194 protein-coding genes, 2 tRNA genes and 2 pseudogenes (1 of these 198 running past the window's edge) are annotated in these 216,100 nt (G+C 65.5%); 86 read left to right on the top strand and 112 right to left on the bottom strand.

Going from position 1 to position 216,100, the window contains the following annotated elements:
• The 3 genes in view from QW887_RS25745 to QW887_RS25755 are tightly spaced (at most 10 nt apart) and all read right to left on the bottom strand, a layout consistent with a single transcriptional unit that may run on beyond the window.
• A protein-coding gene (locus QW887_RS25745; protein ID WP_316195287.1) for a nickel/cobalt transporter crosses the window boundary here: on the bottom strand, positions 1 to 262 show its start. It extends 932 nt beyond the left edge of the window; the window shows 262 of its 1,194 coding nt (coding positions 1–262); the start codon lies at positions 260 to 262; its stop codon lies off the left edge, out of view.
• Positions 259 to 894 carry a DUF1007 family protein gene (locus QW887_RS25750; RefSeq protein ID WP_315825478.1) on the bottom strand — a complete coding sequence of 212 codons (636 nt, stop codon included), beginning with the start codon at positions 892 to 894 and terminating at the stop codon, positions 259 to 261. Before QW887_RS25750 ends, QW887_RS25745 begins: the two co-directional genes overlap by 4 nt.
• Positions 895 to 904: 10 nt before the next feature.
• Entirely contained in the window at positions 905 to 2,986 is a 2,082-nt protein-coding gene (locus tag QW887_RS25755; RefSeq protein ID WP_316195289.1) for a M3 family metallopeptidase, read from the bottom strand.
• A gap of 132 nt (positions 2,987 to 3,118) precedes the next feature.
• Here QW887_RS25755 and QW887_RS25760 point away from each other — a divergent pair, with 132 nt between their 5' ends.
• The 6 genes from QW887_RS25760 to QW887_RS25785 all read left to right on the top strand — a co-directional run bounded on the left by QW887_RS25760 (position 3,119) and on the right by QW887_RS25785 (position 8,101).
• On the top strand, positions 3,119 to 3,379 hold the full coding sequence (locus QW887_RS25760; protein ID WP_315716541.1) for a hypothetical protein: 261 nt from the start codon (positions 3,119 to 3,121) through the stop codon (positions 3,377 to 3,379).
• Positions 3,380 to 4,053: 674 nt separating this feature from the next.
• Complete coding sequence (locus QW887_RS25765) at positions 4,054 to 5,196, top strand: type III PLP-dependent enzyme (RefSeq protein ID WP_316195291.1); 1,143 nt, start codon at positions 4,054 to 4,056, stop codon at positions 5,194 to 5,196.
• A 178-nt stretch (positions 5,197 to 5,374) separates the two neighbouring features.
• A complete protein-coding gene (locus QW887_RS25770) occupies positions 5,375 to 5,968 on the top strand; it encodes an N-acetyltransferase (protein WP_315769277.1) in 594 nt (197 codons plus the stop codon).
• Positions 5,956 to 6,117 carry a hypothetical protein gene (locus tag QW887_RS25775; RefSeq protein ID WP_315753684.1) on the top strand — a complete coding sequence of 54 codons (162 nt, stop codon included), beginning with the start codon at positions 5,956 to 5,958 and terminating at the stop codon, positions 6,115 to 6,117. The genes QW887_RS25770 and QW887_RS25775 overlap by 13 nt, the downstream gene beginning before the upstream one ends.
• Positions 6,118 to 6,213: 96 nt before the next feature.
• Positions 6,214 to 6,603 carry a RidA family protein gene (locus QW887_RS25780; protein WP_315716538.1) on the top strand — a complete coding sequence of 130 codons (390 nt, stop codon included), beginning with the start codon at positions 6,214 to 6,216 and terminating at the stop codon, positions 6,601 to 6,603.
• A 73-nt stretch (positions 6,604 to 6,676) separates the two neighbouring features.
• Complete coding sequence (locus tag QW887_RS25785; RefSeq protein WP_315753686.1) at positions 6,677 to 8,101, top strand: homospermidine synthase; 1,425 nt, start codon at positions 6,677 to 6,679, stop codon at positions 8,099 to 8,101.
• 158 nt (positions 8,102 to 8,259) lie between these two features.
• Here QW887_RS25785 and QW887_RS25790 read toward each other — a convergent pair whose 3' ends face one another.
• The 9 genes from QW887_RS25790 to QW887_RS25830 form a co-directional block, all read right to left on the bottom strand.
• Entirely contained in the window at positions 8,260 to 8,580 is a 321-nt protein-coding gene (locus QW887_RS25790) for a hypothetical protein (protein ID WP_315716536.1), read from the bottom strand.
• 83 nt (positions 8,581 to 8,663) lie between these two features.
• Positions 8,664 to 9,683, bottom strand: coding sequence for a WD40 repeat domain-containing protein (locus tag QW887_RS25795; protein ID WP_315716535.1), 1,020 nt, complete (start codon positions 9,681 to 9,683; stop codon positions 8,664 to 8,666).
• On the bottom strand, positions 9,683 to 10,723 hold the full coding sequence (locus tag QW887_RS25800; protein ID WP_409997649.1) for a CobW family GTP-binding protein: 1,041 nt from the start codon (positions 10,721 to 10,723) through the stop codon (positions 9,683 to 9,685). Before QW887_RS25800 ends, QW887_RS25795 begins: the two co-directional genes overlap by 1 nt.
• Before the next feature lie 70 nt (positions 10,724 to 10,793).
• A complete protein-coding gene (locus tag QW887_RS25805; RefSeq protein WP_315716533.1) occupies positions 10,794 to 11,669 on the bottom strand; it encodes a metal ABC transporter substrate-binding protein in 876 nt (291 codons plus the stop codon).
• A gap of 11 nt (positions 11,670 to 11,680) precedes the next feature.
• A complete protein-coding gene (locus QW887_RS25810) occupies positions 11,681 to 12,553 on the bottom strand; it encodes a metal ABC transporter permease (RefSeq protein WP_409977973.1) in 873 nt (290 codons plus the stop codon).
• Positions 12,550 to 13,311 (bottom strand): ABC transporter ATP-binding protein, encoded by a 762-nt coding sequence (locus QW887_RS25815; protein WP_315716532.1) that lies wholly within the window; start codon positions 13,309 to 13,311, stop codon positions 12,550 to 12,552. Before QW887_RS25815 ends, QW887_RS25810 begins: the two co-directional genes overlap by 4 nt.
• Entirely contained in the window at positions 13,311 to 13,523 is a 213-nt protein-coding gene (locus QW887_RS25820) for a hypothetical protein (protein WP_315753695.1), read from the bottom strand. The genes QW887_RS25815 and QW887_RS25820 overlap by 1 nt, the downstream gene beginning before the upstream one ends.
• Before the next feature lie 195 nt (positions 13,524 to 13,718).
• Positions 13,719 to 14,105, bottom strand: a complete 387-nt coding sequence (crcB, locus tag QW887_RS25825; protein WP_315753697.1) for a fluoride efflux transporter CrcB — start codon at positions 14,103 to 14,105, stop codon at positions 13,719 to 13,721.
• 176 nt (positions 14,106 to 14,281) lie between these two features.
• The gene (locus QW887_RS25830) at positions 14,282 to 14,881 is read right to left on the bottom strand and encodes a superoxide dismutase (protein ID WP_315753699.1); all 600 of its coding nucleotides are present in this window, start codon (positions 14,879 to 14,881) and stop codon (positions 14,282 to 14,284) included.
• Positions 14,882 to 14,987: 106 nt separating this feature from the next.
• On the opposite strand from QW887_RS25830, the gene QW887_RS25835 reads away from it, so the two are divergent.
• Together QW887_RS25835 and QW887_RS25840 are read left to right on the top strand one after the other, a co-directional pair.
• The gene (locus QW887_RS25835) at positions 14,988 to 15,521 is read left to right on the top strand and encodes a GNAT family N-acetyltransferase (RefSeq protein WP_315753701.1); all 534 of its coding nucleotides are present in this window, start codon (positions 14,988 to 14,990) and stop codon (positions 15,519 to 15,521) included.
• 1,035 nt (positions 15,522 to 16,556) lie between these two features.
• On the top strand, positions 16,557 to 16,991 hold the full coding sequence (locus tag QW887_RS25840; RefSeq protein WP_315716527.1) for a DUF2147 domain-containing protein: 435 nt from the start codon (positions 16,557 to 16,559) through the stop codon (positions 16,989 to 16,991).
• A 6-nt stretch (positions 16,992 to 16,997) separates the two neighbouring features.
• Here QW887_RS25840 and QW887_RS25845 read toward each other — a convergent pair whose 3' ends face one another.
• Entirely contained in the window at positions 16,998 to 18,146 is a 1,149-nt protein-coding gene (locus tag QW887_RS25845; protein ID WP_315716526.1) for a DUF3095 domain-containing protein, read from the bottom strand.
• Between the two features lie 152 nt (positions 18,147 to 18,298).
• Here QW887_RS25845 and QW887_RS25850 point away from each other — a divergent pair, with 152 nt between their 5' ends.
• Entirely contained in the window at positions 18,299 to 19,099 is an 801-nt protein-coding gene (locus QW887_RS25850; protein WP_409977997.1) for an RMD1 family protein, read from the top strand.
• Positions 19,100 to 19,312: 213 nt separating this feature from the next.
• Here QW887_RS25850 and QW887_RS25855 read toward each other — a convergent pair whose 3' ends face one another.
• Entirely contained in the window at positions 19,313 to 20,029 is a 717-nt protein-coding gene (locus tag QW887_RS25855) for an MgtC/SapB family protein (protein WP_315716525.1), read from the bottom strand.
• Between the two features lie 189 nt (positions 20,030 to 20,218).
• Here QW887_RS25855 and QW887_RS25860 point away from each other — a divergent pair, with 189 nt between their 5' ends.
• Positions 20,219 to 20,593, top strand: a complete 375-nt coding sequence (locus tag QW887_RS25860) for a hypothetical protein (RefSeq protein WP_316193586.1) — start codon at positions 20,219 to 20,221, stop codon at positions 20,591 to 20,593.
• Between the two features lie 10 nt (positions 20,594 to 20,603).
• Here the strand turns inward: QW887_RS25860 and QW887_RS25865 are convergent, their stop codons facing one another.
• From QW887_RS25865 to QW887_RS25885, 5 genes are all read right to left on the bottom strand, one after another.
• The gene (locus QW887_RS25865; RefSeq protein WP_316195297.1) at positions 20,604 to 22,898 is read right to left on the bottom strand and encodes a heavy metal translocating P-type ATPase; all 2,295 of its coding nucleotides are present in this window, start codon (positions 22,896 to 22,898) and stop codon (positions 20,604 to 20,606) included.
• 99 nt (positions 22,899 to 22,997) lie between these two features.
• A complete protein-coding gene (locus QW887_RS25870) occupies positions 22,998 to 23,729 on the bottom strand; it encodes an SDR family NAD(P)-dependent oxidoreductase (protein WP_315716522.1) in 732 nt (243 codons plus the stop codon).
• Positions 23,722 to 25,110 (bottom strand): AMP-binding protein, encoded by a 1,389-nt coding sequence (locus tag QW887_RS25875; RefSeq protein ID WP_316195299.1) that lies wholly within the window; start codon positions 25,108 to 25,110, stop codon positions 23,722 to 23,724. The genes QW887_RS25870 and QW887_RS25875 overlap by 8 nt, the downstream gene beginning before the upstream one ends.
• Positions 25,097 to 25,342, bottom strand: coding sequence for an acyl carrier protein (locus QW887_RS25880; RefSeq protein WP_315716519.1), 246 nt, complete (start codon positions 25,340 to 25,342; stop codon positions 25,097 to 25,099). The genes QW887_RS25875 and QW887_RS25880 overlap by 14 nt, the downstream gene beginning before the upstream one ends.
• A gap of 127 nt (positions 25,343 to 25,469) precedes the next feature.
• Positions 25,470 to 27,275, bottom strand: coding sequence for a long-chain-acyl-CoA synthetase (locus QW887_RS25885; protein WP_316195301.1), 1,806 nt, complete (start codon positions 27,273 to 27,275; stop codon positions 25,470 to 25,472).
• 176 nt (positions 27,276 to 27,451) lie between these two features.
• Between QW887_RS25885 and QW887_RS25890 the strand changes: the two genes are divergently transcribed.
• The gene (locus tag QW887_RS25890; RefSeq protein WP_316195302.1) at positions 27,452 to 28,438 is read left to right on the top strand and encodes a tripartite tricarboxylate transporter substrate binding protein; all 987 of its coding nucleotides are present in this window, start codon (positions 27,452 to 27,454) and stop codon (positions 28,436 to 28,438) included.
• Positions 28,439 to 28,464: 26 nt separating this feature from the next.
• Here QW887_RS25890 and htpG read toward each other — a convergent pair whose 3' ends face one another.
• The gene (htpG, locus tag QW887_RS25895) at positions 28,465 to 30,336 is read right to left on the bottom strand and encodes a molecular chaperone HtpG (RefSeq protein WP_410052620.1); all 1,872 of its coding nucleotides are present in this window, start codon (positions 30,334 to 30,336) and stop codon (positions 28,465 to 28,467) included.
• Between the two features lie 68 nt (positions 30,337 to 30,404).
• Positions 30,405 to 30,923, bottom strand: a complete 519-nt coding sequence (locus tag QW887_RS25900) for a MarR family winged helix-turn-helix transcriptional regulator (protein ID WP_316195306.1) — start codon at positions 30,921 to 30,923, stop codon at positions 30,405 to 30,407.
• 131 nt (positions 30,924 to 31,054) lie between these two features.
• On the opposite strand from QW887_RS25900, the gene QW887_RS25905 reads away from it, so the two are divergent.
• The 5 genes from QW887_RS25905 to QW887_RS25925 all read left to right on the top strand — a co-directional run bounded on the left by QW887_RS25905 (position 31,055) and on the right by QW887_RS25925 (position 34,912).
• Positions 31,055 to 31,597 (top strand): VOC family protein, encoded by a 543-nt coding sequence (locus QW887_RS25905; protein ID WP_315716514.1) that lies wholly within the window; start codon positions 31,055 to 31,057, stop codon positions 31,595 to 31,597.
• 51 nt (positions 31,598 to 31,648) lie between these two features.
• Positions 31,649 to 33,286 carry an FAD-dependent oxidoreductase gene (locus tag QW887_RS25910; protein ID WP_316195308.1) on the top strand — a complete coding sequence of 546 codons (1,638 nt, stop codon included), beginning with the start codon at positions 31,649 to 31,651 and terminating at the stop codon, positions 33,284 to 33,286.
• Positions 33,283 to 33,477, top strand: coding sequence for a DUF2783 domain-containing protein (locus QW887_RS25915; RefSeq protein ID WP_315716512.1), 195 nt, complete (start codon positions 33,283 to 33,285; stop codon positions 33,475 to 33,477). The genes QW887_RS25910 and QW887_RS25915 overlap by 4 nt, the downstream gene beginning before the upstream one ends.
• Before the next feature lie 247 nt (positions 33,478 to 33,724).
• On the top strand, positions 33,725 to 34,375 hold the full coding sequence (locus tag QW887_RS25920) for an Mpo1-like protein (RefSeq protein WP_315753721.1): 651 nt from the start codon (positions 33,725 to 33,727) through the stop codon (positions 34,373 to 34,375).
• Positions 34,376 to 34,501: 126 nt separating this feature from the next.
• Entirely contained in the window at positions 34,502 to 34,912 is a 411-nt protein-coding gene (locus QW887_RS25925) for a hypothetical protein (protein ID WP_315716509.1), read from the top strand.
• A gap of 851 nt (positions 34,913 to 35,763) precedes the next feature.
• Here the strand turns inward: QW887_RS25925 and QW887_RS25930 are convergent.
• From QW887_RS25930 to QW887_RS25945, 4 genes are all read right to left on the bottom strand, one after another.
• On the bottom strand, positions 35,764 to 36,246 hold the full coding sequence (locus QW887_RS25930; protein ID WP_315716506.1) for a hypothetical protein: 483 nt from the start codon (positions 36,244 to 36,246) through the stop codon (positions 35,764 to 35,766).
• A 152-nt stretch (positions 36,247 to 36,398) separates the two neighbouring features.
• A complete protein-coding gene (locus QW887_RS25935) occupies positions 36,399 to 36,887 on the bottom strand; it encodes a DUF427 domain-containing protein (RefSeq protein ID WP_316195311.1) in 489 nt (162 codons plus the stop codon).
• Positions 36,888 to 37,007: 120 nt separating this feature from the next.
• Positions 37,008 to 38,708: a hypothetical protein gene (locus QW887_RS25940; protein ID WP_315753734.1), complete on the bottom strand. Its 1,701-nt coding sequence runs from the start codon at positions 38,706 to 38,708 to the stop codon at positions 37,008 to 37,010.
• A gap of 127 nt (positions 38,709 to 38,835) precedes the next feature.
• Positions 38,836 to 39,639 carry an MBL fold metallo-hydrolase gene (locus QW887_RS25945; protein ID WP_316171295.1) on the bottom strand — a complete coding sequence of 268 codons (804 nt, stop codon included), beginning with the start codon at positions 39,637 to 39,639 and terminating at the stop codon, positions 38,836 to 38,838.
• 118 nt (positions 39,640 to 39,757) lie between these two features.
• On the opposite strand from QW887_RS25945, the gene QW887_RS25950 reads away from it, so the two are divergent.
• The 6 genes from QW887_RS25950 to QW887_RS25975 all read left to right on the top strand — a co-directional run bounded on the left by QW887_RS25950 (position 39,758) and on the right by QW887_RS25975 (position 48,213).
• Entirely contained in the window at positions 39,758 to 40,876 is a 1,119-nt protein-coding gene (locus QW887_RS25950; protein ID WP_316193585.1) for a ring-opening amidohydrolase, read from the top strand.
• A 565-nt stretch (positions 40,877 to 41,441) separates the two neighbouring features.
• Positions 41,442 to 43,973, top strand: coding sequence for a TonB-dependent receptor (locus QW887_RS25955; protein WP_316195313.1), 2,532 nt, complete (start codon positions 41,442 to 41,444; stop codon positions 43,971 to 43,973).
• A gap of 40 nt (positions 43,974 to 44,013) precedes the next feature.
• Positions 44,014 to 44,703 (top strand): Fe2+-dependent dioxygenase, encoded by a 690-nt coding sequence (locus tag QW887_RS25960; RefSeq protein ID WP_316195314.1) that lies wholly within the window; start codon positions 44,014 to 44,016, stop codon positions 44,701 to 44,703.
• A gap of 951 nt (positions 44,704 to 45,654) precedes the next feature.
• Complete coding sequence (exbB, locus tag QW887_RS25965) at positions 45,655 to 46,944, top strand: tonB-system energizer ExbB (RefSeq protein WP_316186070.1); 1,290 nt, start codon at positions 45,655 to 45,657, stop codon at positions 46,942 to 46,944.
• Positions 46,945 to 46,948: 4 nt separating this feature from the next.
• Positions 46,949 to 47,398, top strand: a complete 450-nt coding sequence (exbD, locus tag QW887_RS25970; RefSeq protein ID WP_315716497.1) for a TonB system transport protein ExbD — start codon at positions 46,949 to 46,951, stop codon at positions 47,396 to 47,398.
• 26 nt (positions 47,399 to 47,424) lie between these two features.
• Entirely contained in the window at positions 47,425 to 48,213 is a 789-nt protein-coding gene (locus QW887_RS25975) for a TonB family protein (protein WP_315753745.1), read from the top strand.
• Positions 48,214 to 48,570: 357 nt separating this feature from the next.
• On the opposite strand, the gene QW887_RS25980 is transcribed toward QW887_RS25975, so the two are convergent.
• From QW887_RS25980 to QW887_RS26015, 8 genes are all read right to left on the bottom strand, one after another.
• A complete protein-coding gene (locus QW887_RS25980) occupies positions 48,571 to 50,427 on the bottom strand; it encodes an outer membrane beta-barrel protein (protein ID WP_315716495.1) in 1,857 nt (618 codons plus the stop codon).
• Between the two features lie 88 nt (positions 50,428 to 50,515).
• A complete protein-coding gene (locus tag QW887_RS25985; RefSeq protein WP_315716494.1) occupies positions 50,516 to 50,857 on the bottom strand; it encodes a cupredoxin domain-containing protein in 342 nt (113 codons plus the stop codon).
• Positions 50,858 to 51,472: 615 nt separating this feature from the next.
• Positions 51,473 to 52,252: a cytochrome b/b6 domain-containing protein gene (locus tag QW887_RS25990; RefSeq protein ID WP_315716493.1), complete on the bottom strand. Its 780-nt coding sequence runs from the start codon at positions 52,250 to 52,252 to the stop codon at positions 51,473 to 51,475.
• 10 nt (positions 52,253 to 52,262) lie between these two features.
• A complete protein-coding gene (locus tag QW887_RS25995; RefSeq protein WP_315716492.1) occupies positions 52,263 to 52,541 on the bottom strand; it encodes a PepSY domain-containing protein in 279 nt (92 codons plus the stop codon).
• A gap of 439 nt (positions 52,542 to 52,980) precedes the next feature.
• Complete coding sequence (locus QW887_RS26000; protein WP_315716491.1) at positions 52,981 to 53,244, bottom strand: hypothetical protein; 264 nt, start codon at positions 53,242 to 53,244, stop codon at positions 52,981 to 52,983.
• A gap of 271 nt (positions 53,245 to 53,515) precedes the next feature.
• The gene (locus QW887_RS26005) at positions 53,516 to 54,124 is read right to left on the bottom strand and encodes a DUF4399 domain-containing protein (protein ID WP_315716490.1); all 609 of its coding nucleotides are present in this window, start codon (positions 54,122 to 54,124) and stop codon (positions 53,516 to 53,518) included.
• A 9-nt stretch (positions 54,125 to 54,133) separates the two neighbouring features.
• On the bottom strand, positions 54,134 to 55,603 hold the full coding sequence (locus QW887_RS26010) for a formylglycine-generating enzyme family protein (RefSeq protein ID WP_315716489.1): 1,470 nt from the start codon (positions 55,601 to 55,603) through the stop codon (positions 54,134 to 54,136).
• 32 nt (positions 55,604 to 55,635) lie between these two features.
• Entirely contained in the window at positions 55,636 to 60,927 is a 5,292-nt protein-coding gene (locus QW887_RS26015; RefSeq protein ID WP_315716488.1) for an AAA family ATPase, read from the bottom strand.
• 755 nt (positions 60,928 to 61,682) lie between these two features.
• On the opposite strand from QW887_RS26015, the gene QW887_RS26020 reads away from it, so the two are divergent.
• Entirely contained in the window at positions 61,683 to 62,690 is a 1,008-nt protein-coding gene (locus tag QW887_RS26020; protein WP_316195316.1) for an efflux RND transporter periplasmic adaptor subunit, read from the top strand.
• Positions 62,683 to 65,835 carry an efflux RND transporter permease subunit gene (locus QW887_RS26025; RefSeq protein ID WP_316195318.1) on the top strand — a complete coding sequence of 1,051 codons (3,153 nt, stop codon included), beginning with the start codon at positions 62,683 to 62,685 and terminating at the stop codon, positions 65,833 to 65,835. Before QW887_RS26020 ends, QW887_RS26025 begins: the two co-directional genes overlap by 8 nt.
• Positions 65,836 to 66,025: 190 nt before the next feature.
• Here the strand turns inward: QW887_RS26025 and QW887_RS26030 are convergent, their stop codons facing one another.
• The 4 genes from QW887_RS26030 to QW887_RS26045 all read right to left on the bottom strand — a co-directional run bounded on the left by QW887_RS26030 (position 66,026) and on the right by QW887_RS26045 (position 75,255).
• A complete protein-coding gene (locus QW887_RS26030) occupies positions 66,026 to 68,470 on the bottom strand; it encodes an SIR2 family protein (RefSeq protein WP_316195321.1) in 2,445 nt (814 codons plus the stop codon).
• An 877-nt stretch (positions 68,471 to 69,347) separates the two neighbouring features.
• Positions 69,348 to 70,595, bottom strand: coding sequence for an amidohydrolase family protein (locus QW887_RS26035; protein WP_316195323.1), 1,248 nt, complete (start codon positions 70,593 to 70,595; stop codon positions 69,348 to 69,350).
• Positions 70,596 to 70,715: 120 nt separating this feature from the next.
• Positions 70,716 to 74,369, bottom strand: a complete 3,654-nt coding sequence (gene putA / locus QW887_RS26040; protein ID WP_316195324.1) for a trifunctional transcriptional regulator/proline dehydrogenase/L-glutamate gamma-semialdehyde dehydrogenase — start codon at positions 74,367 to 74,369, stop codon at positions 70,716 to 70,718.
• A 79-nt stretch (positions 74,370 to 74,448) separates the two neighbouring features.
• Positions 74,449 to 75,255, bottom strand: a complete 807-nt coding sequence (locus tag QW887_RS26045) for a lytic murein transglycosylase (RefSeq protein WP_315716478.1) — start codon at positions 75,253 to 75,255, stop codon at positions 74,449 to 74,451.
• Positions 75,256 to 75,527: 272 nt separating this feature from the next.
• Here QW887_RS26045 and QW887_RS26050 point away from each other — a divergent pair, with 272 nt between their 5' ends.
• The 3 genes from QW887_RS26050 to QW887_RS26060 all read left to right on the top strand — a co-directional run bounded on the left by QW887_RS26050 (position 75,528) and on the right by QW887_RS26060 (position 77,649).
• Positions 75,528 to 76,472 carry an OmpA family protein gene (locus tag QW887_RS26050; protein ID WP_316195377.1) on the top strand — a complete coding sequence of 315 codons (945 nt, stop codon included), beginning with the start codon at positions 75,528 to 75,530 and terminating at the stop codon, positions 76,470 to 76,472.
• An 86-nt stretch (positions 76,473 to 76,558) separates the two neighbouring features.
• Positions 76,559 to 77,071: a hypothetical protein gene (locus tag QW887_RS26055; protein WP_315716476.1), complete on the top strand. Its 513-nt coding sequence runs from the start codon at positions 76,559 to 76,561 to the stop codon at positions 77,069 to 77,071.
• A gap of 257 nt (positions 77,072 to 77,328) precedes the next feature.
• Positions 77,329 to 77,649 (top strand): hypothetical protein, encoded by a 321-nt coding sequence (locus QW887_RS26060; protein WP_315716475.1) that lies wholly within the window; start codon positions 77,329 to 77,331, stop codon positions 77,647 to 77,649.
• A 103-nt stretch (positions 77,650 to 77,752) separates the two neighbouring features.
• Here QW887_RS26060 and QW887_RS26065 read toward each other — a convergent pair whose 3' ends face one another.
• A complete protein-coding gene (locus QW887_RS26065) occupies positions 77,753 to 78,127 on the bottom strand; it encodes a thiol-disulfide oxidoreductase DCC family protein (protein ID WP_316166937.1) in 375 nt (124 codons plus the stop codon).
• A gap of 219 nt (positions 78,128 to 78,346) precedes the next feature.
• Between QW887_RS26065 and QW887_RS26070 the strand changes: the two genes are divergently transcribed.
• The gene (locus QW887_RS26070) at positions 78,347 to 78,583 is read left to right on the top strand and encodes a hypothetical protein (protein WP_315716474.1); all 237 of its coding nucleotides are present in this window, start codon (positions 78,347 to 78,349) and stop codon (positions 78,581 to 78,583) included.
• A gap of 247 nt (positions 78,584 to 78,830) precedes the next feature.
• Here the strand turns inward: QW887_RS26070 and QW887_RS26075 are convergent, their stop codons facing one another.
• Complete coding sequence (locus QW887_RS26075; protein ID WP_316195326.1) at positions 78,831 to 79,778, bottom strand: DUF817 domain-containing protein; 948 nt, start codon at positions 79,776 to 79,778, stop codon at positions 78,831 to 78,833.
• Positions 79,779 to 80,146: 368 nt separating this feature from the next.
• Between QW887_RS26075 and QW887_RS26080 the strand changes: the two genes are divergently transcribed.
• Complete coding sequence (locus QW887_RS26080) at positions 80,147 to 80,437, top strand: DUF6881 domain-containing protein (protein ID WP_316166917.1); 291 nt, start codon at positions 80,147 to 80,149, stop codon at positions 80,435 to 80,437.
• Between the two features lie 145 nt (positions 80,438 to 80,582).
• Here the strand turns inward: QW887_RS26080 and rpoD are convergent, their stop codons facing one another.
• The 4 genes from rpoD to QW887_RS26100 all read right to left on the bottom strand — a co-directional run bounded on the left by rpoD (position 80,583) and on the right by QW887_RS26100 (position 86,667).
• Positions 80,583 to 82,691, bottom strand: a complete 2,109-nt coding sequence (rpoD, locus tag QW887_RS26085) for an RNA polymerase sigma factor RpoD (protein ID WP_315717492.1) — start codon at positions 82,689 to 82,691, stop codon at positions 80,583 to 80,585.
• Between the two features lie 428 nt (positions 82,692 to 83,119).
• Complete coding sequence (gene dnaG / locus QW887_RS26090) at positions 83,120 to 85,126, bottom strand: DNA primase (RefSeq protein ID WP_316195328.1); 2,007 nt, start codon at positions 85,124 to 85,126, stop codon at positions 83,120 to 83,122.
• A gap of 267 nt (positions 85,127 to 85,393) precedes the next feature.
• Positions 85,394 to 85,792, bottom strand: coding sequence for a gamma-glutamylcyclotransferase family protein (locus QW887_RS26095; RefSeq protein ID WP_316195330.1), 399 nt, complete (start codon positions 85,790 to 85,792; stop codon positions 85,394 to 85,396).
• Between the two features lie 62 nt (positions 85,793 to 85,854).
• Positions 85,855 to 86,667 carry a transglutaminase family protein gene (locus QW887_RS26100; RefSeq protein ID WP_315810604.1) on the bottom strand — a complete coding sequence of 271 codons (813 nt, stop codon included), beginning with the start codon at positions 86,665 to 86,667 and terminating at the stop codon, positions 85,855 to 85,857.
• Between the two features lie 204 nt (positions 86,668 to 86,871).
• On the opposite strand from QW887_RS26100, the gene QW887_RS26105 reads away from it, so the two are divergent.
• Entirely contained in the window at positions 86,872 to 87,675 is an 804-nt protein-coding gene (locus QW887_RS26105) for an N-formylglutamate amidohydrolase (protein ID WP_316195331.1), read from the top strand.
• A gap of 132 nt (positions 87,676 to 87,807) precedes the next feature.
• Here the strand turns inward: QW887_RS26105 and QW887_RS26110 are convergent, their stop codons facing one another.
• Complete coding sequence (locus QW887_RS26110) at positions 87,808 to 89,217, bottom strand: PLP-dependent aminotransferase family protein (RefSeq protein WP_315826728.1); 1,410 nt, start codon at positions 89,215 to 89,217, stop codon at positions 87,808 to 87,810.
• Between the two features lie 86 nt (positions 89,218 to 89,303).
• Here QW887_RS26110 and QW887_RS26115 point away from each other — a divergent pair, with 86 nt between their 5' ends.
• Positions 89,304 to 89,447 (top strand): hypothetical protein, encoded by a 144-nt coding sequence (locus QW887_RS26115; RefSeq protein WP_315717499.1) that lies wholly within the window; start codon positions 89,304 to 89,306, stop codon positions 89,445 to 89,447.
• A gap of 25 nt (positions 89,448 to 89,472) precedes the next feature.
• Positions 89,473 to 90,309, top strand: a complete 837-nt coding sequence (locus tag QW887_RS26120; protein ID WP_315769529.1) for a PhzF family phenazine biosynthesis protein — start codon at positions 89,473 to 89,475, stop codon at positions 90,307 to 90,309.
• Between the two features lie 45 nt (positions 90,310 to 90,354).
• Here QW887_RS26120 and QW887_RS26125 read toward each other — a convergent pair whose 3' ends face one another.
• Entirely contained in the window at positions 90,355 to 90,975 is a 621-nt protein-coding gene (locus QW887_RS26125; RefSeq protein WP_315717501.1) for a LysE family translocator, read from the bottom strand.
• A gap of 131 nt (positions 90,976 to 91,106) precedes the next feature.
• Between QW887_RS26125 and QW887_RS26130 the strand changes: the two genes are divergently transcribed.
• From QW887_RS26130 to QW887_RS26140, 3 genes are read left to right on the top strand one after another with little or no spacing between them, the layout of a single operon-like run.
• Entirely contained in the window at positions 91,107 to 91,421 is a 315-nt protein-coding gene (locus QW887_RS26130; protein ID WP_315717502.1) for a helix-turn-helix domain-containing protein, read from the top strand.
• Positions 91,414 to 91,875 (top strand): SRPBCC family protein, encoded by a 462-nt coding sequence (locus QW887_RS26135; RefSeq protein WP_315717503.1) that lies wholly within the window; start codon positions 91,414 to 91,416, stop codon positions 91,873 to 91,875. The genes QW887_RS26130 and QW887_RS26135 overlap by 8 nt, the downstream gene beginning before the upstream one ends.
• Positions 91,876 to 91,878: 3 nt before the next feature.
• Positions 91,879 to 92,391 (top strand): SRPBCC family protein, encoded by a 513-nt coding sequence (locus tag QW887_RS26140; protein WP_315717504.1) that lies wholly within the window; start codon positions 91,879 to 91,881, stop codon positions 92,389 to 92,391.
• A 13-nt stretch (positions 92,392 to 92,404) separates the two neighbouring features.
• On the opposite strand, the gene QW887_RS26145 is transcribed toward QW887_RS26140, so the two are convergent.
• The 4 genes from QW887_RS26145 to QW887_RS26160 all read right to left on the bottom strand — a co-directional run bounded on the left by QW887_RS26145 (position 92,405) and on the right by QW887_RS26160 (position 96,164).
• Positions 92,405 to 92,827, bottom strand: coding sequence for a hypothetical protein (locus QW887_RS26145; protein ID WP_315826724.1), 423 nt, complete (start codon positions 92,825 to 92,827; stop codon positions 92,405 to 92,407).
• Positions 92,828 to 92,939: 112 nt separating this feature from the next.
• Positions 92,940 to 93,716 carry a DUF2189 domain-containing protein gene (locus tag QW887_RS26150; protein WP_315717506.1) on the bottom strand — a complete coding sequence of 259 codons (777 nt, stop codon included), beginning with the start codon at positions 93,714 to 93,716 and terminating at the stop codon, positions 92,940 to 92,942.
• Positions 93,717 to 93,924: 208 nt separating this feature from the next.
• Entirely contained in the window at positions 93,925 to 95,532 is a 1,608-nt protein-coding gene (locus QW887_RS26155; protein ID WP_315717507.1) for an acyl-CoA synthetase, read from the bottom strand.
• A gap of 176 nt (positions 95,533 to 95,708) precedes the next feature.
• Positions 95,709 to 96,164, bottom strand: coding sequence for a GatB/YqeY domain-containing protein (locus QW887_RS26160; protein WP_315717508.1), 456 nt, complete (start codon positions 96,162 to 96,164; stop codon positions 95,709 to 95,711).
• Positions 96,165 to 96,345: 181 nt separating this feature from the next.
• Between QW887_RS26160 and carA the strand changes: the two genes are divergently transcribed.
• From carA to QW887_RS26175, 3 genes and pseudogenes are all read left to right on the top strand, one after another.
• A complete protein-coding gene (gene carA, locus QW887_RS26165; protein ID WP_315754612.1) occupies positions 96,346 to 97,542 on the top strand; it encodes a glutamine-hydrolyzing carbamoyl-phosphate synthase small subunit in 1,197 nt (398 codons plus the stop codon).
• A 147-nt stretch (positions 97,543 to 97,689) separates the two neighbouring features.
• Positions 97,690 to 98,195, top strand: a pseudogene (locus QW887_RS26170) (PaaI family thioesterase).
• Between the two features lie 66 nt (positions 98,196 to 98,261).
• Positions 98,262 to 98,795 (top strand): cupin domain-containing protein, encoded by a 534-nt coding sequence (locus tag QW887_RS26175; protein WP_316186057.1) that lies wholly within the window; start codon positions 98,262 to 98,264, stop codon positions 98,793 to 98,795.
• Here QW887_RS26175 and QW887_RS26180 read toward each other — a convergent pair whose 3' ends face one another.
• The gene (locus QW887_RS26180) at positions 98,796 to 99,122 is read right to left on the bottom strand and encodes a metalloregulator ArsR/SmtB family transcription factor (protein ID WP_315717511.1); all 327 of its coding nucleotides are present in this window, start codon (positions 99,120 to 99,122) and stop codon (positions 98,796 to 98,798) included. It abuts the gene before it with no gap.
• Here QW887_RS26180 and QW887_RS26185 point away from each other — a divergent pair.
• The 4 genes from QW887_RS26185 (at position 99,121) to QW887_RS26200 (ending at position 101,896) form a co-directional block, all read left to right on the top strand.
• Positions 99,121 to 99,633, top strand: coding sequence for a YeeE/YedE family protein (locus QW887_RS26185; RefSeq protein ID WP_316188197.1), 513 nt, complete (start codon positions 99,121 to 99,123; stop codon positions 99,631 to 99,633). The genes QW887_RS26180 and QW887_RS26185 overlap by 2 nt on opposite strands.
• A gap of 6 nt (positions 99,634 to 99,639) precedes the next feature.
• Positions 99,640 to 100,092: a DUF6691 family protein gene (locus QW887_RS26190; RefSeq protein WP_315717513.1), complete on the top strand. Its 453-nt coding sequence runs from the start codon at positions 99,640 to 99,642 to the stop codon at positions 100,090 to 100,092.
• A gap of 11 nt (positions 100,093 to 100,103) precedes the next feature.
• A complete protein-coding gene (locus tag QW887_RS26195; protein WP_316187687.1) occupies positions 100,104 to 100,997 on the top strand; it encodes an MBL fold metallo-hydrolase in 894 nt (297 codons plus the stop codon).
• Between the two features lie 104 nt (positions 100,998 to 101,101).
• Positions 101,102 to 101,896: a sulfite exporter TauE/SafE family protein gene (locus tag QW887_RS26200; RefSeq protein WP_315717515.1), complete on the top strand. Its 795-nt coding sequence runs from the start codon at positions 101,102 to 101,104 to the stop codon at positions 101,894 to 101,896.
• A gap of 89 nt (positions 101,897 to 101,985) precedes the next feature.
• Here the strand turns inward: QW887_RS26200 and QW887_RS26205 are convergent, their stop codons facing one another.
• Positions 101,986 to 102,513 carry a DNA starvation/stationary phase protection protein gene (locus tag QW887_RS26205; protein ID WP_315717516.1) on the bottom strand — a complete coding sequence of 176 codons (528 nt, stop codon included), beginning with the start codon at positions 102,511 to 102,513 and terminating at the stop codon, positions 101,986 to 101,988.
• A 108-nt stretch (positions 102,514 to 102,621) separates the two neighbouring features.
• On the opposite strand from QW887_RS26205, the gene QW887_RS26210 reads away from it, so the two are divergent.
• From QW887_RS26210 to QW887_RS26230, 5 genes are all read left to right on the top strand, one after another.
• Positions 102,622 to 103,326, top strand: coding sequence for a class I SAM-dependent methyltransferase (locus QW887_RS26210; RefSeq protein ID WP_316166902.1), 705 nt, complete (start codon positions 102,622 to 102,624; stop codon positions 103,324 to 103,326).
• 108 nt (positions 103,327 to 103,434) lie between these two features.
• A tRNA-OTHER gene (locus QW887_RS26215) sits at positions 103,435 to 103,511 on the top strand.
• Positions 103,512 to 103,746: 235 nt separating this feature from the next.
• Positions 103,747 to 107,211: a carbamoyl-phosphate synthase large subunit gene (gene carB / locus QW887_RS26220; protein ID WP_315717518.1), complete on the top strand. Its 3,465-nt coding sequence runs from the start codon at positions 103,747 to 103,749 to the stop codon at positions 107,209 to 107,211.
• Positions 107,212 to 107,418: 207 nt separating this feature from the next.
• Positions 107,419 to 107,895 carry a transcription elongation factor GreA gene (greA, locus tag QW887_RS26225; RefSeq protein WP_315717519.1) on the top strand — a complete coding sequence of 159 codons (477 nt, stop codon included), beginning with the start codon at positions 107,419 to 107,421 and terminating at the stop codon, positions 107,893 to 107,895.
• A gap of 255 nt (positions 107,896 to 108,150) precedes the next feature.
• Positions 108,151 to 108,555, top strand: a complete 405-nt coding sequence (locus QW887_RS26230) for a DoxX family protein (RefSeq protein ID WP_315717520.1) — start codon at positions 108,151 to 108,153, stop codon at positions 108,553 to 108,555.
• Positions 108,556 to 108,616: 61 nt separating this feature from the next.
• Here the strand turns inward: QW887_RS26230 and QW887_RS26235 are convergent, their stop codons facing one another.
• Positions 108,617 to 109,096, bottom strand: coding sequence for an Lrp/AsnC family transcriptional regulator (locus QW887_RS26235; RefSeq protein WP_015664493.1), 480 nt, complete (start codon positions 109,094 to 109,096; stop codon positions 108,617 to 108,619).
• Positions 109,097 to 109,385: 289 nt separating this feature from the next.
• Between QW887_RS26235 and trxB the strand changes: the two genes are divergently transcribed.
• The 4 genes from trxB to QW887_RS26255 all read left to right on the top strand — a co-directional run bounded on the left by trxB (position 109,386) and on the right by QW887_RS26255 (position 112,994).
• Positions 109,386 to 110,351, top strand: a complete 966-nt coding sequence (trxB, locus tag QW887_RS26240) for a thioredoxin-disulfide reductase (RefSeq protein ID WP_315717521.1) — start codon at positions 109,386 to 109,388, stop codon at positions 110,349 to 110,351.
• A 7-nt stretch (positions 110,352 to 110,358) separates the two neighbouring features.
• Complete coding sequence (locus tag QW887_RS26245) at positions 110,359 to 111,282, top strand: LysR family transcriptional regulator (protein WP_315717522.1); 924 nt, start codon at positions 110,359 to 110,361, stop codon at positions 111,280 to 111,282.
• A gap of 448 nt (positions 111,283 to 111,730) precedes the next feature.
• Entirely contained in the window at positions 111,731 to 112,654 is a 924-nt protein-coding gene (dapA, locus tag QW887_RS26250; RefSeq protein ID WP_315810592.1) for a 4-hydroxy-tetrahydrodipicolinate synthase, read from the top strand.
• 169 nt (positions 112,655 to 112,823) lie between these two features.
• Positions 112,824 to 112,994, top strand: coding sequence for a hypothetical protein (locus QW887_RS26255; RefSeq protein WP_315717524.1), 171 nt, complete (start codon positions 112,824 to 112,826; stop codon positions 112,992 to 112,994).
• A 111-nt stretch (positions 112,995 to 113,105) separates the two neighbouring features.
• On the opposite strand, the gene QW887_RS26260 is transcribed toward QW887_RS26255, so the two are convergent.
• From QW887_RS26260 to QW887_RS26280, 5 genes are all read right to left on the bottom strand, one after another.
• The gene (locus QW887_RS26260) at positions 113,106 to 113,783 is read right to left on the bottom strand and encodes a ParA family protein (RefSeq protein WP_231327589.1); all 678 of its coding nucleotides are present in this window, start codon (positions 113,781 to 113,783) and stop codon (positions 113,106 to 113,108) included.
• A 261-nt stretch (positions 113,784 to 114,044) separates the two neighbouring features.
• On the bottom strand, positions 114,045 to 114,398 hold the full coding sequence (locus QW887_RS26265; RefSeq protein WP_316195334.1) for a hypothetical protein: 354 nt from the start codon (positions 114,396 to 114,398) through the stop codon (positions 114,045 to 114,047).
• A gap of 296 nt (positions 114,399 to 114,694) precedes the next feature.
• Positions 114,695 to 114,771 (bottom strand) — tRNA-His (locus tag QW887_RS26270).
• A gap of 263 nt (positions 114,772 to 115,034) precedes the next feature.
• Positions 115,035 to 115,469, bottom strand: coding sequence for a phasin (locus QW887_RS26275; protein WP_316186055.1), 435 nt, complete (start codon positions 115,467 to 115,469; stop codon positions 115,035 to 115,037).
• Between the two features lie 205 nt (positions 115,470 to 115,674).
• A complete protein-coding gene (locus QW887_RS26280) occupies positions 115,675 to 116,055 on the bottom strand; it encodes a phasin family protein (protein WP_316186054.1) in 381 nt (126 codons plus the stop codon).
• A gap of 317 nt (positions 116,056 to 116,372) precedes the next feature.
• Between QW887_RS26280 and QW887_RS26285 the strand changes: the two genes are divergently transcribed.
• Positions 116,373 to 119,711, top strand: coding sequence for a PAS domain S-box protein (locus tag QW887_RS26285; RefSeq protein ID WP_316186053.1), 3,339 nt, complete (start codon positions 116,373 to 116,375; stop codon positions 119,709 to 119,711).
• On the opposite strand, the gene QW887_RS26290 is transcribed toward QW887_RS26285, so the two are convergent.
• A complete protein-coding gene (locus QW887_RS26290) occupies positions 119,696 to 120,907 on the bottom strand; it encodes an NnrS family protein (protein ID WP_316166891.1) in 1,212 nt (403 codons plus the stop codon). The two genes, QW887_RS26285 and QW887_RS26290, sit on opposite strands and share 16 nt — an antisense overlap.
• Positions 120,908 to 121,077: 170 nt before the next feature.
• Between QW887_RS26290 and QW887_RS26295 the strand changes: the two genes are divergently transcribed.
• Complete coding sequence (locus QW887_RS26295) at positions 121,078 to 121,797, top strand: Crp/Fnr family transcriptional regulator (protein WP_316186052.1); 720 nt, start codon at positions 121,078 to 121,080, stop codon at positions 121,795 to 121,797.
• On the opposite strand, the gene QW887_RS26300 is transcribed toward QW887_RS26295, so the two are convergent.
• Together QW887_RS26300 and hemN are read right to left on the bottom strand one after the other, a co-directional pair.
• Positions 121,798 to 122,001, bottom strand: coding sequence for a DUF1858 domain-containing protein (locus QW887_RS26300; protein WP_409999240.1), 204 nt, complete (start codon positions 121,999 to 122,001; stop codon positions 121,798 to 121,800).
• Positions 122,002 to 122,073: 72 nt separating this feature from the next.
• Positions 122,074 to 123,426 carry an oxygen-independent coproporphyrinogen III oxidase gene (hemN, locus tag QW887_RS26305; protein WP_316195335.1) on the bottom strand — a complete coding sequence of 451 codons (1,353 nt, stop codon included), beginning with the start codon at positions 123,424 to 123,426 and terminating at the stop codon, positions 122,074 to 122,076.
• A gap of 211 nt (positions 123,427 to 123,637) precedes the next feature.
• On the opposite strand from hemN, the gene QW887_RS26310 reads away from it, so the two are divergent.
• The 4 genes from QW887_RS26310 to QW887_RS26325 all read left to right on the top strand — a co-directional run bounded on the left by QW887_RS26310 (position 123,638) and on the right by QW887_RS26325 (position 128,121).
• On the top strand, positions 123,638 to 123,847 hold the full coding sequence (locus tag QW887_RS26310) for a hypothetical protein (protein ID WP_316195337.1): 210 nt from the start codon (positions 123,638 to 123,640) through the stop codon (positions 123,845 to 123,847).
• A 347-nt stretch (positions 123,848 to 124,194) separates the two neighbouring features.
• Positions 124,195 to 125,289, top strand: coding sequence for a copper-containing nitrite reductase (gene nirK, locus QW887_RS26315; RefSeq protein ID WP_316195338.1), 1,095 nt, complete (start codon positions 124,195 to 124,197; stop codon positions 125,287 to 125,289).
• Positions 125,290 to 125,340: 51 nt separating this feature from the next.
• Positions 125,341 to 126,222: a formylglycine-generating enzyme family protein gene (locus QW887_RS26320; protein ID WP_316195339.1), complete on the top strand. Its 882-nt coding sequence runs from the start codon at positions 125,341 to 125,343 to the stop codon at positions 126,220 to 126,222.
• A gap of 177 nt (positions 126,223 to 126,399) precedes the next feature.
• Entirely contained in the window at positions 126,400 to 128,121 is a 1,722-nt protein-coding gene (locus QW887_RS26325; RefSeq protein WP_316195341.1) for a hypothetical protein, read from the top strand.
• An 8-nt stretch (positions 128,122 to 128,129) separates the two neighbouring features.
• Here the strand turns inward: QW887_RS26325 and QW887_RS26330 are convergent, their stop codons facing one another.
• Positions 128,130 to 128,780 carry a 3-oxoacid CoA-transferase subunit B gene (locus QW887_RS26330; protein WP_315717539.1) on the bottom strand — a complete coding sequence of 217 codons (651 nt, stop codon included), beginning with the start codon at positions 128,778 to 128,780 and terminating at the stop codon, positions 128,130 to 128,132.
• Positions 128,780 to 129,508 (bottom strand): CoA transferase subunit A, encoded by a 729-nt coding sequence (locus QW887_RS26335; protein WP_315717540.1) that lies wholly within the window; start codon positions 129,506 to 129,508, stop codon positions 128,780 to 128,782. Before QW887_RS26335 ends, QW887_RS26330 begins: the two co-directional genes overlap by 1 nt.
• Positions 129,509 to 129,818: 310 nt before the next feature.
• Here QW887_RS26335 and QW887_RS26340 point away from each other — a divergent pair, with 310 nt between their 5' ends.
• The 5 genes from QW887_RS26340 (at position 129,819) to QW887_RS26360 (ending at position 136,127) form a co-directional block, all read left to right on the top strand.
• Positions 129,819 to 131,768 carry an AsmA family protein gene (locus QW887_RS26340; protein ID WP_315769536.1) on the top strand — a complete coding sequence of 650 codons (1,950 nt, stop codon included), beginning with the start codon at positions 129,819 to 129,821 and terminating at the stop codon, positions 131,766 to 131,768.
• Between the two features lie 142 nt (positions 131,769 to 131,910).
• The gene (locus tag QW887_RS26345; protein ID WP_315717541.1) at positions 131,911 to 133,293 is read left to right on the top strand and encodes an ABC transporter substrate-binding protein; all 1,383 of its coding nucleotides are present in this window, start codon (positions 131,911 to 131,913) and stop codon (positions 133,291 to 133,293) included.
• 116 nt (positions 133,294 to 133,409) lie between these two features.
• On the top strand, positions 133,410 to 134,285 hold the full coding sequence (locus QW887_RS26350; protein WP_315717542.1) for a sugar ABC transporter permease: 876 nt from the start codon (positions 133,410 to 133,412) through the stop codon (positions 134,283 to 134,285).
• On the top strand, positions 134,282 to 135,133 hold the full coding sequence (locus QW887_RS26355; RefSeq protein ID WP_315717543.1) for a carbohydrate ABC transporter permease: 852 nt from the start codon (positions 134,282 to 134,284) through the stop codon (positions 135,131 to 135,133). The genes QW887_RS26350 and QW887_RS26355 overlap by 4 nt, the downstream gene beginning before the upstream one ends.
• Positions 135,134 to 135,140: 7 nt before the next feature.
• The gene (locus QW887_RS26360; RefSeq protein ID WP_316186049.1) at positions 135,141 to 136,127 is read left to right on the top strand and encodes an alpha/beta fold hydrolase; all 987 of its coding nucleotides are present in this window, start codon (positions 135,141 to 135,143) and stop codon (positions 136,125 to 136,127) included.
• A gap of 101 nt (positions 136,128 to 136,228) precedes the next feature.
• Here the strand turns inward: QW887_RS26360 and QW887_RS26365 are convergent, their stop codons facing one another.
• The 5 genes from QW887_RS26365 to QW887_RS26385 form a co-directional block, all read right to left on the bottom strand.
• A complete protein-coding gene (locus QW887_RS26365) occupies positions 136,229 to 137,041 on the bottom strand; it encodes an ABC transporter permease (RefSeq protein ID WP_316187688.1) in 813 nt (270 codons plus the stop codon).
• Positions 137,042 to 137,212: 171 nt separating this feature from the next.
• Positions 137,213 to 138,127 carry an ABC transporter permease gene (locus QW887_RS26370; RefSeq protein WP_316187689.1) on the bottom strand — a complete coding sequence of 305 codons (915 nt, stop codon included), beginning with the start codon at positions 138,125 to 138,127 and terminating at the stop codon, positions 137,213 to 137,215.
• Positions 138,124 to 139,296 (bottom strand): ABC transporter ATP-binding protein, encoded by a 1,173-nt coding sequence (locus tag QW887_RS26375; RefSeq protein ID WP_316187690.1) that lies wholly within the window; start codon positions 139,294 to 139,296, stop codon positions 138,124 to 138,126. Before QW887_RS26375 ends, QW887_RS26370 begins: the two co-directional genes overlap by 4 nt.
• A 51-nt stretch (positions 139,297 to 139,347) precedes the next feature.
• Entirely contained in the window at positions 139,348 to 140,910 is a 1,563-nt protein-coding gene (locus QW887_RS26380) for a glycerol-3-phosphate dehydrogenase (protein ID WP_316187691.1), read from the bottom strand.
• Positions 140,911 to 141,040: 130 nt separating this feature from the next.
• Positions 141,041 to 143,746 carry an EAL domain-containing protein gene (locus tag QW887_RS26385; RefSeq protein ID WP_316187692.1) on the bottom strand — a complete coding sequence of 902 codons (2,706 nt, stop codon included), beginning with the start codon at positions 143,744 to 143,746 and terminating at the stop codon, positions 141,041 to 141,043.
• A 211-nt stretch (positions 143,747 to 143,957) separates the two neighbouring features.
• On the opposite strand from QW887_RS26385, the gene QW887_RS26390 reads away from it, so the two are divergent.
• Entirely contained in the window at positions 143,958 to 145,061 is a 1,104-nt protein-coding gene (locus tag QW887_RS26390) for an NAD(P)/FAD-dependent oxidoreductase (RefSeq protein WP_316195343.1), read from the top strand.
• A 182-nt stretch (positions 145,062 to 145,243) separates the two neighbouring features.
• On the opposite strand, the gene QW887_RS26395 is transcribed toward QW887_RS26390, so the two are convergent.
• Complete coding sequence (locus QW887_RS26395) at positions 145,244 to 145,429, bottom strand: YdcH family protein (RefSeq protein ID WP_315717551.1); 186 nt, start codon at positions 145,427 to 145,429, stop codon at positions 145,244 to 145,246.
• Between the two features lie 291 nt (positions 145,430 to 145,720).
• On the opposite strand from QW887_RS26395, the gene QW887_RS26400 reads away from it, so the two are divergent.
• From QW887_RS26400 to QW887_RS26410, 3 genes are all read left to right on the top strand, one after another.
• Complete coding sequence (locus tag QW887_RS26400; protein WP_009028242.1) at positions 145,721 to 145,927, top strand: YdcH family protein; 207 nt, start codon at positions 145,721 to 145,723, stop codon at positions 145,925 to 145,927.
• 146 nt (positions 145,928 to 146,073) lie between these two features.
• Positions 146,074 to 146,286 carry a hypothetical protein gene (locus QW887_RS26405; protein ID WP_315717552.1) on the top strand — a complete coding sequence of 71 codons (213 nt, stop codon included), beginning with the start codon at positions 146,074 to 146,076 and terminating at the stop codon, positions 146,284 to 146,286.
• Positions 146,287 to 146,365: 79 nt separating this feature from the next.
• Complete coding sequence (locus QW887_RS26410) at positions 146,366 to 146,617, top strand: hypothetical protein (protein WP_316171496.1); 252 nt, start codon at positions 146,366 to 146,368, stop codon at positions 146,615 to 146,617.
• Positions 146,618 to 146,665: 48 nt separating this feature from the next.
• Here the strand turns inward: QW887_RS26410 and QW887_RS26415 are convergent, their stop codons facing one another.
• Positions 146,666 to 147,427, bottom strand: coding sequence for a GGDEF domain-containing protein (locus tag QW887_RS26415; RefSeq protein ID WP_316195345.1), 762 nt, complete (start codon positions 147,425 to 147,427; stop codon positions 146,666 to 146,668).
• Positions 147,428 to 147,514: 87 nt separating this feature from the next.
• Here QW887_RS26415 and purE point away from each other — a divergent pair, with 87 nt between their 5' ends.
• The 3 genes from purE to rpsU all read left to right on the top strand — a co-directional run bounded on the left by purE (position 147,515) and on the right by rpsU (position 149,578).
• Positions 147,515 to 148,003 carry a 5-(carboxyamino)imidazole ribonucleotide mutase gene (purE, locus tag QW887_RS26420; protein ID WP_316195347.1) on the top strand — a complete coding sequence of 163 codons (489 nt, stop codon included), beginning with the start codon at positions 147,515 to 147,517 and terminating at the stop codon, positions 148,001 to 148,003.
• Positions 148,000 to 149,109, top strand: a complete 1,110-nt coding sequence (locus QW887_RS26425; RefSeq protein ID WP_316195348.1) for a 5-(carboxyamino)imidazole ribonucleotide synthase — start codon at positions 148,000 to 148,002, stop codon at positions 149,107 to 149,109. Before purE ends, QW887_RS26425 begins: the two co-directional genes overlap by 4 nt.
• A 166-nt stretch (positions 149,110 to 149,275) precedes the next feature.
• Positions 149,276 to 149,578 carry a 30S ribosomal protein S21 gene (gene rpsU, locus QW887_RS26430; RefSeq protein ID WP_315717557.1) on the top strand — a complete coding sequence of 101 codons (303 nt, stop codon included), beginning with the start codon at positions 149,276 to 149,278 and terminating at the stop codon, positions 149,576 to 149,578.
• A 223-nt stretch (positions 149,579 to 149,801) separates the two neighbouring features.
• On the opposite strand, the gene QW887_RS26435 is transcribed toward rpsU, so the two are convergent.
• The 10 genes from QW887_RS26435 to QW887_RS26480 form a co-directional block, all read right to left on the bottom strand.
• The gene (locus QW887_RS26435) at positions 149,802 to 150,710 is read right to left on the bottom strand and encodes a hypothetical protein (RefSeq protein WP_315717558.1); all 909 of its coding nucleotides are present in this window, start codon (positions 150,708 to 150,710) and stop codon (positions 149,802 to 149,804) included.
• A 223-nt stretch (positions 150,711 to 150,933) separates the two neighbouring features.
• Positions 150,934 to 151,218 (bottom strand): cupin domain-containing protein, encoded by a 285-nt coding sequence (locus QW887_RS26440; protein WP_315717559.1) that lies wholly within the window; start codon positions 151,216 to 151,218, stop codon positions 150,934 to 150,936.
• 15 nt (positions 151,219 to 151,233) lie between these two features.
• Positions 151,234 to 152,331: an ionic transporter y4hA gene (locus QW887_RS26445; protein WP_315717560.1), complete on the bottom strand. Its 1,098-nt coding sequence runs from the start codon at positions 152,329 to 152,331 to the stop codon at positions 151,234 to 151,236.
• A gap of 115 nt (positions 152,332 to 152,446) precedes the next feature.
• Positions 152,447 to 153,784: a sodium:proton antiporter gene (locus tag QW887_RS26450; protein ID WP_315717621.1), complete on the bottom strand. Its 1,338-nt coding sequence runs from the start codon at positions 153,782 to 153,784 to the stop codon at positions 152,447 to 152,449.
• A 103-nt stretch (positions 153,785 to 153,887) separates the two neighbouring features.
• On the bottom strand, positions 153,888 to 154,688 hold the full coding sequence (locus QW887_RS26455; RefSeq protein ID WP_315717561.1) for an alpha/beta hydrolase: 801 nt from the start codon (positions 154,686 to 154,688) through the stop codon (positions 153,888 to 153,890).
• 18 nt (positions 154,689 to 154,706) lie between these two features.
• A complete protein-coding gene (locus QW887_RS26460) occupies positions 154,707 to 156,104 on the bottom strand; it encodes an NAD(P)(+) transhydrogenase (Re/Si-specific) subunit beta (protein WP_316186042.1) in 1,398 nt (465 codons plus the stop codon).
• 45 nt (positions 156,105 to 156,149) lie between these two features.
• Complete coding sequence (locus QW887_RS26465; RefSeq protein WP_315717563.1) at positions 156,150 to 156,467, bottom strand: proton-translocating transhydrogenase family protein; 318 nt, start codon at positions 156,465 to 156,467, stop codon at positions 156,150 to 156,152.
• A gap of 11 nt (positions 156,468 to 156,478) precedes the next feature.
• Positions 156,479 to 157,606, bottom strand: coding sequence for a Re/Si-specific NAD(P)(+) transhydrogenase subunit alpha (locus QW887_RS26470; RefSeq protein ID WP_315717564.1), 1,128 nt, complete (start codon positions 157,604 to 157,606; stop codon positions 156,479 to 156,481).
• Between the two features lie 140 nt (positions 157,607 to 157,746).
• A complete protein-coding gene (locus QW887_RS26475) occupies positions 157,747 to 157,899 on the bottom strand; it encodes an aa3-type cytochrome c oxidase subunit IV (RefSeq protein WP_316175050.1) in 153 nt (50 codons plus the stop codon).
• 206 nt (positions 157,900 to 158,105) lie between these two features.
• Positions 158,106 to 160,088 (bottom strand): M3 family oligoendopeptidase, encoded by a 1,983-nt coding sequence (locus QW887_RS26480; RefSeq protein ID WP_316186041.1) that lies wholly within the window; start codon positions 160,086 to 160,088, stop codon positions 158,106 to 158,108.
• A 120-nt stretch (positions 160,089 to 160,208) separates the two neighbouring features.
• Between QW887_RS26480 and QW887_RS26485 the strand changes: the two genes are divergently transcribed.
• From QW887_RS26485 to QW887_RS26495, 3 genes are all read left to right on the top strand, one after another.
• Positions 160,209 to 161,702, top strand: a complete 1,494-nt coding sequence (locus QW887_RS26485) for a sigma-54 dependent transcriptional regulator (protein ID WP_316186040.1) — start codon at positions 160,209 to 160,211, stop codon at positions 161,700 to 161,702.
• 386 nt (positions 161,703 to 162,088) lie between these two features.
• On the top strand, positions 162,089 to 164,146 hold the full coding sequence (locus QW887_RS26490; RefSeq protein ID WP_315826750.1) for a murein L,D-transpeptidase: 2,058 nt from the start codon (positions 162,089 to 162,091) through the stop codon (positions 164,144 to 164,146).
• Positions 164,147 to 164,416: 270 nt separating this feature from the next.
• Positions 164,417 to 166,072 (top strand): DUF882 domain-containing protein, encoded by a 1,656-nt coding sequence (locus QW887_RS26495; RefSeq protein ID WP_316175051.1) that lies wholly within the window; start codon positions 164,417 to 164,419, stop codon positions 166,070 to 166,072.
• A gap of 168 nt (positions 166,073 to 166,240) precedes the next feature.
• Here the strand turns inward: QW887_RS26495 and QW887_RS26500 are convergent, their stop codons facing one another.
• Together QW887_RS26500 and QW887_RS26505 are read right to left on the bottom strand one after the other, a co-directional pair.
• Complete coding sequence (locus QW887_RS26500) at positions 166,241 to 166,516, bottom strand: DUF2312 domain-containing protein (RefSeq protein WP_008961835.1); 276 nt, start codon at positions 166,514 to 166,516, stop codon at positions 166,241 to 166,243.
• Positions 166,517 to 166,805: 289 nt separating this feature from the next.
• A complete protein-coding gene (locus QW887_RS26505) occupies positions 166,806 to 167,108 on the bottom strand; it encodes a DUF1244 domain-containing protein (protein WP_315717569.1) in 303 nt (100 codons plus the stop codon).
• 194 nt (positions 167,109 to 167,302) lie between these two features.
• Between QW887_RS26505 and QW887_RS26510 the strand changes: the two genes are divergently transcribed.
• A complete protein-coding gene (locus QW887_RS26510) occupies positions 167,303 to 167,899 on the top strand; it encodes a DUF1036 domain-containing protein (RefSeq protein WP_315717570.1) in 597 nt (198 codons plus the stop codon).
• Positions 167,896 to 169,332 carry a pyruvate kinase gene (pyk, locus tag QW887_RS26515; RefSeq protein WP_315717571.1) on the top strand — a complete coding sequence of 479 codons (1,437 nt, stop codon included), beginning with the start codon at positions 167,896 to 167,898 and terminating at the stop codon, positions 169,330 to 169,332. The genes QW887_RS26510 and pyk overlap by 4 nt, the downstream gene beginning before the upstream one ends.
• A gap of 6 nt (positions 169,333 to 169,338) precedes the next feature.
• Here pyk and QW887_RS26520 read toward each other — a convergent pair whose 3' ends face one another.
• From QW887_RS26520 to QW887_RS26530, 3 genes are all read right to left on the bottom strand, one after another.
• On the bottom strand, positions 169,339 to 170,952 hold the full coding sequence (locus QW887_RS26520; RefSeq protein WP_316175052.1) for a glycosyltransferase family 87 protein: 1,614 nt from the start codon (positions 170,950 to 170,952) through the stop codon (positions 169,339 to 169,341).
• Between the two features lie 125 nt (positions 170,953 to 171,077).
• Positions 171,078 to 171,752 carry a helix-turn-helix domain-containing protein gene (locus QW887_RS26525; RefSeq protein ID WP_315717573.1) on the bottom strand — a complete coding sequence of 225 codons (675 nt, stop codon included), beginning with the start codon at positions 171,750 to 171,752 and terminating at the stop codon, positions 171,078 to 171,080.
• A 157-nt stretch (positions 171,753 to 171,909) separates the two neighbouring features.
• Positions 171,910 to 173,136 carry a glycosyltransferase family 87 protein gene (locus tag QW887_RS26530; protein ID WP_316175053.1) on the bottom strand — a complete coding sequence of 409 codons (1,227 nt, stop codon included), beginning with the start codon at positions 173,134 to 173,136 and terminating at the stop codon, positions 171,910 to 171,912.
• Positions 173,137 to 173,314: 178 nt separating this feature from the next.
• On the opposite strand from QW887_RS26530, the gene QW887_RS26535 reads away from it, so the two are divergent.
• Entirely contained in the window at positions 173,315 to 174,520 is a 1,206-nt protein-coding gene (locus QW887_RS26535; protein WP_316166874.1) for an alpha/beta hydrolase family protein, read from the top strand.
• A gap of 205 nt (positions 174,521 to 174,725) precedes the next feature.
• On the opposite strand, the gene ftsH is transcribed toward QW887_RS26535, so the two are convergent.
• The 17 genes from ftsH to QW887_RS26620 form a co-directional block, all read right to left on the bottom strand.
• Positions 174,726 to 176,642, bottom strand: a complete 1,917-nt coding sequence (gene ftsH, locus QW887_RS26540; protein ID WP_315717576.1) for an ATP-dependent zinc metalloprotease FtsH — start codon at positions 176,640 to 176,642, stop codon at positions 174,726 to 174,728.
• Between the two features lie 235 nt (positions 176,643 to 176,877).
• On the bottom strand, positions 176,878 to 177,951 hold the full coding sequence (gene tilS, locus QW887_RS26545) for a tRNA lysidine(34) synthetase TilS (RefSeq protein WP_315826698.1): 1,074 nt from the start codon (positions 177,949 to 177,951) through the stop codon (positions 176,878 to 176,880).
• Positions 177,952 to 178,012: 61 nt separating this feature from the next.
• Positions 178,013 to 179,062: a tol-pal system protein YbgF gene (gene ybgF / locus QW887_RS26550; RefSeq protein WP_316187700.1), complete on the bottom strand. Its 1,050-nt coding sequence runs from the start codon at positions 179,060 to 179,062 to the stop codon at positions 178,013 to 178,015.
• 202 nt (positions 179,063 to 179,264) lie between these two features.
• On the bottom strand, positions 179,265 to 179,759 hold the full coding sequence (pal, locus tag QW887_RS26555) for a peptidoglycan-associated lipoprotein Pal (protein WP_172133860.1): 495 nt from the start codon (positions 179,757 to 179,759) through the stop codon (positions 179,265 to 179,267).
• Positions 179,760 to 180,038: 279 nt separating this feature from the next.
• A complete protein-coding gene (locus tag QW887_RS26560; protein WP_315717579.1) occupies positions 180,039 to 180,761 on the bottom strand; it encodes an N-acyl amino acid synthase FeeM domain-containing protein in 723 nt (240 codons plus the stop codon).
• A gap of 354 nt (positions 180,762 to 181,115) precedes the next feature.
• Positions 181,116 to 183,455, bottom strand: coding sequence for a putative bifunctional diguanylate cyclase/phosphodiesterase (locus QW887_RS26565; RefSeq protein ID WP_315826695.1), 2,340 nt, complete (start codon positions 183,453 to 183,455; stop codon positions 181,116 to 181,118).
• A 246-nt stretch (positions 183,456 to 183,701) separates the two neighbouring features.
• Positions 183,702 to 184,973: a Tol-Pal system beta propeller repeat protein TolB gene (tolB, locus tag QW887_RS26570; RefSeq protein WP_315717581.1), complete on the bottom strand. Its 1,272-nt coding sequence runs from the start codon at positions 184,971 to 184,973 to the stop codon at positions 183,702 to 183,704.
• 68 nt (positions 184,974 to 185,041) lie between these two features.
• Positions 185,042 to 186,076: a protein TolA gene (locus QW887_RS26575; protein WP_316187701.1), complete on the bottom strand. Its 1,035-nt coding sequence runs from the start codon at positions 186,074 to 186,076 to the stop codon at positions 185,042 to 185,044.
• Positions 186,073 to 186,552, bottom strand: a complete 480-nt coding sequence (locus tag QW887_RS26580; RefSeq protein WP_315717583.1) for a biopolymer transporter ExbD — start codon at positions 186,550 to 186,552, stop codon at positions 186,073 to 186,075. The genes QW887_RS26575 and QW887_RS26580 overlap by 4 nt, the downstream gene beginning before the upstream one ends.
• A gap of 39 nt (positions 186,553 to 186,591) precedes the next feature.
• On the bottom strand, positions 186,592 to 187,275 hold the full coding sequence (gene tolQ / locus QW887_RS26585; protein ID WP_315717584.1) for a protein TolQ: 684 nt from the start codon (positions 187,273 to 187,275) through the stop codon (positions 186,592 to 186,594).
• A 456-nt stretch (positions 187,276 to 187,731) separates the two neighbouring features.
• Positions 187,732 to 188,217 (bottom strand): DUF2852 domain-containing protein, encoded by a 486-nt coding sequence (locus tag QW887_RS26590; protein ID WP_315717585.1) that lies wholly within the window; start codon positions 188,215 to 188,217, stop codon positions 187,732 to 187,734.
• A 129-nt stretch (positions 188,218 to 188,346) separates the two neighbouring features.
• Positions 188,347 to 189,072: a TetR/AcrR family transcriptional regulator gene (locus QW887_RS26595; protein ID WP_316195352.1), complete on the bottom strand. Its 726-nt coding sequence runs from the start codon at positions 189,070 to 189,072 to the stop codon at positions 188,347 to 188,349.
• A 262-nt stretch (positions 189,073 to 189,334) separates the two neighbouring features.
• Entirely contained in the window at positions 189,335 to 189,703 is a 369-nt protein-coding gene (locus tag QW887_RS26600; RefSeq protein WP_315756049.1) for a hypothetical protein, read from the bottom strand.
• Between the two features lie 33 nt (positions 189,704 to 189,736).
• Positions 189,737 to 190,153 (bottom strand): YciI family protein, encoded by a 417-nt coding sequence (locus QW887_RS26605; protein ID WP_315717588.1) that lies wholly within the window; start codon positions 190,151 to 190,153, stop codon positions 189,737 to 189,739.
• Between the two features lie 33 nt (positions 190,154 to 190,186).
• Complete coding sequence (locus QW887_RS26610) at positions 190,187 to 190,600, bottom strand: YciI family protein (RefSeq protein ID WP_315826693.1); 414 nt, start codon at positions 190,598 to 190,600, stop codon at positions 190,187 to 190,189.
• 112 nt (positions 190,601 to 190,712) lie between these two features.
• Entirely contained in the window at positions 190,713 to 191,363 is a 651-nt protein-coding gene (locus tag QW887_RS26615) for a glutathione S-transferase family protein (RefSeq protein ID WP_316195354.1), read from the bottom strand.
• A gap of 186 nt (positions 191,364 to 191,549) precedes the next feature.
• Complete coding sequence (locus tag QW887_RS26620; protein WP_316195355.1) at positions 191,550 to 192,101, bottom strand: dihydrofolate reductase family protein; 552 nt, start codon at positions 192,099 to 192,101, stop codon at positions 191,550 to 191,552.
• 106 nt (positions 192,102 to 192,207) lie between these two features.
• On the opposite strand from QW887_RS26620, the gene QW887_RS26625 reads away from it, so the two are divergent.
• Positions 192,208 to 192,726, top strand: a complete 519-nt coding sequence (locus QW887_RS26625; protein ID WP_315753948.1) for a helix-turn-helix domain-containing protein — start codon at positions 192,208 to 192,210, stop codon at positions 192,724 to 192,726.
• Positions 192,727 to 192,772: 46 nt separating this feature from the next.
• Here the strand turns inward: QW887_RS26625 and QW887_RS26630 are convergent, their stop codons facing one another.
• Positions 192,773 to 193,873, bottom strand: coding sequence for a hypothetical protein (locus QW887_RS26630; protein WP_410052310.1), 1,101 nt, complete (start codon positions 193,871 to 193,873; stop codon positions 192,773 to 192,775).
• 995 nt (positions 193,874 to 194,868) lie between these two features.
• Between QW887_RS26630 and QW887_RS26635 the strand changes: the two genes are divergently transcribed.
• Positions 194,869 to 195,669, top strand: a complete 801-nt coding sequence (locus QW887_RS26635; protein WP_315717595.1) for an SDR family oxidoreductase — start codon at positions 194,869 to 194,871, stop codon at positions 195,667 to 195,669.
• 4 nt (positions 195,670 to 195,673) lie between these two features.
• The gene (locus QW887_RS26640; protein ID WP_316195359.1) at positions 195,674 to 196,120 is read left to right on the top strand and encodes a hypothetical protein; all 447 of its coding nucleotides are present in this window, start codon (positions 195,674 to 195,676) and stop codon (positions 196,118 to 196,120) included.
• Between the two features lie 5 nt (positions 196,121 to 196,125).
• Here the strand turns inward: QW887_RS26640 and QW887_RS26645 are convergent, their stop codons facing one another.
• The 5 genes from QW887_RS26645 to QW887_RS26665 form a co-directional block, all read right to left on the bottom strand.
• Positions 196,126 to 196,545 carry a VOC family protein gene (locus QW887_RS26645; RefSeq protein ID WP_315717597.1) on the bottom strand — a complete coding sequence of 140 codons (420 nt, stop codon included), beginning with the start codon at positions 196,543 to 196,545 and terminating at the stop codon, positions 196,126 to 196,128.
• A 30-nt stretch (positions 196,546 to 196,575) separates the two neighbouring features.
• Entirely contained in the window at positions 196,576 to 196,989 is a 414-nt protein-coding gene (locus QW887_RS26650; RefSeq protein ID WP_315717598.1) for a DoxX family protein, read from the bottom strand.
• Between the two features lie 96 nt (positions 196,990 to 197,085).
• Positions 197,086 to 198,357 (bottom strand): RNA polymerase sigma factor, encoded by a 1,272-nt coding sequence (locus QW887_RS26655; protein ID WP_315826689.1) that lies wholly within the window; start codon positions 198,355 to 198,357, stop codon positions 197,086 to 197,088.
• Positions 198,354 to 198,722 carry a YciI family protein gene (locus QW887_RS26660; RefSeq protein ID WP_315717600.1) on the bottom strand — a complete coding sequence of 123 codons (369 nt, stop codon included), beginning with the start codon at positions 198,720 to 198,722 and terminating at the stop codon, positions 198,354 to 198,356. The genes QW887_RS26655 and QW887_RS26660 overlap by 4 nt, the downstream gene beginning before the upstream one ends.
• Before the next feature lie 99 nt (positions 198,723 to 198,821).
• Entirely contained in the window at positions 198,822 to 199,139 is a 318-nt protein-coding gene (locus tag QW887_RS26665; protein ID WP_315717601.1) for a hypothetical protein, read from the bottom strand.
• A gap of 88 nt (positions 199,140 to 199,227) precedes the next feature.
• Here QW887_RS26665 and QW887_RS26670 point away from each other — a divergent pair, with 88 nt between their 5' ends.
• Positions 199,228 to 200,193, top strand: coding sequence for a glyoxylate/hydroxypyruvate reductase A (locus QW887_RS26670; RefSeq protein ID WP_315717602.1), 966 nt, complete (start codon positions 199,228 to 199,230; stop codon positions 200,191 to 200,193).
• 4 nt (positions 200,194 to 200,197) lie between these two features.
• On the opposite strand, the gene QW887_RS26675 is transcribed toward QW887_RS26670, so the two are convergent.
• Positions 200,198 to 200,869, bottom strand: a complete 672-nt coding sequence (locus QW887_RS26675) for a TetR/AcrR family transcriptional regulator (protein ID WP_315717603.1) — start codon at positions 200,867 to 200,869, stop codon at positions 200,198 to 200,200.
• Between the two features lie 90 nt (positions 200,870 to 200,959).
• Between QW887_RS26675 and QW887_RS26680 the strand changes: the two genes are divergently transcribed.
• From QW887_RS26680 to QW887_RS26690, 3 genes are all read left to right on the top strand, one after another.
• Positions 200,960 to 201,604 carry a glutathione binding-like protein gene (locus tag QW887_RS26680; protein ID WP_315717604.1) on the top strand — a complete coding sequence of 215 codons (645 nt, stop codon included), beginning with the start codon at positions 200,960 to 200,962 and terminating at the stop codon, positions 201,602 to 201,604.
• Between the two features lie 164 nt (positions 201,605 to 201,768).
• On the top strand, positions 201,769 to 206,538 hold the full coding sequence (locus QW887_RS26685) for a DUF3320 domain-containing protein (RefSeq protein WP_316195363.1): 4,770 nt from the start codon (positions 201,769 to 201,771) through the stop codon (positions 206,536 to 206,538).
• A gap of 348 nt (positions 206,539 to 206,886) precedes the next feature.
• On the top strand, positions 206,887 to 208,083 hold the full coding sequence (locus QW887_RS26690; protein WP_316195365.1) for a cytochrome P450: 1,197 nt from the start codon (positions 206,887 to 206,889) through the stop codon (positions 208,081 to 208,083).
• Between the two features lie 84 nt (positions 208,084 to 208,167).
• Here QW887_RS26690 and QW887_RS26695 read toward each other — a convergent pair whose 3' ends face one another.
• The 3 genes from QW887_RS26695 to QW887_RS26705 all read right to left on the bottom strand — a co-directional run bounded on the left by QW887_RS26695 (position 208,168) and on the right by QW887_RS26705 (position 209,496).
• On the bottom strand, positions 208,168 to 208,395 hold the full coding sequence (locus tag QW887_RS26695; RefSeq protein WP_316195367.1) for a hypothetical protein: 228 nt from the start codon (positions 208,393 to 208,395) through the stop codon (positions 208,168 to 208,170).
• A 139-nt stretch (positions 208,396 to 208,534) separates the two neighbouring features.
• On the bottom strand, positions 208,535 to 209,110 hold the full coding sequence (locus tag QW887_RS26700; RefSeq protein WP_316195369.1) for a hypothetical protein: 576 nt from the start codon (positions 209,108 to 209,110) through the stop codon (positions 208,535 to 208,537).
• A gap of 50 nt (positions 209,111 to 209,160) precedes the next feature.
• The gene (locus tag QW887_RS26705; RefSeq protein ID WP_316195370.1) at positions 209,161 to 209,496 is read right to left on the bottom strand and encodes an HPF/RaiA family ribosome-associated protein; all 336 of its coding nucleotides are present in this window, start codon (positions 209,494 to 209,496) and stop codon (positions 209,161 to 209,163) included.
• Positions 209,497 to 209,863: 367 nt separating this feature from the next.
• Here QW887_RS26705 and QW887_RS26710 point away from each other — a divergent pair, with 367 nt between their 5' ends.
• From QW887_RS26710 to QW887_RS26725, 4 genes and pseudogenes are all read left to right on the top strand, one after another.
• A complete protein-coding gene (locus QW887_RS26710; protein ID WP_315736291.1) occupies positions 209,864 to 210,070 on the top strand; it encodes a hypothetical protein in 207 nt (68 codons plus the stop codon).
• A 66-nt stretch (positions 210,071 to 210,136) separates the two neighbouring features.
• Positions 210,137 to 210,611, top strand: a pseudogene (locus QW887_RS26715) (cytochrome P450); the annotation flags it as partial.
• Positions 210,612 to 210,813: 202 nt separating this feature from the next.
• Positions 210,814 to 211,662 (top strand): DUF6731 family protein, encoded by an 849-nt coding sequence (locus tag QW887_RS26720; protein ID WP_316195371.1) that lies wholly within the window; start codon positions 210,814 to 210,816, stop codon positions 211,660 to 211,662.
• A 635-nt stretch (positions 211,663 to 212,297) separates the two neighbouring features.
• Positions 212,298 to 213,797: a HEPN domain-containing protein gene (locus QW887_RS26725; RefSeq protein WP_316195373.1), complete on the top strand. Its 1,500-nt coding sequence runs from the start codon at positions 212,298 to 212,300 to the stop codon at positions 213,795 to 213,797.
• Positions 213,798 to 214,218: 421 nt separating this feature from the next.
• Here QW887_RS26725 and QW887_RS26730 read toward each other — a convergent pair whose 3' ends face one another.
• On the bottom strand, positions 214,219 to 214,815 hold the full coding sequence (locus tag QW887_RS26730) for a hypothetical protein (RefSeq protein ID WP_316195374.1): 597 nt from the start codon (positions 214,813 to 214,815) through the stop codon (positions 214,219 to 214,221).
• Positions 214,816 to 216,100 lie beyond the last annotated feature (1,285 nt).

A 216,100-nucleotide genomic window follows, 5' to 3' on the forward strand; every position in this document is an offset into this window, starting at 1 on the left:
CGTAGGCGAACGAGATCGCCAGCAGCCACCACACCGCCGAGCCATCTTGCTTGGCCGAGCGGATCGCCCCCGACATCTGCCGGTAGAACTCCGACTGCTTGGTGAGCAGCCAGCCGACGATGCCGCCGACCTGCGGCTCGGCCGGCGCGCCGAACGGCGATTTGGCGAGCAGCACATGCGAGGCGGCGTCGGCGGCAACGAGCACAGCGACGATCGCGGCGCAGGTAAGGAGCGGTCGGGCAGAGCTGGGGCGAGGTGTCATGGACATTCCACTGAGATCTTGTTGGCGAAATTCATTCCGAAATTGGCGTTCGCCCCGCCGCTCAGGAATGTCTGTTCGTTCATGGTCTGCGCGACGGAGCCGCCGTCGCTCGGTCTCACCAGGCCGAACTTGCAGCCCGAGGGAGCGCTGACCAGCGTGACGGGATCCTTCTCCGCCATCTGGAAATCGATGAAATAGCTGGGATCGTAGACCTCGACCTGGAGCTGCTTCGGCTTCACCGGCGCCTTCAGCGGCAGGGTGAAGTGCAGGGTCAGCTTGGTGTCCTTGTATTCGAGGTAATAGTCGACGGGGTCCTCGAGCTTCTGCTTGCGCCCGTCGGCCTTGAGGAAGGTGAAGTAGGCATATTCCTTCAGCGACTCGGCGTTGGTCTGCGCCAGCGGCGCCAGCTCCTCGCGGGTGTAGACGCCCTTCTGCTTGGTCTCGAGGCCCTGCAGCGCATAGGTCGCGAACATGTCGTCGAAGGTCCAGGCGTGCCGCACGCCGGTCACCGAGCCATCGGCCGCATAGAGCAGCTGGCTGGTCGCGGTGACCCAGACATGCGGATGGGCGCTCGCCGCGCTCGCGCCGAGCACGAGCGTCAGCGCAGCGAGGACGAACCGGACCAGCGCCATCCCCTTCATCTCAAGCCGCCTTGGCAACGTCGAGCAGGCCGCGCCGGCGCAGCAGCGCGTCGGGCTCGGGCTCGCGGCCGCGGAAGGCGATGTAGGCCGCTTCCGGATCGACCGAGCCGCCGGAGGCGTAGACATTGTCGTGGAGCCGCTTGGCGACCGCCGGGTCGAAGATGTTGCCGGCTTCCTCGAAGGCGCCGAAGGCATCCGCATCCATCACCTCCGACCACATGTAGCTGTAATAGCCCGCCGCATAATGGTCTCCCGAGAAGATGTGGCCGAATTGGGTCGGCCGGTGGCGCAGCGCGATTTCGGGCGGCATGCCGATCTTCTCCATCTCCGCCCGCTCGAACGCACGCACGTCCTTCGACGCCGCTGCCGGCTGGGTGTGGAATTCGAGATCGATCAGCGCCGAGGAGACGAACTCGACGGTGGCAAAGCCCTGGTTGAAGCGGCGCGCGGCCAGGAAGCGGTCGAGCAGGTCCTGCGGCAGCGGCTCGCCCGTCTGGTAGTGGCGCGCGAAGGTCTGCAGCACCTCGGGACGCTCCTGCCAGTGCTCGTAGAGCTGCGACGGCAGCTCGACGAAGTCGGTGAACACCGCAGTGCCCGACAGCGACGGATAGGTCACGTTGGACAGGATGCCGTGCAGGCCGTGGCCGAACTCGTGGAACAGCGTGCGGGCATCGTCCGGCGACAGCAGCGACGGCTGTCCGTCGGCCCCCTTGGCGAAGTTGCAGACGTTGATGATCAAGGGCGCGGTGTCGCCGTCGAGCTTCTGCTGGTCGCGCAGCGAGGTCATCCAGGCGCCGGAGCGCTTTGACGAGCGGGCAAAGTAGTCGCCATAGAACAGCGCCTTGTGGCAGCCTCCCGCGTCCTTGATCTCCCAGACCCGGACGTCCGGATGCCAGACCGGGATGTCCTTGCGCTCGGCGAAGGTGATGCCGAACAGCCGGGTGGCGCAATCGAAGGCGGCCGCGATCATATTGTCGAGCGAGAGATACGGCTTGATCGCGGCGTCGTCGAAGTTGGCCTTCGCCTGGCGCAGCTTCTCGGCGTAATAGCGCCAGTCCCAGGCCTCGAGCTTGAAGTTGCCGCCCTCCGCCGTGATCATCTCCTGCAGTTGATCGCGATCGGCCAGCGCCTTGGCGCGCGCCGGCTTCCAGACGCGCTCCAGCAGCCCGCGCACGGCCTCCGGCGTCTTCGCCATGGAATCCTCGAGGCGATAGGCGGCGAAGTTGGGAAAGCCCATGATCCTGGCGGCCTGCTCGCGCAAGGACAGGATCTCGCCGATGACGGCGTTGTTGTCGTTGGAATTGCCATTGTCGCCCCGCGCGGTGAAGGCCTTGAACACCTTCTCGCGCAGGTCGCGCCTGCCTGAGCTCTGCAGGAACGGCTCGACCGACGAGCGCGACAGGGTCACGATCGCCTTGCCGGGCATGCCGCGCTCATCCGCCGCAGCCTTGGCGGCAGCCACGAAGCTCTCGGACAGGCCGGCGCGGTCGTCCTCGCCGAGCTCGAGGTACCAGTCCTGCTCGTCGCCGAGCACATGGTGGCTGAAGGTGGTGCCGAGCTGGGCGAGCTTCTCGTTGATCTCGGCCATCCGCACCTTGTCGTCGTCCGAGAGGCCGGCGCCGGCACGGCGGAAGCGGGTATAGGTGCGCTCCAGCAGCCGCTGCTCCTCGCCGGTGAGCTTGAGGTCCTTGCGGTTGTCGTAGAGCAGCGCGATGCGGCCAAACAGCACGGCATTCATCATGATCGGGTTCCAGTGCCGCGCCATCCGCAGCGACACGTCCTTGTCGATCTCCAGAATCGCCGGGTTGGAATGCGCCGACACCAGATCGTAGAAGACAGCCGCGACCTTCGACAGCAGCTTGCCCGAGCGCTCCAGCGCCGTGATGGTGTTGGCGAAGTCCGGCTCGGCCGGATCATGGGTAATCGCGGTGATTTCGGCGGCGTGGTCGGCGAAGGCGCGCTCGAAGGCCGGCAGGAAGTGCTCGGGTTTGATCGCGTCGAAGGGCGGTGTCTGGTGCGGGGTCTCCCAGGCCACGAGCAGCGGATTGGTCTGGGCGTCGATCACAGCGGTGGTGTCTGACATCGGCTGGGGTCCGTCCTCTCCCGGAAGTTCGATGCGCCCCTCATATCATGGAGCTGGCTCTTTTTGGGTCATTTCCCCTTGAAGGGCCGGGCCTTTTCGGAGAGATTGCGGCCCGCAACAGGACCCTGGACCATGAACGCAGAGACCACCTCCAAAGCCGGCCGCCAGATCGCCTGGCCGACCGTGATCACCGTCATCTCGGCGGCGATCCTGATCGGTGCCGAAGTGTTCGGTGCGGCCTTCGCCGGCGGCTGGGCGCTCGCGATTCTGTTCGGGCTCGGCGATGGCGGCGCGCACATCGTTCAGGCCGTGCTGTTCGCGATCGGCGTGTTCGTGATGATCGGCTTCATCCGCGGCGCGCAGCGCATCGAGCCGTTCACCAGGCGCGCGTGAACAGCGTAAAAACACTGTCCTGCAAGCGTGAGCGCGTTACGAAAGTTTAAGCTCGCTTAACGTTCGTTCAGACATCAGCGCAGCATGTGTGTCGCGTAAGCACAGATTAGGGAAATCTTTCCCGGCGCCCAAAAATTCCTTGCGAACGAAATTCAAAACGCTTATTTCCGCTTCTGCCCAATTTCGCACGTGCCTGTGGTCGTGTGTCAGTCGGTAGGTATCCGGACAAGAGGCCGGACAGCCGCCAAGGGATGAGGAACCGAGGGGCCCTCGGATCGTTGCGATCAAGATCACCATGATCGAGATCGTCATGCTCCAGAGCCCAGCATCTCTCTCAAGAGATGCCGCTGAAGGTCACCCCATCTTTTGCAACCGTGACTGGCAGCCGGAGGCGAACCGGCGCACCCCGCTCTCAACGGGGGACGCGACTTAAAGCAACGACGGATCGGGCTTTTTTGGTCTCTACCGGCAGTCCAAAGCCGGCGCGGGCTACTGAAAAGGCTTGTCCTTCATTGCCAGGTGTGCGGGCGGGAAATTCCCAACCAATCCACGGCAGCACAATTCGGCTACGGGTTCGAGGTTTTGTCGCCTTTCCATCGGGCGGCAACGCCAAGGCACCCGTGTCGGGATCATTTTGAACGGGTCTCCGTCGCTGGGGCCGTTTGGAGGGTGCTATGACCGAACGTATCCGGGAATTCCTGCGCAACCGCCGCGAGGAAGGTCTGGACCACGAGCCCTGTCTCGTCGTCGACCTCGATGTCGTGCGCGACAACTACACCAACTTCGCCCGGGCGTTGCCGGACAGCCGCGTGTTCTACGCGGTCAAGGCCAACCCGGCGCCGGAAGTGCTGTCGCTGCTCGCCTCGCTCGGCTCGTCCTTCGACACGGCGACGGTCGCCGAGATCGAGATGGCGCTGGCCGCCGGCGCGACGCCGGACCGCATCTCCTATGGCAACACCATCAAGAAGGAGCGGGACATCGCGCGCGCCTATGCGCTCGGCATCCGCCTGTTCGCGGTCGACTGCGCCGCCGAGGTCGAGAAGATCGCGCGCGCAGCGCCCGGCGCCAAGGTGTTCTGCCGCATCCTGTACGATTGCGCCGGCGCCGAATGGCCGCTGTCGCGCAAGTTCGGCTGCGATCCGGAGATGGCGGTCGAGGTGCTGGACCTGGCCAAGCGGCTGGGCCTGGAGCCGTGCGGCATCTCGTTCCATGTCGGCTCGCAGCAGCGCAAGGTGAAGGCGTGGGACCGCGCGCTGGCGATGGCCTCGACGGTGTTCCGCGACTGCGCCGAGCGCGGCATCAACCTGACCATGGTCAACATGGGCGGGGGCTTCCCGACCAAGTACCTGAAGGACGTGCCGCCGGTCGTGCAGTACGGCCGCTCGATCTTCCGTGCGCTGCGCAAGCATTTCGGCAACCAGATCCCGGAGACGATCATCGAGCCGGGCCGTGGCATGGTCGGCAACGCGGGGATCATCGAGTCGGAAGTGGTGCTGATCTCGAAGAAGAGCGACGAGGACGAGCTGCGCTGGGTCTATCTCGACATCGGCAAGTTCGGCGGCCTCGCCGAGACGATGGACGAGTCGATCCGCTACGCGATCCGCACCCCGCATGAGGGCGCGGAGATGACCCCGTGCGTGCTCGCCGGCCCGACCTGCGATTCGGCCGACGTGATGTACGAGAAGCTGCCGTATCCGCTGCCGGTGACGCTCTCGATCGGCGACAAGGTGCTGATCGAGGGGACCGGGGCCTATACGTCGACCTATGCGTCGGTGGCCTTCAACGGCATCCCCCCGCTGAAGACCTATCACATCTGATCCGGCGGCCCTCGCCCGCGCGCGGGTGAGATAGGCTAAGAGCCTCGGGTGGGGCGTTCCCCCACCCCGACCCTCCCCCGCAAGCGGGGGAGGGAGCGATAGACCGTCACCTTCAACCTGACATCACGTGTTTGCGCGCGGGCGAAGGCTTGCCGCGCAGGCCGGGGACTGACGTGCCATGACCGCTTTTCGCATCCCTTCGACTGCGCCCTCTCGGACTGCCGCTCCGTTCGTGATCCGCAGCGAACGGGCCTCCGACGTCGCGGCGCGCGAGACGCTGCTCGACCTGTGCTTTGGCGAGAATCGCCATGAGCGCACCTGCCAGCGCCTGCGCGACGGACGCGCGCCCGCCGCGGGCCTCGCTTTGTCGGCGGTGCGCGGCGGCGCGCTGGTGGGAACGCTGCGGTTGTGGCACGTCAGCGCCGGCGGACGCGACGCGCTGATGCTGGGGCCGCTGGCGGTCGCGGCCGAGGCGCGCAGCCTCGGCGTTGGCGCTGCGCTGATGAATGCCGCGCTGATGATCGCGGCGTCGCGCGGCCATGGCGCGGTGATCCTGCTCGGCGATGCGCCCTATTACGCCCGCTTCGGCTTCTCGGTCGCGCAGACCGCCGCGCTGGAGCTGCCCGGCGCGTTCGCGCGCGAGCGCCTGCTCGGGCTCGAACTGGTCGAAGGCGCGCTGGACGGCGCGTCGGGCATGATCGTCGCGACCGGCGCTGCCGAACGCAAGGCCCGCCGCTCGCGTCGCGAGCGGCCGATGCGATGCGCAGCGTGAAGGCCAGGGCGGCGACAGCGCCGCAGCGGCGGACACTGCTACCGACGCTCCTGCTGATCCTGCTCGGGATCATGATCGTCCGCGACATCGTGGTCAGGCGCTGGTCCAGCACGCCGCCCGCCGGACCTGACGTCACCCGCCCGCGTTAGGCATGCCGGCAGGCCGCGTCCTGCCCGCCCCGCCAGGGGTTGCGCAGGTGCAGCAAAAGCTCTTTAACCCCCGAAAATCCCCCCACGAGGTCCGCCATGTCCCGCCGCCTGATCTCTACCGGATCACCGTTCGAGAAGACCGCCGGCTACAGCCGCGCCGTCATCGATGGCGACTTCGCCTTCGTCGCCGGCACCACCGGCTATGACTACACCACCATGACGATGCCGGCCGATGTCACGAGCCAGTCACGCAACTGCTTCAAGACCATCGCCGCTGCCCTGCAGGAGGGCGGCTTCGAGATGGCCGATATCGTCCGCGCGACCTACTACCTCACCGACGTCAACGACGCCGATGCCCATTTTGCGGTCTGCGGCGAAGTCCTCGGCGACATCCGCCCCGCCGCAACGCTGCTGGTCGTCGCGGCGCTGCTCAAGCCGGAGATGAAGGTGGAAATCGAAGTCACCGCCAAGCGCCGCAGCCGCTAACGCGGCGCGGCATCCGAGGGCGGCGCGCCGCCTGAATCCATCCATCCCACGCACCTTTCGCGGAGAACCATTCATGAGCTCGCAGATCCACGCGAAGATCACCGGCCCCATCGTGATGATCGGCTTCGGCTCGATCGGCAAGGGCACCCTGCCCCTGATCGAACGCCATTTCGACTACGACAAGAGCCGCTTCGTCATCATCGATCCGCATGACGACGGCGCGCTGGCGAAGAAGCATGGCGTCCGCTTCATCCAGCAGGGCGTGACCCGCGACAATTACCGCGAGCTGCTGGTGCCGTTGCTGACCGCGAGCGGCGGCCAGGGCTTCTGCGTGAACCTGTCGGTCGACACCTCCTCGGTCGACCTCATGACGATGTGCCGCGAGATCGGCGCGCTCTACATCGACACCGTCGTCGAGCCGTGGGCCGGCTTCTATTTCGACAAGCAGATGGGGGTCGAGCAGCGCTCCAACTACGCGCTGCGCGAGACGCTGCTCGCCGCCCGCCGCAAGAGCCCCGGCGGCACCACCGCCGTCTCGACCTGCGGCGCCAATCCCGGCATGGTGTCCTGGTTCGTCAAGCAGGCGCTGCTCGACATCGCCAAGGACACCAAGACCGAGATCGTCGAGCCGAAGAGCCGCGAGGGCTGGGCGCAGCTGATGCAGAAGCTCGGCGTCAAGGGCGTCCACATCGCGGAGCGTGACACGCAGCGCTCCAGGAATCCGAAGCCGATGGACGTGTTCGTCAACACCTGGTCGGTCGAGGGCTTCGTCTCCGAGGGCATGCAGCCGGCCGAGCTCGGCTGGGGCACGCACGAGACATGGATGCCGGAGAACGGCCGCCGCCACAGCGAAGGCTGCGGTGCCGCGATCTATCTGCTGCAGCCGGGCGCCAATACCCGCGTGCGCTCGTGGTGTCCGACGCCGGGCGCGCAATACGGCTTCCTGGTGACCCACAATGAGTCGATCTCGATCGCCGACTACTACACCGTGCGCGACGGCGACAAGGTGGTGTACCGCCCGACCTGCCACTACGCCTATCACCCGGCCAATGACGCGGTGCTGTCGCTACACGAGATCTTCGGCGCCACCGGCAAGATGCAGGGGAAGTGGCACATCCTCGACGAGAACGAGATCGTCGACGGCATCGACGAACTCGGCGTGCTGCTCTACGGCCACGGCAAGAACGCCTATTGGTACGGCTCGCAGCTCTCGATCGAGGAGACCCGCCGCATCGCGCCGTACCAGAACGCGACCGGCATGCAGGTGTCGTCCGCCGTGCTCGCCGGCATGGTGTGGGCGCTGGAAAACCCGACCGCCGGCATCGTCGAGGCCGACGAGATGGACTTCCGCCGCTGCCTCGAGATCCAGTCGCCCTATCTCGGCCCGGTGAAGGGCTACTACACGGATTGGACCCCGCTGAACGACCGCCCGGGGCTTTTCCCGGAGGATATCGACACGTCCGATCCGTGGCAGTTCCGCAACATCCTGGTGCGGTGACTGGCTGGGCCGCACTCTCTCCTCCGTCATGGCCGGGCTTGACCTGGCCATCCACGAAGCCGCGCAGTTGAACGACGTGGATGCCCGGGGCAAGCCCGGGCATGACGACGTGGAAGCAGCACGCGAACTCTCTCGCGCTCTGCCGTTGCTACAGCGAGCTACTTCCGCTCCATCGTCGGCGCGATCTTCTCGGCCGGGGCCGGCGGCAGCGCCGGCTTGGCGCCTTCCTTTTGAGCTTCCACGTCAGGGCGCGCGGGCTCTGGCGCCGGCGTCGTCGGGCGCGTGCCGCCGGGCTTGGACTCGGCCGGGGTCGCTGACGGTTCAGGCGAGGCCGAGGGCGTCGCCTGCGCAACCTGGTCGAGGTGATTGGCCTTGATCTCGGTCAGCGAGACCACGGCCACGAGCACGCCGAGGACGAACAGGCCCGCCGCCAGCAGCATGTCCCGGCGCAACGTCTGTTTACTGTTGATCGAGGCCATGGCTTGTCATCCGCATCCTATGTGTGCGGAACAACGGTCACGCGCCTGCGAGGTTCCATCGGGGTCTACGCCCCAGTGCCTCATCAGAGCCGCAGCAGCCCGGCCTCGCCGCTTTCATCGGAGAAAGCGAGCCACGTTCCCGCGGCATTCCAGCCCAGCGCCACGATCGGCGGCGTCTCGTTCCGCCGCACCAGGATCTCGGCGCCGTCCTGCATCCGCACCATCAGCACGGTGCCGTCCTCGTAGCCGCAGGCCAGGATGTCCTGCTTGGGATGGCAGGCGACCGCGGTGACCTTGGCCTTCATCGGCGCCAGCATCGCCGGCTCCTTGCCCATCGGGCCGTCCTTGCCGACGAACGGCCAGAGGATGACCATGTCGGCACCCGAGGTCGCCAGGAAACGGCCGCCGCTGCCCCAGGACATCGACTTCACCCGCGAGGGGTAGCCGGTCATCCGCATGTGCCTGCTATCAGCGAGCCGCCAGCCATGCAGCGCCGGCTCGTGCATCGCGGTGACCAGGAACTTGTTGTCCGGGCTGAAGGTGACGGCGTGATGCGAGCCGGCCCAGCCTAAAAATTCCGGCTCGCCCGCCATGTTGGGAAACCACAAGGTGGCGCCGTTGTAGTGCGCGATCGCGAGCCGCAGGCCCTTCGGCGCGAACGCAAGTCCGCCCGCAGTCGACGGCACCTCGAGCGACTTCTCCTCGCCCTTGGGCTGACGCACGAACGCGGTCTTGCCCACCGACCAGGCGATCGCACCATCCGGATGAAGGGCGACGTTGTCGATCCAGCGCCGCTTCGGATCGGTCACGAGCACGCTGACGCTGCCCGCCTTGTCGAGCGACGAGACCTTGCCGTCATCGCCGCCGATCAGGATGCGCGATCCGTCCGACACCGCCGACAGGATGCCGCCGCCGGTGACATCCACCTTGCTGATCTCGCCGTCGCCGTCGACGACAGCGACACTCTCCTCGGTGCCGACGAAGGCGGCGCGATCGCCGAGATAGTGCACGGCCGTGACGGCCATGCCGAGCGAGACCGGCTTCACCTTGTCGGTGACGGAGACGATCGATGCGGCCTCGCCGCCCTGGTCGAACGACGTCATCAGGTCACGATGCAGCGTTCGAAGCCTTCGCGGATGGCGTCTTCCGGCAGCTCGCGGCCGATGAAGACGACGCGGCTCTGGCGCGCCTCGTCGGGCTTCCACTTCCGCTGATGATCGCCTTCGAGCATCATGTGCACGCCCTGGAAGACGTAGCGGTCGTCATCGTCCTGAAACGACAGGATGCCCTTGGAGCGCAGGATCTTGCCGCCCTCGGTCTGCACCAGGTTCTGCAGCCACGGCATGAATTTCGACGGATCGAGCGGCTTGTCGGAGCGCAGCGACAGCGACTGCATCTCCTCGTCGTGATAGTGCTTCAGGCCGTGATCGTGATGATGATGGTGATCATGGCCGTGGTCGTGATCATGGTGGTGATGATCGTGATCGTCGCCCGCTTCGAGGAATTGCGGCTCGATCTCCAGAATGCGGTCGAGATCGAACGCGCCGCGCTCCAGCACATCCGAGATCGCGATCTGGCAGCGCTCGGTGCGATGCAGCTTTGCGTAGGGGTTGATGGCGCGGATGCGCGCCTCGACCTCGGCGAGCTCCGGCTTGGTGACGAGGTCTGTCTTGTTGAGCACGATGACGTCGGCAAACGCGATCTGGTTCTTCGCCTCGGGCGCATCCTTGAGCCGGTCCGAGAGCCACTTCGCGTCGGCCACCGTCACGACCGCGTCGAGCCGCGCGTTCTTCTGCACGTCCTCGTCGACGAAGAAGGTCTGCGCCACCGGCGCCGGATCGGCGAGCCCCGTGGTCTCGACGATGATCGCGTCGAACTTGCCCTTGCGGCGCATCAGGCCGGAGATGATGCGCACGAGATCGCCGCGCACGGTGCAGCAGATGCAGCCATTGTTCATCTCGAACACTTCCTCATCGGCGCCGACGATGAGGTCGTTGTCGATGCCGATCTCGCCGAATTCGTTGACGATGACGGCGTACTTCTTGCCGTGGTCTTCCGAGAGGATGCGGTTCAGAAGCGTGGTCTTGCCGGCCCCGAGATAGCCGGTCAGGACCGTCACTGGTGTCTTGCTCGCGTCGGACATGCTCACTCCGAAAACCTCAGATCGCGTCGAAAATGGCTCAAAAGCGCACTACCGCGAGGGCTCGAGAACCCTAACGGACCAGCGCGCTCGTCAGAGCCCTTATATTGTGCCGGACCATGGCAATGTAAGTGGGAACGGGCCCCTTTTCCTCGCTCAGGGCATCGGAATACAGCGTGCCGCCGATCTTCGCGCCGGTCTCGGCGGCGATCCGGCCGACCAGCCGGTCGTCGTTGAAATTCTCCAGGAAGACGGCCGGAATCCCCGCTTTTTTCACTTGGCGGATGATCTCGGCGACGTCGCGGGCCGACGGCTCGGTCTCGGTGGAGACGCCGAGCGGGGCGATGAAGGCGACGCCATAGGCATCGGCGAAATAACCGAAGGCGTCATGGGTCGAGATCACCTTGCGCCGCTCGACCGGGATCTTGTCGATCTCGGCGCGGACCTCGCGGTCGAGTGCATCGAGCTCGCCGAGATAGCGCTCCGCATTGGCCTTGAAGACCTCCGCGTCTGCGGGGGCGGCCGCGACCAGCGCATCGCGGATGTTCTTCACATAGACCTTGGCATTGCCGACCGACTGCCAGGCATGCGGATCGGCATCCGAGCCGCGCTTGCGTGGGGTAATGCCCTGAGTGGCGACGACGATCGGCGCCTTGCTGCCGGAGGCCTGCTGCAGCCGCGGCAGCCAGCCCTCCAGCCCGAGGCCGTTGACGATCAGGAGCTGCGCGGCGCCGACATCCTTCGCATCGTGCGGCGTCGGCGTGTAGACGTGCACGTCGCTGTCCGGCCCGACCAGCGAGGCGACATTGACCTTGTCGCCGCCGACCTGGCGGACGAAGTCAGCGAGGATCGAGAAGCTGGTGACGACGTTCAGCCGGGTCTCGGCCGATGCGGGGACAATCAGAACAAGGCCAAACAACAGGCTCAGCGCGGACAACAGGCGTTTCATGGGCATCGACTTCAGGCTTCGAGGTGGCGTCCCGGAAACAGTTGCGGAAGCACGCCGCCCACGCGTCCGAACAGCACCGAGGCGAGATAGAGCAAGGACGCGACCAGGATGATCGCAGGCCCCGAGGGAATGCGGGTCTGGAACGACAGCACCAGCCCGACATAGCCGGAGACGATCGCAGAGGCGACCGCGATGCAGATCATCGGCGTGACGTCGCGCGACCAGAACCGGGCGATCCCCGCCGGCAGGATCATCAGGCCGACCGCAAGCAAGGTGCCGAGGGCCTGGAATCCGTTGACCAGATTGACGACGATCAGGGCGAGGAAGATCAGATGCGCCGGCGCACCGGCCCGGCTCACCGTGCGCAGGAACAAGGGATCGACGCTCTCCACCACCAGCGGGCGGTAGATCACGGCGAGCACCACGAGCGTGATGGTGGCGTTGGTCGCGACCATCAGCAAAGTCGGATCGTCCATCGCCAGGATGTTGCCGAACAGCACGTGCAGCAGGTCGACGTTGGTGCCCTTGACCGAGACGATGGTGACGCCGATCGCGAGTGACGCCAGATAGAAGGTCGCGAGCGACGCGTCCTCCTTCAGCCCGGTCGAGCGCGACACGAGACCCGATAGCAGCGCCACGGCAAAGCCCGCGATCAGTCCGCCCGTGGTCATCGCAAACAGATTGAGCCCGGACAGCAGGAAGCCGATCGCAGCCCCCGGCAGGATCGCGTGGGCCATGGCGTCGCCGACCAGGCTCATGCGCCTGAGCATCAGGAAGACGCCGATCGGTCCGGAGCCGAGCGACAGCGCGATGACCGCGGCGAGCGCGCGGCGCATGAACTCGAAATCCGAGAATGGAGCGAACAGCACCTCGCGCAGCATCATGCCGCCTTGGAGGCTTGCGCCGGCACGCAGGGCGCGGCGGCATCGTCGAACGCCTCGCACATCCGACGCGCCTGCGACAGATTGTCGGCGGTCAGCACCTCCGCCGTCGGTCCCCAGGCCACGGCCTCGCGCGCCAGCAGCAGGGTCTGCGGGAAATGCGCGCGCACCATGTCCATGTCGTGCAGCGCCGCCAGCACGGTGCGCCGCTCGCCATGCCAGTGCTCGATCAGTTGCAGAAGGTCGGCCGAGGTCTTCGTGTCCATCGCATTGAACGGCTCGTCGAGCACGATCACGCGGGCATCCTGCAGCAGCACGCGCGCGAACAGCATGCGCTGCATCTGGCCGCCCGAGAGCGTGCCAATGCCGCGACCCTCGAAGCCGGTGAGGCCGACGGCCGCGATCGCCTGCGCGATCTTCGCGCGCGCGGCCGCGCCGATGCCGCCGAACATGCCGGTGCTGCGCCACAGTCCGGTGCTGACGAAATCGAACACCGAGATCGGGAAGGAGCGGTCGATATCGGCGATCTGCGGCAGATAGGCGATTTCGCGCGGCTTCAGGCCGGCCGCGGCGATGGTGCCGGCGAGCGGCTTCAACAGGCCGACGATGCCGCGAAACAGCGTCGACTTGCCGGCGCCGTTGGGGCCGACCACGGCGAGCAGCGCCCCTGTCGCGACCTCACCGGTAAGGTGATGCACGGCGGGGTGGCGGTCGTAGCCCAGGGTCACGTCGCGGAATTGCAGCTGGACCATGGCCGTCATCATCGCATCGCCAGCCAGACGATCAGCCAGAGCACCGCGCTCGCCGCCAGCGCCGCGCCGAGCCGCGTCGTCACCGGCATGCGCAGGATCGACCACGGCGCCGGCTGCGCCGGATGCGGCGCCGCGGGACCGTGGCTGTGGGCATGACCGTGACCATGGCTGTGCCCGTGCGCATGCGAATGGCCGTGGCTATCGAGGGCAGACTGCGTCATTTCGTCATGATGTTACATTATAACATCACCGCTGTCCACCGCAGGCGGAGCGTTTGTGGCATCGGAGGTCGTGGTCTCACCCCGTCATTGCGAGCGCAGCGAAGCAATCCAGGCTGCCCAAGCGGAGGGATTCTGGATTGCTTCGCTGCGCTCGCAATGACGGCGGAGACAGACCGCCTCCCGTCAACCAGCGCGTCAGCTGAAATACCGCACCAGCGCCAGGCCGGCGAACAGGCCGGCGATCGAGATCCCCACCGACCCCAGCACGTAGACCGCAGCCAGTCCCAACGCGCCCCGCTCATACAGCAGCGCGGTGTCGAGCGAGAACGCCGAGAACGTGGTGTAGCCGCCAAGAATGCCGGTCATCAGGAACAGCCGCCAATGCTGGGGCGCGCCGCCCTTGAAGGCGAGATACCCGGCGATCAGACCCATCACGGTGGAGCCGGTGATGTTGATGATGAAGGTGCCGTACGGGAAGTCCGTCCCGAATGCCTTGGCGCTGGCCATGTTGATCGCGTGCCGTAGCGAGGCGCCGCAGCCGCCGCCGAAGAAGACGAGAAGAAATCCGACCAGTTGATTCACGGGACCTTACCTGCAGACCGCATCGAGAGACGGAATGCCCTGCCCTCGTCGCGAATGGAGCAAAACTCTTGCCGCAAGGGCGCCGCTCTTGCAAGGATCGCCCTCGTCAAAAGCCTTGCCATGAAAAAGGGCGGCGAGCCGAAGCCGCCGCCCTGGTCACTTGCTTGCGTCAGCGATCAGATCGCCTTGCCGTAGAGCTCGTCGACGTAATCCCAGTTGATCAGGTTCTCGACGAACGCCTTCAGATAGTCGGGACGGCGGTTGCGATAGTCGATGTAGTAGGAGTGCTCCCAGACGTCGCAGCCGAGGATCGGGGTCGCGCCGTGCACCAGCGGGTTCTCGCCGTTCGGGGTCTTGGAGATTTCGAGCTTGCCGTTCTTGACCGAGAGCCAGCACCAGCCCGAGCCGAACTGGCCGACGCCGGCGGCCGCGAAGTCGGCCTTGAACTTCTCGAAGCCGCCGAGATCCTCGTCGATCTTCTTCTCGAGCCGGCCGGGCAGCTTGGAGCCGCCGCCGTTCGGCTTCATCCAGGACCAGAAATGGATGTGGTTGAAATGCTGGCCGGCATTGTTGAACACGGCGGGGTTCTTGCCGAACGAGCCCTTGACGATCTCCTCGAGGGACTTGCCTTCGAATTCGGTCCCCTTGATCGCATTGTTGCCGTTGGTCACATAGGCCTGGTGATGCTTGTCGTGGTGGTACTCGAGCGTCTCCTTGGACATGTAGGGGCCGAGGGCTTCATAGGCGTAGGGCAGAGGGGGGAGCGTAAAGGTCATGGGGTCGGTTCCGCAACTTGTGAGAAGACGGGATTTAACGGGACCTCCTTATAGAAGGTTCCGACGCCGTAAAACACCGTGATTCTGGAAAAAGCGAGCCGATTTGATGAGCATCGAGATCGAGGTCCTGAATGGAGACACGTCCTGGCCGCTGGCGAAGCCGCTGTATGACGCGATCTGGCCGCCCGAGGTGGTCGCGAGCCTACCCTGGGCAGGTATCACTTTTGCGCATGCCGATCTGCGCGTGCTGGTGCAAGACGAGAGCGGCGACCTGCTCTGCCACGTCGGCATCTATCGCCGCCTGGTGAAATGGAACGGGCAGAACGTCAACATCGGCGGCATCGGCGGCGTTTTGACGCGCGCGGACGTGCGCAATCGTGGCCTGGCCACCGTGGGACTCAACGCCGCGATCCAGACCCTGCGGCACGAAGACTCGATCAACTACGCCGTGCTGTTCTGCGCGCCGGATCGCATCGCCTTCTACGGCGCAAGGGGCTTCATCCCGTTCGACGGCGACGTCTACGCCGAGCAGCCCGACCAGGGCCGCATCCGCTTCGACACGCTGTCTGCGCTCGTGCACGACGTCAAGCGCACTGCGCCGACCCGCGGCACCATCGACCTCTGCGGATTGCCGTGGTGAGGCCGCTCTCCCCTGTCGTCCCGGACAAGCGCGCGGTACGCGCGCGCAGATCCGGGACGACCTACCCCCAGGCAGACGTTTGAGGCACGCTGGTCATGGCACTTTGCCCATGATGTCCGCTGCGGAGGATGGGTCCCCGCTCGAGGCCGGGACGACAGCGGATCACATGGCCCGTATTCCGAAAAAAATAATTCTCTTGCGTTTTTCAAGAAATCATGCTTGTATCCCGGCATCCCGCCTCACCGCAGAGGGGCGTAGCGCGCGATCGTCACGACACGCGAGGTGGGGATGCGATGGCCGCGTTGCTGCCGCAGCATGCTTATCGGCGTGCGGACGAACGGTAGCACGCGGACGTGAAGTCGCAGCGTCCTGACACCCCGAAGCTGGTGTCAACCTGGCGCAATGCTCACGCATGGCGCTGGGGATGGTGGCCAACAAGCCCGGCGCACCAGGGAGACTGCGTATAAGCGTGAAGACCGTCGCGCAGGGAATGCCGGTTGAATCGGCTTTGCCTGTGGTACCTGCCGCCTGCATTCTTTTCGCAGGCGGGCCATGGGTGAGGCCTTCACCCGGCATTCCCTGCGCCCTCTGCATTTCGAGAGGGACGAACTGATCGCAGACCTCGGGCGCGATGCGCCGCGAGACTGCAAAGCCATGTCCATCGCTGTTTGAACCGTGAAACCGCCTCACCCGCCGTCGTCGTCCCGGACAAGCCGTGACGCGCGCCAGCGCGGCATGGCGCCGATCCAGGACCCATACGCGGCGGCGACGCGAGATGCGAAAAGCCAATCGCCGGCGCGTTTCGAACCGCTCCCTGGGGGTATGGATCCCGGTTCAAGGGCCGGGACGACAGCCGAGTTCGTTGCCGCAATCAAAACCATTTCCCGGCACATGCATGAGACAACCGAACAAGGAATTGAGACGGCTCGGCAGCCATGCACCTGATCGTGATGATCCCGCTTTGGACAACCGCTCCTCTGCGATTGCAACTGCGCCGTTTGCTGTTATGGAAACGCGGCTTCAACGGGGGGTAAGATGATTTGGAAATTGCGTTTGGCTGGTCTTGCGCTGGCGACCGTCGTGATGGCACAGCCCGCTTTGGCCGCCGATGATCCGACCGGCACCTGGCTGACCCAGGCGGGCGACGCCAGGATCAAGGTCGCCAAATGCGGCGCCAATCTCTGCGGCACCGTCGTGTGGCTGAAGGAGCCGATGGACACCGACACCGGCAAGCCGGCCGTCGACAACAAGAATCCCAATCGCGCGCTGGCCAACCGCCCGATCATCGGCCTGCAATTGTTCGAAGGCGTTCACTCGGAGGGGCCGAATAAATGGTCCGGCAAGATCTACAACGCCGATGACGGCCAGAGCTACACCAGCCACATCTCCGTCTCCGGCCCGGATACGCTGAAGGTGGAAGGCTGCGTCGGATCGCTGTGCGGCGGCGAGACCTGGACCCGCGCGCGCTGATCACTCTCAGGCGACCGCGGCCTTCAACGCGGTCGCAGCCGATGCGTAGCCGCCTCGCGCGCCGTCGATGAAGTGGACGTGATCCGGCCGGATCGCGGACGGCGTGAAGCAGGTCATCATCGCGGCATCTTGCCGATGCAGCCCGTAGCGGACGATGCCGCGCGAAGCCGCCGCGCCGAGCCGGCGCTCCAGCTCCTGCGCGAGCTCGTCGGTGCAGTCGAGGATCATGCGCAGCGCATCGTCATATTTGCGGAAGTCGGAATTCTCGACCACCTGCTGCTTGTAGAGATCCGGCACGAAGCCGCCGATGCTGATGTTGAACCGCATCACGGCATAGACGAACAGCGTACGTCCGAGCACGCGGGCCCAGCGCGACAACAGCGGTCCGCGCGCGGCGCGGACCTCGTAGCCAAATCCCTGCGGCGGCCATCGCAACGCCGGCGCGCCGGCCGGCACCGGCCGCCCGGCATCGGGGCTGCGCTCGGTGAGGGTGATGATCTCCTCGATCACCTTGCGATAGGCCTGCGCATCCGCGCCGGGAGCCGGCAGCACCAGCACCGACAGGATGACCCCGCGCGCCGCCGGAATCTCCTCGAAGCGGCACGAGAGTCCGGACAGATCGGGCTGCGCACCCGACGGCGCCGGGGGAATCGCGAACTCGCCCCGCTTCATCGCGGCCTCGGCCCAGCCCACTCCGCCGCCCGCGAACATCGCATAGGACAGATTGGCCGACGGACCGTAGCGCGCCACGCGGACATCGAGCCCCTGCGCGCGGATCGCCGTCACGGGCACCAGCGCGACGCGCATCGCGAGAGCGAGATCCTCCCTGACCCAGGTCGCGGTGGCGGCAAGGGCTTCGCGCGCGGCCGCTTCGTCATCCGGGCTGACGGCGAAGCTGGCGCCGTCACCGCCGAACACGAACGGGAATTCGCGCCCCTCCAAGGCATTGGTGACCGCGGCGATGACCGCCGCCCCGGCCATGTTGACCGCCTTGTAGCGCCTGTCGGCGATCGCCTTGGTCGACTCGACGATGTCGGCCGTGCCGATCAGCCAGTCGTCCGGCACCGGCTGGTAGAGCTGCGGCTCCATCAGGCGCGCGAAGCCGCGAAACACCGGGATCGAGGCATAGTAGTCCGCAGCACTGGTCTTCGACATCGAGAGGCATCCATCCGGGGTGCGCGTCCAATGAGGAGCTACGTTCCTTCCTGTCAAGCGGGTTCAGGCAGCGATATTCGGCAACGGACGTGTCGCCAGGCTTGCGCCGCGTTATCGTTCTATCGGGCTCGACGTGCTAGCCTTTCACCATCATGGCCGACTCCTCCCCCGTTCCACAACTCGCCGCCCGCGCGCTCCAGATCGCGGACCGCATCAATACCGCCGGCTTCGAAGGCCAGGTGCTGTCGGCGACGCCGCTTGCGGTCCGCATCGGCGAGACGGGAGTTGCCGTGGTCTTCCGCTACGGCGTCGTCGTCTTCATCGGCCTGTCGGTGGCCGAGGAGATCAACTTCCTCGACCGGCTGAGCGCGCGGCTGTTCGGCCCGATCGCGCCCCACGAGGAAGAGACGGCCAAGGTCCAGGTCGCGCGCGAATCCGACGAGCCGATCCCGGTCGGCGGCCCGGTCCTGGTCAAGGAATTGTCGCTGGAGCGACTGCTCATCGTCGCCGATGCGCTGGCGAAGAGCGTCGTGCTCGGCCGCAGCGAGCGCGAGATCGCCAACGTGTTCGACACCATCGAGCCGTTCGCGCGCGAGCTGGCGATGCTGGGACGAACATCGAAGAGCCGGGTGGCGATGCTCAAGCTGCTCGGCGAGGCGCTGCTGGTGCAGCACCGCGTCTCCGGCCGCGTGGCCGTCGGCGAAAAGCCGGACGTGTTGTGGGACCGGCCAGATCTGGAGCGGCTCTATGCGCGGCTCGAGGACGAGTATGAGCTGAAAGAGCGCGAGGACACCCTCAACCGCAAGCTCGCGGTGATCGCCGAGACGGCGACCACGCTCGCCGACATCATCGACACCAAGCGCTCGCTGCGGCTCGAGGTCATCGTCGTCATCCTGATCGCCTGCGAGATCGTGCTCGGCTTCTATGAGATCTTCGCCCGCGGCGGGCACTGACGATGGAGCTGCCGCACGCCTGACGACTGACGGCGCTGCATTCAGCGATGGTTCAGGCGCGACATGGAACTTTCGCATGGGCGCGATGAGCGATGCAGGGGATATCGAACCATGACGTGGGTGGGGAGCTTGCCACGGCCGCCGGCGGCCGGCAGCCACGAGGTGTGGCGAGCGCCCCGCCGCCGGTGCGGCGATGCTGGTCCGGCAATGCCGTCACACCAGCGCCCTGACGTTCCAGGTCGCATGACGGACCCCGGCGAGCTTCGCCAGCTCGGACACGACGCGGTCGAGATCGACCGTATCGACCGCGAGCGGCACCAGCGTCGCGACGATCTCGACGATGTCCTCGGAGCGATAGACGACCTCGGTCTCCCGCACCGGGTATTTGGCCGCCTCCAGCCGCTCGTCGAGCGCCTCGCGCAGCTCGGCGGCGCGCAGCCCGTCGGTGGTCAGGACGATCTCGTAGTGCGCCTCCGACGTCTGCGCATTGAGCGGGATGCGATCGATCGCGTTGACCAGCGGCCGCAGCAGCGTGTTGCCGGCCAGCACGAACACGGTCAGCGCCACCGATTGCGCGATCAGGTCGGCGCCGGCGCAGGCGCCGACCGCGGCGGACGCCCACAGCGTCGCCGCGGTGTTGAGCCCGCGGACGTTCATGCCCTCCTTCATGATCGTGCCGGCGCCGAGGAAGCCGATGCCCGACACCACATAGGCGATGATCCGCACCGCGCCGTCGGCGCCGGTCAGGCGGTTGCCGAGATCGACGAAGGCGGCCGCGCCGACGGCGACCAGCACGTTGGTGCGCAGGCCGGCGCTGCGCTGCCGGTATTGCCGCTCGGCGCCGATCAGCGTGGCCAGCACGAAAGCTGCGAACAGGCTGACGAGCGTATCGAGGAAATCATAGACTTGGAAAGTGTGGAGGAATCGCATGGGCTTGCTGACTGTCTGCAGTATTAAGCTCCGTGGCCTGCCTGGCAGCAGCGACACGCGTGGCATCCGGCGGCGGAACCGCCGCGAGAGGCTGCTTTCTTAGGACGTCCTTGATCGAAATCAAATCCCAGTCCCTCCCGCATACTTTAGGCTGATATCATCAACAGGCAGATGACGTCCGGCAAACACATGACGCCATTCTCCGACGTCCGCAGGGATCACAGCCCGGCCGTCCGGCTGGGACATGATGCGGTGAGTGCGGTGAAGCTGTCCCAGGAGCTCACCGCCGAGATCGACGCCTGGGCGGAGGCTCACCAGATGACACGCTCCGACGCCATCGGCCAGTTGCTCACGATCGGCCTGCATGCATCGCGGCCGGCAGCAGCCGGGCAGCCCTCGTCGCGGGATCCCGTCGCCATCGAGCAGAATGCGATCCGGCTGATCGATCGGATGCTCGATCCGAGTCTGTCGGCCGAGGAGCGCCAGCGGCGGATCCGCCGCCTGATCGAAGGTCCTGCGGAATTCGCCAATGAACGGATCGACCTGCCGCGGCATCCGGGCTGACGCGAACGGTTCAGGCGGCCGAGCGCGCCACCACGGCCTCATAGATGTCGTCCTCCTGCGCCGTGTGCATGCGCACCAGCGTCTCGATCGCCTCGATCACCCGTTGCGCATCGCGGATCAGATAGCGGTCCACATGCTCGGACGGCAAATCCTCGACCAGCCGGCCAAGCAGGCGCGCCAGATGCAGGATCTCGCGATGCGCCCGGCTCATCGCCGACAGGCCATGGCTCTCCTGCAGGAGCCGCGCGAGCTTCGGATAGACCGATCCTTCGTCGTCGCGCTCATGCGCCACGACCTTGTCCTGCACCAAGCCGTTTGCCTCCATGATCAGCGCCACGGCGCCGTCCGGCGAGGCCTCGTCGAGCGCATCGACGATCGAGCGCAGGCGGTCGAGGCCGCGCAGCAGCGCCTGGTGATCATGCCTGAGCCCTCGGCCGTCTTCGGCCGTGATCCGGCCGGCCTTGCTGCGTCCAGCCGGGAACAGAGCGCGGAGCGCGTTCAGGATGACGGCAACGTCGATGGCCTCCTGGGCCAGGGCGGCGGGCACCGGCTGCAGCAGGCCGAAGGCGGCGGCCCCCATCGCGACAAACGACAGGCCCATGCCGGCGAAGATGCTCTCCAGGGCGATGCGCCGGGCGCGCTGCGCGATCACGATCGCCTCGCCCACCCGATCGAGCCGATCGGCCAGAATGACCACGTCGGCGGCTTCCGACGAGGCGCTGGCGCCGCGGGCGCCGAGCGCGATGCCGACGTCGGCGCAGGCCAGCGCCGGGGCGTCGTTGATGCCGTCGCCGACCATGATGGTGGGATGCAGCCGCTGCTCGCTCCTGACCGCCTCCACCTTGTCGGAGGGGACACGGTCCGCCAGCACGGCGTCGAGGTCGAGCGCCGCGCCGATCGCCTGCGCGGCCGCGGCGCGGTCCCCGGTCACCATGACCATGCGCGCGACGCCGGCCTCGCGCAGCCAGCGGATCGCCCGCGGCGTGTCCGCGCGCAGCTCGTCGGCCAGCAGCAGCGCCCCGATCGGGCGCCCCTCGACGGCAACGAAGACGATCAGAGCCGAACGCCATGACGCGCGGCGGATCGCGCGCGAAGCCCAAGCCGGCGGCGTGCGGCTGCCGAGCACGAGGTCGCGCGAGCCGGCCATCACAGGGCGGCCATCGATCAGCCCTTCGAGGCCCGAGCCCATCGTCTCCCTGACGTGTTCGGGCACCTTCAGCTTCAGCCCGCGGGCCTGGCCGGCCTGAACGATCGCGTGCGCCACCACGTGGTGCGAGGCCTGCTCGAGCGATGCGCAGAGCAGCAGCACCGCATCGGCGTCCTCGCCCGGTGCCGCGTCGACCGAGAGCAGCCGCGCGCCGCCGACGGTCAGCGTGCCCGTCTTGTCGAACAGCACGGTATGGGCACGCGCGAGCGCCTCGAGCTTGCCGCCGCCTTTGACCAGAATGCCGCTTCGGGCCGCCTGCGCCACGCCCGCAATGAAAGCGACGGGTGCGGCGAGAATCAGCGGGCACGGCGTTGCCGCCACCAGCACGGCAAGACTCCGGATCAGATCGCCCGAGGCCAAATAGGCGGCCCCCGCAATAGCGAGGCTTACGGGCAGGAAGATCAGCGCGTAGCGGTCGGCAAGCCGCACGAACGGCGCTTTCGCGGTCTGGGCCGTCGTCACCAGCTTGACGATGCCGGCATAGGTGCTTTCGCCCGCGGTCGCCGTGACCGCCATTTCGAACGTGTCGCCGGCGTTCACCGATCCCGACAGGATCGCCATCCCGCGCGTCTTCATCACCGGGATGGGCTCGCCCGTGAGCGCCGACTCGTCGACGACGGCGATGGTTGTTTCGACCATGCCGTCGACCGGGACGATCTCGCCGGCGCGGACCATCAGGCGATCACCGACCGCGACGCTGGCGATCGGAACGTTGTCGATCTCATCGCCACGACGGCGATGCGCCTCGCGCGGCGCGCGATCGACCAACGCGCGCAGATCGTGCTCGGCGCGGGCGACGGCAATGTCCTCCAGCACGTTGCCGCCGGAATACATCAGCGCCACGACAGCGCCGGCCAGCGGCTCGCCGAGGATGATCGCCGCGCTCATCGACACCAGCGCGATCGCGTCGACGCCGATGCGGCCGGCCAGGAAATCGCGGACGATCGAGACGATCAGCCCCAGGATGACAGGAACGGTCGAGGCCGTGAACGCGATCCCGGCAAGATCGGGGCGACCGAGCACATGCGCGAGGCCGCCCGCGGCGAGGCCCGCGATTGCGATCACGACGAGGGTCCACCGCAGAATGCGCTCGAACATGGATACCGGTTCCGGATTGCGCCGGCACTATCGCTGCTGCCGCCCGTCGGACGCTTGAGCGAAATCAACGGCGAGAGCGACCGATCGCCGCAAATGGCCTCAGGCGGTATTGCCTGCGTCGACCGTCAGCACGGTGCCGGTAACATTGCGCCCGCCGTCGCCGAGCAGGAATTCAACCATCGCGGCCACGTCATGCGTCTCCGGCAGCCGCCGCAACGCGCTGCGGCCGGCGATGCGCCGCTGCTGCTCCTCGTCCATGCTCTGCGTCAGCTCGGTGGCGATGAAGCCCGGCGCGATCGCGTTCACGGTGATGCCGACCTTGCCGACCTCGCGCGCCAGCGAGCGCGTGAAGCCGTTGGCGGCCGCCTTGGTCGCGCCATAGACGGACAGGCCGTTATAGCCGGTAGAGGCGATGATCGAGGAGATGTTGATCACCCGGCCCTCGCCCGCGGCCATCATGTGACGAACGACGTATTTCGTCAGGATCATCGGCGCCAGCACGTTCAGCCGCACCAGTGCCTCGATCTCCGAATTGTGCATGGTCGCGAGCAGGCCCTCGGTGCCGAGACCGGCATTGTTGACGAGACCATAGAGCGGACCGAACTCGTCGCGCACCGACTTCACGAAGGCCGGTAGTTCATCAACGATGCTGAGGTCACAGGCGCGGAAATGAATGCCGGCGCTGCTGGCGCTGAACTCGGCCATCGCGGCGCGCAGTTCGTCGCTCTCCCGGCGGGCCACCGCGATGACGTCATAGCCCGCTCCCGCGAGCCTGCGCGCAATGGCGAGCCCGATGCCACGGCTGCCGCCGGTGACGAGAACATTATGCATCGGCGCGCGCCAGCTTGCCGGCCGGTGTGACGTCGAGCGCTGACACGACGCGGATCATCGCCGGCACCTTGTGGGCCGCGAGACGCGCGCGACACGCGGCGAGGATCTCATTGCGGACCGTCTCACTCCGCGCCGGATCGGCATCCGCCGTCAGCACGACCTCGGCGACGACGATGCCGCCGGTGATCGGGCTGCGTCGCGACTTGGCGCGCGACATCCGCACCTCCGGATGGCCATTGATTACGGCTTCGATTTCTTCCGGATGGACCTTGAGCCCGCCGACATTGATGATGCCGTTGCGGCGTCCGACGAAGTAGTAACGATCGCCGCGCAGCTCGACCATGTCGCCGGTGTCGACATAGCCGTCCGTATCGGTCAAGGCAGCCGCAGCGCGTCCGACATAGGCGTGCGCCGCGCGCCTGGAGCGGATGCGCAGCGAGCCGTCGACGACCTTCATGTCGACGGCCCCGCGGCCCTCGCCGAGCAGCGTCGCAGGAAAACCCTCCAGCCCATCATTGACCGCGAAGCCGACGCCGGCCTCCGTCGAGGCGTAGGCATGACCGATCGAAGCGCCGGGAAATGCCTGCTTCAATCCGTCGAGCACAGCCTGGTCGGCGATCTCGCCGGAGAGACGCACGTAGCGCGGCGCAAAGCCTTCCACCGACCCACTCATCAGCAGCTTGCGCCAATGCGACGGCGTTCCGGACATGTGAGTGACGCCGCGTGCGTCGAGGCGCGCGATGTGGTCCGTGAGCCCCTCGCCCGGATCCGACAGCACCATCGAGCCGCCGCCGACGATGGCGCGCAGGAAGATCTGCAGGCCGCCATAGCGGCGAATGTCGTAGAAGGTCGCCCACACCGGCATCGCTTCGCCAGGTACGGGGCGGTCGCCGATGATGGCGCCGCACAGGCCCTCGAGCGTATGCCCGACAATCTTCGGCACGCCCGATGTGCCTGATGTCAGCATCAGCCATTCGGTGGCGCGCACCGTCTGCACCACCACGGCAGAAGGCTGCGGCAGGGCGACCTCGATCACGAGATCGACGCCGCAGGCGTCGAAACGCTGGACCTCATCGGTCACGATGGCGTCGATGTCAGCATCGGCGATGATGCTGGCGAGATGCTCGCCCTTGAGATCCGGCGGACACAACAACAGGCGCCGTGCGACGCCGTCGATCTCGATCAGCGCGAGGCCGGCGAGCAACTGGCCGGAGGTCGCCAGCAGCACCGAACGTCCGTTGAGCTCTTTGGTGCGGCCGCCGAGGCAGCTTCCACGCGAGAGCTCGGCGAGCGATAGGACGTGACGCGGATCGGAGATCGTCCGTTCGGTCAGCGCCGCCCCGAGATGGTCGCGAAGGGCGAAGATCTCACGCGGGGACATTCTCATAGGCCCCGATGAAGTCGCCTATCGTGTTGGGGAACGTCACATCCTCGGACAGGGTGAACGGATCGACGCCGAGATCGTCCTCGAGACGGGCGACCAGGATGGCGAAAGCGAGCGAGTCGAAGCCGGTCTCGTGCAACGTCAGCTCGTCGGTCAGCGGCGGCAGCTTGACCTTCTGCTCGTCCGCAATCTGCTTGATCGCTGCAATGATTCTTAACCGTACCGACATGGGCCAATCCGCTCACTGTTCAAACGATGAAACCGACCATAGGACGAGAAGGTGAAGGAAGCCGGACTTGCCAGCCATCTTTCGGGACCGTTGGTAAATACCCATCATGGCCTATGATTAAAATCATCTACAAACGAACCTCGCCGGCGAGGATTCGCGCATGGAGATCCCGATCGAGCAGGCAATAGGCACCCGTCCCGGCGTCGCGCACGTAGAGCGGCTCATGCACGATCGACGGATCGAAGCCGTCGCGCATCAGCTCCTGCTTCTTCTGCTTGAATGTTTCGGTCGACTGCAGAGACGACGTGATGCGGAGCGCCACCGGCCGCGCATAGGGCGGCAATCGGCGGGCAAGTTCTAGAGAGAGGCGATCGAGATCGAAGCTGTCGCCGACGACAAGCGCAGCCATGCCGGCGCGTCCGTCCCTGCCGGGCACGACGACACCGTAGGTCGATGCTTCCAACACGCCGGGACATTGCAGGATCGCCTCGTTCACCTCGCTGGTCGCGACGTTCTCGCCCTTCCAGCGGAAGGTGTCGCCGAGACGATCGACGAAATAGAAGAAGCCCTGGTCGTCCTGGCGCATCAGATCACCGGTGCGGAACCAGGCATCGCCCTTGGCGAAGACGTCGCGCAGGATCTTCTTCTCGGTCTCGCCCGTATCGGTATAGCCTTCGAAGCGGCCGCCTCCCTGGTCCGCCGTACCGATGCGGCCAATGGCCTCGCCGATCTCGCCGCGCGCGCAGACCAGGCACCGCCCGTCGGGTCCGCGCAAGGGTGCGCGCTGGTCGGCATCCAGCTTGATGATTTCGGCGGGAAAGCGATGCGCAAGCAGCGACGGCACGCGCCCGATCGATCCCACCCTGCCCTCGACATTGTAGAGTGAGAAGTTGCCTTCGGTCGCGGCATAGAATTCGAGCACCTGGGGAATGCCGAAACGCGCCTGGAACGCCTCCCAGACGTCGCCGCGCATTCCGTTGCCGCAGGCGAGCCGCAGCCGATGGGCGGGGTCGAAATCGGATGGCGCGGCGGCCAGCAGGTAGCGGCAGAGCTCGCCGATATATTGCACCAGCGTGCAATCGTGACGGACGATGTCGCGCCAGAAATTGCTCGCCGAGAATTTCTCCGCGAGCACCGCCGCACCGCCGGCGCGCAGCATGCTGCAAGGCGCGACGATGCCGCCGACGGAATGATAGACGGGCAGACAGTCATAGAGGCGATCGTCGGGACCTGCGCCGGTGAGGCCGGCAAACCAGCCGCCCCAGTTCATGATGCGGCGATGGCTGATGCTGGCGGCCTTGGGCAGGCCCGTCGTGCCGGAGGTGTAGATCAGCAGCGCGCGGTCGTTAATCGTCACGGCGCGGCGCTGAGTCGCGTCGAGCGCGTGCGTATCCATCGCGGCGACCGCGACGTCGAGATCGCCGCCGTCGGCAACCCAGACACGCGGCCCGCCCGTGATGACCGGCGCAACCTCCGTATAGGCTTCGTGCAAGTCCTTGGAGACGATCACATGGACTGGCCGAGCCACATTGATGCAATGCGCGAGCGACGGTCCGACGAGATTGGCGTTGATGAGCGCAACCACGCCGCCGACGCGACTGATCCCAAGCCAGGCGGCCAGGTAGTCGGGCCGGCTCGGCATCATCAAAGCGATCGTGTGGCCTGGCCCGATGCCATTGGCCAGCGCCCAGCGGGCGTATCGGTTGATGCGCCCAGACAGGGCGGAATAGCTCAGGGTCTCGCGATCGGAGATCAGCGCCGGCCGTTCGGGCTGCTTCGCGGCCCAGTCGTCCACCACGTCGGCGAACAGCCGCGCCGGCTCTGCCTCGATGCGCGAGGTCAGCTCGATCGCCTTCAGCCAGATCTTCGCCGCCGACGGCTTCCGAGGGGCCGTGCTGAGTTCCACAGATCGATCCGACTGTCCGGAGTTCATGAACGCCCTCACCCCAATTCGGCGTGCTTATAGGCCGGGTGGCCTGACCGGCCGTTAATCGGAAGGGTTAACCGGCCGAGAGTGCGTCGCTGTTGATGCGAATGCGATCCTTTACGAAGTTCTCGGAAATGCCGGTTAGCGTACCGCTCCCAGAACATGCCAACGCGAAGGCCGGCATGCCCAAGGACACGATGACACGACGCGCCTTGCTGCGCTGCGCCGCCTGGAGCAGCGTTGCAGCCATGACTTCGACCACGGCGTTCGCCGGAGTTGATGCGCCCTATCCGGCTCAGCCCGTCACCTGGGTCATTCCGTTTGCCCCGGGCGGAGCCACCGGCCGGCTGTCGCTCTTGATCTGCGACCGGCTGACCCGCCGACTGGGCCAGCCCTTCGTGCTCGATCACCGGCCGGGTGCGGGCGGCGCGACCGCCACCAAGAGCGTCGCGAGCGCCGCGCCGGACGGCTACACGATCCTTGCGACCTCGACCGCCAACGTCATTACGGCCTCGACCGACGGCCCGCCCGGCGCCGACGGCGATCTCATCCCCGTCGCCGGCATGGCGCGCATGCCGCTGCTGCTGCTGGTCAGCCGGCAGCTGCCGGTCGAGACGCTGCCGGAATTCCTGGCCTATGCGAAGGCCAACCCGGGCAAGCTCAGCGTCGGCTCCGCCGGTCCTGGCACCGTCCAGCTGCTGTCGGCCGAGCTGTTCCGGACCCTCGGCGGCATCACCTGGTCCGTCGTGCACTATCGTGGCTCGGGGCCTGCCCTGACCGACCTCGCCTCCGGCCATATCCACGCGATGTTCGACAACGCCGCTTCCGCCGTCGACCTCCTGCGCAGCGGCAAGGTCCGGGCGCTGGCCGTCACGACGCGCGAGCACGCCGCCGCCTTCCCCGATCTGCCGCCGGTCGCCGACGTGCTGCCGGCGTTCGAAACCTCCGGCTTCTATGGCGTCGCGGTGCCGCACGGCACGCCGAAAGCCATCGTCGAGCTGCTCAACCGCGAGATCAACGCCGCGCTGGCCGATCCCGACATCAGCAGGCAGTTCGCCGAGGTCGGCGCCACGCCGCTCACCGGCGACGTCGGCGTCTATGCCGCGACCTACCGCGCCGAGATCATGCACTGGCGCAAGCTGGTCCCGCAGTTGAGCGCGAAGAACTGACCTCCGCGCCCGGCGACCCGCCTGCCTCAGGCCCCCGCGACGCCCTGCAGCACCAGCCGGTTGAGACGGGCCGCGAAGGCGGCCGGATCCTCCGGCAGTTCGCCGTCGAGGATCTGCGCCTGTTCGAGCAGCAGGAACGACAGATCGTCGACCTTGGCCTTGTCGGCGGCGGCCTTGGCGACCGCCACGACCAGCGGATGGCGCAGATTGATCTCGAGGATCGGCTTGGTGCGCGCCCCGCGCGCCTGCTGCGACAGGATGCGCTCCAGCTCGCGATCCGGACCATGGCTGCCGGCCACCAGACACGACGCGCTGGTGGTAAGCCGGGTCGAGACCTTCACGTCGGTGACGTGGTCGCCGAGGCTCGCCTTGATCAACGCGATCGTGTTGGCTTCGTCGGCCGCCGGCTGCGCCTCGTCCGCTTGCGTCGGCTCGGTTACCGGGATCGGGTCGAAATTGATGTCGCCCTGGCTCAGCGACTTCAGCGGCTTGCCGTCGAACTCCAGCCGTGCCGAGGTCCAGAACGCATCGACCGGATCGGTGAGCAGCAGCACCTCGACGCCGCGCGCCTTGGCGGCCTCGAGCCGCGGATTGGACTTCAGCCGCTCGATGCTGTCACCAACCAGGAAATAGATCTCGGTCTGGTTCTCCTTGAGACCCTCGACATATTGCTTCAGCGAGCGCCGCTCGCCCGATGTCGTGGTGAAGCGCGACAGCGCCAGCAGCTTGTCGCGGCGCTCGAAATCCTCGTACACGCCTTCCTTGATCACGGCGCCGAACGAATCCCAGATCTTGTCGAAGTTTTCGGCATCCTTGTCGGCGAGCTGCTCCAGCTCGCCGATCACGCGCGTGGTCACGGCCTTGCGGATCTGCGCCAGCTGCGGATTGTTCTGCAGCATCTCGCGCGACAAATTGAGCGGCAGGTCCTCGCTGTCGATCACTCCGCGGATGAAGCGCAGATAGGCCGGCATCAGGTCGGCGTCATCGGTGATGAAGACGCGGCGGACATAGAGCTTGACCTTGCCCTTGCGCGCCGGCTCGAACAGGTCGAACGGCTTGGTCGACGGCGCGAACAGCAGCACCGCGTAGGAATAGCGGCCCTCGGCGCGGTAGTGCAGCGTCATCGCCGGCTCGTCGAACGCGTGCGCAATCGACTTGTAGGCCTTGCTGTAGTCCTCGGACGTCAGCTCGGACTTCGAGCGCTGCCACAGCGCGCTGGCGGAGTTGATCTGGCGCGGCTCGCCCTCCTCCGGCACCAGCATGATCGGAAACTGGATGTTGTCGGAATAGGCGGTGACGATGCGCTCGATCTCATAGGTTTCGAGATATTTCTTGGCGTCGTCCTTGAGGTGCAGCACGATCTCGGTGCCGCGCGTCACCCGCTTGGCATCCTCCTCGGACGCGGGCGCGACCTCGAAGCCCGCGCCGCCCGACGAGGTCCACGTCCAGACCTCGCTGCCGCCGGCACGGCGGCTGATCACGACGATGCGGTCGGCGACCATGAAGGCCGAGTAGAAGCCGACGCCGAACTGGCCGATCAGGCCGGTGCCGTCCTTGGCCTCGGCCAGCTTCTGCACGAACGCCTTGGTGCCGGAGCGGGCGATGGTGCCGAGATGGTCGATCAGTTCCTGGCGCTCCATGCCGATGCCGCTGTCGGCGATGGTCAGCGTATCAGCGGCCTTGTTCGGGATGATGCGGATCTGCGGCGCCTCGCCCTCGCCGATCAAATCGGGTCTGGCGATCGCCTCGTAACGCAGCTTGTCACAGGCGTCCGAGGCGTTCGAAATCAGCTCGCGCAGGAAAATGTCGGTCTCGGAGTAGACCGAATGCACCATCAGATGGAGCAGCTCGGAGACTTCGGCCTGGAAGGAATGGCTAACGGTGGCGGTGTCGGTCATCGTCGTACGTTGGCCCATGCTATCAGGGGTGGAGAGAGACCGTCGATATAGCGCGGCGGCGGCACCGATCAAGCCTTTCGGCCGGGGGGATCATCGAGCGATCGTTCGGCGGCCGCGAGCAGCTTGTCGATGACCGTGTCGAGGGTCGCGATCTCGGCGGCCGAAAGCACGCTCAGCAGCTCCGCCTCGCGCGCCAGCGCATGGGGCACGATTCTGCGGTACAGCGCCCGCCCGGCGGCCGTCAGCGCTACGATCCGCTCCCGTCCATCCTCGGGATCGCGGCTGCGGCTGACGATGCCGCGCGCCTCCAGGCTCTGCATGGCGCGGCTGACGTTCATCTTGTCGAGCGTCGTCAGCCGGCCGATCTGCTTGGTCGGCAATTGCGGCTGCTCGCCGAGCGCCGCCAAGATGCGCCATTCCTGGCGCGACAGCGCGAACCTGTCGCCGTAGACCTCCGCCACCGCCAGCGACACCTGCTCGGCGAGCCGGGCCAGCCGGTAGGGAAAATAGCGCTGCAGTCGGAGCTCGCGCTCCGTGGCCGCCTCGCCCTGCTTGCGGTCCCGCATGTCGGTGGCCGGCTTCGTCATTGCGTCTCTGTCCTCGTCCTTCCAGCCCCTGGCGACCTCGATCCGATCCCAATCGGGTTGATCTGGATCAAGGCGACCAGATCGTATCATCCGTTACCATCTTGCCAACCACGAACATGGGAGGAGAAGACATGCAGATCGAGAAGATCCATCACGTCGCCTATCGCTGCGTCGACGCCAAGGCCACGGTCGAGTTCTACAAGAAGGTCCTCAACATGGACCTGCTCGGCGCCATCGCCGAGGACAAGGTCCCCTCGACCAAGGCGCCCGATCCGTACATGCACATCTTCCTGGATGCGGGAAACGGCAACATCCTCGCCTTCTTCGAGCTGCCGAACTCGCCGCCGATGGGCCGCGATCCGAACACCCCGGAATGGACCCAGCACATCGCCTTCCAGGTCAAGGACATGGAGGAGCTGGAAGAAGCCAAGGCGCGCGCCGAGGCCGCCGGCCTCGACGTCGTCGGGATCACCGACCACACCATCTTCAAGTCGATCTATTTCCATGATCCGAGCGGCCATCGGCTGGAGATCGCGGCCTGGACCGCGACGCCCGAGCAGATCGCGCGCATGAAGTCGGTCGCCCACGCCATGGTCGACGAGTGGGCCACCACCAAGAAGCCGCCGCGGCACACCGCCTGGATGCACGAGAAGGAATTCGCCGGCAGCGACTGAGCGATTGCTCGTCCCGACAGTCCCGACCGCAACGCGCCAGGCGAGGCAGCCATGAGCAACTATGTCTATCCGCGATTTCCCTATGTCTGCTCGGTGGAGCAGCGCAGCGGCGAGACCCGCCGCCATCCGATCGTCGTGATCGGCGCCGGGCCGATCGGCCTGACGGCGGCGCTCGATCTCGCCGCCCGCGGCCAGCCCGTGGTCGTGCTCGACGACAACGACACCGTCAGCATCGGCTCTCGCGCCGTGTGCTACGCCAAGCGCCCGCTCGAGATCTGGGATCGGCTCGGCTGCGCCGCGCCGATGGTGGAAAAGGGCGTGAGCTGGAACATCGGCAAGGTGTTCTTCCGCGACCAGCTCTCTTATCAATTCGATTTGCTGCCCGAGCCCGACCATCGCTGGCCGGCAATGATCAACCTGCAACAATACTATCTCGAGGAGATTCTGGTCGATGCCTGCAACAGGACTCCGCTGATCGATCTGCGCTGGAAGCATCGGCTCGTCAGCCTCAAGCAGACCGACGACTTCGCGCAGCTCGCGGTGGAGACGCCGGACGGCATCTTCACCATGGAGGCGCAGTGGGTGATCGCCTGCGACGGCGCCAATTCCGATACGCGGCGCATGGTCGGCGCCGAGTTCACGGGTCAGTTCTTTCAGGACCGCTTCCTGATCGCCGACGTCAGGATGAAGGCGGAGTATCCGACCGAGCGCTGGTTCTGGTTCGATCCGCCGTTTCATCCGGGACAGTCGGTGCTGCTGCATCGCCAGTCCGACAACATCTGGCGCATCGACTTCCAGCTCGGCTGGGACGCCAATCCGGACGAGGAGAAGAAGCCCGAGCGCGTGATCCCACGCATCCGGGCCATGCTCGGCGAGAGCACCGAATTTGAGCTCGAATGGGTGTCGATCTATCAGTTCGCCTGCCGCCGGATCGACAATTTCCGTCACGGCCGCGTCCTCTTCGCGGGCGACGCGGCGCACCAGGTGTCGCCGTTCGGCGCCCGCGGCGCCAACACCGGCGTGCAGGACATCGACAACCTCGCCTGGAAGCTGGCAATGGTGCTGCGCGGCGAGGCGCCGGAGAGCCTGATCGACAGCTATCACGAGGAGCGCGCCTTTGCCGCCGACGACAACATCCTGAACTCGACGCGCGCGACCGACTTCATCACGCCGAAGACGCAAGCCAGTCGTCTTTACCGCGACGCCGTGCTCGACCTCGCACAGAACCACAGCTTTGCGCGGCCGCTGGTCAACAGCGGCCGGCTGTCGACGCCGACGCCCTATGTCGCGTCGTCGTTGAATACGCCTGACGGCGGCAACGTCCCCGGCGCGATGACGCCTGGCACCAATGCCGCCGATGCACCGGTGACGATCGCGGGCGAGCCCGGCTGGTTGCTGAACTGTCTCGGCTCCAGCTTCACCGTGGTCACGTTCGACCCCGCCGTGACGGCCGAGCAGCTCACCATCGACGGCATCACGGCGCAGGTGATCGTCGTCGGTCGCGACATCGCCGATGCCACGGGCCTGCTCGCGGCACGATACGGCGCCTCGCCCGGCACGACCTATCTGTTCCGTCCCGATCAATATGTCACCGCCCGCTGGCCGCAGTTCGACGGGGACGCGATCACGGACGCGGTCCGGCGCGCCTGCGGCAGGCGCGGCGCGGTCCAGCAGGAGCTTGCAGCATGAGCCTGACCCTCACCCCGAACATCAGCGATCCCGACGACTTCTATGCCGAGCTGATCGGCGGCCAGCGCGACCTCGGCGAGGACGAGGCGCTGCGCATGAACGCCAGGCTGGTGCTGCTGCTCGCCAACCATATCGGTGACCGGGCGATCCTGAGCGAGGCGATCCGGCTGGCAAGGTCGCCCGCCGGCTGACGCAGGCCGCAACACGTCACATCGGCAGCCGGCTTTGATCCGGATCAAAGCCGTTTCTCCGCATTTTGCGGCAGACAGAGAGACCAGCCGGCGAGTCGTGCGCCGGCGCAGAGTCCGCTCGCTTGCGCACATTGCGGCTCCCGATCCGATCCCGGTCGGTTTCATTGTGACAACATCATAATGTCACGCCACCTTCACCGAGGCCCTCTACGTCTTCGCCTCGTTCCACAACGGCACGGGGATTCGCATGTCGCGCTACTACAAGACGCTGCAGACGCAGCGCTTCGACGACTATCGCTACTATCATCAGAGCCGGATCAATCAGACGCTGCACCTGGTCAGCGCCGTGATCTTCCTCGTGTGCTATGCGCTCCTGTTCAAGGATCCGGCGATGGCCGGCCTGGTCGGCTGGCTCGCGATGCTGACGCGGCAGACCGGGCACTTCTTCTTCGAACCGAACGGCTATGACCACGTCAACGGCGTCAGCAACGACTACAAGGAAGCGGTCAAGGTCGGCTACAATCAGACCCGCAAGATCGTGCTGCTGACGGTGTGGGGCCTGGTGCCGGTGGCGCTGTTCGCGTTTCCGACGCTGTTCGGCCTGTTCCCCGAGCCGACCGGCCGGATGGACTTCGTCCGCCACGTCGGCCTGCTCTGGCTCGCGGTCGGCATCGGCGGCGGCCTGTTTCGCGTCATCCAGCTGTTTGCAATGCAGGATGTCTCGACGGGCCTGATCTGGGCCTTCAAGGTGCTGACCGACCCGTTCCACAACATCGCGCTGTATTGGAAGTCGCCGCTGGCGCTGCTGCGCGGCGAGCTGATCGATCCAACCATCAAGGACGCCTCGCATTGGGGCGCCGCCGAGGACGAGGCCGAAGAAGCTGCGCATCTCACCTGATCGCGAGTTCCCGCCGCCGGCCGGTCCCGCGGCGGGAGTCCTTGAGCAGACGGGCTGCAACAACATGGAACAACTCTCCTGCTGCGCCGTTGCGGCCTCAGTGCTGGCGGCCTTCAGGAGCTCCCCATGTGTGACTACAGCCTCCATACTGTTGCTTCCCGCGATGCCAAAACTGCCGACGTGCTGGTCTCCTGTCGATTTCCCGGCACGGAGACCCGCGGCTTCTGCACCAAGGACGACCCGTTGACCGCCGTCTGCCTGCGGCCGGGCACGGAGCTCGCCTTCGAAGACGATGTCCGCATCAAGGGCTTCTTCTTCCGGCGCAAGGTCGGCGCCCATCTCGCCCGCTTCCGGCAGGTCGACACCAACAAGCCGACCGAACATCACGATGCGCTCGAATTCTCCAATGGCCGAATCGTCAAGGTCACCGACCTCGCCACCGGCCAGCGCGCCCGCGTGCTGCAGATGCCGGCCGATCCGGCTGCCCGGCGCACGACCGTACCGCTCACGATCGAGCTGCGGGCGACGCAGCTCTGAAAACGTCGACATGGCCGGCGTCAGCGCCGCGGCGGCGCTGGCGTCGGGCATGGCCAGCTGAAGACAATGCGCGTCGTCGGAGGCTGCGGGCCCGCCCCCTGATGACATCCTGAACATGTGATCTTGCATGCGTGTTCGCGATCCCGCGGCACGATCGGTGCCCGAGTGATGCGGCAGTCGTCCCTCTCGACAACGAGAGGGCGCGGGGAAGGCCGGGTGCTGACCGCGGCCCATGGCCCGCCTGCAACAAGAAAGCAGGCGGCAGTCACCACAGGTCGGGCCTGACAACCGGCCTCCCCCGCGCGATCGGTTTTAACGGTGTCCTTCGTGCTCTCCCTGGGGATCGGCGTTCTTGCCCCCATCGCCCGCCCCGAGCCGTCACAGCATCGAAAGCGAACTTGACCTCAGCGTCGAGAGGCCAGGACCACACGACTTCGCCGTCCGCGCCGGACTGCGCTCGTCTGGCGCAGCCGTCACGTCCATCGCAGCCCACCTCCACGTTCGTGACGACGCGTACGTCCCTCTGCACGAGGCGGGATGGGGAGAGAAAAACATGATTTCGGAAAAATAGCAAGAGCAATTTCGCAAAATCCGCAGATCACGGGGCGGCGGCGGTGCGCTCCCCTCCCCCTTGCGGGGAGGGGTTGGGGGTGGGGGTCCGCGGGCGCGGAGTTTCGTTCGGGCTGGTCAGCCCAACAGCGGCCAATCGATCCGAGCTATCGAGACACCGCCCGTGGGGACCCCCACCCCCGACCCCTCCCCGCAAGGGGGAGGGGAAAGGAGAGAGCGGTGGTGTCGATGGAAAATGCTGACACGCTTCAATGCAGAACGCCGATGAATGCCTGCTTCAATCAATCAGGCAGGTTGGTAAACCTCGGCCGCCAGACGCCGAGGATGACGTTGACGGTGGCGACGCCGAGCATGACCCAGATGGCGCCCTGCTCGGTGCCGAAGTTGGGCGCAAGCGTCGCCGGATCGATCTGGCCGGCGACGGCGCGCGCGGCCTCCTCGGCGGCCTCCTGCATCGGTCCCTGCACGGCGGCAAAGCCCCATTCGAAGACGAGGATGCCGGAAGCGAGCTTGGCGAGCGCCCAGCCGGCACTGTGCAGTGCGCGGTTGACGGCGATGGCAAGCAGGCCGGCGACCAGGGTCAGGCCGAGCGAGGGGAAGAACACGTAGCGCACGATGGCGCCCATCGCCGCGCGCATCTCGGCATAGTGCGCAAGCGACACCGACGGCTGCGGGATGAGGCCGAGCAGCACGACGAGGCAGGCCATCGCGCCCATCATGCCGATCGCGCCCATCGTGTGCAGAAACTTCATCAACCGTCGCATGGCATTCCCCCGGCGTCGTGAAGATGAGATCTGGTCCGGCAGGGATTGCGGCCCCAGCCAAGTCAGGCCGCGCTGCATGCGCAGGCTGCCGTCACCATTCATCCCTACGATCAGGATCGGCGACCGGATCATGCATCGGGACGGGAGCCTGTCTACCAGTGCCGCGTACCCGGCCCGCCCTTGAACGGTCCGACGACACGAGAGGTGATCCAGCCGCCGTAGAAATCGCCCTGTTGCGCGGCAACGCGCTCGTCGCCGACGAAGCAGGCCTCGACCCGCGAGGCATAGAACGCCAGATGGCCCGCGATCGGTGCGAATGGCGCCGTCGGCTGCTCGTAGCTCCAGGCGGCCTGCTCGGACACGCGGCCGCCGACCTCCAGCGTCCAGTAGCCGGCGACGCCCTTGAACTCGCAGAACGACCGGCCGGGCGCGCACCGCAGCCACTGCATCGCGACATGCTGCGGCGGGATGTAGTAGACCGGAGGATGGCTGGTCTCGAGCACGCGATGGCCATCCTGCGTGTCGGCGATGGTGACGCCGGCAAATGCGACGCGCAGCCGCGCCGTGCAGCGCTCCAGCCGCGGCGGCCGCGGATAGTCCCACACCGATTCCTGGCCCGGCCCCGGCACGATGCGTCGCATGTCGCTTCTCCGTTGTGGCGCCACCGAGCGCGCCTAGCGCCCGGCCAGCGCAAGGCAACGGCCGAACGGAGACAAGGGATCACTGGAGACGGATGGGGAGCGGCGGCCGTCGTTCCGGCTTCACGAAGGTGAGGCCGCCGGCGGAGCGGGCTGAGGCTCCTGCACAGCGGTGGTGCCGGTGCCCTGCCCGATGCGGAACAGTTGGATGTAGCTGCCGAGATAGAGCGGCGTGAGTCCGGCGACCGGCTGCTCAGGGACTGGCGGGTCGAGCAACAGGACAGCATCGAAGTTCGACCGCCAGCCGGCCAGATAGCGCGCGAGCGGCAACACGTCGGCGGGCGGCGTGTCAGGTTGCAGCCAGCGCCACGCGGCGGGCTCGGCCAGCGGCTGCGCAAGACGAGCGAAAGAGGGACGGACCGTGATCGGCTGCTGGTTCGGATGGGCGAACATCAGCGGCCAGAACGCCCGCCGCTCGATCACGAGCAGCGCCGCCATATGGGAATCGACGTAGCGGAATCCGGGCAGTATCCGCTCGCGCCGGCTGGAGACGGGCTGCTCGTGGCCATGCGCGGCGATGACGCGCGCGCCGGGCTGCACATGCGCGATCGCCGCGCGCAGTTCGGCGAGGTCCACCCTGTGATCGATCCATGCCGATGCGATATCCGCGGTCCGAATCAACATCAGCCCCGAGAGGACGATGCCGACGAGCACCGCCTTCCTGCCGGACACGACCGGCTGCAAGCCGGCGAACAGCAGCAGGCCGCACATCGCGGCAAAGCGCATGTCGATCAACGTTCCTCCCAGCGCCGTCCACGGCGCGGCGACGAAGGCGACGAACAGCGCCGCCAGCGCCAGCGGAACGCCCGGCGCGACGACGAGCTGGCGCCGGACGAGGACCAACACAGACATCACCACGACCGTCGTGATGATCGTCAGCTCGGCGCTGGTGGTCAGGAACGGCGTCATGATGCGCCACAGCTTCGGCGGTCCGTCCCAGTCGCCGAGTTGCAATCCACCCTCGCCCAGCGGACAGAGCCCATAGAGCAGCACGGCCGGGCTGAGCGTGACTCCGAGCGCACAGGCAGCGACAGCGAACTCCCGCGCCAGGACCGGCGACCGGCGCAGCCGCCACAGCCGGTCGGCCTCTCCGGCGCCGATCAGGACCGCGAAGAACAGCAGGCCGAAGATGTGGCAGAGGAAGGCGGCCGCCGCGGCGATGGCGCCCCAGGCGATCGCGGGCAGCCAGCCGCCCCGACGGCGCAGCGCCACCCAGCCGGCGGCGCCGCCGAGGGCCAGGCCGAGCGAGAGCTGGAAATTCATGAAGCCGAGCAGGAAGACGCCGTCATAGGCGACGATGCCGGCCGCCAGCGGCCACAACGACAGCCGGCCGAACACCGCGCGGTGATAGGTGATGACGCCGACGAGCGGCGCGAACAGGCTGAGCGCGAGCAGGATGCGGCCGCCGACATGAACGTCGGTGACGCGCAGCAGCGCGACGCCGATCACGTCCATGCCGAGATTGGGCAGGATGCGCCAATTCGGCGCGTATATCTGCGACAGCACGGGATCGTCGGGATGCGCCAGCACGAACAGCCGCGCGAGGTGGTTGGGATAGTCGAGCACCGGCGGGACATCGACCAGCAGGAACGGCACCGCGAGCACGATGGCGAGCACCAGCGCCAACAGAATCCAGCGCCAGGACAGGTCGCCGGCGCTGGAGGCGGACACCGGATGATGGGGAGCTGATCGGAGGTCTGAATGCACGAGGAGCCCGGCCGGCACGATGGCGCCGGTCGCCGACGAGCACGATGGCAAATGCATTGAGGTACCCCATTCCGCCCGGGATACTTCGATACCATCCGACCAAAGACTGCAAGATGCCCTGAAACAACCTTCTGGTTGTGCCTAATGCCCCGTTACTTTACGGGGATTCCGCAAAGCTGGCGGCTCAAGCGATCGCCTGAAGATAACGCCGCACCGAGCGATCGAACGCCGCCTTCGCATCGTCGGCGATATTCTTCTGCCACCAGGCGCCGTAGATGCGATCGAAGGCCAGCGGCGCGACCGCATCGGCGATGCGGCGCACGGCGGCCGCGCCGAGCGGGATGTAGTTCGGATAGGAGTACATGAAGCTGACGTGGCGGCGATCCATCGCCACCATCGCGATGTCACCGGTCAACAGCGCGCCCTTGCCACCGGCACCTTTGCGCCAATGCAGGATGGTGGCGCCGGCAAAATGCCCGCCGGTCCGCAGCAGCACGACGTCATCCGAGATGGCGAGGCGATCGCCCGTCCATGGCACGATCGCCGGATGCGGCCGGGTGACGAAGGCGCGGTCGTCGCCATGGAGATAGACCGGCGCGTTGCCGAACGCGGCGCTCCAATCGGCGACCGCGCCATAGTAGTGCGGATGCGACACCGCGATGGCCTTCAGGCCGCCCAATGAGCGGACGCGGGAGATGGCCGCATCGGTCGCCAAGGGAATGCAGTCCCACATCACGCAGCCGTCCGGCTCGGGAACGAGCAGCGCGCGCTGGCCGATCGCAAAGCTCGGGTCCAGAGCGAGGCCGGTCAGGCCGTCATCCTCGCGCCAGATGACCTGATGCCGGCCAGCAAGGTCGTCGCGGCTGAGGAAGCTCTGTCCCTTCCAATTCACATATTGCCGCTCGTCCTCGCAGACGACGCAATGGCCGGGCGGCGCTACCGTATCGGGAAACTGCGCGCCGCATTGAAAGCAGGTCCAGAGAGGCATGGAGCACCAGTCGTCGAGATGGGATTGCGAAGGATAGCACGCGGACCATCCCGGAACACCGTCGCGCGCGGCTTCGTGATTGCCTAGTGTCGCCGGACGCCCGACAGGAGTTCTCGACATGCCGACCACGCTGCGCCGCGCCTACGTTCACCGCCTGCCGATGCGGAGCCCGGACGATGTCGGCGCGCTCGAGGCCGGAATCGCGCAAGGCGCCATCGATCCCGCCGGCATCGTCGCCATTCTCGGCAAGACCGAAGGCAATGGCTGCGTCAACGACTTCACCCGCGCCTTCGCCGTGCGCTCGCTGGAGACGCTGCTCGGCCGCTATCTCGCAGCCGACGCCGTGCGGCAGATCGCGATGGTGATGTCGGGCGGCACCGAGGGCGCGCTGTCGCCGCACATGATTGTGTTCGAGGCACGCGACGGGGGTGACGCCGCGGCGCCGCGCGCTTTCCCGGCATCGCTGGCGCTGGGGCGCGCGCGCACGCCGGCGCTGCCGGGCGAGCATCTCGGCCGCATGCCGCAGGTCGAGCTCGTGGCCGCCGGCGTGCGCGCGGCCATGACCGACGCCGGCATCAGCGATCCCGCCGACGTCCATTATGTGCAGGTGAAATGCCCGCTGCTGACGATGGAGCGCATCGAGGCGGTCGAGGCCCGGGGACAGCGCACCGCCGTGCGCGATACGCTGAAATCGATGGGCTTCTCGCGCGGCGCCTCGGCGCTGGGTGTCGCGATCGCGCTCGGCGAGCTCGCCGCCGCCGATGTCTCCGACGCGACGATCTGCGCCGACGTCTCGCGCTACAGCGCGCGCGCGGCCACCTCGGGCGGCGTCGAGCTGCTCGACCACGAGATCATGGTGGCCGGCATGTCGGCCACCTGGAGCGGGCCGCTCGCGATCGATCATGCCGTCATGGGCGATGCCATCGACATCGAGCCGGCCCGGCAGGCGCTCGCCCGGCTCGGCCTGAACGTGCCGGGCCAGGTGGCGGCGGCCGATCGCAGCCGCATCGCCGCGGTGCTCGCCAAGGCGGAGGCGGCGCAGAGCGGCCGGCTGCGCGGCCAGCGGCATACCATGCTGGATGACAGCGACGTCTCCTCCACCCGCCATGCCCGCGCCTTCGTCGGCGGCGCGCTGGCCGGGCTGTTCGGCTTCACCGACCTGTTCGTCTCGGGCGGCGCCGAGCATCAGGGTCCCGACGGCGGCGGGCCGGTCGCGATCATCGCCGAGCGCCGCTGATCTCACGGTCGAGACCGCTGCAGATGCCGGCCCCTGGCATGAAGGTCTACGCTCGGAACCTCACCAACCGCTCCATTCCGACACCTGCCACCGCGGCAACGTCCCGTTCACCCAGATCGCTCCGGGCGCCCGCGTTCTACCTGATCACCACGGCGAAGTTCCGAGCCGCACACGCGTCCCGATCGGGCAACAGATTCGCCAGATTCCCGCCGCATCTCGCGACGCGGCGGGGAGCAGCTCGAACCGAAGATCGACCGAAGTGATCGTCAAGCGAACGATCCACCTCGCGAGACGACGTGAAGGACCACCAATTCTCTCATCAGCAATTGAATGACGGAGATCGGTTCAACCAGGAGATTTCAACTGTTGCTACGGGGCGACAGTCTGCAAACAACTCTCATTCTCAGAAATGGATGGAAACTTTTCGCATTCCGGCCACCGGCGGAACCAGCTTTGGGCCGCTTTCCCCCGCTTCTTGACTTGCATTCGCAACAAGCGCGCGCCGGTTGCGGGCGTTCAAGCGAACCCAAGTCAAAGTTTTGCGTAACGAATGGGGTGGTCGAGTATGGGTAAGGCAGTCTTTCCAAGGAGCTTGCGAGGGGCAAGCGGACACGAGTGGGATCCATCTCCCGAGATTTCCGGTGTGAAAGTCTCGGCAGTCGCGAGCCTGATCGCGGTTGCCTCGTTCTCCGGTGCCGAAGCCCAACAGGCGCCGCTGCCGTCCGTCACCGTCGAAGCCCCGGTGGCGCGCCCCAAGCCGGCCGCCTCGCGCCCGACCGCGGACCAGGTCCGCGCCCGCGACGCGATGCGCCGCGCCGCCCGCCAGCAACAACAACAACAGGCCGCGGCGCCGAAGAGCAATCTGCCGCCCGACCGCAACCCCTATTCCAGCCCCGCCTCCGACTACAAGGGCGAGCGGCTGCAGGCCTCCGGCAAGTTTCCGGAGAAGCTGCTCAACACGCCGAAGACCGTCACCGTCCTGAGCAAGGAGATCCTGGCGGACAAGAACTCCACCAGCCTCAAATCCGCGGTGCTCTCCACCGCCGGCGTGACGCTCGGCACCGGCGAAGGCGGCAACGCGTTCGGCGACCGCTTCTTCATCCGCGGCTTCGACGCCCGCAACGACGTCTTCATCGACGGCGTGCGTGACGCCGGCGTCTCCGTGCGTGAGAACTTCTTCACCGAGCAGGTCGAGATCCTGCGCGGCCCGGCGTCGTCCTTCGCCGGCCGCGGCACCACCGGCGGCGCGATCAACATCGTGACCAAGCAGGCCACGACCGAGAACAGCTTCTACAACATGGACACCACGCTCGGCACCGACAGGACCAAGCGCGTGGTGATCGACGTCAACCAGAAGATCACGCCGACCTTCGCTGCCCGCGTCGGCGGCCTGTTCCAGGATGCCGGCGTGGCCGGCCGCGACTACGTCACCGACAACCGCAACGGCGGCTTCGTCGCCACCAAGTGGACGCCGCTGGACACCGTGACCCTGTCCGCCAACTACATCCACAACGAGGTGACCGGCCGTCCGGACTTCGGCGTGCCCTACTATCGGCCGAGCACGCTCACCGCCGGCGCGCCATTCCCCGAGGTCGGCTCGCCGCGCAACGCCTGGTATGGCTTCGTCAACCGCGACTTCTCGCGTGTCGGACAGGACATCGGTACGTTCAATGCCGAGGTGAAGGTCACTCCAGACCTGACTATCTCCGACAAGATCCGGGTGTCGCGCTCGACCCTGAACTACATCGGCACGCTGCCGGAAGGCCCGACGCTCACCAACCCGCTGTCGAATTCGACGATCCGGGCCAATCCGCAGAGCCGCTTCCAGCAGACCGACGTGCTCGCCAACCAGCTCGAGGCGACCTACAAGTTCGATACCGGCAACTTCAGGCACACCGTGCTCGCGGGGCTCGAAGTCTCGCAGGAAAAGGCGCGCATCAACAGCTACACCGGGTTGACATCCGAGCAGCAGGGCCTGGCGTTCGCGGGCAGCGGCTCGCTCTCGGGCGTGAGCGTGTTCAACCCGCAGTTCACCAACCTACCGTTCGGCATTCCGTCGCTGGGACAATTCCCGACGAACGTGAAGATCGACTCGGCGAGCGTCTACGCGCTCGACAGCGTCAACTACCGCGATCTCGTCATCCTCAACGGCGGCGTGCGCTACGACAAATACGACGTCCGGGTCGACGGCTTCGGCACCGTCAACGGCGTCGCCAACACGCCGGGTTCGACGGCGGCCTCCAGCGGCATGCCGAACTTCAACGTCGGCATGACCTTGAAGCCGGTGCCCTACGCCAGCTTCTATGCGGCCTACGCCACCTCGTCGAATCCGGTCGGCGCGGAGTTCGACGGCCTCAGCCCGCAATATGGCGGCCTGTCGGCGGTCACCAATGGCGGCGCCAACCAGATCTTCGGGCCCGAGAAGAACACCTCGATCGAGATCGGCACCAAGTGGGAGCTGCTCGACGGTCGCCTGCTGGTCACCGGAGCGCTGTTCCAGACCGAGAAGGAGAATGCCCGCGAGTCGCGCAACATCACCAGCGCCGCGCAGGCCACCGCGGACTGCCCGTATCCGGCAGGCACCATCGGCTCCGTGCCGTGTCTCTCGGCCGGTGCCGCCTACCGCATCCGCGGCATCGACCTGCAGGCGGGCGGCAAGCTGACCGACAAATGGAGCATCTTCGGCGGCATCGTGCTGATGCAGTCGGAGGTGACGAAGTCGAACATCCCGCCAGCCAACACCGCGCTGTTCACCAGCAATGTCGGCCTGCAACTCGCCAACACCGCACACCAGTCGTTCAGCCTGCTGACGAAGTACCAGATCAACGACACCTGGGAGATCGGCGGCCAGGCGGTGTACCGCTCGAAGATCTTCGGCGGCACCTGGCTGGCGGCCAACCAGGGCACGGAGCTGCCGAGCTACTGGCGCTTCGATGCGTTCGCGGAAGCCAAGCTCGACAAGAACTGGACGGCGAAGCTGTTTGTTGCCAACATCTTCGACAAGCTCTACTACGACGCTCTCTATCAGAGTGCCACCCCGTTCGTGCTCGTCGGTCCGGGACGAAGCGCGTCGATCGTCGTGTCCGGGCGGTTCTGATCGCACACCCAAACCTGGGCATACATCAAGTGATGAGTTCATGCTGATCTGTGTCCCCGGAGTTTTGAGCAAAGACGATGTGGCGGACTTCCGCCACATCATGGACGACAGCGACTGGGAGGACGGTCGCTCGACGGCCGGCGCCCAGTCGGCCATGGTCAAGCGCAACGAGCAGTTGCCGCCCGACAGCGAGGTGGCGCGCAAGCTCGGCCACCGCATCATTTCGGCGATGACCGCCAATCCGCGCTTTCTCGCCGCAGCCATCCCGCAGCAGATCTTCCCGCCGCTGTTCAACCGCTACAGCGCGGAGTCGGGCCACCATTTCGGCATCCACGTCGACAACGCGGTCCGCGGCGACAAGCTCACCGGCCTGCGCATTCGCACCGACCTTTCGGTCACGCTGTTTCTGTCCGAGCCGGAGGATTACGACGGCGGCGAGCTGGTGATCGAGGATCTGTACGGCTCGCACGAGGTCAAGCTGCCGGCCGGCGACCTCGTGCTGTATCCCGCCTCGAGCCTGCACATGGTCACCCCGGTGACGCGCGGCGTCCGCGTCGCCTCGTTCTTCTGGCTGCAGAGCATGATCCGCGATCCCCTCGCGCGCAGCATGATCTTCGATCTCGACACGACGATCCAGGGATTGTCGCAGCGGATGGGACGCGAAGATCCGGAGATGGTGCGGCTGACTGGCCTCTATCACAACCTGATCCGCTACTGGGCCGAGAACTAGACGACCGTTTTCAACGTTCCAGCCCTATTGATGCAGATATGTAGACCCTCACTGTCATCGTCCGCGAACGCGGACGATCTGGTACGCCGTGACATCTCGGTTCATCATCATCGCGGATTGCTGGATGCACTGCCTTCGCGGAGCATGACAGCGGTCGAGATGGCAAGCGATAGACCCGGCATCGACCGCTGTTTCCAAGGAAACGTGCGTCTCAATATCCGCCTTCGGTCGCCATGCTCACGTTGAGTTCGATCGTCTACGAGCCGGGTTGCACACATGCAGCCCGGCTCATTCGTTCGGACGATGACCGCATCGCTGCGGAGCCGTTCTCAGCCTTCGCGATGGACCACCGTCCAATCTCACAAGCGGCCGGCTGTCCTTCCTTGAGCTGTCACACGTCCTTGACTGCCGGCAGACCGCCGCTTGCGAGCAGCACGATCTTTCTACGCCGGCAAGCGTGTGCGATTCGCGAACTTCAGCCACTGCTCGCGGCTTGACCAGATCGCGCGCGGCCCGTTTTTCAAACAAACCTGATTCCACCGCCCCCTGATTCGGATCTCGACGCTTTCGAGCCGTTTCCGGCGGCATCACGTCTCGAAGAACGCGCGTGATGCCCTCGCGCCCACCGAACGGGACCATCACGCCGGCGCCGACTAATTAGAATTGATGGAAGACCGAACGGCGGCATTTGCGTGACAGGCAGCCGCGTTGGCGGAACCGTGCACGGCTCGTCGCGCCCCAGGTCAGGACTTTCAGGGAGTTATGACGCGATGGGCAGCATCGCGAGCTCTTACGCAGATCACACGATTCGATTTTTCATCTGGCATCGCACTTACCGGAGTGACTGCCGACATTGATGTTCCCGCTTTGAGTCAACGCGCCGTCTCAAAACAGCCGGGTTACGACTAGAAGCATTACAGAGAAGATAACTACCAAGGGGTACGCAGCAACATGTTCAGGATCGTTCTTCATGTAGGAGCGGTGATCGCAGCCGTTTCGGCCGGCGCCATGGCGCATGCCGAGCAGCCGGCCACGTCGCCGAGACCTGGCCAGGCTGCCACCGCCCCGCAGACCACAGCACCGAGTCCGACGACTCCGACCGGCGCGAAATCCGTTCAGGCTCCGACGACGGCGGCCGCCACGCAGGCGCCTGCAGCTGCGCTCGCCAACGCCGCCAGTGCGCCGGCTCCCGTCGCGCACGCAGCTCAAGCTCAGGGCGGGGCTCCGAAGCCGATGACCGTCGGACAGGCGCAGACAGCCCCCGCCGTTGCCCAGCCCGCGCCCACGGCGCAGGCGGCCGCGCCTTCGCCGGCTCCGGCCGCGACCACGCCGCAAGCTGGTGCAACGAACCAGGCACCGGCCGCCGCAACGAACGACACCCAACCGTCGACCGCGACCGAAGCCGTCACGGACACGGCAGCGGGCGACAAGGCGAAGGACCAGGCAGAGAAGCCGGCCCAGGGCGCGGCACAAGGCGGTGCGCAAGCGGCATCACACGTGCCGCATGATCTGTCGCCATGGTCGATGTTCCTGGCCGCCGACATTCTCGTGAAGTCGGTCATGATGGGGCTCGCGCTCGCCTCGCTTGCGACCTGGACCGTCTTCATCGCCAAGACCATCGAGTTCTCCATCCTGCGCCGGAAGCTGAGCGGCGCGCTGCGCAAGGTCGACGACGTACGCTGGCTGTCGGAAGCCAAGCTCGCGCTGGGATCACGCCAGAACGTGCTGACGGCTCTGATCGACGCCGCCATGCACGAGATCAGAATGTCGTCCGAACTGCCGTCTCACGGCGTCAACGAGCGCGCCGCGTCGAGCTTCTCCGAGATCGTACGTGCCGAGGGCCGGCGTTGCCGGACCGGCATGGGCCTGCTCGCCACGATCGGCTCGATCTCGCCCTTCGTCGGCCTGTTCGGCACGGTCTGGGGCATCATGAACAGCTTCATCGGCATCTCGAAGTCGCAGACCACGAACCTCGCCGTCGTCGCGCCCGGCATCGCCGAAGCGCTTCTCGCAACCGCCATCGGCCTCGTCGCCGCGATCCCGGCCGTGATCATCTACAATCACTTCACACGGGTGACGAAGGGCTACATGGAGCTCGTGAACCGGTCCTCCGGCGCCACCGCCCGGATGTTGTCGCGCGATCTGGATCGCGGCCAGAGCCACCACAGCAGCCATCACGGCGAGCGCTTCGAGCCGATCCACGTCCACTCTGCGCCTCCGATGGCGCTGGCGGCGGAGTAGCTCCATGGCCGTCTCTCTCTCGGAAGGCGATGGCGACGATGATCTCGGCGAGACGAGCGACATCAACGTCACGCCCTTCATCGACGTGATCCTGGTGCTGCTGATCATCTTCATGGTGGCGGCGCCGCTGTCGACGGTCGACGTGCCGGTCGATCTCCCGACATCGACGGCCACGCCGCAGAAGAAGCCGGACAAGCCGATCTATGTCAGCATCAAGCCGGATCTGACGCTGTTCGTCGGCGAGGAGCCGGTGAAACGGGCGAGCCTGGTGAGCACGCTCGAGCACATCCCCGAGGCGGCGAAGGACAAGTTCATCTTCCTGCGCGCCGACCGGGGCGTGGCGTATGGAGAGCTGATGGACGTGATGGAGCTGCTGCGGACCGGCGGCTATCCGAAGATCAAGCTCGTGACTGTCGAAGGCGTCTCACAGGCCGCCGCCCAGGCTGCACATTGAAACCAGTGAAACGACGGAACTGAAGAATGGTCGAACACAAGTATCAGGGAGCGTCGCGCCGCTTGTGGATCTCAGCCGCGATCGGCGCCCTCATGCTGCACGGTGGCGGCGCCGCGCTCGCGGTCGTCCATCTCAGCGGCAATGACGCGGACGGCGGTCTCGGCGCGGCCGGCGCCGAATTCGCGCTCGAGATCGCCTCGCCCCAGGTCGAGGACAACGATCTTCCGCCGGGTCCCGACAGCGACGCGGCCGAAGCTGCGCCGGAGCAGATGCAGCAGACCGCCGAAGTCAAGGAGTCCGACGCCGTCAAGGACAAGCCGACCGAGACAGAGGAGGAGGCCGATCGGGTCGTCACGCAGAACGATCCCAAGAAGCCGGAGAAGGAGGAGCAGCAGCAGGCAACCCAGCAGGCCGAGGCGTCGGTCGCATCTGCTGCGCAGGAAGAATCGGCCCGCAAGGCGCTGGACGAGGCCGCGCCGCCGGCCGAGACGGCCAAGGCCCCCAATCCGGGAATGGGCAAGGACAAGCAGAAGCTGACCAACGATTGGGGCCGAAAGATCAGCGCCTATTTCGAGCTGCACAAGCGCTATCCGGAAGGCAAGAAGCACAATGGCACGGTCAAGGTGGCGCTGGTGCTGAGCCGGGCCGGCAAGGTGGTGTCTGCGTCCGTCATGCAGTCGTCCGGCGACTCGATGTTCGACGATGCCGCGCTGGCGATGATCCGCCGCTCCGACCCTGTGCCTGCGCCGCCGTCCGGACTGACGGACGATCAGTTCAGCTTCAGCCTCGACGTGAACTTCAACCAGAAGAAGTAGACGGTGCGTCGTTCGACGCGTGTATCTTGAAGACTTGGCAGCGTTCGCAATGGCGCGAGCGCTGCTTTTTGCGTCTGCTGGGCCTAGGTCGCGCGGACGAAGGAACGCGAGACCTTTCCGTACCCGGCCGAAATTCCCGCGAGACGACCTTTTCCAAAGTCCCCTCTCAATTCCTACGGAGATGGGTATCCCTCGCTGTCATCGTCCGAAGGCGGACGATCCAGTACGCCGTGACGTTTCGGTTCGGCATCTGCCGCCACGGAAGTACTGGATGCCCCGCTTTCGCGAGGCACGACAGCGTTGGAGACTGCGGGGGGCTCAGCCCACCACGCATGCCGATTGGATGGAAACGTTCGTCTAGTACTGTACCCGCGCGCCGACCTGCACCACGGTCGCCGACAGATTGTTTTCGCGGAAGTTGGAGCGCGTCTCCTCGCGCCGGACGCTGGCCCTGAGCTGCAGCAGGCGTGAGAACTTGTAGAGCATGCCGAGCTCGACCAGATAGCGGTTGTCGACCCGCGTCGTGCCGGTGAACGCGTCCTCGCCATAGCCGGCGAGGAACGTGCCGACGAGCCAGGGCTCGAACTGATGCTCGATGCCGACGGTGACGTCGCGCTTGAGCACGCCGGAAATGCCGGGCTCGGTGATCTCCACCACCTGCGACTTGGCCCCCAGCGCGATCGCCGTCTCCTTGGCGAACTGCCATGTCAGATTGGCGTCGGCAATGAAGCCGTTGACCGGCTTGAGCATCGGATCCTGATAGCGGCGCGTCAGATAGCCGACGGCGACGTCGCCTGTCAGCTTGTCGGCGTAGTTGAAGGTCACGCCGGCCTCGACCGCCGTCCCGGTGGAGTCGCGGCGGAAGCCTTCGGCATCGACCGCGATGTCGTGAACGCGGCGATCGACGGCGACGTCGACGAAGGGACGGATCTCCGGCGTCAGATTGTAGGTGATGCGGCTCTGCGAGCCGTATTGGACGAAGTTGCGATCGGCATTGCTGACGATCTGGCCGTCGACGAGCGGCGCGTTCTGGAACGCGACGCGGTCGATGGCGGCCTTGGTCGAGACCTCGACCTCCTCGAACCGCTTGGTGACGCCCGCCGAGCCGCCGACGGTGGAGGCGAGCGGAATCCTGGCGAACCGGCCGGCGAAGCGCGGCGTGCCGGGATCATCGGCATCGACGGCAACGTGGCCCTCGCCGTTGAGCGCAAACGTATCGGTGATGTCGTAGCGCCCATTCACCTTGGCGTCGACGGTAGGCCTGCTGAGCTGCCGGAGCTTCGCATAGTCGATGTAGCCGACGCGCACATCGGCGTTGAGCAGATGCCGCTCGAACTGAGAGCGCACGAGCAGGACCGGCGCAACGCTGACGAAGGCCGAGCCCTTGCCTTGCGGCACACGGCCGGGATTGCTGTCGAAGCCTGAGGACATTTCGAACGCAGGCTTCAGGATGAAGTTTCCCACCGTGATGCCCTTGGGCTCATAGGGGTCTTCCGCCATCATCGGCGGCTGCGGCTGCTCCTGCGGCTTCTGCCCCTTGTTCACCGGCGGCAGCCGCATCTTGGGCTTGTCCGCCAGAACGGGCGGAATCGGCTGCGCATCCTGTCGCGGAATCGGCGGCAGGTTACGCGGCAGCACGCCACGCGTCGCCGGCGGCGGACTGACGGCGAACGCCAGCGCGTCCAGGCAGCGATTGGGCACGTTCGTGACCGACAGCCGGCCTGGCGTCGACAGGCAGCCGCCGACCAGGAGGCCGGCGGACGGTGCACCGAAAAAGCCGTTTCGAACCGGAGCCAGACGCGGCGCCGGCTCGCGGCGCGCGGCCTGCGGGAGCGCGCCCGCGCCCGCATCGATCGGAGACCGCGGCCGCGGCGGCGGGGCCTCGTCCACCTGCGTGGCCGCCTTCGGCTCCGGCTCGACCCCGCCCGGCGAAACGATCACCTGCGGAATGACCAGCGGTCCATTGCTGTTCGCCGGCCTCACCGGCTGGCGGCGGCGATTGGGTACGACCACCACCGGTCCGGCGTCGGTGGTCGCCGGATCTGCATAGGCCCTGACCTGGCTCCCCGGCGTGACGGTCTGACCGTAGGACGGCGCGACTCCGAACAGCGTCACGAGCAGCACGGTGATCGCAACCGTCTCCTCCTGGCACCGTGAGACGTCGCGACCGATGCCACGTCTGGAAGCGACCGTCTCTCGTGCTGCCCGTTCCAAAGAGCCTCGTCTCCGTCGAGTTCGGCAACCCGCGAAGCGCGGCGCCCGCGGCGTGACGCATCCCGGCATCACGGCGTCGAAGGTCGGATCACTCGATGATCAGCGCGCCCTTGTTGCCCTGATGGAAGTCGTCGAAGAATTCGTAGCGTCCCGGCTTCTGCGCCTTGACCTTCACGACGCCTTCCATGTTGGGCTTGATCACCGTCTCGAACTCCAGGGGCTCGCTCTCGAACTCGACCGGCGCGCCATCCAGATTCTTGACCTTGAACACGATCGGCGTGTTGGCCGGCGCCTTCATCTCCGCCGGCTGAAACTTGTTGTCCTTGACCGATATCTCGATGGTCGTCTCAGCCGCCCCTGCCGGCAGCGCGAACGCCGCGATCAACAGCACGGCGGCTCCTGCTGCCTGTACCTTCCCAAAGAGATTCATGCTGTATGTCCCTGTCCCGAATTCACCCGAATGTGCCGAACGTCTTCCCGCGCTCGCCTGTTTCGACGAGTCTTCGACACTTCATAGAACGACTATAAAGTCCCGAATGCGGCAATTTGCCGTGTCGAAATTTGACAACATCTGTGTGTGCGACAAAGCGCGCGAATTTATTAGTTGTACGGCGTCAAGTCGCCGCGCAGACGCGTGGGCTCGAGCATCGCCGATGCGCGTCGCCGAATGACAACGACGAAAATCAGCGGTCACTGCGGTCGGTAGCAGCACAATCGCCTTAGTTCGCATCTGTGCTGATATGAGACACGACAGGTCATGCAGCGCCGTCGCGCACCGCGAACCACACGAGACTCACGATCGACCGCCTACGCTGCGCACAGCACATGCATGATCCTCATGCGCCCGCTCATCGAGACGAGTGCGAGCGAGATGCACGAAGGGACACGCTCGTGCTGGTCTCACGCGGCATGGACCGCAATATGCGTGTGCGTCCATCCAGCTCGAGCCGTGCGCGGACAAGCCTTGCGCGCACTAGAAATGAAATCAGGCGCGGGCCTGCACGCACATATCGCCGGCGAGCGCACACGACCGATGCCCGCCGTCTCACCTGCCGACCCCCAGCCGCCTGTCGTGAATGCTGAGGGATCGCGGCATACGCGCAGGCTTCGCGGCGCCGGGGGCCGGATTCACGCGCAGGGGCGGCAGATCGGGTACAACGGATACGTGCTCCTCGTCCGCCATCGGCTCGGGCTCCGGGCTCTGGCGTGCGACGCTGCGCGCCACCGCAGGCGCGGCGCGCATGATGCCAGGCACGCGCTTGCGTCCCGTCACCATCGCGCGCATCAAATTCTCCCGCTGCAGCACGCTCATCCACACCGTGCCGAGCACATGCACGGCGATCAGGGCGATGATGGCATTGGACGACAGCGCATGCGCCTGCTCGATCCAGCCGACGCCGAAGAACCGGATCGAGACCTGCATGACGCCGCTGATGGTCGAGACGATCAGAAGCGCAAGCATCACGACCAGCATCGCGGCCCCTGCCGGGTTCAGGCCCAGATAGCGTCCCGTCTCTCCGCGCAACATGCCCACGATGTACTGAGGCGCCGCCCGCAGCTTGAGGCTGATCCGCGCAAACAGCGAATGACGGCTGCCGATCAGTCCCCAGATCAGCCTGAAGGCGAGAAGACCGATGACGGCATAGCCCGCCAGGCGATGCAGGCGATCGAACGTGTTGGGCGTGACGCAGGCGACGAGCACGAAGGCCGCGAGCGACCAGTGCCAGACGCGCAGCGGAAAATCCCAGACCGCTACGGTCCCCGAACCCGAGTTCGCCGGCGTCTCGGAGAAGACGCTCCGCTGTGCCTGGCCTGCGTCACGCATGACCATCAGATCACTTCGCCTTGGTGTGCTTCAGCGCGAGGTCTTCGGGGCTGTAGAACAGCTCATAGAGCTTACCGCCCTTGACGCCGTAGACCTCGTAGCAGGTGCCCTCGATCTTGGTCTGTCGAACCTCGTAGCCCGCGGCCTTCGCCTTTGCCTCGGCCTCGGCGGTGGTCTTCCACGACGCCTTGTCGAGCTTGGTGCAATCCTTGTAGCCGTCGGCGAGCGCTGCGGAGCCCGACGCCAGACCCGCCGCCAAGACCACGCCCATCAGCTTGATGACCTTCATAATCAAATCCCTCCTCGAAGACTGCGCCATCGGCGCCAACAGCGCTCGATGCGCAGGCTACAAAGGGGAGGAGATTTCAACGAAACTTGGACATCATCATCCGCGGCGGATGGCCTCGATCACGCAGGCGCGGCTCGAAACGTTCCGCATCCGGCCGCAATGTCGCTGAGATGCGAACTCACATGCGGTCCCGTCAGGATTGAACCGTGTCGGCAGGCCGCTGATCTTTTCAGGACTCGACAACGCGCGCGGTTCCCCGCGCATTGCAACTGATATTGATTCGCAAGGATGTAGCAGCATCATCGCGAGGCGCATGCGCTTTGCTCCCGCACAAGGCGTGGACGGCGCTGTGTGCGGGACCACACTCCTGCCCGATTGCCGCTGTGACCATGGTGAGGCGAGAAAGGAACCGACAGCTACAAGGCTGCGACCTTAAGCCTCAGAAATTTTTTTTTGAGCGTCGCCATCGTTCGCACGACCGGATCGAGATCGATGGTGGATGATGACGATGCGGCTGCTTGCGCACGCATCGTCCGGCCGTCAAACGCACATCCGTGCGGACAGCGGCGCAGCCATCCTGATCCTGGGCGCGGGCGATGCCCTTGCCGACACTGACTGCCGACCAGGATGGCGAGTCGTTGCAGGAAAACGACGTGTCGGATGCCTCGGCAACGACGTCCCCGCTTGCGTCGGGATCTGCCATGGACGCGCGCCAGGACGAGCGGCCATTGCCGGGTGAGCTGCGCTTGCGCCGCCCAGTGCGGCGCATGCCTCGCGAGCCCTGGCGCGGATTTCGACATGCATCATTCCATCGCTGCGGCAGGGGCAGGACGATGGTGGATCGTCCTTGCCGCCATCGAGCGACAAGCGCCGCCCTCAGCGATGGATCCTCGAGGAGCGAGCCAGCTTGCGTCCCACGGTCGCGCGCAGGCCGACGCGCATCAGGCGCCCGGCCGTCGGGAATGGAAGGCTCGTCACTTCGTTCCGGAGAAGACGCGGCTGATGAAGTCGGAGCTCTCGGGCGACTTCGTCATCTCCGGCGACGGCTCGGGCTGGGCCGGCGGCTCGGTTGGTACGGATCGGATCTGCGGTCGGCTTCGGACGGTGACGCTGCGCGTCGCGCGCGCCTCCTGCTCGCCTCCGTTCGGCTTGCTCACCGTGATCATGATCTTCTCGGAGATCACGGGCGGATCGAAGTTGAGATGCCTGGTGTCGCCCAGCACGAGCTGCAGCGTGTGCTTGCCGGGCGACAATTCGATCCGCGCCTCCGTCTCCCCCGCTGCGTAATGAACGTGTTTCTTGTCGCGCGGAATCTCCTCGCCGGCCTGCATCGTCTCGTCGACGTCGACCAGAAGATGATGATGGCCACTGCCGGCGAAATCGTCGCCCGCATGGGTAACGCCCATGTTGCGCAGTCCGAAACGAGCGATGAAGGGCCCGGTCACCGTCTCCCCGTCCGCAGGAGAGATGAAATAGACGCGGGCATCCTTCGCAGCCTTCGTTCCCTTGGCCGGCGCCAATGACGGCGCGAGCACGAGCGATGCGGTCAGGATGAGGCAGAGTCGCGCAGACCTCGGCAGCATGCAAATCCCCTATGGTGAGAGCGCGATGCGGAAACCCAGGGTCGGATGCCGGATGCGGCCGTCATAGCGGTCGCGGCTGCCGGCCCGCGCATCGGCGGCGCCGTTCTTCCACGATCCCGAGCGGATGACACGGGCATAGCTACCTTCCTCGAGCCAGGCCGATCCATCCGCCGGCGCGCCCTTGTAGTTCTTGTGCCAGCTGTCGGCGACCCACTGGCCGACGCCGCCGCCCATGTCGAACAGGCCGTAAGGATTGGCCTGGACGCTGCCGATCTTCGGCGGCTGGTCGGTCTCGGCGTCGCCCGTGCCGTTGCAGCCCTTGCAACTGGCCATGCCGGGGCGCATGCGATCGCCCCACCAATAGCGGGTGCGCTGGCCGCCGCGCGCGGCATATTCCCACTCGGCCTCGGACGGCAGCCGGAACGACTTGCCGGTCGCCTTCGACAGCCAGGCGAGATAGGCCTGCGTGTCGTCGTAGCTCAGGTTGGTGACCGGACGATCATCCGCGCCGGCCGCGATGTCGGCGCAGCTTGCCGCGGCGACACACTGCTTCCACTCGCCGATCGTCACGGGATGCTTGCCGAGCGAGAACGGTCGCACGCTGACCTGATGCGCCGGCTGCTCGGACTCGTCGTCGCCGCCCATCGCAAAACTGCCACCGGCGATCGCAACCAGCTCAGGCACGCGCAGCTTCGGCCCGGCTTCCGGCGCCGGCGCGGGCCGCGGAATGGCTGCCGTGTCGGATGATCGCGCCAGCGTCGCCTCGAGTGCCGGAGCATCCTGGCGCGGCGCGATGAAGGCGCTGGACGGCGATCGCGCGGCGTCCTGGCGCGCGCCGGCGGCTTCCAGCAGGATCCGGCGCGGCGGAGGCAGCGGCGCGGCGGACTGCGCCTCCTGCTGCGAGCTCGACGATCCGGCCGACCCAGGCGGCGCCTGAATCAGCAGCCTGATCTCGCGTAGCGGCAACAGCACGCCGCCGAGGAAGACGATGCCGAGGACCACGACGCCGAGCGCTCCGCGGATCAGCTTCTTGCGCGCACCTGCCGCCGGCGCGAACACGGCCTTCAGCCGGCCGCCCTTACCCCTCTCCTCCTGATCACCGTCGCTACCGTCGTCCCATCTGTCCGGAAGGGGCGCCGCCGGCCCGGGCGACGGGCGCACCGGAGAGACTGGTGCAGGTTCTCGTCGAGCCGCACTCTCAGGCTCTGCGATCTCCCATTCGGCATCGAGCGACTGCTCGAGCGCGCCGCACATCATCAGCAACAGCCCGCCTTCGCTCTTGCCGGTCCAGCGCTCCTGCACCTCGGGACACTCGACCTGATCCTCGACGCGCAGGAAGCTTGGCGGACGCATCGGGCTGAGCGAGACCTGCACCGTGCGGCCGCAGCGCCGGCAGGCCACCGCACGGGAATCCTCCGGCAGCGCATCCTCGGCGAGCTTGGGAGCCCGCAGCCATTGCAACGCTGAACTCTCGCTCATGCTGTCCTCGCTCGTGATGCCCGCCAACCCCGTCACTGACCCCAGCTGGCGAACACGTCCTTGAACACGCGGTCGCCGTCGGATCCCTTCTCGATCGACAGCAGCGCCCGGTTGCCGCCCTCGTAGACGATCGGAATGTCGAACCACTGCTTGCCCTTGAGAAGCATCAGATTGCGCTTGGTATCGACCTCGTTGGCCGACAGCGCGACCATGAAGTATTTCGGTGTCACCCGGGCGGTCTGGGTCACCAGCGCCGTCCCGCGCTCGGCCTCCTCGCCCTTCAGGCCGATGCCCCTCAGGCTGGTCAGGCCGCTGACCGACTGATCTGGCCAGTCGAACTTGAGCTCCATGATGTGACTCGCCGGCATCTCCATGTCGGCGTTCCGCCGCAGCGAGATCGTGGCCTTGGTGCCGTTCTCGATCTCGATCTCACCCTTGATCGCCGGCGCCGTATCGAGTCGCGGCCCCTTGGTCTGCTCGATCGACCAGGTGACCTTGCCAGGATAACGCTTGCCCTTCGGATCCTGCGGATCCTCATGATAGAGGAACGCCTGCGCCGGCGTGCTGACCGGCACGCTCATGCCGACCGTGGCATGCTCCCCGGCCGCGGCGACAACCACCGGCTTGGCCTCAACCACCGGCTTGGCCTCGGGCGTGATCCGCTCTGCACTGACCTTGTGGGCGCCCGGTTCGCTCGGCAGAGCCGACGCTGCCGTCGCACCGCTCAGGGACAGCTGGATCCATTCCGACGCGCGCTCCCAGGACACCGCCGCACCGACGACTACCAGCAATCCGGCCGCGGCAAATGCCATCACCCGCCGGCTCGGCCGACGGCGGCGTGGTGCCGCGGCGTTCTCCGTCGCCTTGAAGGCCATCGCGAGGAGGGAGGGGTGAATCTTGATCTCGGTCGCCGGGGCTGCAGCCGCGGCGGCGGGCTCAGTGGTGGCAGAAGCCGCTGCCGCAGCGGGTGTCGCAACGACGGCAGGCTTCACGGGCTCTGCCGGCGCGGCGCCCGTGGACTCCGCCTCGATCTCCGCCGTGACCACCTTTTTTTCGGCAGGGCGCTGCGGCACCGCAGCCCGGTCGGCGACGATGACCGGCGCTTCAGTGACGGCGGCCGCGCTCGGCTGGGTCGGCTCGACCGTGGCTGGCTGCGCGACGGTCGGCAGCTCAGGCGGAGCCGGAGTCACAACCGGCGTCACGATGTCCGCGGCCGGCTCGCGCGGCGGACGCCGGCGCAGCACGCGAATCTCCGGCGCGGGCTTGGGCGCAGCCGCGCGGCTCTCGGCACGCTGCGCTATCGCGGGCGCGCTCGGCTTGCCGGCGGCAGCCGTGACGATGTCCGTCCCCGAGCGGCGAGCCATCGAGAGATATTTCGCGACGGTGGCGATCTCCTCTTCGAGCGAGTGCGTCGTGAAGACTTGCCGTGGCTGCGGCCGCTGCTTCGGCGCGGGCGCTGCCGCGCGGGCCGGCCGCGGCAGCTCGGCGGCTGGTGCATCGGCCGGTCTGGACGTATCGGCGGGCAGCAGCGAAGCTGTGACCGAGGCTGTCTCGACGCCGGCAGGGCGCGCGCGCAGCTCGATCATGCGATCGGGAAACAGGATCGCGGCGAGATCGCGCAGCGAGGCACCCGGCATCAGCAGCCGCCGCAGCGCTGGTGGAACGCGGCGCAGCGTGTTCGTCTCGGTGCGTTTGACAACAGGATCGTTGCGGCCGGCTTCGACCAAGGCTCCGTCGTCGTGACGCTCGTCGCTGATCAGAACCTTGCGGGCCCGCAGCATCGCCGTCAGTTCGCGCAGATCGGAGCGCGAGGCGTGTTCGACGACCAGAAGATCGAAGGTGCCGATCCGAGCCGGCAGCAACTCGGCGACACGCCAGGCCGGCATCACGTGACAGGGAATCTCCTCGAGCCAGCCGTCGAGAGACCTGCGCGCAGCAAGCCGAAGTCGGCGTGCGGTCGGACCGGAGCAGGCCGACGCCATCTTCTGCATCGAGTCCCTGAACCGCTTCACCGCTTGCCTGACGGCGACGCCCGCATTCTGCGCGATGCCCAGCGACATGCGGGCGCCGATCACCGCTTCGAACAAGGCCAGCGACCGCGTCTCCAGCCGCGCGCGCTGAGCCGCGAGGTCATGCAGCAGCTGCCGCTCCTCCGGACTTTCGATCCGCATCAGCACGGCCCAATTCCAGGCCGCCACCCATTCCGCGAGCGTCGCCGCATCCTTCGCCTCGCCCGCGCCCGGCGCGGACCGCAGCCGCTGCGCCAGACTCGGCGCGCCCGCCGCAGTCACCATCCGGCAGGCGGTCCTGACGAGTTCGTAGTCCGGCCTGGCCTCGCGGATCTTCTCCATGGTCGCGAGAATGCCTGTCCACCGCGTTTCGAGCTCCTGCGGCTCCGTCTCGGCGTCACCGACCCGCGACAGCACGTTCTCCTGAACGGAGACGGCGAGTTCTCCCGCCCGGGCGAACAATTCGCCGAGGCGAGCGAGTTCGATCAGCGGTCCCGATACGCGCGTCATGACGGTCCGAATCGCCGCGCCGAACGCGGCCAGCCGCTGTGCATCGGCCAGCATCGCCCTGACGTCGCCGTCCGGCACCGACAGCTTGGAGCAGGCATCGGCCACGCTGCGGACGGCGAGCGCGGCCGTCACGATGGCGGCCTCGACGCTCTTGACGATGTGCTCGAGGTCATCGAACGCCCGCGCCGATTCCAATTGAAGCGCGGGTGCACCGATCTGCGTTGCGATCGACGTCCAGCGCGCGCGCAACGCATGCAGGTCGTGGCGCCACAGCAGGAAGCGCCCGACATATTGCCAGTCCGCCGGCTTCGACGGCGAGGCACCGTCCACCGTGATCGCTTCGACGGCGGCCTTCAGCGCGCGGCGCGAGGGCGAGAACCGCGCGAACGGCTTCTCGCCGGCCGCAAGCCGCTCGACCACGCGGATCGCGTCCCTCCTGGTGAACGCCTCGACCGGCGCCTGCACCTGGCGCCTCGCGAATTCGGCGCTCCGCGACAGCTGGAACGACGCATCACGCGCCCACCCCACGACCTTGTCGAGACCTGCGGGAGCGTCAGCCTTGGCGGCGCCGAGCGGCGACAGCCGCGCGAGCCAGGTTTCCTCGGCGATGGCGCGATGGCCGGCTACCAGCGCATCGAGATCGGCCGCCAGGCGGTTGGTTGCGTCGAGCCCGAAGGTCGCGATGGCGTCGAGCGCGAGATCCTCGTCGCGGCCAGCGTCCGACGTCAGCCCTGCCTGGTGCTGCAGCTCCGCGTGCAGACGCAGGATAGCGGCGGTGTCGGGAAGCGCCGCGAGCTCCGGCAACTCGACATCGATGTGCTTGAGATCAGCGGCAAGCCGCAGCCGCGCCTCGCGTGCCTTGTCGATCGCCGTAACGAGCGGGTCGGTGGCTGCGAGCAGGTGCTTCGGCCGGTCGGTGAACCAGGCATGCGCGTCCTGCTCGCCGACCAGCGCCTTGAACAAATCGAACGGCAGCTCCGGCAAGCCGCCGGCGAGCCGCAGGTTACGCCGGACGATCTCGGCGATCTCGTCGTCGAGCGATGCGATCTGCGTGCGCTTCGAGATAATGTCGCGTTCGAGCCGGCCGATCTGACCGACCTGATCGCGCAGATTTGGCGTATCCAGGATCGATTGCAGCCGGCCCGCCAGGGCTTCGGCCTTCCTGAGCACGTCCTTGTCGGAGCCGGTCGAGCTGACGGTCAGCTCGCGAATGGCCGGCGGCAGCTTCTGATGCAGCAGCGAAAGTGCAGCCTCGTCCCTGGACACGACGAGGACGCGCGAGCCGAGCGCGAGGTGATGGCAGACGACGTTGACGAGCGCCGTGATCCGATCGTCGCGTTCGACAGACTGGACCATCAGGCCATCCGACCGCGACAGTTCGCGTACGACCTCGACATCCTCCGCGACAGCCGGCAGCGGGAAGAACAGATCGCCCTGCTCGACCGCAGCAGGCTTGGGCGCAGGCGCAAGGTCGATCGGGCCGCCGACGATGCCGGACAGGTGCCGGCGCGCATTGGCGTGGCCACGTCCATCCGGCTGCGAGAGCAGCGCGCTCACGGCTCCCGACAGGCAGCACTCACTCTGCGGCGCATGCTCGATCGCGTTCTTGAGACGGTCGATGTCGCGCATGGCGAGGCTCTCCGGCCGCCGCCGCGCGGATATGACCCAGCGTCCCGACGTGAGCGCGGCCTCCGAGGCCTCCATGGCCGGCGCATCGTCCGAAGATGCGAGACTGCGCGACGTCTTGTAACCGGATTGCGCGCCTGCGGCGCTCAGGATCTGATCGATGCCGACCGGCGTGAACGGCGACAGCTCTGCGCGCTGCTCGAGCGCCTCGACCAGGCGATCCGGCTTGTCGCGCACGGCAAGCGCCACGTCCGGCGCCACGGCATCGAGCGCCCTCAAATTGACGGTTGCGCCGACGAAGCGCGGCCGGACCCTGACCTCGGCATCCGGACGCGCAATGATCTCGATCTCGACCGCGCGCTCGAACAGCGGCAACTCGAATTCGCGCCCGCCCTGCCGCCACGATGACAGCGCGATGCCCCACATGACCTCGATCGCCTGATCGGCGCCGGCCGTGGCCGCCATGTCGCGCAGCCGCTGATGGATCGCCATGGTCCGGCGGCGCATGCGCTCGGTGTCGGCCCAGGCGGTCCATGGCCCGCTGATATAGCGCTCGATCCGCTGCACGAGGTCAGGACGCTGCTCCAGACGCAGCCGTCCGGTCCAGGCGCCCAGCGCCGGGGCGGGCGAAAAATCCTCGGGCCGTGCGTGGCGGGCGAAGGTGAGGCGGTTCTTCTCCATCTCATCGACCGTGACCACGATGCTCTCGTGCGGCGATGGACGACGGTCGGGCTCGGACGACGGCTCGACCCAGATCTTGAGATCGTAGTCGATGGCGGGGGGCTGTGTCGCAGCAAGCGCCTCGACGGCGAGCCACACCGGACCGTCAACATCGAAGGTATTGAGCACCACGCCCGGCAGACCCGCCAGCTCCTCCTGGTCGAGCGCGAAGCCATGATCGTCGGCGAATGGATGATCCGGCTGCCGCTCCGCCGGGGAGCCCTCGGCCCGAATGATCTCGGTCAGACTGCCGAGCACGTCCTGCAACGGCTCGACCACCGATCCCGTGCCGAGCGCTTCGCTCGTCGAGAACGCCCAGGCGTCGGTCGGCGACTGCGGCTCCAGGGCCGCCGCACCGATAGCACCAAGCAGCCGCATGCCGTGATCGGCTGCACTGCTCTGCGCCTTGCGATCGCCCGCGCCGGCCTCGTTGGGCCGCACATTCACCAGCTGGCTCATCGCACAGATCCTTCTCTGAAGTCGGCCGCGACGTCGGCGGGAGCTCGGCGAGAGGCTGACCGACAAGGATGGCCCTGCGCGTGATCGCGGTGCGCCGGGCGATCGAAGGGTGGGTTCAGAGTGGACAAGCTTGCCTCGCTGCAACGTCGACGGAACTCCCGACTCGTTGCGGAGGGGTATGGCGAAGTGAGGTCACATCAATGACCCGACAGGTAGATGAATGTGACGATTCTCGCCCCTGTCGGGGAATCGGGAAAAAATCCCGGGTCATTCGATGAGGAAAATCGTGCCTAACAAGTTTGTTAGTCTGGACTTTTTGTGTAGCGCGGCGCGCGTGGCCGGCAACAAGCTTGGGTTGCGGACGAATACGCTGGAATGTGTCTAAGAATACTTCTAACGCTCAAGAAGAAATATCCCGACGCATGCCGAACGCCCGATCTCCACGCCGCAGCGCGGCTGCGGTCCATGTTCGGCCACGAACCCGCCGCGCATGCGGCTCGCTTGCAAGGCAGGCGCCACAAGCATTGGCGACTGCGTGCATTGCGCTGCGCGCTCCCCTCCGCAAGTACCGGGCTCGCATCCGACGGAAACGGCGCTGGCAAGCGATAGCCGGACAGAGCCCGGGGAGTTGCCGGATCCGACGCGACCGTCCTGCAGCGAGCGCTGCTTGAAACACCCTCGAAGCTGAAGTAGCTGTTGTTGTAGAGACATCAACGTCATCCAGACGTTTCCCCGATCGATGGGGCTGGGACTGCATGGTGAGGCAACGGACAAGAGCTGCGGCCGCATGCGGTGCCGTGCTGTTCACGGTGGTTTTCCTGTCGTCGCGCGCGCAGGCGCAGTCTGACGGCGCGGCAGGCCGGGAGCCGGCGACGGTCAAGCTTTCCGCAACGCAACAGAAGCAGATCGGACTCCAGACCGCCGTCCTGGCGGCGGAATCCCATCCCGAACAGTTTCGCGCCTACGGCACGGTGCTGGACGTCGCCAGGCTGACCGACCTGACCAACAACTACGCCAATGCCCAGGCGCAGCTGCAGACGGCACAAGCGAAACTCGACGTCGCAAGACTCGCATTCGAGCGCGCCCGCGACCTCGTGCAGTCGGCGGCGATGCCGCGGAAGGATGCGGAGGCGGCGGAGGGCACGTTCCGGACCGATCAAGCCAGCTTGGCTGCCGCCGAATCGCAAGTGAAGACCCTGATGGCGACGGCGCGGCAGGAATGGGGCGCGGTCATCGGAAAGGGCATCATCGAGCGTTCGCCGCAGGTCGTGCAATTGATCGAACGCGAGCAGCTCCTTGTGCAGGTCACGCTGCCGCCCGGCGTGACTCTGGCCGGGCCGCCGCGCGGCGCGCTGGCGCAGGCGCCCACCCGCAGCGCCAACATCGATCTGCGCTATCTGTCGGCTGCGCCGCGAACCGATCCGCGCATCCAGGGCGTGAGCTATTACTTCGTTGCCGCCGGCGACAGCGGGCTGCTGCCGGGGATGAACACCACCGCCTACGTGCCCTCGGGCAAGTCGTTCGACGGCGTCTTCGTCGAGGACACCGCGATCGTGCAATGGCAGGGCCGCTCTTGGGTCTATTTGCGCGCCGGTCCCGAAATCTTCAAGCGCCACCCGATCCGCACCGACCAGCCGGTGTCCGACGACGACTATGTCGTGCAGGACATTCCGTCGGGCTCCGAGATCGTCCTGCGCGGCGCGCAGGTGCTGTTGTCGGAGGAGGCCAAGAGCGAGCTGCGCGGCGGCGGCGACGATGATTGACGGCGTTCGCGGCGCCGCGACCGGCCCCCAGGCGGCGCTGATCTCGTTTGCCATCCGCTTCCGCGGCATCGTGCTGGGGGTGGCCTGCACCGTTCTCGGCTACGGCATCTTCTCGCTAGGCAGCGCCAATTACGCGGTGTTTCCCGAATTCGCGCCGCCGCAGGTCTCGATCCAGACCGAGGCCCCCGGGCTCAGTCCGGAACAGGTCGAGGTGCTGGTCACGCAGCCGATCGAAACCGCGATCAACGGTCTCGCGGGCGTCGAGAGCATGAGGTCGTCGTCGATCCAGGGCCTGTCGGTCATCTCGGTCATTTTCCAGCCCGGCACCGAGGTGTTCCGGGCGCGGCAATTGGTGACCGAGCGGCTCGCGGTCGTCGCCAGCAGCCTGCCACAGGGCGTGCGGGCGCCATCGATGACGCCGCTGGTGCCGGCGGCCGGCACCGTGCTGGCGATCGGGCTGACCTCCGAGCAGCGCTCGCTGATGGATCTGCGCACGATTGCCGATTGGACCGTGAGCCGGCGGCTGCTGGCCGTCGCGGGCGTCGCGCAGGTCACGACCTATGGCCGGGACATCCGGTCGCTGCAGGTGCAGGTGCGGTCCGACGACCTTGTCCGCTTCAGCGTCGGTATGAACGACGTCGTCGCCGCCGCGCGCAAGGCCACCGGCGTGCGCGGTGCCGGCTTCGTCGACACCGCCAATCAACGGGTCATCCTGCAGACGCAGGGCCAGTCGCTCACTCCCGAGCAACTGGCGCGGACGGTCCTGCTGCACCAAGGCGGCGCCAGCGTGGTGCTCGGCGACGTCGCGACGGTCGTGAACGCGCCGGAACCGCCGATCGGGGGCGCGCTGATCAACGGCCAGCCCGGCATCATGATGATGATCAGCCAGCAGTTCGGCGCCAACACGCGCACCGTGGCGGCGCGCGTCGAGGCCGCGCTGCGGGATCTGCGCCCGGCGCTCGACAGCGAGAAGGTCAGGCTGCACGCCGATCTGTTTCGTCCGGCGACCTTCATCGACGCGGCGACGCAGAACGTGCTGTACGCGCTGCTGATCGGCGGCGCCCTGGTCATCATCGTGCTGTTGCTGTTCCTCTACGACTGGCGCACCTCCGTCATCAGTTGCACCGCGATCCCGCTGTCGCTGTTCTCGGCCGTGCTGGCCCTGCAGTGGATGGGACAGAGCCTGGACACGATGACCCTCGGCGGCCTCGCCATCGCGATCGGCGAGGTGGTCGATGATGCCGTGATCGGCGTCGAGAACGTGGTGCGCCGGCTGCGCGAGAACCGCGGCCTGCCGTCGCCGCGCAGCGAAGCGCGCGTGGTCTACGATGCCATGCTCGAGGTGCGCAGCGCGGTCGCCTATGCGACTTTCGCCGTGCTCCTGGTGTTCGTGCCGATCCTTGCGCTGCCGGGCCTCGCCGGCCGGCTGTTCGGACCGCTCGGCATCGCCTACATCCTCGCCGTGGTGGCCTCGCTGATCGTCGCGCTGACGGTCACACCGGCGCTGTCGATGCTGCTGCTGGCCGGCCGGAAGCCGCGCGAGGAACGCGAGCCGCCGCTGGTGCGCTGGTCGCGCGGCTCCTACGAGATGCTGTTGCGGCGGCTCGGCCGCTTTCCCAAATCCGTCATGTTGACGGCCGTGCTGGTGACCGCCGGCGGCGCAAGCCTGGTTCCGTTCTTCGGCGGCACCTTCCTGCCCGACCTGAAGGAAGGTCACCTGATCCTCCACGTCTCGACGCTGCCGGGCACCTCGCTCGACGAATCGCTGCGGCTGGGCACGCTGATCGCCGGGGCCCTGCAGGGCGTGCCGGAGGTCCGCAGCGTGGCGCAGCATGCCGGCCGCGCCGAAGCCGGCGTCGATACCGCGGGCACGCATTCGAGCGAGATCGAGGTCGACCTGAAGCCGGGGCTATCAGGCGAACAGCAGGAGCTGGCGCAGCAGCGCATCCGCGCCGCGCTCGCCAACTTCGCCGGCATCAACCTGTCGATCAAGACCTACCTGACCGAGCGCATCGAGGAGACGCTGTCCGGCTTCAACGCCGCCGTGGTCATCAACGTGTTTGGCCCCGATCTCGACGATCTCGAGCGTGCGGCGCGCGACATCGCGCGCGAACTCGGCGAGGTCTGGGGCGCGATCGACATCCAGCAGCAGTCGCCGCCGGGCATGCCGCAGGTGAACGTAACCCTGCGCCCGACCGATCTGCAATCCTGGGGCCTGGACGCGGTCGAGGTGCTGGAATTGATCCGCACCGCCTATCAGGGCGACGTGGTCGGCCAGGCCTATGAAGGCAACGTGGTCTTCAACGTCATCGTCAAGCTCGACCCCGATGCGAGCGCCCGCCCGACCGAGATCGGCAACATGCCGATCCGGACGCCGAGCGGCGCCTACATTCTCCTGAAGCAGGTCGCGGACATCTACGGCACCGCGGGGCGCTACGTCGTGCTTCATCGCAATGGGCAGCGCGTTCAGACCGTCACCGCCAATGTCGCCGAGCGCGATCTCGAATCCTTCGTGGCCGCGGCCAAACGGAAGATCGCCAAGGAGGTCAAGCTGCCGCCGGGCGCGCATGTCGAGTTCACCGGCGCGGCCGAGGCGCAGGCCAAGTCGCGCCGCGACCTCTTGGTGAACTCGCTGCTGGCGACGATCGGCATCGTGCTGCTGCTGTCCTTCGTCACCGGGCACTGGCGCAACCTGGTGCTGGTGCTGATCAACCTGCCGTTCGCCTTCGTCGGCGGCGTCATCGCCGTCGCATTGACCGGCGGCGTGCTGTCGCTGGGCTCGATGGTGGGCTTCGTGACGCTGTTCGGGATCGCGCTGCGCAACTCGATCCTGATGATCTCGCATTACGAGCATCTGGTCGTCATCGAAGGCCGCGCCTGGACTCTGGAGACCGCGATCGCCGGGGCCGCCGACCGCCTGGTACCGATCCTGATGACCTCGCTGGTGACCGGCCTCGGCCTGCTGCCGCTCGCGCTCGGCGCCGGCGAGCCGGGCCGCGAGATCGAGGGACCAATGGCCGTGGTCATCCTGGGCGGACTCCTGACCTCGATGGCCCTCAACCTGCTGGTGCTGCCGACCTTGGCGCTGCGCTTCGGCCGGTTTGCGCGCGGCGTGCACGCCCGCGGAGATGTCGCGGCGAGCTGATCTTGGGCGTGAGACGTCCGCGACGTTCGCCGCACGTGGCTGCTCGACGCGTCACCGTGCGGGCCGGATGAAGGAGATTGACGTCCTACCCTATTCTGCGAGCTCGTCCACTGGACAACTGCAGACCAGCCCGAAGCGGACATTCCGGACATCCGGCTCAAAAGCTGCGGCGAGAGATACTTTGTTTGTCCTATCGAAGCGCTTCCTTTACCAACGTGATCTGCTGTTGCAGATCTCGATCGCCAGCCAGCTTCGATTCAGCCTTGGTCAAGATTTCGCGCAACCGGTTGTGTTGAATATGGGTGAGCTCGCCTCCTGCGCCAAGATAGTTCATCACGCCACCAAAAATGACGCTATAGGGCTGACCGGAGGTGCGATTGCGACGCTCTTCCATCGCGATGGCGTCCGACAATTTTTCGAACGCCTCATCGAAGGAATCCCTTATAGGCTCGCTCGGGGCCATCATGCGGTTGAGCAGAATCTTGCCCAGCGTGGTCAAGGGAAAGGGGTGGTGTTCCACCGCGACTGCATGCCGCGCGTGAGTCACTGCGTCCTCCAAGTACTCTTTCCCTTCGCCGGGATTGCTCGACCTCTGATATCTAGCAAGGTTGAGCAATGCCACCTGCTCCCAGTATCGCGAGTTCCACTCCCATGATGGCTTTACGTCATCATAGAATTTCTCGGCGTTTGATCCCAAGAACTTGCTCACCACGGCATCATAGTCGAAGAGCCGTCCCGAGAGCCGGGGCTCCGGTGCTCGAGCGATGATCGTCTCCCGGTTCACCCAAGGACCCAGCTCTTCGGCCAGGTTGACAAAAGTCGCGAGCATCCGGTCGGGATCTCTACCGGCGAAACGCTCTAGTATCTTGTCGGACAGCGTAGAGTTTTCCGGGATCACGAACTGCTTGCTTTCGTCATAAAAATCCAACGGGAGGGGACTATTTACTTCGAATTGGGCAGCTGCTCCTGCCGAGCCGAAAGCTTTGATCAAAATCTCATAGCGCACGCCACCGTAGAAACAGTGCTGTGCGAGCGCCGCTCCGAGGTATCTGTCGAGCACAGGCCCGCTCACATCTGAGACGATGCTGTCAACGATGCGGTCGAGCGGTCTAAAGTCATTGAGGATACGACAACAAGCGACGGCGATGGGGTCGTTCTCGATCTTCTTAGCGAACTCATCTCGTCTCTTTAGGACGGAATCGTCACCGATCGCCCCCGCATCTGCGTATCGGTCGATCAAGCGGCGCGCCTCGACAATTGACATCGACAGCTTTTCGGTCTGATCGTACTTAATTCCAGCAAGCACCTGCTTCAAGTAGTTCATGCGATAGGTACGCTCGGCGCCAATAAAGACCACATCGGCTTTTTCTAGGCGGTCCAGCAGATCAGGTATTGCCGTCGCTTGTTCGGCGAGGTTGTCGATGACTATGACCACCGGCTCGTCCATCAGATCGAGGACATCCGACGTCGTGCTGGCAATCCGACTTAGAGCAGAACACATCAGTGTCCGGATGCCCCGTTTCGCCAGTTCAAAGGCAATACGACGCAGCACCGTTGATTTTCCAGCTCCTGGTATTTCGGGGAGGATCACCAGTCGAGCAAACAGCAGCGGGTCTGACAACCTCTTCTCGACGTCCACAATGATCTCGGACACGATGCTGCGAGCAATGTCTCGATTGGCCTCAAGGTCGCCCCAACTTGGGAAGTGCCCATACATGAACCGCGAATTTGACGAGGGAGCGGTGACGCCCGGAACCAATTCAAAGTCGGCGCTGAACGACATGGCAACCGATTTGCTAACCCCCGCGGGGATAAGCTGGCGCATCGCTGCAGGAATGAGCTCTGCCGGGGTTGGAGGATTTGGCAAAATAGACTTGCAGTACTCAAAGAAGTCCTTTGAATACCCAACAAAATGCAGAAGACCGTGCTTTTCGCACAACATCGTCGCGATCGGGTCGTCCGCTTCAACCAGGATCGATGGTCCGCGGTCGTCTCGTGCGCTGTCACCGGTGCGGAGGGCCAAATAGTAGTCCAGATCAACTTCGTCCAATGTGCTGCCGGCGATGATCATGGGCTCCGACAGCATCCGCTGCGTCAGAACTGTCATCCAAGCATTCACCTTGGTCGTCTGGCTTACATATTGATCCCGTGAAAACACATAACCGCGTTCTGGCGCACCAACAAACCCATGGAGATGGATGATAAAGAGTTCTTCGAGGCTCTGGGAATCCGTGTACACGTCATTGAAGTGCCTGACTATCGCTCGCTGGAGAGCGCGTACGTCCCTATACTGGTTCTCCAGCACGTCATCTACGTTCCAAGTAAACACTCGCCGCCATAAGAAGGACGCCATCAGCTTGGCGGTGTCGCCGGGGATCGAGTCGACAAACCGATCTGTAATCAACTCTTTGACCTGCGCAGGCGTAAGCAACTGATAGAGGCGTTGTAGACTGCTCTTCTTCGCGTTTGTGGCTGTAGCGAGTTCGCCAAGAAGTTGATCGCCGCTAGGTAGAGTCCCTTTGGCGTTTTTCGAGTCCATGCTGAAGCCAGCGCCCAGCAGAAGGTTGTACTGTCCTGCGCGCAATGACGATAAAAAAGCAGCTTCTTGCTTTCCGGTAATGTCCTTGAATGGCATCGATTGCCCCCGATGGCGAGGCCAGTTACTACGGTAGTTGATTTTACCAAGATCAGAACGAAGGGAACACCGAAATCTACTCTCGTCAGGTCCGCAATTCGCCCTTCTCGGACCTTCCGTCGGCCTGCTGGGCTTGAGCGGATATGCTTGTCGAGACTCGTGCGGGCCCGGAGCCAGGCGCGCACGACCGACAAGTCAACCTCTGATGCGATGCGCCCAAAATCTGATTTTACTCACCGCCTCAAGCACATCACCCTTGTCCAGTCCTCCCACGGAAAATATTCTACTTTCGTTTTTCAGAAAAGCATGATTGACTATGAGCATCCCGTCCCGCCATGAGGGGCGCTTCGCGATCGTCACGAGACGTGGGTGCGGGATGCGGTGGGTGCATTGGATCGCAGCGCGAGCAATCGTGCGGACGAACGAGCCCGATGCGCCGGCGAAATCGTAGGGTCCTGGCCTCCCGGTGCTGAGGCCAAGCGGACGGTGACGATGATCCGTTCGTGACGGGGGCAAGACAGCCGGTCCCCGGGGAGAGGACGTATAAGCCGCCCAACCATCGCGCGGGGAATGCCGGGATGTCTCGGCTGAACCTATGGTACCTGCCGCCTGCATTTTTTTCGCAGGCGGGCCATGGGGGCGGCCAGCTCCCGGCATTCCCTGCGCCCTCTTCGTCGATGAGGGCGAAACGACCCGCACAACTCGGACGCACGGAGCGCCGCGAGGCCGAATGACTGCGTTCCAAGAAGCACTCATCGCAGATGTCGGCGCCCGCAGCGTCGAGGCGGCGGAGAGACGATGGACATCCCGCATGACAGCGCGCACAGACGCTGGGACTGTCGATCATTGGCCCGGTGGATTTCGGCGCCGAGTTGCCTCAGGCGTTCAGCCGGTCGATGTGGACCTTGCCGGCCTTCATCACCAGCGGAATGTGATCGCCCTGGCCGAGCAGGCAGGAGACGTCGCGCAGCGGATTGCCCTCGACCACGAGCAGGTCGGCGAAGGCGCCGGGCGCGATGCGGCCGAGCTTGCCTTCCATGCCGAGCACCTCGGCGCCGATCACGGTCGCGCTGGCGATCACCTCGCGGGCGCCGAGGATCTCGGCGCGGATCCGGAATTCATCGCTCTGCAGGCGCTGGGACGGTCCCAGGAGATCGCTGCCGAAGCCCATCTTGACGCCGGCGTCGCGGTAGATGCCGAGCGAGCGCAGGCCGGCATCGCGCACATCGGCGATCTTGGCGACGCTCTCCGGCGGCAGGCCATACTGCGCGCCCTCATTGGCGAGCGCCTCATAGGTGACGAGCGTCGGGATGACATAGACGCCCTTCTCGGCCATCAGCCGCGCGGTCGGAAGGTCGACCAGATTGCCATGCTCGATGGTGCGGACACCGCAACGGACGGCGCGGGCGATGGCTTCCGCCGTGTAGGCATGCGCCAGGACGTAGGTCTGCCGCGCGCGAGCCTCGGCGACGATGGCGCGGATCTCGTCCTCCGAGTAGCCGAACGCACCGACGGGATCGGTCGGCGAGGCCACGCCGCCGGACGCCATGATCTTGATCTGGTCGGCGCCCATCTGGAGCTCCTCGCGCACCGCCTTGCGCACCGCGTCAACGCCATCGGCCACCCGGGCCAGCGCGCCGACGCGCACGCAGCAGGGACAAGGGGCGTTGTCGGAAAGGAAATCCGTCCGCGCCCGCATGTCGCCATGGCCGCCGGTCTGGCTGAGCGCCCGGCCGGAGACGAACAGCCGCGGGCCCTCGGTGAGTCCGGTGTCGACGGCCTGCTTCAGCGGATAGCCGGCGCCGCCGGCGTCACGCACCGTGGTAAATCCCCGCCGCAGCATGCCCTTGAGCAGCAGCGCCGAGCGCAGGGTCACCAGCACGTTCGGCATCTGCGCTTGCTGGGCAAGATTGAGCTCGACCGCGATCGCATGGACGTGCAGGTCGATCAGCCCCGGCATCAGCGTCTTGCCTTGGAGATCGATGGCCTGGTCGACGCTGGTCTGCAACGGCTTGTCAGACACCTCCTTGATCAGATGGTCCTCGACCAGCACGTGATGGCCTTCGCGCAGCTCCGGCTGCAGCGGGTCGAGCAGAGCGGCATTCTTGAACAGGATGGTCGACATCAAGGTGTCCTCGATCGGAGCGAAGCGTGCGTCAGCGGGCGGAGCGGGCCGACGATGACGGTGTTCTCCCCTATCCTGTCCTGCGGCCTCGAGCCAGCCCGGGGCGGAATACCTGTCTTCTCAGCCGATCGACATCAGGCTGGCATTGCCGCCGGCGGCTGCGGTGTTGGTGGAGAGACTGACCTCGGTGACGAGCCGGTCGAGATCGTAGCAGCCGTCGCTGGCGCGCGGCGTGACGAGCGGGACGATCGGCCCGGGGCGCGCGGCAAGGTCGCGGCCGAGCGCGATCAATTCATCCGCCTCGCCGTCGGAAAGCACGGCCTGCAGATCGCCGAGAGCCCGCCAGCTGTCGACGATCCGCAGGCGGCCGCGCAGCCGGCTGGTGAGCGGTCCCAACACGGCACAAGCAGGGCTGGCGCGTTCGACGAACGCGTCGTTTCCGGTCATCAGGATGACGCCGATCTGGACCAGCAACGCCTGCTCGCTTCGCGCCAGTGCAGCGACGACGCCGCGCGCGGTGATGCGATAGATGTTCTGTTCGCCGACGGGTCCTGGCAACTCGATCTCGAGCCCGGCCCGCACCTGGGGCCCATGCGCCTCGCACGCCAGCGCCGCCTCGGCGTGTCCGCTGGCGCGCAACCCGTCGAGATAAGAGCGCAAGACCGCGTCAGACTGCGACGCCATGAGCCGCTGGCGCGGCGGCATCGCGAACAGCCGGCGCAGATACAGCGGACCGCCGGCCTTCGGCCCGGTCCCCGACAGGCCGGAGCCGCCGAATGGCTGCACGCCGACGACCGCGCCGATCACGTTGCGGTTGACGTAGATGTTGCCGGCGGCGCTGCGGCCCGACGCCCGCGCGATCGTCTCCGTGATCCGCGAGTGGATGCCGAAGGTCAGGCCATAGCCGGTGAGGTTGATCGCGTCGATGAGGTCAGCGAGCTGCTCGCGACGGTAGCGCAGGACGTGGAGGACGGGGCCGAACACCTCGCGCTCGACATCGAAGATGCTGGCGATCTCGATGATGGTCGGCGCAACGAAAGTGCCGTGCGCCGCCTGCGGCGGCAGCGGCAGCTCGTCCACCGCATGACCGCGGGCGCGCATCGACGCGACATGAGCGGAGATGGTGTCGCGTGCCTCGTCGGAAATCACCGGCCCGACGTCGACGGACAGCAGGCTCGGATCGCCGAGCTCGAGCTCGGCCATCGCGCCGCGCAGCATCGACAGGATGCGGTCGGCGACGTCCGCCTGCAGGCAGAGGATGCGCAGCGCCGAACAGCGCTGGCCAGCGGAGTCGAAGGCGGAAGCGATGACATCGCCGACAACCTGCTCGGCGAGCGCCGAGGAATCCACGATCAGCGCGTTCTGGCCGCCGGTCTCGGCGATCAGCGGCACGGGCTGTCCATGGACGGTGAGGCGCCCGGCAAGCTGTTTCTGGATCAGCCGCGCGACGTCGGTCGATCCCGTGAACATCACGGCCTGGACCCGGGCGTCGGCCACCAGCGCCGCGCCGACGCGGCCGTCGCCGGGCAGCAATTGCAGGACATCCGCCGGCACGCCCGCCTCGTGGATGATGCGAACCGCTTCGGCGGCGATCAGCGGCGTTTCCTCGGCAGGTTTCGCCAGCACCGGATTGCCGGCCGCGAGTGCGGCCGCGATCTGGCCGGTGAAGATCGCGAGCGGAAAATTCCACGGGCTGATGCAGACCACGGGGCCGAGCGAGCCGGGACTATCGCCCTCGGAGAGACGTTCGATCTCGCCCGCATAATAGCGCAGGAAATCGACGGCTTCGCGCACCTCGCCGACAGCGTTCGCAAAGGTCTTGCCGGCCTCGCGGACGATCAAGCCGATGAGGACGAGGCGACGCGCCTCCATCGCCTCGGCCGCAGCGCGCAGCCATGCGGCGCGCGCGCGGGGGCTGGTCGCGGCCCAGGCCGGCGCGGCATTCGCGGCACGTGACAGCGCCGCCTCGATCTCGGCAGGCGCGGCATCCCTGACCGCGCCGACGACGTCACGGCGGTCGGCGGGATTGCGAATGCGGCGCGCGCCTTCGCTGCCCGTCGCTCCCGACGGCGCGGCCTTCCAATCGAGGCTCGCGCTCGTGACCAGGCCTTCGCCGAGACGCGCCAGCGCGCGCTGATCGGAGAGATCGAATCCGGCCGAGTTCACGCGGCCCGGGCCGAACAGCGCGGGCGGGCGCCTGATCTTGTCGTGGGGGGCACCGGGCCGTTCCGACGCGCGAACGATGGCGACGGGATCCGCAATCAGATCTTCGACGGAGACGGCGGGATCGGCGATGCGATTGACGAAGGAGGTGTTGGCGCCGTTCTCCAGCAGCCGCCGCACCAGATAGGCCAGCAGCGTCTCGTGCGAGCCGACCGGCGCGTAGATGCGGCACGGCCGGCCGAGCCGTGCGGGTCCGACAACCTCCTCGTAGAGCGGCTCGCCCATGCCGTGCAGGCACTGGAATTCGTACTGGCCGCGCGCGTAGGTGGGGCCGGCCATCTCCACGATCGATGCCAGCGTCCCCGCATTATGCGTCGCGAACTGCGGGAACACGGCGTCGGGCGCGCCCAGCAGTTTGCGGGCGCAGGCGAGGTACGACACGTCGGTATGGTGCTTGCGCGTGAAGACCGGAAAGTCCTCCAGACCATCGACCTGGGCGCGCTTGATCTCGCTGTCCCAATAGGCGCCCTTGACGAGGCGCACCATCAGCCGGCGCCGCGAGCGCCGCGCGAGGTCGATGAGCCAATCGACGACGAAGGCGCAGCGCTTCTGATAGGCCTGGATGACGAAGCCGATGCCGTTCCAGCCGGCGAGATCCGGATCGAGGCAGAGCGCCTCGAGCAGATCGAGGGACAGGTCGAGACGGTCGGCTTCCTCGGCGTCGATGTTGAGGCCGATGTCGTATCGCCGCGCGAGCAGCACCAGCCGCTTCAGCCGCGGCAGCAGCTCGTCCATGACGCGGTCGCGCTTGATGCTGACATAGCGCGGATGCAGCGCCGAGAGCTTGATCGAGATGCCCGGCCCGTCGTAGATGCCGGCACCGGCCGCATGCCGCCCGATCGCATGGATCGCCGCCTCGTAGGCGGCGAAGTAGCGCTCGGCGTCTTCCGCCGTCGTCGCCGCCTCCCCGAGCATGTCATAGGAGTAGCGGAAGCCCTGCGCTTCCCATGGACGGCCGTTCGACAGCGCCGCGTCGATGGTCTGACCGGCCACGAACTGCTCGCCCATCAGGCGCATGGCGAGCGTCACGCCGCTGCGGATGATCGGCTCGCCGCCGCGGGCGATGAGCCGCGTCAGCGCCGAGGCCAGGCTGTCCTCGCTGGCCGCGGCCGTCAGCGTGCCGGTGACGATGAGGCCCCAGGTCGCGGCGTTCACCAGCAGCGACGGGCTGTGCCCGATATGGGCGCGCCAATCGCCGGTCGCGATCTTGTCGCGGATCAGCGCATCGCGCGTCGCGGTGTCCGGAATCCGCAGCAGCGCCTCGGCCAGGCACATCAGGGCCACGCCCTCCTGACTCGACAGCGAATATTCGTGGATCAGTCCCTCGACGCCGCCGGATTGCGCCTTGCCGCGCAGACGCAGGACCAGATCCCGCGCCAGACCGGCCGCTCGTGCCGACGATGCCTCCGGGAGCGCGCCGAGATCGAGCAGCGGCGCGATGCACTCCGGCTCGGCGCGGCGATAGGCCGAGGTGATCGCAGCGCGCAGCCCGCTCTGGCGCTGGACCTGGGCATCGAACGCGGCGAACGGTCGTGGCGGCGACTGCGACATGACCCGTCTCCTCTGAAGCGATCCCCGTCACTCGCCATGGCTGCGCGGCGTTGGCGCACGTCGCGAGCGACGGATTGCGCTACCGCCCGATCAACTGATCGGCGTAGTAGCCGATGGTCTTGCGGTAGATCACCGCCCTGTTCCACTCGCGCATCGCCTCGAAATTGGCCGAGCCCTCGTCATAGGGCGCGCCCATCTTGAAGCCGTTGCTGTGCAGCAGGTTGGCGGTCGAGGCCAGCACGTCGGCGGTGGAGTGGCGCAGGTCGACGCGGCCGTCGCCGTCGAAGTCGACGCCGTATTTGATGTAGGACGACGGCAGGAACTGGGTCTGGCCGATCTCGCCGGCGAAGGCGCCGACGAGGTCGCGCAAGGTGAGATCGCCGCGCTGCACGATCTTCAGCGCCGCCAGCAATTCGCCCTGGAACAGCTCGGTGCGGCGGCAGTCATGCGCCAAGGTCGCAAGCGTGCGGATCACCGGCAGCTTGCCCATGTCGCCCTTGCCGAAATCGGTCTCGAGTCCCCAGATCGCGACCAGGATCTGGCGCGGCACGCCATATTGCTGCTCGATGCGCGACAGCAGCGCGGCGTGCCGCTGCAGCATCGCGCGCCCGCCATTGATGCGGCCGGCGCCGACGCGGGTCGAGACGTACTGCTCGAAGCTCTTGTTGAAGGTGTAGCGCTGGCGGCGGTCGAAGGCGAGCACGGCCGGATCGAGCGTCACGCCCGACAGCGCCTGGCTGATCGTGCCGCCCGAGACGCCGGCGCTCTGCGCCTCCGCCGAGACGCCCGCGATGAAGGTATTGAAGTCGCCGCCGCAGCGCGCGGCCAAAGCGGGAGAGGCAAAGGAGAGGATCGCGACGGCAACAAGGAAGCGGACAACGGACATGAGGAGAAAGGTCCCTGCATGAGAGCATGATGACGGCAGTCCGGCGGCGGACGCCGTCACAATGCCTGATTTGGCGGTACCAGGCCAGCCGGCGGGCGATAGCCACCGAACCGCACCCCATCGTCATCTTTTTTTGAACGGTCGGCGCGCTCGTCGCCACTCATGCAGGGCGTGCCTCGTCCGACGTCGCGCCGTTTTCGCGCGCCGATCCAAGCGCGCGTTCTGAAAACCACGAGCGTTGGCACCACTTTTCGGGAGAGGTCCCCATGACGATGATGTTCCGGCTCGGCACACTGGCGCAGCTCACCTTGGTCGCGGCCCTGATGTGTCACGGCCTGGCGCCCGCGGCCGCTCAGCCGGGCGATGTGGCGGGCGCAAAGGATTACCCCGGGATCGGCCGCTTCGCCGGCAGCGTGATCACCGGCTATGTCGCCAAGGATTTCGATGCGGTGCGGCTGCAGGCGGCGCCGTTCAACGCGGACAAGGCGACCGACGAGCGACGCCTGGAGGGTCGCGTCGTCAGAATCGCCTATCGCACCGCGCCGGGTCCCTCGATCCTCGAAGTGTCGCGCAATTTCGAAAACCAGCTCGCCAAGGCCGGCTTCGAGAAGCTCCTCGCCTGCGACACCGATGCCTGCGGCGGCATTCCCTTCACCGAGGCGATCGACCTGCTGCCGGTTCCGCAGATGTGGGCCGATGGCTTCGACTACCGCTATTTTGCCGGCCGCAAGGAGGCCGGCGGCCGCGAGACCTTTGCCAGCGTGCTGGTCAGCCAGAACAACCAGCAGATCTACGCCCAGCTCACCGTTGCCGAGCTCGGCGCGATGGAGAACAAGATGGTGAGCGCCGCCGAGATGGCGAAGGGCCTCGGCGACAAGGGCCACATCGCCCTCTACGGCATCTATTTCGACACCGACAAGGCGACGATGAAGCCGGAGAGCCGGCCGACACTGGAGCAGATCGCGCAGTTGCTCGCCGGCCAGCCGCAGCTCAGCGTCTTCATCGTCGGCCATACCGACAACCAAGGCAGCTACGACTACAATCTCGATCTGTCACGGCGGCGCGCCGAGGCGGTCGCCGCCGAGCTTTCGCGCAGCTATCGCATCGCGCCAGCGCGGCTGCGCACCGCGGGCGTCGGCCTGCTCGCGCCGGTCGGCAGCAATGCCACCGATGCGGGCCGCGCGCTGAACCGCCGCGTCGAACTGGTGGCGCCCTGAGGCGCTGCGCCGGCGCGGCCGCTTGATCCTCGTCAACACCGTGCCATCATGACGCCCTAAGCTCCGCGGCCGAAATGGAGATCGCCATGATCGGGATTACGCTGTCGACCGACCAGATCCGCTCGGCGCCGCCGGAGGTGCGGCGTTGGATCGAGCATCAGGTGCTGTCGGGTCTCGGGCTCGGCCCGGAGGCGCCGCTGACGCCTACCCTCCCCGCCCAGAGCGCGCATCTCGTCGCCTGCAGCGTCGAGGATGCGGCCAAGGTCCTGGCGCAGATCCAGAGCGCGCTGCCCGCGGTGAACGTATTCTTCGAGTTCGGCCGGCCGGGCATCGCGATGGGCCAGCCGCCGATCATGATGTTCCGCCTGATCGACATCCTGCATCACACGCGGCTGCAGAACATCGGCCAGGTGATGGCCTCGCTGGAGATGATCAACAAGGCGCTGGTCGAGGTGAGGCACGATCCCTCGGTGCGCTTCTGCGGCTTCGACAATGAAGGCCACTGCCTGATCGCACCGGAGACGCAACGCGCGATCGCCAGCGTCTGGCAGAGCGTGATCGCCAGGCAGCACGGGGTGGCCGAGGGCGAGGCGGCGTGAGGCCGCGGCTCCGGTTCAATGAGGCGTCATCCGGAGCGCGCGGGGGCCCGGAATGACGGAGCGAGACGTGCCGCGGGCGCCTCGTGCGCGCGAGGTCCGCGGACAAGAGAGGGCCGCCGGGACACTCCCGCCTCCTGTCCCAAATCGGCGCGCCGCACGCGGCGCAGCCATGCCCGCCCCGAGCGGCTCCGGCCTTGAGCCGGTCGCGGACGGTGCTACGATATCGTTGTCGTTCACGATCCCTCGGGAGATCGCCGATGCAGCACAATCAGCGCCAGCGCCGATTGCTCCAGATCCCTCTGTTCCGCCTGCTCGCGATCAATCTCGCGCTCGGCCTCGGCATGGCCGTGGTGCTGGTCGGCGGATTGCTGCTGCTCGATCCCTGGGGCCTGCGTCACCTGATCTTCGCCGACCACTCGCCCGTCGTCGCCATCGGTCTCTTGCTCGGCTCGTTCTTCGTCACCTTCGGCTCGACCGCGATGGGCACCGCGATCATGGCGCTCGGCCGCGGTGATGATGACGACGGCCCGCACGGCGGCACGCGGGTGCATGCGCGGGTGAAGGTGCGGAGGCGGTAGAGGCGAGCTGTTACCACGCGCTCGGTGCGCTCCCCTCCCCGCAAGGGGGAGGGGAGTCGACCGCGCAAGCGGCCGAAGCCTTGGCTCAAGCGGCAGCTCTCGCTCACCAATGCCCCTTCCGCTTGTTCCAGGCGAACAGCACATCGGCAAACCGGTCATAGCCGAACCGCGTCAGCGGCCGCACCAGGCGGTTGCCGAACAGCGTCGCCAGCCAGCCCTCGCCCGGCGTGAGCTTCCACAGCAGCAGCGCCACGTCGGCGCCGGCGATCAGCTCGCCGTCCTCGTCGGTCGCGTGCAGGCGGCGGCGGACCGCGTCGACATCGGCGCCGAATGCGGCCAGCGCGTCGGGCTGCTCGTTGATGTCCTTGAACGCGACCCGGCCCGACTTGACCAGCGCCAGCAGCTTGTTGCGCTGCCAGTCGATGCCGGCGTCGCAGACCGGGCAGCGCGTGTTGTACCAGATGGTGAGTTGGGGCATCGACATGGGCTGCATTCGCGGCGGGGTGAGACGTCCACGATGAACGCACTTTCATCCGGCAAAATCGAGGTGTTTCGGGACCCCGCCGGCCGGTCCGTGATCGCTCCGGCCGCCCTGCCGATTCGGCGAAAACCATATGACGAAAAAGTCAAATTCGGGCAGCGGATAAGCATTTTCTGGCATTGACCGGACCGGTCCCGCCGCCGTAAAGCGCCATCCATGGCGAAAAAACCCGGCTCCAATCCCAAAGGCGAATTCGCCTTCTTCAACGTGACCTACGAGGACGGCTCGCAGCGCTCCAACCGGCGCGTCCCGGCCGAGCTGCTCGGCGGCCTCGACGGCGACGAGCCCGCGCGCGGCTTCATCATGGAGCAGGACCGCGAGATCGCCGAAAAATCCGGCCGCCCGCCGCTTCAGATCAAGTCGCTCGAGCGCGTTGGGGCGAAGAAGAAGTAGGCCGGCCGAGCTGCCGTAGGGTGGGCAAAGCGACCGCCGCCAGGCGGCCGCGTGCCCACGATCAACTGCGTACCACGAACGACGTCATCATGGGTTACGCGTCATGGCCGGGCTTGTCCCGGCCATCCGCGTCGTTGACGTCGCAATGACGTGGATGGGCGGGCCTTCGCCGCGACGAAGCGGCTTCAGCCGCGCAGGCGGGACAAGCCCGCGCATGACGCGGAGATATCTCGACCACATCAGACCGTCACGCCGCCTCTCGCTCCGGCTCGACGGCGGCCGACCTCACCGCCCTGCCCTGCTCCATCGCCCTCGGCCGGTTGATCAGGCTGACCAGCGTGTAGCTGATGATCAGCAGCAGAAACCACGAGCCGAGCTTGGCCGGCGACACCATGGCCCAGCCATGGGCCTGCTGCGGATAGAGCCAGATCCGGGTGAAGGTGCCGACGTTCTCCGACAGCCAGATGAACAGCGACACCAGGACGAGCCCGAGCAGCAGCGGCATCGACCGGTGCACGCGCCAGACCTTGAAGTGGACCGTGGCCGGCGCGAACAGTAGAGCGGCGCAGCCGAACAGCACGAGCCTTAGATCGATCCCATAATGGTCGGTGAAGAAGTTGAGGTAGATGGCCGCGCTCAAGCCGATCAGCCAACGCCGTGACGGGTGGCCCGTGAAGCGGAAATCGAACAGCCGCCAGACCCGGCAGAGATAGCTGCCGATGCAGGAATACATGAAGCCCGAGAACAGCGGCACGCCGCCGAGCCGGATCAGGCTCGGCTCGGGATAGATCCACGAGCCGGTCGCGGTTTTGAACAGCTCCATGGCGGTGCCGACGAGGTGATAGATCAGGATGATCTTCGCCTCCTCGAATGTCTCCAGACGGGCGGCGAGCAATGCGGCCTGGACGGCGAGCATGCAGAGGAAGAGGAAATCGTAGCGCGCGAGCGGCGCGTTCGCCGGATAGAACCGCCACGTCAGCAGCATCAGCACCACCGCGATGCCGCCAAACAAGCAGGCCCAGCCCTGCTTCACGCCGAAGCGGAGGAATTCGTAGAGGCCCCCAGTCCAGGGCGTCTCCGCCGCGCGGGCTGCGAGCCGAGCTTCGGCGGCAATGAAGGGGCGCAGCGGCGCCCAGATCGCGGCAGAGCTGGCGGGCGCGTGGAAAGCAGATGATGAGACTTCGTCGTGCTGCATGGAAGGCCGGATCGGTGAGGACACCGATGACTAGCAGCCGCGTGTCATGCCGCGTCAGCGTAAAGTTCCGTCTCTTCCCGCCGCAGCGCGGACACGTGCGGACGTGCGAAGGCTGACTTTTCTGCAGCGACAATCCAACGCACGGCTCCGCGGCGACGATGAAAGTGGCTCAGCCCGGTGCCGTAGGGTGGGCAACGCGACGCCGATAGACGGCGCGTGCCCACCATCAAGTGCGGCGCCCGTGATCGGTGGGCACGGCGCACGCAGCGACGGCGCAAGTCGACACAGCAAGCCTCGCCTTTGCCCACCCTACTATTGCTACACATGATATGGTTCGCAGAGGTTGTTCGCGGTGCATGATCCCAACGATGGGCGAGAACATCTATATACGAGTGCGCTGGCTTCACGACTTTCAGGATGAGCCAGTTGACTTGTGGAGCGAGCTCGATCGGGAGCGCTTTGAAACGCGCAAGCTCGAAATATTTCGCGATGGCACGGTGGGATTCGCAAGCGCCACCGAAGCAACCGACGGCACGCGACTCGGCTCGATCCCCGTTCCTCCGCTGGACGAAATCGCGAGAGATCCCGAGTTTGTACCCGAAGAGATTTCGCAGGAGGCTTTCGAGCGTCGTTGGAATGCACGGCATTCGCGCAGGTAACTCCAAACATGGCCGCGCATTACACAACCCCGCCTGCTTTCGCTCGTCCGGGCGCAAACGAAAACAGCGGACCGATCGGCCCGCCGTTGATGTCTCGATGGATTGCCGGGTCAAGCCCGGCAATGACGACCAATCGGTGGCCGAATTAGTTATCCAAGAAGCTCCGCAGCTTCCGCGACCGGCTCGGATGCTTCAGCTTCCGCAGCGCCTTTGCCTCGATCTGACGAATGCGCTCTCTGGTCACCGAGAACTGCTGGCCGACTTCTTCCAGCGTGTGGTCGGTGTTCATGCCGATGCCGAAGCGCATGCGCAGCACACGCTCTTCGCGCGGGGTGAGCGAGGCGAGCACGCGGGTCGTCGTCTCGCGCAGGTTGGACTGGATGGCGGCGTCGATCGGCAGGATCGCGTTCTTGTCCTCGATGAAGTCGCCGAGATGTGAATCCTCTTCGTCACCCACCGGCGTTTCGAGCGACAGCGGCTCCTTGGCGATCTTCAGGACCTTGCGCACCTTCTCCAGCGGCATGCCGAGCTTTTCGGCGAGCTCCTCCGGGGTCGGCTCGCGGCCGATCTCGTTCAGCATCTGGCGCGAGGTGCGGACGATCTTGTTGATCGTCTCGATCATGTGCACGGGGATGCGGATGGTGCGGGCCTGGTCGGCGATCGAGCGGGTGATCGCCTGCCGGATCCACCAGGTGGCGTAGGTCGAGAACTTGTAGCCGCGGCGGTACTCGAACTTGTCGACCGCCTTCATCAGGCCGATGTTGCCTTCCTGGATCAGGTCGAGGAACTGCAGGCCGCGGTTGGTGTACTTCTTGGCGATCGAGATCACGAGACGGAGGTTGGCTTCCACCATCTCCTTCTTGGCCTGACGGGCTTCGCGCTCGCCCTTCTGCACCGAGTGCACGATCTTGCGGAACTCGCCGATCTCCAGACCGGTGAGCGCGGCCATGGCCTGCACCTCCTGGCGCAGGTCCTTGATGCGGTCCTTCTCGTAATGGACGAAGTTCTTCCAGCCTTTGGCGGAGAGCTTGGACACGCGGTTGAGCCAGCGCGGATCGAGCTCCGAGCCCTGGTAGTTGCGCAGGAAGTCCTCGCGCGCGACGCCGTGGGAGTCGGCAAGCCGCATCAGCCGGCTCTCGAACGAGACCAGCTTCTTGTTGATGTCGTAGAGCTGCTCGACGAGGCTGTCGATGCGGGCCTGGTTGAGGCGCAGCGACTTCACCTCGACGATGATCTCGTCCTTGAGCTTCTTGTACTTGCGCTCCTGCGAGGGCGACAGCGACTCGCTCTGCAGCTGGTTGGCGATGTCCTGCTCCTGCAGGCGGCGCAGCTTCTTGTACTCGGACGCGATCTTGTCGAACGTCTCGACCACCTTCGGCTTCAGCTCGGCTTCGATGGCGGCGAGCGACATCTGGTTCTCGAACTCGTCGTCGTCCATGTCGGCTTCGGCCGCCGCCTCGCCGGGATCCTTCTCCTCGGCGGGCGCGCCGTTCGGCGCGGCGCGGAACGGCGTCGGCTGCTGCGGGGCGGCCGGCGGCGCGACCGCGGCCTGGACCTCGCCGCCCTCGGCCGCAGCGCCCTCGCCATTCACCGGCGCGGCGATCTGCGGATTCATGCCGCCCTTGGCCTCAGGGCCGGCATAGGTGGCTTCGAGATCTATGATGTCGCGAAGGAAGATCTTGCCTTCGTTGAGCTCGTCGCGCCAGATGATGATGGCCTGGAACGTCAGCGGGCTTTCGCAGAGGCCCGCGATCATCGCCTCGCGGCCGGCCTCGATGCGCTTGGCGATGGCGATTTCACCCTCGCGCGACAGCAGCTCGACGGTGCCCATCTCGCGCAGATACATGCGCACGGGATCGTCGGTGCGCTCGCCGGGCTCCGACTTCTTGACCTCGGTGACGGCCTTCTGGGTGATCTCGACAAGCTCGTTGTCGGTCTCGTCCTCGCCGTCGTCCTTCTCGTCGGACTCGTCGGCCTCCTCGGCCTCGGTCACGTTGATGCCCATGTCGGAGAGCATCGACATGATGTCTTCGATCTGTTCCGGCGAGGTAGTGTCGGAAGGCAGGACCTCGTTGAGCTGATCAAAGGTCACGAAGCCGCGCTTCTTGGCCTGCTTGATCATCTTCTTGACGGCGGCGTCCGACAGGTCGAGCAACGGCGACGGCGCATCGGCGGCGTCCTTCTCGGGAGCGTCCGCGGCCTTGTCGTCCTTTTCCTTGTCCTTCACCTGCAGCGTCTTTGCCTTCGTGGCCATTCATTGCTCCCGAAACGCGCCCGCTCCGCCCGTGGCATCGTAGCCCTTGGCATCGCGGCGCCCGCCTGCTCTACTCAAACTGTTCTCGACGCGGAAAGGGCGGCGCACTTTTAACGTCGCCACCCCCTGAAGCCCGTCGCTCGTTTCGTCCTACGCTGGTGTCGTCCCGTTTTCGGACCGGCGCGCGTTTCTTGCAAAAGCGATACCGGTTTTGCAATCGAATCCGGCGCCCGACATGCAGGCGCGGTGTCCGACAGCGAAACCAACCCATCTGCCGCAGAAAATGCCCCGGACCTCTTAAACTTCGATTAACCCTGTTTTTGCAGCCAAACCATGGATTTGGCGAGTCTTTTCGCGCGGACCTGATACCGCGCGGGCGGACCGGGCCGAAATGTGCTCAACTGGCGACAGGGCGCCGGGCGTCCCGTCTACACGCTGCGGTTGGTGCGTCCGGACAGTTCCCCGAAGCCTTCGATCAGCGCCTCGGTGCCGTCCATCTCGGCCATCCTGGCCTTCACGTCCCTCAACCAGCCCATGTTCGGCTCGCTCGGCTCCTCGCCCAGCGCCAGCTCGGCATCCTTCAATTCCCTAAGTAAGGAGTGCCATTGCCGATGCAAGGCAACCAGCTGATGCCAGGTCGCAAGAACGTCATCGCGCGCCGCGCCCGACTTGGTCGCCCACACCGCCGCCGTCGTGATCGCGCGCTCAACCCGTTGAAGAAGCTCGGAAAAGCCTGCCTTCTCCAGATCGGCCCGCATCTTCTCGGCCTGCTCGTCCGGATCCGGCGAATGGTGATGGTCGTGGGCGAAGGCGGCGATGATGGCGGCGCGGAGCTTGTGCGCCTCGGGATGGGCCAGTTCCAGCGCGGCGACCTCCTCCAAGTGGTCGTGCAGGAGCCAGGGGTGGTTGATCAGGCACTGCAGGATCAGGGCCTCCCGGCGCGAGATCGCCGAGCGCTGGCCGCGCATGATCGGGCTCATGGCGAGCTGCGGGCTGGCCGCCTGGTAGGGGCCGCGGGCCATGGCCTGGCCTGTGGATGGCGGTCCGCCGCGGCGACCGCCTCCTGTGGATAACCGCCCAGGCTGTCCGGAACCGGGACTGCGGGGAGCAAAACGCCGTCCTGATTCGGCACCGAAGCCGCGGCCAAACCCCCGGCCGCCGTCCGGGGCGAACGCCCGGTACAGCCGGTCGCCGAGATCCTGCTTGTAGTAGCGCCGTACCACCTCGTCGGCGATGCCGCCGGTGAGCTGGCCGATCCGCGCCTCCAGCGCGGCACGGCGCTCCGGGGTGTTGAAGCTGCCGCCCTCGATCTCGCGCGACCAGATCACCTCGGCGAGGGGTTTTGCGATTTTGAGCACCTCCTCGACCGCGCCGCGACCGCCGGAGCGGACGAGGTCGTCGGGATCCTGTCCCTCGGGCAAGAGCGCGAAGCGCAGGCTCTTGCCAGGCTTGAGATGCGGCAAAGCAAGGTCCGCGGCCCGATAGGCCGCCTTTTGGCCGGCGCGGTCGCCATCGAAACACAGGATCGGCTCGTCGACCATCTTCCAGATCAGCGAAAGTTGGCTCTCGGTCAGCGCGGTGCCGAGCGGCGCCACGGCGCCGGCAAAGCCGGCCGCGACCAGCGCAATGACGTCGACATAGCCCTCGACCACGATCATCGGCGCGCCGTTATGGGCGGCCTGACGGGCGCTGGCGAGATTGTAGAGGTTGTCGCCCTTGTGGAAGAGCGGCGTCTCCGGCGAGTTCAGGTATTTCGCCGGCACGTCCTTCTGCAGCGCGCGACCGCCGAAGGCGATGACGCGTCCGCGGAGATCGGTGATCGGGAACATCACGCGGTCGCGGAAGCGGTCATACGGCACGGGAATGTCGTCGCCACCGACCAGCAATCCCGCCTCGACCATGTCGGCCACCGGGATGCCCTGGGCGCCGAGATATTCCTTCAAGCCGAACCGATCCGGCGGCGCGTAGCCAAGCCGGAATTGGAGCTGCGTCTGCGGCAGGATCGCGCGATCGGCAAGATAGCCGCGGGCGCGCGCGCCATGACGGGACGCCAGCGTGTCAGAAAAGAACTTCGCCGCCAGCTCCATCACGTCGTACAGCGTCTTGCGCTGCCGCTCCTGGCGCGCCGCGTCGGGCGTGACCGCGGGCAGCGCCAGGCCGGCGATTCCCGCGAGCCGCTCCACGGCTTCGGGGAAGCTGCAGCCCTCGGTCTCCATCACGAAGTCGAAGATGTTGCCGTGCTTGCCGGACGAGAAGTCGTGATAAAAACCCTTCTGGTCGTTGACGTAGAAGGACGGCGTCTTCTCCTGCTGGAACGGCGACAGCCCCTTCCACTCGCGCCCGGCCTTCTTGAGCTTCACGCGCTTGCCGACGACGTCCGAGACCGGAAGCCGGGCGCGCAGCTCATCGAGAAATTCCGGCGTGAAGCGGGCCATGAGCGGGCTGGTGGTCCTGTGGTGGTGGCCTAGGCATATAGGCACCCGTGTACGAAATGTGAACTTCCTCCGGCTTGTCCGGGCTATTCACAGGCACGGCCCTCTCCTCTCGTCATTCCGGGGCGCCCGCAGGGCGAGCCCGGAATCCATAACCACGACCAGTCGTGAGGCGGGACGGCCGCGCCACTGCGTGTCCTCGCACCGTTCGTGGTTATGGATTCCGGGCCCATCGCTGCGCGATGTCCCGGAATGACGGCGCGGAGAGACTTAGGGCGCCAAAAACCGTCCCGAGGCGATGCGGGCGGCCTCGTCCACGGGCCAGTTGTACACGTAGGTCCAGGCCTCGCGGGCCGCGCCGTCGGCCAGCGTCACGGCGAGGCACCGGCGCAGATATTCGGTCGGCGCGGCGAAGCCTTCGCCGCAGGCCTCGTACATGTCGAACTCGCGCAGCATCGGCTCCGGCTGGTGCAGCCGGAACAGCTCGCCATGGACGAGATCGGCCGCGTCATCGGACGGCACCAGGCCGGGATAATGCTGGATGCGGTACAACTGGCCGCGGCAGCTTGCCTCGGCGACGAAATCGGCATTGGCCGACAACAGCCGCGCCATCGGATGGTCGAAGCCGCGCATCAGCGTGCCGTAGACGAACAGGAGATCGGTGGTCATGGCCCGTCTATAGCGGCGATCGCCGATGATGCGAAGCGGCGGCCGGCCGCGCCTTTCTCTGCTCAGGCGGCCGCGATCTCATCGCTGACGACGTGGAATTTGGTCAGGGTCATCAGGCCGAACGAGGTCGACAGCGCGACGTCGGCGGCGTCCCGTCCGGTCGCCATCAGGATGCGACCGATGCGCGGCACGTTGTGGCGGGCATCGAACGTGTACCACCGGCCCGAGAGATAGACCTCGAACCAGCCCGAGAAATCCATCGGGACCGGGTCCGGCGGCACGCCGATGTCGCCGAGATAACCGGTGCAATAGCGAGCCGGAATGCCCATGCAGCGGCAGAAGGTCAGCGCGAGGTGGGCGAAGTCGCGGCAGACGCCGGCGCGCTGCTGATAGACGTCGTGCGCCGACTTCATGGCGTGGGCGTGCTCATAGCCGAACGTGACGTGGCCGTGCACGAAGTCGCAGATCGCCTGCACGCGCGCCCATCCCGCCGGCGCGCTGCCGAACAACGACCAGGCGACCTCGGCCAGCTTGTCGGTCTCGCAATAGCGGCTCGGCATCAGATACAGCAGAAGCTCATCGGGCAGCTGCTCGATCGACAGTTGCTGGGCGCCGGGATCGATCGCGTCCGGCCGCCCGCTGTCGCGGACGATGGCGCTGCCGTGGAAGGTGACCCCGCCGGCCGGCGCCACCAGCCGTCCACAGAGATTGCCGAAGCTGTCGTTGTAGAATTTGATCGGCACCTTGGGCTCGGTCGTGATCGTCTCGGTGCCGACGATGTCGGGAAAGCGCGACGGATGGATCGACAGCATGATCACCATCGGCGTTGCCGCCGGAGCCGCATAGGCGATCTCAAATCCAACCTTGATCAGCATGAAGGCTCCTTCGCCCCGTTCGGGCGGCACGATGCGCCAGCCTCATCCAGCCCGGACCGTAGGCCCATTGCGAACTTCTGTCTTGTGAATGATCGCCAGAATCAGCATCGTTTGGGCGACCATCATGATGTCCGCCGGCCCAATCCTCATCCGTCTGCCCAATCCGAGATCGGTCTGCCGCTTCATGAAGCAACGAGAGGCAGCATGACCGTGTCCGGCACGAGCAACACTCATCGACTCCTTCAGCCAGACGAAGTTCCACCCGTGCTCGAGCGCAACGCCGATGGGGCGTCGGCCTTGTTCTTCACGTGCGATCACTATGGCCGCCTGCTGCCGCGCGCACTCGGCGATCTCGGCCTGCCCGAAAGCGAACTGGAGCGGCACATCGCCTGGGACATCGGCATCGCCGGCGTCGCGGAGGCCGTATCGCGGGCGCTCGATGCGCATCTGATCGCGCAGCGCTATTCGCGGCTGGTGATCGACTGCAACCGCTCGCCGAAGGCGCCGAACGCGATTCCGATGATCAGCGAGCGCACCACGATCCCCGGCAATGAGGGCCTGACGCATGAGGACGCCGAGCTCCGGCGCCGCGCGATCTTCGATCCCTATCACGACCGCATCACCGAAGTGCTCGATGCGCGCAAGGCCGCGGGGCGGCCGACCATCCTCGTCTCGCTGCACAGCTTCACGCCGGTCTATGCGGGCATCGCGCGGCCCTGGCACATTGGCACGCTGTATCAGCACGACCGTGTGCTGCCGCCGCTGCTGTTGAGGGCGTTGCGGGCCGAGCCCGATCTCGTGGTGGGCGACAATCAGCCCTATGCGGTCGGCGACGGCACCGACTACACCATCCCCGTGCATGGCGAGGCGCGCGGGCTGATCAATTCCGGCATCGAGATTCGTCAGAACGAAATCGCCGAGCCCGAGGGCCAGCAGCGCTGGGCCGAGCGGCTGGTCCGCGTTCTCGGCGAGATCGAGGTCGAGCTGCGCAGCAAGGGTCTCGCTTAGATCATGATGCGATTCCACGGAATCGCATCATGATCTCATCTCTTTGTTTGAGCATGATCTCCGCGCAAACGCCTTCGGCGTTTGTCGCGAGGGAAAACCGGCTTCCACTTTTCCGGATCATGCTCTAGCCCGCTACTCCGTCATGTCGGAGGCGTCGTGATGGGCGAGCAGGCCCGCGAGCCGCCACAGCGCCGTGCGCAGATCGTCATGGCTCGGCAGGCCGAGCGCAAGCCGCACCGCATTCGGTGAATGGCCATGCGCCACCGCAAACGCGCTCGCCGGCGTAATCGCGATGCCGGCGCGCGCGGCCGCGGCGGTCAAGGCTTCGGCGCGCCAGCCCTCCGGCAGATGCAGCCAGACATGGTAGGAGCGCGGATCGGCCTCGATGTGATGGCCGGCGAGGCACTCGGCGACGATCGCCTGCCGCACCAGCGCGTCGGCCCGCTTGCGCCTGGTGATCTCGGCCGCCGTGCCGTCGGCGAGCAGCCCCATGCCGGCGGCCAGCGCCAGCGACGTCACCGACCAGGCCCCGGTGCGCACCGTGGCGGCGAATTTTTCGCGCATGCTTCCCGGCACGTAGAGAAAACCGACCGCAATCCCCGGCGCGAGCCGCTTGGCAAGGCTGTCGACCACGACGACACGCTCCTCGGCCTGCGTCGCCAGCGAGACCTGATCGCTGAGGAAGCCGTAGACCAGATCCTCGATGATCATCAGCTCGTGCTTGCGCACCAGACGCACGATCTCCTCGCGCCTCGCCTCGCTCATCGTCAGGCCGAGCGGATTCTGCATCACCGGCTGGATGTAGATCGCGTTGAGCGCGCTCGCGCGGTGCGCCTTGGTCAGGGCATCCGGGCGGATGCCCTCGCCGTCCATCGCGAGCGGCACCAGGGTCACGCCCAGCCGCGCCGCGATGCCCTTGATCATCGGATAGGTGACGGCCTCGACGCCGAGCCGGCCACCGACCGGCACCAGCGCCGAGATCGCCGCAGCCAGCGACTGTCGACCACTGCCGGCGAAGACGAAGTTCTCCGCGCGCGGGCGCCAGCGCTCGCCGGCGAAGAAGGCCGCGGCGGTGCGCCCGGCCTCGGCCAGCCGCCGCTGCGTGATCGGCGCCAGCACCGGCGCCAGCTTCTCCGGCCGCTGCCATGCGGCAAGCGACTTCGCGATCAGGGCCGCCTGATCCGGCAGGGTCGGGAAATTGAACTCGAGATCGATGCGGCCATCGAACGGCTCCAGCCGCAGCGAGGGTGGTACCGGTACCGCCTCTCCCGCGACGAAGGTGCCGCGCCCGACCTCGCCCACGACCAGACCCCTGCGCAATAATTCGGCATAGACGCGCGCTGCCGTGGATGCGGCAATTCCCCGTTCATAGGCGAACTGACGCTGCGGCGGCAGCCGGTCGCCCGCCTTCAGCCTGCCGTTGGCGATGTCCTCGGCAATGTCGTCCACCAGGGCCGTATACGAAGCATTCATGCTATATTGCACCGAGAGCAATGTTTCGATTGCACCGAGATATGTACTGCGCGATTGCTCTTCGAACAACGCAATTGAAGAGCGATAGGTGACTCATGGCATATTCCCTGGCGCAGCGTTGGGCAACTCCGCAAGTTGCCCACGGAAAGAGCAATTTGCTCCAGGTCCCGCAACTCTGGCTGCGGCGCCTGTTCTGGCGGTCCGAACTGGCGATGCTCGATCGCGAGCAGATGCGCGACTGCGGCCTTGATCCCGTGGTCGTGCAGGAAGAGGCCAACAAGCCGTTCTGGCGCGACTGACGCCGACATCGAGGAGGGCACCGCAATGCTCGCGCTTCCGTTCCATCAAGTCGACGTGTTCTCCAAGGTCGCCTTCAAAGGCAACCCGCTCGCCGTGATCGCCGAGGCCGACGGCCTCGACGATGCCGCGATGCAGGCGATCGCCAACTGGACCAATCTGTCCGAGACGACCTTCCTGTCACGCGCTCAGAATCCGGGCGCTGATTATCGCGTGCGCATCTTCACCCCGCAGCGCGAACTGCCTTTTGCGGGCCATCCGACGCTCGGCTCATGCCACGTATGGCTCGCGCTCGGCGGCCGGCCGAAGGGCGAGCATGTGGTGCAGGAATGCGGCGCGGGCCTCGTGCGCATCAAGCGTGACGGAGACCGCCTCGCCTTCGCCGCCCCGCCCCTCCGCCGCTCCGGCGCCGTCGATGCCGAGCTGACGAGCAAGATCGCGGCAGCGCTCGGCATCCCAACGAGCACGATGCGCGCCGTGCAGTGGATCGACAACGGCCCGGGCTGGATCGGCGTGCTGATCGACTCCCGCCGCGCGCTGCTCGACATCCGCTACAATCCGGCGGCGCTGCCGCAACAGCCGATCGGCGTGGTTGCGCCATGGGATCGGGCGCAAGATGGCACAGATGCCGACTACGAGGTCCGCGGCTTCATGTGGGGCGGCGGCGAGGACCCGGTGACGGGCAGCCTCAATGCAAGTTTGGCGCAATGGCTGATCGGAGCGGGAATTGCTCCGAAGCAATACGTCGCCTCCCAGGGCACCGTGCTGGGCCGCGCCGGCCGCGTCCATGTCGCGCAGGACGGCGACACGATCTGGATCGGCGGCGACGTCGCGCCTGTGGTGAAGGGGACGATCAGCCTGTAACGCGCGTCAGCAGACGGCGATGCGGCCGCGGGGCCGAACGCGTGCTCACCGTGCCCGGGTCAGCGCCAGCCACACGCCGCCGCCGATCATGAAGCCGCCGGAGATGCGCGACACCAGCCGCGTCCGCCTGGCCGAGAACAGTTTTCGCGCACGGCCCGCGAGCAGCGCATAGATCGCGTCGGTGAGACCCGCGATCACCATGAAGGTGACGCCGAGCAAACCGACCTGCGGCACGTGATCCCGGCTCATGTCCATGAACTGCGGCAGGAACGCGCCGAAGAACACCATCACCTTCGGGTTCGAGAGCAGCACCAGCAGCCCCTGCAGGAAAAAGCCGCCGCGCGGCGGCGGTGGCGGCGCCTCGCCCGCAGAGATCCCCTCGATCGGCGAGCGGATGAGCTGAATGCCGAGCCACACCAGATAGGCCGCACCGATCAGTCGTACCCATTCGAACCAATAGCCCATCGTGGCCATCAGCGACGTCAGGCCGACGGCGACGATGCCGATCGCGATCGCCAGCCCGGTCTGCACGCCGGCGATATTGACGAGCGCGGCGCGGGTCCCGTGGCGCAGACCGTTGGCGATCAGCAGCGTCACGACGGGACCCGGCAGCAGCGCCAGCCCGATACAGGCGGCGACGAAGGCGAGATAGACTTGCAGGGACATGAAGCGCCTCGATGCGAATGAGGCGCTCACTAATGCACGACATGTCTGCAGAGGGAAGCCCGCTTGTCCTCGCGCGATCCACAACGCAGCGCCCTTGACACGCAACCATTTGGTTGCCTATTCTTTCTCACATGGATGATGTCTTCAAGGCGCTTGCGGACGGCTCACGACGCGCCCTGCTCGACAGGCTCCACGCGCGGAACGGGCAAACCCTGACCGAACTCTGCGACGGCCTCGCGATGACGCGACAGGCCGTGACCAAGCACCTTGCCATTCTGGAAGCGGCCAATCTGGTCGCGACGATCCGGCATGGCCGCGAGAAGCTGCACTATCTCAATCCGGTGCCGATCCATCACATCGGGGAGCGCTGGATCAAGAAATTCGAGCGCGGCAAGCTCGCCGCGCTCAGCGAGTTGAAGCGGCAATTGGAGGAGCGCGATGAGTAAGCCCGAATTCGTCTACGTCACGTATATCGCGACGACGCCCGAGAAATTGTGGGAAGCGCTGACATCAAACGAATTCGCGAAGCGCTACTGGTTCGGCACCGAACTGCATTCCGATTGGCGCGTCGGCTCGCCGTTCACGCTGGTGACCGACGGGATGACGACGGATGTCGGCCAGATTCTGGAGTTCGATCCGCCACGCCGGCTCTCCTACACCTTCCAGCACGTCCTGAAAGACGAGTTTCGCAACGAGCAGCCGACCAAGGTCGTGTTCGCGATCGAACAGCACGGCGACTCCGTCAAGCTGACCCTGACGCATGAAGGCTTCGAAGGGGCGGCAAGATTGCTCGATGCGGTTTCCAACGGCTGGCCCGCGATCATGTCCGGCCTAAAAAGTCTGCTGGAGACCGGAACGGCGCTGGCGATCCCGATGTCAGCGCTCGGCAAAGGAGTCTGAGCGATGGATCTTGCAAAGTTCAAGCCCGCCACCGTCTACACGATCTACATCGCCGCCAGCCCTGAGAAGGTATGGCAGGCGCTGACCTCCGCCGAGTTCAGCCGACAATATTTCTTCGGCTTCGCCGTGGAAGCCGAACTGAGGGCGGGCGGCGCCTTCATCGTGCGCGCGCCGGACGGCTCCGAACACATCAGCGGCCAGGTGATCGTCTGCGAGCCGCCGCACCGGCTGACCGTCACGTGGGACGTCAACTGGCCCGGCCTCGTCGAGGCACTGGGCCGCACGCTCGTGACCTATGAGATCGAACCGGCCGGCGACGCCGTCCGTCTCACGATGACTGAAGCGCATGAGCGGCCGCTCTCCGACGACATCCTGTCTGGCGGACGCCAGGGCTGGCCGGCCATCCTGTCGAGCCTCAAGAGCGTGCTCGAGACCGGCAAGCCGCTCGCGGTGAAGATGACGCCGCCGACGCGCATGCTGGCGGCCCTGAAGGCGATGGGGATTGCAGTGCCTTAAACGACAACGCCTGCTACGACACCGCGGCGATCTGTGGGATGCTGGCGAGGACGGCGCCGACCTGGACCGCATTGCTCAGCATGCCACCCCAATGTAACCAGCGCAGCCGACGCAGGGCCGTCGCATCGCCGGAATCCCTGTCGCGGATGCGCGCGTCCATCTGCCGCAGAAACCAGCGGCGCGAGAGCAGCGCGAACGCCGCGATCAGCCCAATGCCCAGCCCCAGAACGGGGCGGCCGTCGGCCAGCACGGCGAGCGCGCCGATGCCGCCAGCGATCGAAAGCGCCACGAAGTAGGAGTCGAACATGCCGCGCAGGAGCCGGGTGACCGGCACGATGTCGAGCCGCACCAACAGAAAGGCCGGCGCGGCCAGCAGCAGATAGAACATCGGCAGCAACAAGACGATCGTGGCAAACAACGCGATGTTGTCCGGCATCATCCTCCTCCGACATTGGGGCCGGCCGGACCACCGGCGAGCCGCGTTTCGAAACGAGCCCGTTCGACGGCGTCCATGCGCCATCGAACCTACGTCGCGGCTCGCCCTTGCCTTATGCCGGAGCTACGATCCGGCGGTACAGATGCCAGGTCGCATGGCCTAGCACCGGCACAGTGACCAGCAGCCCGAGGAAGTACGGTAATGCCGAAATGATCAGCAGCACGGTGATGACGGCGGCCCAGCCGATCATCGGGCCGGGACTCGTCACGACCGCGCGCACGCTGGTGATCATCGCCGTCACGAAATCGACGTCGCGCTCCAGCAGCAGCGGAAACGACACGACCGTGAGCGAGAACAGCACCAGCGATAGAGCGGCGCCGTCGAGATTGCCGATCGCGAGGAAGAGCAGACCCTCGTTGGTCGTCAGCACCACGGTCATGAATTCCTTGATGCTGGAGAACGAGGCATTGAGCCCGAGCAGCAGCGCGATCAGGAGGCGCACCTGGTACATCCAGATGATGAAGAAAAATAGTGTCACGAACGCCATCCAGCCGATCTCGCCGCGCGAAGTGATCGTGCGCCAGATCCCGCCATAGGAAATCGGCTGGCCGAGTTCGCGGCGGCGGCTGACCTCGTAGAGACCGATCGCGACGAACGGGCCGATCAGCGCAAACCCCGCGGCCAGCGGATAGGCCAAGTAGACCATCCCGAAGGCGGTGACGCACAGCACGATGCTGATGCCGCCGAGTACGTAGATCAGCCCGAAAGCAAGGCCGAACATGGGCTGAGCCTGAAAATCGCGGAGGCCTTGCGTCAAGGCTTCGGCAATATCGGCCGTGGTGATGCGGCGCACCACGGGATCGGATCGTCCCGAGACGGATGCGGTCATCGGCGGTCCCTCCTGAATGTTGTTGTTGCCGTGATGCTAACAGCGGGAGGGCGGGGATTTCAATTTCAACTTGTGGGCAGAGGGGCGGAGCGATCACATATGACGATGCAGTTTTGCACTCGTCTGTCGCCATCCGTCGTGCCGTGCGGGACTGCCGGCGAGGCGAGGGAGCCAGGCGCTCCATTGGGCACCCACGAACGGGAGCCCCCTACCCCCGCGCCCGCAACTCCCGCCTCAGCACCTTGCCGGTCGCCGTCATCGGCAGGGTGTCGGTGAATTCAACGTGGCGCGGGTATTCGTGCGCGGCAAGCTTCACTTTGACGAAGTCCTGGATCTCTCGCGACAGCGTGTCATTTGCAACGAAGCCAGGGCGCAGCACGATCCACGCCTTGATGGCCTCCGTGCGCACCGGGTCGGGAATGCCGACGACGGCCGCCAGCGCGACTGCCGGATGCTTGAGCAGCGTGTCCTCGATCTCCGCCGGGCCGATGCGATAGCCGGCCGACGTGATGACATCGTCCTCGCGGCTCGCATACCAGAAATAGCCGTCGTCATCCTGGGTGCCGAGATCGCCTGTCAGCAGCACGTCGCCCGCGAACTTCTTCTGCGTCGCCTCCGGATTGCGCCAATATTCGATCATGGTGCAGGGATTGGGCTGGCGCACGCCGATGATGCCCCTCTCTCCGCGCGGCAGCTCCTCGCCCTTGTCGTTGACGATCAGCACCTCGAAGCCCGGCGTCGCCTTGCCCATCGAGCCCGGCCGGATCGGAAACAGCCTCGCATTGTTGCCGACGACGAGATTGCATTCGGTCTGGCCGTAGATCTCGTGCGCATCGATGCCGAAGGTCGCGCGCACCCAGTCGAGCAGCTCGGCGCCGAGCGACTCGCCGCCGGTGAGGATGCTGCGCAGCTTGACGCCCTCGTGCTTGACATTGGCCTGGCGCATCAACTTCAGCGCGGTCGGGGGCAGGAACACGTTGCGGACGGCGTAGTCCGCCATCAGTTGCATTGCGGCCTGCGGCTCGAATTTCCTGGCGCGATAACCGATCATCGGGATCGCGTGATACCATGCAGGAAACAGCGCATCGAACAGGCCGCCGATCCATGCCCAATCCGCCGGCGTCCACATGACGTCGCCGGGCTTCGGCAGGAAGCCGTGCACCATCTCGACATTGGGCAGGTGGCCGAGCAGTACGCGATGGGCGTGCAGCGCGCCCTTGGGATTTCCGGTCGTACCCGAGGTATAGATGATGATGGCAGGGTCGTCGCTCGACGTGGCGACGGTCGGGAATTGATCGGAGGCGCGCTCCAGCGTCGGCCAGAAGGCTTGGGCGCCGAGGCCGTCGCCGTCAGTGACATAGATCGTCTTGAGTTCCGGCAGGCGGTCGCGAATGCGCGCGAGCTTCGCAAGGCCCGTGGCGTCGGTGACGACGACCTTGGCGCCGGAGTTCTGCAGCCGGAATTGCAGCGCGTCCTCGCCGAACAGCGTGAACAGCGGCACCGAGACGAGACCGGCGCGGAACGCCGCCAGATGGACGATCGGCAGCTCCAGCGACTGCGACAGGAACACCGCGACGCGGTCGCCCTGCGCGAGACCATCGGCCTTCAATACGTTGGCGAAGCGGCAGGAGTAATCGCGCAGCTCATCGAATGAGACGCGCCGTGCGGCGCCGTCCTCTTCGACGACGATCAGCGCCAGGCGCCCCGAGCCGTCGGCGTGGCGATCGCAGGTCGCGACCGCGATGTTGAACTGCGCCGGGATGTCCCAGCGGAAGTCGCGAGTGAGCTGGTCGTAGTCGGACGTTTCCTTGAGCATCGTTCTCTCCGTCATGGCCAGGCGAAGACCCGCCTGCGGGGCCGAAGCCCCTTCGGCGCGGCGAAGGCCCGGCCATCCACGTCTTTCTTCTTGATGACAGTCTTAAAGACGTGGATGCCCGGGACAAGCCCGGGCATGACGATGTGGGGATGGCTCGGCGCTTCGCGTCGCGCGGCCTAGCCCGACAGCGCCGCCTTCACCAGCGCGCTCGCCTTGGCGAAATCCATCTGGCCGGTATACTTGGCCTTCAGCACGGCGATCACCTTGCCCATGTCCTTCATGCCGGCGGCGCCGGTCTCGGCGACTGCAGCGGAGATAGCGGTCTTCACCTCGTCGTCGCTCATCTGCTTCGGCAGATAGGCCGAGATGACCGCGATCTCCTCGCGCTCGCCGGCGGCGAGCTCGGCGCGGCCGCCCTTTTCATACAGCTCGACCGACTCCTGACGCTGCTTGATCATCTTCTGCAGCACCGCGAGCACGTCGGCGTCGGTCAAGGGCGGCTTGCCTTCGCCGCGCGCGGCGATGTCGGCGTTCTTCAAGGTCGAGTTCACCATGCGAAGGGTGGACAGCTTGCGCTCGTCCTTGGCCTTCATCGCCTCCTTGACCGCATTGTTGATGTCGTCGCGCAGCATGCTCTCGCCCTCTCAAAATCCATTGGCGCTGGTCTAGGCGGTTCGCCCACCCGAAACAACACGGTTCCGCATCCGTTCCGGTCGGATGCCTCGAAACTCCGGCCGAATTGACCGAAATCGCATGTGAATCGGCCGCTTCCCGCTTTGACGCCGCGCGCCTGGGGCACTATGTAGGGGCCTCATGACACACATCGATACTGACGCCGCCTGGCCGGACCATAAACCGACCGCGCTCCTCGTGCTCGCCGACGGCACGGTGCTGGAAGGCTACGGCCTCGGCGCCGAAGGCCACGCCGTGGGCGAGGTCTGCTTCAACACCGCCATGACCGGCTATGAGGAGATCCTGACCGATCCATCCTATGCCGGCCAGCTCATCACCTTCACCTTCCCGCATATCGGCAATGTCGGCACCAACGACGAGGATATCGAGACGGTGAACATGGCGGCGACGCCGGGCGCGCGCGGGGTGATCCTGCGCACCGCGATCACCGATCCGTCGAACTACCGCGCCACCCGCCATCTCGACCAGTGGCTGCGTGCGCGCGGGATCATCGGGCTGTCCGGCATCGACACCCGGGCGCTGACCGCGCTGATCCGCTCCAAGGGCATGCCGAACGCCGTGATCGCGCATGCCAAGGACGGCAATTTCGACCTCGACGCCCTGAAGAAGGAAGCGCGGGAATGGCCCGGCCTGGAGGGCATGGACCTCGTGCCGATGGTGACCTCCGCCCAGCGCTTCACCTGGGACGAGACCCCCTGGGTGTGGAACGAGGGCTTCGGCCGACAGGTCAATCCGGAGTTCAACGTCGTCGCGATCGACTACGGCATCAAGCGCAACATCCTGCGCCTGCTCGCCGGCGTCGGCTGCAAGGTGACGGTGGTGCCGGCGACGACGCCGGCCGAGGACATCCTGGCGATGAAGCCGGACGGCGTGTTCCTGTCGAACGGACCCGGCGATCCCGCGGCGACCGGTAAATATGCCGTGCCGGTCATTCAGCAGGTGATTTCGTCGGGCACACCGACCTTCGGCATCTGCCTCGGCCATCAGATGCTCGGGCTTGCGGTCGGCGCCAAGACCAAGAAGATGCACCAGGGCCATCACGGCGCCAACCATCCGGTCAAGGACGAGACCACTGGCAAGGTCGAGATCACCTCGATGAACCATGGCTTCGCGGTCGACCAGGACACGTTGCCATCGGGCGCGACGCAGACCCACATCTCGCTGTTCGACGGCTCGAATTGCGGCATCCAGCTCGAGGGCAAACCGGTGTTCTCGGTGCAGTACCACCCGGAAGCTTCGCCCGGCCCGCGCGACTCGCATTACCTCTTTCAGCGCTTCGCCGAGCTGATGCGCGAGAAGAAGCGCAGCGCAGCCTGAGGTCGGCAGCTTGACGACACTCGACATGCCCGGGCTGGTCCCGGGCATTTTTCTGTCCGCAATCTTGTGATCGCCGGCATCTGTTTTGCCCTCGATCTTTTCGCACCGCATTCATATGATGATCATCATATATTGTAGATCGACAATATGAGCGAGACGGATTCGCGCGCTGAATTCGGCGTGGTGCCCCTGGCGGTACTGGCCTCGATGCCCGGGCTCGATTTCGTGCGCGGCATCTTCGCCGGGACCTTGCCGCAGCCGCCGATCATGCAGACCGTCGCGCCGTTCGACTGCAGCGCCGAGCCCGGCCGGGTCGTCATGCACAGCGTGCCGGCCTTGCGGCACTACAATCCGATCTGCTCGGTGCATGGCGGCTACACCGCGATCCTGCTGGATTCCGCGATGGGGCTCGCCGTCCCACGATGTGCCCGCAGGGCAGCGGTTACACCACGCTGGAATTCAAGGTCTCCTTCATCAAGGCAATGACCGAGACCACCGGCATCGTGAGAACGGAGGGCAGGACGCTGTCGTTCGGACGCCGCGCCGCGACCGCCGAGGCACGCATCGCCGAGGCACGCATCGCCGATTCGCAAGGGCGCCTGCTGGCGCACGCCACCACGACTTGCCTGGTGCTCGAGCTGCCCAAGGCGTGAGCCTGGAACGGCTACCGCGCAGGCCGGTTGATAGGGTGAGGCCCCATCCTTTGTTCCGAGGTCGCCATGCCTGCCGCCCCCTCGCCCCGCGTCAAGTCGCTCAGCATCGTGTTCGCGGATGACGGCCTGGTGCCCAATAATCCGATGCCGTTCCTGGTCTACAAGGCCGTCATCGATCTGGGTGGCGCCGATCCGGCGGCCGACATCGAGCGCGTGTTCGCCGCCAATGGCTGGGGCGACATGTGGCGCAACGGCGTCTACGACTATCTGCACTATCACGCGACCGTGCATGAGGCGCTGGGTGTCGCCGGCGGAACGGCGCGGGTCCGCTTCGGCGGCGATCAGGGCCGGGAGCTGGAGCTCAGGCCGGGCGACGTCGCCATCCTGCCGGCCGGCACTGGACATCAATGCATCGCTGCCAGCAGCGATTTCTGCATCGTCGGCGCCTATCCGCCCGGACCGAAGATGCAGATCACGCGGCCGACGCCGGAGAACCACGCCCGCGCATCGAAAACCATTCCGGAGGTGCCGCTGCCCGCGACCGATCCTGTGCTCGGCGCGGGCGGCCCGCTCACGCGCCTGTGGCACCAGGCGCGCTGATCAGGCGCAATACAGCCGATACAGCGTCTGCAGGATCTCGCGGACCTCCCGGCTCGCCAGCCGATAGTAGATGGTCTGGCCATCGCGCCGGGTGGCGACGAGATCGAGCGCGCGCATCTTCGCGAGATGCTGAGACAGCGCCGCCTGTCGCAACCCGACCTGTTCGGCGAGATCGCCGACCGCGCGCTCGCCGTCGATGAGGTTGCAGAGCACCATGAGGCGCTTCGAATTCGCCATGGCAGCGAGCAGGCCCGCCGCCTCCTCCGCCTTGTCGTCGAGCGCCGCCACCATGGCCTCACGGGTTTTGCGCCTGGCCTGTGTTGTCATGATTGTTACTTCTTCATTTTCGTATATATGCAATAATGCACATGACAGCCGATTGCAACATGCCCCCGACGAGGGAATCAAGGACGATATGATCACGGAGTATACAGCGGTCACGGCGCTCGCAGGCGGCGCCCTCATCGGCGCTGCAGCCGTCATGCTGATGGGCCTGACCGGCCGTATTGCCGGCGTCAGCGGCATTGCCGCGCGGCTGTTGCCGCCCTGGGACGGTGCGCTCGCTGGCCGGCTCGCCTTCATAGGAGGGCTGGTCGCGGCCGCCCTTGCAGTCCGCATCGTCAGCGGGAGCCTGCCGCCGCTGAAGCTGGAGGTCGGTTCGATCGATATGGTTGCAGCCGGGCTGCTGGTCGGCTTCGGGGCGGTCTGGGGCAACGGCTGCACCTCGGGTCATGGCGTCTGCGGCATCGCCAGCCTGTCGCCGCGCTCGATCGTCGCCACGCTGGTGTTCATGGCCACCGCGGTCGTGACCACCTTCCTCGTTCGCCACGTGCTGTGAGGCACCATGATCATTTTCGTCCAGTTCACCGTCGGCCTCATCTTCGGACTCGGGCTGCTGCTCTCGGGCATGTCCAATCCAGAGAAGGTGCTCAACTTCCTCGATTTCGCGGCGATCCGCTTCGGCGGCTGGGATCCGAGCCTGATCCTCGTGATGGCTGGAGCGGTGGGGGTCACCTTCGCCGGCTTCCGACTGGTTTTCCGGCGCCGGCGTCCCGTCCTCGGTGACCAATTCCACCTGCCATCCTTTCAGACGCTGGATTGGCGGATCGCAACCGGCCCTGCGATCTTCGGCATCGGCTGGGGCCTCGCCGGCATCTGCCCGGGCCCGGCCTTCGTGGCGCTCGGCTACGGCTCGCCTGCCATCGTCCTGTTCGTCACGGCCATGATGATCGGAATGGCCGCAGCCCGCATGCTCGCGAGCCGCCGGCCCTCGCTCGCCGCAGTCGCTTCAGAATGAGGGAGGCTTGAATGTCCGGCATTCCTCATCCGGTCGACCTGTCAGTGAAACCCGAGGTCACACCGTTCTTCGATCGCGCCACCAACACCGTCAGCTATGTGGTCAAGGACCCAGGCTCGCGGGCCTGCGCGGTGATCGATTCGGTCATGGACATCGACTATGCATCGGGGCGCATCGCACCGCATTCGGCCGACGAGATCATTCGCCTGATCGAGGATCGCGGCTGGCAACTGGACTGGCTGATCGAGACCCATGTCCATGCCGATCATCTGTCGGCGGCGCCCTACATCCAGTCAAGGCTGGGCGGCAGGATCGGCATCGGCGCCAACATCAGGATGGTGCAGGAGACGTTCGGCAAGATCTTCAACGAAGGCACCGAGTTTCAGCGCGACGGCAGCCAGTTCGACCGCCTGTTCCATGATGGCGACACCTACCGGATCGGCACAATCACCGCCTTCGCCATGCATACGCCGGGGCACACGCCGGCCTGCATGACTCATGTGATCGGAGACGCCGCCTTCGTCGGCGACACGCTATTCATGCCGGACGGCGGCTCGGCACGCGCCGACTTTCCTGGCGGCGATGCCCGCACGCTGTATCGCTCGATCCGCCGGGTGCTGGAGTTGCCTGACGCGACGCGGCTGTTCATGTGCCACGACTACGGTCCAAACGGCCGCGACATCCGCTGGGAAACGACGGTGGCCGAGCAGCGCGCGCACAACATCCACGTCCGCGACGGCATCACCGAGGATCAGTTCGTCGCCGCCCGCGAGGCGCGCGACCGCACCTTGGACATGCCCAAGCTGATCATCCCCTCCCTGCAGGTGAACATGAAGGCGGGACGGTTGCCGACGCCCGATCAGGACGGCCGGCGCTTCCTGAAAGTCCCGCTCAACGCACTCTAGGACACCCCTCGCCCCACCGACCGCGCGGCAGACGTCGCGGCTCGGCTTTCCCATTTGGCAACGGCCGGGCACCGGCGCGGCACGCCACTCCGGAGCATCGCAGGATGACCTTGTCCGCTGCCCAGCTTGCGCTCGGCTCGCTGTCCGGCTCTTTCGTCGGATTCACGCTCGGCCTGATCGGCGGGGGCGGATCGGTGCTGGCCGTGCCGCTCATGGTGTATCTGGTAGGCGTCGGCAATCCCCACGTCGCGATCGGCACGAGCGCGGTCGCCGTAGCGATCAACGCGGCGGCCAATCTCGCCAATCATGCCCGCTCCGGGAACGTCAAATGGCCTTGCGCGCTGGTGTTTGCTGCAACGGGCGTGGTCGGCGCCTTCGCTGGCTCGACGCTCGGCAAGATGGTCGACGGTCAGAAGCTGCTGCTGCTGTTCGCCCTGGTCATGATCGTGATCGGCCTCTTGATGCTGCGCAGGCGCGGCACGAACAGCCAGCTGGACGTCAAGCTTTCGCGCGACAATCTGTTGCCGCTCTTGGCATTCGGTTTCGGCACGGGAACACTGTCCGGCTTCTTCGGCATCGGCGGCGGCTTCCTGATCGTTCCGGCTCTGATGTTTGCGACGGGCATGCCGATCCTCTACGCGATCGGCTCCTCGCTCGTGTCCGTCACGGCGTTCGGACTGACGACCGCAGCAAACTACGCGCTGTCGGGACTGGTCGACTGGGCGCTGGCGGCGACCTTTCTCGTCGCCGGCATCGCCGGTGGCCTGGTCGGTGCGAAGCTGGCGGCTCGCCTGTCCGGTACGCGCGGCACCCTGAACAAGGTGTTTGCCACGGTGGTATTCGTGGTGGCGGCTTACATGATCTATCGGAGCTGGTCGGCACTCGGCCACTCCGCATAGCCTGGCATGAGCCGGAGGCCGGCATCGAGGCCGGACCGGCGCGCCACGTCCTCGCAGCGCGCCCGGACCTCAACTCGACGCGGGCCCGCCTATGCCGCGTTGCTGCCTTCCTGACGGCTGGCTTCGAACAAGAACCAAGTGCGGCGCTCGGTCTCGTCGATGAAGGTCTCCAGCAATCCCGCGGTGGCGGGATCGTCATTGTCGTCGCACAGCCCGTGCGCTTTCCGCATCGCAGCCGCGACGTGCTTGTTGTCCTCCATCAACTCCCGCAACATCTCGCGCGGCGGCACATACTCCTCGTTGTTGTCCTTGATGGTCTGCAGCTTGCTGATCTGGCTGATCGATTTCAGCGTGGTGCCACCGAGCTTGCGCACGCGCTCGGCGAGCTGGTCCGTGGTGGCAAAGATCGCGTCCGACTGCTCGTCGAGCATCTCGTGGTAGTCATGGAAATGCCGTCCGCTGACGTGCCAATGGAAGTTCTTGGTCTTCAGATAGAGCGCAAAGGCGTCCGCAAGCAGCGTGTTCAATGCCGTCGAGATCTTGTTCACGGCATCCGGGGACAGATCGGTCGGGGTATCGAGCTCGGGGGCGGTCTTGTCGGTCTTTGCTTTACTCACGGCTTGGCCTTCCTGTTAGAAGCAGCGATGGACACGGATGATCGGACCCGTTAACGCTCGCTGACCCCTCCAGTTCCGATCAAGGAACTGTGTTTGCCGGAACCCGCCATGGACGACTGGATCGATTATTACGATTCCACGCACACGATCTATGCGAGCAAGCTGCATCGCGACCTGCACTTCGAGGGGATCGCGCGCGACATCGTCGGCTATATTCCCTCGCCCGACGCAGTCGTTCTCGACTATTCCTGCGGAGAGGCCCTGTCGGCCGCCAAGGTCGCCGACGCCTGCATGACGCTCATCCTGGCCGAGCCGGCGCCGGGCGTGCGCGGCCGGCTGATCGCGCGCTTCGCCCCCAACACCAAGATCCGCGTGCGGTCGCTGGACGAGCTGCGCAACATGCAGGAAGGCTCGATCGACCTCGTGGTCATGAACTCCGTGGCCCAGTACATGAGCGAGGCGGAATTCGATGCAGCCCTGGCCGTGATCAGGCGGCTGCTGAAGCCGTCGGGAAAGTTCGTCCTCGGCGACGTCCTGCGTCCGGACGTCGGCATGGGCCGTGACGTGCTCGCGCTGCTGATGTTCGCGGCGCGGGACGGCTTCCTCAGGGATGCCCTGGTCGGGCTGGTCGCCACTGCCCTGTCCGATTACCGGCAGTTGCGGACCAAGGTCGGCCTGCAGCGCTACAGCGAGGCCGAGATCCTGGCACGGCTGAAGAAGGCCGGCCTCTCTGCCGTCCGGGCGCCGAAGAATATCGGCCACAATCCCTGGCGCATGACCTTCGTGGCGCAGCCGGCAATGGGAACCGTGTGACCGGCCGAGCCGACCAACCCCACGCCGTGGCCCAACATCGAGCAACCGGATTAGGGTTAACTGAAACACGGGCTGGCTCACGCGGCCGTGAGAGGTAAGATCACCCCCGGCCCGGTGGCGGAAGCTACGACGCGAAGAGCGGTGCAACGCTCTTGAACCTGGTTCAAGTCCAGGCCGGGCCTCCAGCCGTCGCTGCTGCGCAGCTTCGGCTCGGCGAGCCAGCGACGGCGCCGTGCCCCTCAGACCCTCTTCGGCCAAATTGGCCGTTGATTTCGGCCCAAAACCCTTTTCGCTCAGAGGAAACTGGTCTAAAGACCGCTCGCGCGCGAGCAATGGTCGCGCCTTGGCCTTCGGGGACGCGCGGCACGCGCGCCCTTTTTTTGTGCCCAATTCCTGCCCGTTTCTTGCCCGTGAGCTTGAATGCCGAAACGAACCGACATCTCGACCATCCTGATCATTGGCGCCGGTCCGATCGTGATCGGCCAGGCCTGCGAATTCGACTATTCCGGTACGCAGGCGGTGAAGGCGCTGAAGGAGGAGGGCTATCGCGTCGTCCTCGTCAATTCCAATCCGGCCACGATCATGACCGATCCGGAATTGGCCGATGCGACCTATATCGAGCCAATCACGCCGGAGATCGTCGCCAAGATCATCGAGAAGGAACGCCACGTCATCCCCGGCGGCTTCGCACTGCTGCCGACCATGGGCGGGCAGACCGCGCTGAACTGCGCGCTGTCGCTGCGCCGGCAGGGGACACTGGAGAAGTTCGACGTCGAAATGATCGGCGCGACGGCTGACGCGATCGACAAGGCCGAGGACCGCCAGCTGTTCCGCAATGCGATGGAGAAGATCGGGCTGCAGACCCCGAAGTCGCGGCTCGCCAATGCGTCGGCGCTGAAGAAGCAGTATCGAGACAAATACTTGGCCGAGCGCGAGACGCTGTCGGGCGCCGCGCGCGACGAGCTCGACCGGCAATGGACGCTCGGCGAGAACGAGCGCCGCAAGCGCTATCAGGAGCATGCGCTGGGACAGGCGCTGATGGCGCTGTCCGAGATCGGCCTGCCCGCGATCATCCGTCCCTCCTTCACCATGGGCGGCACCGGTGGCGGCATCGCCTACAACAAGGAAGAGTATCTCGACATCATCGAGCGCGGTCTCGATGCCTCCCCCACCAACGAAGTGCTGATCGAGGAATCGGTGCTCGGATGGAAGGAGTACGAGATGGAGGTCGTCCGCGACAAACACGACAACTGCATCATCGTCTGCTCGATCGAGAACCTCGATCCGATGGGCGTGCACACCGGCGACTCGATCACGGTGGCGCCGGCGTTGACGCTGACCGACAAGGAATATCAGATCATGCGCGACGCCTCGCTGGCGGTGCTGCGCGAGATCGGCGTCGAGACCGGCGGCTCCAACGTGCAGTTCGGCGTCAACCCGGCCGACGGCCGCATGGTCGTGATCGAGATGAATCCGCGCGTGTCGCGCTCCTCGGCCTTGGCCTCCAAGGCGACCGGCTTCCCGATCGCCAAGGTCGCGGCCAAGCTCGCGGTCGGCTACACGCTGGACGAGATCGCCAACGACATCACCGGCGGCGCGACCCCGGCCTCGTTCGAGCCGACGATCGACTACGTCGTCACCAAGATCCCCCGCTTTGCCTTCGAGAAATTCCCGGGCGCCTCGACCACCTTGACGACCTCGATGAAGTCGGTCGGCGAAGTCATGGCGATCGGCCGCACGTTCCAGGAAAGCCTGCAAAAGGCGCTGCGCGGCCTGGAGACGGGCCTCACCGGCCTCGACGAGATCGACATCGAGGGGCTCGGCCGCGGCGATGACAAGAATGCGATCCGCGCCGCCCTGGGCACGCCGACCCCGAACCGCCTGCTCCAGGTGGCGCAGGCGATGCGCCTCGGCTGGTCGGACGAGGACATCTTCAACTCCTGCAAGATCGATCCGTGGTTCCTGGCGCAGATGCGCGGCATCGTCGAGATGGAGGACAAGGTTCGCCGTCATGGCCTGCCGCCGAATGCCAGCGGCATGCGCACGCTGAAGGCGATGGGCTTCTCCGACGCGCGGCTCGCGGTGCTCGCCAACACCACCGAAGCCGAGGTCGCCGCCAAGCGGCAGGCGCTCGGCGTCCGTCCGGCGTTCAAGCGAATCGACACCTGCGCAGCGGAGTTCGCTTCGCCGACCGCCTACATGTATTCGAGCTATGAGACGCCGTTTGCCGGCGCTCTCGGCGACGAGAGCGCGCCGTCGGACAAGAAGAAAGTAATCATTCTCGGCGGCGGTCCGAACCGGATCGGCCAGGGCATCGAGTTCGACTATTGCTGCTGCCATGCCTGTTTCGCGCTGGCCGATGCCGGCTACGAGACCATCATGGTCAACTGCAATCCGGAGACGGTCTCGACTGACTATGACACCGCCGACCGGCTGTATTTCGAGCCGCTGACGGCCGAGGACGTGCTCGAGATCATCGCCACCGAGCGAAAGAACGGCACCGTGCATGGCGTCATCGTGCAGTTCGGCGGCCAGACGCCGCTGAAGCTCGCGCGCGCGCTCGAAGCCGCCGAGGTACCGATCCTCGGCACCTCGCCGGAAGCCATCGACCTGGCCGAGGACCGCGACCGCTTCAAGCGCATCCTCGACAAGCTGCATCTGAAGCAGCCGAAGAACGGCATCGCCTATTCGGTCGAGCAGGCGCGCCTGGTGGCGGCCGATCTCGGCCTGCCGCTGGTGGTGCGCCCATCCTATGTGCTCGGCGGCCGCGCGATGCAGATCATCCGCGAGGACAACCAGCTCAGCGACTACCTGCTCGGCACCCTGCCGGAGCTGGTGCCGGCCGACGTCAAGGCGCGCTATCCCAACGACAAGACCGGCCAGATCAACACGGTGCTGGGCAAGAACCCGCTGCTGTTCGACCGCTACCTGTCGGACGCCACCGAGATCGATGTGGACTGCCTTTCCGACGGCAAGGACACCTTCATCGTCGGCATCATGGAGCACATCGAGGAGGCTGGCATCCATTCCGGCGATTCCGCCTGCTCGCTACCGCCGCATTCGCTCGACGAGGCGACCATCGCCGAGCTGGAGCGGCAGACCCGCGAGCTGGCGCTCGGGCTCGACGTCGTCGGCCTGATGAACGTGCAATATGCGATCAAGGACGGCACGATCTACGTGCTCGAGGTCAATCCGCGCGCCTCGCGCACGGTGCCCTTCGTCGCCAAGGTGGTCGGCACGCCGGTCGCCAAGATTGCGGCCCGGATCATGGCGGGCGAGAAGCTCGCCGATTTCGGGTTGACCAAGCGCGCGCTCAAGCATGTCGGGGTGAAGGAATCAGTCTTCCCGTTCGCCCGCTTCCCCGGCGTCGACACCGTGCTCGGCCCGGAGATGCGCTCCACCGGCGAGGTGATGGGCATCGACCGCTCGTTCGCCGTGGCGTTCGCCAAGAGCCAGCTCGGGGGCGGCACACGCGTGCCGCGCAAAGGCACGGTGTTCGTGTCGGTGCGTGAAAGCGACAAGGCGCGCATCACCGAGGTGGTGCGGATGCTGCACGAACTCGGCTTCAAGGTGGTAGCGACTTCCGGGACCCAGCGCTTCCTGACCGACCAGGGCGTGCCGACCGAGAAGATCAACAAGGTGCTGGAAGGCCGGCCACACATCGTGGACGCCATCACCAACGGCGACATCCAGCTGGTCTTCAACACCACCGAAGGCCCGCAGGCGCTGGCCGACAGCCGCTCGCTGCGGCGCGCTGCCCTCTTGCATAAAGTGCCGTATTACACCACTCTTTCGGGTGCCGTGGCGGCCGCGCAAGGCATCCGTGCCTATCTCGGGGGAGACCTTGAGGTCCGCACCCTGCAGAGTTACTTTTCCGAAAACTAATCGCAGCGCGCGGGCGAACGCCCGCTAAGCGGTTGGCAACAATCGGCAATAGAAGCTTTCAGGAACTCGCCGCCCCGTTCGATGTTGTACCGGCCTTTGACGGGACGGTCTTGCCGGGCCTTGAGGCTTTGCTTTGAGCCGCAAAGGCCTATTCTGAAGATGCTGATCGTGCGCGCCCCCGCCCGCACGACTGAAGGACGAGAAGAGATGGTGGAAAAGGTTCCCATGACTTCGATGGGCTACGCCGCGTTGGAGAACGAGCTCAAGCAGCGCCAATCGGTGGACCGTCCGCGCATCATCGAACATATCGCGGAAGCGCGTTCGCATGGCGACCTGTCCGAGAACGCGGAATATCACGCCGCCAAGGAAGAGCAGTCTCACAACGAGGGCCGCATCGCCGAGCTCGAGGACAAGCTCGCGCGCGCCGACATCATCGATGTGACCAAGCTCTCCGGCGACACGATCAAGTTCGGCGCGACGGTGACCCTGATCGACGAGGACACCGAGAAGAAGACGGTCTGGCAGATCGTCGGCGAGGTCGAGGCGGACGCCAAGAAGGGCAAGATCTCGATCACCTCGCCGCTGGCGCGCGCGCTGATCGGCAAGAAGATGGGCACTACCGTCGAGGTCATGGCGCCCGGCGGCGCCAAGTCCTACGAGATCGCCAAGGTCGAGTGGCGCTGAGGACCCGAGGCACCGGAGCGGTGCCTGTGACCGTTCGGACGAAACCAGGGCTGCGCGAAGGCGCGGCCCTTCGTCGTTTGGCCGGCCGCACTGCGGCACAATGGCGTTCGGCAGCACACGGTCAATTCATCGGGCTCCAGGCCACACGCCGGTGACGGGCTTTCGGGAATGAGCTAGTGCAGAACCGACGAGCCGTGCCGGGAGGATGGGTCCGGTCCGTCGCATCATGATGGCTTTGATTGGGGGATGATCGACATGGAGCAGATGTTCTCGAAATGGCAACCGGCTGTACTCAGCCTGTTTCGCTTCGTCACGGGTCTGTTGTTGTTTCAATACGGCGTGGCGAAGATCTTCAAGTTTCCAGTGCTTCCGTATTTCGCAAACATTCCGCCGCTCATCTATACGGCCGGCCTGATCGAGCTCGTGCTGGGCGGATTGCTGATGGTGGGTCTGCTCACGCGGCCCGTCGCGTTCATTCTGTCGGGTCAGATGGCCTTCGCCTATTTCCTCGGTCACATGTTCAAGACAGGTGAGCCGGTGTGGCTGCCGCTCCTGAACAACGGCACCGCGGCAATCGCATTCTGCTTCTCATGCCTTTATCTGGCGACGGCCGGCGGGGGTCCGATCAGCCTCGACGCGATGCTGCGTAAGAAGGCGTAGGCTTTCACTCACGGTCATTCCGGGGCGCCTCGAACGAGGCGAACCCGGAATGGCGGTGGGCCTAGCTGCGTCCCTTGACCTCGAGCGGCACCGCCGCCTCGTATTTCGAGTTGTGCAGCACCAGGGACGTTCGCACGTTGCGCACGTGAGGTGCCGCCGTCAGGTGGGTCACGAACTCCTGAAACGTCGCCATGTCCGGTGCCACGCATTTCAGGATGAAGTCCACCTCGCCGGACAGCATCCAGCATTCCCGCACCAGCGGCTCGGACCGCACGAACTCTTCGAACGCCTTCAGATCGGCGTCCGCCTGGCTCGACAGGTGGACCGAGGCGAACACGGTCACGTCGAAGCCGAGCTTGCGCGGGTCGAGCAGGCCCCGGTAGCCGGTGATGTAGCCTTCCTCCTCCAGGGTCCGCACGCGGCGCAAGCAAGGCGGCGGCGAGATGCCGACCCGCTTGGCGAGCTCGACATTGGTGATCCTGCCGTCGGCCTGAATTTCGCTCAGGATTTTGAGATCGATCTCATCAAGATTCTTGGACACGGGGATTGTGGGCTCTGGCGGAACAGGAGGAGGCGCAGGGGGCGCCGGGCGACGATGGGCAACTCTCTTAGCGCAAGCCGGTCAATCCACGCAATTTTATTGCTTTAGATTTCCCCTGTTGACCGGCTCGTGAAGGGAAAATTCGCCGAGATGCGTTGCAATTCTTGCATAGCTTGCCAGATGGCTTAGACTTGGATTTGACATTTTCGATGGGGCTTCGGAGCGTTTCTTCAGCGCATTCCGCTCGCTGCGTCGGTAATCCTCCCTTTTCCAGCGAGTCTTCGGCCACATGCAAGCTCCGATCCATGCCAAAGTCGTCATCATCGGTTCCGGCCCTGCTGGCTATACGGCGGCGATCTACGCGGCACGAGCTATGCTGGAGCCGGTGCTGATTCAGGGCATCCAGCCAGGCGGCCAGCTCACCATCACCACCGACGTGGAGAACTATCCGGGATTTGCCGACGTCATCCAGGGTCCCTGGCTGATGGAGCAGATGGAAAAGCAGGCGACGCATGTCGGCGCCCAGATCAAGACGGACCTCGTGACCAAGCTGGAGCTGGGACAGCGTCCGTTCCGCCTGACCTGCGACTCCGGTGACGTCTACCTCGCCGAGACCGTCATTCTGGCGACCGGCGCCCAGGCGCGCTGGCTCGGGCTGCCGTCGGAGGAGACGTTCAAGGGCTTCGGGGTCTCGGCCTGTGCGACCTGTGACGGCTTCTTCTATCGCGGAAAGGAGGTCGTCGTCGTCGGCGGCGGCAACACCGCGGTCGAGGAAGCGTTGTTCCTGACCAATTTCGCATCGACCGTCACCGTCGTACACCGGCGCGACCATTTCCGCGCCGAGCGCATCCTGCAGGAGCGGCTGTTCAAGCATCCCAAGATCAAGGTCGTCTGGGACAGCGCCCTCGATGAGATCTGCGGCGCCAGCTCGCCATCCAAGGTCACGCATGTCCGGCTCAAGAACGTCAAGACCGGCGCGCTCACCGAGCTGCCCGCCGATGGCGTGTTCGTTGCAATCGGCCACGCGCCGGCAACCGAGCTGGTCGCGGGGCAACTGAAACTGAAGCCTTCCGGTTACGTCGAGGTGGCGCCGGGCTCGACCGCGACCTCCGTTCCCGGCGTGTTTGCGGCCGGCGACGTCGCCGATGAAACCTATCGGCAGGCGATCACCGCAGCCGGCATGGGCTGCATGGCCGCCCTCGAGGCCGAACGCTTCCTCGCCCACGCCGCGAGCGAACGCGCCGCGGCGGAATGAACTGACGATGCCACGATCACGGGATGGATTTACGGATATGGATTGGGACAAGCTGAAGGTGTTTCACGCAGCGGCGGAAGCAGGCAGCTTCACGCATGCCGGGGAGCAGCTCGGGCTGTCACAATCGGCGGTGTCGCGCCAGGTCAGCGCGCTCGAGCAGGAGCTCGCAGTCTCGCTGTTCCACCGCCACGCCCGCGGGCTGATCCTGACGGAGCAAGGCGACCTCCTGTTCCGAACCGCGCATGACGTCTTCATGCAGCTGCAGGCGGCGCGCGCCAAGCTGACCGATAGCCGCGAGCGCCCGAGCGGCGACCTGAAGATCACGACCACGCCGGGCGTCGGCATCAACTGGTTGATCCCGCGACTCGGAGAATTCACCGCGCTCTATCCGGAGATCCGGATCTCGCTGATCGTCACCGACGAGGAGCTTGATCTGTCGATGCGCGAGGCGGACGTGGCGATCCGCACCCGCAAGCCGACCCAGCCCGATCTGATCCAGCGCAAGCTGTTCGCGATCAGCTTCCACGCCTATTGTTCACCGGAATATGTCAAGCGCTTCGGCACGCCGCGCACGCTCGACGAGCTCGATGATCATCGCATCATCATGCTGGCCGACGGCCAAGTCGCGCCGCATCTCCAGAACCGCAGCTGGCTGGTCGATGCCGGCCGCAACGGCTCCGGTCCGCGCGAGGCCTATTTCAGGGTCAACAACATTCTCGGCCTGGTCCGCGCCTGCCAGCAAGGACTCGGCATCGCCGCGCTGCCGGACTACCTCGTCGAGGAAAACAGCCGTCTCGTGCAATTGTTTGGGGAGTCGGATTCGATCCAACTCGACACCTACTTCGTCTATCCCGAGGAATTGAAAACGGTCGCTCGCGTTCAAGTGTTCCGTGACTTCGTCGTGAGCAAAGCGCAGCGCTGGCCGGCGTAAGATTGTGCATGTCTGACATGCGGCTTGCATGGTTGCTGCGACGCCATGCGAGAGCCCATACTGAGGATGTGCTGAGCGTTGGCGTTGCGCATTGTCCCCCTCCTCCAGTGGCGCGAGCGTTCAGAAATCCCTCTTGGAAGGTGATTGTGTCGGCCGCTTTGGCCAATACCTCCAGCCGGGCTCATTTGGGCCCGGCTATTTTTTTGCCGAATGTTTCCGTGTCGTGCCCGATGCGGCGTTGACAGCATCGCCCGCACCGCGCATCTAGATCTTATGTCCACGTCTTCGCACGCCAAGTTGTCGTCGAAAAAAGCTCCCCTCCCGGGGACATGTGGACGCGCGCGCTAGAATCTCTCGAATTCACCGCCGCATCACCAGCCCCGCCGCGAGGACGGGGCTTTTTTTGCGTGTCCCGTCTCCGGCTCCTGCCAACCCAAGGAGATGGACCATGACCGACGTTACGACCCGATTGCAGGGCCTCTGGCTGCCCCTGATCACGCCGTTCCGCGATGGCGCGCTCGACGAACCATCCTTACGCAGTCTGGTTCGGCACTACGCCGCCAAGCGGATCGATGGACTGGTGCTCGGTGCCACGTCAGGCGAAGGACTGGCGCTGTCATGGGACGAGCGCGCCCGTCTGATCAGCGTGGTCCGGGACGAGCTCGACACCACCGGCCGGTCGCTGCCGATCTGTCTTGGTGTCGGCGGCGTGGCGACGGCCGAGGTGATCGAAGCGCTCGACCGAACCGCGTCATGGCCGATCGACTTCTATCTGATCTCGAGTCCGCCTTACGTGCGTCCGTCGCAGCGCGGCCTGCTGGCGCATTTCACCGCGTTGGCTGACCGCACCGCCCATCCGATCGTGCTCTACAACATTCCCTATCGGTCGGCGGTCGGCCTCGACAACGAGACGTTGCTGCAGCTCGCCGAGCATCCCGCCATCGCTGGGCTCAAGGATTGCTGCGCCAACCGCACGCAGACGCGCGACCTGATCACGCGCCGGCGCGCTGGCTTTCATATCCTGACGGGCGAAGACGCCCAGAGCTTCGATGCGCTGCAGGCCGGTGCCGACGGCGCCATCCTGCTCTCGGCGCATCTGGAGACCGAGACGTTTGCCGCAATCCTGCAGCACGTAAAGGCCGGCCGTCACGACGCGGCAGCAGCGTGCTGGGCGCAGGTCGAGCATCTCACGCGGCTGCTGTTCACCGAGCCGAGCCCGGCCCCGGCCAAGTACTGGCTGGCGCGGACCGGCGTCATTGCGAGCCCCGAAGTGCGGCTGCCGATGGTGGAGGTTGGCGACGACCTCGCCGCACGGCTGGATCAGCAGATCGAGCGGCGCCAGCCGACGACCACGCAGAACCGCGTTGCCTGAGCACGCCCCAACCTATTCGCCGGCTCTGCCTTGCCGTCCCGATCGGGACGGCCAGGCAGAGCCGCGCCACCGCTGCGGAGCCGGAGCAGAATCTCCGTGGTTAATCCGAGCTAACAAACGCGATCAAAAGCGGCGCAGTCCGCAACCTCGTGTTTAAAGATGTTCCGCTATGGATGTTGAAAACATCAAAGAGCGCGAGGGCGTCGTGGCTTTGCAGGATCATCCATACCCTGAGCACCAGGGGTTCAGCGTCGAAGACATTCTCTGGGCGGTCGGGATCTGGTCCGTCATCCTGACCCTGACGCCGGCAATCGCCTTCTATTTCCTGATGGTTGCCTGACCTCGCCGCGCCCTCTCGCGCGGCGCGAGGTCGGCACTCACGCCAGATCGTGTGACCCGACGCAAAAAACGCGCGGAAGACCGCGCGTCGATGCCTCATCTGATGCCGTGATCAGGCCGCCTGCTTGTGCATGGCGCCGTTGGCCGACACAGTCCCGCGAATCGCCCGCACCGAACGCTCGATCGCAGCCCAGAGGCGTGCGATCTCGGCCGCAGCCCGGCCCTCCGCATAATATTCCCGCACGCCTTCACCCTGGCCCAGCGCCATCAGCAGATCGGCGCGGTTGGTGATCTGGCCGCCCCACACCGGGGCCTTGAACTTCGCCAGCGCCTCGCGGGCGATGGTGACGATCGGGCTTTCGGCATCGTCGCGGCGCGCCGGCGCGCCATTGAGAACGACCGCGTAGGGCTTGCGCGCGGCGCGGCAGGTCTGGATCGTCTCCTGTACCGCGTTGACGTCGAACACGCCGGGGCGGGCCGGGATGATCACCATGGTCGCGTTCTTGATCGCATCCTCGACGACGGCCGAGATGGTCGGCGGCGTATCGATCAGCACCCATTCGACGCCGTCGCGGCGGGCGGCGGACACGATCGCGCTCACCGAGTTCACGGCCGTCTTGATCGGCGGCTCGTTGGTGCCGCGCAGCTTGTGCCAAAGCGTCAGCGACCCCTGCGGGTCGGCATCGATGAGCAGACAAGACTTGCTGGACTTGATCTGCGCAGCGAGATGGGCGGCCAGGGTGCTCTTGCCTGAACCGCCCTTACGCGATGCGAAAACAATAACGTTCATACCTTGGCCTCCAGATTGACCCCGGCAGCGAAAATGAATCAGCGGACTGATTCGCGGAAGATAAATTTAGCGATCGATAAGACGTAACTCCTGATTGCCGAAACGCATTGGTTTTTGAGTCACACCAAAGCAGGCAAAACAGCAGATCAGGCCGCGATGTTCGACAACATCCGGTCATGCCCCATCGCATTTACATGTTGAGGCTGCGCGTCGAGGACCGCCATCATTCCCGGTGCCGCCAAATGCGGCCATCGGCATCGCTCAGGTCGCGTCCGGTCGCGTCGACTTCTTCGATTTGCCGGCGCGCGCAGTGACCGGCTTCCTGGTGACAGGACGAATGCTCATCGGCCGCTCCGCGCGGCCCGATGACGCTGTCTGGCGCTCTGGCGGCCCGAATTGGGCGCTGCATGGCGGCGATAGCTCGGCCTTGCGGCGGACCATGCAGGCGGTGACACGATCGACATCGGGAATGTCGGAACTACAAAGCCGGAACGCATCGCCTGTGCACGCCTGCTCCTGCTCGGCGGTATAGGCCCGTGCGGTTACGGGGACTAACAGCGCGGCTATAGCGATCAGTACGGCAGAGATGCATGGATCGAGATCAATCCCTCTCATCGCCCCCTCCCCCTCGTTGCCGCCAACTGTGATTGAAGGAGACCGGATTCGCAAGCAACGGCGCCACGCCGTGCTACCGATCCGGCGCAGCAAAACCGCAAGCGAGCGCACGACCCGGCGATATATCCGTCGAAATACGGAGACCGGGCTCGGGCTTCCGCGACCAAAGCTCTGCGCCCACGCCCCGGCCCTGCGCGAGAGGTCGCGACGGGGCTGCAAATCACGGCGCAGGATCAATGGGGCGCGGAGCACGGATGGAGGTGAGCTTGCGAACGGCACAGCGATGGGGGTGGCCATGGTACAGTTGGGTGGGCTCGAACCACCGACCTCCTGTTCCACAGACAGGCGCTCTAACCAACTGAGCTACAACTGCATCCGCATGGGACGGCCCACGAGGGGGCGTCCGAACGGGCCGGAAACTAGGTGCAACGGGCGAATTTGGCAAGGCCGAGAACGGATAAAGTCCCCTGCCGTGACGGCGTTTTTTGGACGCGGCTTCGGCCCGAACGAGCCCCCGTGCAAACGGTGAGCCCCAGAAAGCAAACCCGGCCGCGAACGCGCCCGGGTCATGGATCTCCCGCCGTCCATGCCGGCACACGGCCGTACCGCGCACCCGGCGAGACTTGAGGCTGGCCCTCAGGCCGCCGTCTTGAACAGCTTGGTGGCGCTTTCCTTGATCGGCTCGACCGTCTCGGCCGCAACCTTCTGGCCGAGCTCGCCGAGCTCCTTGGCCTGGGCCGTGAAGGTCTCGAACTGCTTGCGCGCGAAGCCCGTCCACAGCTCCATCGCCTCCGACGGCGACTTCACGCCGAACAGCTCCTGGGCGAAGTCGAGCGAAGCCGTGGTATTGGCCTTCGTGAATTCCATGACCTTTGACGAGTAGGCGCCGGCGCCCTTGCTGGCGTTGGCGAAGAAGGCCTCGATGGCCGAATTGTGGGTTTCCGCTGCGTCCTTGAACTTGGCGTAGTTCTCGCGGGCCTGCGACACGCCTTTTTCGGCGAACGCGCGCACCTGTTCAGGGACCTCGAACGGGATGATGGACGCGGAGAAAGGATCGGTGGCATTGGTCATGGCATGCATCCTTCGAAACATTGAGACTGGACCGTCCCGGCAATCGGGACGTCACTTCGGATCACGCAGAGGAACCGCCCCTGGGAGGTAACAACCTCGCGTAGAGCTATATCGTGGCGCTTTTGTGCAACGCAACGGAAATTCCACTATCAGGAACTGTTTGCCGCACCCGCTTCCAGATTTTTCGGGAGCGGAGAACGTTCGGTCAGGCCTTAGGCTTTGTGGCGTCGATCGCAACCTTGCCGATGGCCTGCCCCATTTCGCTTGCCTGCTCGGCGAGCGACCGCATCTGGCCCTGAACAAATTCGCCGTGCAGCCGCAGCACCTCGGGCAGGTCCTTGGCGTGCACCAGCGATTGGGCGTAGTCGAGCGACGACTGGACGTTCTTTTCAGCGTAGGACAAGACCTTGGCGCCGATGTCCTTGGCCCCGGCCCGCACCGTCGTGCTGCGGTGTTCGAGCGAGCCGGCCGTCGCCTCCGCTCCAGCCAGGAACTTCTCGAACGTCTGACGTGCCTGGTTGAAGCCTGCCGCCGCCATCGCCCGCATGTCTTTCGGAATCTCGAATCGTCGCCCGTCGTCGGTCATGGTTCCCTCCTTCTGACGTCACGATTGGCTGCGCCCTTAGCGCCTCGTCCTCGCGGTGACCGTCCCGTTGCCCGCGCAGCTCTCGACCTGCCCAGGTATCATCGTGGTCCCCAACAGGGGGTTCGCCGCGATTCCGCGCGCTGCGGCCCACGAGGAACACATTAAGGTTATCCAAGCTTTAGCAGGACAGGAGCGCGGCCCCGCCGTGGACCTCGGCCCTCAAAACGCGCGATAGTAACGAATTCTTAACGCGACCAGTTCCGACAGCCGATCCGTCGGCCGATCAACATCACAAGAGCCATTTGCCGTCGTCGCCCATGACCTACGCCGATCTCGAATTGCAGGCCCTCAGCGACCCCCGGCTGGCCGTCCACGCCGCCGGCAGTCTGCCGGCCTGGCTTTGGTCGGCCGATGGCAGCCGTGTGCTGTGGGCCAATGCGGCCGGTGCGCGCGCCCTCGGCGCGGCGAGCGCAGCGGCGCTGATCGCTAAGGCGCTCGGCCCTGCCGACGCGCATCGTCGCCAGGTCGCTCAATTGGGACGGCGGCTGCCCGAGACCGGCGCCGTGCGGCTCGAACGTCTACGTGGTTTCGGCGCGCCGCTCGGCACGCTCGCGACCTGCGGCTGCGCCCGGATCGATCTGCCGGATGGCACGCGCGCGGTGCTGATCACCGGCACCGACGGGGGTGGACGTAGCTTCCCCCTGGCGGATCGCCTGAAGCGGCTCGTGGAGACGAGTGAGCATGCGCTGATCGCATTCACCCAGGACGGTCAGTTCGCCGGCATCAGTTCAGCCGGACGGCGCCTGTTTGGCATGCGCGACCTGAGCGAGCCGGATTTCGTCGGGATACGCAGGGCGGCGCTGGCCGATGGCATGGCCGAGGTGGCGTTCGGCACGGAGCGCGCAGCGCTCTACCGCATCGGCAGCGGCAACCAGGTTGGGCTGGTGGCCGTCCCGATGCCGGCCCCTGCCGAGGAGATCGAGGCGCCGGGCACGGCGCCAATACCTGAGCCAACCGCGGATGCCGCCCCGGCATCACCACCCCCCGTGGACGTTGCCGCTGGGCCCGCGGTCGTGACTTCGCCTCCTCTTCCGATGGATGCAATGACTGAACGCCAAACCGACGACGAATCCCCCGCGCTGTCGAAAGCGCCGGCCGAGTTCCTGCTGATCGACGATCCGGCCGAGGCCGACCTATTCAAGGCGTCGGCGCCGCAAACGGAAGATCACGCGCATCCTGCCGATTCCGGCGCGGCCGACCCTTCAGTCGGCCGCCGCCATCCGCTCCGATTTTCCTGGCAGATGGATGCCGAGGGACGGTTCTCGATCGGCTCCGATGAATTCATCCGCCTGATCGGGCGGCACAGCGCCGCCAAGCTCGGCCGTCCCTGGCATGAGCTCACTGCATCGTTAGGCCTCGATCCCGAAGGGCGGGTCGGTGCCGCGATCGAAACGAAAGAGACCTGGAGCGGGATCGTCGTCAGCTGGCCCGCCGAGGGCGAGCGGCTTGCGGTCGAATTGTCGGGACTGCCTGTCCTGACGGACGAAAGAACCCATGCCGGCTATCGCGGCTTCGGCGTCTGTCGCGACCTCGACGCCCTGGACCGGCTGGCCGCACTGCGTCGCCCCGCATCGACCGATGCAGCCGCGACCGATGCTCCGGACGCCGACGAAACCGAACCTGCCCAATCCGACCATGTGCAGGCCGCAGATGTGCCGCCGCAGCAGGACAACGTCACTGCGTCATCGCGTGAGGCTTCCATTGCGCCGGACGTACACCACATCGACGGTATCGGGCTCGAAACGACCGGGAACGTGGTCCCGTTCCGCGCTCCGGGCGAGTCCAAGCATCCGGTGCTCACGCCGGTGGAGAACAGTGCGTTCCATGAACTCGCGCGTCAGCTGTCGGCCCGGCTCGAAGGCGAGATCCGCAACTCAGCCGCGGGCGTCGCGAGTGCGGCGCTCGAGCCGGGATCGCGCGTGAGCGATCCGTCGGTCCCGCCGCAGCAGCAGGCTCCGTCGGCGACGGAAACGGCGACCGATCATGGCGCGGAGCTGCAGACCGAATGGCTCAGCCCCGAGGAGCCGCCGGCCCAGGGCGACAGTCAGCGTGACCGCATCCTGCTCGACCTGCTGCCGACGGGCATGCTGATCTACCGGCTCGATCGTCTGCTCTATGGCAATCCGGCCTTCTTCAGGCAGATGGGCTACGCCGATCTTGCGGCCCTGGAGCAGGCAGGCGGGCTCGATGCGCTCTATGTCGAGCCGGGCGTGTCGTCCGCGTCGAACAAGTCGGAGGCCGGCACCCCCGTCACGATCTCGGCCGCCGACGGCTCCTCCAGCGAGGAGGTGAAGGCGGAAGCCCGCCTGTTCACGATCACCTGGGACGGCGATACCGCCCATGCCCTGATCTTCGCTCCGGCGCCCGGCACCGCAGCCGCGGTTCCGACGGCCGCCGACGCCGCACCGATGTCGGCGCAGGCCTCGGCTGCACCGGCCCCCCTGGTCGTGGCCCCGCCTCCGGCCGCCGGCCACGCCGAAGCCGAAGATCTTGCGGCGATCCTCGACGTCACAGCCGAGGGCATCCTGATGTTCGACGCCGGCGGCAACATCCACGCCTGCAACCGCAGCGCCGAGGCGCTGTTCGGCTACGATGGCGCGGCGCTGGTGCGCCGTAACCTGATTGAGCTGTTCGCGCCGGAAAGCGCCCGCCTCGTGCTCGATGACCTCGACAGCGTGCAGCAGGCCGGCGCGTCGAGCGGGCTCGATCAGGGCCGCGAGGTGCTCGGGAAGGTCGCTCAGGGCGGCGTCATTCCGTTGTCGATGGCAATTGGCCGGACCCGGCCCGGCGGTCCGAATTTCTTTGCCGTGTTCCGCGACCTGTCGCAACTCCATCGCGGCGATAGCGAGTTGCTGCAGGCTCGTCGCGTGGCCGATCGGGCCGCCAACGCCAAGGCCGACATGCTGGCCCGGATCAGCCACGAGGTGCGCGCGCCGCTGAACGCGATCATCGGCTTTGCCGAGGTCATGATCGGCGAACGTTTCGGCACGATCGGCAACACGCGCTACGCCGAATACATGAAGGACATCCGCGCCTCGGGCGAGCGCGTCGTCTCCCTGATCGACGATCTCTTGGAGCTGTCGCGCATCGAGACCGGCAAGCTCGAGCTCACCTTCACCAGCCAGAACCTCAACGAGCTGGTGGAGAACTGTGTCGCAGTGATGCAGCCGCAGGCCAACCGCGCCCGCATCATCATCCGCACCTCGCTGTCGCAACTGCTGCCGCCGGTCATCGCCGACACAAGGGCGCTGCGCCAGATCGCGATGAACCTGATCTCGGCCTCGATCTCGCTGGCAAATCCCGGCGGCCAGGTCATCGTCTCGACCGCGCTGACCGATTTCGGCGAGGTCGCGCTGCGCGTGCGCGACACCGGTCATGGCCTGAACGATCAGGAGGTGGCCGCCGCGCTCGAACCGTTCCGTGCGCCCTCGGCTTCCGAGCAAGGCCCCGATGGCGCCGGTCTCAGCCTGTCGCTCACCAAGGCGCTGGTCGAAGCCAACCGGGCGCAGTTTCATATCAAGGCGGCGCCGAAATCCGGCACGTTGATCGAGGTGGTGTTTCCCCGCGCCGTGGCGCGCAATCAGAGCACTGGTTGAGCCGATCCCGCCCGCCGCACGGCCAGTGACCGACGCTTGAGACCGAGCAGAAGCGGACCGAACACCAGGACGAAGCCGGCGAATGCGACGATCCAGGCCAACGCCGCGACGTGCAGCAGCACCTCGCCGTGCGCCGGCGCCACTGCGGCGCAGATCCGCGTCACCGCTGCGATGATGATCGCCAGATAGATCGCCTGGGTCGCGGGCGCGGCCGTCAGCGCCTGGCCGGTGTGGCCGAGCGTGGCCCGCGTCATCACGGAAAGCGTCGTGATGCCGGCGGCTCCGACCATCCAGGCATGCAGCCCGGCGCTGGGCAGAATCCATCCGAGGCTGGCGGCCGCCGTGAGCAGGAAGCCGAGCGGAACGAACATGTAACCGACATGCAGGATGACCAGCAGCCGTTCGCGCAAGGTGCGATCGCCGGCCCAGCGCGCGAGCCTCACCACATGCAACATGCCGGCCGCAGCCAGCGCGAGCGCGGTCGGCGCGCTCTCAGGAACCAGGATCCAGCCGAGCAGGCTCAGCGCGCTGAACAGCACGACCGCGATGTCGAAGCGGCCGAACGGCGCCGGCAGCCGGCCGGGATTGTGCTTGACCAGCCAGTTGCGCGTGAAGCTCGGCGTGATGCGGCCGCCGATCAGCGCGAGCAGCAGCACGATCACGGCAACGCCGACGCGGATCGCGTAATCGGCCGAGCCACGCAGATGGGCCTCGACGTGGAAGGCGATGTTGCCGGCGCACAGCACCGTGACGATCGCGACCACCGGCAGATTGCGCCAATTGCGCCCGGCGACGATCTCGCGCGCCGCGGCCAGGACGACGAGCACGAGGAAGCTCGCATCGATCAGCAGCGCGGCCCACCAGGGACCCAGCGCCGACACCGTGACGGCCAGTCGTCCGGCCGTCCATACGAGCACCAGGGTGAGCAGCGGCAGGCCCCGGATCGGCAGCCGTCCGGTCCAGTTCGGGATCGCCGTGAACAGGAAGCCGGTGACGATGGCCGGCAGGTAGCCGTAGAGCATCTCGTGCACGTGCCAGTCTCGGGGGACAAAGCCCGAGCTCAGCTTCAGCTCACCGTAAAAGGCCGGGAGCCAGATCAGGATCGCCAGCGCAGCCTGGAGCGCGCCGAGCAGGAAGAACGGCCTGAACCCGTTGGCGAGGACGGTCCAGCCCTGATAGTTGCGTGGAATGGCCATGTGCATGCTCGCTCGATGAAGGACGGGAACCGCACCGATCTCGGCGCTGTGCTTAACATGTAGTTGCGCGTCGCCCACTATGGCTTGCGCCAGCACAAACTTCCGACGGATCGCAAAAACGTGCTATTGAGCGCCGCAAAATTGAGCCGAATCCGGCCCCGGAGAACATCATGGCTTCCATCGACCGTTCGCTGGTCGCGCATCTGCCGCTGTTTGCAGGGCTGTCCGCTGAGGATCTCACGGACGTGCTGCGGGAGGCCCGCTCCCTTCGCGTCCCCCGCAACGGCGCGGTGTTCGAGCAGGGCGCCGATGCGACCTCGTTCTTCCTGCTGCTCCACGGTCATGTCCGCGCCAGCAAGACGACGCCCACCGGCGACCAGATCGTGGTGCGCTATGTCGTGCCAGGGGACACGTTCGGCGTCGCCCCCGCCATCGGACTCCAACATTATCCGGCGACAGCGACCGCCGTCGATGACAGCATCGTGCTGGCCTGGCCGTCCGCCTCATGGCCGCGGCTGGTCGCGAAGTTCCCATCGCTGGCGGCGAACACGCTGCAGACGGTCGGCCAGCGGCTGCAGGAAAGCCATGCGCGCGTGATCGAAATGTCGACGCAGCAGGTGGAGCAGCGCATCGCGCATGCGCTGCTTCGGCTCGCCAACCAGGCCGGCCGCAAGCTCGATCATGGCGTGCAGATCGATTTCCCGATCAGCCGGCAGGACATTGCGCAGATGACCGGGACGACGCTGCACACGGTGAGCCGCATCCTCTCCGGCTGGGAGCAGCTCGGCCTGGTCGAAAGCGGCCGTCAGAAGATCGTCCTGCGCGAGCCGCACAAGATAGTGCTGCTGGCGCAGCAGGGCGCCGGCGACGCGGCCGCATCCCGCACCTGATCACGTGCAGGCACACAGGGCCGCGAGGAACGCGTCGGGATCGACGCCATGCTCGTGGCAGGCATCCGCGACGTTGTGAAAACAGGCGATCGGGCAACCGACGCAACGCATCTGGAAAGCAAGAAAGACGCCGATCGTCTCCGGCCTTCGCCGCATGACATCGTCGACCAGTTCATCGAAGGAGATTGGCATGCGCGCCTCCATTCCAGCGCGAACGGTAGCGGGCATGCCCTTTGCGGTCTTTGTCGCGGCACAAGCACCGCGGCACCTCGACAGTCAGACCGCCCGGCTGTGCAGCTGCTTCGACGCGTCGAGATGCGCATCGAACGCCGCAGCGACGCTGCGCACCAGGAACCGGGAATGCTCGCTCACCGCGAGCGTACCGCCGTTGAGCTCCACCACACCGTCGGAGATCAGCGATTGCAGCCGCGGCGCCGATCTCAGCATGTCGTCGGCGTCCGTGCCATGGCGGGTGCAGATGACGTCGAGATCCACGCCGTAGTCGCACATGATGCGCTCGATGATGTCCGCCCGCAGGCGGTCGTCATCGGTCAGTCCATAGCCTTTCACGGTCGCGAGGCTGCCGGACGCGATCTTCTGCTCATAGGCCCGGACCTGCGGCGCGTTCTGGACATAGCCTTGCGGCAGCTGTCCGATCGCCGAGGCGCCGAAGCCGAGCAGCAGATCATTGGTATCGGTCGTGTAGCCCTGGAAATTACGATGCAGCCGGCCTTCGCGGAACGCGATGGTCATCGGGTCCGTGGGCAAGGCGAAATGATCGAGCCCGATCTGGACGTAGCCTGCGTCCTTCAGCGCGTCAGCGATCGCGCACGCCTGATCGTAGCGTTCCAGACTGTCCGGCAACGCCGAGTCCTGAATCTTGCGCTGGTGCGTCTTGAACGATGGCACATGAGCGTAGCCGAACACGGAGAGCCGGTCGGGGCGCAGGTCGATGGCGCGCCGGACGGTGTCGAGACAGGACTCGACGCTCTGATGCGGCAGTCCGTAGATCAGGTCGAAGTTGATGCCGGCAACACCGGCCTGACGCAACCCGTTCGTGGCCGCCGCAGTCTGCTCGAAGCTCTGCACGCGGTTGATGGCCTGCTGCACCCGCGGATCGAAACTCTGCACGCCCAGGCTGGCGCGATTGACCCCGCTCACCCCCAGCGCCGCGATCATCTCCGCCGTCAGCGTGCGCGGATCAATCTCGATGGCGATCTCCGCCGATGGCAACACGAAAAAGGAATGGCGCAGCGATCCGACGAGATCGACGAAGGACTCCGGCGCCATGATGGTCGGCGTGCCGCCGCCGAAATGAATGTGCCCGACCTGCAGCCGTCGGCCGATCTGGCGCGCCACCATGTCGACCTCGCAACGTAGTGCCGATTCGTAGACCGCAATCGGCTCGTCGCGTTTGGCGACCATGGTGTTGCAGCCGCAATACCAGCACATCGAGCGACAGAAGGGCACGTGAAGGTACAACGATGCCGTCGCGCTTGCTGGTATCGCGCGCAGCCATTCTGCGTAGGTGGACGGGCCGACCGCGGTGGAGAAATGAGGCGCCGTGGGATAGCTGGTGTAGCGCGGGAGGCGCTCCTGTCCGTAGCATGCTGCAAGATCTGGTCTCATGTCCTGCCTGTCACCTGAGCGTGTCGACCTGGGGTTCGGAGGTTCTTGACACAAGGCAAGGGGGACGACCTTGAGCTTTCTCAAGGCGCGGCCGGCAGATGCCCTGTTGAAGCAGTAGAACGCCGGTGATCACCGCGGACTTTGCGCTTCCTCAAAGTGGCGGGCTCATTTCCCGTCATCATTGATTCACCGACGATTCGAGGAAACCGCAATGGAAGCTGTGCAACTGCTGATCCGTTCATTTGCTGTCCTCGCTGGCATCCGCGGCCATATCCCCCAGTCCGACGGCTTCGAATCGTTCCGCGACGAGTCGGGGCCCGCAGGCCTGCTCGGCAACATCGCCATGTTCATGACCACGGTGTTCTGCATCGCGGCGGCAGTGGCCTTCATCGTGTTGCTGGCGGTGCGCTGGCTGAGCTGACGAGTTCGGGAGCCCATCGTCGATCGGTCCAGAGCTGTGCTCGGAAGCGCGCATCATAGCGCCCGCGATTCTCGTGCCGTATGGGCAAACGGACAGATCCCATCTTATCGCGTCGTCGCGCGGGACAGTCCGCCCCGCTTTGCTCCGCACCCTGTCCGGCCTCCCAAGAAACTGCGCGCCGATGCAACTCATTCGCGTGCTGCGCGGGCGCAGCCGCGCCAAATTCGCTCAAAATCCGCCGCCTGATTCCGCAATTGCGAAGTTGCTTGTTGCAGCACAAACAAGCCGAGTTCCAACGGGAGCATGGTGATTGCGGCACTACAACAGATCCAATGAAGGAGCGATCCATGTTGACCCGCCGCACCGCCATGTTCAGTGCAGCCATCGCCGCGATGATGCTTGCGGCCCCCGCGATGGCCGAGGACCTCAAGCTGCCGCGCCAGAAGGTCGATCTGGTGGCTCCGCCGTTCGTGCATGCGCACGAGCAGGCGACGAAGCAGGGGCCCAAGATCATGGAGTTCAAGCTCGTGGTCCAGGAAAAGAAGATGGTGATCGACGAGAAGGGCACCACCTTCCAGGCCATGACGTTCAACGGCTCGATGCCAGGCCCGCTGATGGTGGTCCATGAGGGCGACTATGTCGAGGTGACCCTGGTCAATCCCGCGACCAACAGCATGCCGCATAACATCGACTTCCACTCCGCGACCGGAGCGCTGGGCGGCGGCGCGCTGACCCTGGTCAATCCGGGCGAGCAGGTCGTGCTACGCTGGAAGGCGACGCGGACCGGCGTGTTCGTCTATCACTGCGCCCCCGGCGGACCGATGATCCCCTGGCATGTCGTCTCCGGCATGAACGGCGCCGTGATGGTGCTGCCGCGCGACGGTCTCAATGACGGCCGCGGACACGCGCTGCGCTACGATCGCATCTACTACATCGGCGAGCAGGACCTCTACGTCCCGCGCGACGAGAAGGGAAACTTCAAGTCCTACGACTCGCCCGGCGAAGCCTATAGCGACACCGAGGAGGTCATGCGCAAGCTCACGCCGACCCATGTGGTGTTCAACGGCAAGGCCGGCGCGCTCACCGGAAAGAATGCGCTCACGGCCAATGTCGGCGAGAACGTTCTGATCGTGCACTCGCAGGCGAACCGCGACAGTCGTCCGCATCTGATCGGCGGTCACGGCGACTATGTCTGGGAGACCGGCAAATTTTCCAACGCGCCGGAGACCGGGCTCGAGACCTGGTTCATCCGCGGCGGCTCGGCGGGCGCCGCGCTCTACAAATTCCTGCAGCCCGGCATCTACGCCTACGTCACCCACAACCTGATCGAGGCGGCCAATCTCGGCGCGACGGCCCATTTCAAGGTCGAAGGCAAGTGGAATGACGACCTGATGATGCAGGTCAAAGCCCCGGCGGAGATTCCGACCGGCACGACGAACTGATCGGCCCTGGGGGCCGGCGTATCCGGCCCCCACTCTCCTGAGTGTGCTGCCATGCTGCTCGCTTTCAAGCTCAAGCTCACCATCGCCTGCGTCGTCGGATTGGCTGGCCCGACCGCAATGGCACCGATCCTTGCCGATCTGCCAAACCGCGCTGCGGACCTCGACGGCCCCGCCCTCACCGAGATCGCACCTGGTACGATCAGCTACCGCGACTCCGGTGACCATCTCCGCGGCGGGCGGCAGGCCGAAGCGCCCATCACGACGGTCCGCTTTGATCATCCGCTGACGATCATGACGAACCAGGTCAGTGCCGCGGACTACCACGCCTGCGTCGAAGCGCATGCGTGCCGCGCGCTCGATCGCAACGTTCCCATCGCCAGCGATCGCCCGGCCGTGCAGGTGAGTTGGCATGACGCGGTGGCCTACGCCGAATGGCTCTCACACCGGACCGGCCATAGCTATCGTCTGCCGACCGATACCGAGTGGGCCTATGCGGCGGGCAGCCGCTTCAAGGACGATGGCGTCTCGATCGACGACGCCGATCCCTCGCGACGCTGGATTGCCCGCTACGAACGGGAAGCCGCGCTGCAAGAGGACTCCGAGACGCGCGGCTTCGGCAGCTTCGGCATCAACGAGCACGGCATTGCCGACCTCGCGGGCAATGTCTGGGAGTGGACCTCGACCTGCTTCACACGCAAGATGCAGGATAGCGCAGGTCGCGTCACCAAGACCGTCAGCAATTGCGGCGTGCGGCTGGCCGAAGGCGCGCATCGAGCCTACGTGACCGACTTCATCCGCGACGCGCGCGCCGGCGGCTGCGCCTCCGGCACGCCACCTGCCAATCTCGGCTTCCGGCTGGTCCGCGAACAGCCCTCATGGGGCCGCAGCATGACGCAGCGTCTCAGCCGGCTGCTCGGCGCCATTCGCGCCTGACGCGGCGTGCTCAGCGTTAAGCACGCTCGACAGCAACCGACGCCGGTGCCGGATCGGCGGTGCCCTGACACTGGCACAAATGACAGTCACGCAAAATCAACTTTCGATTGCGGGATGTAAGCTACAAACGTTAGAAATTTCCGTTGAGAGACGCGATGAGCGGACCAGGAGGCGAGTGTGAATTCTCGACATCCGCCGGTCTTCTTCACGTCCGACCTGCACGGTTACGGAATTGGTAACACCAGCTGGTTCGACGACGATTCGCCCCGCGCACTGGCTGGACGCTGCCTCATCGACGCGCTCGAATATCTGCGGACGTCGCCCAAATTCGCCGCCAAGGACTGGCACGTGGTGAATGCGGGCGCGGCGCGTCTCGTGCACCAATGTCTCACGGACGGCGCGCTGGCGCGCAAGGATATTCTCGATCGTGTGGCTCCCGCCATCGAACAGGTTTGCGCACGGATCGTCGCGAGCCGCCAATATCGCATTCCGTTCTATGGCGACGACTTCTGGGACTGGGCCAGTGTGGTCGACGGTTTGTGCGAGGTGCAGCAGGTTTCGGTGACGGCGGGCCAGGTGGCAAGACGCGAGCTCGACCAGTTTCGCAGGACCGTCCACATCCGCATCCCGAGCGGTCTCTCGGTCGGGGACCCCGAGCACGAATGGTTCGGACCGGCGATCGCAACACGCGCCTATCGTCTGCTGGATTCCCGCGCATCGGGAATAGATCCCGACCTGCGCAACGAGTTGCAGGCGCAATCGCTCGAACGCATCGAGCGCGGCAGGTATCGCGGGAGGCAGGTGACCCCGTGGCAACTGAGCTGGCACTACGGTCAGGTCGTCGGCGAATTTCAGCGTGCCGCCAGCGAGCAGGCCGCCGAGCTGGCTGATTTTGCCTGGCTCGCCGTTCCACTCGAACTTGGCAAGCGCGCCCAGGTTCTCGCGCGCATCCTGCAAGGAGCCTACGCCGTCAAGGACCGCAGAACCGTCCTGCAGGCATTGGAGGAGCTCTACTGTTGCGAGACACCCGGCCGCCCGCTCGGCCAGGGCGTGATCGGCGCCGGCATCGAGGCCTCTCTGGACGTGCTCGAAGCGCTGTGGCAGCAGCTCGATGGTCGGGAGAAGGCCAGCATCAACGCGATGCTCGACGCGCTGCGATTTCTCCATGCCAAAGCCAACACGATCGGTTTCGTGGTCGAAACGCCGGAGGATATCGAAGCCCTGGTCCAGGCCATGGGCGCGGGCACACTGATTGAACAGCGCAACGCGGCGCGCGCCATCATCAGGCATTCCTGCTTCCATGCGGTCGTGTGCCTCGGGCGATCGATGGCCGAGGTGGCGAGCGCGGCCGCAGTGGCGATCGAAGAGCATGGGGCGCAGTGGCTGATCATGCCGGGACGGGCCGAAGCACTGGGCCCGAATCTCCCGCACGCGGCCCGCGGCCCGCGATTCGTCGGCGCCGGCCCCGGTGATCTCGTCATCGCCACCGCGGTCGCGCCATTCCGGATTCAGATCAAGCTGCGCGACGCGCTCAGCATTGCCGAGCCGCCCTTGGTCGATGACAGCGGAATGATCATTCCGGCCGATCCCGAGCTTTGCCGCCTCGCGCACGAGGCCGCGGATGGCATGCTGGATGACATCGGCGTGTTCTTCGAAGGAATGACGGTGACGTGCGATGGCGACGGCACGAATGCCGAGATCTCGGCAGCGTTTCCAGGCGCGCTTGCGACGGATAACATGGCCTATGCGATGGGGCTGATCTGCCTCAGCCGCAGTGTGCCGTGTCTCATCATTCAGGGGCTGGCGGAGACCGCGCAGTCCACTGCTGCGAGCCCGCCGCGGCGAGCGGCATGCCGGCTCGCCGTCAAGGTCGCGGAGATGCTGTGCCGGCGCTGGTAGCCGCGCCCTCAGGCATTCTTGAGCGCGACCCGGAACTCGGCTTCGGTCTTGGCCTTGACCTCGTCGAGCGTCACGCCGTCGGCGAGCTCGATCAGGGCCATGCCGTCATTGCCGTGCTTGTCGATCGTGAACACCGCCAGATCGGTCACCACCATGTCCACCACGCGCTCGCCGGTCAGCGGCAAGGTGCACTGCTTGAGCAGCTTCGGGCCATCCTTGGCGCTGTGCTCCATGACCACGACCACGCGCTTGACGCCGGCGACGAGATCCATCGCGCCGCCCATGCCCTTCACCATCTTGCCGGGGATCATCCAGTTGGCGAGATCGCCGTTCTGGGCGACCTGCATGGCGCCGAGGATCGACAGGTCGATGTGGCCGCCGCGGACCATGGCGAAGGATTCGGCTGACGAGAAATAGCTGGTGATCGGCAGCTCGGTAACGGTCTGCTTGCCGGCATTGATGAGGTCGGGATCCTCCTCGCCCTCATAGGGGAACGGACCCATGCCGAGCATGCCGTTCTCGCTCTGCAGCGCGACGTCGACGCCCGGCGGAATGAAGTTGGAGACCAGCGTCGGAATGCCGATGCCGAGATTGACGTAGTAGCCGTCCCGCAGCTCCTTGGCGGCGCGCGCCGCCATCTGCTCTCGCGTCCAGGCCATCAGACTTCCTCCCCGGCTGCGGCGGCGGCTTCACGTTTGCGCACGGTGCGCTGCTCGATGCGCTTGAGCGCAGTTCCGACCTGGATGATGCGCTTCACGAAGATGCCCGGCGTATGAATGTGGTCGGGATCGATCTGGCCGGCCGGCAGCAGATGCTCAACCTCCGCGACCGTCACCTTGGCCGCAGTGGCCATCATCGGATTGAAGTTGCGCGCGGTCTTGCGGTAGACGAGGTTGCCGGCAGTGTCGCCCTTCCAGGCGTGCACGATCGCCAGATCGGCAAACAGACCGCGCTCCATCAGATATTTCTCGCCGTCGAACTCCCGCACCTCCTTGCCCTCCGCGACCAGCGTGCCGACGCCGGTCTTGGTGAAGAAGGCCGGGATGCCGGCGCCGCCGGCGCGGATGCGCTCGGCCAGGGTGCCCTGCGGGCAGAATTCGAGCTCCAGCTCGCCGGCCAGATATTGCTGGGCAAACAGCTTGTTCTCGCCGACATAGGACGAGATCATCTTCTTGATCTGCCGCGTCTCCAGCAGCCGGCTCAGGCCGATGCCGTCCACCCCGGCATTGTTGGAGATGACGGTGAGGTCCTTCACCCCGGACTCGCGAATGGCGTCGGACAGGGTTTCTGCGATGCCACAAAGACCAAACCCACCCGACATGATGGTCATGCCGTCCTTGAGGAGGCCGGCAAGGGCGGATTTGGCGTCCGGATAGACCTTGTTCATACGGGAATGACCTGATGGAGAGCGGCGACCGCGCGGATATCGACCGGATTATTAGGCGAAATCTTCGCAATGCGTCAATGATGCCTTCCCAACGCGCACATCCTGCTTTAGCTGTCGCACCAGCCTGCGCCTCCGTGGCGATCCGGAGTCCGGAATATCAGGGCTCCGCCGCAATCCGGCCACACCGGCGGCGTGGCCTTGAAAGCGTCAAGAAAGCGCATCAAGTTGTTGATGTTGGCAGGGGTTTTCGGCGCACCCTGCCCATCCCGCGTAACCAGCGATCCGACGATCCCAGGACATGTCCGTGACCATGGCCCAAGGAATGAGGCGCCTCGGCACACCGATCGCGGTGCTGCTGGGCATCGCGTTCGTGGCCCTGCTCGCGAGCTCCTGGCTGGTCAATCGCGAGGCACTGCGGCAGGCGGTGGAGAGCCAGATCCGCGCGGTGACCGGCCTCGAGCTCGTCGTCAAGGGACATATCGACGTCTCCTTGTTTCCGGGCAGCTATGTCTCGTTCCACGATGTCGGCCTGAAGGGCAGCGGCACCGAGGATCCGGCCCTGCGCGTCGACGTGCTGACCGCCAATCTGCAGTTGTTGCCGCTGCTGCTGCAGCGGTTCGAAATCGCCGATGTCATGATGCTGCGGCCGCAGATCAACGTCACCCGCGAGGCCGACGGCAACAGCAACTGGACTCCCTTCATCGAGACCATCGCGCGCACGATGCGTCCGGGGCCCGACAGCCAGATGTCGTTCTCTGAGATCCGCATTCAGGACGGCATCCTGGTCTACGAGGACACCGACCACCACGCTTCCGAGCGGCTCGACGATATCGACCTGTCGCTCGCCTGGCCGTCGATCTCGCGCTCGTTCGCGGCGACCGGGCAGTTCGATTGGCGCGGCCAGCGCATCGAGGGCTCCATCAGCGTCAGCGACTTCCTGGCTGCGCTGTCGGGGGACCGGTCCGGCTTGAAGATGCGGCTCGCCAGCGCGCCGCTGAAAGTCGCCTTCGACGGCACGGTCGCGAACCGCACCAGCGCGCTGATGGAAGGCATGCTGACGGTGGATAGCCCTTCGCTCCGCGATGCGCTGCGCTGGACGGGGCAGACGCCGCTCGGCGGCGGCGGCTTCGGGCGCTTCGCCTTGCGCGCCCGTGCCAACGTGGTCGGCGCCTCGATCGCCCTCACCAATGTCAACGTCGAACTCGACGGCAACACCGCCGAAGGCGTGATGACCTACGCCAATAACGGCCGGCAGACGCTGCAGGCGACGCTGGCGGCCGACGCGCTCGACTTCACCCCCTACATCTCGACGGTCCGGCTGCTGGCCAATGGGGCCCGCGACTGGAATCGGCAACTCTTCGACCTCAAGGCCTTGTCCACCACTGACCTCGACATGCGGCTATCGGCCGCAAAGGTCACGGTCGGCTCCTCGAAAATCGGACGCACGGCCTTCGGCGCCAACCTGCGCAACGGCGTGCTCGCCCTCTCGGTCGGCGAGGCTCAGATGTATGGCGGCATCGTGCGCGGCTCGTTCGGAATCGCCCGTGCCGACACCGTGGCCGACGTGAAGGCTGAGCTGCAATTCAACGATGTCGATCTGCAGGCCTGCGCGAACGAGATGTTCGGCGTGTCGTCGCTGTCGGGACGCGGCAATCTCAACGTCTCGCTGACGGCTTCGGGCTCGAGCCCGTTCGGGCTCGCCCAGTCGCTCGACGGCAGCGCCAACCTGCAGGGCCGCGATGGCGCGATCTCCGGCTTCAACGTCGAGCAGCTCCTGAAGCGCCTCGAGCGCAGCCCGCTGTCGCGCGGCGGCAATTTCCGCTCCGGTTCGACGCCTTACGATTCGCTGACGATCGCGGTCAAGTTCTCCGAGGGTATCGCGACCGCAGAGGACATCCGCGTCGAGAGCCCGACCGCGCGCATCACGATGACCGGTACGGCCTCGGTGCCGACACGGGAATACGATTTCAAGGGCGTCGCGAGCCTGCTGTCGTCCGGCAACGGCAGCAACGGCTTCGAACTGCCTTTCGTCGTCCAGGGCCCCTGGGAAGATCCACTGATCTTTCCCGATCCGGAAAGCCTGATCCGCCGCGCTCCGGCCGCCGCCCCTCTGCTCGATGCGGTCAAGGACCGCAAGACGAGGGATGCGGTGCGCTCGGTGTTGGAACGATTCACCGGCGGCGGATTGCGCCCGGCGCAGCCAGACACTGCGCCGCAGGCTGACGCCCCGACGGGCGACCCTCCCACGAAGCAGAACTGACCGACGCGGCTTGCTTCGCGTGCCGATACGCGGCCGCCGTCACGACCTATGTCTGATATATTACTTCTGGATCACGTCGGGTCCCTGGGCTAGTGTCCGGCCGCAACCGATCAAGCAAGATCGGCGGATCAGGGAGAGACACGTGAAATCCAGGGGAATGGGTGCGCTTTCGATCGCAGTCGCAGCCGCCGGGCTTTTTTGCGCTGCAGCACCAGCCATCGCTCAGGACACCATCACGATCTGGTGGAGCAAGGGCTTCTACAAGTCCGAGGACGATGCGCTGCTCAACGTCGTCAAGAAGTTCGAGGCCAAGACCGGCATCAAGGTCGAGCTGTCGCAATACGCGATCCAGGACATGATTCCGAAGACGGTCGCCGCGCTCGATTCGGGCACCGTACCCGACGTGGCCTACGCCGACACCTACGACGTTCAGGCCCAGGGCAAGTGGGCCTACGAAGGCAAGCTCGAGGATCTCACCGACATCCTGGAGCCGATGAAGTCGGCGTTCGCTCCGAACACGCTCGAGACCGCCTACCTCTACAACAACGTCACCAAGAAGAAGGCCTATTACGGCTTCCCGCTGAAGCAGCAGAGCATGCACGTCCAGATCTGGGGCGACCTGCTGAGCAAGGCCGGCTTCAAGCAGAGCGACATCCCCACCAAGTGGGAAGACTACTGGACGTTCTGGTGCGACAAGGTGCAGCCGGCGGTCCGCAAGGCCACCGGCCAGCGCATGTATGGCGTCGGTCAGCCGATGGGCGTGGAATCCACCGACTCGTTCCAGTCGTTCTACACCTTCATGGACGCCTACAACGTCAAGCTGGTCGACGACGACGGCAAGCTGCTGGTCGACGACCCCAAGGTGCGCGACGGCCTCGTCAAGGCGATGAAGGATTATACCGACACCTACATCAAGGGCTGCACGCCGCCCTCGTCCACGACCTGGAAGGATCCGGACAACAACGTCGCGTTCCACAACAAGACGATCGTGATGACCCACAATTTCACGATCTCGATCGCGGCCAAGTGGTTCGAGGACTCCACCAACCCGGCGCTGACGCCCGAGCAGCGCGCGGCTGGCAAGAAGGCCTATGAGGAGGACATCATCACCGCGTCCTTCCCCAACAAGCCGGACGGCACGCCGATCAAGTACCGCTCCGACGTCAAGACCGGACTGATCTTCGCCAATGCTCCTCACAAGGCGCAGGCCAAGGAATTCATCAAGTTCCTGATGCAGGAGGAGAACCTCGGCCCCTACATCGAGGGCGCGCTGGGCCGCTGGTTCCCGGTGACGACCGCAGGCCAGAAGAGCCCGTTCTGGCAGGCCGACCGCCATCGCAAGGCCGTTTACACCCAGTTCACCGGCGGCACGACGCCGTTCGACTTCACCAAGAACTACAAGTTCACGATCCTCAACAATGAGAACGTCTGGGCCAAGGCGATGAACCGCGTGGTCAGCGAGAAGGTGCCGGTCGAGAAGGCCGTCGACGAGCTGATCGCGCGGCTGAAGGAGGTCGCCGGCTAGTCTCTCGCCTCGCGAGGCACTAGCTCGATATCCTGACAACGACAACAGATCCCGGCCGCAGCGCATGCGGCCGGGATGGCTTATAGGCGGGAAGAGACGACCCGGGAAAAACGACCATGGCGATCACGCTCTCAGCTTCCGATTCCGCAATCGCGGAGGCGCCGCGCCCGGTGCTGCTGACACCGTCACAGGTGTGGGGCATCGTCATGCTTGCCCCCTATCTGCTCGTCTTCCTCGCCTTCGTCGTCTATCCCGTCGGCTACGGCCTGTGGCTCGCCCGGGAGCCGGCCAGCTACGTCGCGCTGTATAACGACCCCATCTTCGCGCGCGCCGCCGTCAACACGCTGATCTTCCTTGTGGTCGGCATCAATCTGAAGATGGTGATCGCGCTGTTCCTGTCCGGCTTCTTCATTCAGCAGCGCGGCTGGATCAAATGGCTGTCGGTCATCTTCATCCTGCCCTGGGCGGTGCCTTCGATCCCGACCATCCTTTCGGTGCGCTTCATGCTCAATCCCGAATGGGGCGTCGTGAACCAGCTGATCTTCAAGTTCACCGGCGAAGACGGCCCGAACTGGCTGAACGACCCGACGGTCGCGCTGTCGATGGCGATCGGCATGCACATCTGGAAATCGCTGCCGTTCTGGACCCTGATCCTGATGACCGGGCGGCTGGCGATCTCGCAGGACCTGTTCGAGGCCGCCGAGGTCGACGGCGCCACCTGGTGGCAGAAGTTCCGCTTCATCACCTGGCCGTCGATGCAGACGCTCTACATCACCTGCACGCTGCTCTCGATGATCTGGACGCTCGGCGACTTCAACAGCGTGTATCTCCTGACCGGCGGCGGTCCGGCCGATCTCACCCACGTGCTGGCGACGCTCGGCATCCGCTATCTCCGGCTCGATCAGCTCAGCCTCGCGATGGCCTCGATCGTCTGCGCGATGCCGCTGGTGCTCCCCCTGGTCTATTTCATGATGAAGCGGTTGTCGCGATGAAGCTCCCCACCCTGCGCGAAGTCGGCACCGAGGCCCGGCTGCTGCTGATCGGCATCCCCGTCTTCATCTGGACGATGATCCCGATCTACCACATGTTCCTGTTCGCGATCTCGCCGAAGGAGGACGCGTTCTCGGGCAAGCTGTGGCCGGACCATCCGACGCTGCACAATTTCTCGATCGTGTTCCACCAGCAGCATTACTTCCTGCGCGATTTCTGGATCCAGTTCGGCAACTCCGTCATCATTGCCGCCGCCGTCGGCGCGCTGACCCTGGTGATCGCGACTTGCGCGGCTTACGCCATCTCGCGCCTGCGCGTGCCCGGCAGCCGGGTGGTGATGAACCTCGCGCTGTTCACCTATTTCATCCCGGCGGCGTTCCTCGCGGTGCCGATGTATCGCACCATGGGCAAATACGGCCTGCTCAACAACGACTGGTCGCTGATCCTGGCGATGGTGACGATTGCCTCGCCCTACGCGATCTGGGTGCTGAAACAGGCCTCCGACAAGCTGCCGGTCGAGCTGGACGAGGCCGCCGTCATGGATGGCGCCAGCCCGCTGCAGATATTCCGCCTCGTCTATGTGCCGCTGATGATGCCCTCGCTGGTCGCGATCGGAACCTATGCGGTGCTGCTGGCCTGGAACGAGTACCTCTACGCGTTCCTGCTGCTGTCGAACGACAAGGATATCACGCTGCCCGTGGCGCTCGGCAACTTCCTGGCCGCCGACGATTCGCCGTGGGAGCTTCTGATGACCACCGGCTTCATCTACGCGCTGCCGCCCGCGGCGGTCTATTATGCCTTCAAGCGCTACATGGTGGGCGGCCTGACCGCCGGCGCCGTGAAGTCGTGACGGAGCGATGAGGGTCGGATTTCGTCAGGGACGGTTCGCCGACGCTTCGCGGCCGAACTGGGACGGCGACGGGCCGCGGCCCATCGACTGGTTCGCCTGGTATCCGGCCACGGATAGCGCGATCGAAGCAGCGCTTCCGGTCGCCCCATGGCCGCAAGGATGGTTCGAGGCGGGACCTGCGGCGCTGGATGCGCCGCTCGGTCCCAACGGGACTTGCCCGCTCGTAATGTATTCGCATGGTACCGGCTGCAACGGCCTGCAGTTCGAATGGCTGGCGCGCGAGCTGGCGTCCCGCGGCTTTGTCGCGGTCGCCGTCAATCATCATGGCAACAGCAACGCTGAGCCCTACCGCGCAGAGGGCTTCCTCTGCTCATGGGAACGCCCGCGCGACGTGTCCTTGCTGATCGACCACATCGCCGCTCATCCCGATTTCGAAGGCCGTATCAACCTCGACCGCATCTACGTCGTCGGCTATTCGCTCGGCGGCGTCACCGCCACCGCCTTGCTCGGCGCCATCATGCTCCGCTCGCCGTTCGAGCCAGGCGCCAATCTGGGCCGCGGACCGCGCGAGTTTCCCGATCTCGTCGATCATCTGCCGCGGCTGATGGAGAAGAGCCAGATCTTCCGCGACTCCTGGGGGCGGATGTCGGCCTCCTATCGCGATCCCCGCATCAAGGCTGCGCTGCTGCTGGCGCCGGGCCGATCGGTGCAGGGCTTCTCCGACGAGAGCGTCGCCGCGATCAGCGTACCCGCACGCATCATGGTCGGCGGTGGGGACGCCCTGCTGCCATCCGCGCGCTGGCTGCATGAGCGGCTCAGCGGCAGCACCTTTGATGTCGTTGCCGACGAGGCCGGCCACTATGTGTTCCTGCCGAAGAGCACCGCGCTCGGACGCAGCGCCGACCCGGCGTGCTGCGTCGATCCGCCGTTGGTTGACCGCGGCGCGGTCCACCGCACGGTTGTGGCCGCCGCGTTGCAGCTGTTCGGCGCCTGAGCGACGCTGCCGCAGCATTCTCCGTCATTTTGAGCGCAGCGAAGCAATCCAGAGTCCTTGCGCGGCCCTGGATTGCTTCGCTACGCTCGCAATGACGACTTCTATAATGGCGCAGCGCTCTCGCCGCGATCACTCGACAGCTTTGAAGCTAACGACGCCACGACGATCACCACGGCAATCAGCCCGATCACCAGCGTGCAGATCGCGTTGATCTCCGGCTTCACCCCGAGCCGTACTTCCGAATAGATCCGGATCGGCAATGTCGCCGAGCCCGGGCCGGTGGTGAAGCTCGCGATCACGAGATCGTCGAGCGACAGCGTGAAGGCGAGCATCCAGCCGGCGACCACCGCCGGGGCGATCAGTGGCAATGTGACCATCACGAACGCGCGCAAGGGATCGCAGCCGAGGTCCATCGCGGCTTCCTCCAGGCTGCGGTCGAGCGAGACCAGCCGCGACTGTACGATCACCGCAACGAAGCACATCGTGAGAGTCGTGTGGGCGAGCGTCACCGTCCAGAAGCCGCGCTCGGCCTCCAGCGCCACGAACAGCAGCAGCAGCGACAGGCCGGTGATCACCTCGGGCATCACCAGCGGCGCATACAGCATGCCGGAGAACAGCATGCGGCCGCGAAATCCCTGGCCGCGCGACAGCGCCACCGCGGCAAGGGTGCCGAGCAAGGTCGCCACCGTCGCCGAGGTGGCGCCGACCCGCAGGCTCATCCAGGCCGCATCGATCATGGCGCCGTCGTTGAAGAACTCGTGATACCAGCGCAGCGACCAGCCGCCCCAGACCGTGACCAGCCGCGAGGCGTTGAACGAATAGATCACCAGGATCAGGATCGGCAGATAAAGGAACGCGAACCCGAGCGCCAGCGAGGCGACGTTGAAGCGCGACAGGCGAGAGGGACTAGGCATGACCTCCCCCTCCATCGATCCGGGGGAGGCCCTTTCCGTTCCCTCCCCCCTTGTGGGGGAGGGTCAGGGAGGGGGGTACCCGACAACGACTGCCGATGCGGACCCCCAACCCCAACCCATCCCCGCAAGGGGGAGGGGAGCGAGAGGTCGTGCCTTGCCGCGGTCCATTCATCACCTGCCCTCCTCCAGCTGCCGGCGTTGCAGCCGGTCGTAGAGCAGCAGCGGGAGCAGCAGCACCGCGAGCAGCACGACGGCGATGCTCGAAGCCACCGGCCAGTCCTTGTTGGTGAAGAATTCGAGCCACAGCGTCTGGCCGATCATCAGCGATTTCGAGCCGGCGAGCAGATCGGGAATGACGAACTCGCCGACGATCGGAATGAAGCACAGCAGCGCGCCGGCGCCGACACCCGGCAGCGACAGCGGAAACGTCACCAGCCAGAAGGTCTGGCGCGGCGAGGCGCCGAGATCGGCGGCGGCCTCTTCCAGGGCCGGCTCCAGCTTCGTCAGCGTCGCAAACAGCGGCAGGATCATGAAGGGCAGATAGGAATAGACGATCCCGACGTACATCGCGCTGTCCGTCGACAGCCACACCACCGGCGCGGACACCAGATGCAGCGCGAGCAGGATCTGATTCAACAGGCCGTCATGCTGCAGGATGTTGACCCAGGCATAGATGCGAATCAGGAACGAGGTCCAGAACGGGACGATGACCAGCATCATCGCGATGCCCCGCCAACGCCTGGGCAGCCGCGCCATGCCATAGGCGATCGGGTAGCCGATCAGGAGCAGGATCGCGGTCGACGTCGCCGCGACGACGACGCTGCGCAGATAGGACGCGAGATACAGATCGTCCGACAGCAGCAGGCGGAAATTGTCCAGCGACAACGCAGCGAACGCATCCGAGAGCGACGACAAACCATCAGCCAGCGAGAACACCGGCGTATAGGGGGGCTGCGCGATCGCAGTCTGCGACAGGCTGATCTTGGCGACGAAGGCGAACGGCACCAGGAAGAACAGCACCATCCAGACGTAAGGCGCGATCGCCGCAAATCGCGCCGGACGCGAAAAGATGCGGCGCGCGCTCATCGCTCCAGCACCACGCAATCATCGGGCGTGAACCAGGCCACGACGCGCTGTTTCAGCCCATAGCCGTCGGCGTCGAGTCGGGCCGTGTTGGCTTGCGACGCGTGCAGGACAGCGCCGCCGTCGAGCTTGATCTTGTACACGGTCTTGCCGCCGAGATAGCTCGCATCGGAAATGGCGCCCTCGACACAGTTGATCGCTGCGGCATCAGCCGCCGGCCGGCGAAGCGCGAGGCGGATCTTCTCGGGACGGATCGCGACTGCGACCTTGCTCTCGCTGATCGGAGTGACGGGTTGCGCCGCGGCGAGCTCGCCGGCAGCGGCGGTCGTGATCCGGAGCCGGTGCGACTCACGCGCGGTCACCTCGCCCTCGAACAGGTTGATGTCGCCGACGAACTCCGCGACCCACCGCGACACGGGCTCTTCATATAGGCGGCGCGGTGCAGCGACCTGCTCGAGCCTTCCCGCGTTCATTACCCCGATCCGGCTCGCCACCGTCATCGCCTCCTCCTGGTCGTGGGTGACGATGATGAAGGTCATGCCGAGCTTGCGCTGCAACTCCATCAGCTCGAACTGCGTGCTCTCGCGCAGCTTCTTGTCGAGCGCCGCCATCGGCTCATCGAGCAGCAGCACCTTCGGCCGGCGCGCCAGCGAGCGTGCCAGGGCGACGCGCTGCTTCTGTCCCCCGGACAGTTGATCGGGCTTGCGCTTCTCCAGGCCTTCGAGCCGGACCAGCGCCACCATCTCCGCGACGCGGGTGGCGATCTCGGCGCGCGGCATGCCGGCGCGCTTCAGGCCGAAGGCGATGTTGTCGCGCACGTTCAGATGCGGGAACAGCGCGTAGTTCTGGAACATCATGTTGATAGGCCGCTGATGCGGCAGCACCTGCGCGATCTCCTCGCCCGACAGCAGGATGCGCCCTTCATCCGGCGTCTCGAAGCCGGCCAGCATGCGCAGCAAGGTCGTTTTGCCGCAGCCGCTGGGGCCGAGCAGCGCGAAGAACTCGCCGGCTCGGATGTCGAGCGAGACGCCGTCGACGGCGCGGAAGCTGCCGAAGGTCTTGACGACGTTCTCGATCCGCAGGATCGGCGGCTGAGGATCGGGGCGCGGTTCCGGCAGTAGTGATGCCGCCGGCTCCTCGGCGGGCGCTGGATTTGCGATGTCGTCAGCCATGTCCTGATCAAATCACCCCTGGCCGGCCATAACGCCCGGCCGGTCGGCAAGCTAGCCGCCCATGGATTGCAGCTCAACCGCACAGGCCCGACTATCCCCGCTCGCGTCATCGGCCTGCGGCGAGCCCCGGCCACAGGCGACCGTCGCCATGAACGCGGCGAGCGCATCGCGTTCGGCAGCGGGAAGCGTCAGGCCCAGCTTGGTCCGCCGCCACAGCACGTCGTCGGGAAACCGCGCCCATTCGCGCGTCATGAGGTAGCGGACCTCCGCCTCGGTCAGCTTCGGCCCGAACGCCTGTCCGAGATCGGCCCGGCATCTCGCCCCGCCGAGGATCTCCGCCAGCCGGGTGCCATAGGCGCCGACCAGCCGCCGGGCCTCGGCTTCGCCGAGAAAGCGCCAGCGCTCCCGTGCGTCGTCGACGAGATCCTCGAACCGATCCCAGGCGAAATCGCCACCCGGAAGCGGCGCGCTCGCAGTCCAGCGCGGCGACATCGGGTAGAAGCGCGCAAGCCGCGAGACCGCCCGCTCGGCCCGGTGCCGGGCTGTCGTGACATCGCCGCCGCACATGGTCAGGAGCGGCGCCTTGGCGGGCTCCTTGGCGCGGCCGGCATCAAGGCTCACGATCGTTTCCAATCCCCCGCTGTCGGCGGCACGCAGCACCATCATGTTGGCGCCGGACACGCTCCGGACCACATCCGCGGGCTGGACGTCCGAGCGGAAATAGCGGTTCGCCGCCTTGCAGAGATAGGCCACGTCTGCCGCCGGCACCGCCACCACGGCTGGGTCGCCCTTGAAGCCGTGGGCCACCGTGCCGATCAGGGTGAAATCTTGCTCGTAGGGCTGGGCAAAGATCAGCCTTCCATCCGAATTCTGAAACACGTAGACCGCTTCGACATCGAACAGCCGCGGCACGATGATCTGGCTGACCTGCCGCGCGGTGACCCGCGGCGGCGGCTGACGCAGCACGGTTTCCGCCGTCGAGACGCTCCACGCGCCGGTTGCGTTGGCGAGCGCGCGCGAGGTGACGATGCGGCGATGGCCGCGGTCGATGATGGCGAGCCGCCATAGATGGTCGCGGTCGGCTCGCACACAGCGGGCGCCGGTGCGGATCTCGGCGCCGCGCTCGGCGGCATCCATCGCGGTCAGGACCACCAGGCGGGAATCGTCGACCACGCAGTCGGAATAGTCGAACGCCGTCCCGATCGGACGCTTCAGGGCATCGCCGATCGGATGATGCGTGACGTCGAGCGTCGACGCGGCCGGCAGCCGGTTGCGCGCGGCGAGGCGGTCGTAGAGCCAGAGCCCTGCGCGCAACTGCCATGGCGGCCGCTCATTGGCGTGAGCCGGAATCGCAAAGCGGATCGGCCGCACCAGATGCGGCGCGACCGTGAGCCAGACGTCGCGCTCGGCGAGCGCGCGGCGCACGCGCAGAAAGCCGCGGCGCTCCAGCGCCGCGAGGTCCCCATGCACCAGCCGCGACGTGGCCGACGAGGCGGCACCACCGAGATCGCCCTGCTCGACCAGGATCACGCGCAAGCCGCGGCCGGCCGCATCGCGTGCCAGGCTGACGCCGTTCAGACCGCCGCCGATGATCGCAAGATCGTAGTCCGCCATACGCAAGGTCTTCGAGCGTGCCAGGGCGAATGATCGTAGACCGGCGGAAGTGATTCTCGTAGCGGCCGAGCTGTCGTGCGCGCGGATAAATTCGCGCTGTTGCGCAACAGCCTCTGACCGGAGTGCCTGGTCAGCCCGTCTTGCGAACGGACGCGACGTCGTCGTCGTGAGCGCGACCGACAATGCCGTCGTATTTGTTGATCGGCAGGGGCTTGCCGAGCAGATAGCCCTGAACCGAGTCGCAGCCCTGCTCGGCGAGGAAGCCAAGCTGCTCGGGCGTCTCGACGCCTTCCGCCACGATCGACATGTTCATGCCGTGACCCAGACCGATGACCGCACGAATGATCGCCGCCGATTGCGGATTGCGACCGATATTCATGACGAAGGCGCGGTCGATCTTGATCTTGTCGAACGGGAACGCCTGCAGGTAGCTCAGCGACGAGTAGCCGCTGCCGAAATCGTCCATTGAGACGCGAACGCCGAGCGCCTTCAGCCGGCGCAGCAGCGCGACACCGCGATCGAAATCCTCGATCAGCACACCCTCGGTGATCTCGAGCTCGAGCCTGCCGGGCGCGAGCCCCGTCTCGATCAGGATCGAGTGGACCAGCGCAACGAGGTCGCCATGGACGAACTGGGCCGGGGACAGGTTGACCGCGACCTGCAGCGGCTTCGGCCACGACGCCGCCTCGCGGCAGGCCTCGCGCAGGATCCACTCGCCCATCTCGACGATGAGGCCGCTCTCTTCCGCGAGCGGAATGAAGTCGCTCGGCGGCACGAAACCCCGGACCGGGTGCTGCCAGCGCGCCAGCGCCTCGAAGCCGATGATCTCGCTGGCGTCGACCGTGCGGCCCGAGACGGCCTGCGGCTGGAAGTACAGCGACAGTTCGCCATGCTTGATCGCGACAGACAGCTCCTGATGCAGAACGCGGCGGTCGCGAATCTGCTGATCCATTTCAGGCTCGTAGAAGGTGATGCTGCCGCGCGATTTGGCCTTGGCGCGGAACAGAGCGGCACCCGCATTGGCGAGCAGCGACGCCGGATCCGAACCATTGTGCGGGAACACCGAGATGCCCGTCGTCAGCGCGGTGCGGATCGACTTGCCGTAGATCTGGAAGTCCACCGCGATCGCTTTCGCCAATTGCTCGGCCAGCGCCCTGCCCGTTTCCGGCTGCTTGCCGTCGATGATCAGCCCGAACTCATCGCCGGAGAGACGCGCAACCACCCCGCCGCGGGCAACGGCGTGGACGCGGCGGGCGACCTCGATCAACAGCTTGTCGCCGATGGCGTGGCCGAAGACGTCGTTGACGTCCTTCAGGCCCTTGAGATCGACGTTCAGGACCGCGAACTCCTCGTCCGTATCCGCACAGGCCTCGATCATCTGGCTCAGGGCCTGCAGGAACGCGGCGCGGTTCGGCAGATCGGTCAGGCCGTCGTGATAGGCCATGTGCGCCATCCGCGATTCGGTCTGGCGCCGGTCGGTGACGTCCTCATAGGTCTTGATCAGATATTGCGGCTCGCCGGTCTCGCCCAGCACGGTTGCCCGCCGGGTCAGGAACAGCCGCAGGCCGTCCTTGGTCGAGATCGGATGTTCCTCGGTCAGAAGGCCGCGCTTCTTGATGGCGGCTTCGTCGCGCGCCGTGATCAGTCTGGCCTCGCGCGGATTGAAGATGTCGGCGGTGGTCAGGCCCGTGGCGTCCTCGCGCTTGCGGTTGAGGATGATCTCGGCGCTGCGGTTGGCGAGCAGATAGCGGCCGTCGCTGACGCTCTCGACGATGAGCGAAACCGGAATGTTGTCGACGACCAGTTCCAGGAACTTCTTGCTGTTCTCCAGCTCGCGGCTCAGCGATCGCCGCTCCGTGGCATCGTCGAACAGCGCGATGAGGAATTGCGGTTCGTTCTTGTCGTTGCGTGCAACGACCCGGTGGGCGTCCAGGATGCGCTTCTCGTCACCGCGTTGAACCACGAGTTCGCTGCAATAGGTGGTGCCGGGCGCCAGCATCGCTTCGCGATCGGCAGCCGCGATGGCAGCCGCGGTCTCCTCGCCGAACAGGTCGCTCGGGCACCGTCCGATGATCTGATCCCGTGGCACCTGCGCGAACTGCTCGAACGCCCGGTTGGCGAAGATGTAGCGACCGTCCTCGATGTTCTTGGCGGCGACGCAGACGGGAACCTGATCGACCACCGATTCCAGGAACTGCTTGGTCGAGGCGAGCTCGCGCTCCAGCCGGTGCTGCACCGTACAGTCTTCATGGATGCCGATCGATCCTCCGGTGGGAAGACGGAAAATCTGGGCACGCACCACACGTCCGTCGGGCAGTTCGGTCAGGCACCCATCCGGAGCCCGCGCCTGGCGAGCATAGTCCTCGACCGTCAGATTGAGCAGGCCACGCTGCCGCCGCAACTCGACCAGATCCCGGCCGGTGCAACCGGGCGGAATGTCGGCCCGGCTCATGCCGTAGATCTCGAGAAAGCGATGGTTGTAGAAGACGACGCGGTTGGCGGCGTCCGTCAGCATCAGCCCCTGGCTCAGATTGTTGAGCGCGGAGCTGATGAAAACATTGCGCCGCAGTTGTGCTCGCTTGGCGCGCCGCAAGGCCGAATGGATCCAGATCACGACCGACGCGAGGAAGGCGCAGACGACAACGCCGGCGATCAACACCTTCCAGAGCACATCCGGCTCGATGGTGGCCAGGTAGCCGGAGGGCGAGAAATCGGAGGAAGCGGCCCAGGCCCGGGTCGGCGCAGCCGCCCACGCTGCCATGGCGGCCACCGAGGCCGCAACGACACGCGCAGAAAACGCGTTTCGGTCGCTCGCCTGCCAATTCTTGCCAGCCATCAATCACCCGCGGTATTCGGCGACAGTATCTGGCTTCACCTATTGGGATCGGGTAAACGGGTTCTGCAAACTTCGAAAAAGACGAAGCAAATTTGGTCAATGGCGCCTTATGATGAATGGTTTGCTAAGGGCCCTCGCACTCCGGACCGGGGTTCCGCCCACCAGGGATTGCAGCGAGGCATGACTTCTCCCAATCGTCTCAGGACTATGCATGGATAGAGTGGATTGCGTCGTCGTTGGCGCCGGCGTCGTCGGACTTGCCGTCGCACGTCAATTGGCGCGGGCCGGACGCGAGGTCATCATTCTCGAGGCGGCCGAGGGTATCGGAACCGTCACTTCGTCTCGCAACAGCGAAGTGATCCACGCCGGCATCTACTACAAGGCCGGGAGCCTGATGGCCCGCTTCTGCGTGGCCGGCAGACGCCTGCTTTACCGCTATTGCGACGACCATGGCGTGCCCTACCGCAATTGCGGGAAGCTGATCGTTGCGACCAATACGGCCGAGACCGAGAAGCTGCAGGGCATCCGCGCGCACGCCGAAGCCAATGGTGTCGAAGGTATGCGGCTGCTATCCGGAACCGAAGCGCTGGCGCTGGAGCCGGCCCTGGCCTGCCAGGCCGCGCTGCTGTCGCCGTCCACCGGCATCCTCGACAGCCATGCCTTCATGCTGTCGCTGCGCGGCGAGATCGAGGATGCCGGCGGTGCCTTCGCCTTCCAGACGTCGTTGCTGCGGGCCAAGGCGACCGGGGGATCGATCGAGGTCGATGCGGGCGGCGCGGAACCGATGACGCTGAGCTGCCGGCTGCTGGTGAACGCCGCCGGCCTCGACGCGCCCGAGCTGGCGCGGCTGATCGACGGCATGCCGTCGTCGCTGGTGCCGACGGCCTATCTCGCCAAGGGCAACTATTTCAGCTGCAGCGCCCGGGCACCGTTCAGCCGGCTCATCTACCCGGTGCCGGAACCAGGCGGCCTCGGCGTGCACCTCACGCTCGACATGGCAGGCCAAGCCAGATTCGGCCCCGACGTCGAGTGGATCGACCGGATCGACTATACGGTCGATCCGGCGCGCGCCGAGCGCTTCTACCCGGCGATCCGCAAGTACTGGCCGTCGCTGCCGGATGGGGCGCTGATGCCGAGCTATTCCGGTATCAGGCCGAAGATCGTACCGCCGGCCGTGGCGTCGCAGGATTTCGTCATTCAGGGCCCGCGCGATCACGGGGTGCCCGGACTCATCAATCTGTTCGGAATTGAATCGCCTGGATTGACGTCATCGCTCGCGATTGCGGCTCACGTCTGCGATCTCGCCTCGAGCTGAAGACCCCAGATATCGCGATGAACGGCGTGTCGCGATAGATACGCCGGGAGACAACGCAGGCAGATGCGTCCGCCTCAAGTATATCGCAACTAATTTGATTGGAGTTGCGTCTGGGATGGACTCGTCACCATCCCAGGCGCACGGTCTTACGATCAGATGATACGGCGGATGATGGTCACATGTCAGTGAAGTGTTTCGCTGGTTACCTGTCTCAAGCGCTCGATCTCATCCTTCACCATCAGTTTGCGTCGCTTCAGTTCGACAATTCGCAGGTCGTCCGTCGATGGATGCAGGAGAGCTTGATGCAATTCGTTTTCAAGAACTTTATGCTTACGCTCCAGTTCAACGAGATGCGCCTGAATGGCCATTCGAAACCTCCTCGGTAGGTGAACCTGAGATTCGACCAGGGCTAATGAGTGTACACAAGTCGCTTGACCTGTCGATGGGGCCAAAAGACCGCACATGCAAATTTGAGCGCCGTGTGTAACGAAGCGTGAGCAGATCCGGACGAATCTAAAGCCGGCGCCAACCTGAAATTCACGGGACAGCTGCACCGATCTTGAGGAGTGCGACTTGCTTATCAGCTTCGCAGGCGCAATATTTGCGCCCGCCTTTCGCAAGGCTTTCCACTTCCTTCCGCTTTTTTGCTATCATAGATCATGGCTGACCAAGACGAGCGCGAACTGCAGGCCGAACTCGCGCGCCTGCAGCAGGAGCACCGCGATCTCGACGCGGCGATCGACGCTTTGCATCAATCGCCCGCCCCCGATTTGTTGCGGCTGCAACGACTGAAGAAGCGGAAGCTTCTGCTACGCGATCGGATCGCCTTCATCGAAGACCAGATCACGCCCGACATCATCGCCTGAGGCGAAGCGTCAGCACGGCTGACCGTATGCACACAAGCAATACGCAACAGAGGTGCAGGATTTGCCGAAGCGCCTTGACAATAAGAACAAAAAGAGAACAATCGGACCATCCCTCGTAACCCCTGACGACAACAAGGATGGTTGTGATGCCCGCCTCCTTCTCCCCACAGGATCGCCTCTATGAACAGGCCTGTGACCAAGCCATCGCGATGTGCGACGGCAATCTGCGCTCCACGATCAAGGCGCTGATCATGGCGAACGAGTATCTCGAGCTGGAGCTGCAGGAGCTGCGGGCGGCAATCTCCTGCGGCTGCATGCCCAACACCATTTCGGACGATGCGCAGAACAATGCGGCCTGAGCCCTAGGCCGTCGAGGCTTTCCGGACGATTGCCACCGCGCTCGCTCGCAGCTTCGACGAAGGCCGGGAGGTGCGTGCAATGCCTGACATCACCTATTACGTCGCCATGCCGTTCAGACGGGACGAGGCAGGGATGCTGGTCGCAGGCGCGGCCGAGGAATGCCAGAGCTCGTCCGCAGCGCTGCGTCGTGCCGAAGCGATGTCGCGCTTGCCGGACAACATCGGCGCCATTGCCTTCAGCCGCAGCGGAGATCCCTTGCTGGGGGAATTCTGCGACGCCCGGCTGCTGCACAAGTTCGGCGAGTTGCCCGACGATCTCGGCGAGTTGTGAGCGCCGTGCACCGCAAGCTCTGTCATCGGCGCGAACGGCCCACGAGCGTCACCGCTGGTCGCCCGACAGGGCTGTGCCGTGCGCGGGGCTCTCGTACCTCCGCTGGGCCTTGCGCATATACATCGCACGGTCGGCTTCCTCCAACGCACGCACTGGGTTGACGCGCTTGTCGAGAAGGGCAATCCCGGCCGACGCGCCGGCACGCACGGTCTGATCGCCGAAGGTGAAGGTCAGGCTGTCGATGGCCTGTTCCAGCTCCGTCGCCTTGGCACGTGCGTCCGCCGCGCTGAGGTGCCAGAGCAGCACGCCGAACTCGTCGCCGCCGAGCCGACCGATCACGTCGGAGGATCGGACATGCTCGCCGAGGACACGCGCAACCGCCTTCAGGACCTCATCACCGGCGGCATGGCCGAACGTATCATTGATCGGTTTCAGCCGATCGACGTCGAGCACGATGAGAGCACCGGTCGCGTCGTAGCGCTTGATGAAGGCGATGGAACGATGGAGTTCGCGGGCGAAGCCGCGACGATTAAAGATGTCGAGCAGGAAATCGCGCTCAGCGGAGGCCGTCAGCTCGGCGATCCGGGCCTGTGCTGTCGCCAACTCGGCCTTGAGGCGTCGGATCGTGTGCCGCGCGCCTGCCGGTACGGAACCGGGTTCAGGAGCCCGCGCGCGCCGCGAAGGCCGATGACGGTACCGGGTTCTTCGCTTTCCGGCTCGCCACGCGGCCGCCATGCGCTTCTTTTTCATCGGACACCTGCCGCGCCATCGTTTGGGCTTGCCGGGCTTGACCAAGACAGGATAGTCCATTCGGACCTCCATGCCATGGCTTGCCGCTGTCAGGACCGATCCTATACTCCGGCCCATGCTGATGGATTCCCGAGAAGAATTGAGGTCATGACCGCCCCGATCGCCATCATCATGGGAAGCCAGTCGGACTGGGATACCATGCGCCATACCGCCGAGACGCTTAACGCCCTGGGCGTGAGCTACGACGCCCGGATCGTCTCGGCGCACCGCACCCCGGACCGGCTGTATGCTTTCGCCAAGGGTGCCAAGGCGGCGGGCTACAAGGTCGTGATCGCCGGTGCCGGCGGCGCCGCCCATCTGCCGGGTATGACGGCCTCGCTCACGGAACTGCCCGTGTTCGGCGTTCCCGTCGAGTCGAAGGCGCTGTCGGGGGTCGATTCGCTGTATTCCATCGTCCAGATGCCGGCCGGAATTCCGGTCGGAACGCTCGCCATAGGCAAATCCGGCGCCATTAACGCAGCGCTGCTGGCGGCCAGCGTGCTCGCTCTCTCGGACTCCGCGCTCGCCGGCCGTCTGTCGGCTTGGCGCCAGGCGCAGACCAATGCGATCGCCGAACGTCCGGAGGGCACGGCGTGACCGACTCCAATCGGGTGAAGCTCAAGCCCGGCGACACCATCGGTATTCTCGGCGGCGGCCAGCTCGGCCGCATGCTGGCGCTTGCTGCGGCGCGGCTCGGGCTGCGCTGCCAGGTGTTCTCGCCGGACCCGGACTCCCCCGCCTTCGACGTCGTGCTGAACGCAACCTGCGCCGAATATGCCGACGTCGAGGCGCTCGAGCTGTTCGCCAATGACGTCGACGTCGTCACCTACGAGTTCGAAAACGTCCCCTCGGCTGCGGCCCTGGTGCTGGCGGCCAGACGCCCGGTGCTGCCGCGGCGTTCGGCGCTCGAGACCACCCAGGATCGCCTCACCGAGAAGGATTTCGTCACCTCGCTGGGCATCGGCACCGCGACCTATGCGGATGTGTCCTCGGTCGCCACCTTGCGCGAAGCCGCGTTCCGGATCGGCTTACCGGCCGTGCTGAAGACGCGGCGATTTGGCTATGACGGCAAGGGTCAGATCAAGATCCACCAGGGTGACGATCTCGAGCGGATCTGGGCCGAGCTCGGCACCAAATCGGCCATCCTCGAAGCGTTCGTTCCGTTCGAGCGCGAGATCTCGGTCGTGGCGGCCCGAGCGGCCGACGGTCAGGTCGAGTGCTTCGACGTGACCGAGAACGAGCATCGCGATCACATCCTGAAGGTGTCGCGGGCGCCGGCGCGTATCCCTGATGCGCTCGCCGACGAAGCCAGGGACATTGCCAGCCGGATCGCGACCGCCCTCGACTACGTCGGGGTGCTGGCCGTGGAGATGTTCGTGGTGTCGGACGGTCCCACTCAAGGCGTCCTGGTCAACGAAATTGCCCCGCGGGTGCATAATTCCGGCCACTGGACCCTCGATGGCGCCTCGATTTCCCAATTCGAACAGCACATCCGGGCGATCGCCGGTTGGCCGCTCGGCAAGCCGCTGCGCCACGGTCACGTCACGATGACGAACCTGATCGGGGACGAGATCGACAGCTACGAGCAGTGGCTCACGGTTCCGGGCGCCACCGTGCATCTCTACGGCAAGGGCGCCGCTCGTCCGGGCCGCAAGATGGGGCATGTGACCCAGGTCTCGCCACTGCCGCCGAGGCAGGGCTGAAATAAACCGCTCCGGCGAGGTTAAACTTGCGGTCAAGAGCCCGTCAGCGGGTGGACAGCGAGGATGTCCTCTGATACACGGGCGCGCTCAAGGTCAAGGGCGCGGCCATCTGCCAGCCCTGGCTTCACCAGATTTCAAACCGATAGACTGAGAAAGAGGATGCCGCGTGCAGGTTCTCGTTCGCGATAACAATGTCGATCAAGCCCTCAAGGCGCTCAAGAAGAAGATGCAGCGTGAGGGCATTTTCCGCGAGATGAAGCTTCGCGGCCATTACGAGAAGCCGTCCGAGAAGAAAGCCCGCGAGAAGGCCGAAGCCGTGCGTCGTGCGCGCAAGCTGGCCCGCAAGAAGTTGCAGCGTGAAGGCCTGCTGCCGATGAAGCCGAAGCCGGTGTTCGGCGCTGGCCCCGGCGGTGACCGTGGTGCTGGTCGTGGTCCGGGTGCAGGTGCCCGTCCCAGCGCGCCGCGCTGATCTGGCCAGATTGATCTGACGTCGTCTGAAGCGCGGGCCTTTGGCTCGCGTTTTTGTTTTGGGCGCCTCCTTTTGATTTCGCGCCTCCTGCCATCCGGCGACCAGGGTCAATCCGGGCTGCGCCGCCGCTCCTCGCATCGCTGCAGAGTTCGCCACTCCAAAGAAAAAGCGGCAGACCGCCCCGGCCCACCGCCTCGATCACGTCCGCGAACGCTTCGATCGGCTACTTCGGCAACACCGAGTGGAACACCGATTTGGCTGCGGACATCATGTCCTGCGCCACGTTGGACATCTGGTCCTTGATCGATGGATCAGTCTTGTCGGCGCGCAGGTCGAGCGGACGCAACTGCTGGATAGGGATCTCCGCCGGAGGCGTCGGGCGCCCGTCCGGCTGCAATGATCCCGTGTAGGGCGGGCTCGAGGCCGACGGCAAGGCAAAGCCCTGCTCGACCGGTGGCGCAGACACCGTCACGGGAGGCGGCAGCGGACGGACCGGAGACACCGGTGGCGCGACGGTCGCGATGCGCGGCGCCTCGCCAGCGCCCCGGGGTGCGTCGCTCGACGGCTTCTCGACAACCGCCTTGCCGGTACCTTCGCTCGCGCGCAACCGCTCGATCGCCGCGCGGGCGAGATCAGCGGCATCCCGGCGATCTTCCTGCTGGGTCGCTGGGGCCTCGGCCGGAGTACCGCGCGCAATCAGTTTTTCCCGCGGCGACGCGGGATGGCGCGAGGCCTGCGGATCGGCCGGGAGGCTCGCCGTTTCGGCCGGCTTCACTTCGACCGCCTTCTCGGCGGCCTTGTCGGCCAGCGACTTCTCCGACACGCCCTTGGCCTTGATGCCGGGAGCGGGAATGCTGGAGATCTCGTTCGACGTTTCCGCCGGCTTGGCGTCAGACTTGGGATCGGCCTTCGCTTCCAGCTTGGCAGGGTCGGTCCCCTTGCCCGTGGATTTCGGAGCGTCGCTCTTTGAGCCGGTGAGCTTGGCGTAGGCAGCCGACGCCACCGACGCCACGGTCGATGGCGGCGAGTCCGGCTTGGTGTTGATGTAGTGATTGACGATGTAGGCCCCGATGATGGTGGCAACCACCGACGGGATGATCTCCATGGCGAACTTTGTGAGATATTTCAGCATGCTGACCACTCCCGCGCGGTATTTGCGGGAACTTTGAGGCACAATTAAGGGACCATCCCACACCTTCCGAAGCTCGCAGACTGCACTCCGCGCAGACGCGACCGCCGAAAAGTCGTTTCCTGAAATCCTTTGAAACCGGAGCCAGCAATCCGAGGGTGTTGCCACAGCTTCCGGATCGCCGGCTCAAGATACCACAATCAGCGGCATCCCGGTAAACAATTGGTTACGGCTTCAATTCAACTTCGAGGAAAACGATCTCGGAACCGGTCTCGTTCAGCACATCGTGTTCGACACCGGCCTTTCGGAAATAGGATTTGCCGACCGCGAGCTGCGCCTTCGAGCGCTCGCCGGACGGCGCCACGATCGTCATCTCGCCCGCGGTGACCGGCACGATCACGTAATCCATCTCATGAACGTGGCGCCCCGTGGCACTGCCGGGCAATAGCCGCCACTCCGTGACGCGGACTTCGGGCGTATCGACCTGGACGTCGGACTGAGCGCTGAGCATGCTGGATCTCTTGAATCAGGGGACGAAGAGCAGGAACACGAATATCGCGAACACCACCATGTGCACCAGCCCGAACAGGATGTTCGTCCGTCCGGTGCCGAAGGTCAGCATGCTCAGGACGAAGGTCAGCACCAGCAGCACTGTTCCCTGCGGGTCCAGCCCGAGGACGAGCTGCCTGTCGAGCACATGGGCGGCGACCGCCACTGCCGGGATGGTCAGCCCTATGGTGGCGAGCGAGGAGCCAAGCGCGAGATTGATGCTCTTCTGAAGGTCGTTGGCGCGGGCGGCCGAGAGGGCGGCGACACTCTCCGGCAGCAGGATCAACAGCGCCACCAGCACGCCTGCGACCGCCTGCGGCGCCCCCGTTGCGGCAACGCCGGCGTCGACCACCAGCGAGAACTTCTTGGCAAGCAGGACCACAGCGAGCAGTGCGACCAGCAGCAGCCCGACACTGAGCAACAGCTTCGCACGCGGCAGCCGGACATCGTCATCGGCGAACCCAGCCGAGCCGCCGACGAAATAATCCCGATGGCGGGTGGTCTGCGTATACAGGAACACCGCGTAGAGCAGGATCGTCACGACGCTGACGAAGGCGATCTGCACGGCAGAATACACCGGACCAGGCGACGTCAAGGTATAATTCGGCAGCACCAGTGTGATGGTTGCCATCGTAAACAGTACGCTGAGATACAGATTGGCACCGGAGACCAGCACGTCCTGCTCGCGATAGCGCAGGCCGCCGATGAAGATGCAGATGCCGGCCAGGCCGTTGCACACGATCATGACGACCGCGAACACGGTGTCGCGGGCCAGCGCGGGCGCAGCCTTGTCGCCGAGCATGATGGTGGCGATCAGCGCCACCTCGATCACCGTCACCGCCAGGGTCAGGAGCAGCGTGCCGAACGGCTCGCCGATCTCATGCGCGATCACCTCGGCATGGTGCACGGCCGCGAACACCGTGCCGAACAGGATCACCAGCAGCACCGCGGCGAAGACCACGCCGGCGGCCGAAGGCGTGAAGTCATAATGCGTCGCCGTGACGATCGCGACGAGCGCGACCGCCAGGCCGGGAAAGATCACCGATGATGCGGGCGTTGCGCCCCTTACGCTCATGATTCGCGTCCTTCGATCCGTTCTGTCCGACTATGCGCGACCGCGAGGCGATCGTCACGCGGTCCGGCCGTGACCGGGTCAACCTGGACGGTCTCTGAAAGTGCCGTCGATCAGGTCAATGCGGGCTGAGCAGCGGATGGATCGGAAGCACGGTCAGCAGCACGAACAGCGGAATGAGGACGGCACCTGCCCGCAGCATGTAGCCGAAGAAACTCGGCATCTTGATGCCGCGCTCAGTGGCGATCGCTGCGACCATGAAGTTCGGCGCATTTCCGATATAGGTCAGCGCGCCCATGTAGACTGCGCCCATCGAGATCGCCGCCAGCGTTCCCGAGAGCTCGCCCATCAGCAGCTTGGGATCGCCGCCCGCCAATTCGAAGAACAAGAGATAGGTCGGGGCATTGTCGAGGAAGGCCGACATCAGCCCGGTGAACCAGAAATAGGCGACCTCCCGCGGCGCGCCGGCGGGTGTCGTCACGGCATCCAAGAGCCAACCGAAAGAGCCACTGCGCCCCGCATTCAGCATGGCGATGACCGGGACGATCGCGGTGAAGATCGCCGCGAACAGTTTGGCGACCTCTCGAATCGGCTCCCAGTTGAACCCGTTCGCCTCGCGGTGCTCGTCCGGCGTCAGCCACAGCGACAGTCCGGCGATCGTCACGAGGACGGCATCGCGCACGAGGTTCTGAAGCTCGACATGCGTGCCGAAAACGTCGAAGGAGATGCCCGGCTTCCAGGTCGCCGATAGCAGCGTATTGGCAACGATCGCGGCGATCAAAACGACATTGATGAGGCCGCGAATGCGCACCGGCTCCCTTGTTACGGACGCTTGCGACGCAAGCTTCTCCGCGCGGAAGCGCCACCAGTCGGTAGCGGCAAAGACGATGAGCAGCAATCCGGCGACGATCGCGGTCTGCAGCCAGAGATGTTGCGTCGTCCAGAAGAAGTCGACACCACGCAGAAAGCCGACGAACAGCGGTGGATCGCCGAGCGGGCTCAGTGCACCACCGACATTGGCGGCCAGAATGATGAAGAAGATCAGCACATGCACATTATGCGGCCGGCTCAGATTGGCGCGGATCAGGGGGCGCACCAGGATCATCGCGGCGCCCGTCGTGCCGACGACGCTCGCGATGATCGTGCCGAGTGCCAGGATGGCCGTATTTGTCGCAGGTGTACCTCTGATGTCGCCGGTCACCAGGATTCCGCCGGCCACCGTATAGAGGGCGAACAGCAGCACGATGAAGCTGAGATACTCGGCGAGCAGCGCGTGGACGAAGGCGGCGAGCGCCGTGCCGAGCCCTGCATTCCAGGTCAACGCCGCCAACGTCATCAAGGCCCATGCCGCGGCGATCTTTCCGTAGTGATGATGCCAGAACCTGGCAAACAGCAGCGGCCCGAGCGCAATCGACAACAGCAGTCCCGCGAACGGCAGCGCGAACGGCCAGGTCATCGCGGAGCCGTTCAGCCCGGCCGCATGCGCCTGCACTGGCAGGCTCCCAAAGACAAGGAGTAGGATGGTCCCGCGCAGGGCCGGCCACCGCGATCCACGGACGTTACGGATTGTCGATGAAGCTCTTTGCCGTCTCAGTCGCACCAAAAAGATCCAGGTCGTTATGTCCGCCGTCGGGAAACCGTACGAAGCGCTTTGGGTCATGCGCAAGTGCGAACAATCGTTCCCCGAAGCGGATCGAAATCGCCGGATCCCGTTCGCCGTGCATGATCAACAGCGGCACATGCACATTGGCGATGCGCTGGTCGGAATGGAAGCGGTCGAGCATCAGCAGGCTGACCGGGACGACCCTGAGCATCGCGGAGGCGACGTCCACGGTCGACGTATAAGGGGCTTCGAGGATCAACTTGGAGATCGGATGCTCCGCCGCGATGGCGGTGGCGACACCGCTGCCGAGGGAAAAGCCCCAGGCGACGATCCGTCCCGCCTCGTAGCGCTCTGTCGTGAACGCATAGGCGACTGCGGCATCTTGCAGCAGCCCGGGCTCACTGGGACTGCCGCTGGACCCCGCATAGCCGCGATAGGAAAGCGCAACGAGACCGGTACCGTCGGCCGTGAGCGCCTTGAAGCGCGACGCCACGCCGGCAAGAAAATCGCCATTGCCCGGGAAGTACAGAACGACCTTGCGGCCCGGCTTCGCCGGCACATGCCAGACGATGACCCGCTCGCCATCGGCCGAGGTCAGCACATGCTCCTCAGCCTGAGGAAGCCCGGCTGCAGCCGGTGCCGTGCGGCCGACCGGCGGAATGGGAAACAGCATCGCACGCTGGCGGACGAACAGGGTCGCAAGCACGATGCCGTAGACCGCCGCCACGACGATCAGGAGCCATTTCAGAAACGTCATGGCTCCCGACGCCGTGGGCTACATGCCCTTGACGATGTTCTCGGTCATCTTCTTGGCGTCGCCGAGCAGCATCATCGTGTTGTCGCGGTAGAACAGCGGATTGTCGATGCCGGCATAGCCCGAGGCGAGCGAGCGCTTGATGAACATCACGGTGCCGGCCTTCCAGACTTGCAGCACCGGCATGCCGTAGATCGGCGAGGACTTGTCCTCTTCGGCCGCCGGATTGGTGACGTCGTTGGCGCCGATCACGAAGGCGACGTCGGCCTGGGCGAATTCCGAGTTGATGTCCTCGAGCTCGAACACCTCGTCGTAGGGAACGTTGGCTTCGGCGAGCAGCACGTTCATGTGGCCGGGCATGCGGCCCGCGACCGGATGAATCGCGTATTTCACCTCGACACCTTCCTTCTTCAGCGTGTCGGCCATCTCGCGCAGCGCGTGCTGCGCCTGGGCGACCGCCATGCCGTAGCCGGGGACGATGATGACCTTGGAGGCGTTCTTCATGATGAAGGCGGCGTCGTCGGCCGAGCCGAGCTTGGCCGGCTTCTGCTCGCCTGTCGCCCCGCCGGCCGCTGCGGTCTCGCCACCGAAGCCGCCGAGGATAACCGAGATGAAGGACCGGTTCATCGCGTGGCACATGATGTAGGACAGGATCGCACCGGACGAGCCGACCAGCGCGCCGGTGATGATCAGCGCCGAATTGCCGAGCGTGAAGCCGATGCCCGCGGCCGCCCAGCCGGAGTAGGAGTTCAGCATCGAGATCACGACCGGCATGTCGGCGCCGCCGATCGGGATGATCATGAGCACGCCGAGCGCCAGCGCCAGCAGCGTGACCATCAGGAAGTCGAAGCCGCCGCCGGTCATCACCAGGCGGATCACGAAGAAGACGAGCGCGACCGCGAGCGCAATGTTGATGATGTGGCGCGCCGGCAGGATGATCGGTGCACCGCTCATCCGCGCGGACAGCTTGAGGAAGGCGATGACCGAGCCGGTGAAAGTCAGCGCGCCGATGGCGACGCCGAGCGACATTTCGACCAGGCTCTGCGGATGGATGTTGCCGGGCGTGCCGATGTCGAAGGCTTCCGGCGCGAAGAACGCGCCGGCGGCGACCAGCACCGCGGCCATGCCGACCAGCGAATGGAACGCCGCCACGAGCTCGGGCATCGACGTCATCGGCACCCGGCGCGCAATCACCGCACCGATACCGCCGCCGATCGCAACGCCGAGGATGACGAGCACCCAGGCGATCGCATCCGCCGGTGGATGCCCGGCCAGGGTGGTGGCGACCGCAATCGCCATGCCGGCCATGCCGAAGAAGTTGCCTTGCCGGCTGGAGGCCGGGCTCGACAGCCCGCGAAGAGACAGGATGAACAGCACACCTGCCACGAGATAAAGGAGTGCCGACAGATTGGCGTTCATTGCAGATGCCCCGTTGTGCCTGTCATCCCGCGTCGTGCGGCGTTGTTACCTGGACTTCTTCTTGTACATCGCCAGCATGCGCTGGGTGACGAGGAAGCCGCCGAAGATGTTCACGCAGGCGAAGATCAGCGCGACGAAGCCGAACGCTCGCGCCAGACCGCTGCCGCTCGAGAGCATGGGAACGCCGACCGCCAGCAGCGCGCCGACCACGATCACCGAGGAGATCGCATTGGTCACCGACATCAGCGGCGTGTGCAGGGCCGGCGTCACCGACCACACCACGAAATAGCCGACGAAAACCGCCAGCACGAAGATCGACAGCCGGAAAACGAAGGGGTCGACGGCTTGGACGACATGTTCCATGGCTCTGCTCCTTAGGCCTTCGGCTGGAAGTTCGGGTGGACGATGGCGCCATCCTTTGTCAAAGCCGTGGCCTTGACCAGCTCATCGTCCCAGTTGACCGCCAGTGTCTTTTCCTTCTTGTCGATCATCGTCTCGATGAAGGAGAACAGGTTGCGGGCGTACAGGCCGGAGGCGGACGCTGCGACCCGGCCGGCGAGATTGGGGTAGCCGATGATCTTGACGCCGTCGATCTCGACAGTCTCGCCGAGCTTGACGCCCTCGACATTGCCGCCGCGCTCGACCGCGAGGTCGACCAGCACCGAGCCCGGGCGCATCGACTTCACCATCTCCATGGTGACGAGGCGCGGCGCCGGACGGCCGGGGATCAGCGCGGTGGTGATGATGACGTCCTGCTTCTTGATGTGTTCCGCCGTCAGCGCCGCCTGCTTGGCCTGGTACTCCTTGGACATCTCCTTGGCGTAGCCACCGGCCGTCTGCGCGTTCTTGAACTCCTCGTCCTCGACCGCCAGGAATTTGGCGCCGAGGCTCTCCACCTGCTCCTTGGTGGCGGGGCGCACGTCGGTGGCGGAGACCATGGCGCCGAGCCGGCGCGCGGTTGCGATTGCCTGCAGGCCGGCGACGCCGACGCCCATCACGAAGACCTTGGTCGCCGGCACGGTGCCGGCCGCAGTCATCATCATCGGGAAGGCGCGACCGAACGCCTCGGCGCCCTCGATCACGGCGCGGTAGCCGGCGAGGTTCGCCTGGCTCGACAGCACGTCCATCACCTGGGCGCGGGTGATGCGCGGCATCAGTTCCATCGCGAACGAGGCAATGCCGGCATCGGCCATCGCCTTGAGCGCGGTATCGTTGCCGTAGGGATCCATGATCGCGAACACCAAGGCGCCACGCCGGTAGTTGGCAAGCTCGGAGGCTTCCGGCCGCTTCACCTTGATGATGATGTCGGCGTCCTTGAGCGCATCGGCGCTCACGGTTGCGCCCGCCGCCGTGAACTCCGAATCCGGCAGGCCGGATTTGATGCCGGCGCCGGGCTCGACCGCGATCTCGGCACCCAACGCCTTGAACTTCTTCACCGTGTCGGGAGAGGCGGCGACCCGCGGCTCCAACGGGTCGATTTCCTTGGCGACGGCAATCTTCATGAGGCCTCCGGCGCGAATGCGCGCGCGAGCTTTAAGAGGGCGGGACGTCCATGGGCTACAGCGTGACGCCTGGTCAGCAATCGGCTTCGGCAGTCAGCTGAAGGCCCGCCAGCGGGGATGCCGGCGGGCCAATCGCGACATTAAGCGAGGAAAATAGCCATCAAGATGACGATGAGAGCGACGCTGATCGTGCCGTACTTCACCAGCCTGATGAAGCCCTCGTAGGTGGCCTCATGCGCCAGATAGTCGTTGCCGTCAGCCGTCGAGTAGGCGATCTCGCCATGGTTTGCCATCGGGGTCCCCCAGAGAAAATATGCTTTGTTAAGGTCGCATACCCCAAAGCCGATGCAAGGGCAACGGCTGGCATGCAAGGCAGTTTTATCACCTTTTCCGATCGCCCTATTGGCAAGGCCAATTATCACGGATCCAGCGCGTCAGGCTGGTCTCGCTGACCTCGCCGGCGCGCCTCTTCGACCCGTTCAACACATGTTATACGCCCCTACCCCATCCGCTCCAGCTCGTCGATCATCCCGGCGATGACCGAGAGACCACCGTCCCAGAACCTGGGGTCCTTGGCGTCCAGGCCGAACGGGGCGAGCAGCTCCGAATAGTGCTTGGTGCCGCCGGCCGCGAGCATCGCCAGATAGCGCTCGGCGAACCCCTCGGCGGCATGCTCGTAGACGGCGTAGAGCGAGTTCACGAGGCAGTCCCCGAAGGCATAGGCGTAGACGTAGAACGGCGAATGGATGAAGTGCGGGATGTACATCCAGAAGTTCTCGTAACCCGGCTTGATCTCGATCGCCTCGCCGAGGCTCTCGGTCTGCACCGACAGCCAGATCTGTCCCAGCCGCTCCGCGGTCAGCTCGCCGTTCTTGCGCTCGGTGTGGACAGCACGCTCGAACGAATAGAACGCGATCTGCCGCACCACCGTGTTGATCATGTCCTCGACCTTGCCGGCGAGCAGCGCCTGGCGCTGCCTCGCGTCCTTGGTCTCGGACAGCAGGCGCCTGAAGGTCAGCATCTCGCCGAACACGCTCGCGGTCTCGGCCAGCGTCAGCGGCGTCGGCGCCATCAGCGCACCGTTCTTCGCTGCCAGCACCTGGTGCACGCCATGACCGAGCTCATGCGCGAGCGTCATGACGTCGCGCGGCTTGCCCTGGTAGTTCATCAGCACGTAGGGATGCGCCGAGGGCGTGGTCGGATGCGAGAACGCGCCCGGCGCCTTGCCCGGCCGCACCGGCGCATCGATCCAGCTCTGGTCGAAGAAGCGCTGGGCGATGTCGGCCATCTCGGGCGAGAAGCCGCGATACGCCGTCAGCACCATGTTCTTGGCCTCGGGCCAGGCGATGGTGGCATTGGCGGCGAAAGGCAGCGGCGCGTTGCGGTCCCAATGCGCGAGCTTCTTCTTTTTGAACCAGCGCGCCTTGAGCTGATAGTAGCGATGCGACAGCTTCGGATAGGCCGCGCGCACCGAGGCCACCAGCGCATCGACCACCTCGCGCTCGACGCGATTGTTGAGATGGCGCGAATCCGCAACGTCCTGGAAGCCGCGCCAGCGGTCGGAGATGTCCTTGTCCTTGGCGAGCGTATTGGTGATCAGCGCGAACGTTCGCTCATTGGCCTTGAAGGTCTTGGCCAGCGCCTCGGCGGCGGCCTTCCGCTTGGCGCCGTCACGGTCCTGCAGGAAATTCAGCGTCGGCTCGATCGCGAGCTCCTTGCCACCGACTGGAAACCGTAGACCGGCGATGGTCTGGTCGAACAGCCGGTTCCAAGCCGAATAGCCGGTCTGCGACTTCTCGTGGAACAGCTGCTCCACGCGATCCTCGAGCTGATACGGCTTGTCCTTGCGCAGATCCTCGATCCACGGCCGGTAGTGACCGAGCGCGGGCGTCTCCATCGCGCGCGCGATCACGGCGTCGTCGATGCGGTTGAGCTCGAGCGGAAAGAACAGCAGATGCGTCGACGCGGCCGTCAGGCGCTCCGAGATGTCCCCGTAGAATTTCGAGATCGCGGGATCGACGCTGTCGCCGGCATGCGCGAGACCCGCGAAGGAGCCGAGCCGTCCGGCGAGGTCGTCGATGGCCTCGTAGCGCCGCACGGCTTCTGCGAGCCATTCGCCACCGTCTTCGCGCGCCACATGCTCGGCAAGCTTGCCCTTGTAGTCGGTCTCAAACGCGACGCATTCGGCATCCATCTTCGCGAGATCGTGAGCGATCTCCGGCGCGTCGATGCCCATATAAAGATCGCCGAGATTCCATTCGGGCAGCGTCCCGATCCCCGTCTTGGCCGCGACCACCTTCTTCGCCGGCTTTGCAGACGATTTGGCCGTCGCGCCACGCTTGGTCTTGGCGGCTGCCTGCTTCGACGGAGTCTTGACGACGGACTTCTTGGCCGGCCTGGCCTTGGCAGTCTTTGACGCGGTTTTGGGCGGAGGAGCAGCTTTGGTCGGCTTGCGAAGGGCAGAAGAGGCGCGCGAGGTCATCGGATGGGTAACCTGTTGTTCGAACGTTTATCCCGATCAGCGAGGTTTAAGGTTGCGTTAATCGGCGTCGGCGAGAGTGCCCCGATTCGAGACAGATAGTCGTAGCGTGCAAGGAAAGCCATGGCTGCCAGCATTTTGATTGCCGATGATGATCCGGTCCAGCGCCGGCTGGTGGAGAACATGGTGCAGAAATGCGGCTACGAGGCGGTCGTCGTCGAGACCGGCGACGCCGTCATCGAGAAGCTGACGAATCCTGATGCCGGCCCCATCGACGCCATCGTGCTCGACCTCGTGATGCCCGGCCTCGACGGCATGGGCGTGCTCTCCAAGATGCGCGAGACGGGGATCTCGATACCCGTGATCGTGCAGACCGCGCATGGCGGCATCGACAACGTGGTCTCCGCGATGCGCGCCGGCGCGCAGGATTTCGTCGTCAAGCCGGTCGGCATCGAGCGGCTCCAGGTCTCCCTGCGCAATGCGCTCAATACCTCGGCCCTGAAGGGCGAATTGCAGCGCATCCGGCACAGCCGCGAGGGGCGCCTGACCTTCGCCGACATCATCACCCGCGCCGAGGCGATGGCGCCGATCCTGCGCATCGCGGAGAAGGCCGCGGCTTCGTCGATTCCCGTGCTGATCGAAGGCGAATCGGGCGTCGGCAAGGAGCTGTTCGCCCGCGCGATCCACGGCACCAGCGAGCGCAAGACGAAGCCGTTCGTCGCCGTCAATTGCGGCGCGATCCCGGACAATCTGGTGGAATCGATCCTGTTCGGCCACGAGAAGGGCGCATTCACCGGCGCGACCGAGCGTCACATGGGCAAGTTCGTCGAAGCCCATGGCGGCACGCTGTTCCTCGACGAGGTCTCGGAGCTGCCGCTCACCGCCCAGGTCAAGCTGCTGCGCGCCCTGCAGGAGGGCGCCGTGGAAGCCGTCGGCGGCCGCAAGCCGGTCAAGGTCGACGTGCGCATCATCTCGGCGACCAATCGCAGGCTGCTCGACCGCGTCAAGGAAGGCCACTTCCGCGAGGATCTCTTCTACCGGCTGCATGTGCTGCCGCTCACCGTTCCGCCGCTGCGCACCCGCCGCGAGGACATCCCGCATCTGTTGCGGCATTTCCTCGCGCGGTTTGCGGCTGAGGAGAACCGCGCCATTTCGGGCATCACCGGCGAGGCCGTCGCCTATCTGACCAAGCTCGACTGGCCCGGCAATATCCGCCAGCTGGAAAACGCGGTCTACCGCGCCGTCGTCATGGGCGAGAGCGACCAGCTCGGCGTTGCCGATTTTCCGCTGATTCCCACCCACGCGCCGCCGGTGGAGCCTGCGCCGGCCCTCACCGTGGAGCGGCCCGTTCCTCCCCTGCCTGCGATGGTGCCGGGGAGTGAAGTCCCCATTGCCCCCCTGCCCTCGCATGGGTTCCTGCCGCTGCTCACCGCAAGCGGCGAGGTGCGGCCGCTCGAGGAGATGGAGCATGAGATCATCCGTTTCGCCATCGCCCATTACCGCGGCCAGATGTCTGAGGTGGCGCGCCGCCTCAAAATCGGACGCTCGACGCTCTACCGCAAGCTCGACGAGGCCAATGGCGAGACGCCCGCGACGGAAAGCCCGCCGCTCGGCTGAGCCGCTCGGATCCTCACCATGGTCGCGCTCGGCTGTCGTCCGAAAAAGGCCGCAAGTCTTGGCAACACTGGAACATCTGAACCGTTGCCTTGCGGTGACAGACAAAGGAAATAACGCGTGGCACAAACGCACGATCGGTTTGGCCGGGGTTTCCCAAGAGTCAGTTTGTCGTGAGTTGTCCCGTGTGGCGCTGGCCGCAGAAGTGGGGCTTGAGTATCGTTTGGGCGTGAATCATTGCGTGCAGACGTGAACCATCCTCACCGGCGGTACCGACGCCGAAGCTGGCAGATCGACCTTGTTACACCTGTTCCAGCCGGGACAGATCATCCGAGGGATTGACGATGCGAGATTGTGTGACCACCCGTGGCGGATATGACCGCGTGCTCATGGCTGTCGCGGCGACCTTCCTCGCGGTGTCCTCGACCTCTGCTTTCGCCCAGAGCGATCCGCCCCGCAGCAGCGCGGCCGAGCTCGCCATCGATGCTGCGATCCCGTTCCCCGAGCCGGCCAACGTGCCGCCACCGACCGCCAGCGACTTCAAACTCGACACCACCGCCACCGTGTCGCCCGACCCGGCCAAGGCGCCGGAGACGACGACCAAGCCGCTCGACTCTGCCGCGGCGCCTGCGGCCGATCCCGCCAAGACCATCGCCACGCCGCCTGCAGCAGCCCCTGCGACCGCGACAGTCCCAGAGCCGGTCAAGGCCGCCAGCACCGTTCCCGCCGCCGATCAGCCGGTTGCCGACCGTCTGCGCGACCTGATGGCGACCAAGGCGACAAGGTATTTCGACCGCAAGGCCGAACGCGCCGCCGTCGAGAAATTCTACACCGGCCGCGACTACGCGCCGATCTGGACCCAGGGCGGCAACCTGACGGCCGCCGCGAAGGGCGTCATCGCCCGTCTCAAGGATGCAGCGGCCGATGGCCTCAATCCCGGCGACTATCCGGTGCCGGACTTCGCGGCCGCAGCCTCCGCACCGGACGCACTGGCGGAGGCCGATCTCAGGCTCACCGAGAGCATGATGGACTACGCCCGCCAGGCGCAGAGCGGCCGCATGCACTGGTCGCAGGTCTCGGCGGACATCCAGTATCCCGAGCACCCGATCGACCCGAACGAGGTGCTGGCCAACGTCACCGGCGCCAAGGACGCCTCCGCGGCGCTGGAGAGCTACAACCCGCCGCACCGGCTCTACAAGCTCTTGAAGGCCAAGCTTGCCGAGCTGCGCGGCGTCACCGACGGCGCGCCCGTCATCATCGACGAAGGCCAGCCGCTGAAATACACCCCGGCCCGCGGCAAGAATGCGCAGGAAGCCGAGGCGCAGATGTCCGACCCGCGCGTGCCCAAGCTGCGCGCCAAGCTCGGTCTCACCGAGAATGCCGACGACATCCGCTACGACGCCAAGGTCGCCGCCGCCGTCCGCAAGTTCCAGGAGAGTGTCGACCTCAAGCCGACCGGGGTGCTCGACGACCGCACCGTGAAGGCGCTGAACACGCCCAAGCGTGACAAGCAGATCGATACGGTCCTCGTCAACATGGAGCGCTGGCGCTGGTTGCCGCGCGACCTCGGCGCGCCTGCGATCGGCGACGCCTATGTGATCCTCAACATTCCCGACTACACGCTGAAGGTGATGCAACACGGCGCGCAGGTGTGGACCACCCGCGTGGTGACCGGCAAGCCCGGGCAGCATGCGACGCCGCTGCTCAGCGAGACGATGAAGTTCATCACGGTCAATCCGACCTGGAACGTGCCGCCGTCGATCATCTACAACGAGTATCTGCCGGCGCTGCAGCAGGACCCGACCGTGCTGGACCGCATGGGCCTGCGGCTGGAGCGCGCGCGCGACGGCTCGATCCACATCTCGCAGCCGCCGGGCGAGGCCAACGCGCTCGGCCGCATCCGCTTCAACTTCCCGAACAAGTTCCTGGTCTATCAGCACGACACGCCGGACAAGAACCTGTTCGCCCGTGACGAGCGCGCCTTCAGCCACGGCTGCATGCGCGTGCAGTATCCGGATCAGTACGCGTCGGTGCTGCTCAACATCACCATGCCGAACGAGCGCTACACGCCAGAGCGCATCCGCAGCATGTACGGCCGGAGCGAGATCGACCTGAAATTCCCGACGCCGATCCCGGTCAACATCACCTACCAGACCGCCTTCGTCGACGATGCCGGCAAGCTGCAATTCCGCAAGGACATCTATGGCCGCGACGCCACCATGATCGCGATCCTGAAGAACAACCGCGGCAAGGATCTCGAGAACGTCGTCGCCCACGCCCAACCCAGCTACGCGCGTCCGAAGGGGGCGCTGCCGAACTCGGTCAGCCTCAGCGACAACAGCTTCTCCTCCGGCCCGAACTTCTTCGAGCGTCTGTTCGGTGGCGGTGGCCCGCCGACGCCGCCGGCGCCGGTCGGCCGTCCTGCCCGGCGGGTCTTCACCCGCTGATCAGGCCGCCAATCACGGTCACAATTTCCGTTTGGAGATCAAAGGCCTCGCCGATCGGCGGGGCCTTTGCTTTAGGTTAACCACAAGGATCAACCAAGATTCGATGGCTCTTTTTCGCCACACTCAAGAGTATATGTTAAGGTAATTGGGGGGCGGGCCGGTCAGTATCCCTTAACCATCCCGCCTTAGGTAAGCGTTTCCTCTCTCTTCCGCCGGACGGGCCGCAAGAGGGTAATCGAGTAAACGCTCGTCGACGGGGTGGGCTGCATCTTGCTGTCTGTTTTCGCGCGCCAATCTGTTTCGCTCACGAGGGCGGGTTGGAAGGCTGGATGCCAATGCGGGCTGGCGGCGCTGCTGCTGCTCATCGGCGCCGGCTCGGTGCATGACGCAGCGGCGCTGAATGAAACCCACACCCTCTCCTTCCACCACACCCATTCCGGCGAGGACCTGACGGTCACCTTCAAGCGCGAGGGCCGCTATGACGAAGACGCGCTGAAGAAGCTCAATCACTTCCTCCGCGACTGGCGTACCCAGGACGAGACGGTCATGGACCGCCGCCTGTTCGACATCCTCTGGGAAGTCTATCGCGACGTCGACGCCAAGCAGCCGATCCAGATCATCTCGTCGTACCGGTCGCCCGCCACCAATTCGATGCTGCGCCGTCGCTCGGCGCATTCCGGTGTGGCGCGGCACAGCCAGCACATGCTGGGCCACGCGATGGATTTCTACATTCCCAACGTGCCGCTGGAGCAGATCCGCTTCGCCGGCCTGCGCCTGCAGCGCGGCGGTGTCGGCTTCTATCCGACCTCCGGCTCGCCTTTCGTGCACCTCGACACCGGCAACATCCGGCACTGGCCGCGGATGACGGCTGACCAGCTTGCCCGCGTCTTCCCGGACGGAAAGACCGTTCACGTGCCGAGCAACGGCGTTCCGCTCAAGGGCTATGAGCTGGCGAAGGCCGAGATCGAGAAACGCGGCAATGGCGATGACGCGTCGTCCAGCCGCCCCAACCTGTTTGCACGGCTGTTCCGCGGTCGTCCGAGCGAGGATGACGACGAGTCTGGCGAGAGCGAGAGCAAGGCCGACGCCAAGCCGGTCCAAACCGCGGCACTCGCCGCCAAGCCGGCTGACAAGAGCTCCGACAAGGACAGCCGGACCGCCGAGCGAGCGGTGGACAGCAAAGCCGCCACCGCGCGTGGCAAGATCGCCAATGCGCTGCAGTTGGCCTCCGCGGATGCGCAATCTGCCGCTCACCCCGTGGCGACCAGGCCCGAGACGAAGTCCGAAACGACGGGTGCTGTCGGCAGCAAATCCAGGGACGGCGCGCCGCAGAGCGTCGCCGACATCATCAATTCGCGCGGCTTCTGGGGTGACAATCCTGGGACGCCGAAGCAGGCAACCCCCGAGCAGGTTGCCGCGATCACGGCGCGCCGTGCGCTGTCGTCGATCGATCAGCAACAGACCGCGAGCCTGATGCAGGCCATGGCCTTCGCGCCCCCGGCCTCCTCTCCGCTCGATCGCGCCAATGCCGCCTCCACGACCGCCATCCCGGTGCGAAACTCCCGCCCGGCGACCCGCAGCGTCACGCCGGCGCCGGAGCCCGCCCCGGTGGCCGCGAAGAACGGGCAAGGTCAGGACGGCGCCATCACGATGGCGACGCGAATCTCCGCGGCCAAGGGCCCCGATTCGACCTGGATGCGGGCCATCATGCTGACGCCGAGCGCATCGTCATCGATGTCCGTGACGAAAATGGGCGAGGTCGACCTCACCGTGATGCGCAGCTATTTCGTCAAGCCGCAGGTCGCGCTGGCGATGAGCTTCGCCGCCGAGCCGACGCCGGGACTGAGCTATGACCAGTTCACAGGGCCGGCGATCATCAAGCTCGAAACCAAATCCTTCGCCATGCGCGCGGCAGCCTTGCGCTGACGCCGAGGCGGCCGGCTTCGTCGTTCTCCTCAGCATTGACGCGTTTGGAGTGCGGCGTCGATCGCCGCAGCACGCGCATGCCGCCGGCGCGCCGAGCCGAATCGCGAGAAAGCGAATGCCCCGTCAGGGGCCGGCGGAGGTCTCCTGCTGGTGAGCGAGGCCGGCTGCTCAGATCATTCCGAGCGCCTGCATATAGGTCTCGAGGATGCTTTCCTCTTCCTGGCGCTCGTTCGGGTCCTGCTTGCGCAGCCGGATGATCGTGCGCAGCGCCTTGACGTCGAAGCCATTGCCCTTGCTCTCGGCGTAGACGTCCTTGATGTCTTCGGAGATCGCCTTCTTCTCCTCCTCGAGACGCTCGATCCGCTCGATGATCGACTTGAGCTGGTCTACGGCAAAGCGGGTCGCGGGCGAGTCGTCGTCCTTCGCGGCGGCGGAGGTGGCCATCTGATACTCCTGAGTGGAACTCTGTGTCCAAGGAAGGCGCCAAAGGGCGCTGCGTGTTCGCCGCGACCCTCAAATCTGGCGTGCCCTGCGTCAAGGCGACATCGACCTCATCCACAGAGCGCCCACATCTTGTTGGCCTGCGCAGCGTCAAGCCCGCGCAAGCCGCCCGCGCCACTTGTGTTTCGTCGCCATCGCGCGCAGCACCCGATTCGCCGTTCGAAGCCCCTGCCAAGTCTGGACTCGCGCGCGCAGGGCAACACAGCGCATCTCCTGCGCGCTCGTTCCGGATTCAGTGGCCCGGATGCGCCTTCTTGAACGCTTCGTGCTGCTCGGCGCTCGCCTCGCGCTGGTACTTCGCCTTCCATTGCTCGTAGGGCATGCCATAGACCGCCTCGCGGCTCTCGTCCCTGGTCATTGGTGCCCCCTGGGCGTCGGCGGCGTCCTTCAGCCAGTTGGAGAGGCAGTTGCGGCAGAAGCCTGCCAGATTCATCAGATCGATGTTCTGAACGTCGGTTCTGGTCCGCAGATGCTCGACAAGCCGGCGAAAGGCGGCGGCTTCGAGCTCGGTCCGGGTGGTGCTGTCCATCGTCATCTCTTTGTTCCCTGTTCCGCGCCGTGACGGATGTCTGCTATATAATGAGGCTTCGTCGCAGATTTGGCCATATCGCAGCACCGTCAGGAGGAGCGAGGCGCTGGATCGCAGCGGCTTCGCACGAGATCGTCATGACGTTGACAGCCGCAGCCAAGCCCAGCGACATCGTTCAACGGTTGATATAGCGTCGCGCAATGATCCCGAAAATCTCCTCTCTCTTGCATCGCAATCCCTTCCGCCCCGGTTACGGACTGCTTTCGCTGCTTGGGTTGGCCGCGCTCTGTCTGTGGTCGTCCCCGGCGGCCGCCGATTTTCGGCTCTGCAACAACACCTCCAGCCGGGTCGGGATCGCCCTCGGCTACAAGGACGCCGAAGGCTGGACCACGGAAGGCTGGTGGAACGTGTCGTCACGCAGCTGCGAGACGCTGCTCAAGGGCACGCTGGTGGCGCGCTATTATTACATCTATGCGCTGGACTATGACCGCGGCGGTGAATGGTCGGGACAGGCCTTCATGTGCTCGCGTGACAAGGAATTCACCATCAAGGGCACCGACAATTGCCTGGCCCGAGGCTTCGACCGCACCGGCTTCTTCGAGGTCGACACCGGCGACCAGCGTGCCTGGACCGTGCAGCTCACCGAGGCCAATGAGCAGCCGGCGCAGCAGCGCGTTCCAGGTATCCCGGGCACGCTCGGGCCCGGAGGCAACGTCCCCGGTCTGCCGAATGGGCCGCAGGGCACGCCGCCGGCGGCCGCGCCGGCCCTGCCGCCAGGGCAAGCACCCAAGCCATGAGGCGGCTGCGACGCATCAAGATCCTCGCCACGCTCGGTCCCGCCTCGTCGGACAGCACGATGATTCGCAAGCTGTTCGAGGCCGGAGCCGACATCTTCAGGATCAACATGAGCCACACCTCGCACGACAAGCTGCGGGAGCTGGTGGCCACGATCCGCAGCGTGGAGGCGAGCTACGGCCGCCCGATCGGCATTCTGGTCGACCTCCAGGGCCCGAAGCTCAGGCTCGGCACCTTCGCCGAGGGGCCGGTTCAGCTCAACAACGGCCAGAGCTTCGTGCTCGATTCGGACAAGACGCCGGGCGATGTGACGCGGGTCCACCTGCCGCATCCGGAAATCCTGGCCGCCCTGCAGCCGGGACATGCGCTGCTGCTGGATGACGGCAAGGTGAGGCTGATCGCCGAGGAGACCTCGCCGACCCGCGCCGTCACCCGGGTCGTGATCGGCGGCAGGATGTCCGACCGCAAGGGCGTGAGCCTGCCGGACACCGACCTGCCGGTCTCGGCGATGACGCCGAAGGACCGCGCCGACCTCGATGCAGCCTTGAACATCGGCATCGACTGGATCGCGCTATCCTTCGTGCAGCGCGCCGACGACGTGCTGGAAGCCAAGAAGATCATCCGCGGCCGCGCCGCGGTGATGTCCAAGATCGAGAAGCCGCAGGCGATCGACCGGCTCAACGACATCATCGATGTCTCCGATGCCTTGATGGTGGCGCGCGGCGATCTCGGCGTCGAGCTGCCGCTGGAGCGCGTGCCCGGACTGCAGAAGCAGATGACCCGGCTGGCGCGCCGCGCCGGCAAGCCGGTGGTGGTGGCGACGCAGATGCTGGAATCGATGATCCAGTCGCCGGTGCCGACCCGCGCCGAGGTCTCCGACGTCGCCACCGCCGTCTATGAAGGCGCCGACGCCATCATGCTGTCGGCCGAGTCGGCCGCCGGCAAATACCCGGTCGAGGCGGTCTCGACCATGAACCGCATTGGCGAGGAGGTCGAGCGCGACGTGGTCTATCGCTCGGTGATCGCGGCGCAGCGTCCCGAGCCGGAATCGACCGCGGGCGATGCGATCGCCGAGGCCGCGCGGCGGATCGCGGAAAATCTCGATCTTCCTACGATCATCTGCTGGACCTCGTCCGGCTCCACCGCCATCCGTGTCGCGCGCGAGCGGCCGAAGCCGCCGGTGGTCGCGATCACGCCCAATCTGGCGACCGGGCGCCGCTTGTCGGTCGTCTGGGGCGTGCACTGCGTGGTGGCCGAGGACGCGCGCGACCAGGACGACATGGTCGAGCGCGCCGGCTCGATCGCGTTCCGCGACGGCTTCGTCCGCGCCGGGCAGCGCGTCATCATCGTCGCCGGCGTGCCGCTCGGCACGCCCGGCACCACGAACATGGTGCGGATCGCCTATGTCGGGCCGTCGAGCGACGCCCATATCTGAGACGACCTACTGGATCGTATCGATCGCGCCCAATCCGGCCGTGGACGGGGGCTTGAGCCGCGCGATCACCGGACAGGCCTCGATGGCAATGCCGGCGGCGCCAGGAATGCGCTCGCAGCCACGCGACGCATCGATCTGGAGGTCGTAGTCGGCGAGCACCTCGAGCCGCGGCGGGTTGTCGGCCGGGCTTCTGGACAGATACAGCGCCCATACGCCTCCCGGCAGCGGGTTGGCGAGGCCGTTGCGAACCCGGCGGTCCAGCACGCCGCCAGGCACGATCGGCACCACGAGCTCGGACAACTGATAGACGCGCGAGCCCTGTGGCAGGAACGACGTGACGTAGCCGAGCGGCTTCTGCAGCAGCAGGAATGTCGCCGGACGCTGCAGGTTGGCCGCGAGCTGCGGCCGATAGGGGTCCGACCACGACCGCCGCATCCAGTCGGTCGGCTGCGACGCCAGCGCGATGCCGAGCGCGGCCATCACCGTGACGGCCTGCGTCGTCCGCCGCGATGGTGACGCGACCGGCCCAGCGTCTGCACGCCAAGTATCGACCAGACGGATGAGCAGCAGCACGATCAGCGGCGCCGACAACAGCTCGAGCGGCATCAGATAGCGCTGGATCGAGAAGGCCAGCATCCACAGGACGTAGCTGAGCCAGAAGAAGATCAGGAGGCGCCGCTCGCGCAGCGGCAGCACTTCACGCCGCTGCCACAGGCCGGTGACGATCAGCGCGATGAGCAGCACGATCACGACGGCGAAACGCGGATCGCGGAACGGCCATTCCGACGAGGGATGCTTGCCGATCACCCAGTAGAACGGATAGGCGAGCGCATCGAGCACGCCGGACGGCATGAAGCGCGTATCGGCGATCGAGATCTGCGGCGCTTCGGGCGAGCGGAAGACCGTGTTGTAGAATGGAAACAGCGGGCTGCCGTAGTCGCGCGCCATCTTCAGCGCCCACGGCCCCGCGGTCACGATCGCGCCGGCCGCACTGCCGGCCCCGAACGCGACGATCGCGCGCCACGGCCGCGCCACCAGCAGCAGCGACACGCCCGCTCCGATCAGAAACGTCGCATTGGTGAGCTTCAATCCCGTGGCCGCGCCGATCAGCAGGCCCGCGGCGGCGAAACGGCGGCCGCGCGCGTCATCCTCCCCGAAGATCAGCGCGATGCCGGCGAGGATCGGAATGGTCGTGAGAATGTCGGCGAAGCTGGTGCCGACCTCGGACAGCGCCATCGGACTGAGGGCGGCGATGATGAGCGCGGCGCCGAGCGTGGACGCGTCAGCCGCGCGCCCGAGCAGCACGCGCGCGACCCAATAGACCAGCGCGAGATTGAGGCCGTGCAGCGCGCCCAGCGCGACGCCCCACCACGGCGCCTCGAGCCCGTGGCGGACCGCGTAAGGCAGCAGGTAGATCAGCGGATTGAGGAAGTTCTGAAAACCGCCGGGCGCCACATCGACATCGAAGCGGCCATGCAGCAGCGCGAAGCCGGCATAGTCGTGATAGTTCTGCCAGTCCCAGTTGATATCCTCGCCGGCGAGATACGCATAGACGGCGCCGGCGGCGGCCGATCCGGCGATGACGAGGCGCGTCGCCAGAGGGTTGCGTGCAATCGACATCGTCCGAGGAGACACCTGGAGTGAGGCAAGGGCGGCCTCTCGCAGCGCGCCAGCCCCCACCATCGCCGCGACGGGTGAATCCTTGCTTAAGCGCGGCCTTGCCCGACAGGCACGGGTGACGCGGACTACGCGCCGACCAGGCTCCTGACCGGCAGCACGGCCTGCACGACGAGACCGCGCGCACGCGCATCCATGACGCCGACCGCGCGCAGCGCCAGCAGGGTGACCGCCTGAACAGTGTCACGGAGTTTGGCAGGGTCGTCGGGATTCTCGGTCGCCAGCGGCCCCACCAGCGCCTCGTGCAGCGCGCCGAGCAGCGCGGTCGCGGCCAACTGGGTGTCCTGCGCCGGAAGGTGGCCGGCACGGACGGCCGCGTCGATCCGCGAGGCGATCTCGCCGACGATCTCGCGGCGGCTCGCGATCCGTGACGCAGTCACGTCGACGTCGACCGGCTCGGCCAGGATGCCCCAGGCGAGCTTGCGCTGCGACAGGATGTGCACAGCCACCGTGGAAACCGCGGCAGCCAGGGCTGAGGACGGACCGGGCGCCGCATCGGCGGCGCGCCGCACGGCAGCGAGCTCGTCGCGCGAGACTTCCGCGATCAGCTCCGAGATCAGATCGGCCTTGGAAGGAAAGTAGCGATAGACGGTGCCGGCTGCGACATTGGCCCGGATCGCCACCGGGGCGATCTGGACGGCCGACATGCCGCCTTCCGCGGCGGTTTCGCGCGCGGCTGCCAGAATCGCACTGCGGCGGGCCGCCAGCCGCTTCACGACCTGATGGGTTCGCCGATAGACCATGGCGTTTCTCGTCCCGGACGCGCTCGTCCAGGGCACCCGGCGAACGCTGGTTCAGTGTTTTTGGAGGATCGACCTCACAAATGGCTGGGAAGAACTGAACACTTGTTCACGCGATAAGACAAGAGAAATCATGACCCTGTGCCGCGTGATCGATACGTCAGGCGTGCGCGAGCGCCATGCCGGCGGGCGCCGGCTGCCGACGCCACCACGAGCCGGCGCGCGCCAGCACCAAGCCGGCCATGATCAGATTGGCGGCGAGCCCAAGCGGAATCCCGGACAGCATGAACGTGATCTGAAGCGCCGCGATGCCGCCGAGCGCGGGCAGCTCGTAGCGGCGAAAGCCCTCGGCGAGGCCGATCCGCACCAGCCACGCCACGGCGATGGCCTGAACCATCATGTCGTACATGAACAGATAAGGCGTCGTCAGCAGCAGTCCGACGGCCAGCGCGGCCGCCTTCAGAGCATAGCGCACGGGGCTGCGCCACAGCATCACCAGCACGATCGCAACGGCCGCGGTCAGCACCCATTGGAAGGTCCAGCCGAGCGCTTCCGAGCCGCCGAAATAGCGTACCAGCGAAAACAGACTCTGCAGCTTCCACCAGGTCGCCTTGCCCTCGGTCAGGAACGCCTGCGAGAACATCGGCAGCCAATGGAAGAAGGCCTGCCAACTCTCCAACCCGAAGGCGAGCCATGACAGCAGCGCCAGCACGATGGCGGTGACGCTCGCAGAGATGAAGGCTGTCCAGCGCTGGGTGGCGATCAGCACGATCGGGAAGAGCAGGCCATATTGCGGCTTGTAGGTCAGCAGGCCGAGACAGATCCCCGCCAGCACCGGCCGCACCGGCAGCAGATAGAGTGTGCCGCCGACGAGCGCGGCGGTGAGGCATCCGTTCTGCCCGACCAGAGCGTTCGAGAACAGGGCCGGAAAGCCGGCTGCGAGCAGCAGGCCGAAGCCGCGGCCGACGATCGCGCGCATCGCGAGCGCATAGGGAACGAAGCTGGCATAGACCCAGCCGACAAAGGCGAGCGTGTAGGGAAACTGCGCCAGGAACTCCGCGACGAACAGGAATGGCGGCGGGTAGTGCCAGGCGAAGTAGCCCGGAAAATCCTGCCGCAGCAGAGCGAGCTCGACCTGGCGCTGCACGTCCCAGTCCCAGGCCAGGGCCGGATGTCCCTGCAGCGCGAGCTTGCCGGCCGCCCAGACATTGACGAAGTCCGTGGGAATGCCGAGCCCGGCCTGGTCCCAGATCCAGGTGCCCGACCACAGTCCGGCCGGGAAGAACGAGGCGTTGATGCAGGCGAGCGCAAAGCAGGCCGCGAACAGGCCGAGCGGAACGTCACGACGCTGCGATGGGATCGCGGCGGCATCAGGATTGTCGGCCATCTGGACCTCGCCCCGCGCTGCATGGATGCATTCCCGATCGAGACATAGGCGCGGACGCTTGAAGAAGGCTTAAGCGCGGGCAACGGCGCGCGACCACGGGCGCCGCACCGATTGTTTACTCGTAATCTGTATCGCAGGGGTCCGAATGCAACCAACGGCGGCAGGCCGGGGAGATCCCATGTTCGTTTATCGCGCTCTCATCGCCCTGCTCGTTTGCATGATCTGGCCGGTAACCAGCCGCGCCCAGGACAAGGGTCCTATCCATGTCTCCTCCGACGTCAGCTATGAATATCTGGCCCGCTGGGACGTCGCCCGGCTGAACACCATCCTCACCGTCGACACGTCGAAATTCGCGGGCGTTTCGGTGACCTACACCCCGGCCCGCAACGCCGTCCGGCTCTATCGCGTCACCTATGCGTCCGTCATCCCCGAGCGCGGCAACAAGCCGATCACGGCGAGCGGCCTGCTCGCGGTGCCCGAGACCGGCGAGACCAGCCTGCCGATGGTGTCCTATCAGCACGGCACGGTGTACGGGAAGCAGGAGGTGCCGTCGTTTCCGGAGCAGTCGCCCGAGACCCAGCTGATGATCGCGCAGTTCGCGGGGCAAGGCTATCTGCTGATCGGCGCCGACTATTTCGGAATGGGCATCTCGACCGAGCCAGAAGGCTACATGGTGAAGGCCAGCCATCAGCAGGCCACCTACGACATGCTGCGGGCGAGCCGCGCCGTGCTCGACCAGATGAAGCTGACGAGCGCCAGGCTCGACATCGCCGGCTGGTCGCAAGGCGGCTTCGTGACCATGGCCTTTCTCGAGAAGCTCGAAAGCGCCGGCGTGCCGGTGACGGCGGCGGCGACCGCGAGCGCCCCTGTCGACGTGTCCGTGGCGCTCAACGGCTTCCTCAGCTTCCCGCGCAAGAACGACGCCGCCTGGGTCAATTCGCTGTTCATCCTGTCGGCGTTCGCGTTCGAGAACTACTATGCGGTGCCGGGGCTGGCGCGCTCGGTGATCAGCGACAGCTACTACGATGTGGCGCGCAAGGCCTATGAGCGCGAGCCCTTCAACGTCGCCGACGTCCCGACCGATCTGCACAAGCTGCTCAAGCCCGACTATTTCGATGCGGAGTATTTCGCGGCGTCGGCCTACGGCCGCCTGGTCGCGCAGACGCAGGCCTATCGCTGGATCATCAAGACGCCGGTGCGCAACTATTACGGTGAGACCGACGAGGCGATCTCGACCGGTCTCGGCCGCCTGGCGATGACCTACCAGCAGGCGATCGGGGCCGGTAACAGCAAGGTCGAGGCGGTGTCGACCGGGCCGACCAGCCATCGCGGCACGTTCGCGACCGCCGTCCCGCAGTGGAAGGCCTGGTTCGACAAGCCGTGATGCGCGCGGCGCCGCTGGATGCGGTCCGCGGCAACCCCGTCAACACACGGACTTCTCCCACGCTCATAACCTGCGGTTCGGACCACCGCCGGCACCGATCTCCAAGCAAACAAAAGGCCCGGCTGCAAGCCGGGCCTGTCGTTTCTCTTAATCTTCCGGATCAGACGGGCTGACCGCCGGATGTCCGTTGCATATCAACCCTGGCTCACGCCTGAGGCTGCGGCTCCAGGCCCGGATCGGGCCGCGGCCGCGGCTTGCCGGCCGGCGGCACGGCCGACGCCCGTGGCGTCGACGGCTCGATCGCCGATTCGCGGTTCGGCTTCTTGCCCTTCAGGAGGTCGTTGATCTCCTCGCCGGTCAGCGTCTCGTATTCGAGCAGCGCCTGGGCGATCGCTTCCCAATCGTCGCGCTTCTCGGTGATGATGCGGCGCGCCTCCTGCTCGCCGGCCTCGATCAGGCCGCGAATTTCGGAGTCGATCAGGCGGGCGGTATCGTCGGAGATGTTGGTCGAGCGCGCCACCGAATGGCCCAGGAACACCTCCTGCTCATTGCTCTGGTAGCGGACGCGGCCGAGCTTGTCGGACATGCCCCATTCCATCACCATCGCACGAGCGAGGTTGGTGGCCTGCTGGATGTCGCCGGTGGCGCCGTTGGTCACCTTCTCCGGACCGAACTTCTGCACCTCGGCCTCGCGGCCGCCGAACATCATCGCAAGCTTCGAGACGCACCACTCACGGGTATGCGAGTGACGGTCGGCCTCGGGCAGCGACTGCACCATGCCGAGCGCGCGGCCGCGCGGAATGATGGTCGCCTTGTGGATCGGGTCGTGGCTCGGGACGTTGAGGCCGACGATCGCATGTCCCGCCTCGTGATAGGCGGTCAGCATCTTCTCTTCCTCGGTCATGACCATCGAGCGGCGCTCGGCGCCCATCAGCACCTTGTCCTTGGCCTCCTCGAACTCGGACTGCGTTACCATCCGCTTGTTGCGGCGAGCGGCGGTCAGAGCAGCCTCGTTGACGAGGTTCATCAGGTCGGCGCCGGAGAAGCCGGGGGTGCCGCGGGCGATGGTCTTGAGGTTGACGTCCGGCGCCAGCGGCACCTTGCGGACGTGAACCTTGAGGATCTGCTCGCGGCCGATGATGTCGGGGTTCGAGACAACGACCTGGCGGTCGAAGCGGCCGGGACGCATCAGCGCCGGATCGAGCACGTCGGGCCGGTTGGTGGCCGCGATCAGGATCACGCCCTCATTGGCCTCGAAGCCGTCCATCTCGACCAGCAGCTGGTTGAGGGTCTGCTCGCGCTCGTCATTGCCGCCGCCGAGACCGGCGCCGCGATGACGACCGACAGCGTCGATCTCGTCGATGAAGATGATGCAGGGCGCGTTCTTCTTGGCCTGCTCGAACATGTCGCGGACGCGGCTGGCGCCGACGCCGACGAACATCTCGACGAAGTCAGAACCCGAAATGGTGAAGAACGGCACGTTGGCTTCGCCAGCGACGGCGCGCGCGATCAGCGTCTTGCCGGTGCCGGGAGGGCCGACCAGCAGCACGCCGCGCGGGATGCGGCCGCCGAGCCGCTGGAATTTGCCGGGATCGCGCAGGAATTCGACGATCTCCTGCAGGTCCTGCTTGGCCTCGTCGACGCCCGCGACATCCTCGAACGTCACCCGGCCATGCGCCTCGGTCAGCATCTTGGCGCGCGACTTGCCGAAGCCCATCGCCTTGCCGGCGCCGCCCTGCATCTGCCGGGAGAGGAAGATCCAGACGCCGATCAGCGCGATGAAGGGCAGCCACGACACCAGCAGCGACACGAACCACGGCACGTTGTCGCCGGGCGGCTTGGCCTGGATGTTGACCTTGGCGTCGTACAGGCGCTTCACGAGGTTCGGATCGCTCGGCGCGTAGGTCTGGAACGACGAGCCGTTCTTGAAGGTGCCGTGAATCTCCGGCCCCTGGATCACGACGTCGCGCACATTGCCCTGATCGACCTCGGTCAACAGCTGCGAGAAGTTGATGTCGGTCGACGACGCGCGTTGCCCCGGGTTCTGGAAGAGTGTGAACAGCGCCAACAGCAACAGGACAATAATGACCCAAAGGGCGAAATTGCGCAGATTGGCGTTCATCGATTTTCCTTCGTGGTCGCGCGGATCGCGGCCGTTCGTCCTCGGACTCATCCCTGGGTAGCCACGAGGGAATCCCCCGGTCGACCATCTCGTAATCTAGGTACCACTCGCCGCAATGCCAAGGGAACTAGAAAGGACTATTTATCGCATCCTAGCCCGATTCCCGCTCAAAAAATGGCGCGGGAAAGCGCCGCCAAGGCAGGTGGTTAAGCGTCCGCGAAGGCGGTGAACCGCTTCAGACCCCGCGCGACCGCCGCGGCGGCGCGGGCGTGATGCGGATCGTCTCTCTCGTCATGCTTACCAGTGCACCAGCCAGGGTCTGTTTTAGCCTGCCCGGAGCAGACGTACCACCATCTGCGATCTCCGCAAGAGTCCGGTCCAGCCGCGCCAGCAGCGACTCTGCCTTGCCGAGTTCCACGGGACCTTCGGTTCCAACGCGGTTGATCGCGCGCATCAGCAGCCGCAGCCTGATTTCGGCTGGAAGTGCGACAAAGGCGCGCGCCTCGAAGGTCTCGCCGTGAATCGCGCCCACCGGCCTGCTCCCGGCCGCGCGCAGTGCAAGATAGCGTTCGGCGCCATCCACCATCAATTCGATCGCGGCATTGGCCCGTCCGAGCCGGTCGGCCAGCGTCGCCAGCGTCCGGGCATCGCCGCCCTCGGCGGCCAGAGCCGGCATCAGGGCGCGCAGCCGCGGCCGGGTGAAGGCGGGATCTTGATTGGTCGGGTCATCTGCGAAGGGGATGCCGGCCGAGCGCAGCGTCGCCACCAGCCTGGCCTTGGCAACGTCGAGCAGAGGCCGCGCCAGCAACAGCCCTTCACGCTCGCTGAGCGGTGCCATCGCCGCGAGCCCCGCAATGCCGCTGCCGCGCAAGAGCCGCATCAGCACGGTCTCGGCCTGGTCGTCACGGGTGTGGGCGGTGACGACGTGTCCGGCGCCAGCCTGCCGCGCGGCGCGTGCCAGCAGGCGATATCGTGCCAGGCGCGCCGCTTCGGGAATCCCAGTGTCCGGCTTCTCATCGTTCCAGCGCAGGGTCCGATGTGGAATTGCCAGCCTGCGCGCGGTCTCCTTCACCATGCGGGCTTCACGGGCGGACTCGCGCCGCAGCGCATGGTCGACCGTCACGGCCACAAGGCGCGGCCCCTGCGCGAGCCCCGCGCGCCACTGCGCCGCGAGCCACATCAGAGCCATCGAATCCGGACCGCCCGACACGGCGAGCACCAGCGCGGGCGCCCCCGAAAGCGGGGCGAACAGGCGCTCGGCTTCGGCTGCGGAGATCGCAGGATCGGCTTCGGAACGGGCCTTGGACATGGCGCCGCAGCCTACCCGCCCCGCCGATTATAGGCGAGAGGCTACCCTCGCCCGGGGACGTTCAGCACTTCACCCGCTTCTGCTCGCGATCGACGGTCGCCTTCACGCCCGCCGAGGCGCGCGGATATTTACGCGTCACTTCGCCGAACGCGGCGCAGGCGGCCTCCTTCTCCTTCAGCGCGGCCAGCGACTGGCCGAGCCGGAGCAGCGCATCCGCCGCCTTGCCCGACTTCTCATATTTCGTCGTCACGGCGAGGAAGACCTCGGCGGCATCGCGATATTGCTGACGCTGGTAGAAGCTCTCGCCGAGCCAGTATTGCGCGTCGCCGACCATCGGATCGTTCGGATATTTCTGGGTGAAGTTGCGCATCGTCTGCTCGGCCAGCGCGTAGTCGCGGCGCTGCATGTAGCCGATGCCGAGGTCGTATTCGTCGCGCGGCGTCTGCCGCGGCGGCGCGGTCTCCAGTCCGCCAGCGCCGGGAGCGGCGGCCGGCGGAGCACCCTGGGGATAGCGACCGCCCGTGTTGGCGAGAGTCGTGGGATCGCCGGCGGGACGGCCGGCGGGCTGGCCGCCACCCGGCTGGATCGGCAACTGGCCGCCGCCGAGCGCTTGCGGGGCGCCGGGAGCCGTCGGATTCTGGCTCGGATCGAACGCATCGCCGCGGCGGCCCCGGCCAGGGGCCGCGGGCTCCTGGACGATTTGCACCGGCGCGCCGGCCTGCGGCTGCGCGTAGCCCGGCTGCTGCTGGGGATAGGCCTGTTGCGGCTGGCCGTACGGCTGCTGGCCATATTGCTGCTGGCCGTTGGCCGGCTGAGCAGCCTGGCCGTAGGCGGGATTGGCCTGCGCCGGCGCGGCCGCGGTCGGCTGCGCCGCGGCGGCGCCCCCAGGTGCTGCGCCCTGCAGTTGTCGCAGCCGGTCCTCGAGCTGGCGATTGCGATATTGCAGCTCCTCGTTCTGACCGGTCAGTTGCCGGAGCTGATTTTCGAGCCGCTGAATCCGGATCTCGGGATCATCATCATCGGTCTGGGCGAGCGCCCGCGACGAAAATGCCTGGCACGAAAAAATGACGAGCGCGGCGAGGATCGCGGCGGCGCTCCGTGGAAGAAACATGAACGACATGCTGCCCTGACGACCAGATCGGCGAGACGTTGAAAACAGGCCTGTGAGCGTGGCTGTAAAGCAGAAATGCGACGGATACAAATGACGTTCAAGCGAAGAAAAAACCAAGTCCGGCCGAGACCCGCCGACAACAAACGACGAAGCCGGCGTCGATGGGCGACGCCGGCTTCATCAGCAACGGATTCGTTCAGCTTTATGAACTGGCGTTCAGGACCGTGACCGCACGGCGGTTCTGCGACCAGCACGAGATGTCGTTACAGACCGCCACCGGCCGCTCCTTGCCGTAGGAGATCGTGCGCATGCGGCCCTGGTCGATGCCGCGCGACGCCAGGAAGTTGCGGACCGACTGCGCGCGCCGCGCGCCCAGCGCAATGTTGTACTCGCGGGTGCCGCGCTCGTCGGCGTGGCCCTCGATCGTGAAGGAGTAGCGCGGATAGCTCTGCAGCCACTGCGCCTGCTTCTCCAAGGTCGCGATCGCCTGCGGCGTGAGATCGGTCTGATCGCTCTCGAAGAAGACGCGATCGCCGACATTCACGACGAAGTCCTGCTGGCTGCCTGGAGTCGCAGCGCTGGCCATCGCCCCGTCGGCCCCGGTGAGATTCTTGTTGGCGCAGGCGCCCATCGACAGCGCCACGGCCAGCACGGCGGCCAACTTCAATCCCTGGAGGATACGCATCTGATATTTCATTCCCGGAGCCTCCACGCTCACGTTCTTAGACTGCCATCCGGTCTACAGGGCGATGGTTAAGCGAACGTTCCGTCAACCTTGATAGGGTCTTGCCGAACCCCGTCAAATGCTAACGAAACCCGAAAAGCGACCGCGATGGTTAATGGGTTGTAAATGTGGCGCCAGGGTGAAGGCAAGCCGCTCAGCGCCTGCAGCAGGGCGCTTTTTCGCTGATTTTTGCATCGCTGCCACGGTGCGAACCGGCCGGACGGCCGAACTGGCCCCGATATCGGCCGACGATCAGCCGGCCCTCGCGACCGCGTGAATCCTGAACGAATCAGTGAAGGCGTCCGGCGCCGGACGATCGAACAGCATCCGTCGCTCGAACGCGCTCGATCGCATGAACGGAAAGCGCTGGAACACGCGATCGCGGATCGAAGGATAATGCGCCGCCACCAGGCCGACCGGCTTGGTGAGGCCGGAGTAGAGCCGCGGTTCACCCCATGGTTCCTGCAGGAACACCTTCTTGTAGAACGCACGATGCTCGGGGCGCACGTTGGCGAGACCGATATCCGCATTGAAATGGGCGCAGGCAACGTAGCCGAGCCGGACGGTCACATAGGGAAGCGCCGGAAACAGCCGCGCCTTCTCATGGTCGGCGACGAACCGAGTCGGGTCGATGATGACCTTGCCGCGATCGAGCTCGGGATGCAGCAGGTCGGCGAACATGTCCGAGGACAGCGATCGGCGCCATTGCGAGTTCAGCACGCTGATGCGGATCGAGCTGTAGAGCTCGCCATTGACGTAGACGCCGAAGATGAAGCTGTTGGGAAGATCGTCATATTCGTCGCTGACGCGTTCGCTGGGCGACGGCAGGATGGCGCCTTCACGCAGGTAGGCGCGGTAGCGCAGCCGATAGATCTCGTCCTTGTCTTCAGCAGTCAACGCCAGTCGATAGTCCACGTTCTCCAGCACATCCGACTTCTGCTCAGCAACGGCACTCACTCTAGCCGCCGACTTCATCCGCAACCCCTTTTCACACAACTCCTACGAGCAGTATGAGCTTAACAGCGGGTTAATGCCGACGCAAAGCTTTCGCCGGTACAAAGTTAACGGCACGTAGAATCCCGGAGGCGTAACCGTGACTTACGGGATTGGATGCTACGCTGGACGATTGCTTCGGATCACTTGCGTATCAAATCGAAACGGATTCGCTTGGCATGCACGTGCGATGTTTCCGAACGATGCGACGTGGGGTTGTTACATTGCCATTCCCATACGAGCCATGCTCGGACCGGCGGGATGCTGCGCACAGAGCCGCCTTCAGCACTGGTCGGTCTTTCCCGGCACCACCGCATCAAGGCGGAGGTCGGGCGATCAAGCGATCGAACGTGTCCCGCCGGCGGCCGCGATCGCCCCGTCGCTCGAACGACGCCCATGCGATGCATTCAGGAGCTGCCGGATGCGGATGGCGGGGACGGGCCGGCTGAACAGATAGCCCTGCGCCTCGGTGACCGTACCGTCGGCGCTGACCAGTTCGAGCTGCTCGTTGGTCTCGATGCCCTCCACCACCACCGACATGCCGAGATCGGCGGACAATCTTGCGACACCGCGCAACAGGGTCAGCGGCCGATCGCTGTCGATGCCTTCGAGGAATGAGCGATCGATCTTGACCTTCTCCAACGGGAAATTGTGCAGATAGCTGAGGCTCGAATAGCCGGTGCCGAAATCATCGAGCGAAATACGGACCCCGAGCATGTGGAGCTGCGACAGCACATCGTGGGTGAGCTGAGTGTTGCGCAACAGCGAGGATTCGGTGATCTCGATCTCGAGCCGATGCGGCGGCAGCCCGGACACTTCGAGCGCGTAGCGGACCTCACTGAGCACATCGCGCTGATGGAACTGCTGCGGCGAGAAGTTGACGGCGACGCTGACCGCATCCGGCCATTTCATGCATTCCAGGCAGGCCTTGCGCAGGATCCAGCGGCCGAGATCGACGATCAGGCCCATGTCCTCGGCGACGGGAATGATGTCGACCGGCGAGACCGTGCCGCGCACCGGGTGGTTCCAGCGCAGCAGCGCCTCGCAGGTCGAGATCTTGCCGGACTTCAGGTTGACCAGCGGCTGGTAGAACAGCTCGAACTCCTCGTTCGCCAGCGCCTTGCGCAGGTCGAGCTCGAGGATGCGGCGTGCTTCCACCGTCTGGGCGAGTTCATCGCGGAAGAAGCAGAAGGTGCCGCGTCCCTCCGCCTTGGCGCGATACAGCGCCATGTCGGCATTCTTCAGCAGGGTGTCGGCGCTGATCCCCGGCGCGGTCATGGCGATGCCGACACTGGCGCCGATCTCGACCAGGTGATTGTCGATCTTGTAGCGCTCGCTGAGCTGGTCGACGATCCGGCGCGCCAGCATCGCCGCGTCGTCGTTGGAGCGGATGTTGCGCTGGAACACCACGAACTCGTCGCCGCCGAAGCGCGCGACGAAGTCTTCAGGACGCAGCATGTCGCGCAGCCGCTCGGAGACCGCGCAGAGCAGTTGATCGCCGCAGGGGTGGCCGAGCGTGTCGTTGACCTGCTTGAAGCGGTCGAGATCGACGAACAGCAGCGCGGACAATTCGCCGTGCCGCTGCGGAATCCTGAGCAGCCGTTCGATCTCGTCGCGGAAGCTGACGCGGTTCGGCAAGGTCGTGAGCTCGTCGTAGCGCGCCAGATGCGAGATGCGCGCCTCGGCATGCCGGCGCTCGGTGATGTCCTCGAGCAGGACCACGGCGCCGCCGTCGGCCATCGGCTGGAAGGTCCAGGACAGCGACCGGTCGCGCGCGACGTCGGGATCGCTGGTAATGACATTATGGGTCTTGGTGTGCTCGATCTCGGCCAGGATCAGCCGGCCGCTCGAAGCGGAGATCGAGCCTGCAATCACGCAGGCGTTGATGATGTCGGCCGCCTTGCCGCCACGCTGCAGGATGTCATCCGGCAGGCTCATCATCTGGCCGAAGCGATGGTTCATCACGGCCAGACGCCCGTCGGAGCGGAACATGCACAGGCCGTGCGGCATGTTGTTCAGGGCCGTATCGAACTGCTTGGCCAGTGCGGCCTCGCTTTCGCGCGCCACGAAGGCCTGGACGAAGATCCGCTGCAGGTTGGTCGAGATGTGTTTCAGCGACACGAAGAACAGGACGCAGAACGCCGCCATGCCCAGGTAATAAGGGCTGCCGTGGATCGCGAGGGCCACTGCGAGCGGTCCGCAGGCGAGCAGGATCTGGACGTGGAAGATCCAGGGCCGCCCGTAGGTCCGGCCCGCGCCCGCCGACATGTAGCAGAGCGTCACCGTGATCGCGATCAGGTGCACCACCGGGTCGCTGTTGTCGACCAGGGCGACCACGCACCAGACGCCGAGCACCAGCGCATAGATCATGGCGCCGATCTGGTAGCGAACCTCCCAGCGCTCGACCGCCTCCTGCGTGAGGCGGCCGTTGTCGCACAGGCTTCGATAGTAGCGCATGTCGAGCGAACGGAACGCCCCTGCGATGATCAGCATCGCGGCACACGGCCACAGATTGACGTCGCCGCTCTTGATCGCGGTCATGACGGCGGCGACGGCGGCGCAGAGTGCGCCGGCGAACATCGGGCCGGGATCCTGGAAGAGGGAGTCGACGAGAGCCGCCTGGATCGCAGGCGACAACTTTCGATCGTCTTCTCCGTTCTGAGTGGCAAGCTGCATTCGTGCGCACGCGTCCTGTTCGGTGCACAAACATTACCGCTCGCAGGTGAAGTCTTTCTGAGGGAACATCGTTAGCGGAGCGTTTCCGCGTTCGCGAAGTGCACGAATTCGCTCGAAAATTCAGAGAACTAGGCAAACACTACCCGGCTACTACAACTAATAGTTCTGCCTTTCCATAGAACACGCATCGCGCGACTGGAAAAATCGCGTCCACCACGACGTGAGCGGGCCCAGAGGCTCGCTCCATCACGACAGCAGCGGCGACCAGGCCGGATCCGAGGCGAAGCCCGGCGTCGGCACCTTCTGCTCGAAGCGGCCGGAGACGTCGATCGAATATAGCGACGGACCAGCGGTGCCGCCGGGGTCACGGAAGAACATCAGCACGCGGCCGTTGGGCGAGAAGGTCGGCCCTTCGTTGTGGAAGCCGGCGGTGAGGATGCGCTCGCCCGAGCCGTCCGTCTTCATGATGCCGATCGCGAACTGGCCGCCGCCCTGCTTGGTGAAGGCGATGAAGTCGCCACGCGGCGACCACACCGGCGTCGAGTAGCTGCCCTCGCCGAACGAGATGCGCTGCGCTGCGCCGCCACTGGAGGACATCACGTAGATCTGCGGTTTGCCGCCGCGATCGCTTTCAAAGCAGATCTGGCTGCCGTCCGGCGAGTAGCACGGCGAGGTGTCGATCGCCGGCGTGTCGGTGAGCCGCGTCGTCGTGCGCGAGCGCAGATCCATCACGAACAGGTTGGAGTTGCCGCCCTGCTGGAGGCTGAGGATGATGCGCTGGCCGTCCGGCGAGAACCGCGGCGAGAACGACATGCCGGGGAAGTTGCCGACGATCTCGCGCTGGCCGGTCTCGATGTTGAACAGATAGACCCTCGGGTCACCCTGCCCGAACTCCATGTAGGTGATTTCCTGGCTCGACGGCGAGAACCGCGGCGTCAGCACGAGGTCGGCGCCGCGGGTGAGGTAGCGGACGTTGGCACCGTCCTGATCCATCAGCGCGAGCCGCTTGACGCGCCGCTCGGACGGGCCGCTCTCGTCGACGAACACGACGCGGCTGTCGAAATAGCCCTTCTCGCCGGTCATCTGGGTGTAGATCTGGTCCGAGATGATATGTGCGATGCGCCGCCAGTATTCCGGCGCCGTCACATATTGCTGGCCGGTGAGCTGCTGGCCCGAGTTCGGGTCCCACAGCCGAAACTCGGCCTTCAGCCGCCCGTCCGGCTGCCGCGTCGCGCGGCCGGTGACGAGCCCGCGCAGATCGAGCGGCTTCCAGCTCGCGAATTGCGGCGGGGCCTCGAAATTGCTGATGCGCTCGGGAAAGGCGGCCGGGTCCACCGGCGCGAACAACCCGCTGCGCTTGAAATTGTTGGTAATCACCTGTGCGATACCGTTGCCGACATCGGCGTCACCGGCACCGCCGGGCACGAAGGGCGGAATCGCGATCGGGATCGGCTTGAACTCGCCGGGGCCGATAATCACACGTTGCGCGAACGCGGGCCCCGCGCCCAAGGCTGCCATGGCGGCTCCTCCGCCCAGCAGAACCTGGCGCCGCGTGGTGGATCCTGTCTTGCGCGTCGGAGGTGTCGTCAAGTTCGGCCTCGCATCGAATTCATCATTTTGAGGTTGAATGTCGCGGGTATCAACTTCCACTCATTGTACCGGTTCTTCGGCAGAAACGCGTAGGGCGCACAGTTCTCGACCGCACGCTTGGCATTTTCCGCCATGGCCAGGCTGACGGTACGGGACGGTCCGGTCATGCCGACGACGGCGGGAGCAGCAAAGAGCGATCCATCCGGCCGTAGCTGGATATCGAGATCAACGGAGATCTTGTCTTCATCCACGCCGCTATAGGGCGCATTGAAGCAGCGGGTGACCGCCTCCTGGAACGCGGCCTGCCAGCTCGCGACATTGGCCTCTGCCGTTCCTCGCACCGAGCCCAGCGCCGCATTCGCATTGATCTCGGATCCCGTGACCGCCTGCCGCGTCGGATCTTTCTGATTGATCAAGCTCGCCATCTTCTCGGCGTCGAACTTGCGCTCGCTCTTGTGCTTGGGCGGCTCCGGCGGCGCGGCGGCGGCCTGCGGCTTCGGCGGCTGCTTCGCCTTGTCCTTGTTGAGCACGCTGGCGATCTGGTCCGGATTGAACGGGTCCGGCTTCTTCTCCTCCGGCTTCGGCTTCTCGGCCGGCGCGGGCTTCGGCGGCTCCGGCTTCTTCTCGGCCACCGGCTTCGGCGTATCCGGCTGCTTCTCGACCGGCTTCGGCGGATCGGGCTTCTTCTCGACCGGCTTCTCCGGCTTGGGCTGCGGCTCAGGCGCGGCGTCGGTCTCGGTGACCTGCTTGGTATCGACCTTGCCGACGATGTCCTCGGTCGGCTTCTTCTCGCCGATCTTGTCGGCCAGCAGCTTCTGGGATTCCTTCTTGCCCATCAGCGCGCCGGCCTTGGCCTTCGAGCTGTTGTCCTCCGAGATCACGTCGACCGGCACAAGGTCCTCCGGCGGCGCCACCATCGAGCGCGCGGAGAAGCTGAACAGGCCCCAGCACAGCACGAGCACGTGCAGGGCGACGGACAGCACTGTCCCCTTGCGCGTGCGCACGAACCGGATGAGGTCCTTCGACGTCATGAGCCCTGATCCGGCAGCACGACGATGCTGGCGCGATAGCCGGCATCGCGCGCCAGGCCCAGCACCTTCATCATGTCGGAGTAGCAGGCGTCGCGATCGCCGCGGATCTTGACGACGTTGTCGCCGCCGCCGGCGCCCGCCTCCTTCATCGCCTTGATCTTCGGCCCAAGCTCGTTGATCGCGATCGGCGAGTCACCGAGATACACGTCCACCTTCGACGCGCAGCCGCCGCCGGTCTTCTTCACGGTGACCTCGAGCGGCGGCTTGGCGTCGGCCGTCGAGGCCGAGCCGCCTTGCGCCTGGGGCAGGTCGACCTGGATGTTGACGGTGAGCAGCGGCGCCGCGACCATGAAGATGATCAGCAGCACCAGCATGACGTCGACCATCGGCGTGACGTTGATCTCCGCCATCACGGCCGCCTTGCGCCGACCGCGGCGACCACCGCCGCCGGACGCGCTGCCCATGCTCATGCCCATGCTGTGGTACTCACGATCCGGATGCCACTATACCTGCCCTCATCCCCGCTCGTCGATCTGACGGGACAAGATGGCCGAAAATTCATCTGCGAAGCCTTCCAACCGCTGCGCCTGCCGGTTCACCTCCGAAGAGAACTTGTTGTAGAAAATCGTCGCCGGGATGGCCGCGATCAGGCCGATGGCAGTGGCGAACAGCGCCTCCGCGATGCCCGGCGCGACCACCGCCAGCGAGGTGTTCTTGGAAGCCGCGATCGCCTGGAAGCTGGTCATGATGCCCCAGACCGTGCCGAACAGACCGACGAACGGGCCGGCGGAACCGACCGTGGCGAGCACCAGGAGACGGCGTTCCAGCCGCTCGACCTCGCGCGCGATCGACACGTTCATCACCTTCTCGATGCGCATCTGCAGGCCGGCGAAGGAGCGCGCGTGGCCCTCGAACGAGCGCTTCCACTCGCGCATCGCCGCCACGAAGCACGCCGCCATGGATTGCGTCGGCTTCGCCGATAGCACCCGGTACAGCTCCTCGATGGATTCTCCGGACCAGAAGGCCTGCTCGAACCGGTCCATCGAGCGACGGGTCCGCGAGAACAGGAACATCTTGTCGATCGCAATCGCCCAGACCCAGATCGAGCAGGAGATCAGGCCGAGCATGATGATCCGAACTACCCAGCCGGCATTGCCGAACAGATCGATCAGGGACAGGCCGCCGCTATCGACAGACATCTGCAGTATCCTCTCAACCAATCATCCCGGGATGCCCGGGACCATGCAGCCGCCGTTCCATGCCGGATGCCGTCGCGGCGGAAAGCGCCTGCGCGAGAAAACCCTGAACTGATCGCTTTAAGAGGCCCGCCGAAGCCATAAGCGGCCTGCTTCCTCTGCCAACGTGTCAAAACAAGGGCTCTTGGCGCGCGTAAGCGCCCCTTAACCAAACCCCCTCCGGGGTTAAGGCGGGGTTACCGCGGAGTATTGCCGAGGTCAAAGGTCCAGCCGGACCAGCCAGATAGAGCCTTTGTGATCAGCCGCTTGACCGTTTTGGCCGGCGGCGGACAGCGGCCAGCCGCCGCAGGCGGGCGGTATCGGAGAACGCAAAACGCCCGCCGGCGGGGGAACCGCAGGCGGGCGTCTTGTGCCGTCAGGGCGGGGGCTGAAAGCCCTGCGGCGTCAGGTGAGAGGCGATCAGCTCTGCGGCTGGTCGTTCGGCGGGGTCGGACGCGGCTTGTGCTGGGCCATGAACGCGTCGAACTCCTCCTTGTCCTTGGCGTGGCGCAGCCGGGTCAGGAAGTCACGGAACTCCTGCTGCTCCTCTTCGAGCCGCCGCAGGGTCTCCATGCGGTACTCGTCGAAGGCGCGGTTGCCGCTCGAAGCCGGCTGCGAGAAACCGAAGCCGAAGCCGCGGCGCTCCATCTTGTCGCGCATGCGGTCCATCTTCCACTGCATCCGTTCCATCTTGTTCGACCAGCGATCGCCGCCGTTCCAGCACGACATCTTTCTGCTCCCGAGTGTGAAAAAGAGAAGGGCAAGTCCGATCGGCCACCAGATGATGAAGCCGAGCACGGTCACGGCGATCCAGCCGGGATGCCAGGGCGACTCCATCATGCGGGGCCGGTACCTCTGCTCCTCCTCCGAACCGCGCCAACGATTGACATCTGCGGTGTAGGCCATCTCCCTCTCCATTCGCGGCGCCATGCCGTGTGAATGTAAATAACATTTACATAGCTAGCTCAACCCGGGATTTTGTCAAGGCGACCGCCTGACGCGTCGCTCGAATTATTTTTCGGCGTTCTTTGAACCTTATTTCGGGCGGCCCCAGGGCCCTGCCGGCTTGTCATCGTCCGGCAGCGGCGGCGGCTCGGCAGCGGAGGACGGCGCAGGCCGGCGGTCGGTCGAGAAGCCGAGCCCGCGCAGATAGATCAGCAGCTCGGCCTCCAGCAGCTCCTCGGGCGACATCGGCAGCTTGCGCCGGGCGGCATCGCCGCGCGCGAACAGCGAGGCGATGCCATGCGCCATCGACCAGATGTGCAGCGCCATCATCAGGGCCGGCGGCCGCGGCATCCCGGGCGGCGCCAGCGCCGCCAGCCGTTCCGCCGCGGCCCGAATGACGCCGAAAGCGCGCTCACCCGCCGCCAACAGGCCCGCGGTGGAGTCCGCCGGCACGCCGGATTCGAACATCGCCGAATAGAACGCAGGCTCCGAACGGGCAAATGCGAGATACGCCTTGCCGACGCGCTCGAACGCCGTGACGGTGTCGGGCCGGCCGTCGTCCCACGCCGCCGAGAGCTGCGCCTCGAACTGCTCGAAGCCGCGCTGGGCGATGCTCGACAGCAGTTCGTCGCGGTCGCGGAAGTGGCGATAGGGCGCGGCCGGGCTGACGCCGGCCATGCGGGCGGCATCGGCAAAGGTGAAGCCGGCGGCCCCCTTCTGCGCGATCAGGTCGAGCGCCGCCTGCAGCAGCGCCTCCTTGAGGTTACCGTGATGATAGCCGCGCTCGGCGCGGCGCTCTTCCTTGCGCCAGCTCATGTAAATGGCTTTTACATGAGCCGGGTCGAAGGAAGCCAGCGACTTTTGGGCGGGGTCAGCCGCCGACTTCCGGGACGCTCTATCGCGCCGTTCGGTTAAGCCCCCGCGAACAGGTGCCACCCTCGCCCCTTGAGGGCCCCCGCAAGGGGCAGGGTGGCACCGAAGTCGCCGCGGGATCAGCGCGCCCGGCACAAGCGCCGGGCGCCCGCAGCAAGCGGGACGTTCACCTCAGCCGACGTGCTCCGCCCTGCAGGCCGCTCAACTAGCCGCCCGGAATCGGCAGCACCGGCATGATCTCGACCCGCTCGCCCGGGAAGATCGCAAAATGCGGATGGTTGACGAACATCTTCGCGGCATCCTCATGTGACGCGGCGCGGACCACGGTGAACGCGCCCATCTCGTTGGCGATGTCGTTGACGCCGCCCTTGTCGACCCGCTTGGTCTTGCCGAGCGGCCCGCCCATCGCGACGATCGCGTCCTTGTGTTGGTCCACCCAGGCATGCCAGGCCGCCATGCCCTGCTGTCCCCTGGCGTTGCGCTCCGTCTCGGACAGCGCCTCCCAGGCTTTCCAGGCCGGACTGGTCTTGCTGCCGAGAAAGACGGCGAGATAGGTGTTGCTGTTGTCACTCATTGCACTTCCCTCTCCTGCTGTGAAACGGATCGATCAGACACGGCCGGCATGCGGCAGCTCGGCGAAGCCCGCCGCCGCCTGCTGCACCTCCTCGGAAAAGTCGGCCATCTCCTGGACCTGGCGAATCTCGATGATCTCGTTGTCCGAGGCCGGGCACTGCCTGGCCCAGGCGATCGCCTCGTCGCGCGAGGCGACCTCGATCATCCAATAGCCGCCGAGCACCTCCTTGGCCTCCGCGAACGGGCCGTCGGTCACCACAGGCTTGCCGCCCGCGAACGAGACCCGCGCCCCCATCGACAGCGGATGCAGGCCCTCCAGCGTGATCAGCACGCCGGCGTCCTTCAGGGCCTCGTTGTAGCGCATCATCGCCTTGACACGCTCGGGATCGAGCTGCACGTCCGGCGGCGCACTCTCATAGCCGAGCGGGATCATCAGCATCATGAATCGCATCGCGTTTATCCTCCTCTCCTGATCAGGGTCGGTTCAGTTCCTGGCGGCCTGCGCACGCAGCCGTTCGACCCGCTCACGCAATTCGGGCGTGAACGTCTCGCCGAAATCCTCCGCGGCATAGACCTGGCGGATCTCGATCTCGCCGCTCGGGAACGGCGCCCGCTTCATGTGCTCGATCACCTCCTCGAGCGAGCCGGCCTTGAGCATCCAGAAGCCCGCCGCGAGATCGCGGGAGAGATCGAACGGACCGCGCGCGACGCTCGGCGTCCCGTTCGAGAAGTCGATGCGCGCCCCCTTCGCGGTCGGATGCAGGCCCTCGCCGGCCTCCATCATGCCGGCCTTCACCAAGCCCTCGTTGAACCGGCCCATCGCCGCGAACTCCTCGGTGGTCGGCAGGATTCCGGCTTCCGTGTCCCTGGTCGCCTTCACGATCACCATGAACCGCATGGCTGCTCTCCCCTGATGCTGTCCGGCAGGACTGCCCTGCCCTCATCAGTAGGACGATCCGGCCCCGGCACGGCCGACACGCTCCCGCAATTATTTTGGCCGGGTTCCCGGTTCAGCCCGGCTCTTGCGGGAACATGTGGAAATAAGGCTGGGCCTCGGCGAGCACCCGCGCGACGGAGGGCCGCGCCTTGAGCCGGTCGAGATAGGCTGTGACCCCAGGCAGCCCATCACCCAGCGGCTCCACTCTGTCGGCGTAGAACAGCGCCGGCAAGGCCGCGCAATCCGCCAGGGTGAAAGGGTCGCCCATCGCCCAGCCACGCGGCGGCAGCTCGGCCTCGAGCATGGCGTAGGACGTGCGGAGCCGGCTTCGGGCGTCGGCGACGCCGAGCGGATCGCGGGCATCGGCCGGCCGCAGCCGGTCGAACACGATGGTCTGCGTCGGCATGTGCAGATAGAGGTCGAGAAAGCGATCGCGCAGACGTGTCCGCAAAGCGAGATCGGGATCATCGGGAATGAAGCGCGTCCTGCCCGCATAGTGCTGGTCGAGATACTCGATGATGATGCTCGATTCCGGAATCGTGCGCTGCTCGTCGCGCAGCACAGGAAATTTACCGATCGGCCACAGCTTCAAGAACGCCGCGCGCTCATCCGCGTCACCGAGATCGATCAGCTTCGGCGTGAACGAAACGTCGTTCTCATACAGCGCGATCAGCACCTTCCAGCAGAACGACGACAGCGGATGATAGTAAAGGGTCAGGGACATCGTACGCTCCTGCTGAGTTGAGTGAGAACAAGTCGTTTGGTCCCGAACGCGCGGCCGCAGGACGGTGCGCTCCCGCGGCCCGCTGTTCACGGGGAGAGGGTTGAGGTGAGGCCCTTGACGCACGGATGATGTGAGTGGAAAGACCTGCGCTGCCCCGGAACCCGGAGCGCGCCGCGAGATATGGGCTCACACGCCCCGAACGGGGGCATAGCGCGCGATGACAACGCCGTTGGACAGCGCCCGGCTGTCGATCAGGCTGAGCTTCAAGGCCTGCCCCGGCTTGAACAGCGGCCGTCCGGCGCCAAGCACGCGCGGGTTGATCGCGATTCGAAGCTCATCGATCAGGTCGTGTGCCACAAGCGTCGAGCCGAGGTCGGCGCTGCCGAACAGGAACAGGTCCTTGGCATTCTCCTGCTTGAGCTTGTCGACCTCGGCCGCGAGCTCCGGACCCAGCAGATGCGCGTTTGACCATGCCAGGCGAGATAGCGTGCGGGAGGCAACATATTTGGGGATGCTGTTCATGACGTCGGCGATCACGCCCTTCTCGGTCGGCCAATAGCCGGCCATCAGATCGTAGGTCACCCTGCCGAACAGCAATCCGCCCGCCTCGTGCAGTTGCGTCTCGGAGATCTGCTCCAGCTCCGGGCCCCACACATCCTCGTGCCAGGAGATGTCGCCGTTCGGGCCCGCAACCATGCCGTCCAGCGTCATCATGTTCCACATCACCAGTCTCGCCATCGACTGCCTCTCCCTGACTGCTTTCATTTTGCAAGCAGTTGGAGAATGCCCAGACCGGTGCAATATTGCAAGCGGTTTATGCGCGATCCCTGCTCACGAGACTTCGATGTCCGACCCTCAGCGCTCCGGCTGCCCGATCAACCTGTCGCTCGAAGTGGTGGGGGATAAATGGAGCCTGTTGATCATCCGCGACATGATGTTCGGAAATCGCCGGCACTATCGCGAGCTGCTCGGCGGCTCGGAGGAGGGCATCTCCTCGAACATTCTCGCCGACCGGCTGAAGACGCTGCTCGCGGCCGGCATCATCAGCCGTGAGGACGATCCGAGCCACAAGCAAAAGGGCATCTATTCCCTGACCGAGCAGGGCATCGAGCTGTTGCCGATCCTCGCGCAGATGGCGGGCTGGGGTTACAAGTATCTGCCCGTCTCGGAGGAGCTCGGCATCCGCGCCAAGCTATTGATGGAAGGCGGCCCGAAGATGTGGGCCGAATTCATGGACGAGCTGCGCGAAACCCATCTCGGCGCGAAACGGCGCAGGAGGGCTGGACCGAGCGTCGGCGAGCGGCTGCAGGCAGCTTACCAGAAGGTCGTCGCTGCCAAGAAGGCCGAGGCAGGCGGCCGATGATCGCACGCCTCGCGACGCGCACGGATCGTGCGCGCCGCTTCCCGCATCAGAACCGCGTGTTGTCGGCCCTGTAGCGCGATGATTTGCGCGGGGCGCGTTCGGGGGCCTGCTCGAGCTGCGCGATCGGACGGCGATAGGTCTCGGCGCGACGCAGCCAGCCCGCCTCCCACACGCGGTTCGAGGGCAGATTGCGAACCCGCTGCTGCAGCACGACCTGCACCGCGTCGGAATATTCGGCGAGCACGGCCTTGGACTCGGTGGTGGTGCCGTTCATCTTGAGCAGCACCTGCTTGAGACCCCAGCCCTGGCGCTGGCCCGTCTCCTTGTCCACGGCCGTCTCGGACGGATTGGTGCCCTCGCCCTTGAAGTTGATGTAGTCGATCAGCGGGTAGAGATCGTTGGAGGCGCGCACGACCCGCGAATATTGCGCGACGATGTGCTCGCGTTCGGCGCTGTCGGGCGTGTTGGCGAGGATCTTGTCCATCGCGCCTTGCGCACGCGCCACCAGGAACTGCGTCTGCTCCGCAATCGTGTCGAGCAGGAACTGCCGCAATTGCCGCATTTGCGGCGAGTTGAAATTCCGCTTGAAGTCGGCCCGGCTGGTCCACGGGCATGCCGGAATCGGCGTCTTGTCGAGCCATGCAGGCAACGGCGTCTTGCCCTTGCGCAGAAATGCGATCAGCCCCGGAAAACCCTCTTCATAAGGCGGCTTCGCGGTGGACGGGTACCAGATGAAATGCCCGATTCCCAGCGAGGCGAATTCTTCACCCGCATTCCACGACGTGATCGCGTCGCGCCGTCCCCCGGCCTCGTTGAGCCAGATCCTGCGGCCGATCATCTGCGCGACGTCGGCCGGCAGCGCGCGCTGAGGCACCGACAGATTCTTCGTGGTCTTGGCGTCGCTCCGCGGGTCGCCCTTGCGCTCGGCCGCGATCGGCTTCGCAGGCTCGGTCGGTGGAACGACCACTTTCAGAGCCGGCATCTGCACGTCCGACGGCCGCCCCACCGTCTCGGGCTCCGCCGTCTGCGGCTGCTGCGGCGGCGCGACATCGTGCGCAGCCTGCTCGGTCTCTGCCGGTTTCGCAGCAACGCTGCCATCCGCTCCGGCGGCGCCGGACGCCGCGAGCCCGAGGACAATGCACGACAACAGCAGCGCGCCGCACCCGCGCCTCAGACCATTCGACCCGTGCGACGAAGCGTGCAGCTCCGTGGTTCTGACGAGGGTGATTCGCCGGCTGATGAATAGGTCGCCCATGTCGATTCTACCGAGACTCTTAAACTCTACGCCACCGGTTCAGATCCGTCCCGGACACGTCCGAGAGCCACCCGACGACGAGCAAATCAGCCGACGGCGGGACTGTCCAATTCCACGGGGGGAACGCGCCTGGAGAGGCGGCTCTTTTCCTGAAGACTTTCAAGTCGATCACCCTTGTCCAGTGCTTCCCGTAAAAAAATCCCTCTTTCGCCTTTCCAGAATTCACGCTCCGTTAGCCACGTCCTGTTCCCGATCGAGAGGGACGTTTCGCGGTCGTCACGAACGAGGGGAGCAGGATGCGGTGGACGCGTCGATGTTGCAGCGTGGAGCATGATTCGGAACCGGAGGCCGTTGACGGCTATTGCGCCACAGCTTTCCGACAAGATCATGCTCATATGAGGACACGCAGACGAACAACGCGGCGCGTACGGCGAAATCATGTGGTCCCTGGCATCCCGATGCTGATGCCGTGTCCGATGCGGGAGCGTATTGTGGCGGAAACGGGGGCAAAACAGCCGGTCCCCGGGCATCGCGCAGGGAGGGCCGGGATGTCTCAGCCGAATCTGTGGTTCCTGCCCCGTGCATTTTTCCCGCGGGGGCCATGGGGCGGGCAAGCTCCCGGTCTTCCCTGCGCCCTCCGACCCGAGAGGGAGGCCAGGGCGAGCATGACTCGGGTGCTTCGACACCGCGAGAACGCGAATTGACGTCGTCGTTACCACCCCTGGCTGTTTGACAACGCCCACGAAACTCGCTGGCTATACGCATCGCGCGGAGCTGGATTGAACGTACACTGACAGATGTGACGGCCTTCACAGCCGATCCGCGCAGCGCATGTTAGGACTCAACGACGAGAAGAGCCGGGCTGCCGGCCCGAGGAGTCGACCCCCGTGACGGAAACATCGACGACGACGCTGACTGACAAGGTCGCCCTGATCACCGGGGCGGCACGCGGCATCGGGCTGGCGACGGCAAAGAGATTTCTGCACGAGGGCTGGCGCGTGGCGCTTCTCGACATCGAGAAGACGCTGCTCGACGACGCCACATCGGCACTCAAATCCCCCGATCGAACGCTCGCGCTGCATTGCGACGTCGCGGACGCGGCGATGGTCGCCGATGCGTTGGCGCGCATTGCCGGCCGTTTCGGTCGTCTCGATGCACTGGTCAACAATGCCGGCGTGGCGCGTTTCGCCCCGATCATGGAAACCAGCGAAGCCGACTGGCAACGCATCCTCGACGTCAACCTGACCGGGCCGTTTCTGTGCACGCGCGCCGCGGTGCCGCTGATGCGCGAGCACGGCGGCACCATCGTCAACATCACCTCGATTTCAGCCGTCCGCGCCTCGACGCTGCGCTCCGCCTACGGCACCAGCAAGGCGGCGCTGGCGCATCTGACCAAGCAGCTCGCGGTCGAGCTCGCTTCCGCCGGCATCCGCGTCAACGCGGTGGCGCCGGGCCCGGTGGAGACCGCGATGGCCAAGGACGTGCACACGCCGGAGATCCGCGCCGACTATCACGACGCCATTCCACTCAACCGTTACGGCCTCGAGGACGAGCTCGCCGAGGCGATCTTGTTTCTCAGCTCCGAACGCTCCAGCTATATCACCGGACAGATCCTGGCCGTCGATGGCGGCTTCGATGCCGCGGGAATCGGATTGCCGACCTTGCGCGGCCAACGCAGGAACACATGAAACGATGCCGAGCCGGACGCGCGTCATCCTGACCTTGCTGCTCGCCGTCCTCTTGTGGGGGATCGCGACGATGCTGGCGCGCGCCGACGTCCGCATCATCTCCTCGCCCGGCGGCGAGGTGGGACCGTTCCTCGATCTGTTCGAGAAGGTGCGCGCCTCCGGGGAGCGTGTCATCATCGACGGTCCCTGCCTGTCGGCCTGCACGCTGGTGCTCAGCGTCGTGCCCGAGGACCGCATCTGCGTGACGCGGCGAGCCTCCCTCGGCTTCCACGCCGCACGCTCGGTCGACCGGCGCGGCCGCGTTTATGCGGAACCCGAAGCCTCCAAGCTGGTGCTGCAGACCTATCCCACGCCGGTGCGCGGCTGGATCGAGCGCCGCGGCGGCCTGACGTCGCGGCTTCTGTTGTTGCGCGGGCGCGAGCTCAAGGCGATGTACCCCTCGTGCCGCTAGCGGCGTCACGCCGCGTAGCCTTCCGCCGGGGAATTGATCATCCACGGAATACCGAAGCGATCGACGCCCATGCCGAAGCCCTTCGACCAGAAGGTCTTGCCGAACGGCATGGTGACGGCACCGCCTTCGAGCAGCGCGTTGAACTTGCGCTCGGCCTCGGCCGGATCCGCGATCTGGAGCGAGACCGAGATTCCGTGCGGCTTGCCTTGATAATATTCGGGCGGCGAATCCGAGGCCATCAGGACGCCGCCGCCGATCGAGAAGCGGACATGCATGATCCTGTCCTTGTGCTCCGGCGCACACGGCATCTCCGGCGGCGCCTCGCCGTTGCGCATCATCATCTCGATCTTGGCGCCGAGCACCTCGCTGTAGTGCTTGAGCGCCTGCTCGCAATCGCCGTTGAACGTCAGATAGGGACAGATCATCGTCATCCTCCTTGGTTGAAAGATCATTCGTCAGCGCGGCAGCGGCAGCAGCGCGCGCAGCCGGCGATCGCGCAGCCACAAGCCGCCCCACAGCATCAGCCCGAGATAGAGGCCGAACAGGACGTGGCTGAACAGCGGACTGCCGATGCGGACATGAGAAGCGATGGCGCCGCCGAGATAGCCTGTCAGCAGGATCGCCCCGACGAACGACGTCGGCGGCAACGCATAGAGCACGGTGCAGACGATCGTGATCAGACCGAGCGCGCGGGCCGTGCCGTCACTCGCGCCATAGCCCATCTGATCCAGCGTCTGGGTGACGACTGGCAGAGGGACGAGCTTGATCGCGCCGTCGAACAGCAGGAACAGGGTGACCAGCCCACTCAGGATGCGGCCGCTCCACAATTCGGCGCGCGAGACCGGTTCTTCCAAGGTTATCGTCGTCATCTGCAGCTCCTCCCCGTAATGCTGCTCCAAGGACGAATGAAGGAGCGTGCCGCCGACAGCCCGGTTCAAGATTTTGGATCGAATCTCAGCGGAATGTCACTGGCCGACCTGGACCTGAGCCGTTGCGCTGTCGCGCATCAGGCGATCGAGCTGCATGCGGATATGCGCGGCCTCCGCCGAGCTGTGCGCCAGCGCGATGGCGCGGTCGAAGGCGGTCCGTGCCTCGTCGGCGCGTCCGAGCTGCATCAGCAGCGCGCCGCGCACGCCGAAGAAATAGAAATAGTTGGCGAGCCGCCCTTCGAGCGGCGCGATCAGGTCGAGCGCCGCCCCGGCGCCGCGGACCTTGGACACCGCAACGGCGCGGTTGAGCGTCACCACCGGCGAGGGCTGCACCACTTCCAGCGCGCCATAGAGCAGGTCGATCTGCGTCCAGTCGGTGTCCTCCGGACGCGCGGCGCGCGAATGCAGCGCCGCGATCGCCGCCTGGATCTGGTACGGACCGCTGCGGCGATGGCGCATCGCCTTGTCGATCAGGGCTGTGCCTTCCGCGATCATCGGCTGGTTCCACAGCGAGCGATCCTGATCCTCCAGAAGAATCGGCAATCCCTCGGCGTCGAAGCGGGCGGCGGAGCGGGCGTGCTGCAACAGCAGCAGCGCCGTCAGCCCCATGATTTCGGGCTCGCTCGGAAACAGCCGCAGCAGCAGCCGCGCCAGCCGGATCGCCTCCTCGGACAGCGGCTGGCGCTGCGCGGCGGTCTCGCCGCTGGCCGAATAGCCCTCGTTGAAGATCAGGTAGACCATGGCGGCGACCGCGGTCAGGCGCTCCGACCGCTCGACCGCGCCAGGGGTCTCGAACGGCACGTTCGCCTGCGCGACGCGCGCCTTGGCGCGGGTGATGCGCTGCTCCATGGCGGCCTCGCTGACCAGGAAGGCCCGGGCGATCTGCTTCACCGTCAGTCCGGACACCACGCGCAGCGCCAGCGCGATCTGCTGCGTCGCGGGCAGATCCTTGTGGCAGCAGATGAACAGCAGGCGGAGGATGTCGTCGCGATAATGCGAGCCGTCGAGCCGGTCGGCCAGCGCGCTCTCGGCGTCGTCGAGATCCGAGATCGCCTCGTCCTCCGGCAGCGGCTGCTCGCGGCGGACACGGCGGACATCATCGATGGCCGCGTTGCGTCCGACCATGATCAGCCACGCCGCGGGATCGCGCGGCGGCCCATTCTGGGGCCAGCTCTTCAGCGCGCGCAGGCAGGCGTTCTGGAATGCCTCCTCCGCCGTGTCGAGGTCGCGGAAATAGCGCAGCAGCGCGCCGACGGCCTGGGGACGTGCTGATGTCAGGGCTGCATCGATCCAGGCCGTATCGGTCATGCCAGCGCTCCACCCGGCCTGAACGTGCCGACGGGACGGATCTCGTAGGAGCCGCCTGGATTGGCCTCACCGAGCTCGCGCGCGACCTCGAGCGCCTCGTCGAGATTGGCACAGTCGACGAGATAGAAGCCGAGCAGTTGCTCCTTGGTCTCGGCATAGGGGCCGTCGATGACGAGCGGCGGATCCTCCTTCCGGAGCGTCGTCGCGGCCGTGGTCGGCAGCAGCCGCGCCACCGGCCCGAGCCGCCCCTGCTTGGCGAGCTTCTCCTGGATGACCGCAAGCTTGGCCATGACCGCGGCATCCTGGTCCTTGCTCCAGGCGCAGACGACATCCTCGTCATGATAGCAGAGCAGCGCATACAGCATCGGAAGTCATCTCCATTCGTCTTCAAGACGGCGGAGTATGCCTCCGGCCGACAGACCCACGAAGTATTTTCGCGGGTTCCGCCTGCAGGAACAAGCCGCCTACCAAGAGATGCCGTACTTGGCCGCGATGTTGCGCGCCCGCGTCTCCTGCGCGCTCTCGCGCGGCTGCCTGGCTCGGCCCGTCTGGCGCTGCGACTGGCCTTGGCCCTGCCCCTGACCTTGCCCTGCGGCACCTTGGCCGCCCGCACCTTGCGCCATGCCGTCCGCGGCGCCCTGTTGACTGGCGGCCTGCGGCTGACCGCCGCCCTTGCCAATGGAAATGCCGTTGGCCGACAGGATCGACCCGACATCGATGGTCTGAGCCTGGACCGAGGCGGATGCGATGACGAAAGCGGCGGCGAGAAGCAATTTGCGCATGACGATGTCTCCGTGTTGATGGCTGGAGATTGGCCTGCGCGCGCGATCTGGTATGTGGAACACGTCACATAAGCTCGAGGACCCCCCGATGACCAAAGGCGCGCTGGCGCTCCTGATCCATGGCGGCACCGATAACTGGTCGCCGCAGCGCTGGAAGGCGCGTTTCGACGACGTCTGCGGCGACCGCCCGGTGGTGCTGCTGCCGGATGCGAGCCTCGATCCGGCGGAGGTGCACTACGCCGCGGTGTGGAAGCCGGTCCCCGGCGAGCTCGCCGGCTTCCCGAACCTGCGCGTGATCTTCAATCTCGGCGCGGGCGTCGACGCGCTGATGGCCGACAAGACGCTGCCGAGCGTGCCGCTGGTCCGGGTCGCGGTCGATGATCTCACGGCGCGGATGACCGAATATGTCGTGCTGCACGTGCTGATGCATCATCGGCAGGAGCTGTATCTGCGCGAGTCGCAGCGCGTGAAGCGCTGGGCGCCCAAGTATCAATGGCCGGCGGCCGCGATCGGAGTCGGCATTCTCGGACTGGGCACGCTCGGCATCGATGCGGCCGAGGTGCTCAAGCGGCTCGGCTTCCAGGTCGCCGGCTGGAGCCGCAGCGAAAAGCAGGCGGACGGCATCGAGTGCTTCCACGGTGCGGCGCAGCTGGATGCGTTCCTGGCGCGGACCGACATTTTGGTGTCGCTGCTGCCGCTGACGCCGGACACGCGCGGCATTCTGGATCGCAAGATGTTCGCGAGGCTTCGGCGCAGCTCGCCGCTCGGCGCCCCCGTCATGATCAATGCCGGGCGCGGCGGCCTGCAGAACGAGGCCGACATCCTCGCCTGCCTCGACGACGGCACACTTGGTTCGGTCTCGCTCGACGTGTTCGGCCAGGAGCCGCTGCCGGTCGACAGCCCGTTCTGGAGCCACCCGAAGGTGGTGCTGACGCCGCACAATGCGGCCGACACCGACGCCGACGCGATCTCGCGCTACGTCGCCGAGCAGATCGCGACCTTCGAGGCCGGCGGGGCGCTGCGCAATCTGGTCGATCGCGTCAGGGGATATTGAACCGCTATTTGTTGCCGACCATCACATCGATCGCGCCGGCGACGATCGCCTCCAGCTCCTGACGCGGCGCCCGCGCGCGCGCCCGGACAGCGATCGAGTGGATCGTCGCCGACGCCAGACGCGCCAACACGACGGGATCGGCGTCGGCCGGCAGCTCGCCTTTTTCCTTGGCGCGGCGGAAGCAATGCGCAAACGCCTTGTCGAGCTCGGTCAGCGCGTTCTGCACCATGGCGCGGATGTCGGGGTCGGCGACAGCCTCCGAGCCCGCCGTCATCACCGTGAAGCAGCCGCGCGGTCCCTCCTCGCCCGACAGATAGATGTCGAGCGCCGTGGCGAAGATCTGCTCGAGCTGCCGTCGCACCGGCCAATCGTTACTGAAGACGTCGCCCATGAGGGCGCGGGCATTGTCGCGATAGCGCTGATAGCTCTTGATGTAGAGCTCGCGCTTGTCGCCGAACGCGCCATAGAGGCTCGGCCGGTTCATGCCGGTGGCGGCGCTGAGATCGTCGAGCGAGGTCGCGGCGAAGCCGGTCGACCGGAACAGGTCGAGCGCCTTGCCGAGCGCGACATCCGGCTCATACGCCCGCGGCCTCCCGCGCCGCTTCGGCTGGTCGGGGGCACCCGCCTTTTCTATCGGACGGTCGCCTTGCGGCGGCCCTTTCTTTTTTTGTACCATTTCGCACTAAATTCCTTGACCGAGCTCATATTATGCGAGACAGTATAAAAATCAACCAATGCTCCGGTCCGGAGCCCGAGGGAGACGTCCATGGACCTGTATTTCTCGCCGCTCGCCTGCTCGCTCGCCACCCGCATCGCGCTCTACGAAGCCGGCGCGAAGGCGAACTATCTCGAGGTCGATCCCAAGACCAAGATCGTCCTCAACGACGGCTCCGATTTCCGCGCCGTCAACCCGCTCGGGCTCGTCCCGACGCTCCGCACCGATGACGGCGACCTGCTGACCGAGAACGCCGCGATCCTGCAATATGTCGCCGATCGCTTCCCCGAGGCCAAGCTCGGCACCGGCCCCGGCATGGACCGCAGCCGGCTGCATCAATGGCTCTGCTTCATCGGCACCGAGCTGCACAAGGGCCTGTTCATTCCGATCCTCGACAAGACCGCGCCCGAGGAAATGAAGGCTCATGTCCTGAAAAAGAACCTGTCGCGGCTCGATCATCTCGAGAACCATCTGCGGGATCGCGACTATCTGCTCGATCATTTCACGGTCGCCGACGCGTATCTCGTCACCGTGATCAACTGGACCATGGCAACGCCGCCGGTCCAGCTCGCGAAATGGCCGGCCGTGAAGGCGTACTACGAGCGCCTGCGCGCGCGGCCGTCGATCGCCCGTGCCATCGCCGAGGAGTTCGAGCTCTACAAGGCGGAACTGGCGCGGCATAAGGCAGCGGCCTAGGAACAGGCGGCCTGGGAACATACGAGTCTCGTCTCCCTCGATTGGGAGATGAGACCTCTTCACGGGGAAGATGAACCATCGCTCATTGACCGCTTCTCCACCGCGCCGGATGCTTGACCGCGATCATTCCGGGTTGCAATCCTCGAATCGCAGGAGGATTGCACGTGGCAACCACATCCGTACGAGACCGATTGCTGGCGGACCGGCGCGCGCTGCTCGATCTGGGCACGCGCAACCGGCTCGTGCACATCCCGCTCAAGACCAAGACCATCCGCACCATCGACATCGTCGGCGCGCGCTCTGCTGCGCTCTTCGAGCTTCTCGGCGAAGGCAAGCGCTTCACGTTCCTTCCGACGAAGGCAGAGACTGCGGAGGCGGAAGGCACCCTGCCCTTGAGCGTGCCGGCACCTCGATCCGACACGCCGACCACCAAGGTGGACCAGGAAGGTGATGATTCGGAGTCGCAGACGCGGCAGCCGGACACCCGGCTCAGGACCCGGCTGTCATCGGAGGCGCTGCAGAAGCGCCTGCTGGATATCTGGTACGACGCACGAACGCTCGAGGAAGAACAGGGCGTCAATATCCTCTATCTCGCCTTCGGGCTGCTGAAATGGTTCGAGGACGACAAATCCGATGTCGAGCGCTTCGCACCGCTCGTCCTGCTGCCCGTCCGCCTGGAACGCAGCAGCGCCGCCGATCGGTTTCACCTGGTCTCGCGCGCTGAGCCGCCGTCGCCGAACCTCTCGCTCCAGGCCAAGCTCGACGCCGAATTCGGACTCAAGATCGAGGATTTTGGCGACGAGGACGACGTCGACATCGCGACCTATCTTGCGGGCGTCGCGGAGACGGTCGCCACCAAGCAGCGGTGGGAGGTCAGGGCGGACGCGATCGTTCTCGGCTTCTTCTCGTTCTCGAAGTTCCTGATGTATCGCGATCTGGATCCGGAGAATTGGCCGGCAGATGGCGGCCTTGATCGTCACCCCCTCATCGCAGCGCTGCTTCAGGACGGCTTCGAGGGCGCGGAGCCGATCGTGGCCGACGACGGAAAGATCGATTCCGTCATCCAGCCAGTGGCGATGAACCATGTCGTCGATGCGGATTCATCGCAGGCCGTGGTCATCGAGGAAGTGGTCCGCGGACGCGACCTCGTCGTCAAGGGACCGCCTGGAACCGGCAAATCGCAGACCATCACCAACATCATCGCGTCGGCTGCCGCCGAGGGGAAAACGGTGCTGTTCGTCGCCGAGAAGATGGCGGCGCTCGAGGTCGTGCACCGGCGGTTGAAGCATGTCGGTCTCGGCGCGCTCGCGCTGGAGCTGCACTCCAACAAGGCCAACAAGCGCGTTCTGCTCGAAGAGCTGAAACGCTGCAAATCGGCTGAGGTCCCGGTCCCGCGCGGCGAAGCCACGCTGGTGCAGCGCCTGACCGACAGCCGGGACGGCCTCAACCGGCATGCGGAGATGATGCACCAGCCGCATCAGCCGAGCGAGCTGACACCGTTCAGGCTGCTGGGTCATCTCGTGCGCTCTGGGGACAACTCCGCGCAGCATCCCTATCCGTTGCAGGGCGCCCCCTCCTGGTCTCCTCTGGATCTGGAGCGGCGGCGTGAGCTGATCGCCGAACTCGCCGAACGAATTGCGGCCGACGGCGCGCCGCACCTGCATCCCTGGCGCGGTGTCGGCCGCGACGCGCTCGATCCAGCCGAGATGACCGAGCTGCGAAAATCGCTCGACGACATTTCGAACGTTGTCGGCAGCGTATCCACTGGCGCGGCCCGCCTCGGCACGCTGCTCGATCTCCCGCCGCCCGCCACCTTGGCCGATGCCGCGGGGATACTCGCCTTCGCCGAGGCCGCGGCCGCGATGCCGGAGTGCGATCGGACGTCCTTCCGCGACGGCGTCTGGAGCCAGACCGGACTCATCACGGACATCATCGACAAGGGGCTGCGTTACGCGAAATTGAGGACGGCCTTCGAGAGCGCCTTCGTCGAGGCCGCCTGGGATGCGCCGATCGCCGAGTGCCGCAAGGTCATCGCCGAGAAGGGCCGCTCCTGGCTGCGCCTGCTCAGCCCGCGCTATCGCGAGCAGGTGGCGCTGCTGGCCTCGTACCTGAAGGTGCCGATGCCGAAAACGCTGGAGCAGCGGCTCCTGCTGCTCGACGGCCTCATCGCGGCGCAAGCCGCACGCCGGTCCTTCGCGGAGGTCGAAGCTGCCGGCAGCACCGCATTCGGAACGGCGTGGCAGAAGGAACGGTCGGACTGGGATGCGTTGTCCAGATTGGCGACCTGGTGGAGTGCATTCCCCAAGCCGTTCGCAAACGACGAAACGCGCCAGCGGCTGACGCAGCTGGCCTTGTCGGCCGATGATCGGCAATCGATCGAACAGCTCAACCACGACCTCGCAAGTCTGAGGTCCGGCCTCGGCAGGCTGATCGACTCTCTCCAGCTGGAGCCTGCCCGCATCCCGCTCGAGGCCGGCGACCAGATCCGGTTGGACGGCCTGTCGCAGACTTTGTCGGAGTGGCAGAACGCGACCGAGCGCCTCACCCGCTGGATCGCATTCATGGACCGGGTCCGCCTTGCGCGCGCGCAAGGCCTCGCCGCGCTGGTCGACCGCACGCTCGATGGCTCCTTGCCAGGCGAAGCGCTCGAAGCCGCCTTCGACCGGTCCTATTACGACGCCATGCGCAGCGTGATCTTCGCCGACCATCCTGAACTGAAACGTTTCGACGGCGAATCGCACGATCGGCTGGTCGATGGCTTCCGCAAGCTCGACGTCGCACGGATGCAACTGGCCCGCGATCAGATCGCCCACGAGCATGCCGCGGCCCTGCCGCGCAACGCCGGCGGCATCGGGCCGCTCGGTGTGCTGAACGGCGAGCTTGCCAAGAAGCGCAATCATCTGCCCATCCGCCAGCTCCTGGAACGGGCAGGTCCGGTCATTCAGCAGATCAAGCCGATCTTCCTGATGAGCCCTCTGTCGGTGGCACAGTTCCTCAAGCCTGGCGCGATCGCCTTCGATCTTCTGGTGGTCGACGAGGCCTCGCAGATCGAGCCGGTCGACGCGCTCGGCGCGGTCGCGCGCTGCCGGCAGATCGTGGTCGTCGGTGACGAGCGGCAGCTGCCGCCGACGCGCTTCTTCGCGAAGCTGACAGGTAACGACGACGAGGACAATGACGACGAGGATCAGCCGACCTTCCAGGTCAAGGACGCCGAGAGCATTCTCGACCTCTGCCTTGCCAAGGGCCTGTCGCATCGGATGCTGAACTGGCACTATCGCAGCAAACACCAGTCGCTGATCGCCGTTTCCAACAAGCAGTTCTACGACAACCGGCTGTTCATCGTGCCGAGCCCGTACGACGCCGTCGCGGGAATGGGATTGAAGTTCAACTACAACCCCGATGCGCACTACGAACGCGGCAGCAGCCGGACCAACCCCAGGGAAGCGCGGCTCGTCGCCGAGGCCGTCATGCGCCATGCGCGCGAGACCCCGGACCGAAGCCTTGGCGTCGCGACCTTCTCGGTGGCGCAGCGCCAGGCGATCCAGGATCAGCTCGAAATCCTTCGTAAGGAAAACCCGGCAACGGAGAGCTTCTTCGTCCGCGGGACCAGCGAACCGTTCTTCGTGAAGAACCTCGAGAACATCCAGGGCGACGAACGCGACGTCATCTTCATCTCCATCGGCTATGGGAGAACGAAGGAAGGTTTCGTCTCGATGAGCTTCGGCCCCCTCAACTCGGACGGAGGCGAGCGCCGGCTGAACGTGCTGATCTCGCGCGCCAAGCTCCGATGCGAGGTGTTCTCGTCGATCACCGGCGACGACATCGACCTGTCGCGCGCCAAGGGCCGCGGCATCGCGGCGCTGAAGACGTTTCTGACCTTCGCCCAGACGGGGCGGCTCGGCATCGCGCAGGAGACCGGGCGCGATCCCGACTCGGTGTTCGAGGAGCAGGTCGCCGCCAGGCTGCGGGCGCTCGGCCACGATGTGAAGACCCAGATCGGCACCGTCGGATTCTTCGTCGACCTCGCTGTCGACGATCCCGACAAGCCGGGCCGCTTCCTGCTCGGAATCGAATGCGACGGCGCCCAGTACCATGCGTCTCGTTCGGCGCGAGACCGCGACCGCCTGCGGCAGAATGTGCTGGAAGCGCATGGCTGGGTGCTGCATCGCATCTGGTCGACCGACTGGTTTCTTCGTCCCAAGGAGGAAACCGAGAAAGTCCTCCGCGCGATCGATGCTGCGAAGGCGCATTGGCGGGACATCGACCAAGGGACTGCGCGAGCTCAACCCGAGCCTCCGGCAACCTCCGATGTGGCGGCGCCGGAGCAGACCGAGCAGCGCCCTCAGGAGATCCTCGCACAGGCACCGACGGTGGCCCCCTATGAAGAGGCGAAGCTGCGCGTCCGTCGGGAGATCGAGCCGCACGAGACGCCGCTTGCCGACATGACGCGGCATGTCGTCGAGATCGTCGCCATCGAGGGGCCGGTGCATGAATCGGAAATCATCGTCCGGATCAGATCGGCCTGGGGCCTTGCCCGCGCCGGCAACCGCATCCGCGATGCCGTGAGAGCGGCGCTGACATCGGCAGTTGCGAGGGGACAGATCGCCGGAGGTCCGTTCTACGCCGTGCCGGGACAGGCGATCGTCGTCCGCACGCGCGAGGACGTGCAATCGCAGTCCTTGCGCAAGCCCGAGATGCTGCCGCCGGATGAGATCAAGGCGGCCATCATGCAGATTGTCGCGCAGAACTTCGGTGCCGAGGAGGACCAGTTGATCCAGGCGGTGGCCCGCTTGTTTGGCTTCGGGTCGACCAGCGCCCAGCTGCGGGAGACCGTGCAGGGCAGTCTCAGAAGTCTTCTCGACGCAGGACACCTGCGCCGCGAAGGAGCGCTGCTGACCAGGCCGCAGGAGGCCTCGCCGGCGGCGCAGGACTGACCGGGAATCACGGCCCGAACGCCGCATCACAGCCGCCCCGCGGAGCGCACGTCGCACCGCGTTGCGAAGAGGCGCTGGCAACGACGACCTCGCGATCCATCCGCGTGCTGCAATGGCGGTGGCGCGCCGACGATGTCGGAGCTGACGCCCCGCAGGGCGGAATGTCGCCCCTCCGGCTGTCACCGCAAACCCGCGGAATCGCTGAAGGAACGGAACTGGCGAGGTCAGAATTCGTTCGGTGCGGACGCTCGTCCCGGTCAATGCATCGGACCAGGATTGCACGGGTCCGTCCCGGCCACTATCCTTGAGGCGAGACACGCGCTGGCCCGCATCCAACAGGAGCGCCCCATGCCGACCGCGACCCCGGCTCAGACCCTGGCTCCCCTGGACGAGACCATCACCATCGCGGAGCTGACGCGCGATCCCTATCCGATCTACCGGCGCCTGCGCCGCGAGGCGCCGGTGTTGCGCGTCAAGTCGGTGGGCCGGACGTTCCTCACCAAGGCGGCCGACACCAAATATGTGAAGGACAATGCGGCGCTGTTCTCGTCCGACGATCCGAACACGCCGATGAAGCGCGCCTTCCTCGCGCATACCCTGATGCGCAAGGATCACGACGAGCACCGCGCCGAGCGCATGGCGATGATGCCCGCCCTGATGCCGAAGACGATCGAAGCCGTCTGGGAGCCGCTCTACACCAAATTCGCCACTGATTATCTCGACCGGCTGCCGCGCGGCGAGATCGTCGATCTGTTCCCCGCCCTCGCAGGCCCCTTGGCCGCGCGCATCCTCGCGCATGTCATGGGCATCCCGGACGCCAGCGATGAAGACATGCAGCGCTGGTCGCAGGCCCTGATCGACGGCGCCGGCAATTTCGGCTGGACGCCGGGGCCATTCGACGCGTCCGATATCGCCAACGCGGAGATGGACCGCTGCATCCGCGCCAACATGGAGCGCGTGAAGGCGGAGCCGGATTCGTCCGCGCTCTCCTTCATGGTCAACGCGAAGAATCCGATTGCCGAAAGCCAGATCATCGCCAACATCAAGATCGCGATCGGCGGCGGCATCAACGAGCCGCGCGACGCGCTGCTGACGATCCTCTACGGCCTGCTCACCAATCCGGAGCAGCTCGCCGCCGTGCGCGCGCAGGACAAATGGCGCTCCGCCTTCGAGGAAGGCGTGCGCTGGGTGGCGCCGATCCAGGCGAGCTCACGCCTGGTGATGGAGGACACCGAGATCCGCGGCTGCCTGATCCCGAAGGGCGACACCGTGATGACCATCCAGGCCTCCGCCAACCGCGACGAGGAGCTGTTCACCGACGGCGAGCACTACAACGCCCTGCGCGACCCCAACCCCCACCAGGCCTTCGGCAACGGCCCCCACCACTGCGCCGGCGCCCACCTCTCCCGCCGCACCGTCGGCGCCATCCTGCTGCCGATGCTGTTCGAGCGCTTCCCGAAGATGACGCTGCCCGATCCCGCGAGCGTGCGGTGGCACGGATTCGGCTTCCGCGGCCCGCTCAATCTGCCGGTACGGCTGCAGTAGGACCGGCACGAAGGGCGTTGTTCTTCGCGTTGTCTCAGTGCACCTGAGGCGGGCCCCGGGTTGGTTGGAATCACCACGTTCGAGTTATCGCGCTTTGGCAGGCCCGGTGGCGATCTCGACGACGGCCTTCGTGAACCTGCGGTAGATGTCGATCTGTCTGCCGGCAAACGTGGTCGCGACGCCGAACATGCTGAGAGGCGAGCGCATCGTGGCGAGGCTGGCCGCCAAATCGAGATTGTCTCGCGTCATCTCCATAAGCAGAGTCTGGCAGGCCTCCATGCCGGCGAGCGCCGGCGGCGGTCCGCCCGCCACGGGCGAGGGATCGGCCGCCCTGGCTTCAGCGATCGGGGTTGGCTGGGATTCGTGCGAGTCCGTCCCAGCACCGACCGGCTGAACGGCATCGGGCTTCAGCTCGCTGAGAGGCGGCAGGCGCGCCGGCGCGGATTCGGGCTCAAGAGGCGGGAGCGGCGGCAGGATCGTTTCCGTCTCCTGGGCTGATCGTCCCGGGAGCCTCGTTTCGGTCTCCGGAACTGCCTGCAGTTCGTCTGCGTCCGAGCTTACGAACTCGGTTAGCACGCGAGCGCGCTTCTGCCTCGCTGTCGCGTCGGCGTGTTTGGGCATTGATACCGGCTTCGCCACGACGGGTTTCGCGCTGTTCCCCTTGTGGGAGCCATTTGATTTGCGCTTGTTCATTGAAAGGCCTTCCTGTGCGGCATCGCCGGAGTGGGGCCAGCCCGGTCTTGATACCAATCTCCGTGTCGGACCATTGGTTCCTTGCGATCAGGACGCCGTCGCTCGATCCCATCTGCACCCGGCCGCGGCCGGCATCGAGCCGCAGGAACTGATCGGTTTCCGGATGCGCCTCCAGGCCGATGTCGCCGCCGACCGGAATCGACATCAGCGTCACCTGCAGATAGCGCCCGCTCCAGGCGACCGACCGATAATTGGCATTGTCCCGCGTCGCCCGCTCGATGTCGAACGCCTGCGGCTGCGGCCCGATGTCGGTGATCTCGGCAAGCATGTCCATCACGGATCTCCCACCCGGCGGCCTTGCCGGCAAACCGTCCCGCCACGGGTCTAGCGATGATCCCGAAGCTGATCGGACACCGCCTCCTTGCCGAAGGCGTGGTCGAGCGCGCGCTTCAGCTTGTGGACCGCGCCACGCACGGCCTGCTCCATGAAGCTGTCCTGATGCGCCGCGACGATCGGCTCGCCGCCGTCACGGTGCACCTCGATCCTGCAGCTCTTGTCGTCGTGACTGGGCTTGTGGCTCACCGCGTCGCTGAGCTGCACGTCGATCCGCCTGACCTGATCCTCATAGCGATGCAGCACCGCATGAAGCGACGCCTTCACGTCCTGCGACAACTGCTCGCCGTCCTCGACGTTTCCATCGGTTCTGACATCGATCAACATCCGAGTCTCCTTCAGGTGAAGCGTCAATCGTCGCAAGATGGAATTCGCGATCATGATCAGCTCCCCGGCATGGCCGTCATCCAAGCTTCGACGTCGCCGCACGGCACGCGACGCCATGACACGTCGTTCGCGGTCGGCGGCCACGACTGGACGCCCCGTGATACAGCGGGTCTGAAGCGACGCTTGATCCGCCTCGGGGCCGTTCGGGCGGGGCGCAGCGGCCGTTCGAGCGCGTCTCCCAATGTCTCCCGCAACCAGACTGCCAGAGGCGAACGCGCGCGGCTGATCAATATTGCTCAGTCAATACCGGAGAATCAGGCGCAACCTGCGGCGACCCAACTTTCGAGTCTGCACCGGAGATGGGATGATGGATTGTCCGATCACATTTCGCTGCCCCCAGACAGGGTCCGAGGTCGATGCCATCCTGCACCAGCCGAAGGACGACTGTCGGTTCGAGACCGTGACCTTCGAGACCGTGAGCTGCCCGGCCTGCACGAGATTCCACTTCATCCACGCCATGACCGGCGCGCTCATTCCTCCGACCCTGCTCGGCCCGGCGAACTGGACTCCGTAGCGGCGGTCTCGAAACGCGAACGTCCCGTCTTGCACATTCCTGTGCGGAGGCCGCTGCCGCAGCAACAACGAGCCGCGCGACGCGCTGCTGACGATCCTCTACGGCCTGCTCACCAACCCGGAGCAGCCTGCCGCCGTGCGCGCGCAGGACAAGTGGCGCTCCGCGTTCGACGAAGGGTGCGGTGGGTGGCGCCGATCCAGGCGAGCTCACGCCTGGTGATGGAGGACACCGAGATCCGCGGCTGCCTGATCCCGAAGGGCGACACCGTGATGACCATCCAGGCCTCCGCCAACCGCGACGAGGAGCTGTTCACCGACGGCGAGCACACCAACGCGTGCGCGACCCCAACCCCCACCAGGCCTTCGGCAACGGCCGCCACCACTGCGCCGGCGCCCACCTCTCCCGACGCACCGTCGGCGCGATCCTGCTGCCGATGCTGTTCGAGCGGTTTCCGAAGATGACGCTGGTGGATACGGCGGGCATGCGGTGGCATGGGTTTGGGTTTCGGGGGCCGCTGAATTTGTCGGTGAGGTTGGGGTAAAGGGGGGCGGGGTCACTACAGACGATGATTTCCCCTCCAACCGAACTATGCGAGTCGCTACCGCTGGTCGCGTTTGCGTCCGATCCACACTCCACCAGCCCCTAACATTGACAACGCGAGAAAATTGTTCTATATTTGTTCTCGATTTGTGATTTTCCTCAAAGTTGTGGCACAGTGGCAGCACAACATTTGGGGGGAATGAATGGATAAAACAATATCATTTCGCTTCTTCAATGTGACTCGGCATCAAAGATCACGTCATACCTTTAGTCAGGTTTTACAACAAATTGGCGCGATCCCTCGTGCAAGGGATCGAGAACGTCAACTCGCGGTAGACTATCATGTTCGAGCGGAAATTATCGAGAGTGCGCTTGGGTCCATTCACGGGGAAATCACACGGATACAACGAACTAATTATCCCTCAGAGGTAGAAGAAAATGGACGACGGGCATTGAGGGTCAGGAATCCATTGGGACACGGAGTTGTATTTCGATATTTGCCCGGAAGTAATACGCTTGGAATGCAGTATGATGCGCGCGTCCTATCTCCTGCCCGCTTTGCTTCCTATATTTCGAATATGATCGACGGCGCGAACTTTGAATTTGAACCGATCGTTCGCAATGACTTATGGGATCAGTTCAACCGCAGTGTTGTTCGAAAAATTTCAATTGCAATAGCTCAACCCACGCACCTACAAGCCGTTGACCGGGGCGGAGCCGTAGCAATTGCTCAGTCAATGAAGAATCTCGGTGAGGCGTACTCGGCGCCAAAAATAAACATCGAGCTTTCCATGGGTCACTCCCGGGGTGGCCTCAGTGAAACCGTCAAATCGATGGTCCGACATTTTCGAACTCAAGCCGTGCAAGACCAAGTTGAGGTAACAGCAATCAAGGCCCGAGTACAACAAGAAGACGACAAACCAGAGGATCTAGACCTACTAGAAGACATACTCGCAACGCGGGAGAGACTAGAGCTTCACGACAATGACCCAGAAGCAAACTACCGCATCAAGTTGAGCGCATTACGTGAAAAAATGAATGAATGGGTCTAGATCCATATCGTACTATGCTGAGGCTTACGGACCCGCGATTGCCGGGCTCGGTACGCTTGCTTTGCTCGCGCTAAACCAAACACCCCTTCTTGCACTTATGGCCAGCGACAGACTTTCTGTCGGAAACCTATTCTCAGCAATATTCGGATGGGCATCTATACAGACGGGCTGCGTCTTCGCAATTTATGGATTTGTCGCAGGAAAAACAGACGGATTCATCGTCGAAATTCGCAACACACGATCAATGCGACGCTTCAATTCATTTATTCGGCGCGCAATTGTGAGCGGCTTTGTCCTGACCTTGAGCTCAATGCCGCTGATCGCATGGAAATTTACGATAACTACTGATGATAGACTACTGTACCTAGTTTTTGCTGGCTGGTTTTCTGTTTTTGTATGGGCCTTTTGTTCGTTCGCGCGAGTTGCCTACATTTTTGGATTACTAATTAGATTCGACGACGCTCCAAAGAAGGTTGGAGGCGGCTAAACTGATACGCACTCGACGGCTTGCGTCTTTTCCGCTTTGGATTTGCGACGAGGCGCCTCTAGACCGACTAGCTCAAAATTGTGCAGACTCCAGATAAACAGTGTAGAGTGGACAGACCGAGCACTCCGAAGCAGACCTGCAAGCTAAGATGCCCCAAGCTTATGACGAGATAGAAAACTCTCAAGCAGAAAAACTGCGCGAAGAATTGCCACGCTATGTCGCACTGTTCGAGGCTGCATTCGCGGAACTGCACCATGCAGTCGTAGCGCAGGCTCGAAAGCCGAATCAATATATCAGCCCCTTTCACGACTATCCTATGATGTCCTTTTCAGGTAGCGGCTTCCCTCTTTTTAATGACGTCGGCTTTCACCGGGACCACGCCCCCAAAGATTACGTAGGCTTAGTACGGCCACGTGGTCTAAAAGGCATTCTTGGGGGGCTGGGGCTTACTGAAACTAGCCTACAAAAAGGTACCGAACTTACATCTTTTTTGCGGACCAGCGAGATCGGAAAAAGGCTGAACTTAGGAGTCCTTTTCGATCGGCCAGCTAACGATTTGGTTGCTGGTGCAGTCGAACGATACCTGTGCACCCATGGCCTTGATGCGTCGATTGACCCAACGCGCCGCGACGCTGTTATTTGGCCCCTGATATTTGGGACCATCAATGAGCCTTTGCCCGTCCGCCTCGTTGTGCCCATCACCATGACTCATTTCGAGGTCGATCATTTCCGGCTCAACGCATCAAGTTATGTCACGAGGATTCCAAGAAAGCTGCAATTGGCTCGGGCCCGAATAAGTTCGCTTGGATCCGGGGCCGTAAAAATGGTCGTGGGCGCGGCCACGCATGCGTTTGTGTCCACTGGATGGACCGTAGATGTAAACAGCATTGACGAGGTGCAGGGCTCGCTGGGGCAGGTGTCATCGCATGTTTTGGATGCGATCGACAGTTTCTTCGGCGCACTGAGAGTGGCAACAGGGCTTAACACGGGATACGCTCAGATACTATGGATGCCCAAAGGCTGGGCATTAGATTACTACTGCGACCTACCACCCATCTACGGAGCAACGCTAAGGCGATATCCAAATAATTTTGACGATTATGGATGGGTAAAAGAGGGTGCGACGGTAACCACCGAAGAGCTTAGCGAGGCACGTCACATTTACGAATCTTTGCTGAACAGCGAGAGCGAGGCAATCCGGCTAGCCCTCAATCGCTTGAATGCGTGCCTCACTCGTGATGATGCAGCGGACGCCATTCTTGACGGTACAATCGGTTTAGAAGTGCTTCTCGGTGACGATCAGAACCAATCGCTATCCTACAAACTTCGACTTCGCGCTGCCGCGCTCGCGATGCATCGCGGGGACACTGCCTATCCGCCGTCCGAAATCGCCATGAAAGTTAAGCGACTCTATGAGGCACGCTCGGCTATCGTGCACGGACGGAGAAAGAAACGCTCCAAAAGAGCAACCGAACCGGCCGACGACCGCAATTCGAAAGACAGGCTAATCGCATCGGATTTACTTAGCTTCGTGCTTAAGGTGCTTCTTGACAATCCGCAGTATCAGGAACCGATCAAGATCGACGAAGGGCTACTGCTTCGCGGCGACGCTATAGAACCAGAACCACGCAAGATGCCAGCCCAGTAATCCATATGTAGCTCCAGCATCCCACCCATTCCCAAACAGACCGTCGTGCCCGTTTGTCGCATTTCGTCGGGCAAATCCGCCCTTGCGTCGTCGGGCAAATCAGATCGATCCTCCCCGCGTCTCCTCCTTGCTGAAGGGCCGTTTCGCGATCGTCACGGACCGTGGAGCGGGAGATGCGGTAGCCGCCTGGGGTCGCAGTGCGCGTTTCGCGTACGGACGAACGCACCCTGGACGGACGATCAAGCCGTGTGGTCCCGACACCCCGACGCTGGTGTCTTGGTCGGCGACGATGTCGATTACGGGGCAAACAAGCCCTGCTTCCTCCAGCCGATCCAGTCTCCTCCCGCAATTTCGTCGCCCCCCGGCGAAATTGGTAGCGAGGCATTCCCGCGAAACAAACAAATCGAAAGAGCTAGCTATTTTACTCTACCATGTCTCTGACCACGCCTTGAACATTCAGAAGCGCGTGCTTTCCTAGAAACTTGATCAGGATCATCTCAATCTTTTCACACATGACGGCATCATCAATTGCGAGAAACGACCCACGAACTACCAACGGAGGCTTAAACCAAAATCGGGTTTGATGATCCTTGACTCTCGCTCGAACGCTCTTTGCCGATTTTCCTACATAAACAGGTCGATCGGTCACATCGTAGAAGACATAAACGCCGGCTTGGTCGGGCACGGTTCCGATGTCTGACGGCGTAAAATCTGTCCAGGTGTACCCCGAAATTTCAGACTTCTCTTCTATCTCGGCTTCGACCTCTGTAGGGACGGACTGGTTTAATGCCGCTGATAGCTTCGCCCGCGTCTCGTTCGTTGGGTACAGCGTATTGCCCTTAACGATATTCCAGATTCCAGTATAGGAAATCTTGGTCTTAGCCACCAATTGCGGAATAGTAAGACCCTGCTTCACCATCTCGCTGCTCACCCATTCGCCAAAGCTTTGCTGCTGCGGCGCCATGGCGACCTGGTCTTCCTCAGAAGGCATAGCAAGCGCCTCTTCTTGATCACTCACTTGACGCTCCTCCTCTCCATTGTTTTCTATTAGTAAGCTCTAGTTGCCTGCCCGAACAACTAGTTGTCGAGGTACGAAAACCCAAGATTCACCGAGAGCAGACGGGCAATTGCGCCGCATTTTTCGACAGTTTGCTTTTGAGCTTGCTCACCGACATGCCGATGCATGTGCTTCTTCGACTCAGCTGGCGATTCGGAAATTAGCCCGCACCTCATTCATCGACCACAATGAAGAACATAATTCATTGCATTGGCAGATGCGAAGCCACACTACGGCGTCAGCGGAACGCAGTTTTTGCATCTTACTAAGCCTCTGCTCCGTTTCCAATGACGAAGAGTGTTCTAGCGAAGTGCAATTGCTCTTGGAGCTGGATATCGACAAGCGGCTATCAGTTGCGCCCCCCTGCCTGAACTGCCCGTCGTGCCAGTTTGTCGCATTCCGTCGGGCAAATCCGGCCTTGTGTCGTCGGGCAAATCAGATCGATGCTCCTCGCCGTCTCCTGCTCGGCTAGAAGGGGCGTTTCGCGATCGTCACGGACCGTGGAGCGGGGGATGCGGTGGCCGCCTGGGGTCGCAGTGCGCGTTTCGCGTGCGGACGAACGACTTCAAGCGGACGGTCAAGCCGTGTGGTCCCGACACCCCGACGCTGGTGTCTTGGTCGGCGACATCCCGATGACGGGGGCAAGCAAGCCCGGTCCCCTGGGAGAGCACGGAGCAGCCGTTCAACCCATCGCGCAGGGAAGGCCGGTTGTTCGGCCAATCCTGTGGTGACTGCCGCCTGCTTTTCTTTCTGCAGGCGGGCCATGGGTGCGGCCTGCACCCGGCCTTCCCTGCGCCCTTCTGTTTCAAGGGTGCCTCGATGAGCAAAGCTCGGACGCGAATGTGCGCCGCGAGGCCGAGGAGCCGCGTCGTCAGGTCAAAGATTGAGGGTCGAGCGCCGGGAAATGGCGCTCCCTAGGGGACTTTGAGTTTCTAGATAAATCAAACACTTAGATGATGGTGGGACAGAAAACGGCTCTACGGAATCGTTATTGTTTCTGACGCGACTGTCTCACCGCAGCGGCGCCCGACGGCTTGCCGCGAGAAGGGATTCAAGATGACTGAGACTACACACGGTCGCCTCTCCGAGGCTCCCGCAGAGACTGCTTGCGCTAGCAATGCCGGACAGGACTTCAACGACATGCTGTTGGCGAGCGGGGCCAATGCCGTTGATCGTGTCCCCAAGCGTGGTGTAGCTGGCGGCCCACCGCGTTCGCCGGCTGGAGCCGGGCCTGTCAGCTGGCGAT

It is taken from the genome of Bradyrhizobium sp. SZCCHNRI3052 (assembly GCF_032484895.1).
GTDB lineage: Bacteria > Pseudomonadota > Alphaproteobacteria > Rhizobiales > Xanthobacteraceae > Bradyrhizobium.

What these genes read in the sequence shown, in the direction of transcription:
- QW887_RS25750 (WP_315825478.1), bottom strand. Translation starts at nt 894, where the DNA reads ATGGCGCTGGTCCGGTTCGTCCTCGCTGCGCTGACGCTCGTGCTCGGC.
- QW887_RS25755 (WP_316195289.1), bottom strand. Translation starts at nt 2,986, where the DNA reads ATGTCAGACACCACCGCTGTGATCGACGCCCAGACCAATCCGCTGCTC.
- QW887_RS25760 (WP_315716541.1), top strand. Translation starts at nt 3,119, where the DNA reads ATGAACGCAGAGACCACCTCCAAAGCCGGCCGCCAGATCGCCTGGCCG.
- QW887_RS25765 (WP_316195291.1), top strand. Translation starts at nt 4,054, where the DNA reads ATGACCGAACGTATCCGGGAATTCCTGCGCAACCGCCGCGAGGAAGGT.
- QW887_RS25770 (WP_315769277.1), top strand. Translation starts at nt 5,375, where the DNA reads ATGACCGCTTTTCGCATCCCTTCGACTGCGCCCTCTCGGACTGCCGCT.
- QW887_RS25775 (WP_315753684.1), top strand. Translation starts at nt 5,956, where the DNA reads ATGCGCAGCGTGAAGGCCAGGGCGGCGACAGCGCCGCAGCGGCGGACA.
- QW887_RS25780 (WP_315716538.1), top strand. Translation starts at nt 6,214, where the DNA reads ATGTCCCGCCGCCTGATCTCTACCGGATCACCGTTCGAGAAGACCGCC.
- QW887_RS25785 (WP_315753686.1), top strand. Translation starts at nt 6,677, where the DNA reads ATGAGCTCGCAGATCCACGCGAAGATCACCGGCCCCATCGTGATGATC.
- QW887_RS25790 (WP_315716536.1), bottom strand. Translation starts at nt 8,580, where the DNA reads ATGGCCTCGATCAACAGTAAACAGACGTTGCGCCGGGACATGCTGCTG.
- QW887_RS25795 (WP_315716535.1), bottom strand. Translation starts at nt 9,683, where the DNA reads ATGACGTCGTTCGACCAGGGCGGCGAGGCCGCATCGATCGTCTCCGTC.
- QW887_RS25800 (WP_409997649.1), bottom strand. Translation starts at nt 10,723, where the DNA reads ATGTCCGACGCGAGCAAGACACCAGTGACGGTCCTGACCGGCTATCTC.
- QW887_RS25805 (WP_315716533.1), bottom strand. Translation starts at nt 11,669, where the DNA reads ATGAAACGCCTGTTGTCCGCGCTGAGCCTGTTGTTTGGCCTTGTTCTG.
- QW887_RS25810 (WP_409977973.1), bottom strand. Translation starts at nt 12,553, where the DNA reads ATGATGCTGCGCGAGGTGCTGTTCGCTCCATTCTCGGATTTCGAGTTC.
- QW887_RS25815 (WP_315716532.1), bottom strand. Translation starts at nt 13,311, where the DNA reads ATGACGGCCATGGTCCAGCTGCAATTCCGCGACGTGACCCTGGGCTAC.
- QW887_RS25820 (WP_315753695.1), bottom strand. Translation starts at nt 13,523, where the DNA reads ATGACGCAGTCTGCCCTCGATAGCCACGGCCATTCGCATGCGCACGGG.
- QW887_RS25830 (WP_315753699.1), bottom strand. Translation starts at nt 14,881, where the DNA reads ATGACCTTTACGCTCCCCCCTCTGCCCTACGCCTATGAAGCCCTCGGC.
- QW887_RS25835 (WP_315753701.1), top strand. Translation starts at nt 14,988, where the DNA reads ATGAGCATCGAGATCGAGGTCCTGAATGGAGACACGTCCTGGCCGCTG.
- QW887_RS25840 (WP_315716527.1), top strand. Translation starts at nt 16,557, where the DNA reads ATGATTTGGAAATTGCGTTTGGCTGGTCTTGCGCTGGCGACCGTCGTG.
- QW887_RS25845 (WP_315716526.1), bottom strand. Translation starts at nt 18,146, where the DNA reads ATGTCGAAGACCAGTGCTGCGGACTACTATGCCTCGATCCCGGTGTTT.
- QW887_RS25850 (WP_409977997.1), top strand. Translation starts at nt 18,299, where the DNA reads ATGGCCGACTCCTCCCCCGTTCCACAACTCGCCGCCCGCGCGCTCCAG.
- QW887_RS25855 (WP_315716525.1), bottom strand. Translation starts at nt 20,029, where the DNA reads ATGCGATTCCTCCACACTTTCCAAGTCTATGATTTCCTCGATACGCTC.
- QW887_RS25860 (WP_316193586.1), top strand. Translation starts at nt 20,219, where the DNA reads ATGACGCCATTCTCCGACGTCCGCAGGGATCACAGCCCGGCCGTCCGG.
- QW887_RS25865 (WP_316195297.1), bottom strand. Translation starts at nt 22,898, where the DNA reads ATGTTCGAGCGCATTCTGCGGTGGACCCTCGTCGTGATCGCAATCGCG.
- QW887_RS25870 (WP_315716522.1), bottom strand. Translation starts at nt 23,729, where the DNA reads ATGCATAATGTTCTCGTCACCGGCGGCAGCCGTGGCATCGGGCTCGCC.
- QW887_RS25875 (WP_316195299.1), bottom strand. Translation starts at nt 25,110, where the DNA reads ATGTCCCCGCGTGAGATCTTCGCCCTTCGCGACCATCTCGGGGCGGCG.
- QW887_RS25880 (WP_315716519.1), bottom strand. Translation starts at nt 25,342, where the DNA reads ATGTCGGTACGGTTAAGAATCATTGCAGCGATCAAGCAGATTGCGGAC.
- QW887_RS25885 (WP_316195301.1), bottom strand. Translation starts at nt 27,275, where the DNA reads ATGAACTCCGGACAGTCGGATCGATCTGTGGAACTCAGCACGGCCCCT.
- QW887_RS25890 (WP_316195302.1), top strand. Translation starts at nt 27,452, where the DNA reads ATGCCCAAGGACACGATGACACGACGCGCCTTGCTGCGCTGCGCCGCC.
- htpG (WP_410052620.1), bottom strand. Translation starts at nt 30,336, where the DNA reads ATGACCGACACCGCCACCGTTAGCCATTCCTTCCAGGCCGAAGTCTCC.
- QW887_RS25900 (WP_316195306.1), bottom strand. Translation starts at nt 30,923, where the DNA reads ATGACGAAGCCGGCCACCGACATGCGGGACCGCAAGCAGGGCGAGGCG.
- QW887_RS25905 (WP_315716514.1), top strand. Translation starts at nt 31,055, where the DNA reads ATGCAGATCGAGAAGATCCATCACGTCGCCTATCGCTGCGTCGACGCC.
- QW887_RS25910 (WP_316195308.1), top strand. Translation starts at nt 31,649, where the DNA reads ATGAGCAACTATGTCTATCCGCGATTTCCCTATGTCTGCTCGGTGGAG.
- QW887_RS25915 (WP_315716512.1), top strand. Translation starts at nt 33,283, where the DNA reads ATGAGCCTGACCCTCACCCCGAACATCAGCGATCCCGACGACTTCTAT.
- QW887_RS25920 (WP_315753721.1), top strand. Translation starts at nt 33,725, where the DNA reads ATGTCGCGCTACTACAAGACGCTGCAGACGCAGCGCTTCGACGACTAT.
- QW887_RS25925 (WP_315716509.1), top strand. Translation starts at nt 34,502, where the DNA reads ATGTGTGACTACAGCCTCCATACTGTTGCTTCCCGCGATGCCAAAACT.
- QW887_RS25930 (WP_315716506.1), bottom strand. Translation starts at nt 36,246, where the DNA reads ATGCGACGGTTGATGAAGTTTCTGCACACGATGGGCGCGATCGGCATG.
- QW887_RS25935 (WP_316195311.1), bottom strand. Translation starts at nt 36,887, where the DNA reads ATGCGACGCATCGTGCCGGGGCCGGGCCAGGAATCGGTGTGGGACTAT.
- QW887_RS25940 (WP_315753734.1), bottom strand. Translation starts at nt 38,708, where the DNA reads ATGCATTTGCCATCGTGCTCGTCGGCGACCGGCGCCATCGTGCCGGCC.
- QW887_RS25945 (WP_316171295.1), bottom strand. Translation starts at nt 39,639, where the DNA reads ATGCCTCTCTGGACCTGCTTTCAATGCGGCGCGCAGTTTCCCGATACG.
- QW887_RS25950 (WP_316193585.1), top strand. Translation starts at nt 39,758, where the DNA reads ATGCCGACCACGCTGCGCCGCGCCTACGTTCACCGCCTGCCGATGCGG.
- QW887_RS25955 (WP_316195313.1), top strand. Translation starts at nt 41,442, where the DNA reads ATGGGTAAGGCAGTCTTTCCAAGGAGCTTGCGAGGGGCAAGCGGACAC.
- QW887_RS25960 (WP_316195314.1), top strand. Translation starts at nt 44,014, where the DNA reads ATGCTGATCTGTGTCCCCGGAGTTTTGAGCAAAGACGATGTGGCGGAC.
- exbB (WP_316186070.1), top strand. Translation starts at nt 45,655, where the DNA reads ATGTTCAGGATCGTTCTTCATGTAGGAGCGGTGATCGCAGCCGTTTCG.
- exbD (WP_315716497.1), top strand. Translation starts at nt 46,949, where the DNA reads ATGGCCGTCTCTCTCTCGGAAGGCGATGGCGACGATGATCTCGGCGAG.
- QW887_RS25975 (WP_315753745.1), top strand. Translation starts at nt 47,425, where the DNA reads ATGGTCGAACACAAGTATCAGGGAGCGTCGCGCCGCTTGTGGATCTCA.
- QW887_RS25985 (WP_315716494.1), bottom strand. Translation starts at nt 50,857, where the DNA reads ATGAATCTCTTTGGGAAGGTACAGGCAGCAGGAGCCGCCGTGCTGTTG.
- QW887_RS25990 (WP_315716493.1), bottom strand. Translation starts at nt 52,252, where the DNA reads ATGCGTGACGCAGGCCAGGCACAGCGGAGCGTCTTCTCCGAGACGCCG.
- QW887_RS25995 (WP_315716492.1), bottom strand. Translation starts at nt 52,541, where the DNA reads ATGAAGGTCATCAAGCTGATGGGCGTGGTCTTGGCGGCGGGTCTGGCG.
- QW887_RS26000 (WP_315716491.1), bottom strand. Translation starts at nt 53,244, where the DNA reads ATGGCAGATCCCGACGCAAGCGGGGACGTCGTTGCCGAGGCATCCGAC.
- QW887_RS26005 (WP_315716490.1), bottom strand. Translation starts at nt 54,124, where the DNA reads ATGCTGCCGAGGTCTGCGCGACTCTGCCTCATCCTGACCGCATCGCTC.
- QW887_RS26010 (WP_315716489.1), bottom strand. Translation starts at nt 55,603, where the DNA reads ATGAGCGAGAGTTCAGCGTTGCAATGGCTGCGGGCTCCCAAGCTCGCC.
- QW887_RS26015 (WP_315716488.1), bottom strand. Translation starts at nt 60,927, where the DNA reads ATGAGCCAGCTGGTGAATGTGCGGCCCAACGAGGCCGGCGCGGGCGAT.
- QW887_RS26020 (WP_316195316.1), top strand. Translation starts at nt 61,683, where the DNA reads ATGGTGAGGCAACGGACAAGAGCTGCGGCCGCATGCGGTGCCGTGCTG.
- QW887_RS26025 (WP_316195318.1), top strand. Translation starts at nt 62,683, where the DNA reads ATGATTGACGGCGTTCGCGGCGCCGCGACCGGCCCCCAGGCGGCGCTG.
- QW887_RS26030 (WP_316195321.1), bottom strand. Translation starts at nt 68,470, where the DNA reads ATGCCATTCAAGGACATTACCGGAAAGCAAGAAGCTGCTTTTTTATCG.
- QW887_RS26035 (WP_316195323.1), bottom strand. Translation starts at nt 70,595, where the DNA reads ATGTCGACCATCCTGTTCAAGAATGCCGCTCTGCTCGACCCGCTGCAG.
- putA (WP_316195324.1), bottom strand. Translation starts at nt 74,369, where the DNA reads ATGTCGCAGTCGCCGCCACGACCGTTCGCCGCGTTCGATGCCCAGGTC.
- QW887_RS26045 (WP_315716478.1), bottom strand. Translation starts at nt 75,255, where the DNA reads ATGTCCGTTGTCCGCTTCCTTGTTGCCGTCGCGATCCTCTCCTTTGCC.
- QW887_RS26050 (WP_316195377.1), top strand. Translation starts at nt 75,528, where the DNA reads ATGATGTTCCGGCTCGGCACACTGGCGCAGCTCACCTTGGTCGCGGCC.
- QW887_RS26055 (WP_315716476.1), top strand. Translation starts at nt 76,559, where the DNA reads ATGATCGGGATTACGCTGTCGACCGACCAGATCCGCTCGGCGCCGCCG.
- QW887_RS26060 (WP_315716475.1), top strand. Translation starts at nt 77,329, where the DNA reads ATGCAGCACAATCAGCGCCAGCGCCGATTGCTCCAGATCCCTCTGTTC.
- QW887_RS26065 (WP_316166937.1), bottom strand. Translation starts at nt 78,127, where the DNA reads ATGCCCCAACTCACCATCTGGTACAACACGCGCTGCCCGGTCTGCGAC.
- QW887_RS26070 (WP_315716474.1), top strand. Translation starts at nt 78,347, where the DNA reads ATGGCGAAAAAACCCGGCTCCAATCCCAAAGGCGAATTCGCCTTCTTC.
- QW887_RS26075 (WP_316195326.1), bottom strand. Translation starts at nt 79,778, where the DNA reads ATGCAGCACGACGAAGTCTCATCATCTGCTTTCCACGCGCCCGCCAGC.
- QW887_RS26080 (WP_316166917.1), top strand. Translation starts at nt 80,147, where the DNA reads ATGGGCGAGAACATCTATATACGAGTGCGCTGGCTTCACGACTTTCAG.
- rpoD (WP_315717492.1), bottom strand. Translation starts at nt 82,691, where the DNA reads ATGGCCACGAAGGCAAAGACGCTGCAGGTGAAGGACAAGGAAAAGGAC.
- dnaG (WP_316195328.1), bottom strand. Translation starts at nt 85,126, where the DNA reads ATGGCCCGCTTCACGCCGGAATTTCTCGATGAGCTGCGCGCCCGGCTT.
- QW887_RS26095 (WP_316195330.1), bottom strand. Translation starts at nt 85,792, where the DNA reads ATGACCACCGATCTCCTGTTCGTCTACGGCACGCTGATGCGCGGCTTC.
- QW887_RS26100 (WP_315810604.1), bottom strand. Translation starts at nt 86,667, where the DNA reads ATGCTGATCAAGGTTGGATTTGAGATCGCCTATGCGGCTCCGGCGGCA.
- QW887_RS26105 (WP_316195331.1), top strand. Translation starts at nt 86,872, where the DNA reads ATGACCGTGTCCGGCACGAGCAACACTCATCGACTCCTTCAGCCAGAC.
- QW887_RS26120 (WP_315769529.1), top strand. Translation starts at nt 89,473, where the DNA reads ATGCTCGCGCTTCCGTTCCATCAAGTCGACGTGTTCTCCAAGGTCGCC.
- QW887_RS26125 (WP_315717501.1), bottom strand. Translation starts at nt 90,975, where the DNA reads ATGTCCCTGCAAGTCTATCTCGCCTTCGTCGCCGCCTGTATCGGGCTG.
- QW887_RS26130 (WP_315717502.1), top strand. Translation starts at nt 91,107, where the DNA reads ATGGATGATGTCTTCAAGGCGCTTGCGGACGGCTCACGACGCGCCCTG.
- QW887_RS26135 (WP_315717503.1), top strand. Translation starts at nt 91,414, where the DNA reads ATGAGTAAGCCCGAATTCGTCTACGTCACGTATATCGCGACGACGCCC.
- QW887_RS26140 (WP_315717504.1), top strand. Translation starts at nt 91,879, where the DNA reads ATGGATCTTGCAAAGTTCAAGCCCGCCACCGTCTACACGATCTACATC.
- QW887_RS26145 (WP_315826724.1), bottom strand. Translation starts at nt 92,827, where the DNA reads ATGCCGGACAACATCGCGTTGTTTGCCACGATCGTCTTGTTGCTGCCG.
- QW887_RS26150 (WP_315717506.1), bottom strand. Translation starts at nt 93,716, where the DNA reads ATGACCGCATCCGTCTCGGGACGATCCGATCCCGTGGTGCGCCGCATC.
- QW887_RS26155 (WP_315717507.1), bottom strand. Translation starts at nt 95,532, where the DNA reads ATGCTCAAGGAAACGTCCGACTACGACCAGCTCACTCGCGACTTCCGC.
- QW887_RS26160 (WP_315717508.1), bottom strand. Translation starts at nt 96,164, where the DNA reads ATGCTGCGCGACGACATCAACAATGCGGTCAAGGAGGCGATGAAGGCC.
- carA (WP_315754612.1), top strand. Translation starts at nt 96,346, where the DNA reads ATGACACACATCGATACTGACGCCGCCTGGCCGGACCATAAACCGACC.
- QW887_RS26175 (WP_316186057.1), top strand. Translation starts at nt 98,262, where the DNA reads ATGCCTGCCGCCCCCTCGCCCCGCGTCAAGTCGCTCAGCATCGTGTTC.
- QW887_RS26185 (WP_316188197.1), top strand. Translation starts at nt 99,121, where the DNA reads ATGATTGTTACTTCTTCATTTTCGTATATATGCAATAATGCACATGAC.
- QW887_RS26180 (WP_315717511.1), bottom strand. Translation starts at nt 99,122, where the DNA reads ATGACAACACAGGCCAGGCGCAAAACCCGTGAGGCCATGGTGGCGGCG.
- QW887_RS26190 (WP_315717513.1), top strand. Translation starts at nt 99,640, where the DNA reads ATGATCATTTTCGTCCAGTTCACCGTCGGCCTCATCTTCGGACTCGGG.
- QW887_RS26195 (WP_316187687.1), top strand. Translation starts at nt 100,104, where the DNA reads ATGTCCGGCATTCCTCATCCGGTCGACCTGTCAGTGAAACCCGAGGTC.
- QW887_RS26200 (WP_315717515.1), top strand. Translation starts at nt 101,102, where the DNA reads ATGACCTTGTCCGCTGCCCAGCTTGCGCTCGGCTCGCTGTCCGGCTCT.
- QW887_RS26210 (WP_316166902.1), top strand. Translation starts at nt 102,622, where the DNA reads ATGGACGACTGGATCGATTATTACGATTCCACGCACACGATCTATGCG.
- carB (WP_315717518.1), top strand. Translation starts at nt 103,747, where the DNA reads ATGCCGAAACGAACCGACATCTCGACCATCCTGATCATTGGCGCCGGT.
- greA (WP_315717519.1), top strand. Translation starts at nt 107,419, where the DNA reads ATGGTGGAAAAGGTTCCCATGACTTCGATGGGCTACGCCGCGTTGGAG.
- QW887_RS26230 (WP_315717520.1), top strand. Translation starts at nt 108,151, where the DNA reads ATGGAGCAGATGTTCTCGAAATGGCAACCGGCTGTACTCAGCCTGTTT.
- trxB (WP_315717521.1), top strand. Translation starts at nt 109,386, where the DNA reads ATGCAAGCTCCGATCCATGCCAAAGTCGTCATCATCGGTTCCGGCCCT.
- QW887_RS26245 (WP_315717522.1), top strand. Translation starts at nt 110,359, where the DNA reads ATGCCACGATCACGGGATGGATTTACGGATATGGATTGGGACAAGCTG.
- dapA (WP_315810592.1), top strand. Translation starts at nt 111,731, where the DNA reads ATGACCGACGTTACGACCCGATTGCAGGGCCTCTGGCTGCCCCTGATC.
- QW887_RS26255 (WP_315717524.1), top strand. Translation starts at nt 112,824, where the DNA reads ATGGATGTTGAAAACATCAAAGAGCGCGAGGGCGTCGTGGCTTTGCAG.
- QW887_RS26260 (WP_231327589.1), bottom strand. Translation starts at nt 113,783, where the DNA reads ATGAACGTTATTGTTTTCGCATCGCGTAAGGGCGGTTCAGGCAAGAGC.
- QW887_RS26265 (WP_316195334.1), bottom strand. Translation starts at nt 114,398, where the DNA reads ATGAGAGGGATTGATCTCGATCCATGCATCTCTGCCGTACTGATCGCT.
- QW887_RS26275 (WP_316186055.1), bottom strand. Translation starts at nt 115,469, where the DNA reads ATGACCAATGCCACCGATCCTTTCTCCGCGTCCATCATCCCGTTCGAG.
- QW887_RS26280 (WP_316186054.1), bottom strand. Translation starts at nt 116,055, where the DNA reads ATGACCGACGACGGGCGACGATTCGAGATTCCGAAAGACATGCGGGCG.
- QW887_RS26285 (WP_316186053.1), top strand. Translation starts at nt 116,373, where the DNA reads ATGACCTACGCCGATCTCGAATTGCAGGCCCTCAGCGACCCCCGGCTG.
- QW887_RS26290 (WP_316166891.1), bottom strand. Translation starts at nt 120,907, where the DNA reads ATGGCCATTCCACGCAACTATCAGGGCTGGACCGTCCTCGCCAACGGG.
- QW887_RS26295 (WP_316186052.1), top strand. Translation starts at nt 121,078, where the DNA reads ATGGCTTCCATCGACCGTTCGCTGGTCGCGCATCTGCCGCTGTTTGCA.
- QW887_RS26300 (WP_409999240.1), bottom strand. Translation starts at nt 122,001, where the DNA reads ATGGAGGCGCGCATGCCAATCTCCTTCGATGAACTGGTCGACGATGTC.
- hemN (WP_316195335.1), bottom strand. Translation starts at nt 123,426, where the DNA reads ATGAGACCAGATCTTGCAGCATGCTACGGACAGGAGCGCCTCCCGCGC.
- QW887_RS26310 (WP_316195337.1), top strand. Translation starts at nt 123,638, where the DNA reads ATGGAAGCTGTGCAACTGCTGATCCGTTCATTTGCTGTCCTCGCTGGC.
- nirK (WP_316195338.1), top strand. Translation starts at nt 124,195, where the DNA reads ATGTTGACCCGCCGCACCGCCATGTTCAGTGCAGCCATCGCCGCGATG.
- QW887_RS26320 (WP_316195339.1), top strand. Translation starts at nt 125,341, where the DNA reads ATGCTGCTCGCTTTCAAGCTCAAGCTCACCATCGCCTGCGTCGTCGGA.
- QW887_RS26330 (WP_315717539.1), bottom strand. Translation starts at nt 128,780, where the DNA reads ATGGCCTGGACGCGAGAGCAGATGGCGGCGCGCGCCGCCAAGGAGCTG.
- QW887_RS26335 (WP_315717540.1), bottom strand. Translation starts at nt 129,508, where the DNA reads ATGAACAAGGTCTATCCGGACGCCAAATCCGCCCTTGCCGGCCTCCTC.
- QW887_RS26340 (WP_315769536.1), top strand. Translation starts at nt 129,819, where the DNA reads ATGGCCCAAGGAATGAGGCGCCTCGGCACACCGATCGCGGTGCTGCTG.
- QW887_RS26350 (WP_315717542.1), top strand. Translation starts at nt 133,410, where the DNA reads ATGGCGATCACGCTCTCAGCTTCCGATTCCGCAATCGCGGAGGCGCCG.
- QW887_RS26355 (WP_315717543.1), top strand. Translation starts at nt 134,282, where the DNA reads ATGAAGCTCCCCACCCTGCGCGAAGTCGGCACCGAGGCCCGGCTGCTG.
- QW887_RS26360 (WP_316186049.1), top strand. Translation starts at nt 135,141, where the DNA reads ATGAGGGTCGGATTTCGTCAGGGACGGTTCGCCGACGCTTCGCGGCCG.
- QW887_RS26365 (WP_316187688.1), bottom strand. Translation starts at nt 137,041, where the DNA reads ATGCCTAGTCCCTCTCGCCTGTCGCGCTTCAACGTCGCCTCGCTGGCG.
- QW887_RS26370 (WP_316187689.1), bottom strand. Translation starts at nt 138,127, where the DNA reads ATGAGCGCGCGCCGCATCTTTTCGCGTCCGGCGCGATTTGCGGCGATC.
- QW887_RS26375 (WP_316187690.1), bottom strand. Translation starts at nt 139,296, where the DNA reads ATGGCTGACGACATCGCAAATCCAGCGCCCGCCGAGGAGCCGGCGGCA.
- QW887_RS26380 (WP_316187691.1), bottom strand. Translation starts at nt 140,910, where the DNA reads ATGGCGGACTACGATCTTGCGATCATCGGCGGCGGTCTGAACGGCGTC.
- QW887_RS26385 (WP_316187692.1), bottom strand. Translation starts at nt 143,746, where the DNA reads ATGGCTGGCAAGAATTGGCAGGCGAGCGACCGAAACGCGTTTTCTGCG.
- QW887_RS26390 (WP_316195343.1), top strand. Translation starts at nt 143,958, where the DNA reads ATGGATAGAGTGGATTGCGTCGTCGTTGGCGCCGGCGTCGTCGGACTT.
- QW887_RS26395 (WP_315717551.1), bottom strand. Translation starts at nt 145,429, where the DNA reads ATGGCCATTCAGGCGCATCTCGTTGAACTGGAGCGTAAGCATAAAGTT.
- QW887_RS26400 (WP_009028242.1), top strand. Translation starts at nt 145,721, where the DNA reads ATGGCTGACCAAGACGAGCGCGAACTGCAGGCCGAACTCGCGCGCCTG.
- QW887_RS26405 (WP_315717552.1), top strand. Translation starts at nt 146,074, where the DNA reads ATGCCCGCCTCCTTCTCCCCACAGGATCGCCTCTATGAACAGGCCTGT.
- QW887_RS26410 (WP_316171496.1), top strand. Translation starts at nt 146,366, where the DNA reads ATGCCTGACATCACCTATTACGTCGCCATGCCGTTCAGACGGGACGAG.
- QW887_RS26415 (WP_316195345.1), bottom strand. Translation starts at nt 147,427, where the DNA reads ATGGACTATCCTGTCTTGGTCAAGCCCGGCAAGCCCAAACGATGGCGC.
- purE (WP_316195347.1), top strand. Translation starts at nt 147,515, where the DNA reads ATGACCGCCCCGATCGCCATCATCATGGGAAGCCAGTCGGACTGGGAT.
- QW887_RS26435 (WP_315717558.1), bottom strand. Translation starts at nt 150,710, where the DNA reads ATGCTGAAATATCTCACAAAGTTCGCCATGGAGATCATCCCGTCGGTG.
- QW887_RS26440 (WP_315717559.1), bottom strand. Translation starts at nt 151,218, where the DNA reads ATGCTCAGCGCTCAGTCCGACGTCCAGGTCGATACGCCCGAAGTCCGC.
- QW887_RS26445 (WP_315717560.1), bottom strand. Translation starts at nt 152,331, where the DNA reads ATGAGCGTAAGGGGCGCAACGCCCGCATCATCGGTGATCTTTCCCGGC.
- QW887_RS26450 (WP_315717621.1), bottom strand. Translation starts at nt 153,784, where the DNA reads ATGACCTGGCCGTTCGCGCTGCCGTTCGCGGGACTGCTGTTGTCGATT.
- QW887_RS26455 (WP_315717561.1), bottom strand. Translation starts at nt 154,688, where the DNA reads ATGACGTTTCTGAAATGGCTCCTGATCGTCGTGGCGGCGGTCTACGGC.
- QW887_RS26460 (WP_316186042.1), bottom strand. Translation starts at nt 156,104, where the DNA reads ATGAACGCCAATCTGTCGGCACTCCTTTATCTCGTGGCAGGTGTGCTG.
- QW887_RS26465 (WP_315717563.1), bottom strand. Translation starts at nt 156,467, where the DNA reads ATGGAACATGTCGTCCAAGCCGTCGACCCCTTCGTTTTCCGGCTGTCG.
- QW887_RS26470 (WP_315717564.1), bottom strand. Translation starts at nt 157,606, where the DNA reads ATGAAGATTGCCGTCGCCAAGGAAATCGACCCGTTGGAGCCGCGGGTC.
- QW887_RS26475 (WP_316175050.1), bottom strand. Translation starts at nt 157,899, where the DNA reads ATGGCAAACCATGGCGAGATCGCCTACTCGACGGCTGACGGCAACGAC.
- QW887_RS26480 (WP_316186041.1), bottom strand. Translation starts at nt 160,088, where the DNA reads ATGACCTCGCGCGCCTCTTCTGCCCTTCGCAAGCCGACCAAAGCTGCT.
- QW887_RS26485 (WP_316186040.1), top strand. Translation starts at nt 160,209, where the DNA reads ATGGCTGCCAGCATTTTGATTGCCGATGATGATCCGGTCCAGCGCCGG.
- QW887_RS26490 (WP_315826750.1), top strand. Translation starts at nt 162,089, where the DNA reads ATGGCTGTCGCGGCGACCTTCCTCGCGGTGTCCTCGACCTCTGCTTTC.
- QW887_RS26500 (WP_008961835.1), bottom strand. Translation starts at nt 166,516, where the DNA reads ATGGCCACCTCCGCCGCCGCGAAGGACGACGACTCGCCCGCGACCCGC.
- QW887_RS26505 (WP_315717569.1), bottom strand. Translation starts at nt 167,108, where the DNA reads ATGACGATGGACAGCACCACCCGGACCGAGCTCGAAGCCGCCGCCTTT.
- QW887_RS26510 (WP_315717570.1), top strand. Translation starts at nt 167,303, where the DNA reads ATGATCCCGAAAATCTCCTCTCTCTTGCATCGCAATCCCTTCCGCCCC.
- pyk (WP_315717571.1), top strand. Translation starts at nt 167,896, where the DNA reads ATGAGGCGGCTGCGACGCATCAAGATCCTCGCCACGCTCGGTCCCGCC.
- QW887_RS26520 (WP_316175052.1), bottom strand. Translation starts at nt 170,952, where the DNA reads ATGTCGATTGCACGCAACCCTCTGGCGACGCGCCTCGTCATCGCCGGA.
- QW887_RS26525 (WP_315717573.1), bottom strand. Translation starts at nt 171,752, where the DNA reads ATGGTCTATCGGCGAACCCATCAGGTCGTGAAGCGGCTGGCGGCCCGC.
- QW887_RS26530 (WP_316175053.1), bottom strand. Translation starts at nt 173,136, where the DNA reads ATGGCCGACAATCCTGATGCCGCCGCGATCCCATCGCAGCGTCGTGAC.
- QW887_RS26535 (WP_316166874.1), top strand. Translation starts at nt 173,315, where the DNA reads ATGTTCGTTTATCGCGCTCTCATCGCCCTGCTCGTTTGCATGATCTGG.
- ftsH (WP_315717576.1), bottom strand. Translation starts at nt 176,642, where the DNA reads ATGAACGCCAATCTGCGCAATTTCGCCCTTTGGGTCATTATTGTCCTG.
- tilS (WP_315826698.1), bottom strand. Translation starts at nt 177,951, where the DNA reads ATGTCCAAGGCCCGTTCCGAAGCCGATCCTGCGATCTCCGCAGCCGAA.
- ybgF (WP_316187700.1), bottom strand. Translation starts at nt 179,062, where the DNA reads ATGTTTCTTCCACGGAGCGCCGCCGCGATCCTCGCCGCGCTCGTCATT.
- pal (WP_172133860.1), bottom strand. Translation starts at nt 179,759, where the DNA reads ATGAAATATCAGATGCGTATCCTCCAGGGATTGAAGTTGGCCGCCGTG.
- QW887_RS26560 (WP_315717579.1), bottom strand. Translation starts at nt 180,761, where the DNA reads ATGAAGTCGGCGGCTAGAGTGAGTGCCGTTGCTGAGCAGAAGTCGGAT.
- QW887_RS26565 (WP_315826695.1), bottom strand. Translation starts at nt 183,455, where the DNA reads ATGCAGCTTGCCACTCAGAACGGAGAAGACGATCGAAAGTTGTCGCCT.
- tolB (WP_315717581.1), bottom strand. Translation starts at nt 184,973, where the DNA reads ATGGCAGCCTTGGGCGCGGGGCCCGCGTTCGCGCAACGTGTGATTATC.
- QW887_RS26575 (WP_316187701.1), bottom strand. Translation starts at nt 186,076, where the DNA reads ATGACGTCGAAGGACCTCATCCGGTTCGTGCGCACGCGCAAGGGGACA.
- QW887_RS26580 (WP_315717583.1), bottom strand. Translation starts at nt 186,552, where the DNA reads ATGGGCATGAGCATGGGCAGCGCGTCCGGCGGCGGTGGTCGCCGCGGT.
- tolQ (WP_315717584.1), bottom strand. Translation starts at nt 187,275, where the DNA reads ATGTCTGTCGATAGCGGCGGCCTGTCCCTGATCGATCTGTTCGGCAAT.
- QW887_RS26590 (WP_315717585.1), bottom strand. Translation starts at nt 188,217, where the DNA reads ATGGCCTACACCGCAGATGTCAATCGTTGGCGCGGTTCGGAGGAGGAG.
- QW887_RS26595 (WP_316195352.1), bottom strand. Translation starts at nt 189,072, where the DNA reads ATGAGCTGGCGCAAGGAAGAGCGCCGCGCCGAGCGCGGCTATCATCAC.
- QW887_RS26600 (WP_315756049.1), bottom strand. Translation starts at nt 189,703, where the DNA reads ATGAGTGACAACAGCAACACCTATCTCGCCGTCTTTCTCGGCAGCAAG.
- QW887_RS26605 (WP_315717588.1), bottom strand. Translation starts at nt 190,153, where the DNA reads ATGCGATTCATGATGCTGATGATCCCGCTCGGCTATGAGAGTGCGCCG.
- QW887_RS26610 (WP_315826693.1), bottom strand. Translation starts at nt 190,600, where the DNA reads ATGCGGTTCATGGTGATCGTGAAGGCGACCAGGGACACGGAAGCCGGA.
- QW887_RS26615 (WP_316195354.1), bottom strand. Translation starts at nt 191,363, where the DNA reads ATGTCCCTGACCCTTTACTATCATCCGCTGTCGTCGTTCTGCTGGAAG.
- QW887_RS26620 (WP_316195355.1), bottom strand. Translation starts at nt 192,101, where the DNA reads ATGGCGAGACTGGTGATGTGGAACATGATGACGCTGGACGGCATGGTT.
- QW887_RS26625 (WP_315753948.1), top strand. Translation starts at nt 192,208, where the DNA reads ATGTCCGACCCTCAGCGCTCCGGCTGCCCGATCAACCTGTCGCTCGAA.
- QW887_RS26640 (WP_316195359.1), top strand. Translation starts at nt 195,674, where the DNA reads ATGCCGAGCCGGACGCGCGTCATCCTGACCTTGCTGCTCGCCGTCCTC.
- QW887_RS26645 (WP_315717597.1), bottom strand. Translation starts at nt 196,545, where the DNA reads ATGATCTGTCCCTATCTGACGTTCAACGGCGATTGCGAGCAGGCGCTC.
- QW887_RS26650 (WP_315717598.1), bottom strand. Translation starts at nt 196,989, where the DNA reads ATGACGACGATAACCTTGGAAGAACCGGTCTCGCGCGCCGAATTGTGG.
- QW887_RS26655 (WP_315826689.1), bottom strand. Translation starts at nt 198,357, where the DNA reads ATGACCGATACGGCCTGGATCGATGCAGCCCTGACATCAGCACGTCCC.
- QW887_RS26660 (WP_315717600.1), bottom strand. Translation starts at nt 198,722, where the DNA reads ATGCTGTATGCGCTGCTCTGCTATCATGACGAGGATGTCGTCTGCGCC.
- QW887_RS26665 (WP_315717601.1), bottom strand. Translation starts at nt 199,139, where the DNA reads ATGCGCAAATTGCTTCTCGCCGCCGCTTTCGTCATCGCATCCGCCTCG.
- QW887_RS26670 (WP_315717602.1), top strand. Translation starts at nt 199,228, where the DNA reads ATGACCAAAGGCGCGCTGGCGCTCCTGATCCATGGCGGCACCGATAAC.
- QW887_RS26675 (WP_315717603.1), bottom strand. Translation starts at nt 200,869, where the DNA reads ATGGTACAAAAAAAGAAAGGGCCGCCGCAAGGCGACCGTCCGATAGAA.
- QW887_RS26680 (WP_315717604.1), top strand. Translation starts at nt 200,960, where the DNA reads ATGGACCTGTATTTCTCGCCGCTCGCCTGCTCGCTCGCCACCCGCATC.
- QW887_RS26690 (WP_316195365.1), top strand. Translation starts at nt 206,887, where the DNA reads ATGCCGACCGCGACCCCGGCTCAGACCCTGGCTCCCCTGGACGAGACC.
- QW887_RS26700 (WP_316195369.1), bottom strand. Translation starts at nt 209,110, where the DNA reads ATGGACATGCTTGCCGAGATCACCGACATCGGGCCGCAGCCGCAGGCG.
- QW887_RS26705 (WP_316195370.1), bottom strand. Translation starts at nt 209,496, where the DNA reads ATGTTGATCGATGTCAGAACCGATGGAAACGTCGAGGACGGCGAGCAG.
- QW887_RS26710 (WP_315736291.1), top strand. Translation starts at nt 209,864, where the DNA reads ATGGATTGTCCGATCACATTTCGCTGCCCCCAGACAGGGTCCGAGGTC.
- QW887_RS26720 (WP_316195371.1), top strand. Translation starts at nt 210,814, where the DNA reads ATGGATAAAACAATATCATTTCGCTTCTTCAATGTGACTCGGCATCAA.
- QW887_RS26725 (WP_316195373.1), top strand. Translation starts at nt 212,298, where the DNA reads ATGCCCCAAGCTTATGACGAGATAGAAAACTCTCAAGCAGAAAAACTG.